At 73.9% G+C, this 175,104-nt stretch carries 153 protein-coding genes, 1 tRNA gene, 3 pseudogenes and 1 riboswitch (1 of these 158 only partly in view); of the genes and pseudogenes, 90 read left to right on the forward strand and 67 right to left on the reverse strand.

From position 1 onward, the window contains the following. Together ACI2LW_RS09850 and ACI2LW_RS09855 are read left to right on the forward strand one after the other, a co-directional pair. On the forward strand, nucleotides 1-1,467 hold the 3' portion of the coding sequence (locus ACI2LW_RS09850) for a phosphotransferase (protein WP_404730667.1). 726 nt of this gene lie to the left of the window's left edge; 1,467 of the gene's 2,193 nt are visible here — the last part of the coding sequence; the start codon falls outside the window, past its left edge; it ends in the stop codon at nucleotides 1,465-1,467. An 86-nt stretch (nucleotides 1,468-1,553) separates the two neighbouring features. Further along, nucleotides 1,554-2,438: a hypothetical protein gene (locus ACI2LW_RS09855; RefSeq protein ID WP_404730668.1), complete on the forward strand. Its 885-nt coding sequence runs from the start codon at nucleotides 1,554-1,556 to the stop codon at nucleotides 2,436-2,438. 54 nt (nucleotides 2,439-2,492) lie between these two features. Here ACI2LW_RS09855 and ACI2LW_RS09860 read toward each other — a convergent pair whose 3' ends face one another. Then, nucleotides 2,493-3,482 carry a helix-turn-helix transcriptional regulator gene (locus ACI2LW_RS09860; protein ID WP_404730669.1) on the reverse strand — a complete coding sequence of 330 codons (990 nt, stop codon included), beginning with the start codon at nucleotides 3,480-3,482 and terminating at the stop codon, nucleotides 2,493-2,495. Between the two features lie 93 nt (nucleotides 3,483-3,575). Between ACI2LW_RS09860 and ACI2LW_RS09865 the strand changes: the two genes are divergently transcribed. The 4 genes from ACI2LW_RS09865 (at nucleotide 3,576) to ACI2LW_RS09880 (ending at nucleotide 6,109) form a co-directional block, all read left to right on the forward strand. Beyond that, on the forward strand, nucleotides 3,576-3,974 hold the full coding sequence (locus ACI2LW_RS09865; protein WP_404730670.1) for a VOC family protein: 399 nt from the start codon (nucleotides 3,576-3,578) through the stop codon (nucleotides 3,972-3,974). Nucleotides 3,975-4,267: 293 nt separating this feature from the next. After that, complete coding sequence (locus ACI2LW_RS09870; protein WP_404730671.1) at nucleotides 4,268-4,849, forward strand: helix-turn-helix domain-containing protein; 582 nt, start codon at nucleotides 4,268-4,270, stop codon at nucleotides 4,847-4,849. 102 nt (nucleotides 4,850-4,951) lie between these two features. Beyond that, entirely contained in the window at nucleotides 4,952-5,665 is a 714-nt protein-coding gene (locus ACI2LW_RS09875; protein ID WP_404730672.1) for a hypothetical protein, read from the forward strand. 102 nt (nucleotides 5,666-5,767) lie between these two features. After that, nucleotides 5,768-6,109 (forward strand): DUF2516 family protein, encoded by a 342-nt coding sequence (locus ACI2LW_RS09880; protein ID WP_404730673.1) that lies wholly within the window; start codon nucleotides 5,768-5,770, stop codon nucleotides 6,107-6,109. Between the two features lie 201 nt (nucleotides 6,110-6,310). Here the strand turns inward: ACI2LW_RS09880 and ACI2LW_RS09885 are convergent, their stop codons facing one another. From ACI2LW_RS09885 to ACI2LW_RS09895, 3 genes are all read right to left on the reverse strand, one after another. Beyond that, the gene (locus ACI2LW_RS09885; protein ID WP_404730674.1) at nucleotides 6,311-7,645 is read right to left on the reverse strand and encodes a PP2C family protein-serine/threonine phosphatase; all 1,335 of its coding nucleotides are present in this window, start codon (nucleotides 7,643-7,645) and stop codon (nucleotides 6,311-6,313) included. A 355-nt stretch (nucleotides 7,646-8,000) separates the two neighbouring features. Beyond that, on the reverse strand, nucleotides 8,001-9,125 hold the full coding sequence (locus tag ACI2LW_RS09890; protein ID WP_404730675.1) for an NlpC/P60 family protein: 1,125 nt from the start codon (nucleotides 9,123-9,125) through the stop codon (nucleotides 8,001-8,003). Nucleotides 9,126-9,438: 313 nt separating this feature from the next. Then, complete coding sequence (locus ACI2LW_RS09895; RefSeq protein ID WP_404730805.1) at nucleotides 9,439-10,224, reverse strand: class I SAM-dependent methyltransferase; 786 nt, start codon at nucleotides 10,222-10,224, stop codon at nucleotides 9,439-9,441. 383 nt (nucleotides 10,225-10,607) lie between these two features. On the opposite strand from ACI2LW_RS09895, the gene ACI2LW_RS09900 reads away from it, so the two are divergent. Together ACI2LW_RS09900 and ACI2LW_RS09905 are read left to right on the forward strand one after the other, a co-directional pair. Then, complete coding sequence (locus tag ACI2LW_RS09900; protein WP_404730676.1) at nucleotides 10,608-12,089, forward strand: glycosyltransferase; 1,482 nt, start codon at nucleotides 10,608-10,610, stop codon at nucleotides 12,087-12,089. Between the two features lie 4 nt (nucleotides 12,090-12,093). Then, nucleotides 12,094-12,600 (forward strand): YbjN domain-containing protein, encoded by a 507-nt coding sequence (locus ACI2LW_RS09905; protein WP_404730677.1) that lies wholly within the window; start codon nucleotides 12,094-12,096, stop codon nucleotides 12,598-12,600. Between the two features lie 160 nt (nucleotides 12,601-12,760). Here the strand turns inward: ACI2LW_RS09905 and ACI2LW_RS09910 are convergent, their stop codons facing one another. Beyond that, on the reverse strand, nucleotides 12,761-13,633 hold the full coding sequence (locus ACI2LW_RS09910; RefSeq protein ID WP_404730678.1) for an AraC family transcriptional regulator: 873 nt from the start codon (nucleotides 13,631-13,633) through the stop codon (nucleotides 12,761-12,763). Between ACI2LW_RS09910 and ACI2LW_RS09915 the strand changes: the two genes are divergently transcribed. Then, the gene (locus ACI2LW_RS09915) at nucleotides 13,632-14,066 is read left to right on the forward strand and encodes a DUF2000 family protein (protein WP_404730679.1); all 435 of its coding nucleotides are present in this window, start codon (nucleotides 13,632-13,634) and stop codon (nucleotides 14,064-14,066) included. The two genes, ACI2LW_RS09910 and ACI2LW_RS09915, sit on opposite strands and share 2 nt — an antisense overlap. A gap of 208 nt (nucleotides 14,067-14,274) precedes the next feature. On the opposite strand, the gene ACI2LW_RS09920 is transcribed toward ACI2LW_RS09915, so the two are convergent. Further along, the gene (locus tag ACI2LW_RS09920; protein WP_404730680.1) at nucleotides 14,275-15,642 is read right to left on the reverse strand and encodes an MDR family MFS transporter; all 1,368 of its coding nucleotides are present in this window, start codon (nucleotides 15,640-15,642) and stop codon (nucleotides 14,275-14,277) included. Nucleotides 15,643-15,871: 229 nt separating this feature from the next. Here ACI2LW_RS09920 and ACI2LW_RS09925 point away from each other — a divergent pair, with 229 nt between their 5' ends. After that, the gene (locus ACI2LW_RS09925; protein WP_404730681.1) at nucleotides 15,872-16,633 is read left to right on the forward strand and encodes a phosphoglyceromutase; all 762 of its coding nucleotides are present in this window, start codon (nucleotides 15,872-15,874) and stop codon (nucleotides 16,631-16,633) included. Between the two features lie 86 nt (nucleotides 16,634-16,719). Here ACI2LW_RS09925 and ACI2LW_RS09930 read toward each other — a convergent pair whose 3' ends face one another. Then, a complete protein-coding gene (locus ACI2LW_RS09930; protein WP_404730682.1) occupies nucleotides 16,720-16,908 on the reverse strand; it encodes a hypothetical protein in 189 nt (62 codons plus the stop codon). A gap of 541 nt (nucleotides 16,909-17,449) precedes the next feature. Next, nucleotides 17,450-17,929 (reverse strand): annotated as a pseudogene (locus ACI2LW_RS09935) (tyrosine-type recombinase/integrase); the annotation flags it as partial. A gap of 448 nt (nucleotides 17,930-18,377) precedes the next feature. On the opposite strand from ACI2LW_RS09935, the gene ACI2LW_RS09940 reads away from it, so the two are divergent. Continuing rightward, on the forward strand, nucleotides 18,378-18,917 hold the full coding sequence (locus ACI2LW_RS09940; RefSeq protein WP_404730683.1) for a YrhB domain-containing protein: 540 nt from the start codon (nucleotides 18,378-18,380) through the stop codon (nucleotides 18,915-18,917). A 528-nt stretch (nucleotides 18,918-19,445) separates the two neighbouring features. Here ACI2LW_RS09940 and ACI2LW_RS09945 read toward each other — a convergent pair. Both ACI2LW_RS09945 and ACI2LW_RS09950 read right to left on the reverse strand, forming a co-directional pair. Continuing rightward, nucleotides 19,446-19,751: a polysaccharide biosynthesis protein gene (locus ACI2LW_RS09945; RefSeq protein WP_404730684.1), complete on the reverse strand. Its 306-nt coding sequence runs from the start codon at nucleotides 19,749-19,751 to the stop codon at nucleotides 19,446-19,448. 49 nt (nucleotides 19,752-19,800) lie between these two features. Further along, nucleotides 19,801-20,133 carry a hypothetical protein gene (locus tag ACI2LW_RS09950; RefSeq protein WP_404730685.1) on the reverse strand — a complete coding sequence of 111 codons (333 nt, stop codon included), beginning with the start codon at nucleotides 20,131-20,133 and terminating at the stop codon, nucleotides 19,801-19,803. Nucleotides 20,134-20,177: 44 nt separating this feature from the next. On the opposite strand from ACI2LW_RS09950, the gene ACI2LW_RS09955 reads away from it, so the two are divergent. Continuing rightward, complete coding sequence (locus ACI2LW_RS09955) at nucleotides 20,178-20,663, forward strand: DUF4265 domain-containing protein (RefSeq protein ID WP_404730686.1); 486 nt, start codon at nucleotides 20,178-20,180, stop codon at nucleotides 20,661-20,663. Between the two features lie 184 nt (nucleotides 20,664-20,847). Here ACI2LW_RS09955 and ACI2LW_RS09960 read toward each other — a convergent pair whose 3' ends face one another. From ACI2LW_RS09960 to phoU, 4 genes are all read right to left on the reverse strand, one after another. Then, nucleotides 20,848-22,764 carry a trypsin-like serine peptidase gene (locus ACI2LW_RS09960; RefSeq protein ID WP_404730687.1) on the reverse strand — a complete coding sequence of 639 codons (1,917 nt, stop codon included), beginning with the start codon at nucleotides 22,762-22,764 and terminating at the stop codon, nucleotides 20,848-20,850. 465 nt (nucleotides 22,765-23,229) lie between these two features. Next, nucleotides 23,230-23,754, reverse strand: a complete 525-nt coding sequence (locus ACI2LW_RS09965; protein WP_404730688.1) for a lamin tail domain-containing protein — start codon at nucleotides 23,752-23,754, stop codon at nucleotides 23,230-23,232. Nucleotides 23,755-24,114: 360 nt separating this feature from the next. Then, nucleotides 24,115-24,270 (reverse strand): hypothetical protein, encoded by a 156-nt coding sequence (locus tag ACI2LW_RS09970; protein WP_404730689.1) that lies wholly within the window; start codon nucleotides 24,268-24,270, stop codon nucleotides 24,115-24,117. A gap of 159 nt (nucleotides 24,271-24,429) precedes the next feature. Continuing rightward, nucleotides 24,430-25,119 (reverse strand): phosphate signaling complex protein PhoU, encoded by a 690-nt coding sequence (gene phoU, locus ACI2LW_RS09975; RefSeq protein ID WP_404730806.1) that lies wholly within the window; start codon nucleotides 25,117-25,119, stop codon nucleotides 24,430-24,432. Nucleotides 25,120-25,307: 188 nt separating this feature from the next. Here phoU and ACI2LW_RS09980 point away from each other — a divergent pair, with 188 nt between their 5' ends. Next, on the forward strand, nucleotides 25,308-26,624 hold the full coding sequence (locus tag ACI2LW_RS09980) for a sensor histidine kinase (RefSeq protein ID WP_404730690.1): 1,317 nt from the start codon (nucleotides 25,308-25,310) through the stop codon (nucleotides 26,622-26,624). Continuing rightward, entirely contained in the window at nucleotides 26,621-27,301 is a 681-nt protein-coding gene (locus ACI2LW_RS09985) for a response regulator (RefSeq protein WP_404730691.1), read from the forward strand. The genes ACI2LW_RS09980 and ACI2LW_RS09985 overlap by 4 nt, the downstream gene beginning before the upstream one ends. A 600-nt stretch (nucleotides 27,302-27,901) precedes the next feature. Here the strand turns inward: ACI2LW_RS09985 and ACI2LW_RS09990 are convergent. Continuing rightward, a complete protein-coding gene (locus tag ACI2LW_RS09990; RefSeq protein WP_404730692.1) occupies nucleotides 27,902-28,576 on the reverse strand; it encodes a DUF461 domain-containing protein in 675 nt (224 codons plus the stop codon). A gap of 690 nt (nucleotides 28,577-29,266) precedes the next feature. On the opposite strand from ACI2LW_RS09990, the gene ACI2LW_RS09995 reads away from it, so the two are divergent. The 7 genes from ACI2LW_RS09995 (at nucleotide 29,267) to ACI2LW_RS10025 (ending at nucleotide 36,686) form a co-directional block, all read left to right on the forward strand. Beyond that, nucleotides 29,267-29,749 (forward strand): CarD family transcriptional regulator, encoded by a 483-nt coding sequence (locus tag ACI2LW_RS09995; RefSeq protein ID WP_003953493.1) that lies wholly within the window; start codon nucleotides 29,267-29,269, stop codon nucleotides 29,747-29,749. 415 nt (nucleotides 29,750-30,164) lie between these two features. Beyond that, entirely contained in the window at nucleotides 30,165-30,953 is a 789-nt protein-coding gene (ispD, locus tag ACI2LW_RS10000; protein WP_404730693.1) for a 2-C-methyl-D-erythritol 4-phosphate cytidylyltransferase, read from the forward strand. A gap of 169 nt (nucleotides 30,954-31,122) precedes the next feature. Continuing rightward, a complete protein-coding gene (gene ispF, locus ACI2LW_RS10005) occupies nucleotides 31,123-31,602 on the forward strand; it encodes a 2-C-methyl-D-erythritol 2,4-cyclodiphosphate synthase (protein ID WP_404730807.1) in 480 nt (159 codons plus the stop codon). Nucleotides 31,603-31,660: 58 nt separating this feature from the next. Continuing rightward, the gene (locus ACI2LW_RS10010) at nucleotides 31,661-32,065 is read left to right on the forward strand and encodes a PPOX class F420-dependent oxidoreductase (RefSeq protein ID WP_404730694.1); all 405 of its coding nucleotides are present in this window, start codon (nucleotides 31,661-31,663) and stop codon (nucleotides 32,063-32,065) included. Nucleotides 32,066-32,185: 120 nt separating this feature from the next. Beyond that, entirely contained in the window at nucleotides 32,186-33,586 is a 1,401-nt protein-coding gene (cysS, locus tag ACI2LW_RS10015) for a cysteine--tRNA ligase (protein ID WP_404730695.1), read from the forward strand. Between the two features lie 120 nt (nucleotides 33,587-33,706). Beyond that, a complete protein-coding gene (gene rlmB / locus ACI2LW_RS10020) occupies nucleotides 33,707-34,651 on the forward strand; it encodes a 23S rRNA (guanosine(2251)-2'-O)-methyltransferase RlmB (RefSeq protein ID WP_404730696.1) in 945 nt (314 codons plus the stop codon). Between the two features lie 226 nt (nucleotides 34,652-34,877). Next, the gene (locus tag ACI2LW_RS10025; RefSeq protein WP_404730697.1) at nucleotides 34,878-36,686 is read left to right on the forward strand and encodes a DoxX family membrane protein; all 1,809 of its coding nucleotides are present in this window, start codon (nucleotides 34,878-34,880) and stop codon (nucleotides 36,684-36,686) included. A gap of 220 nt (nucleotides 36,687-36,906) precedes the next feature. Here ACI2LW_RS10025 and ACI2LW_RS10030 read toward each other — a convergent pair whose 3' ends face one another. From ACI2LW_RS10030 to ACI2LW_RS10040, 3 genes are all read right to left on the reverse strand, one after another. Beyond that, nucleotides 36,907-37,641, reverse strand: a complete 735-nt coding sequence (locus ACI2LW_RS10030) for an NDP-sugar synthase (RefSeq protein WP_404730698.1) — start codon at nucleotides 37,639-37,641, stop codon at nucleotides 36,907-36,909. Nucleotides 37,642-37,955: 314 nt separating this feature from the next. Continuing rightward, nucleotides 37,956-38,411 (reverse strand): hypothetical protein, encoded by a 456-nt coding sequence (locus ACI2LW_RS10035; protein WP_404730699.1) that lies wholly within the window; start codon nucleotides 38,409-38,411, stop codon nucleotides 37,956-37,958. A gap of 259 nt (nucleotides 38,412-38,670) precedes the next feature. Beyond that, nucleotides 38,671-39,810: an ABC transporter ATP-binding protein gene (locus tag ACI2LW_RS10040; protein WP_404730700.1), complete on the reverse strand. Its 1,140-nt coding sequence runs from the start codon at nucleotides 39,808-39,810 to the stop codon at nucleotides 38,671-38,673. A 242-nt stretch (nucleotides 39,811-40,052) separates the two neighbouring features. Here ACI2LW_RS10040 and ACI2LW_RS10045 point away from each other — a divergent pair. Further along, a tRNA-Thr gene (locus ACI2LW_RS10045) sits at nucleotides 40,053-40,126 on the forward strand. 479 nt (nucleotides 40,127-40,605) lie between these two features. Continuing rightward, nucleotides 40,606-41,913 carry a hypothetical protein gene (locus ACI2LW_RS10050; protein WP_404730701.1) on the forward strand — a complete coding sequence of 436 codons (1,308 nt, stop codon included), beginning with the start codon at nucleotides 40,606-40,608 and terminating at the stop codon, nucleotides 41,911-41,913. 191 nt (nucleotides 41,914-42,104) lie between these two features. Here ACI2LW_RS10050 and ACI2LW_RS10055 read toward each other — a convergent pair whose 3' ends face one another. Next, on the reverse strand, nucleotides 42,105-43,760 hold the full coding sequence (locus ACI2LW_RS10055) for an FAD-dependent oxidoreductase (protein WP_404730702.1): 1,656 nt from the start codon (nucleotides 43,758-43,760) through the stop codon (nucleotides 42,105-42,107). Between the two features lie 352 nt (nucleotides 43,761-44,112). Between ACI2LW_RS10055 and ACI2LW_RS10060 the strand changes: the two genes are divergently transcribed. The 7 genes from ACI2LW_RS10060 (at nucleotide 44,113) to ACI2LW_RS10090 (ending at nucleotide 49,507) form a co-directional block, all read left to right on the forward strand. Continuing rightward, nucleotides 44,113-45,255, forward strand: coding sequence for a SchA/CurD-like domain-containing protein (locus ACI2LW_RS10060; RefSeq protein WP_404730703.1), 1,143 nt, complete (start codon nucleotides 44,113-44,115; stop codon nucleotides 45,253-45,255). Nucleotides 45,256-45,359: 104 nt separating this feature from the next. Continuing rightward, entirely contained in the window at nucleotides 45,360-45,806 is a 447-nt protein-coding gene (locus ACI2LW_RS10065; RefSeq protein WP_404730704.1) for a cupin domain-containing protein, read from the forward strand. After that, nucleotides 45,803-47,056: a beta-ketoacyl-[acyl-carrier-protein] synthase family protein gene (locus ACI2LW_RS10070; RefSeq protein WP_404730705.1), complete on the forward strand. Its 1,254-nt coding sequence runs from the start codon at nucleotides 45,803-45,805 to the stop codon at nucleotides 47,054-47,056. Before ACI2LW_RS10065 ends, ACI2LW_RS10070 begins: the two co-directional genes overlap by 4 nt. A 12-nt stretch (nucleotides 47,057-47,068) precedes the next feature. Continuing rightward, the gene (locus ACI2LW_RS10075; protein ID WP_404730706.1) at nucleotides 47,069-48,319 is read left to right on the forward strand and encodes a beta-ketoacyl synthase N-terminal-like domain-containing protein; all 1,251 of its coding nucleotides are present in this window, start codon (nucleotides 47,069-47,071) and stop codon (nucleotides 48,317-48,319) included. Nucleotides 48,320-48,390: 71 nt separating this feature from the next. Further along, complete coding sequence (locus ACI2LW_RS10080) at nucleotides 48,391-48,648, forward strand: acyl carrier protein (RefSeq protein ID WP_404730707.1); 258 nt, start codon at nucleotides 48,391-48,393, stop codon at nucleotides 48,646-48,648. A gap of 2 nt (nucleotides 48,649-48,650) precedes the next feature. Then, the gene (locus ACI2LW_RS10085; RefSeq protein ID WP_404730708.1) at nucleotides 48,651-49,136 is read left to right on the forward strand and encodes an SRPBCC family protein; all 486 of its coding nucleotides are present in this window, start codon (nucleotides 48,651-48,653) and stop codon (nucleotides 49,134-49,136) included. A gap of 38 nt (nucleotides 49,137-49,174) precedes the next feature. Next, a complete protein-coding gene (locus tag ACI2LW_RS10090; RefSeq protein ID WP_404730709.1) occupies nucleotides 49,175-49,507 on the forward strand; it encodes a TcmI family type II polyketide cyclase in 333 nt (110 codons plus the stop codon). 219 nt (nucleotides 49,508-49,726) lie between these two features. Here ACI2LW_RS10090 and ACI2LW_RS10095 read toward each other — a convergent pair whose 3' ends face one another. Continuing rightward, complete coding sequence (locus tag ACI2LW_RS10095) at nucleotides 49,727-50,755, reverse strand: methyltransferase (protein WP_404730710.1); 1,029 nt, start codon at nucleotides 50,753-50,755, stop codon at nucleotides 49,727-49,729. A 67-nt stretch (nucleotides 50,756-50,822) separates the two neighbouring features. Then, complete coding sequence (locus ACI2LW_RS10100) at nucleotides 50,823-51,881, reverse strand: nitrous oxide reductase family maturation protein NosD (protein WP_404730711.1); 1,059 nt, start codon at nucleotides 51,879-51,881, stop codon at nucleotides 50,823-50,825. Between the two features lie 144 nt (nucleotides 51,882-52,025). Between ACI2LW_RS10100 and ACI2LW_RS10105 the strand changes: the two genes are divergently transcribed. Both ACI2LW_RS10105 and ACI2LW_RS10110 read left to right on the forward strand, forming a co-directional pair. After that, nucleotides 52,026-52,706 (forward strand): rhomboid-like protein, encoded by a 681-nt coding sequence (locus ACI2LW_RS10105; RefSeq protein ID WP_404730712.1) that lies wholly within the window; start codon nucleotides 52,026-52,028, stop codon nucleotides 52,704-52,706. Between the two features lie 86 nt (nucleotides 52,707-52,792). After that, a complete protein-coding gene (locus ACI2LW_RS10110) occupies nucleotides 52,793-54,175 on the forward strand; it encodes an NAD(P)/FAD-dependent oxidoreductase (RefSeq protein ID WP_404730808.1) in 1,383 nt (460 codons plus the stop codon). A gap of 146 nt (nucleotides 54,176-54,321) precedes the next feature. Here ACI2LW_RS10110 and ACI2LW_RS10115 read toward each other — a convergent pair whose 3' ends face one another. Further along, nucleotides 54,322-55,734, reverse strand: a complete 1,413-nt coding sequence (locus ACI2LW_RS10115; RefSeq protein WP_404730809.1) for a DHA2 family efflux MFS transporter permease subunit — start codon at nucleotides 55,732-55,734, stop codon at nucleotides 54,322-54,324. Nucleotides 55,735-56,132: 398 nt separating this feature from the next. Here ACI2LW_RS10115 and ACI2LW_RS10120 point away from each other — a divergent pair, with 398 nt between their 5' ends. After that, complete coding sequence (locus ACI2LW_RS10120) at nucleotides 56,133-56,819, forward strand: pentapeptide repeat-containing protein (RefSeq protein ID WP_404730713.1); 687 nt, start codon at nucleotides 56,133-56,135, stop codon at nucleotides 56,817-56,819. A gap of 24 nt (nucleotides 56,820-56,843) precedes the next feature. Here ACI2LW_RS10120 and ACI2LW_RS10125 read toward each other — a convergent pair whose 3' ends face one another. Further along, on the reverse strand, nucleotides 56,844-57,344 hold the full coding sequence (locus ACI2LW_RS10125; protein WP_404730714.1) for a hypothetical protein: 501 nt from the start codon (nucleotides 57,342-57,344) through the stop codon (nucleotides 56,844-56,846). 116 nt (nucleotides 57,345-57,460) lie between these two features. Between ACI2LW_RS10125 and ACI2LW_RS10130 the strand changes: the two genes are divergently transcribed. Continuing rightward, the gene (locus ACI2LW_RS10130) at nucleotides 57,461-58,876 is read left to right on the forward strand and encodes a M1 family metallopeptidase (RefSeq protein ID WP_404730715.1); all 1,416 of its coding nucleotides are present in this window, start codon (nucleotides 57,461-57,463) and stop codon (nucleotides 58,874-58,876) included. 73 nt (nucleotides 58,877-58,949) lie between these two features. Here ACI2LW_RS10130 and ACI2LW_RS10135 read toward each other — a convergent pair whose 3' ends face one another. Both ACI2LW_RS10135 and ACI2LW_RS10140 read right to left on the reverse strand, forming a co-directional pair. Next, nucleotides 58,950-59,477: a GNAT family N-acetyltransferase gene (locus tag ACI2LW_RS10135; RefSeq protein WP_404730810.1), complete on the reverse strand. Its 528-nt coding sequence runs from the start codon at nucleotides 59,475-59,477 to the stop codon at nucleotides 58,950-58,952. A gap of 184 nt (nucleotides 59,478-59,661) precedes the next feature. After that, nucleotides 59,662-60,237: a TerD family protein gene (locus tag ACI2LW_RS10140; RefSeq protein ID WP_404730716.1), complete on the reverse strand. Its 576-nt coding sequence runs from the start codon at nucleotides 60,235-60,237 to the stop codon at nucleotides 59,662-59,664. A 210-nt stretch (nucleotides 60,238-60,447) separates the two neighbouring features. Between ACI2LW_RS10140 and arfB the strand changes: the two genes are divergently transcribed. Next, the gene (gene arfB / locus ACI2LW_RS10145) at nucleotides 60,448-60,885 is read left to right on the forward strand and encodes an alternative ribosome rescue aminoacyl-tRNA hydrolase ArfB (RefSeq protein ID WP_404730717.1); all 438 of its coding nucleotides are present in this window, start codon (nucleotides 60,448-60,450) and stop codon (nucleotides 60,883-60,885) included. Nucleotides 60,886-60,947: 62 nt separating this feature from the next. Here the strand turns inward: arfB and ACI2LW_RS10150 are convergent, their stop codons facing one another. Continuing rightward, nucleotides 60,948-61,577: a flavin reductase family protein gene (locus ACI2LW_RS10150; RefSeq protein WP_404730718.1), complete on the reverse strand. Its 630-nt coding sequence runs from the start codon at nucleotides 61,575-61,577 to the stop codon at nucleotides 60,948-60,950. Nucleotides 61,578-61,938: 361 nt separating this feature from the next. On the opposite strand from ACI2LW_RS10150, the gene cdgB reads away from it, so the two are divergent. Both cdgB and ACI2LW_RS10160 read left to right on the forward strand, forming a co-directional pair. Next, complete coding sequence (gene cdgB / locus ACI2LW_RS10155) at nucleotides 61,939-63,588, forward strand: diguanylate cyclase CdgB (RefSeq protein ID WP_404730719.1); 1,650 nt, start codon at nucleotides 61,939-61,941, stop codon at nucleotides 63,586-63,588. A 108-nt stretch (nucleotides 63,589-63,696) separates the two neighbouring features. Next, nucleotides 63,697-64,638 (forward strand): CBM35 domain-containing protein, encoded by a 942-nt coding sequence (locus ACI2LW_RS10160; RefSeq protein WP_404730720.1) that lies wholly within the window; start codon nucleotides 63,697-63,699, stop codon nucleotides 64,636-64,638. 21 nt (nucleotides 64,639-64,659) lie between these two features. Here ACI2LW_RS10160 and ACI2LW_RS10165 read toward each other — a convergent pair whose 3' ends face one another. From ACI2LW_RS10165 to ACI2LW_RS10175, 3 genes are all read right to left on the reverse strand, one after another. Beyond that, a complete protein-coding gene (locus ACI2LW_RS10165; RefSeq protein WP_404730721.1) occupies nucleotides 64,660-65,589 on the reverse strand; it encodes a 1-phosphofructokinase family hexose kinase in 930 nt (309 codons plus the stop codon). 126 nt (nucleotides 65,590-65,715) lie between these two features. Then, nucleotides 65,716-66,858: an N-acetylglucosamine-6-phosphate deacetylase gene (nagA, locus tag ACI2LW_RS10170; RefSeq protein ID WP_404730722.1), complete on the reverse strand. Its 1,143-nt coding sequence runs from the start codon at nucleotides 66,856-66,858 to the stop codon at nucleotides 65,716-65,718. Next, nucleotides 66,858-67,805 (reverse strand): ROK family protein, encoded by a 948-nt coding sequence (locus ACI2LW_RS10175; protein WP_404730723.1) that lies wholly within the window; start codon nucleotides 67,803-67,805, stop codon nucleotides 66,858-66,860. Before ACI2LW_RS10175 ends, nagA begins: the two co-directional genes overlap by 1 nt. Nucleotides 67,806-67,930: 125 nt before the next feature. On the opposite strand from ACI2LW_RS10175, the gene ACI2LW_RS10180 reads away from it, so the two are divergent. The 3 genes from ACI2LW_RS10180 to otsB all read left to right on the forward strand — a co-directional run bounded on the left by ACI2LW_RS10180 (nucleotide 67,931) and on the right by otsB (nucleotide 70,710). Further along, nucleotides 67,931-69,190, forward strand: a complete 1,260-nt coding sequence (locus tag ACI2LW_RS10180) for an extracellular solute-binding protein (RefSeq protein WP_404730724.1) — start codon at nucleotides 67,931-67,933, stop codon at nucleotides 69,188-69,190. Nucleotides 69,191-69,242: 52 nt separating this feature from the next. After that, the gene (locus ACI2LW_RS10185) at nucleotides 69,243-69,533 is read left to right on the forward strand and encodes a DUF3263 domain-containing protein (RefSeq protein WP_404730725.1); all 291 of its coding nucleotides are present in this window, start codon (nucleotides 69,243-69,245) and stop codon (nucleotides 69,531-69,533) included. Between the two features lie 295 nt (nucleotides 69,534-69,828). After that, entirely contained in the window at nucleotides 69,829-70,710 is an 882-nt protein-coding gene (gene otsB, locus ACI2LW_RS10190; protein ID WP_404730726.1) for a trehalose-phosphatase, read from the forward strand. 817 nt (nucleotides 70,711-71,527) lie between these two features. Here the strand turns inward: otsB and ACI2LW_RS10195 are convergent. Continuing rightward, on the reverse strand, nucleotides 71,528-72,967 hold the full coding sequence (locus tag ACI2LW_RS10195; protein WP_404730727.1) for a trehalose-6-phosphate synthase: 1,440 nt from the start codon (nucleotides 72,965-72,967) through the stop codon (nucleotides 71,528-71,530). Between the two features lie 230 nt (nucleotides 72,968-73,197). Beyond that, entirely contained in the window at nucleotides 73,198-74,142 is a 945-nt protein-coding gene (locus ACI2LW_RS10200) for a glucosyl-3-phosphoglycerate synthase (RefSeq protein ID WP_404730728.1), read from the reverse strand. Between the two features lie 133 nt (nucleotides 74,143-74,275). Further along, a riboswitch (SAM riboswitch) is annotated at nucleotides 74,276-74,450 on the forward strand. Nucleotides 74,451-74,467: 17 nt separating this feature from the next. Between ACI2LW_RS10200 and thrC the strand changes: the two genes are divergently transcribed. The 5 genes from thrC (at nucleotide 74,468) to ACI2LW_RS10225 (ending at nucleotide 80,011) form a co-directional block, all read left to right on the forward strand. After that, a complete protein-coding gene (thrC, locus tag ACI2LW_RS10205; RefSeq protein ID WP_404730729.1) occupies nucleotides 74,468-75,754 on the forward strand; it encodes a threonine synthase in 1,287 nt (428 codons plus the stop codon). After that, a complete protein-coding gene (locus tag ACI2LW_RS10210; protein WP_404730730.1) occupies nucleotides 75,751-76,026 on the forward strand; it encodes a MoaD/ThiS family protein in 276 nt (91 codons plus the stop codon). The genes thrC and ACI2LW_RS10210 overlap by 4 nt, the downstream gene beginning before the upstream one ends. A gap of 431 nt (nucleotides 76,027-76,457) precedes the next feature. Continuing rightward, the gene (locus tag ACI2LW_RS10215) at nucleotides 76,458-76,661 is read left to right on the forward strand and encodes a cold-shock protein (RefSeq protein WP_004986573.1); all 204 of its coding nucleotides are present in this window, start codon (nucleotides 76,458-76,460) and stop codon (nucleotides 76,659-76,661) included. 322 nt (nucleotides 76,662-76,983) lie between these two features. Further along, nucleotides 76,984-78,606, forward strand: coding sequence for a chaperonin GroEL (gene groL / locus ACI2LW_RS10220; RefSeq protein ID WP_404730731.1), 1,623 nt, complete (start codon nucleotides 76,984-76,986; stop codon nucleotides 78,604-78,606). Nucleotides 78,607-78,877: 271 nt separating this feature from the next. Beyond that, on the forward strand, nucleotides 78,878-80,011 hold the full coding sequence (locus ACI2LW_RS10225) for an NADH:flavin oxidoreductase (RefSeq protein ID WP_404730732.1): 1,134 nt from the start codon (nucleotides 78,878-78,880) through the stop codon (nucleotides 80,009-80,011). A gap of 43 nt (nucleotides 80,012-80,054) precedes the next feature. On the opposite strand, the gene ACI2LW_RS10230 is transcribed toward ACI2LW_RS10225, so the two are convergent. The 4 genes from ACI2LW_RS10230 to ACI2LW_RS10245 form a co-directional block, all read right to left on the reverse strand. Further along, nucleotides 80,055-80,633 carry a hypothetical protein gene (locus tag ACI2LW_RS10230; RefSeq protein WP_404730733.1) on the reverse strand — a complete coding sequence of 193 codons (579 nt, stop codon included), beginning with the start codon at nucleotides 80,631-80,633 and terminating at the stop codon, nucleotides 80,055-80,057. Nucleotides 80,634-80,724: 91 nt separating this feature from the next. Beyond that, nucleotides 80,725-81,282, reverse strand: a complete 558-nt coding sequence (locus ACI2LW_RS10235) for a DinB family protein (RefSeq protein WP_404730734.1) — start codon at nucleotides 81,280-81,282, stop codon at nucleotides 80,725-80,727. A 69-nt stretch (nucleotides 81,283-81,351) separates the two neighbouring features. Further along, nucleotides 81,352-82,350, reverse strand: a complete 999-nt coding sequence (murQ, locus tag ACI2LW_RS10240; RefSeq protein WP_404730735.1) for an N-acetylmuramic acid 6-phosphate etherase — start codon at nucleotides 82,348-82,350, stop codon at nucleotides 81,352-81,354. A gap of 113 nt (nucleotides 82,351-82,463) precedes the next feature. Continuing rightward, nucleotides 82,464-83,414 (reverse strand): MurR/RpiR family transcriptional regulator, encoded by a 951-nt coding sequence (locus tag ACI2LW_RS10245; protein WP_404730736.1) that lies wholly within the window; start codon nucleotides 83,412-83,414, stop codon nucleotides 82,464-82,466. A 56-nt stretch (nucleotides 83,415-83,470) separates the two neighbouring features. Here ACI2LW_RS10245 and ACI2LW_RS10250 point away from each other — a divergent pair, with 56 nt between their 5' ends. Continuing rightward, on the forward strand, nucleotides 83,471-83,863 hold the full coding sequence (locus ACI2LW_RS10250; RefSeq protein ID WP_404730737.1) for a hypothetical protein: 393 nt from the start codon (nucleotides 83,471-83,473) through the stop codon (nucleotides 83,861-83,863). Continuing rightward, a pseudogene (locus ACI2LW_RS10255) lies at nucleotides 83,860-84,117 on the forward strand (DUF4031 domain-containing protein); the annotation flags it as partial. The gene ACI2LW_RS10250 and the pseudogene ACI2LW_RS10255, both read left to right, overlap by 4 nt. Nucleotides 84,118-84,245: 128 nt before the next feature. Here the strand turns inward: ACI2LW_RS10255 and ACI2LW_RS10260 are convergent. The 3 genes from ACI2LW_RS10260 to ACI2LW_RS10270 form a co-directional block, all read right to left on the reverse strand. Then, on the reverse strand, nucleotides 84,246-85,412 hold the full coding sequence (locus ACI2LW_RS10260; RefSeq protein WP_404730738.1) for a GNAT family N-acetyltransferase: 1,167 nt from the start codon (nucleotides 85,410-85,412) through the stop codon (nucleotides 84,246-84,248). A gap of 28 nt (nucleotides 85,413-85,440) precedes the next feature. Beyond that, nucleotides 85,441-86,094 (reverse strand): hypothetical protein, encoded by a 654-nt coding sequence (locus ACI2LW_RS10265; RefSeq protein ID WP_404730739.1) that lies wholly within the window; start codon nucleotides 86,092-86,094, stop codon nucleotides 85,441-85,443. Nucleotides 86,095-86,232: 138 nt separating this feature from the next. After that, on the reverse strand, nucleotides 86,233-86,976 hold the full coding sequence (locus tag ACI2LW_RS10270) for a TetR/AcrR family transcriptional regulator C-terminal domain-containing protein (protein ID WP_404730740.1): 744 nt from the start codon (nucleotides 86,974-86,976) through the stop codon (nucleotides 86,233-86,235). Between the two features lie 116 nt (nucleotides 86,977-87,092). On the opposite strand from ACI2LW_RS10270, the gene ACI2LW_RS10275 reads away from it, so the two are divergent. From ACI2LW_RS10275 to ACI2LW_RS10285, 3 genes are all read left to right on the forward strand, one after another. Beyond that, nucleotides 87,093-88,832: a CocE/NonD family hydrolase gene (locus ACI2LW_RS10275; protein WP_404730741.1), complete on the forward strand. Its 1,740-nt coding sequence runs from the start codon at nucleotides 87,093-87,095 to the stop codon at nucleotides 88,830-88,832. A gap of 9 nt (nucleotides 88,833-88,841) precedes the next feature. Beyond that, complete coding sequence (locus tag ACI2LW_RS10280; RefSeq protein ID WP_404730742.1) at nucleotides 88,842-89,528, forward strand: maleylpyruvate isomerase family mycothiol-dependent enzyme; 687 nt, start codon at nucleotides 88,842-88,844, stop codon at nucleotides 89,526-89,528. A gap of 117 nt (nucleotides 89,529-89,645) precedes the next feature. Further along, complete coding sequence (locus ACI2LW_RS10285; protein WP_404730743.1) at nucleotides 89,646-90,359, forward strand: copper homeostasis protein CutC; 714 nt, start codon at nucleotides 89,646-89,648, stop codon at nucleotides 90,357-90,359. Between the two features lie 454 nt (nucleotides 90,360-90,813). On the opposite strand, the gene ACI2LW_RS10290 is transcribed toward ACI2LW_RS10285, so the two are convergent. Continuing rightward, complete coding sequence (locus ACI2LW_RS10290; RefSeq protein WP_404730811.1) at nucleotides 90,814-92,778, reverse strand: HelD family protein; 1,965 nt, start codon at nucleotides 92,776-92,778, stop codon at nucleotides 90,814-90,816. 579 nt (nucleotides 92,779-93,357) lie between these two features. On the opposite strand from ACI2LW_RS10290, the gene ACI2LW_RS10295 reads away from it, so the two are divergent. Further along, a complete protein-coding gene (locus ACI2LW_RS10295; RefSeq protein WP_404730744.1) occupies nucleotides 93,358-93,540 on the forward strand; it encodes a hypothetical protein in 183 nt (60 codons plus the stop codon). Between the two features lie 125 nt (nucleotides 93,541-93,665). Next, complete coding sequence (locus ACI2LW_RS10300) at nucleotides 93,666-94,739, forward strand: glycosyltransferase 87 family protein (protein WP_404730812.1); 1,074 nt, start codon at nucleotides 93,666-93,668, stop codon at nucleotides 94,737-94,739. On the opposite strand, the gene ACI2LW_RS10305 is transcribed toward ACI2LW_RS10300, so the two are convergent. Then, complete coding sequence (locus tag ACI2LW_RS10305; protein ID WP_404730813.1) at nucleotides 94,694-96,340, reverse strand: DNA repair helicase XPB; 1,647 nt, start codon at nucleotides 96,338-96,340, stop codon at nucleotides 94,694-94,696. The genes ACI2LW_RS10300 and ACI2LW_RS10305 overlap by 46 nt on opposite strands. Before the next feature lie 54 nt (nucleotides 96,341-96,394). Continuing rightward, nucleotides 96,395-99,145 carry a helicase-associated domain-containing protein gene (locus ACI2LW_RS10310; protein ID WP_404730745.1) on the reverse strand — a complete coding sequence of 917 codons (2,751 nt, stop codon included), beginning with the start codon at nucleotides 99,143-99,145 and terminating at the stop codon, nucleotides 96,395-96,397. Nucleotides 99,146-99,257: 112 nt separating this feature from the next. Between ACI2LW_RS10310 and ACI2LW_RS10315 the strand changes: the two genes are divergently transcribed. Then, on the forward strand, nucleotides 99,258-100,271 hold the full coding sequence (locus tag ACI2LW_RS10315) for a hypothetical protein (protein ID WP_404730746.1): 1,014 nt from the start codon (nucleotides 99,258-99,260) through the stop codon (nucleotides 100,269-100,271). Nucleotides 100,272-100,491: 220 nt separating this feature from the next. Next, the gene (locus tag ACI2LW_RS10320; protein ID WP_404730747.1) at nucleotides 100,492-101,130 is read left to right on the forward strand and encodes an HAD family hydrolase; all 639 of its coding nucleotides are present in this window, start codon (nucleotides 100,492-100,494) and stop codon (nucleotides 101,128-101,130) included. Here ACI2LW_RS10320 and ACI2LW_RS10325 read toward each other — a convergent pair. Next, entirely contained in the window at nucleotides 101,094-101,357 is a 264-nt protein-coding gene (locus ACI2LW_RS10325) for a hypothetical protein (RefSeq protein WP_404730748.1), read from the reverse strand. The genes ACI2LW_RS10320 and ACI2LW_RS10325 overlap by 37 nt on opposite strands. A gap of 164 nt (nucleotides 101,358-101,521) precedes the next feature. On the opposite strand from ACI2LW_RS10325, the gene ACI2LW_RS10330 reads away from it, so the two are divergent. Continuing rightward, complete coding sequence (locus ACI2LW_RS10330) at nucleotides 101,522-101,905, forward strand: cold-shock protein (protein WP_404730749.1); 384 nt, start codon at nucleotides 101,522-101,524, stop codon at nucleotides 101,903-101,905. Between the two features lie 213 nt (nucleotides 101,906-102,118). Here ACI2LW_RS10330 and ACI2LW_RS10335 read toward each other — a convergent pair whose 3' ends face one another. From ACI2LW_RS10335 to ACI2LW_RS10350, 4 genes are all read right to left on the reverse strand, one after another. Beyond that, nucleotides 102,119-102,976 carry a 1,4-dihydroxy-6-naphthoate synthase gene (locus ACI2LW_RS10335; protein WP_404730750.1) on the reverse strand — a complete coding sequence of 286 codons (858 nt, stop codon included), beginning with the start codon at nucleotides 102,974-102,976 and terminating at the stop codon, nucleotides 102,119-102,121. Further along, nucleotides 102,966-103,724, reverse strand: coding sequence for a futalosine hydrolase (locus ACI2LW_RS10340; protein WP_404730751.1), 759 nt, complete (start codon nucleotides 103,722-103,724; stop codon nucleotides 102,966-102,968). The genes ACI2LW_RS10335 and ACI2LW_RS10340 overlap by 11 nt, the downstream gene beginning before the upstream one ends. Then, nucleotides 103,694-104,152 (reverse strand): DUF2771 domain-containing protein, encoded by a 459-nt coding sequence (locus tag ACI2LW_RS10345; protein ID WP_404730814.1) that lies wholly within the window; start codon nucleotides 104,150-104,152, stop codon nucleotides 103,694-103,696. The genes ACI2LW_RS10340 and ACI2LW_RS10345 overlap by 31 nt, the downstream gene beginning before the upstream one ends. A 286-nt stretch (nucleotides 104,153-104,438) precedes the next feature. Beyond that, nucleotides 104,439-105,872 (reverse strand): MFS transporter, encoded by a 1,434-nt coding sequence (locus ACI2LW_RS10350; protein WP_404730752.1) that lies wholly within the window; start codon nucleotides 105,870-105,872, stop codon nucleotides 104,439-104,441. An 814-nt stretch (nucleotides 105,873-106,686) separates the two neighbouring features. On the opposite strand from ACI2LW_RS10350, the gene ACI2LW_RS10355 reads away from it, so the two are divergent. After that, entirely contained in the window at nucleotides 106,687-107,610 is a 924-nt protein-coding gene (locus ACI2LW_RS10355) for a DUF3027 domain-containing protein (RefSeq protein ID WP_404730753.1), read from the forward strand. Nucleotides 107,611-108,177: 567 nt separating this feature from the next. Beyond that, entirely contained in the window at nucleotides 108,178-111,393 is a 3,216-nt protein-coding gene (locus ACI2LW_RS10360) for a molecular chaperone Hsp90 (protein WP_404730754.1), read from the forward strand. A 342-nt stretch (nucleotides 111,394-111,735) separates the two neighbouring features. Here ACI2LW_RS10360 and ACI2LW_RS10365 read toward each other — a convergent pair whose 3' ends face one another. Together ACI2LW_RS10365 and ACI2LW_RS10370 are read right to left on the reverse strand one after the other, a co-directional pair. Beyond that, nucleotides 111,736-114,150 (reverse strand): HAD-IC family P-type ATPase, encoded by a 2,415-nt coding sequence (locus ACI2LW_RS10365; protein ID WP_404730755.1) that lies wholly within the window; start codon nucleotides 114,148-114,150, stop codon nucleotides 111,736-111,738. Between the two features lie 348 nt (nucleotides 114,151-114,498). Next, complete coding sequence (locus tag ACI2LW_RS10370) at nucleotides 114,499-114,786, reverse strand: DUF2530 domain-containing protein (protein WP_404730756.1); 288 nt, start codon at nucleotides 114,784-114,786, stop codon at nucleotides 114,499-114,501. 253 nt (nucleotides 114,787-115,039) lie between these two features. On the opposite strand from ACI2LW_RS10370, the gene ACI2LW_RS10375 reads away from it, so the two are divergent. Then, nucleotides 115,040-116,491 (forward strand): NCS2 family permease, encoded by a 1,452-nt coding sequence (locus ACI2LW_RS10375; protein WP_404730757.1) that lies wholly within the window; start codon nucleotides 115,040-115,042, stop codon nucleotides 116,489-116,491. Between the two features lie 64 nt (nucleotides 116,492-116,555). Here ACI2LW_RS10375 and ACI2LW_RS10380 read toward each other — a convergent pair whose 3' ends face one another. Next, on the reverse strand, nucleotides 116,556-116,738 hold the full coding sequence (locus ACI2LW_RS10380) for a ribbon-helix-helix protein, CopG family (RefSeq protein ID WP_404730758.1): 183 nt from the start codon (nucleotides 116,736-116,738) through the stop codon (nucleotides 116,556-116,558). A gap of 166 nt (nucleotides 116,739-116,904) precedes the next feature. On the opposite strand from ACI2LW_RS10380, the gene ACI2LW_RS10385 reads away from it, so the two are divergent. From ACI2LW_RS10385 to thpR, 3 genes are all read left to right on the forward strand, one after another. Next, nucleotides 116,905-117,342: a MarR family winged helix-turn-helix transcriptional regulator gene (locus ACI2LW_RS10385; RefSeq protein WP_404730759.1), complete on the forward strand. Its 438-nt coding sequence runs from the start codon at nucleotides 116,905-116,907 to the stop codon at nucleotides 117,340-117,342. Nucleotides 117,343-117,375: 33 nt separating this feature from the next. Further along, a complete protein-coding gene (locus ACI2LW_RS10390) occupies nucleotides 117,376-118,779 on the forward strand; it encodes an MFS transporter (RefSeq protein ID WP_404730760.1) in 1,404 nt (467 codons plus the stop codon). Nucleotides 118,780-119,069: 290 nt separating this feature from the next. Continuing rightward, complete coding sequence (gene thpR / locus ACI2LW_RS10395; protein WP_404730761.1) at nucleotides 119,070-119,642, forward strand: RNA 2',3'-cyclic phosphodiesterase; 573 nt, start codon at nucleotides 119,070-119,072, stop codon at nucleotides 119,640-119,642. 183 nt (nucleotides 119,643-119,825) lie between these two features. Here thpR and ACI2LW_RS10400 read toward each other — a convergent pair whose 3' ends face one another. The 3 genes from ACI2LW_RS10400 to ACI2LW_RS10410 form a co-directional block, all read right to left on the reverse strand. Next, nucleotides 119,826-120,821, reverse strand: coding sequence for an aldo/keto reductase (locus ACI2LW_RS10400; RefSeq protein ID WP_404730762.1), 996 nt, complete (start codon nucleotides 120,819-120,821; stop codon nucleotides 119,826-119,828). Nucleotides 120,822-120,885: 64 nt separating this feature from the next. Continuing rightward, on the reverse strand, nucleotides 120,886-121,470 hold the full coding sequence (locus ACI2LW_RS10405; protein WP_404730763.1) for a Uma2 family endonuclease: 585 nt from the start codon (nucleotides 121,468-121,470) through the stop codon (nucleotides 120,886-120,888). A 135-nt stretch (nucleotides 121,471-121,605) separates the two neighbouring features. Continuing rightward, nucleotides 121,606-122,280, reverse strand: a complete 675-nt coding sequence (locus ACI2LW_RS10410) for a GDSL-type esterase/lipase family protein (RefSeq protein WP_404730764.1) — start codon at nucleotides 122,278-122,280, stop codon at nucleotides 121,606-121,608. Between the two features lie 88 nt (nucleotides 122,281-122,368). Here ACI2LW_RS10410 and ACI2LW_RS10415 point away from each other — a divergent pair, with 88 nt between their 5' ends. Continuing rightward, nucleotides 122,369-123,373 carry a WD40 repeat domain-containing protein gene (locus ACI2LW_RS10415; protein WP_404730765.1) on the forward strand — a complete coding sequence of 335 codons (1,005 nt, stop codon included), beginning with the start codon at nucleotides 122,369-122,371 and terminating at the stop codon, nucleotides 123,371-123,373. Nucleotides 123,374-123,584: 211 nt separating this feature from the next. Here ACI2LW_RS10415 and serC read toward each other — a convergent pair whose 3' ends face one another. Then, nucleotides 123,585-124,703, reverse strand: a complete 1,119-nt coding sequence (gene serC, locus ACI2LW_RS10420) for a phosphoserine transaminase (protein WP_404730766.1) — start codon at nucleotides 124,701-124,703, stop codon at nucleotides 123,585-123,587. A 159-nt stretch (nucleotides 124,704-124,862) separates the two neighbouring features. On the opposite strand from serC, the gene ACI2LW_RS10425 reads away from it, so the two are divergent. The 11 genes from ACI2LW_RS10425 to ACI2LW_RS10475 all read left to right on the forward strand — a co-directional run bounded on the left by ACI2LW_RS10425 (nucleotide 124,863) and on the right by ACI2LW_RS10475 (nucleotide 141,049). Beyond that, entirely contained in the window at nucleotides 124,863-127,880 is a 3,018-nt protein-coding gene (locus ACI2LW_RS10425) for an FAD-binding and (Fe-S)-binding domain-containing protein (protein ID WP_404730815.1), read from the forward strand. A 142-nt stretch (nucleotides 127,881-128,022) separates the two neighbouring features. Further along, nucleotides 128,023-128,991 (forward strand): EamA family transporter, encoded by a 969-nt coding sequence (locus tag ACI2LW_RS10430; RefSeq protein ID WP_404730767.1) that lies wholly within the window; start codon nucleotides 128,023-128,025, stop codon nucleotides 128,989-128,991. Nucleotides 128,992-129,454: 463 nt separating this feature from the next. Beyond that, the gene (locus ACI2LW_RS10435; protein WP_404730768.1) at nucleotides 129,455-130,249 is read left to right on the forward strand and encodes a TIGR03084 family metal-binding protein; all 795 of its coding nucleotides are present in this window, start codon (nucleotides 129,455-129,457) and stop codon (nucleotides 130,247-130,249) included. Further along, nucleotides 130,246-132,045, forward strand: coding sequence for an acyclic terpene utilization AtuA family protein (locus ACI2LW_RS10440; RefSeq protein WP_404730769.1), 1,800 nt, complete (start codon nucleotides 130,246-130,248; stop codon nucleotides 132,043-132,045). Before ACI2LW_RS10435 ends, ACI2LW_RS10440 begins: the two co-directional genes overlap by 4 nt. Then, a complete protein-coding gene (locus ACI2LW_RS10445) occupies nucleotides 132,042-133,640 on the forward strand; it encodes an acyl-CoA carboxylase subunit beta (protein WP_404730770.1) in 1,599 nt (532 codons plus the stop codon). The genes ACI2LW_RS10440 and ACI2LW_RS10445 overlap by 4 nt, the downstream gene beginning before the upstream one ends. A gap of 8 nt (nucleotides 133,641-133,648) precedes the next feature. Further along, nucleotides 133,649-135,523: an acetyl/propionyl/methylcrotonyl-CoA carboxylase subunit alpha gene (locus ACI2LW_RS10450; protein WP_404730771.1), complete on the forward strand. Its 1,875-nt coding sequence runs from the start codon at nucleotides 133,649-133,651 to the stop codon at nucleotides 135,521-135,523. Next, complete coding sequence (locus ACI2LW_RS10455) at nucleotides 135,520-136,680, forward strand: acyl-CoA dehydrogenase family protein (RefSeq protein WP_404730772.1); 1,161 nt, start codon at nucleotides 135,520-135,522, stop codon at nucleotides 136,678-136,680. Before ACI2LW_RS10450 ends, ACI2LW_RS10455 begins: the two co-directional genes overlap by 4 nt. A gap of 43 nt (nucleotides 136,681-136,723) precedes the next feature. Beyond that, the gene (locus ACI2LW_RS10460) at nucleotides 136,724-138,325 is read left to right on the forward strand and encodes a 4-coumarate--CoA ligase family protein (protein WP_404730773.1); all 1,602 of its coding nucleotides are present in this window, start codon (nucleotides 136,724-136,726) and stop codon (nucleotides 138,323-138,325) included. Beyond that, the gene (locus ACI2LW_RS10465) at nucleotides 138,322-139,056 is read left to right on the forward strand and encodes an enoyl-CoA hydratase family protein (RefSeq protein WP_404730774.1); all 735 of its coding nucleotides are present in this window, start codon (nucleotides 138,322-138,324) and stop codon (nucleotides 139,054-139,056) included. The genes ACI2LW_RS10460 and ACI2LW_RS10465 overlap by 4 nt, the downstream gene beginning before the upstream one ends. Next, nucleotides 139,044-139,709 (forward strand): TetR/AcrR family transcriptional regulator, encoded by a 666-nt coding sequence (locus ACI2LW_RS10470; RefSeq protein ID WP_404730775.1) that lies wholly within the window; start codon nucleotides 139,044-139,046, stop codon nucleotides 139,707-139,709. Before ACI2LW_RS10465 ends, ACI2LW_RS10470 begins: the two co-directional genes overlap by 13 nt. Nucleotides 139,710-140,020: 311 nt before the next feature. Then, complete coding sequence (locus tag ACI2LW_RS10475; RefSeq protein WP_404730776.1) at nucleotides 140,021-141,049, forward strand: isopenicillin N synthase family dioxygenase; 1,029 nt, start codon at nucleotides 140,021-140,023, stop codon at nucleotides 141,047-141,049. Nucleotides 141,050-141,652: 603 nt separating this feature from the next. Here the strand turns inward: ACI2LW_RS10475 and ACI2LW_RS10480 are convergent. Both ACI2LW_RS10480 and ACI2LW_RS10485 read right to left on the reverse strand, forming a co-directional pair. Then, a pseudogene (locus ACI2LW_RS10480) lies at nucleotides 141,653-141,762 on the reverse strand (RpiR family transcriptional regulator); the annotation flags it as partial. Nucleotides 141,763-142,039: 277 nt separating this feature from the next. Further along, on the reverse strand, nucleotides 142,040-143,140 hold the full coding sequence (locus ACI2LW_RS10485; RefSeq protein ID WP_404730777.1) for a citrate synthase 2: 1,101 nt from the start codon (nucleotides 143,138-143,140) through the stop codon (nucleotides 142,040-142,042). A 387-nt stretch (nucleotides 143,141-143,527) separates the two neighbouring features. On the opposite strand from ACI2LW_RS10485, the gene pdxH reads away from it, so the two are divergent. The 6 genes from pdxH to ACI2LW_RS10515 all read left to right on the forward strand — a co-directional run bounded on the left by pdxH (nucleotide 143,528) and on the right by ACI2LW_RS10515 (nucleotide 149,998). Further along, nucleotides 143,528-144,205 carry a pyridoxamine 5'-phosphate oxidase gene (gene pdxH / locus ACI2LW_RS10490; RefSeq protein ID WP_404730778.1) on the forward strand — a complete coding sequence of 226 codons (678 nt, stop codon included), beginning with the start codon at nucleotides 143,528-143,530 and terminating at the stop codon, nucleotides 144,203-144,205. A 101-nt stretch (nucleotides 144,206-144,306) separates the two neighbouring features. Further along, nucleotides 144,307-145,062, forward strand: a complete 756-nt coding sequence (locus tag ACI2LW_RS10495) for an SIS domain-containing protein (RefSeq protein WP_404730779.1) — start codon at nucleotides 144,307-144,309, stop codon at nucleotides 145,060-145,062. A gap of 281 nt (nucleotides 145,063-145,343) precedes the next feature. Then, nucleotides 145,344-146,774 (forward strand): PAS domain-containing protein, encoded by a 1,431-nt coding sequence (locus ACI2LW_RS10500; RefSeq protein WP_404730780.1) that lies wholly within the window; start codon nucleotides 145,344-145,346, stop codon nucleotides 146,772-146,774. A 139-nt stretch (nucleotides 146,775-146,913) separates the two neighbouring features. Beyond that, on the forward strand, nucleotides 146,914-147,345 hold the full coding sequence (locus ACI2LW_RS10505) for a hypothetical protein (RefSeq protein WP_404730781.1): 432 nt from the start codon (nucleotides 146,914-146,916) through the stop codon (nucleotides 147,343-147,345). Between the two features lie 361 nt (nucleotides 147,346-147,706). Then, entirely contained in the window at nucleotides 147,707-148,399 is a 693-nt protein-coding gene (locus tag ACI2LW_RS10510; protein ID WP_404730782.1) for a metal-dependent transcriptional regulator, read from the forward strand. Between the two features lie 636 nt (nucleotides 148,400-149,035). Continuing rightward, nucleotides 149,036-149,998, forward strand: coding sequence for an alpha/beta fold hydrolase (locus ACI2LW_RS10515; RefSeq protein WP_404730816.1), 963 nt, complete (start codon nucleotides 149,036-149,038; stop codon nucleotides 149,996-149,998). Nucleotides 149,999-150,144: 146 nt separating this feature from the next. Here the strand turns inward: ACI2LW_RS10515 and ACI2LW_RS10520 are convergent, their stop codons facing one another. The 3 genes from ACI2LW_RS10520 to ACI2LW_RS10530 form a co-directional block, all read right to left on the reverse strand. Continuing rightward, on the reverse strand, nucleotides 150,145-151,794 hold the full coding sequence (locus ACI2LW_RS10520) for a transporter (protein WP_404730783.1): 1,650 nt from the start codon (nucleotides 151,792-151,794) through the stop codon (nucleotides 150,145-150,147). After that, a complete protein-coding gene (locus tag ACI2LW_RS10525; RefSeq protein WP_404730784.1) occupies nucleotides 151,791-152,567 on the reverse strand; it encodes an ABC transporter ATP-binding protein in 777 nt (258 codons plus the stop codon). The genes ACI2LW_RS10520 and ACI2LW_RS10525 overlap by 4 nt, the downstream gene beginning before the upstream one ends. Nucleotides 152,568-152,656: 89 nt before the next feature. Next, a complete protein-coding gene (locus tag ACI2LW_RS10530) occupies nucleotides 152,657-153,322 on the reverse strand; it encodes a bifunctional DNA primase/polymerase (protein WP_404730785.1) in 666 nt (221 codons plus the stop codon). A 334-nt stretch (nucleotides 153,323-153,656) separates the two neighbouring features. Here ACI2LW_RS10530 and ACI2LW_RS10535 point away from each other — a divergent pair, with 334 nt between their 5' ends. Continuing rightward, nucleotides 153,657-155,042, forward strand: a complete 1,386-nt coding sequence (locus ACI2LW_RS10535) for a transcriptional regulator (RefSeq protein WP_404730786.1) — start codon at nucleotides 153,657-153,659, stop codon at nucleotides 155,040-155,042. Nucleotides 155,043-155,332: 290 nt separating this feature from the next. Beyond that, nucleotides 155,333-156,961, forward strand: a complete 1,629-nt coding sequence (locus ACI2LW_RS10540) for a hypothetical protein (RefSeq protein WP_404730787.1) — start codon at nucleotides 155,333-155,335, stop codon at nucleotides 156,959-156,961. A gap of 168 nt (nucleotides 156,962-157,129) precedes the next feature. Here the strand turns inward: ACI2LW_RS10540 and ACI2LW_RS10545 are convergent, their stop codons facing one another. Beyond that, nucleotides 157,130-158,446, reverse strand: a complete 1,317-nt coding sequence (locus tag ACI2LW_RS10545) for an ABC transporter substrate-binding protein (protein WP_404730788.1) — start codon at nucleotides 158,444-158,446, stop codon at nucleotides 157,130-157,132. Between the two features lie 117 nt (nucleotides 158,447-158,563). Between ACI2LW_RS10545 and ACI2LW_RS10550 the strand changes: the two genes are divergently transcribed. Together ACI2LW_RS10550 and purU are read left to right on the forward strand one after the other, a co-directional pair. Further along, complete coding sequence (locus ACI2LW_RS10550; RefSeq protein WP_404730789.1) at nucleotides 158,564-159,064, forward strand: hypothetical protein; 501 nt, start codon at nucleotides 158,564-158,566, stop codon at nucleotides 159,062-159,064. Between the two features lie 168 nt (nucleotides 159,065-159,232). Further along, the gene (gene purU, locus ACI2LW_RS10555) at nucleotides 159,233-160,114 is read left to right on the forward strand and encodes a formyltetrahydrofolate deformylase (RefSeq protein WP_404730790.1); all 882 of its coding nucleotides are present in this window, start codon (nucleotides 159,233-159,235) and stop codon (nucleotides 160,112-160,114) included. Between the two features lie 245 nt (nucleotides 160,115-160,359). On the opposite strand, the gene ACI2LW_RS10560 is transcribed toward purU, so the two are convergent. Next, a complete protein-coding gene (locus ACI2LW_RS10560; RefSeq protein WP_404730791.1) occupies nucleotides 160,360-161,859 on the reverse strand; it encodes a zf-HC2 domain-containing protein in 1,500 nt (499 codons plus the stop codon). Beyond that, on the reverse strand, nucleotides 161,856-162,437 hold the full coding sequence (locus ACI2LW_RS10565) for a sigma-70 family RNA polymerase sigma factor (RefSeq protein WP_404730792.1): 582 nt from the start codon (nucleotides 162,435-162,437) through the stop codon (nucleotides 161,856-161,858). The genes ACI2LW_RS10560 and ACI2LW_RS10565 overlap by 4 nt, the downstream gene beginning before the upstream one ends. 402 nt (nucleotides 162,438-162,839) lie before the next feature. Here ACI2LW_RS10565 and ACI2LW_RS10570 point away from each other — a divergent pair, with 402 nt between their 5' ends. The 3 genes from ACI2LW_RS10570 to ACI2LW_RS10580 all read left to right on the forward strand — a co-directional run bounded on the left by ACI2LW_RS10570 (nucleotide 162,840) and on the right by ACI2LW_RS10580 (nucleotide 165,423). Next, nucleotides 162,840-163,208, forward strand: a complete 369-nt coding sequence (locus tag ACI2LW_RS10570) for an STAS domain-containing protein (protein ID WP_404730793.1) — start codon at nucleotides 162,840-162,842, stop codon at nucleotides 163,206-163,208. Between the two features lie 168 nt (nucleotides 163,209-163,376). Then, the gene (locus ACI2LW_RS10575) at nucleotides 163,377-163,889 is read left to right on the forward strand and encodes an EF-hand domain-containing protein (RefSeq protein WP_404730794.1); all 513 of its coding nucleotides are present in this window, start codon (nucleotides 163,377-163,379) and stop codon (nucleotides 163,887-163,889) included. 1,066 nt (nucleotides 163,890-164,955) lie between these two features. Then, nucleotides 164,956-165,423: an ATP-binding protein gene (locus tag ACI2LW_RS10580; RefSeq protein WP_404730817.1), complete on the forward strand. Its 468-nt coding sequence runs from the start codon at nucleotides 164,956-164,958 to the stop codon at nucleotides 165,421-165,423. Between the two features lie 489 nt (nucleotides 165,424-165,912). Here ACI2LW_RS10580 and ACI2LW_RS10585 read toward each other — a convergent pair whose 3' ends face one another. Continuing rightward, nucleotides 165,913-166,803, reverse strand: coding sequence for a serine hydrolase (locus ACI2LW_RS10585; protein WP_404730795.1), 891 nt, complete (start codon nucleotides 166,801-166,803; stop codon nucleotides 165,913-165,915). A 214-nt stretch (nucleotides 166,804-167,017) separates the two neighbouring features. Further along, a complete protein-coding gene (locus ACI2LW_RS10590; RefSeq protein ID WP_404730796.1) occupies nucleotides 167,018-168,019 on the reverse strand; it encodes a GlxA family transcriptional regulator in 1,002 nt (333 codons plus the stop codon). A 99-nt stretch (nucleotides 168,020-168,118) separates the two neighbouring features. On the opposite strand from ACI2LW_RS10590, the gene ACI2LW_RS10595 reads away from it, so the two are divergent. Then, entirely contained in the window at nucleotides 168,119-168,748 is a 630-nt protein-coding gene (locus ACI2LW_RS10595; RefSeq protein WP_404730797.1) for a class I SAM-dependent methyltransferase, read from the forward strand. A 197-nt stretch (nucleotides 168,749-168,945) separates the two neighbouring features. Continuing rightward, on the forward strand, nucleotides 168,946-170,298 hold the full coding sequence (locus ACI2LW_RS10600; RefSeq protein ID WP_404730818.1) for an MFS transporter: 1,353 nt from the start codon (nucleotides 168,946-168,948) through the stop codon (nucleotides 170,296-170,298). Nucleotides 170,299-170,469: 171 nt separating this feature from the next. Here ACI2LW_RS10600 and ACI2LW_RS10605 read toward each other — a convergent pair whose 3' ends face one another. Continuing rightward, a complete protein-coding gene (locus tag ACI2LW_RS10605) occupies nucleotides 170,470-171,681 on the reverse strand; it encodes a flavin-containing monooxygenase (protein ID WP_404730798.1) in 1,212 nt (403 codons plus the stop codon). A gap of 126 nt (nucleotides 171,682-171,807) precedes the next feature. Between ACI2LW_RS10605 and ACI2LW_RS10610 the strand changes: the two genes are divergently transcribed. Next, entirely contained in the window at nucleotides 171,808-172,611 is an 804-nt protein-coding gene (locus ACI2LW_RS10610; protein WP_404730799.1) for a GNAT family N-acetyltransferase, read from the forward strand. A gap of 107 nt (nucleotides 172,612-172,718) precedes the next feature. Here the strand turns inward: ACI2LW_RS10610 and ACI2LW_RS10615 are convergent, their stop codons facing one another. Both ACI2LW_RS10615 and ACI2LW_RS10620 read right to left on the reverse strand, forming a co-directional pair. Then, entirely contained in the window at nucleotides 172,719-173,384 is a 666-nt protein-coding gene (locus ACI2LW_RS10615; protein ID WP_404730800.1) for a pyridoxal 5'-phosphate synthase, read from the reverse strand. A 277-nt stretch (nucleotides 173,385-173,661) separates the two neighbouring features. Next, complete coding sequence (locus ACI2LW_RS10620) at nucleotides 173,662-174,285, reverse strand: LysE family translocator (protein WP_404730801.1); 624 nt, start codon at nucleotides 174,283-174,285, stop codon at nucleotides 173,662-173,664. Nucleotides 174,286-174,367: 82 nt separating this feature from the next. Between ACI2LW_RS10620 and ACI2LW_RS10625 the strand changes: the two genes are divergently transcribed. Continuing rightward, nucleotides 174,368-174,820, forward strand: a complete 453-nt coding sequence (locus tag ACI2LW_RS10625) for an Lrp/AsnC family transcriptional regulator (protein ID WP_404730802.1) — start codon at nucleotides 174,368-174,370, stop codon at nucleotides 174,818-174,820. A gap of 62 nt (nucleotides 174,821-174,882) precedes the next feature. On the opposite strand, the gene ACI2LW_RS10630 is transcribed toward ACI2LW_RS10625, so the two are convergent. After that, nucleotides 174,883-175,104, reverse strand: a 222-nt coding sequence (locus ACI2LW_RS10630; RefSeq protein ID WP_404730803.1) for an IS30 family transposase, incomplete at its 5' end; no start/stop codon positions are given.

A 175,104-nucleotide genomic window follows, 5' to 3' on the forward strand; every position in this document is an offset into this window, starting at 1 on the left:
TGCGTCGACTGGGAACTCGCCAGCTACGGCGACCCGCTGCACGACCTCGCCACGCACCTGGTGCGGATGCGGTACCCGTCCTACCAGCGGCCCGAGGTGGTCGAGGCCTGGGCGGAGGCGATGCACCGGGTCCGGCCGGCCGCCGTGAACGGCCTGGCGGGCGACCTGCGCCACTACATCGCCTTCGAGCGCGCCCAGTCCCTGTTCCCGGACGTGATGCGGGCCGCGAAGACGCTGGAGGGCGCCTCGGACCAGAAGAGCCTGGACGAGGCGACGGCCTCGGTGCGCGCCGCGCTGGACGCGGCCGCCGAACCGCTCGGACTCAGGAATGTTCCGGACGACCGGGAGGTCGAGCGGGTGCTCTTCCGCTGGCGGGCCGCCCGGACGGCACTGCGGAACGGTCCCGGCCGGGCCGGCAGATCGATCGCCTGGTCGTGGGACCCGCGCCTTCCCAGGCCGCACGACTTCCCCGGTTCCGCTGTCGTGCACGCCCTGGTCGCCGAGGGAATGGCACCGGCCAGCCGCGTCTTCAAGGGCACCGCCCACCTCAACTCGGTGGTGCGCGTGCCCGAGGTCGACTTCCCGGTGGTGGTGCGAAGACGCGTGGCCAACGTCTGCCGGCGCGAGCCCAGCTTCCTGAGCGAGCACGCCGTGCTCGGGGCCATCGAGCAGTCGGGCGTCCCGGTGGCGGCGCCCAGGGTTCTCGCCCTGGGCCGCAGCCACCGCGGGCAGCCCTACGCCATTCACACGTACGTCGGGCCGGAGGCCATGGACCGGCCGCCCAACCACCCCGTGCACGGCCTCCTGCCGCACGAGGCGGACGGGCTCGTCGACCAGTTGTGCGCGCTGACGCAGGTGGACTACGGCGCGCTCGACCCCGTCGCCGGCGAGGAATCCTTCTTCACCTGGCTGTGCGACCAGCTGGTGTTCCTGGTCGGCCAGCTCCCCAAGGAGTCCCTGCAACTGGCCCGGCTGCTCGGTCTGCCGGACGCGCGGCGCCTCGGCCAGATCCTGTCCCGCCACCGGGTGAGCCCGCGCAGGGCGTCCCTGCTCCACGGCGACCTCAACCCGTGGAACCTCGTACGCCGCGACGACCCGCCGGCGCTCACCATCATCGACTGGGAGATGGCCCTGGTCGGCGACCCGCTGTACGACCTGGTCCGGCACATGCACCTGACCCCGACCCGTCCGGAGATCCGGGAGCGCATGTTCCGGCGCTGGGAGCGGCTCCTGCCGCCCGACTGCACGGCGAACTGGGAGCAGGACTGGCGCGTGTACCGCTGGGTCGAGACCGTGCGGTCCGCCTACGTGGACCTGGACCGCCTGGTCACGGGCGCGAGCCTGGACGCCCCCAACGTCCGCCGGGCCGTCGACTCCTACGCGATGACACTCGCCGCGGCCACCGGCTCCCTCGGACTGAGCGTCCGCTCGACGGCGAACCCCTATCTTGCCCGCGCCCTGGTGTAGGGAGACCATGGCGGGACCGAAGTGCCGCAGCGGCAGGGGAACTTGCGGTCGGCCGGGTGATCCGGCGCGGGGCGGGGGAGGGCGGCATGGCGGCGGGGACCAGGACGTCGGGCGAGTCGGGCATGGGACGGCTGCGGCGCGTCCAGGAGCGCTATGAACCCGTGGTGACCCGGGCCCTGCTCCTGGCCATCTTCGCCACCGGTCTGGTCGCCCAGTTCGTCAAGCCCGTCGGTGACGCCCTGGAGGGCAAGGCCTACCTCGGCGGCGCGCTGCTCAGCCTCGTCGGCTATGTGCTCTACGACCAGGTCAAGGAGCTGAGTTCGTCGGTCAGGGTGCCCACCCGTGTGCTCGTGAGCTCCAGTGAGCTGGGAACCTTCGTCCGTGAGGCGTTCCAGGCCCGGAAGGTGGAGATCAGCTTCCTCGGCTACACGGGCGAGACGCTCTACAACGCGCTGTACCACCGTCTGGAGGACCTCTTCGACAGCCCCGGCCCGACCCGGCGGGTCACCATCCGGATGCTGGTGCCGGACTTCGGGCTGCCGATGAGCGTGCCGTCCCGGGTCGGCCCGGACGACTCCCCGCAGGACGACCCCGACTTCCGCAAGCGCATGGAGGGCCGCTGCCGCGAGTACGACAGCATCCTCCTCGAACTGGCCGAACGCCTGACCGCGGCCGGCCGGGTCGTCGTGGAGTGCGAGTACCGCCTCTACCCCGGCATCCCGCGCGACAAGATCTGCATCTTCAACCGGCAACGGGTGCTGCACGGCCTGTACGACCTGTCGGCCCGGATGCGACTGGAGCACATGGGCCCGGAGTTCTACGACCCCAAGGGCTTCAAGACCGATCTCAACGTCTGGTCCCGCGAGGGCACCGCTGCCGCGGAGGCGGCCGTCGCCACCTGGAACAAGCACTTCGACGACCTGTGGACCCTGGCCGCAACCCCACCCTGGCGCCACCGCCCGACGCCCTGACGGCCACCCCTCGCGGTCTCGTACCGCACAACGACGGTGATCTCGTGACCGCTGTCAGGCTCGGTGGGCGCTCGACGTGAGGCGGTCGGCGAGTGCGATGACCAGGTCGCGGAGTTCCTCGGGGCGCTCGATGACGAACGGCCGGTCCAGTGCCGCGAGGAGCGGAGGCAGCCAGTCGAGCCGCTCCACCCGCAGCTCGACGCGCAGCCAGCGCCCGTCCGCCCGGTCCTCGCCGGCTGGGGGCTCGTGCTCCTGAAGGCTCGCGACGCCGGCGGGAAGGCGGGCGCGGATCTGCTCGGGTGTCCCCTGGATCCGCAAGGTCACCTCGTGCCGGTACCCGGCCGTGGCGAATCCCGACAGCACGCGCTGAGCGGGAGCGGGACCCGCGGGCGCTTCGAATGAGCCGGGCAGGGCCCGCGCGTCCGCGATGCGGTCGAGCCGGAAGGTCCGGTCCTCGCCGATCCCGGCGTCCTCGCCCGTGACGTACCACCGGCCCGCATGGGCGACGATCCCGTACGCGTGCAGTGTGCGTTCGCTGCGCCGTCCGTCACGGTCGGTGTAGCGGATCGAGACCGGCCGGCGGTGGCGCACCGCATCGGCGACGGTGAGCAGGACCCCGGCGTCCGGGGTGTCGAACTCGCCGGGCTGATCCGTGAAGGCGAGAGCTTCCAGCAGTGTGTCGAGCCGACGGGCGATGTGCCGGGGCAGCACCCGACGGATCTTCGCCGACGCCGTCTCGTTCGCCGTGCGCTCCGCCGTCGTCAGGCCCGCCCGGCGGCCGGCGACCAGGCCGAGCAGCACGGCCAGCGCCTCGTCGTCGTTGAGCATGAGCGGGGGCAAGCGGTACCCGGGGGCGAGCCGGTACCCGCCGTAGCGGCCGCGCACCGATTCCACGGGCACGCCGAGGTCGATCAGCTGGTCCACGTACCGGCGCACGGTACGTCCTTCGACGCCGAGCCGGCCGGCGAGTTCGGCCACCGTCCGGGTGCCGCCCGACTGCAGCAGCTCCAGGAGGGTCAGCACGCGGCCGGTGGGACGAGGCATTTTCGCAGCCTAACCCGCATACAGGACCGATTCTGTCCCCTATTTCTCCTAACGTGCGACGCGTACCCCTCCATGACGGTCAAGGAGATTCCCATGAACTTCGTCTCGGTCCGCATCATCACCGGCGACGTGGCGCGCCTGGTCGAGTTCTACGAGCGCGCCACGGGGGCGCGGGCGACGTGGGCCACCGAGGACTTCGCCGAACTCAGGACCGCCGGCGCCACCCTCGCGATCGGCAGCACCCGCACCGTCCCGCTGTTCGCCCCGGGCTCCGCCCGCCCGGCGGACAACCACAGCGTGATCATCGAGTTCCTCGTCGACGACGTGGACAGCGTCTACGACAACCTGACCGGCTTCGTCACCGACTTCGTGACCAAACCGACCACGATGCCCTGGGGCAACCGGTCACTGCTGTTCCGCGACCCCGACGGCACCCTCGTCAACTTCTTCACCCCCGTCGCCCGGGAGGCCGTCGGAAAGTTCGCCCGCTGACGCCACGCACAGCCACTCAGACGTAAGCCTCGCGCTGTCCCGTCTCAGCGAAGGCGAACCACGTCGAGGCCGTGACCAGCGACGGGTCCTCTTGAGTGAGAGGCGGCGCGGCCTGGCGTCCCGCTCAGTCCGAGGATCGCGCGCCCTGCGCTGCTTCGCCCTCGGCAGCGAACTCGTCGAGGAGCTCGAACAGGACCTTGATCGCGTGCTGTTCGTCGTGGGCCGGCGCGTATTCGACACTCTTGCAAGCGGGGTGCTTGCAATTGTTAGCGATGGTGGTGCATGGTGGAGGCATGGCATCGCTCAACGTCGGCAATCTCGGTGAGTACCTGCGCGAGCAGCGGCGCAACGCGCAGCTGTCGCTGCGGCAGCTCGCCGATGCCGCCGGGGTGTCCAACCCGTATCTGAGCCAGATCGAGCGCGGGCTGCGCAAGCCGAGCGCGGAGGTGCTGCAGCAGGTCGCCAAGGCGCTGCGGATCTCCGCCGAGACGCTGTACGTGCGGGCCGGCATCCTCGACGCCGAGCGGGACCGGGACGAGGTGGAGACCCGCGCGGTCATCCTCGCCGATCCCTCGCTCAACGAGCGGCAGAAGCAGGTGCTGCTCCAGATCTACGAGTCCTTCCGCAAGGAGAACGGCTTCGGGATCACCAAGACGGACGACGAGGCCCGCGCGGCGGGGCCGGACGAGGCCGGGGAACGCGCCCAGGACGCGCCCGGCGCCGCTCCCGCCGAGGACGGCGGCACCGGCGGTACCACAGACACCGGCGGTACGGGCGACGGCGACGGGGACATACCTCCCGCCGCCCCCGCCCGGCGACGCCGTACCCGCACGTCCGGCGGCAGTGACGCCGATCCGCGGCGGACGGCCGGCTGAACCGGCCCGCGGCCCGCACATCCGGCACCGGCCGGGCGGCGGCCCGTCCACCGCGGCACACCAAAACCCTCACAGCGAAAGCGATCCGGGAGGACCGTCACCATGGCCATCACCGATGACCTGCGCAAGACCTTCAGCGACCCGACCCCCCTCTATTTCGCCGCCGGCACCGCGGACCTCGCCCTGCAGCAGGCCAAGAAGGTGCCCGCCCTCGTGGAGCAGCTGCGCGCCGAGGCGCCGGCCCGCATCGACGCGGTGCGCAACACCGACCCGAAGGCCGTCCAGGAGCGGGCCGCCGCCCGCGCCAAGGAGGCCGGCGCCCGCGTCAAGGAGACGCAGGCCACCTTCCAGGCGAAGGTCACGGAGTTCTTCAACTCCATCGACTCGGACCTGAAGAAGTTCGGCACCAACATCGACGCCGACCTCAAGAAGCTCGGCGAGTCCGCCCAGGACCTCGCCCTGCGCGGTGTCGGCGTCGCCGCCGAGTACGCCGTCAAGGCCCGCGAGACCTACGAGAAGGTCGCCGAGCACGGCGAGCAGGCCGTGCGCACCTGGCGCGGCCAGGCCGCCGACGGCATCGAGGAGATCGCCGAGGAGGTCGAGGAGCTCGCCGTCGCCGTCGAGCCCAAGGCCGAGCCCAAGACCGAGCCGGTCGAGGTCAAGGAGGACAGGCCCGCCGCGGTCACCCCCGTGGGGGTCGAGCCGGTCGAGGCCAAGCCGGAGCCTGTCGGGACGAAGAAGCCCGTGGCGAAGAAGACCCCGGCCGCGCGCAAGGCCACGCCCGCGGCGAAGAAGCCCACCCCGCCCGCCAAGTAAGCGGGGCGGCAGGAGCGGCGGACCGGGCACCCCTGGGGTGCCCGGTCCGTTCTCCGGGTACGGTGACCGCACAGGAGTCGGAGAGAACGGGCGGTGGACAGCATGCTGATGTTGGGCTTCGCGGGGTTCCTGGGGATCTTGAAGATCCTGCTCATGGCCCTCGCCGCGTTCGGGCTGTGCGACGCCGCCTTCCGGCGCGAGGACGCCTTCCGCGCGGCCGACAAGCAGAACAAGGTGTTCTGGATCGTCATCCTCGCCCTGGCGCTGGTGGTGAGCTACTTCTTCTCGATCCTGTCGTTCCTGCCGGTCATCGGCGTGATCGCGAGCATCGTGTACATCGTGGACGTACGCCCCGCGCTGAAGCAGGTCTCGGGCGGCAGCGGCTGGGGCCGCCGCGGCAGCAGCAGCGACGGCCCGTACGGGCCCTACAACGGCGGGCGGTGAACCGGCGGAGGCGCCCCAGGCACCTTTCCGCCGGGGCCGGCGACGACCCGGCCACGTCCGCCACGTCCGCGCGCTGGAGCCACGCCGGCGGTCCTGTGCCAACGGGTGCCGGCCCCGCGCGAACGGGAGCCGGTCCTGTGCGAACGGGAGCCGGTCCTGCGCGCCCGGGCGCCGGTCCTGCGCGAACGGCCGCCGGGCGTGCTACGCCCGGCGGTCCAGCAGGACCACCGCCACGTCGTCCGTGAGCTCGCCGCCGTTGAGCTCCCGGACCTCGTTCACCGCCGCCCGCAGCAGATCCTCGCCGCGCAGGCCCTCGGCGAGCTGGCGGCGGACCATCTCGACCATGCCGTCCTGGCCCAGCCGCTCGCCCTCCTGGCCGATCCGGCCCTCGATCAGGCCGTCGGTGTAGAGCATCAGGCTCCACTCGGCGCCCAGCTCCACCTGCATCCGCGGCCAGCGGGCGCCGGGCAGCAGACCGAGCGCGGGCCCGTTGTTCTCGTACGGCAGCAGCCGGGCGGGCCGGCCGGGGGTGATGACCAGCGGTGACGGGTGGCCCGCCAGGCACAGGCCGGCACGGCGCCCGTCGGGCGCTATGTCCACCGTGCACAGCGTCGCGAAGATCTCGTCGTCGGCGCGCTCGTGCTCCAGCACCTGCTGGAGCGTGTCCAGCAGCTCGTCCCCGCACAGGCCCGCGAGCGTCAGCGCCCGCCAGGCGATGCGCAGCTCCACGCCGAGCGCCGCCTCGTCGGGGCCGTGCCCGCAGACGTCGCCGATCATGGCGTGCACGGTGCCGTCGGGCGTGCGGACGGCGTCGTAGAAGTCGCCGCCCAGCAGGGCGCGCGAACGGCCGGGACGGTAGCGGGCGGCGAAGCGCAGCGCGGAGCCGTCCAGCAGCGGGGTCGGCAGCAGACCGCGCTCCAGACGGCGGTTCTCCTGCGCGCGCAGCCTGCCCTCGGCGAGCCTGCGCTCGGCCGTCTCGGACCGCTTGCGCTCCACCGCGTACCGGATGGCGCGGCTCAGCAGCCGTCCGTCCAGCTCGTCGCGGAACAGGTAGTCCTGGGCGCCGACGCGCACCGCCTCCGCGCCGCGCTCGGCGTCACCGGACGCGGTCAGCGCGAGCACGGCGTGCCGGGGCGCGAGCTCCAGCACGTGCTTGAGCACGGCCAGCTCGTCGTCGCTGCCGGAACCGGCCCGGCCGGGGGCGGGCAGCGCGAGGTCCAGCAGGATGCAGTGGACGTCGTCGGTGAGCAGCCGCTCGGCCTCGGTGAGGTTACGGGCCGTGCGCACCCGGATCGGCTTGCCGGACGCGTCCAGCAGTTCGGGCACGATCGGCGAGCCGCCGGGATCGTCCTCGATCAGCAGCAGCGTGAGCTGCGTACCGGCGGTGTGGCCTGGGGTGCGGTTGTCGGTCTCGACCGTGACTTCCTTCTGCGGGGCCTGTGCTGTGGAGGGGCCGCCGCCGTGGGAGACGGTCTGCGCCTGCTGACCGCTCTCCGCGGCCGGGATCGCTCTCTGCCGCGGTACGGGCACGGGCATGGTCCTGGATTCCTTCCCTCCCCCCGAGGGCATGGCGGGCACGAGGGACCTCGCCCCACCGACGGGGACCATAGCGGTAGTCGGCGGGGCAGTGGAATGGTCCGGGGCCGTCCACGCTGTCTTCGGCCACTGTCATATGCCGCGATCCCTACCGGAGTTGGACAGGCCGCCCCCGGGGCCGGGATGACGAAGCTCACGCGCGCCGGCGGCCGGCGGCCGGATCCGGTGCGATGGGTCACATGGCCCAGGTCACGGCCGCCCACGCCGGGCGGAAGCCGGGTGTCCCTCTCATGCCGTGCCCGGTGGGAGCCGGGTGTCCCCCTCGTCCCGCGCCCGGTGGAAACCGGGCGCCCCGTCACTCCGCGTCCGGCCGGACGACGCCCAGGATCGGCATGGTGCCCGCCCCGGCGAGCGTGACCGTGCGGCCCGGCCGCGGGGCGTGGACGATCGTGCCGTCGCCGACGTACAGGGCGACGTGACTGGCGTCGTCGAAGTAGATGATCAGGTCGCCCGGCCGCATGTCCTTGACGTCCACGTGCCTGAGCCGCTTCCACTGCTCCTGCGAGGTGCGGGGGATGGGCCGGCCGGCGGCGGCCCAGGACTGCGAGGTCAGCCCCGAGCAGTCGTACGACTTCGGGCCCTCGGCGCCCCACACATAGGGCTTGCCGATCTGGGCGGTGGCGAACTCCACCGCCTTCCGGCCCGCCTCGGAGGCCTTGCCGCGCAGGTCCTTGAGGATGCCGGTGTCCAGCCAGGCCGTCTGGGCCCGCTCGGCCGCCTCCCGCTCGAGCCGGGCCAGCCGCTCCCGCTGCCGCTTCTCCAGCCTGGCCTCGAGCTTCTCGGCCTCCTCGACCCGCCGCTCGACCTCCTTCTTGGCGGCCTCCTTGGTCTTGCGGTTGGCCTCCAGCCGCTCCCAGCGGTCGGCGGCGTCGTCCGCGAGCCGCTTAAGGTCCTGCTCGGCGCGGGCGGTCTGCGCCATCAGTCCCTCGGCCGCCCGCTCGCCCTCCAGCACCCGGCCCGCCCCGTCGAGGAACGTCTGCGGGCTGTCGCTCAGCATCAGCCGGGCCGCGGGCGGCAGGCCGCCGGTGCGGTACTGGGCGCGGGCCGCGGCGCCGGCGAGGTCGCGCAGCCTGTCGAGCTCCTGCTGCTCCTCGGCGATCCGCCGGTTCAGCCCGGCCAGCTCGGCGGACTGCTTCTTCGCCTTCTCCTCGGCGGCGTTGTACGCGTCCGTGGCGACGGCGGCGTCGTGGTACAGCTTGTCCAGCCTGGTGCGTACGGCCTGGAGGTCCTTGTCCGGCACGACGGTCACCGAGGCGGACGCGGGCGGCGAGGCGGAGGCCGAGGGCGAGCCGGACGCGGACGGCGCGGGCGCCGGATCGGGCCGCGCGCTCGCGAACGCCGTACCGGGTGCCGCCAGCACGGTGACCGCGCAGACCACGGTCACGGCCACCGAGAGCAGACCGCTCCTGCCCCGTTCCATACCCAGCCCCCACATCCGTCACAGCGTCATAGCTGATTTACCGTCAGTAACTTACGGTCGCCTGGGGGATCGTGCCACGTCGCGCGCCGAAACGACAGGGGACGCAACCACCGAAACCGCCGCCGAAACGACTCTCCCCGCCCCCGCCTTCCGCCATGACGATCTCCCGGCCTGTGTGACGAACGGCTCACACCATTCGTTCCCCGCAGGTCGGACGGGGTGCGCCGGTCGGCGCCGCGGCGCCGACGGGGCAGGGCGGCGGCGCCAACGGTCGGGGCAGCAGTGCCAACGGCCAGGGCGGCGACGCCAACGGTCAGAGCAGCGGCGCCAACGCCTGCCAGGTCACCGTCACTTCGCCCTGCCGCCAGCGCGCGGGCCCGTCCGTCACCGGCCAGTCCGCGGCGAGGTCGCGCACCGCGCGGATCCAGCGCTGCCGGGCACCGTAGGAGGCGTAGGGCGCGGCGGCGGCCCAGGCGCGGTCGAAGTCGCGCAGGAAGGCGTGCACCGGCTCGCCCGGCACGTTGCGGTGGATGAGCGCCTTGGGCAGCCGCTCGGCGAGGTCGGACGGACGCTCCAGCGAACCGAGCCGGGTGGCGAAGGTGACCGTGCGGGGGCCCTCCGGGCCGAGCGCCACCCACACGTGCCGCCGGCCGATCTCGTCGCAGGTGCCCTCCACGAGCAGTCCCCCGCGCGTGTGCGCGCCGGCCGGCGCGAGCCGGGCGCACAGCCGCTCCCAGACCGCGGCGACCTCGCCCTCGTCGTACTGGCGCAGCACGTTCGCCGCCCGGATCAGGTGCGGGCGGTGCGGGACGGGGACCTCGAAGCCGCCGTGCCGGAAGGCGAGCCCGTCGCGCTCGTAGGGCCTGGCCGCCGCCACCCGGGCCGGTTCTATCTCCACCCCGACCATCCGCGTGCGCGGCGCGACGGTGCGCAGACGGTGCAGCAGCTCGACGGCCGTCCAGGGCGCGGCGCCGTAGCCGAGGTCGACGGCGAGCGGATCGGCGGCGCGGCGCAGCTCGGCGCCGTGCGTCGCCGCGATCCAGCGGTCCATGCGGCGCAGCCGGTTGGGGTTGGTCGTCCCGCGCGTCACCGTGCCCACCACCTGGCCGCCCCCGCTCGGACGGGGCCGGGAGCGGTGCGGGGGCGCCGGGCGGGATGTCATGGATACGAGGGTATGGGGCGGGCACCCGGTGCCGTACGCAGTCGTGCACCGGCACGCGCCCGGGCGCCGCCCGCACCCCGTACGCAGTCGTGTGCGGCACCGTCCGGACGCCCTGCGCCCTGCGCCCTGCGCCCTGCGCCGGACGCCGCGCAGGTCGCACCCGGCCGCACACCCCCCAGACGTCGAACGGTTGAGCGAGGATGGGCAATGATTGGGCAAAGGAACCGCCGACGGGAAGGGGTCCGCCCCGCCGGGCGTTGCTCCTTCAGGGGCACTCAGTGCCCTGCGTCCGGCATGCCCGCAGCGAGGAGGAACGCCACGTGAGCCATTACGTCAGCAGGCTCGGGCGGCGCTCCCCGGCGGTACCGCCGCGGCTGCGGCTGCACCGGCGGCCCCGGCGCGTGGCCATGCTCTCCGTGCACACCTCCCCCCTCCACCAGCCCGGCACCGGTGACGCCGGCGGCATGAACGTCTACATCGTGGAGCTCGCCCAGCGCCTGGCCGCCCAGGGCGTGGAGGTGGAGATATTCACCCGGGCCACCTCCGGCGGCCTCCCGCCCGCCGTCCAGCTGGCACCCGGTGTCCTGGTCCGGCACGTCGACGCGGGCCCCTACGAGGGCCTGGCCAAGGAGGACCTCCCGGCCCAGCTGTGCGCGTTCACCCACGGCGTGATGCAGGTATGGGCGGGCCACCGCCCCGGGTACTACGACCTCGTGCACTCGCACTACTGGCTCTCCGGCCACGTGGGCTGGCTCGCGGCCCAGCGCTGGGGGGTGCCCCTGGTGCACGCCATGCACACCATGGCCAAGGTGAAGAACGCCAGCCTCGCCGACGGCGACACCCCCGAGCCCGCCGCCCGCGTCATCGGCGAGACCCAGATCGTCTCGGCCGCGGACCGGCTGATAGCCAACACCGAGGAGGAGGCGGCCGAGCTCGTACGGCACTACCGCGCCGACCCGGCCAAGGTCGCCGTCGTCCACCCCGGCGTCAACCTCGCCCGCTTCCGTCCCTTCCCGGCGGCGGCGCCCCCGCTCCACGCGGGTTCCGCCGGCCCGCTCGCCCTGCCCGGGCCGGCCGCCCCCGCGGGCCGCGCCGGCCTCGTGGGCCGCGCCGCCCCGGGCGACGACCCCGGCGGGCACCGTCCGGAGGACGCCCGTGCCGCCCGCGCGGCCGCCCGCGCCCGCCTCGGCCTGCCCCGGGACGCCCTCGTCCCGCTCTTCGCCGGCCGCATCCAGCCGCTGAAGGCGCCCGACGTGCTGCTCAGGGCCGTCGGCGTGCTCCTGGACGAGCGGCCCGAGCTGCGCTCCCGCATCGTCGTGCCCGTCGTCGGCGGCCCCAGCGGCAGCGGCCTCGCCAAGCCCGAGGGCCTGCAGAAGCTGGCCGCCCGGCTGGGCATCGCCGACGTCGTACGGTTCCGCCCGCCGGTCGGGCAGGACCAGCTCGCCGACTGGTTCCGCGCCGCCTCCGTGCTGGTCATGCCCTCCTACAGCGAGTCGTTCGGCCTGGTCGCCATAGAGGCGCAGGCGGCCGGGACGCCCGTGCTGGCCGCCGCGGTGGGCGGTCTGCCGGTGGCCGTGCGCGACGGCGAGACCGGCTTCCTGGTCCAGGGCCACGACCCGGCCGACTACGCGCGCGTACTGCGCTCCTTCGCCGACGACCCCGGCCTGTCCGACCGGATGGGCGCCGCCGCGGCCCGGCACGCGCAGTGCTTCGGCTGGGACGCCTCGGCCGCGGCCACCGTCGACGTCTACACGGCGGCCCTGCAGTCCCACCGGCGTCGCGTACGCTCCCACCATGGGTGAGGCCATGGCAGACGAAGAGCAGCGGCGCGCGGCGGAGGTCATCGAGGGCGTCCTGAAGGACGCGGAACTGGAGTGGGAGAGCCCCGAGTCCGGCACCTACGTCGTCAAGCTCCCCGGCACCCGCAAGCTGTCGACCACGCTGTCGATGATCGTCGGCCGCCACTCGCTGTCCCTCAACGCCTTCGTCATCCGCCACCCCGACGAGAACGAGTCCGGCGTCCACCGCTGGCTGCTGGAGCGCAACCTCAAGCTGTACGGCGTGAGTTACGCCGTGGACCGGCTCGGCGACGTCTACGTCACCGGGCGGCTGCCGCTGGCCGCCGTGACCGCGGACGAGGTGGACCGGCTGCTCGGGCAGGTCCTCGAGGCCGCCGACGGCAGCTTCAACACCCTGCTGGAGCTCGGTTTCGCCGAGGCGATCCGCCGCGAGTACGCCTGGCGCGTGTCGCGCGGCGAGCCGACGCGCAACCTGGAGGCGTTCACCCATCTCACCCAGCGCCCGGCGGACTGAGCGTCGGCGCGCTGAGCGGCCGGTGGTTGGGGCGCCCGGCGCCCGGGGGCCGAGCGCACGATGAGCCCGCGCACGCCCCACCCGCCCGTCCGCCCGTCCGGCCGTCTGCCCGTCTGCCCGTCTGCCCGTCTGCCCGTCCGCCCGTCCGGCCGTACGGCGTTCAGCGCGCGCTGAGCCGGTAGCGCCCCGGCGTCACACCGACCAGCCGCTTGAAGTGCCGGGTCAGATGCGCCTGGTCGTAGAACCCGGTCAGCGGCGCCACCTCACCGGGAGAGCGGCCCGCCAGCAGCAGCCGGCGGGCCCGCTCCACCCGGCGGGACATCAGGTACTGGTGCGGGGCGATGCCGTACGCGGTGCTGAACGCCCGTACCAGGTGGGCGGGGTGGGCGTACAGCAGCCGTGCCGCCTCCTCCAGCGCCAGCCCCTGCCCGACCCGCTCGTCGAGGAGCTCGCGCAGCTCGCGGGCCAGGCCGGGATCACGGCGCGGTCCCGCGTCCCCGGCTCCGGTGCGCTGCCGCAGATGGGCGTGCAGCCGTTCGCCGATCAGGGCCAGCCGGCTGGCGGCCTCCAGTTCGTCGCCGGGGCACGTGAGCGCGGTGTGCAGCTGTCCCACCCGGTGCCGCAGCACGGGATCGCGCAGGTCGGGACGGTCCACGGCCGGTCCGATGAGGTCCTCGCCGAGGTGCCCGGCGTCGAGGTAGAGGACCCGCTTGCGGAAGCCGTGCGGGGTGGCGGGGGAGCCGTTGTGCGGCACGTGCGGCGGCAGCAGGGTCACCGTGTCGTGCGGAGTGCCGTGCTCGTGCCGGTCCAGGTCGTACCGTACGGCGCCGTCGTCCACGATCAGCAGCGTCCAGGCCTCGTGGACGTGCATGGGGTAGGCGTACTCCGTGAAACGGGCGTGGAACACCTCCACCACGCCCGCGACGCGCGGGCGCCAGGCGGAGACGTCGTCGCCCCGGGGGGCCTGGTGCTGTCCGGCCACGCAAAAAACGTACAAGACCGGGCCGCGGGGCGTCGGGGAGTCTCGACCCATGAACGAGCAGCCGACCCCGCCCCAGCGCTTCGACACCAAGATCGCCGTACTGCTGCGTGAGGACCTGGAGTCCTGGCAGCGCCTGAACGTCACCGCCTTCCTGGTCAGCGGCCTCGGCCCGACGGTCCCCGAGGTGATCGGCGAACCGTACGAGGACGCCGACGGGGTGTCGTACCTGCCCATGTTCCGCCAGCCGGTGCTGGTCTTCGAGGGCACCAAGGAGACACTGACGGCCGCGCACGCCCGCGCCCTCAGCCGCGCCCTGCCGCGCGCCGTGTTCACCTCCGACCTGTTCGCCACGGGCAACGACCACGACAACCGCGCGGCGGTCAGGGCCGTGGCCACGGCCGCGCTGGACCTGGTCGGCCTCGCGGTATACGGCCCGCGCAACGCGGTCGACAAGGTGCTGAAGGGTGCGCGGATGCACCCGTGAGGGCCGCCCCGCCGGACGGCGGTCGGCTGCCGTCCGGCGGGGGGTGTCCGGCGGGGCGGCGTCCCGGTACGGGACCGCGCCGACCGTGCTCGCCGCCCCGGTACCGGACCGTGCCGACGTTCTCGTCGCCACCCCGGCGCCGGGGCCGCGCCGACCATGCGCGCTGCCCCGGCGCCGGACCGTGCCGACGGTGCTCGTCGCCCCGGCGTCAGACCGCGCCGACCTCGCTCGCCGCCCCGGCGACCCGACCACCCTTGGTGGCGCCGTCGGCCCCGCCGGCCCCGCTGACTCCCTGGGCTCCCTGGGTCCCCTGAGTCCCCTCGGCCCCCGCGGCCCCCTGGACCCCCTGGGCCCCGTCGGCCGGCGCCTCCTTCGGCAGGCGCCGCATCAGCACGCCGTAGCCCACACCGGCCGCCGTGCCGACCACCGCGCACGACGCCCACAGCCACGCGGCGCCGAGTCGGTCGATGACGGCGCCGGACATCAGGGGCGCGATCAGCGCGGCCACCGACCACGAGAGGGTGTAGACGCCCTGGTAACGGCCGCGCCCGTGCACCGGGGAGAGCCGGACGACGAGCCCGGTCTGGGTCGGCGCGTTGACCATCTCGCCGAGGGTCCAGACGATCACCGTCAGCGCGAAGACCCCGACCGAGCCGGCGAAGGCGGTGAGCCCGAACCCGTACCCGGCCAGCAGGGACGACACCACCAGCAGCCGTCCCGGGTCGCGGCGCTCGATGAGACGGGTGACCGGGATCTGCAGGGCCACGATCAGGACCCCGTTGACGCCGATGGCCAGGCCGTAGTCGGCGGGGGTGAAGCCGGCCCGGCCCATGGCGACCGGCAGGCCCACCGATCCCTGCTGGAAGACCACGGCGACGAGGAAGGACAGCCCGACCACGGCCATGAACCGCCGGTCGCGCAGCACGGTCCCGAGCCCCACGGAGTCCCCGCCGTCCTCCCGGCCGTCGTCGGACTCGCTCACCGGCCGGGACTCCGGAAGCTTGGCGAAGATCACGACCGCGCAGATCAGGGTCATGCCGGCCTCGATCAGGAAGCCGGCCAGGTAGCTGACCTCGGCGATGAAGCCGGCCGCCATGGAGGAGACGGCGAAACCCAGGTTGATCGCCCAGTAGTTGAGCGAGAAGGCGCGCACCCGGTCCTCGGGCCGCACGATGTCCGCCATCATCGCCTGCACGGCGGGCCGGGAGGCGTTGGAGGCCATGCCCACGAGGAAGGCGACGGCGGCGATCGCCGCGGGATCGCGGACGAATCCGAGCAGCGCGACGGACACCGCGGTGGAGGTCTGGGCCAGCAGCAGGGTGGGCCGCCGCCCGAGCCGGTCGGCCATCACACCCCCGGCGACGGACGACACCACCCCGCCGAGCCCGTGCAACGAGGCGACGAGACCGGCGTAGGAGGCGGAGTAGCCGCGGTCGAGGGTCAGGTACAGCGCCATGAAGGTGGCGACGAAGGCGCCCAGCCGGTTGACGAGGGTGCTGGTCCACAGCCACCAGAACTCGCGGGGGAGTCCGGAGACGGTCTCCCGCGCGGCACGTCTGAGACTGGCGACGGACATGGGTGACCCCCGGGATGTAAGGGCTGAAGCGGTGAACACAACTTACGAGCCCCGGTCGCGGGACGGCCACTCATTTAACAGAAGCCGTCAACCGTCGACGGGCCGTACGAGGCGCGCGTACGGGACACCGCGGGCCGCTCCCGAGGCCGCCCCCGAGGCCGGCCCGCCCGGTGTCCGCCTGCCGGGCGCCCGGGGCGGCACCACGAACGCTTGGATTAGGCTCAGAGGCATGGCCGACGCACCGTACAAGCTGATCCTGCTCCGCCACGGCGAGAGCGAGTGGAACGCGAAGAACCTGTTCACCGGCTGGGTGGACGTCAACCTCAACGACAAGGGCGAGAAGGAGGCGGTCCGCGGCGGTGAGCTGCTGAAGGAGGCCGGCCTGCTGCCCGACGTGGTCCACACCTCGGTCCAGAAGCGCGCGATCCGCACGGCCCAGCTCGCGCTGGAGGCCGCCGACCGCCACTGGATCCCGGTCCACCGCTCGTGGCGCCTCAACGAGCGCCACTACGGCGCGCTCCAGGGCAAGAACAAGGCGCAGACCCTGGAGGAGTTCGGCGAGGAGCAGTTCATGCTGTGGCGCCGCTCCTACGACACCCCGCCGCCGCCGCTGGACCGCGACGCGGAGTACTCCCAGTTCTCCGACCCGCGCTACGCGATGCTCCCGCCGGAGCTGCGCCCGCAGACGGAGTGCCTGAAGGACGTCGTCGCCCGCATGCTCCCGTACTGGTTCGACGCCATCGTCCCGGACCTCCTGACCGGCCGCACGGTCCTGGTCGCCGCCCACGGCAACAGCCTGCGCGCCCTGGTCAAGCACCTCGACCAGATCTCGGACGCCGACATCGCGGGCCTGAACATCCCCACCGGCATCCCGCTCTCCTACGAACTGGACGCCGACTTCCGCCCCCTCACCCCCCACGGCACCTACCTCGACCCCGATGCCGCGGCAGCAGCCATCGAAGCGGTGAAGAACCAGGGCAAGAAGAAGTAAGCCCGCACGATCAAGCCCCCTACCTGCGGTTTCTCCGCGAGTAGGGGGCTTGTTGTTGCGCCGGGGCCGTCGCTGGGCCGTGGCGCTTAGATACGGGTGATCGTCATGCGAACCGAAACGACGAGCGCCACCAGGGCGGCGACTGCTACGTCAGTATCGGCCCGGACGGCCAGCCAAGCGCCGCCGAGACCGATGAGCGGGAACGGCAGAGGTCGAAGGGTGAGGTCGATGCGGAGGCCTCGGCGTGGCACCATGGCCTTCTCCATGTGGGTCATGTGTTGTCCGTTCTGTAGGCGATAACCGATCCCATGGAAAGGAGAGGCCGCCCCCGTACGGGCGGCCTCTCCGGTATATCGGTGGCAGGACCTTACTTGCCGTGCGGGTGTAATAACAAACCCGCAGCTAAAGCGGTTGCTCTCCGCCCCTAACTCGCATGTTGGCTTCTCTGGGTGTCTTCACTGACGGTGGACGACCCCGGTAGGCCTTGTCTTACTTTGCCTGCAAGGAGCCGTTGGGTCATCGAACCAGAAATCCATTATTCCATTATTTCGTTGTTCCGTTGTTCCGTTGTTCCATTGAACCCGGTCCTCGGCCGGGCGGGCGGGCGAGCGGCCGGGCGGGCGAGTCGGGCAGGCAGGCAGGCAGCGTGGTCTTGTTGGAGATTCTGGATCCGAGGGAGTCTTCACGGATGACATTTACACTTTGAGTCGTCCGTGGTCTTGTTGGAGATTCTGGATCCGAGGGAGCTTTCACGGATGACATTTACACTTTGAGTCGTCCGTGGTCTTGTTGGAGATTCTGGATCCGAGGGAGTCTTCACGGATGACATTTACACTTTGAGTCGTCCGTGGTTTCAACGGGTGAGCGGCTCGCAGCGTGGGAGAAGGCAGAGGCCACAGCGTTACGGGTACGCTCCCGGCTTGACGGCATGAGGTGCGCGTACACACGGAGCGTCAGGCCAGGGTCCGAGTGGCCGAGGTACTCAGCCAGGGCCTTGATGTTCTCACCGGCGTCCAGGAGCACCGAGGCGTAGAAGTGGCGCAGCGCGTGCATGCCGTTCTCGCGCGACTCGGCGTACGGCCGACCAGGCTTCCGCTCGGGGATCACACCGGCCGAGGCGAGGGCCCGCTTCCACACCTCCTCGTTGAGCAACGTACGCCAGACGTGCCCGCCACGCGGTCCGGTGAAGATCAGCCGCTTGGTCACCGGAGGCCCGTCCGACACCTTCCATGGCAAGGTGATCTCGACCGGTGGGAATCCCTTCATGTGGGCGCGGAGAGCGTCAGCGACTGGGCCGGTCGAGTCTCTGACGTTGGACCACTGGCGCAATGCCGAGCTTCCTGACCTGGCCGATGGGCAGTTGCTCGTCCGGATCAACTGGTCGGGCCCGCGGTTGGTCGGATGGAGCTTCACCCTCCCCGAGGTGATCAATCGCCTTACCCACGCGCTCGGCGAATTTTCTCCCGGGCCAGCACCGGCCTCCGGTTAGGCGAGCGACCCGTGCGTGCCCCCATCCGTGCCCGATCGGTTGGAGATGAGCGGGAAACAACGGGGAACCACGGCGGCGTAGCCGCTACCCACCAGGTCAGCGCGCTCACAGCCTCAACGGGCGTCCGCCTACGTGGTCTTCCACATACGTGCTCCAAGCCCCAGGCAGCGGTGTGAGACCGCGTTTGAGATCTCGGTTCAGGCATGTCCGGCCGGGGACCGAAAACCGGTTGCGCCGTGGTGAAAGATGAAGGGCGTGGTCACCAAAGAACGCGCCGTGGAGCTGGTCGAGGCCCTGCTGTCGAGAAAGCGGCAGGAGTCGCCATGGATGGCAGGGCTGCCCGAGCTCGCTGTCCTCGACGTGAAGGAGCACGCGCTCGGGTGGCTGGTCACCTGGCAGTCAGTTGAGTACATCCGCAACCGTGATATCAAGAAGATGTTGGTGGGCGGCGGGCCCTACCTGGTGGACCGCCAGGATGGGAGCATCCACCACATCCCTGTCACCACATACGTCCGCGAGGGCTGGGAGAAGCTGTATCTCCAGCAGGCCAGGGGGGTCCAACCGCCCGATCCGCTGATCACGGCTGTCCAGGCACTCGTGCACTCCGACGGGATGATGGCCGCGATACGCCACCTACGGAAGCAGGCCCCCCTGCTGGGACCACAGCAGGCGAAGGCCTATGTGATGGCCCTCCTGGACGGAAACGAACCTCCCGAGGAACTGGTCAGCCTCACCCGGAGGCCGGAGGAATGTCCCCCATTGCCCATCACGATGCTGGCGGGCCCGGCTTGGTAGCGGTCAGGCAAAGACGGGGCAGCGTTGTTGAGACCACGTGCAGCGGTTGACACCAACAAGCACGAACGGCAGCGGTCCGCGCCGGACCTCAGTGGATGATCGACCCAGGCGCAAGGCCCTGTGAGAAACGTGGGAGCCGGGATCTGCGGACAGGTCAAGACGGAAGGGGGATCCTGGAGCCGTCGGGTCCCAGCCCTCGCGCAGGGCGCGTTCGATGGCTCGGGCTACGTCGGAGGGCAGTACCGGTTTCGCTTCGCGCCCGATCCAGTTGCTCGAATGGGGCTGGTTGGTGGTGACCAGGAGCGTTCTCCGCGGGGTGTCCGCATGCTCGACCGCGAACGTGCACGGCGCCCAGGCCAGACCCTGCAAGTAGGTCGGCCTGCGTCGCAGCCGCCAACGGTAGGCCGTGCCGCCCACAACGATGCGCCGTGCGCCCTTACGTCCCAGCGCCATGACTCCCCCTCGATACGGGGGATGCTAGCGACTCAGGCTTTGCCGTCCGCAGGGCATGGTCGTGCCGGACTTGTGTCAGATCACGGGGGAACCACGGGGAACTCCAGGTATCAATCTGTCCTGGTCAGAGGCTGTCGGGCTCGCTGAGTGGGCCGTCAGGGCCGAGAGAGACCGAGCGCGGACGTTGACCGTGCCCAGGACGTTGGTCCTCAGTCCCTCGACCGGATAGCGCTCCAGCAGGGGGAGGTGCTTGTGGGCGGCGGCGTGGAAGACGACGTGCGGGCGGACCCGGGCCATGAGGGCGTCCATGGCGCGGCGGTCCCTGAGGTCGCCGAGCACGATGCGCTCGTCGTCCAGGAGGCCGTGTCCGTGCAGCTCCAACTGGACGGCGTGCGGGGCGGACTCCCCGCCGGGCCGACAAGGGCCCAGCTCACCTGCCTCCCCGGCAAGGTCCAGGGGCGCGGGCCGAGCGCGCCGGCGGGGGCGGTGCCCACACCTTGAAGACGACGGTCTTCTTGTCGCTCTCCTTCCTGGTGCCGGCCTTGTTGTCGCTCTTGTCGCTGTCCTTGTCCGCGGCCGGCTTCTCCTTCTTGGCGGCGGTGGTGTCCGGCTTCGAGTCGTCCGTCTTGTCGGAGCCGCCACCGCAGACGCCGGCGATGATGCCGATCAGGACGACGAAGCCAGCCCAGGCCCGCGATCTTGCCCTTGCCCTTCTTCTTCGCCGGCTGGGGAGGCTGGGCGCCCCTGCCGACCGGGGCGGCACGGGGACTTGGGGGAGCGTGTGGACGTGCTGTGCATCCTGGGGGCATGACCAATCCCGAAGGCCCGTATGTCAAAGTGCACTTCCGGCTGGAACTCAAGGACGACTGGCCCCCGGCGGGCGTCGAGAGTCTCTGGGCCGTGGACCAGGGCGACGGCACCGTGCGGCTCGACAACATCCCCTGGTTCGTCCGGGGCATCGCCTGCGGGGACGTCGTGACCACCGAGCCCGACGAGGAAGGCGTGCTATGGGCCGGAGAGGTGGTGCGGCGTTCGGAGAACTGCACCATCCGCCTCATCGTGTTCCGTGACGGCCGCTCGGGTCCGGCGCGGCAGAGGTTCCTCAACGCCTTCGGGAAGCTGGGCGTCGACGGGGAGGGCATCGAGCGGTTCGGCATGGTCGCTCTCGACGTACCCCCCACTGCCGATCTGCCCAGGGTGCGGCGGCTGCTCGAGCACGGTGTCGCCGAGAAGTGGTGGGACATGGAGGAGGGGTGCCTCACCGCGTGGTGGCGGGCTGTTTCCGTCAGCTGACACCGTTCGTGCGGTTCGTGCGGTTCGTGCGGTTCATGCCGTTCATGACGTTCGTGTGCAAGGGGAAGCAAGTCGTACGGCCGAGCCCCCTGCTCACGGGTTGTCCGTGAGCAGGGGGCTTGTTGGTGCCGGTCCCGGCGGCCCAGGGGGAGGCCGTGCGGCACAGCGGGGTGTCGGCGGTGGGTCAGGTGCCCGCGTACACCAGTGTGTGCTCCTGGCCCAGGGACTTGGGGGTCGTGTCGGTGTACAGGGTGGTCTCGCCGTCGGACCAGCGGGTGATGAGGTCGTTGGCGGGGGCGTCGGGGGTGTAGTTGCCGGCGGCCAGGGCCGCCGCGTGCTGCCACAGGGGGCCGGGGGCGTGCAGGCGGGTCTTCGCGCCCAGGCCGGACGCCGAGGTGGCGGTGTAGGAGTCGAGCGCGCCGTCGGGGCGGCGGACCAGGAGGTCCCAGGTGGAGCGGCCGCTGAAGCTGCCGGCCGTCACCAGGGTGGCGTTCTTCCAGGCGGCGCCGGGGGCGGCCAGGCGGGTCCTGGTGCCCAGGGTGCGGGCGCCCACGTTGGTGTGGAGGGTGACCTCGCCGTTGGTCCAGCGGACCAGCAGGTCGGTGACGTACGTGCCCTTGTGGAAACGGCCGGCCGAGATCTGGGCGGCGTTCTTCCAGGCGGAGCCGGCCGGTGCCAGCTGGATCTCCTTGCCCATGCCGGACGGGCTCACGTCCTGGAAGAGGCTGACCTTGCCGCTGGGCCAGCGCACCACCAGGTCGAACAGGTCGCGGCCGGCGAAGTCCCCGCCCGTGACGGTCACCGCCCGGGCCCACGCGGAGCTGGGGGCATGGAGCCGGGTCTCGGCGCGGAAGCCGCCCTTGCCGTCCCCGGGGTACAGGGTGATCTCGCCGTCGGACCAGAGCACGACCAGGTCGCCGCGGCGGTCGCCGGTGTAGTCGCCGGAGGCCAGGAGCCTGGCGTGGCGCCAGATGGCCGCGCCGCCGGGCAGCTTGGCCTCGATCCCCCGGTACGGCGGCAGGTTGGACGGCGGCTCCCGGTCGGCGACGGCGTCGGCGAGCAGCGCGGCGGCGTCGGCGCCGAACGCCGGGGCGTAGCTGATGTAGTCGACGTTGGCGTCGTTGCCGCCGCCGTTGTAGCCGCCGAGGTTGCCGATGACATGGCCGGTGCGCGCGTCGTCGCGGTAGTCGGTGATCCACGGGCTGCCGGACGTGCCGCCGTAGTAGCCGCCGCAGGTCATGGACATCTGGCGGTAGCCGGGGAGTTGGGTCGTCGGCACGGTGCACTTGATCGCCCGGCCGGCCTCGTTGCCGTACTTGCGGGCGGGGTAGCCGACGACGGTGACGTTCTTGTTGGCGTAGCCGGCCGGCCTGGTGAAGGTCAGCCCGCCGCCCACGGCGTCCTGGAGCTGCTGCCCGCGCTGGTTCGCCGACACCCGGGCGAAGGCCGTGTCCAGGTCGGACCACGGCTTCCTGGTCGTGGAGGATCCCTTGTCGGGCACGTAGCGGGGGTCGACGAAGACGCGCTGGACGTGGAAGATGCCGTACGGCTGCTGGTCGGCGGCCGCGCCCTTGACGAACTTCGGTACGAAGACGTAGTCGCCGCGGATGCCGAGGGCGCAGTGGGCGGCGGTGAGGATCACGTTCCTGGCCGGGGTGTCGATGACGCTGCCGGTGCACCGCCAGTCGCCGCCGTTCGGGCCGCCGGAGCCGAAGAAGGTTCCCACGAGCGGCGTGCCCGCGAACAGCGTCCCCTTGGGCCTGGCCGGTCCGCCCTTCCCCGCCCGCACGCCCGGACCGGAGCCGGTGGCCGGTGCGGCCCGGCGGTCGTCGAGCGGCTGGGCCTCCGCCATGCGCCGGGCGGTCCACTTGTCGGCGGCGGCCCGGGCCTCCCGCCCCGCGGCGGGGTCGGCGGGGGACGGAGAGACGACGGGGGAGGAAGAGGCGGAAGGCGTGGGCGGGTTGGGCGGGGAGGAGTGCGAGGGCGACGGCGGGGGAGCCGGGGGGCCGGCCCACGCGGCCGGCGCCGTGGTGCCGAACGCCGCCGCCGCGCACAGGGCGAGGGCGGCGATCGTCGTCGGACGTCCGCGGAACGAGAACACATCCACTCCAGTCGGGGCGTCAGGCCCACGACAAGACGACGGACGGTTCGGCATCGGCCGGTACCGCGACATCCCGCGAGCGCCCGGCCTGGTCAGGACCGGAACGTTCCCGCGGATCCCCCGTGGATCCCTTGACTCACGAATCGCATGCGCCACCGGTCGGTGGCAGCACGGATGATCTTCGCACGAACGTCTGAACGAAATCCAGTGGATCGCCGGGCGGCACGCCGTGCCCCGAGCCGCCCGCCGGCTGCCGCGCACGGGGAAGGCCCCCTCCCCGCGTCACCCGCGGGAAAGGGGCCTTCTTCTGGCGTGCTGAGTGTCTGATGTGCTGAGCGTCTGACGTGCTGAGTGTCCGACTGTCCGACGGTGTGACTGTGCGGCTGCGGTCGCGACCAGGATCAGTCGCCGCGGGGGTCAGTCGCCGCCGGGGTCAGTCGCGGCCGGGGTCAGTCGCGGCCGGCATCAGTGACGGCGGTGGTCGTTGTTGTGGTGGTCCGCGTGGCGGCGGTGGTCGCGGTCGCCGCGGCGCTCGCTGCCCCACGAGACGCTGTCGATGACGCGGCCGTGGTCGTTGCGCAGGGTGGCGGTGTCACGCCGGTCCCAGACGACGTGGCGGCGGTCCTGGAACAGGTCGCGGTGGCTGTCGCGGCCGATGCCGGTGTGGACCCGGACGGTGGCCCGGCCGTTCAGCCGGTAGTGGTGGAAGGTGTAGGTGCGGCCCTCGCGGTCGGACAGCGTCCAGCCGTTCAGGTTCACGGAGCGGCGGGTGGTGTTGGTGAGCTCCACCCACTGCTGGTTGAGGGAACGATTCGAGCGGTCGTTCCGGCCCGGGGTGTCGTACTGCACGTGGGTGATCTCCACCTGCGGGCGGTACGGACGCGCGTGGTCGGCCGCGGACGCCGGCAGCGTCACCGAGCCCACCAGAGCGCCGGCGGTGAGCGCGGCGGCGGCCAGACGGCGGGCGGTGACGGAAGCGGAAACGGACACAGTGCCCCCTGCGAAAGTGCGAGTGCGAGTGCGGCCGGTCGGCCGCGCAGACACACCTTGGTCCCGGTGCGCGCCGCCCGTCGCCGCAATCCGTGCGGTGTTACAAGTCATCCATATATCCGTGACTCTTGAGTGCAATGTCCATTAATCAGGCGAACGTGCGGGGTTGACAGCTCGTAAGCAGGCACAGCCCTTTATTGACGGGCATGTGGTGTTTTATCGCCAGGGCGCGCCACCCCACGGCCGCCGTCTTCGTCACCCGAAAGTGGGTAACGCCCGGAACCTGCCGGAGCCGGCCGTACACAGGGCGAAGGGCCCCGGCCGAGGCCGGGGCCCTTCGTGGTGAAGAAGTGACGGGAGTCAGCCGCACTGGCAGGGGGCGCCCGACTGGCACCCGCAGCCGCAGCCCGAACCGCAGCCGCAGGCGGCGGCCAGCGGCAGGCTCCTGATCCCGGCGGGCTGTTCGGTCTCGCGCTCCTGCGTGGGGTCGGACGTGGTGCTGGGTGAATCGGACATGGGCCCTCCTCGAGGCTGGTGCCTTTGCCCATTCCATGCCCGCGCCACTGGGCGCATCAACGGCGCACAGTGGCTCGCGCGAGCCCCGGCGCCCCGGCCCCACGCCGGCCGGGGCGCCGCGAGGCGCTGCCGGGCGCCCCGAGGCGCCGTCGGGCGCCGTCAGGCACCCTCCACGCCCGTCACCGGCTGGATGTCCTGCTGGATCTCGTCCGCGTGCTCACCCGTCACCAGGTACACCACGCGCTTGGCGACGGCGACCGCGTGGTCCGCGTAGCGCTCGTAGTAGCGGCCGAGCAGGGTGACGTCGACGGCGGTCTCGATGCCGTGCTTCCAGCGGTCGTCGATGAGGTGCTGGAAGAGGGTGCGGTGCAGCAGGTCCATCTCGTCGTCGTCCTGCTCCAGCTGGAGGGCCAGGTCGACGTCCTTGGTCACGATCACCTCGGCCGCCTTCGCCATCAGACGCTGGGCGAGCTGGCCCATCTCCAGGATGGTGGCGTGCAGGTCCTGCGGGACCGCCCGCTCGGGGAAGCGCAGCCGGGCCAGCTTGGCGACGTGCTGGGCGAGGTCGCCGGAGCGCTCCAGGTCGGCGGACATGCGCAGCGAGGTGACGACGATGCGCAGGTCCGTCGCCACCGGCTGCTGCCTGGCCAGCAGGGCGATCGCCCGCGCCTCCAGGTCGTGCTGGAGCTCGTCGACCTTCTGGTCGGCCTCGATCACGCTCTCGGCCAGTTTCAGGTCGGAGTCGAGGATGGCCGTCGTGGCGCGCCCGATGGCCGACCCGACCAGCCGGGTCATCTCCACCAGACCGTCGCCGATCGAGTCCAGTTCCTCGTGGTACGCGTCCCGCATCAGGTTCCCTCTCGTGCGCATCCGGTAGGGCTGTGCACCCCACGCTCCCACGTTCGGGGCCCCGGGCGTCCGTTTCGGCCACCCCGTATGAACCGTCGCCGGCGCCGAGGTGAACTCTGGGCGACGAGTGTCCGAGCTCGCACTCCGACGGCTGTGGGCACCTTCGGCGCCATGCCTAACCTGGACGCATGGACGTGAACGCGGCGGTCGCCGCAGCGGCGGCGATCGCCGGGGTGCTCACCGGTGTGATCGCCATGCTGGCGTTCCGCTTCAGCGAGCGGGAGCAGAAGCGCCCGACCCGTACGTCCCTGCACACCGACCCGGTGCTTCCGCCGGGTGTGGACACCGTCCTGTCGGTGCTCCGCTCCTCCGCCGTGGTCCTCGACGAGGCCGACGGCGTCGTCAAGGCGAGTTCGGCGGCGTACGCCCTCGGGCTGGTCCGCGGGGGCAAGCTGGCCGTGGAGCCGATGCTCCAGATGGCCCGGGACACCCGCAGGGACGGGGAGATACGGCAGGTCGAGCTGGACCTGCCGCGGCGCGGCACCGGACGCGGCGAGGCCCTGGCCGTCTCCGCACGGGTCGCCCCGCTCGGGTCCCGGCTGGTGCTGCTGCTCGTGGAGGACCTCACCGAGGCCCGCCGGATCGAGGCCGTACGGCGCGACTTCGTCGCCAATGTGAGCCACGAGCTGAAGACCCCGGTGGGCGCGCTGTCCCTGCTGTCCGAGGCCGTCATGGACGCCTCCGACGACCCCGAGGCCGTGCAGCGCTTCGCCGGGCGGATGCAGATCGAGGCGACCCGGCTGACCAACCTGGTGCAGGAGCTCATCGACCTGTCCCGGGTGCAGAACGACGATCCGCTCGAGGACGCCGAGCCCGTGCGCGTGGACGAACTGGTCGCCGAGGCCGTCGACCGCTGCCGCCACCAGGCGGGCACCAAGCAGATCACCATGGCGGCGGCGACGAAGGGGCCCGAGGGGCCCGGTGCCGAGGGCGACGGGACAAGCCGGCCGGGCGCCGCGGACCTGCGCGTGTGGGGCAACCGCGGGCAGCTCGCCGCGGCCCTCGGCAACCTGGTCGAGAACGCCGTCAACTACTCCCCGGCCCGCACCCGCGTCGGCATCTCCGCGCGCCGGGTGAGCGCGCCCGGCGGGGACCTGATCGAGATCGCCGTCACCGACCAGGGCATCGGCATCTCCGAGAAGGACAAGGAGCGCATCTTCGAGCGCTTCTACCGCGTCGACCCGGCCCGCTCCCGTGCCACCGGCGGCACCGGCCTGGGCCTGGCGATCGTGAAGCACGTGGTCGCCTCGCACGGCGGGGAGGTCACGGTGTGGAGCGCAGAGGGACAGGGCTCCACGTTCACCCTGCGGCTGCCGGAGGCGGCCGCCGCCCGCGAGGCCCGCGACCGGGCCCGCCGGCATCCCGTCCTCGACGACGAGGACGGGCAGCCCCCCACCGACCCATCACCGTACGCACCGCTTCCCGCCCCGGAGGTCCTTCCGTGACCCGAGTGCTCGTCGTCGAGGACGAGGAGTCCTTCTCCGACGCCCTGTCGTACATGCTCCGCAAGGAGGGCTTCGAGGTCGCCATCGCGGCCACGGGGCCCGAGGGCCTCGACGAGTTCGAGCGCAACGGCGCCGACCTCGTCCTCCTCGACCTGATGCTGCCGGGGCTGCCCGGCACGGAGGTGTGCCGGCAGCTGCGCGGCCGCTCCAACGTCCCCGTGATCATGGTGACGGCCAAGGACAGCGAGATCGACAAGGTCGTCGGCCTGGAGATAGGCGCCGACGACTACGTCACCAAGCCCTTCTCCTCCCGCGAGCTGGTCGCCCGGATCCGCGCGGTGCTGCGCCGGCGCGGCGAGCCCGAGGAGGTCGCCCCGGCCGCCCTGGAGGCCGGGCCGGTCCGCATGGACGTCGACCGGCACGTCGTCACGGTCTCCGGGTCGAAGGTGGACCTGCCGCTGAAGGAGTTCGACCTGCTCGAGATGCTGCTGCGCAACGCCGGCCGGGTGCTCACCCGCATGCAGCTCATCGACCGCGTCTGGGGTGCGGACTACGTGGGCGACACCAAGACGCTCGACGTCCACGTCAAGCGGCTGCGCGCCAAGATCGAGCCGGACCCGGGCGCGCCGCGCTACCTGGTGACGGTGCGGGGCCTGGGCTACAAGTTCGAGCCGTAGGCCGACCGGGCGGATCCGGCCGAGCCGAGCGGACTCTGACCGGGCCGGCCGGGGCGAGCGAGCTCTGACCGGGCCCCGACCCGCCGAGCGGGCGACCGGGCCGAGGCGACCGGGCCGGCCGGGGCGAGGCGGCACAGCCGGCCCACGGCGGCGGACCCGGCCGATCCGGCCCACGGCAACCGGGCCGAGCGGGCTCTGACCGGGCCCCGCCCCGCCGAGCGGGCGACCGGGCCGAGGCGACCGGGCCGGCCGGGGCGAGGCGGCACAGCCGGCCCACGGCGGCGGACCCGGCCGATCCGGCCCACGGCAACCGGGCCGAGCGGGCTCTGACCGGGCCCCGCCCCGCCGAGCGGGCGACCGGGCCGAGGCGACCGGGCTGACCGGGCCGAGGCGGCACAGCCGGCCCACGGCGGCGGACCCGGCCGATCCGGCCCACGGCGACCGGGGCGGATCATCCGGACGAACGGCCGGTCCGGCCCACGGCGGCCGTCCGCCCGGCGGGACGGGCAGCCGGGCGGACGGCGAAGGGCGGCACCCTCATCGAGAGGGTGCCGCCCTTCATCCGTGTACGGCGGCGGGGTGCGCGGGTGCGCGGCGTCCTCAGTGACCGGCCGCCGACTGCGACGCGGAGTCGCTCGGGGTGGCGCCGGCCGGCTCGGAGGAGCCGTCGGACGGCTTGCCGGACGGGGACCCCGGCTTCGCCGGCTTGCCCGATGCGGAGCCGGAGGGGTGCGGCGTCGCCTCGCCGCCCGGCCGGGCCGGGACGTTGCTCGGGCCCCACTTGTCGAAGTAGTTCCTGGCCGGGACGACAAAGGCGACCAGGCTCACGTCACCGGTCTTGCTCAGGGTGAAGGTGACCTTCTGCGCGTTGCCGTCCTGCAGGTTCGCACCGGGGCTGGGCAGCGCGGCGGAGGCGTTGCCCTTGCCGCCGATGACCACCGAGCCGCCGGCCGGGACGGTCACCTTGCCCGTGCCCTTGGCGGGCGTGATCTGGGCGGTTCCGTCACCGGCGACACGGATCGCGTCCAGCGTCTGGTCGGTGTCGCCGCCGTTGAAGACGGTCGCGGAGACGACGGCCGGGCCCTTGGACTGCGGGTCGGGCTGGGTGATGATCGTGACGTTCTGGATCTTGATGTCGCCCGAGGTGACGGCCGCGTTGTCCGGCTTGACCTGGAGCGTCTGGGCGTTGTTGCCGGCGCCGCACGCGGCGAGCGAGGCGATCGAGAACGCGATGGCGGCGGCGGCGAGGGCGCCGCGTCGAAGGCTGCTGCTCACGGCGGCGGCAACTCCTTGAACGTGGGCGGAGCAGGACGGCCTCGTCATAAAGCCGCCCTAAGTGTCTGTCAGCGGCCTTAGGTTACCGAGCCGTTCCCGGGGCTTTGCACCCGACCCGCCCCCGCGTCCCGCGCGGCACCCGGACACCGCGTGCGCCACGGGCCTCGCGCGGTCCGCAATGCGCCCCTCCACCGGCCCCGTCACGCGCATTGGCCGGACCGTCGTCCGCCATTCACATAAGGCTCCCGGGACATACCCCGGCGGCGGATCTCGGCGCATCTCGCGGATTTCGCCGCGGAATGCGCGGCCGCCGCGGGAATTGATCACCCGCGGCCCGCCCGGCGCGTTGTGCCGGGGCCGTGATCAATTCCGGAATCGGCGGGGATCCGGCCGAAGCTCGCCGGTGCGCACCGAACGGAGTAGCGGAAGTCGCACGCCTGGAACCGGACAAATCGGGATGTTCAGCCGCTTGGACGGTCCGCCGGATGTGTGTAACGTACGGGTTTCACCCCGTGCGGACAGCCCCTCCGACCTGCGAATACCCGGTTCCTCTTGGCCCCCGCGCCCCTCCCGAAGCACGTTCCGGTTGCTGTTGTCAAGCCCCGAGATATGCCCTGACCTGCGAAAACGCCATTCAGAAGACGCCGTATCCGTGTTACCCTGGATAGCCACGGAAGGGGTACCTGTCACATGACGTTCAAGGTTGGCGACACCGTGGTCTATCCCCATCACGGGGCCGCGCTGATCGAGGCCATCGAAACTCGTCAGATCAAAGGCGTGGACAAGACCTACTTGGTGCTGAAGGTCGCCCAGGGTGACCTGACGGTGCGTGTGCCAGCGGACAATGCGGAGTTCGTCGGCGTGCGTGATGTGGTCGGTCAGGACGGGCTGGACCGGGTCTTCGAGGTGCTGCGCGCTCCATACGCCGAGGAGCCCACGAACTGGTCGCGTCGCTACAAGGCAAACCTGGAGAAGCTCGCCTCCGGCGATGTCATCAAGGTCGCGGAAGTCGTGCGTGACCTGTGGCGTCGTGAGCGCGAGCGCGGACTCTCCGCCGGTGAGAAGCGCATGCTCGCCAAGGCCCGCCAGATCCTGGTGAGCGAGCTCGCCCTCGCGGAGAACACGAACGAGGACAAGGCCGAGGCGCTGCTCGACGAGGTGCTCGCGTCCTGACGACGCGACGACTCCCCGCGAGTACAGGCACGTCCTGACCGGGGCGACGACACCAGCCCGCCCCAGTTCAGCACACCGATCATGCCGCGGTGCCCGATGACGCCACGCAGTCGCCGGGCGCTGCGGCATGTCCGTACGCCCGTACTCGTACTCTCTCGTACCCCAACACCCGGTTACCCGGTACCCGCCTGCCGCCTGCCGTACCTGCCTGCCGGTGGCCGTCCGGGAGCGGTACCGCCCGAGCAGGCCGGTACCCGGCGGCCGTGCCGTACGACGGGGGAGTCCCCCCGATACTGTGTGCCGAGTTCGGGCAGTCCGCCCGGCCGGGGTCACGGAAGGGTCCGGTCGAGGCGTCGCGCCCGGCACGGTGTGGCCATACCCAGACAAGGCCAGCACACAAACCTGACAGGAACCGATGTCTGACGAATCGCGCCCTTCGCCCACAGGTGCCCGCCCGGGGACAGCCGTCGCCGCCGTGATTCCGGCCGCCGGACGGGGTGTACGCCTCGGTCCGGGCGCCCCCAAAGCGCTGCGCACGCTGAACGGCACGCCGATGCTCATCCACGCCGTGCGCGCCATGGCCGCCTCCCGCCACGTGTCCCTGGTGGTGGTGGTCGCCCCGCCCGACGGCGCCGCCGAGGTGAAGTCGCTGCTCGACGCGCACGCGCTGCCCGGGGGCACCCCCAGCGGCAGCTGGGGCAGCACCGACTTCCTGGTGGTGCCCGGCGGCGAGAGCCGCCAGGAGTCGGTGCGGCTGGGCCTGGACGCGCTGCCGCCCGGCCACGACATCGTCCTGGTGCACGACGCGGCCCGCCCGCTGGTGCCGGTGGACACCGTCGACGCGGTCATCGAGGCCGTACGGGACGGGGCGGTCGCCGTCGTGCCCGCGCTGCCGCTGGCGGACACCGTCAAGCAGGTGGAGCCGGCCGCCGCGTCCGGCGAGCCCGAGCGGGTCGTCGCCACACCGGACCGCTCCCGGCTGCGGGCCGTGCAGACCCCGCAGGGCTTCGACCGGGCCACACTGGTCCGCGCCCACGAGACGGTCACCGACAACGTCACCGACGACGCGAGCATGGTCGAGCAGCTCGGCGAGCCGGTCGTGGCCGTGCCCGGCCACGAGGAGGCCTTCAAGGTCACCCGCCCGCTGGACCTGGTGCTCGCCGAGGCGGTGCTGGCCCGCCGGAGGCTCAACGATGGCTTCTGAGACGGCACCCGCGCCCCCCGGCGCCCCCGGGTCGACCGGCAGCGGGTCCGCCTCCGCGCCCCCCGGCGCCCCCGGTTCGGCCGGCAGCGGGTCCGCCTCCGCGCCCCCCGGCGCCCCCGGGCCCGCCGGCACCGCCCCCGCCTCCGGGACGCCCGGCGGCCCGTCCCCCGTGCCGCTGCCCCAGGTCGGTGTCGGCACCGACATCCACGCCTTCGAGGAGGGCCGCGAGCTGTGGTGCGCGGGCCTGAAGTGGGAGGGCGAGGGCTCCGGGCTGGCCGGCCACTCCGACGCCGACGTCGTCGCGCACGCCGCGTGCAACGCGCTGTTCTCCGCCGCCGGCCTCGGCGACCTCGGACAGCACTTCGGCACCGGGCGCCCCGAGTGGTCGGGCGCGTCCGGGGTCACGCTGCTCACCGAGGCCGCGCGGATCGTCCGGGCGGCGGGCTTCCGGATCGGGAACGTGGCGGTGCAGGTCGTCGGCCCCCGGCCGAAGATCGGCAAGCGGCGCGAGGAGGCGCAGCGGATCCTCTCCGAGGCGGCCGGCGCACCCGTGTCCGTCTCCGGGGCGACAACCGACGGGCTCGGTTTCCCCGGCCGCGGCGAGGGCCTGATGGCCGTGGCCACGGCGCTCGTCGTGCGCGTGGACTGAGAGCGTGCGAAGGTACCCACCAAGCCACCGATGAGCCGATGGACCGGAGGGTGCCCCCATGTCCGCCGTACTGTCCGACCGCCTCAAGAGCCTGCTGGACGGCCCCGTCTTCGTCGTCCTCGGCACGATCCAGCCCGACGGCAGCCCCCAGATGTCGCCCGTGTGGGTGAAGCGGGACGGTGACGACCTCCTCGTCTCCACCACAGTGGACCGCCGCAAGAAGAAGAACCTCGACCGGGACCCGCGGGTGGGCGTCGTCGTCCAGGACCCCGAGTCGCCGTACGAGTACGCCGAGATCCGCGGCACCGCGGAGATGACCACCGAGGGCGGTCAGGAACTCATCGACGAGCTGAGCCTGAAGTACACCGGCAGGAAGTACGCCGAGTTCAACCCGGCCTCCGCCCAGGACGCGCAGCGGGTGGTCGTGCGGATCAGGGCCCGCAAGGTCGTCGGGAACCTGTGAGGCCGCGCCCCCGTCGGCGCCCGCGCGCGGTCCGCGCGGCGGCACCCTCCCGGCCACGAAAGCGCGCCCGGTGCGGCCGAGGGGCGCGAGGCACTGTCCCGCGCCCACTACCCTGGAGTGGTGACCATTCGCCTGTACGACACCAGCGCCCGGCAGATCCGTGACTTCACCCCGCTCAAGCCGGGTTGTGTCTCGATCTACCTCTGCGGTGCCACCGTGCAGGCGGCCCCGCACATCGGGCACATCCGGTCGGGACTGAACTTCGACATCATGCGCCGCTGGTTCGCCCACCGCGGCTACGAGGTGACGTTCATCCGCAACGTCACCGACATCGACGACAAGATCATCGCCAAGGCGCACGAGCAGAACCGCCCCTGGTGGGCGATCGGCTACGCCAACGAGCGCGCCTTCGACGACGGCTACACCGCGCTCGGCTGCCTGCCGCCCACCTACGAGCCCCGCGCCACCGGCCATGTGCCGGAGATGATCGAGATGATGCGCGCGCTCATCGAGCGCGGGCACGCCTACGCCGCCGACGGCAACGTCTACTTCGACGTGCGCTCCTTCCCCGGCTACCTCCAGCTGTCCCGCCAGGAGCTGGACAACCTCCAGCAGCCCTCGGGCGCGGGCGAGACCGGCAAGCGCGACCCCCGCGACTTCGCCATGTGGAAGGCGGCCAAGCCGGGCGAGCCGACCTGGCCCACCCCGTGGGGCGAGGGCCGGCCGGGCTGGCACCTGGAGTGCTCGGCCATGGCGCACAAGTACCTCGGCAGCGCCTTCGACATCCACGGCGGCGGCCTGGACCTGATCTTCCCGCACCACGAGAACGAGATCGCCCAGGCCAAGGCCTACGGCGACGAGTTCGCCCGCTACTGGGTGCACAACGCCTGGGTGACCATGGCCGGCGACAAGATGTCCAAGTCGCTCGGCAACTCGGTGCTGGTCTCCGAGATGGTCAAGCAGTGGCGGCCCATCGTGCTGCGCTACTACCTGGGCACGCCGCACTACCGCTCGATGATCGAGTACAGCGAGGAGTCGCTGCGCGAGGCCGAGTCGGCGTTCGCGCGGATCGAGGGCTTCATCCAGCGCGTGGTGGAGAAGGCCGGCCCGGTGGAGCCGGCCGAGCAGGTGCCGCCCGCCTTCGCCGAGGCGATGGACGACGACCTCGGCGTCCCGCAGGCGCTCGCGGTCGTCCACACCACCGTCCGGCAGGGCAACAGCGCGCTGGCCGCCGACGACAAGGAGGCCGCCGTGGCCCGGCTCGCCGAGGTGCGGGCCATGCTCGGCGTCCTCGGCCTGGACCCGCTCGACGAGCACTGGGCCGGCGAGCGCGGCGACCGCGGCGAGGACCTGCACGGCGTGGTCGACAGCCTGGTCCGCATGGTGCTCGACCAGCGCGAGGCCGCCCGGGCCCGCAAGGACTGGACCACCGCGGACGCCATCCGCGACCAGCTCGGCCAGTCCGGCCTGGTCATCGAGGACAGCCCGCAGGGCCCCCGCTGGAGCCTCGGCCCCCGCTGAGCCCGCCCGCGGGCACCACGGACCGACTGTGCCGCCCGGCCCTCCGGGCGGCACACTTCATAGACGTGACAGACGTACGCGCACGGCGTACGTACGGCTTTTTCGACAGACAGGTAGGTCATGGCCGCGAACAACCGCCGCATGTCCGGCAAGAAGGGCGCGCAGGTCGGCAGCGGCGGCAAGCGGCGCCGCGGCCTGGAGGGCAAGGGCCCCACGCCCCCCGCCGAGATGCGCAAGGGACACGCCAAGCAGCGCGCCGCCCAGGCCAAGGCCCGGCGCTCGCAGGGCGGCCGTCCGCAGCAGCGCCGCGGATCGGGACGGTCCGCCGCCGAGCTGGTCGTCGGCCGCAACCCGGTCGTCGAGGCGCTGCGCGGGGGCGTGCCCGCCTCCACGCTCTACGTCCAGCAGTTCATCGACAACGACGAGCGCGTCCGCGAGGCCCTCCAGCTCGCCTCCGAGCGCGGCGGCATCAACCTCATGGAGGCGCCGCGCCCCGAGCTCGACCGGATGACGAACGGCCTCAACCACCAGGGCCTGGTCCTCCAGGTCCCGCCGTACGAGTACGCCCATCCCGAGGATCTCGCCGACGCCGCGTACGACGCCGGCGAGGACCCGCTGATCGTCGCCCTCGACGGGGTGACCGACCCGCGCAACCTCGGTGCGGTCGTCCGCTCGGTCTCCGCCTTCGGCGGCCACGGCGTGGTCGTGCCCGAGCGGCGCGCGGCCGGCATGACCGCGGGCGCCTGGAAGACGTCCGCCGGCACGGCGGCCCGCACGCCGGTGGCGCGCGCCACCAATCTGACACGGGCGCTGGAGTCGTACCAGAAGGCGGGCATGACGGTCGTGGGCCTGGCCGCGGACGGCGAGGTCGAACTCGGCGACCTGGACGCCCTCGAGGGCCCGGTCGTGGTCGTCGTCGGCAGCGAGGGCAAGGGCCTGTCCCGGCTGGTCGGCGAGACCTGCGACCTGCGGGTGCGGATCCCCATGCCCGGCGGCGCCGAGTCGCTGAACGCGGGCGTCGCGGCGGGCATCGTGCTGTACGAGGCGGCACGCCGGCGCGGCTGAGGCGCCCGGGGCCTGCGGCCTGGGGCGACCGGGGCGACCGGGGCGACCGGGGTGCACAAGGCGGCCGCCTCGCGCCGTACGGAGGCGAGGCGCGGGTGGCCGGACGGGCATCCGTACGGTCACCCGACCGGGTGTTTCCGGGCGTTCCGTGCAACCTTGACGGGGTCCGGACAGTTCCGGCGCGCCGAGACAGTGTCCTAACTCCCCGTCACTCGGTTAGTGGAGTGTGGACACCAGAACACCCCGCACACCCACGGGGGACCGCTCGTCGGGCATCGACGACGCTCCCGCGCTGAGCATGGTGAAGGTGCCGAGCGATCCGGCGCAGGTCATCGTCAATCACGCGAGCTTCCGCGTGCAGTTGGGCGCCGCCTCGTGGCGTGCCCAGTCCCCGCGGATCGCGCGGCACCCGAGCGCCACCGACCACACCGCCCGCGGCCCCCTCGCCGGCACCGCGGCGCGGGCCGGGGTGGCGTCCCAGCGCCGTCCGGTCGTCTGGAGCGGCCGGTCCGCACCCGACGACACCGGCGCCCACCGGCTGCTCCAGGCCGTGCGCAGCGGCAGCGTGCGGCACGTCGAGGAGGCCACCGCCGACGCGGGGGCCACGCAGGTGATCCCGCGCATCGTCCCGCCCCCGGGCCACCGCGGCGGGGCCCGTGCCCACGACGGCCTCGACGAGACGGTCGAGACCCCGGTGGTCGGCGCCCCGCGGACCGCCGAGCCGGGCCGGACCCGGCTGCTGCCGCACATGCGGACCGTGGGCAGCGCGTACGAGGAGTCGGGGCCGGGCGTACCCGGGCCCGACGGCGTCCCGTACGGCGGCCCCGGGTACGCCGAGCCCCCGTACGGCGCCCCCGGCCACGGCCCCGCGGACCCCGGCCAGGACGCCTACGGCGACGACGACGTGTACGGCCCCGACGGCGACGACGGGTACGGCCACGATGGCTACTACGGCGACGCCGAGTTCGCGGACGACGCGGACCGGGCGCCGCGGGAAGGCGGCCGTGCGGCCCGGCGGCACGCCGACGACCAGGTCCGGCAGGCGTACTTCCCCGGCCGCCGGATGAACCTGGGCGTCGTCCTGCTCCCGCTGCGCGTCTTCCTCGGCTGCGTCTCGGCCTACGCCGGCATGGGCAAGCTGTGCGATCCGCTCTACTTCGACGGCGGCAAGCGCGGCTCCATGGTCAAGTGGCTGAACACGCTGCACCCGTGGGACGTGGCCGAGCCGCTGCGCCAGTTCGCGCTGCAGCACCCCGTGGGCTCCGGCCTCGTGATCGCCTTCCTCCAGGTCGTCGTCGGTGTCCTGACGGTGCTGGGCTGCTGGCAGCGGGTCGCCGCGGGGATCGGCGCGCTGCTGTCGGCCGCGCTCATCGTGACGGTCAGCTGGAAGACGGTGCCCGTCTACGACGCCCCGGACATCATCTACCTCGCCGCCTGGTCCCCGCTGATCATCGCCGGGGCGCCCGTCTACTCCGTCGACGGCCGTCTCGCCGCCTCGGCGTGGCGGCGGCTCGGACCGCGCTCGGACATCTGGGAGTTGCGGCAGTTCGTGCTGCGGCGGGGCGCCCTGATCACGGCGCTGGTCGCCGGTCTCACCCTGCTGGTCGGCTCGCTGCTCGGCGGCGCGGTCCGCGACGCCGACCGTGTGGTCGTCCCCGGTCCGGGTGAGGCCCCGCGCAACGAGCGGCCGGGTTCGCCGCTGCCGAAGAAGCCGGCCGAGCGCCGGCAGCAGCTGCCGTCGGCGTCCACGTCGCCGAGCCACCGCGGCTCGTCGGCCGGCCCCTCCGGCGACCCCGCGAACACCCCGGGCGCGACCCGCGGGAGCGGCACCGCCACCGGCGGCTCGCCCAGCCAGACCCAGGGCACCGGACAGGTCCCGCCCCGCCGCTCCTCCCCGGCGCGGCAGGCCCCCAGCACCAGCTCGGGCCCCACCTCGGGCGGCACGGCGACCAGCAGCGGCGGGGCGTCGACGGGCACGGGCGGCGGCAGCTCGTCCTCGGGGCAGCCGGGACTGGTGGGCGGCCTGCTGGGCTAGGAGGACACCGACCGGTCACATCGCGACCGACCGGTCACATCGCGACCGACCGGTCACATCGCGACCGACCGGTCGCGTGGCGACCGACCGGTCGCATGGGAGGGGCCCCGCACCTTCGAGGTACGGGCCCCTCCCACGCATTCCGCTCTCGGACGGTCCGGCCTTCACGGGGTCCGGATCCTGGGCGGTCCGGCTCCCGGGCGGCCCGGTCCAGCCGTCCTCAGGCGCGGCCCAGGGCCGCCAGCTCCTTGGCGGCCTCCGTGAGGTCCTTCGCCGTGTCGATGGCGCGCCAGTACGCGCCCTGCGGGATCGGGAAGCCGGCCAGCCGGAGTTCACGGGCCAGGCGCGGGAACGTGGTGCGCTCGTGGTCGCCGCGGTCGGGAAGCAGGTCGGCGAACCCGGCGGAGAAGACGTAGACGCCCGCGTTGATCTCGAAGGTCGACGGCGGGGCCTCGATGAAGTCGGTGATGTGGCCGAAGCCGTCCGTCTGCACGGCGCCCCACGGGATGCGGGGGCGGGCCAGCGCGAGGGTGGCGAGCGCGTCGCGCTCGGTGTGGAAGTCCGCCATGTCGCGCAGCGAGAAGCGGGTCCAGATGTCGCCGTTGGTGGCGTACCAGGGCTGGTCCGGCCGGGGGAGGTGGGCGGCGGCGAACTTCAGTCCGCCACCGCGGCCGAGAGGCTCCGTCTCCACGGCGGTGGTGACGTTCACGGGCAGGTCCGCCGACTTCAGCCAGGTCTGCAGGACCTCGGCGAGGTGGCCGCAGGAGACCACCACGTCCGTCACGCCCTCCTCGGCGAGCCAGGCGAGCTGGTGCCCGATGATCGGGGTGCCCGTGCCGGGGATCTCGACCATCGGCTTGGGCCGGTCGTCGGTGTAGGGACGCAGCCGGGACCCCTGGCCACCGGCCAGGATCACGGCTTGGGTGGGGCGGGACGCCGCATTCGGATGGGTCATGACGAAACTGTACGTCCCGCCCCCTCACCGGCTCGCGCCCGCGTCCGCGCCGGCGCTGTGCGGCCGGCCCCGTACGGCGCCGTGCTGTGCCGTCCCGCCGGGCGCGGCCGCGCGTGCGCGTGGCCGCCGGGCGCCGACCTCGGGCGTCCGGCGGGGCGTGCGCCCGGCGCGCAATTCCCCCGGCGTCCGGGGCCGCGCCGGACACAGGGCACAGGACGACGGGCGGCGAACGACGGACGACGGACGACAGGCGTGACGGACGACAGGCGTGACGGGTGACGGGGGTGACGGGCAACGGGCAACGGTGGACGGCGTCACCCGCGCGCCGCGAGGACCCCCGAGGCGAAGGAGGTGTCGCAGACCGGACGGGCGTAGGACTGGGCGCGGGTGGGGCCGTAGATGCGGACGGCGGCGCGGCCCAGGGTGCGGGCGATGGAGGCGCAGTGCCTGGCCATGGACGGCCGGCCGTTGACCGCCTCCTGGAGGTGGGTCAGCGCGACGCCCGGGTCCTTCTCCTGCAGCTCCGTCAGCAGCCGGTCGCGCAACACGTCCTGCGGGGCGCGGGCGCGGTCGCGGGCCGTGACCCCGGACACCGAGGTGTCGGACGCGGTGAGCACCGAGTCCGAGGGTGTCCCCGACCAGTTGACCCGGGTGACCGCGAGGGTTCCGGAGAGCACCAGGACGACGGGCAGGACGAGGGCGAGGGAGCGGCCGATCCGGCGGGCGGGGCCACGGCCGTGCCGCGTGGGGTGGGTGGTGGAGTGCTTCACGCGAGTGAGGGTAGCGCCCGGTAATGATTTGGCGACATTTGGTCACCTCTTCGAGGGATGGCCGAGCGCTCTTTCCGGTGGGGTGGGTTGACGCACACTGGTCGAAACGTCCGGAGTGTCAGGGTGTCCGGGGTGTGCGCGGGGGCGCGGAAAAGGGCCCCGCGGCAGTTCGCGGGGCCCTTCTCGCCGATACGGGTGAATCACCCGGGGGTGTGCGCGGGTTTCAGCCGAAAGGCGTCATCCGCGTCCTCGCGCGGGGTCAGTCCGTGAGGCGCTCGCCGGTCGAGGTCGAGAAGACGTGGGTCTCGCCCGGACGCGGCACGACGTGCACGGTGGCGCCCTTCTCCGGCACCTGGCGGCCGCCCACGCGGACCACCAGGTCCTTGGCCTCGCCGCCGACCTCGGCGGTGCCGTAGACGTAGCCGTCGGCGCCGAGCTCCTCGACGACGTTCACCGAGACGGCAAGGCCGGCCGGGGCGTCCGCGGAGTCCTTGGACAGCGAGGAGGCCGAGGGGCCGCCGCCCAGCTCCACCACGTCGAAGTGCTCGGGGCGGACGCCGACCGTCACGGTGCGGTCGCCCCGGTCGGAGGCGGCCTTGAGGGCGTCCCGGCTGACCGGGACGACGCTGTTGCCGAACTTCACGCCGCCGTCGGTGATCGGCACCTCGACGAGGTTCATCGCGGGGGAGCCGATGAAGCCGGCCACGAACAGGTTCGCGGGCCGGTCGTACATGTTCCGCGGCGAGTCGACCTGCTGGAGGATGCCGTCCTTGAGCACGGCCACCCGGTCGCCCATGGTCATGGCCTCGACCTGGTCGTGGGTGACGTACACGGTGGTGATGCCGAGGCGGCGCTGCAGCGAGGCGATCTGCGTACGGGTGGAGACGCGGAGCTTGGCGTCCAGGTTGGACAGCGGCTCGTCCATGAGGAACACCTGCGGCTCGCGCACGATGGCGCGGCCCATGGCGACACGCTGGCGCTGGCCGCCGGAGAGCGCCTTCGGCTTGCGGTCCAGGTACTCGGTCAGGTCGAGGATCTTCGCGGCCTCCTCGACCTTCTGCCGGATCTCCGCCTTGTTGACGCCGGCGATCTTGAGCGCGAAGCCCATGTTGTCGGCGACGGTCATGTGCGGGTACAGCGCGTAGTTCTGGAACACCATGGCGATGTCCCGGTCCTTCGGCGGCAGGTGGGTGACGTCGCGGTCACCGATGCGGATGGCGCCGGAGTTGACGTCCTCGAGCCCCGCGAGCATCCGCAGCGAGGTGGACTTGCCGCAACCGGACGGGCCGACGAGGACGAGGAACTCGCCGTCCTCGATGTCGATGTCGAGCGCGTCGACGGCGGGCTTCTCGGAACCCGGGTAGATCCGGGTCGCCTTGTCGAACTGGACAGTGGCCATGGTGAATGGGCCCCCTTCTACCGGCAGGAACGTGCCGGACGATCCGTTGTGGAAGGTGGTTGCCACTACGGGTGATTCCGTTGTGGTTGTGGTGTAGTCCACAAGGGTGAACTGGCACAGGACGGTACCTGGCGCTCACCTCGTCTGTCAGCATCCGGAGCCCTGTGAACTTCGCCGAAATTTTCGAGGGGCGCGGCGGTGACCCGGGTACACTGCACGGGCACGCGCGCACAGCCGCGCACGCCTCCTTAGCTCAGCTGGTCAGAGCGCCGCTCTTGTAAAGCGAAGGTCGTCGGTTCGAATCCGACAGGGGGCTCCGAGGCTCAACAGCACGAACGCCCCGGACGGTGATCCGTCCGGGGCGTTCGGCATCCCACGGGTGACATCGACGAGGGCGGTCACTCACGGTCGACACGACGCCTGAGCAGGCGGTCCATGTGGCTGAGGGCCTCGCGGTGCGTGTCGGACGCCTTCGTCGTGGACGCCAATGGGCGCCCGCCGGTCAAGATCGTAAAAATCACAATATATAGCCCTTATAGGTGACAAACGGGCGAGGTTAGGCCATTGGCGGCAGGAGAGCGTGATCGCCTGATTTCCGGCATCCCACGTTGACGACCTGTGCCAGGACGGAACCGGGCAGCTGGTCGAAGCGCACTCCGGGGGTGCCTCCCGGTGCAGAAGGAGGAACCCCCTATGTCCTGGCAGAGCTTCCGAGCGCAGAAGCCGGTACGCGGTATCCGACGATCGCGTCCGGGCCGGCTCCTGGCCGCGACCGGCCTGGCAGCCTGCGCCGTGATGGCACTTCCGGCCCCGTTCGCCCATGCCGCCACCGTGAACGTGCCGTGCTCGGTCCGAAAGCTGGTCAAGGCGATCAATACGGCCAACAGCTCACCTGGCGCCGACACCCTCCGGCTGGCCCGCAAGTGCACCTACAAGCTGACGTCCGCGGACACAGCCAATCCCGGCAACGGCCTGCCGGCCATCAGCAGCGAGATCACCATCGACGGCAACGGTGCGACGATCACACGCGCCAAGTCCGCCCCGGACTTCCGCATCCTCCTCGTGGCCGGCACGGGCACCCTGACGCTCAACAAGGCCACCATCAGCGGCGGCAGGGCGACGACGACGGACTGCCCCCTCTTCCCTGGGCAAGGCACCTGCGGTGGGGGCATCCTCAACCTCGGCACGCTGACGGTGAACCACAGCCGGGTGATCAACAACATCGCCACCTCCGATCTCTTCGCGGAGGGCGGCGGCATCGACAACGATGGCACGGCCACCTTGAACGACACCGACGTCAGCGGCAACACTGCCGAGTACACCGGCACCGATCTGAGCGGTGCCGCAGGAGGCGCGATCGCCAACGACGGCCCGCTGGCGGTCAACTGCAGCCACGTACACCACAACACCGTCACCGTCACACCGGACACCGGCAGCACCGCGACCGGCTCCGGTATCGCGACCTTCGCCCAGACCACGATCAAGGGCAGCCTCATCAGTCACAACCACGCCGACGCCCCGGGCGGCGCCACACTCGCTGCTCTGAGCAACGGCGCCCCGGGGACCGTGACGGACACCGTCATCCGTGACAACACCTCCAGCGCCCGGGGCGGCGACGCCCTGGGTGGCGGAGTCGCGACCAGCGCCCTCCTGACCTTGACCCGCACCGCCGTCATCGGCAACCTCGCCACTGCTCCCGGCGGCACTGCGCGCGCGGGTGGGATCCAGGTCGGCCGCCTCGCGGATCTCAGGCTGAACAACAGCACGGTTCGAGGCAACTCCGCCGGCGCTCCGGACGGCGGCACCGCTCAGGGCGGGGGCCTCGCCAACGCCACCGGCGGCACCATCACGAGCGATCGGTCGGAGATCCGCGGGAACACGGCCAAGGCTCCGGACGGCGGCACCGCCCAGGGCGGGGGCATCTTCACCGACGTCGGAGCGACGACCCTGAACCGGAGCGCAGTCACCGACAACCGGGCCGGCGACGGGGGCGGCATCTTCGAGGGCCCGAACGGCACGGTCACGCTGAACAACACCGCGGTCAAGCGCAACAAGCCGAACAACTGCGCACCGCCGAACAGTGTTCCCGGCTGCATCGGCTGAGCCCGTCGGCGAGGCCCGGACCCCGCACGGTACGGGCCTCGCCCGCACGCCGATGCCGAGGTGAGGTCGCCTCGCCCCCACGACAGTGGGCTCTCCCGCGGAACAGCGCGAACGCCCCGGACGGTGATCCGTCCGGGGCGTTCGCGTGCGTACCGGGCTTCCGGCGCGGATCCGTGTCCGCGGGCGGTGGGTCAGGTGGTGCGCAGGAGGGTGGTCAGGACGTCGCGCAGGGCGCCCTCCGGGTCCGGTGCGGCGCCGGTGGACCGCCAGGCCACGAAGCCGTCGGGGCGGACCAGCACCGCGCCGTCGGCCGTGGTGCCGTGCAGCCGCGCCCAGTCGGCGGCCGTGTCCTCGGCGCCGCCGGCCGGGGCCGCCGGGTCGGGCACCAGGTCGGCGCCGATGCGGTACGACTCCAGGGGCAGGCCGTCGCTCTCGGCGATCCGGCGGGCCGCGGCGTGCCAGCCTGCCGCCGACCCGGCGTCGCTGAGCAGCACCAGGGAGCGCTCGTACAGGTCCAGGGACGACAGGCGCTCGCCGTCGCGGCGCAGCCACAGGTGCGGCGCGCGGCTGCCCGGCTCCCCGGTCAGGCGCAGGCCCTCGGGCACGACCTCCTGGTCCGGTGCGGCGCCGACGACGGCGCCCCGCGGGTAGCGGTAGCCGAGGACGACGTTGAGGATGCCGCCCCGCTTGCCGCCGCCGACGCCGGGCGCGGGCGCGAAGCCGGGGTGGCTGTGCTCGACCGAGCGGGCGGAGGCGCGGGCGCTGGTCGCCGCGGCCACCGGGCGGCGCTCGGCGCCGTAGGTCTCCAGCAGGCCGGGGCCGGCCCAGCCGCCGAGCACGGCGGCGAGCTTCCAGGCCAGGTTGTGGGCGTCCTGGATGCCGGTGTTGGAGCCGAAGGCGCCGGTGGGGGACATCTCGTGCGCGGAGTCCCCGGCGAGGAAGACCCGGCCGGAGGAGTAGCGGTCGGCGACGCGTTCGGCGGCCCGCCAGGACGCCCTGCCGGTGATCTCCACGTCGAGGTCGGGGGCGCCGACGGCGCGGCGGATGTGCCGCTGGAGGCGGTCCTCGGTGAACTCCTCCAGGCTCTCGCCGCGCTCGGGGTGCCAGGGGGCGTGGAAGACCCAGTGCTCCTTGTTGTCGACGGGCAGCAGGGCGCCGTCGGCGTCCGGGTGGGTGAGGTAGCAGCAGATGAACCGGCGGTCGCCGACCACGTCGGCGAGCAGCTTGGAGCGGAAGGTGACGCTGACGTTGGCGAACAGGTCGCCGGGGCCGCTCCGGCCGATGCCGAGGCGCTCGCGGACCGGGCTGCGCGGGCCGTCGGCGGCGACCAGGTAGTCGGCGCGGACGGTGTACCGCTCGTCGGTGGCGCGGTCGCGCACCACCGCGGTGACCGCCTCGCCGTCCTGCTCGAAGGACTCCATCTCGTGGGAGTAGCGCAGGTCGCCGCCGAGCCGGCGGGCGGCCTGGAGGAGCACCGGCTCCAGGTCGTTCTGGCTGCACAGGCACCAGCCGGTGGGGCTGAACCGCGCCAGGCCGCCGCCCGGGTCGATCTCCTTGAACAGCCATTCGCCGGCGTCGCCGACGAGGGCCGGGGTCTGCAGGATGCCGTGGTTGTCCGCGAGCAGCGCTGCCGCCGTCTTGATGTCCGGCTCCACGCCGGCCGCCCGGAACAGCTCCATCGTGCGCACGTTGTTGCCGCGGCCGCGGGGGTGGATGGAGGTTCCGGCGTGCCGTTCGACCAGCAGGTGCGGCACGCCGAGGCGGCCCAGGAACAGCGAGGTGGACAGGCCCACCAGGGAGCCGCCGACGATGAGGACGGGTACCCGGTGGTCGGCTTCTTGGCGCATCGATGCCTCCAGGGGCGGGGGTACGGAGTGGGGGGGCGTCGGAGTTTCCATGCCCGGCGCGCGGGGGGTCCGCGTGCGTTCGCGGGGCCAATCACCCGTGTGATCACCCACGTGGTGCACACGAGTCGCGCACCGCTGGGGAGCGGCACAGGATCGAGATCACGCTGACGTCGCGTCACCCGCGGCGCGGCGTTCCCTCCCCGCTGTCCCCGCCCGCCCGTCCGACCCCGTTCCCCTCTCCGGTCTTCTCTCCGTTCCGCCCCCTGCTCCACCCTCTGCCCGCTTTCCCGTCTGTCCCCCTTCCGTCCGTTCCGCGCGGACCGCCGAACCACCGTCAAGGAGACGTACGCAGATGACCGCCATCTCTGAGCGTGTTTCAGATCCGACCAGGCAGCAGGCCTCGAAACGTGTCTCGCAGTCCGTCTTCGACGGCTCGCGGCTGCGCGTGGTGCTGCTGGTGGACGTCTACGACGGCGCCCAGCAGCAGTTCCTGGAGGCCTACGAGAAGATGAGCGAGCAGGTCGCCTCGGTGCCCGGGCACGTCAGCGACCAGCTGTGCCAGTCGATCGAGAACCCCTCCCAGTGGCTCATCACGAGCGAGTGGGAGAGCGCCCCGCCGTTCCTCGCCTGGGTGAACAGCGAGGAGCACGTGCGGATGGTGGAGCCGATGCACAGCTGCATCCGCGACACCCGCTCGCTGCGCTTCCACATCGTCCGCGAGACCGGGAACGCCGCGGCCCAGGCGGACGCCGCGCGGCGCCGGCTGCAGACCTCGCCGCGGATCGGCGACGGCGTGATCCGCCACGCGCTCACCTTCACGGTGAAGCCGGGCAGCGAGCGCAAGGTCGCCGAGCTGCTGGCGAACTACAAGTCCCCCGAGGCGCGGGTGGACGACACCACCCGGCTGTGCCGGACCTCGCTGTTCATGCACGGCAACCGGGTCGTGCGGGCCATCGAGGTGCGCGGCGACCTGCTGGCGGCGCTGCGGCACGTGGCCCGGCAGCCGGAGATCCGGGCGGTGGAGGAGGCCATCAACCCCTACCTGGAGCAGGAGCGCGACTTCGCGGACCAGGAGTCGGTGCGGGTGTTCTTCACCCGGGCGGCGCTGCCCGCCGTGCACCACGTGACGAGCGGTCAGGACGCCGAGGGAGCCGAGCGGCACGCGCTGTACTACCCGGCCCGCCCCGGCATGGGCATGAAGCTGGCGGAGCTGCTGTCCCAGCACGACGAGCGCGCCGCGGACGACCCGGACAGCCCGGTGCTGCGCAGCACGGTCTTCGAGCGGGACGACGTCGTCGTACGGCTGATCGACGTCCGGGGCCGGCTGGACGCGGACCCCGCCGCGGCCCTGGGCGTCGCGGACCCCGCGCGGGTGTCGGAGCTGACCACGCTGCTGGACGAGGACGCCGCGAAGAAGGACGGCGACCTGGGACGGCTGCTCCAGCTGGCCCGGATGCAGCTCGTCACCGACCGCCGGTCCGCGCCGGACGCCTGAGGCCCTTCCCGGCCTCCCCGGCCGGTCCCCGGCCCGCCCCGGCCCGCCCCGGCCTTCTCCGCGCGACAGCCGACAGCCGACGTACACACCACCGGAGGAACGACGTGATCAAACCCAGGCCCAGGATCGTGGATCTGAGCGACACCGAGCCCAACACCAAGCGCGGAGGCGATCTGCGCGCCATGCTGACGCCGGCCACGGTCGGCTCCACCAGCGGCTTCATGGGCGTGGCCATCGTGCAGCCCGGCGACCGCATCGGCGAGCACTACCACCCGTACTCCGAGGAGTTCGTGTACGTCGTCTGCGGCGAGCTGGAGGTCGACCTGGACGGCGACCCGCACCCGCTCCGGCCGGAGCAGGGGCTGATGATCCCCGCCTACATGCGCCACCGCTTCCGCAACGTGGGCAAGGTGGAGGCCCGGATCGTCTTCCACCTCGGCCCGCTGGCCCCGCGCCCGCAGCTCGGCCACGTCGACACCGAGGGCACCGAGACGGTGCCGGTCGCGGCCGGCGCGGTGGAGGAGCCCGGCACCGCGGAGGTGCGGTCATGAACAGGCGGGTCGCGGTCACCGGCATAGGCGTGGTGGCGCCGGGCGGCATCGGCGCCCCGGCGTTCTGGGACCTGCTGGCGAACGGGCGCACCGCCACGCGGGGCATCACCTTCTTCGACCCGTCCGGCCTGCGGTCCCGGATCGCGGCGGAGTGCGACTTCGACCCGGCGGCCGCGGGGCTGGACGAGGAGCAGATCGCGCGCTGCGACCGCTACATCCAGTTCGCCCTGGTGGCGGGCGAGGAGGCGGTACGGGACTCGGGGCTCGACCTCGCCGGGGAGAACCCCTGGCGGGTCGGGGTATCGCTGGGCACCGCGGTCGGCGGGACCACCCGGCTGGAGAACGACTACGTGCTGGTCAGCCATGGCGGCGAGCGCTGGGACGTGGACCACGAGCGGTCCCGGCCGCACCTGGAGCGGGCGTTCACGCCGAGCACGCTGGCCTCGACGGTGGCGGAGCGGTTCGGGGCGCGCGGGCCGGTGCAGACCGTCTCCACGGGCTGCACCTCCGGGCTCGACGCGGTCGGGTACGCCCTGCACACCGTGGAGGAGGGCCGGGCCGACGTCTGCATAGCCGGGGCCTCGGACTCACCGATATCCCCGATCACGATGGCCTGCTTCGACGCGATCAAGGCCACGTCGCCCAACAACGACGACCCCGCCCACGCCTCCCGTCCCTTCGACAACAACCGCGACGGGTTCGTGATGGGCGAGGGCGGCGCGGTGCTCGTCCTGGAGGAGCTGGAGCACGCCAGGGCCCGCGGCGCGCACGTGTACTGCGAGCTCAGCGGCTACGCCACCTTCGGCAACGCCTACCACATGACCGGTCTGACCAGTGAGGGCCTGGAGATGGCGCGGGCGATAGAGACCGCGCTGGACCACGCCCGGCTGGACGGCTCCGCGATCGACTACGTCAACGCGCACGGCTCCGGCACCCGCCAGAACGACCGGCACGAGACGGCCGCCGTGAAGCGGGCCCTCGGCCACCACGCCTACGACACGCCCATGAGCTCCATCAAGTCCATGGTGGGGCACTCCCTCGGGGCGATCGGGGCGATCGAGGTGGTCGCCTGCGTGCTGGCCCTGGCCCACCAGGCGGTCCCGCCCACCGCGAACTACGAGACCCCCGACCCGGAGTGCGACCTGGACTACGTCCCGCGCACCGCCCGGGAGCGGAAGCTGGACAGCGTGCTCTCCGTGGGCAGCGGGTTCGGCGGTTTCCAGTCCGCGGTGATCCTGACCCGGCCGTAGGGAGAGGACACGATGAGTGCACCCCAGGAACGGCGCGCGGCCGTCACCGGCATCGGTGTGGTGGCGCCCAACGGAACGAGCACCGAGACCTTCTGGAAGGCCACCCAGGAGGGGCTGAGCGTCCTGGACCGGGTGACCCGCGAGGGCTGCGGGCACCTGCCGCTGAAGGTGGCCGGCGAGGTCCGCGCCTTCGACGCCGCCGCGGCGATCGAGGAGCGCTACCTGGTCCAGACGGACCGGTTCACGCACTTCGCGATGGCGGCGGCCGACATGGCGCTGGAGGACGCCCGGCTCGGGCAGGCCGACACCGGCGGCGCCCCGTTCTCCGCGGGCGTGGTCACCGCGGCCGGGTCCGGCGGCGGCGAGTTCGGCCAGCGGGAGCTGCAGAAGCTGTGGGGCAAGGGCAGCCGCTACGTCGGCCCCTGGCAGTCCATCGCCTGGTTCTACGCGGCCAGCACCGGCCAGATCTCCATCCGGCGCGGCTTCAAGGGCCCGTGCTCGGTGGTCGCCGCCGACGAGGCCGGCGGCCTGGACGCCCTCGCGCACGCGGCGCGGGCGGTCCGGCGCGGCACGGACGTGATCGTGGCCGGTTCGACCGAGGCGCCGCTCGCCCCGTACTCGATGGTGTGCCAGCTCGGTTACCCGGAGCTGAGCCCCGTCGACGACCCCGGCCGCGCCTACCGCCCGTTCACCGACTCGGCCTGCGGGTTCGTGCCGGCCGAGGGCGGGGCGATGCTCGTGGTGGAGGACGCGGGCGCGGCCCGCAGGCGGGGCGCCCCGGTACGGGCCACCGTCGCCGGGCACGCGGCCACCTTCACCGGGGCCTCCCGCTGGGAGCAGTCCCGGGAGGGGCTGGCGCAGGCGATCCGCGGCGCGCTGGCGGACGCCGGCTGCGCCCCGGAGGAGGTCGACGTCGTCTTCGCCGACGCGCTCGGCGTCCCCGAGGCGGACCGGGCCGAGGCGGCGGCCATCGCCGACGCGCTCGGCGCGCACGGGCGGCGGGTGCCGGTGACGGCGCCCAAGACCGGCATCGGACGCGGCTACTGCGCGGCGCCGGTGCTGGACGCGGCGGCGGCGGTCCTCGCGATGGAGCACGGACTGATCCCGCCCACCCCGAACGTCTTCGACATCTGCCATGACCTCGATCTGGTGACCGTTCGCGCCCGTGCCGCCGAGGTGCGCACGGCGCTGGTCCTCAGCCGGGGGCTCATGGGTTCGAACTCGGCGCTGGTGCTGCGGCACGGCGCCGTCGAGGCCTCCTAACGAGGTCGCCGGGGAAGACCGGGAGCCGCCGAGGCGACCGGGAGCAACCGGGAGCGAAAGGAGAAATCCGCATGAGTGTCCGAATCACCGTGGAAGAACTGTCCGAACTCATGAAGAAGGCCGCCGGTATCACCGTCAGCCCCAAGGAGCTGGCGGACCGGCCCGACCGGGGCTTCGACGAGCTCGGCATCGACTCGCTGGGCCTGCTCGGCATCGTCGGCGAGCTGGAGAACCGGCACGGTACGCCGATGCCGCCCGACGCGGAGCGCTGCAAGACGCCCCGGAAGTTCCTCGACCTCGTCAACAGCACCCTTCTGGCAGGAGCCTAGAGATGGCCGGACACACCGAGAACGAGATCACCATCGCCGCGCCGGTGGACCTGGTCTGGGACATGACCAACGACGTGGAGAACTGGCCGCAGCTGTTCAGCGAGTACGCCTCCGCGGAGATCCTGTCCCGGGAGGGGAACAAGTGCACCTTCCGGCTGACCATGCACCCGGACGAGAACGGCACCGTCTGGAGCTGGGTCTCCGAGCGCGAGCCCGACCGCGCCACGCTCACCGTCAAGGCGCGCCGGGTGGAGACGGGTCCCTTCGAGCACATGGACATCCGCTGGCGCTACGAGGAGGTTCCCGGCGGCACCCGGATGATCTGGACCCAGGACTTCGCGATGAAGCCGGACGCGCCGGTCGACGACGACTGGATGACCGACAACATCAACAAGAACTCCAAGGTCCAGATGGCCCTGATCCGCGACCGGATCGAGCAGGCGGCCCGCTCCGGCCGGCGCCCCGAGCCCGCCCTGACCACCGACTGAGCCGGACACCGGCGAACGAGCAAGACAGGAGAGGGCTCATGCACCAGGCCCTGATCGTCGCCCGGATGGCCCCGGGCTCGGCCCCCGACATCGCCAAGATCTTCGAGGAGTCCGACCGGGGTGAGCTGCCGCACCTCGTCGGCGTCACCCGGCGCAGCCTCTTCCAGTTCGGCGATGTGTACATGCACCTCGTCGAGGCCGACCGGGACCCGGGCCCGGCCATCGCCAAGGTGGCGGACCACCCCGAGTTCCGGGGGATCAGCGAGCGGCTGTCGGCGTACGTCAGCGCCTACGACCCCGAGACGTGGCGCTCCCCGAAGGACGCGATGGCCCACCGCTTCTACTACTGGGAGCGCGACGGCCGGGGCTGACACCGGCGTACGGCCGTCGCCGGCGCCGTCGCACGGCCGGCGGAAGACCGTCGTACGGCCGGCGGAAGACCGTCGTACGGCCGGCGGAAGACCGGCGACGGCCGGCGGAAGGACACCGTCCGCCGGAACGGGACGACGGCCGCCGGGCCCGCGTGCTGCGCGGGCCCGGCGGCCGTCGTGGGGTGTGGTCCGCCCGGCCGGACGGACCGCTCCCGCCGGTCAGGCGGGGACGGTGCAGTCGAAGGCGTGCAGGTACGGGTTGACCGGGCTGATGTCGTCGATGAACAGCCCCGCCGCCTCCAGCCGGCTCACCATGGACTCGGTGGTGTGCTTCGCCCCGCCGACGTTCATCAGCAGCAGCAGGTCCATGGCGGTGCTGAACCGCATCGACGGGGTGTCGTCGACCAGGTTCTCGATGACCACGACCCGCGCCTTGGCGCCGCCCGCCCGCATCACGTTGCGCAGGCAGCGGGCGGTGGAGTCGTCGTCCCACTCCAGGATGTTCTTGATGATGTAGACGTCGGCCCGGACCGGGACGTCCTCGCGGCAGTCGCCGGCCACGACGTCCACCCGGTCGGCGAGCGCCCCGCCCGGGCGCAGCCGGGGGTCGGCGTTCTCCACCACGCGCGGCAGGTCCATCAGGGTGCCCCGCATGCCCGGGTACTTCTCCAGCAGGCAGGCCACGACGTGGCCCTGGCCGCCGCCGATGTCGGCGACCGACGAGGCCCCGGACAGGTCCAGCAGTTCCGCGACGTCCCGGGCGGACTGCTTGCTGGAGGTGGTCATGGCCCGGTTGAAGACGTCCGCCGACTCCGGGGCGTCCTCGTTGAGGTAGACGAAGAACTCCTTGCCGTACAGGTCCTGTACGACGTTGCGCCCGGTGCGCACCGCCTCGTCCAGCTTCGGCCAGGCGTCCCAGGTCCACGGCTCGGTGCACCACAGGGTGATGTAGCGCAGGCTGTTGGGGTCGTCCTCGCGCAGCAGCCGGGACATCCCGGTGTGCGCGAAGGTGCCGTCCGGCTGCTCGGCGAAGACGTCGTAGCAGGCCAGGGCGCGCAGCAGGCGGCGCAGCGGCTTGGGTTCGGTCTTCACGGCGGCCGCGAGGTCCTCCACGGCCATGGGTGTGTCCCCGAGCGCGTCGGCCACGCCCAGCCGGGCGGCGGCGCGCAGGGCGGCGGCGCAGGCCGCCCCGAACGCGAGCTCGCGCATCCGCATGGACGGCGGTGGGGCGGTTGGTGCGGTCGTCATGTGCCGCACTTCCTTCCTTGTGGGTTCCTTGCGGGTTCGACGGGCACGGCTGTTCGCGGTCGTGGTCTCAGCACAGTCCCGCGGGCTTGGAGGCCCGGCACGAGTTGTTCGCGAAGGTGTTGGCGCGGCCGGCGCTCTCCTGGTCGACCAGGTCCGCGGGCGCGTTGTCCTGAAGGGTGTTGTCGTGGACGCGGTTGCGGTCGCTGGTGACCCCGACGAAGCTCTTGAACAGCACGACGCCGCCCGACAGCGGGGACTTGCCCACGTTGCCGGTGACCGTGTTGTCGGCCACCTCGGTGTCCTCGGCGCCGGTCAGGACGATCCCCGAACCCTGGAGGTAGGGCAGCCGGGCGGTCTTCGCGCAGTACTTGTTGTTCTCCGCGACCCAGTTGTCGCGCACGGTCAGCGCGCCGGTCTTCGGCTTGTTCTCGTCGCCGACGACGAAGACGCCCGCGCAGTTGCCGGACACCTCGTTGGCCGCGACGGTCAGGTTGCGCAGGCGGCGGACGGTGACGCCGATGCGGTTGCCCTCCAGCCGGTTGTGCGAGACCAGCGTGCCGCGGGTGTCGACGGCGCCCTGCTCGGCGGTGATGGTGTTGGCGAGGAACAGGCCCGCGTCGCCGTTGTCCCGGGCGGTGTTGTGCCGGTAGACGCTGCCCACGGAGCGCTCCTCGGCGATGCCCCACAGCCCGTTCTTCTCGGCGGTCACCCGCCGCACGGTCAGCCCCTCGGTGCCCACGGCCATCAGGCCGGCCCGGGAGAAGCCGGTCAGCTTCAGGTGGGAGACGGTGACTCCCTCCAGGCGGTGGCTCTTGGTGCCCGCGACGCAGATGCCGTTGCCGCGCTCGCCGCAGTCGTTGCCGGGATGGGCGGACGGTTTCAGGACGGTGGACGAGCCGGTGCCGCGCAGGGTGAGGTCCGGAGTCGTCACCTTGACGCTCTCGTGGTACACGCCGGGCATCAGCAGCACGGTGTCACCCGGCTTGGCCGAGTCCACCGTCTTCTGGATGGAGTCCCCCGGATGCACCAGGTAGGTCCGCGGAAAGGAGACCGGCGGCGCGGCGGCCACGCCCGAGCCGGCGAGCGCGGCGGCACTGAGCAGCAGAGCGATATGGCGTTTCGTCATATTCTGCAACCTATGACCTGATGACCCGTCGGATGGTCGGATGGGCCGTCCGGCGGCGTGTCACCGGCGTCCGGCCCGGGCGGCGCGGCCCCGCGCCACGGCCGTTCGGGGGCGGACGGCGGCCCGCCGTCCATACTTGCGGGTGTGAACGTGGTCATCCGGATCCGGCGCGGGCTGCGGGCGGCGGCGGGCTACGTCCGCGGCGCCCCGGGCACCTACGGCTGGCTGCTGATCCTGTTCGTGACCGCCGTCGCCCTGCACCGGATGTCGCCGGCGCTCGAGGCGGAGTTCCTGCGCCGGCGCTCGACCAACATCCACGAACTGTCCGGCAACCCGGTGCGGGCACTGTTCGCGAGCGCGATGTGGATCGAAGGCGGCCGCTGGCTGCCGTACGCGGCGCTCTACACCGTGGTGCACGCGCAGGCAGAGCGCTGGCTGGGCACGCTGCGCTGGCTGGCGGTGTGCGTGGCCGCGCACGTGCTGGCCACGCTGATCAGCGAGGGCGCGCTGCTGTGGGCGATCCGGCACGGCGTGGCGCCCCGGTCGGCGGCCGACACCCTCGACGTGGGCGTCAGTTACGCGCTGGCCGGGGTGGCCGGGGTGCTGGCGTACCGGATCGCCCGGCCCTGGCGGTACGGGTACGCCCTGGCCGTGCTCGCCCTCTTCGCCCTGCCGCTGGCGGCCGCGCGCACCTTCACCGACCTCGGCCACTTCACCGCCGTACTGATCGGCCTGGGCTGCCGTCCGCTGGCCGCGGACCGCGCGAAAGCCACGGAATCCGAAGGAGACAGTGGCGGTCCGCAGGGGTTAACGTCCCGGCCATGAGCAGCTCGGCAAGCAGCGCCGCGGGCGGCGGCACCGTGGGCGGCGGTTACCCGACCGGCGGTTACCCGGCCGGCGTGGACGGCGTGGTGAACGGCGGCATCTCCTTCTGGCTGGCGCAGGACGGCCTGCCCCCGGTGCGCGAGCCGCTCGCCGGGGACGCGAGCGCCGACGTGGTGATCGTCGGCGGCGGGTACACCGGGCTGTGGACCGCCTACTACCTGAAGAAGGCCGCGCCCGCCCTGCGGATCACCCTGCTGGAGCAGAAGTTCTGCGGCTACGGGGCCTCCGGCCGCAACGGCGGCTGGCTCTACAACGGCGTCGCCGGCCGCGACCGGTACGCCCGGCTGCACGGCCGCGAGGCCGCCGTACGGCTCCAGCGCGCGATGAACGACACCGTGGACGAGGTGATCCGCGTCGCCGCCGAGGAGGGCATCGAGGCGGACGTGCACAAGGGCGGCGTGCTGGAGGTGGCGCGCACGCCCGCCCAGCTGGCCCGGCTGCGCGCCTTCCACGAGCACGAGCTGTCCTACGGCGAGAAGGACCGCGAACTGTACGGCGCCCGCGAGACCGCCGAGCGCGTCCGGGTCGCGGACGCCGTCGGGTCCGCCTGGACCCCGCACGGCGCCCGGCTGAACCCGGCGAAGCTCGTCAAGGGCCTCGCGGCGGCCGTCGAGGCGCTCGGGGTGACGATCCACGAGTCGACGCCGGTCACGGAGATCGGCCCCCAGCGGGCGGTCACGCCCTACGGCACGGTCCGCGCCCCGTACGTGCTGCGCTGCACCGAGGGCTTCACCGCCTCCCTCAAGGGACAGCGGCGCACCTGGCTGCCCATGAACTCGTCGATGATCGTGACCGAGCCGCTCACCGACGGACAGTGGGCGGCGGTCGGCTGGGCGGGCCGGGAGACCCTGGGCGACATGGCGCACGCCTACATGTACGCCCAGCGCACCGCCGACGGCCGGATCGCGCTCGGCGGCCGCGGGGTGCCCTACCGCTTCGGCTCGCGCACCGACAACGACGGCCGCACCCGGCCGGAGACCGTGGCGGCCCTGCGGGACGTCCTGGTCGCGTTCTTCCCCGCCCTGGCCGGGGTGCGGATCGCGCACGCCTGGTCCGGGGTGCTCGGCGTCCCCCGCGACTGGTGCGCGAGCGTCACCCTGGACCGCGCCACGGGCCTGGGCTGGGCGGGCGGCTACGTCGGCTCGGGCGTCGCCACCGCCAACCTCGCCGCCCGCACCCTGACCGACCTGGTGCGGTTCGACTCCGGGCAGGCCGGTCCGACCGGACTGACCGCGCTGCCCTGGGTGGACCACAAGGTGCGCAAGTGGGAGCCGGAGCCGCTGCGCTGGCTGGGCGTGCGGGCCATGTACGCCACCTACCGCACCGCCGACCAGCGGGAAACGCTCACCCACCGCACCGCCTCCTCCCGGCTCGCCCGGGCCGCCGACCGGGTGGCGGGGCGCCACTGAGGGCGTGGCCCTCGGCGAGCTCGGGGAAGGGGCGGCCCTTCACGCGGGGTGGCGGCGGGTCGCGTGCCGCGCGGACGGCCCGGGGCGCGGGGCGGGTGACGGTGGCCGGGCGGCCCGGTGCGCGGGGCGCGGGGCGCGCGGGGCGCTCAGGGGACCGGCTCCGGCAGGGCCTGCTCGCGGGCCGGGGTGCTGCGGGCGGGCGCGCGGGCGGTGACCATCAGACCGGCCACCACGGCGGCCAGGAGCATCACCGCCGCGGCCCACCAGATGGCCACCGTGTAGCCGTGCACGACCCCCTCCGGCACCACCCGCGCCCGGTCCGCCGGGTTGCGCACATGCGCGGCGATGTACGCCGTGCCGCTGGTCGTGGCGATCGTGTTGAGCAGCGCGGTGCCGATCGAACCGCCCACCTGCTGCGAGGTGTTCACGGTCGCCGAGGTCACCCCCGCGTCGCGCGGGGCGACACCCGCGGTGGCCGTGGCGAACACCGGCATGAAGGTCAGGCCCATGCCCAGACCCATCAGCAGCAGCGCGGGCAGCACCTCGCCGGTGTAGCTCGACCGGACGGTCAGCCGGGTGAGCAGCAGCAGCCCGCCCGCGGCCAGCAGCATGCCGGGCACCATCAGCGCGCGCGGCTGCACGCGTTGCAGCAGCCGGGCCGAGATCTGCGTGGCGCCGACCACGATCGCCACGGTCAGCGGCAGGAACGCCAGACCCGTCCGCAGCGGCGAATAGCCGAGGATGTCCTGGAGGTAGTAGGTCATGAACAGGAACAGCCCGAACATCCCGATGACGGCCAGCAGCATGGTCAGGAAGCAGCCCGCCCGGTTGCGTTCGCGCACGATGTGCAGCGGCAGCAGCGGCATCGGCGCCCGCGCCTGCCACCACACGAAGGCGGCGAGCAGCGCCACGCCCGCCGCGAACAGGGCCAGTACCAGCGGGTCGGTCCAGCCGCGCGGCTCCGCCTCGCTGAAGCCGTAGACGACGGCCACCAGCCCGCCGCAGCCCAGGACCGCGCCGGGGACGTCCAGCCGGGCGCCCGCGCGGCCGGGCCGGTCGTGCAGCAGTGCGAAGGCGCCGAGGACCGCGACCACGGCGATGGGCACGTTGACGTACAGGCACCAGCGCCAGTCCAGGTACTCGGTGAGCAGGCCGCCGACGAGGAAGCCGATCGCCGAGCCGCTGCCCGCGAGGGCGCCGTAGATGCCGAACGCCTTCCCCCGCTCCTTCGGGTCGGTGAACGTCGTGGTCAGCAGGCTGAGCGCGGACGGGGCGAGCAGGGCGGCGAAGGCGCCCTGCAGCGCGCGGGCGCCGAAGAGCATGCCGGAGGACGCGGCCGCGCCGCCGAGCGCGGAGGCGACGGCGAAGCCGGCGAGCCCGATGACGAAGGTCCGCTTGCGGCCCGCCAGGTCGGCGATCCGGCCGCCCAGCAGGAGCAGCCCGCCGAAGGCGAGGGTGTAGGCGGTGATGACCCACTGGCGGTTGCCGTCGGACATGCCCAGGGCGCGCTGCGCGGAGGGGAGCGCGATGTTCACGATGGTCGCGTCCAGCACGACCATCAGCTGCGCGAGCGCGATCACCACCAGGGCCCACCAGCGGTGGGCGTCGGCCCCGGCGCGGCGGGCGTGGCGTCCGTGCGCGTGGCCGTGCGTGTGGCCGTGCGGCACGGGGCCGGGGCCCGCCCCGGCGCGCCGTGCGAGGGGGCGCGGGGCGAGGGAGCGCAGTGCGGTCCCCTGCCGTGCGTGACGCGGGTGTACGGACGAGATCTCACCTTTTCGGGTGACACTCATTGGGACAGAACACCATGAATCGGTGCGTACTGCATCCGCGCATCCGGTCCGTACCGCATCGGCGCGTCCTGCGTTCGCGCATCCCCCGTACCCCTCGTACCGCCGGTAGCTCGTACCGCCCGTAGCGCGCCGCGGGCGTTGTCAGTGGGGTGGGGCAGCATGGGGCCATGGCGAGGAGAGCGGCGGGGAGCCAAGCGGCGGGCGGGGTGAAGGCGGCGCGGCGGCCCCAGGTGCGGCTGCCGCCGCTGGAGGCCCGCGGCGGGGGCGGCCTGCGGCCGGACGGCGACTACGACGGGGTGGAGTTCCGCGAGGAGGACCTCACCGGGCAGGACGGCGCGGGCGCCCGGTTCATGGACTGCGCGCTGCGGGGCTGCGCGCTGGACGGCGCCTCGCTGCAGCACGCGCGCCTGCTGGACTCGGTCCTGGACGGCGTACGGGGCGTCGGTACGGACCTGGCGGAGTCCACCCTGCGGGACGTGGAGGTGACCGGCGCCCGCCTGGGCGGGACGCGGCTGCACGGCGCGGTCCTGGAGCGGGTGTGGATCAGGGGCGGCAAGATCGACTTTCCGAACCTGCGCCGGGCGAGGCTGCGGGACGTCGTCTTCGAGGGGTGCGTGCTCGTCGAGCCGGACTTCGGGGGTGCCAGGCTGGAGCGGGTGGAGTTCGTGGACTGCGCGCTGAAGGGCGCGGACCTCACCGCGGCGACGCTCACGGACGTCGACCTGCGCGGCGCCGCCTCGCTGGAGATCGCCCGCGGGGCGGACCGGCTGGCGGGCGCGGTGATCAGCACCGCCCAGCTGCTGGACCTCGCCCCGGTGCTGGCGGGGGCGCTGGGCGTGCGCGTGGAGGGCTGAGGGCGCCGGCGGGGCGCCCGGGGCTCACGGGAGCCGGGGGAAGCGGGCCTGGAGGGTCCAGACGGCCGGGTTCTCGGCGAGGTCCTCGTGCAGGTCGGCGAGGTCGGCGATCAGGTCGTGCAGGAAGTCCCGTGCCTCCCGGCGCAGGTCGGCGTGGGAGAAGGTCAGCGGCGGCTCCTCGGCCGGCATCCAGTCGGCCTCGATGTCCACCCAGCCGAAGCGGCGCTCGAAGAGCATGCGGTCGGTGGACTCGGTGAAGTCCAGCTCCGCGCGCTGGGGCCGCGCCGCCCGCGAGCCGGCCGGGTCCCGGTCCAGCCGCTCGACGATGTCGCACAGCGCCCAGGCGAAGTCGAGCACCGGCACCCACCCCCAGGCCGTGGCCAGCTCCCGGTCCGTCTCGGTGTCGGCGAGATACACGTCCCCGCAGAACAGATCGTGCCGCAGCGCACGCACGTCCGCGCGCCGGTAGTCCGTCTGCGGCGGGTCGGGAAAGCGGTTGGAGAGGGCATAGCCGATGTCGAGCACGTAGGTGATGGTCCCACGCCCCCCACGAAACCCTCCGGGCCCCCGGGGCCCGCCGATCTCCGGGGGCATCGCGGGACACGGGCCCGCATACGATCACACCGCATAGGATCGCACTCGTGTACCGATCCGTACCGGTTGTCCGGACCGCCGTCGCCGCCTCGGCGGTGCTCGCCCTCACGCTGACCGCGTGCGACAGCGGGGTGCGGGGCAGTCCGGGCGGCTCCGGCCTGCGCGACCCCTACTTCCCCAAGGCGGGCAACGGCGGTTACGACGTCACCCACTACGGCCTGACGCTCGACTACGACCCGTCCCACCGGCACCTCACCGGCACCGCGGAGATCACCGCCCGTGCCACGCAGGACCTGTCCGCCTTCAACCTGGACCTCAAGGGGCTCACCGTCGAGAGCGTCACGGTCGAGGGGCGCTCCGCCCGTTTCAGCCAGGCCGGCCAGGAGCTCACGATCCGCCCGCACGACGAGCTGGCGAAGGGGGAGACGTTCGGCGCGACGGTCCGCTACTCCGGCACCCCGCCGACCGTCACCGACCCCGACGGTTCCGAGGAGGGCTGGCTGCGCACCGCCGACGGCGCACTGGCCCTCGGCGAGCCGACGGGATCGATGGCGTGGTTCCCCGGCAACGACCACCCCTCGGACAAGGCCGCCTACGACATCGCCGTCACCGTGCCGAAGGGCCTGCAGGCGGTCTCCAACGGCGAGTTGAAGAGCGAGACCACCACCGGCGGCCGCACCACGTTCCGCTGGCACACGGCCGAGCCGGTGGCGAGCTATGTCGCCACCGTGGCGATCGGCCACTACGACATCACCCGGAGCACCCTGAAGAACGGCCTGCCGGTGTACGTCGCCGTCGACCCCACCCAGTCCGCGGCCTCCCGCGCGGTCCTCGCGAAGCTCCCCGAGATCATGGAGTGGGAGGAGACCAACTTCGGCCCGTACCCCTTCTCCTCCACCGGCGCGATCGTGGACCGGCCCGGCGACGCCGGCTACGCGCTGGAGACCCAGAACCGCCCCGTCTTCGCCGGCGCCCCCGGCGAGGAGATCCTGGTCCACGAACTCGCCCACCAGTGGTACGGCGACTCCGTCACCCCCAGGAGCTGGCGGGACATGTGGCTCAACGAGGGCTTCGCGACGTACGCGCAATGGCTGTACGAGGAGGACCACGGCGGCTGGACCGCCCAGCAGACCTTCGACGCCCTCTACCGCGGCGGTTACCACGACGACAAGGAGGAGGACGAGGCCGTCTGGTCCTTCCCGCCGGCCCGCCCCGACGACGCCGCCCACATCTCCGACGAACCCGTCTACGAGCGCGGCGCCATGGTCCTGCACAAGATCCGTCAACTCGCCGGTGACGACGCCTTCTACGACATCATCCAGGGCTGGGCCGCCGCCCACCGCCACGGCAACGCCGACACCGCCGACTTCACGGCCTTCGTGGAGAAGAAGGTCCCCGGCAAGGACTTCAGCGGGATCTGGAAGGACTGGCTGTACGGCGACGGGAAGCCGAAGCACCCCTGAGCGGCCCCCGCGCCGCCGCCCCGCACGAGGTCACGTGTGCGGTCCCGCCGCATGGGGGCGGGGCCCCGTGCCGTCACCGGGAGCCGGGCCGGTCCAGCTCCTTGCGCAGCACCGCGCAGGGGCGGCCGAGCTGCAGGTCCGCGCGGTGGCCGATCACCTCGTAGCCGAGGGCGGTCCAGAAGGCGAGGGCCCGGGGGTTGTTCTCCAGTACGGCCAGACGTACGGCGGTGCGGCCCTGCGCCCGGAAGCGGTCCTCGACGGCGGCGGCCAGCCGGCGGCCGTGACCCTGCCGCTGGGTACCCGCGTCGATCATCAGCAGTCCGATCCACGGGTCCGGGTCGGCGGGATCGGGGTGCCGCCCGAGCGTGATCGCGACTCCGACGAGCCGGCCCTCGCTGCGCGCGAGCAGCACCTCGGCGCTCGGGTCGGCCGAGTCGTCGGCGAGGGCGGCGGCCACCTGCTCCGGGCGGATGTCGTCCGGGTCCGGGAAGTCGCCGCTGAGCGCGTGGAAGTCGCGGTGGGAGGCGTAGAGCGCGGTGAGTTCGGTCAGCAGCTCGCCGGGGAGGGCGCGGTCGGGGCCGAAGGACAGGGGTTCGAGCATCACCCGGGCAACGTATCGCGGGACCCCGGGCGGACGGCCGGAGCCCCGGCCCCTCGGTGAGGGGCCGGGGCTCCGCCGGCACGTCGCCCGGTCCGCGGCCGGTCCGCGCTCGGTCCGCGTCCGGCCGGTCCGCGTCTGGCCGGTCCGCGGCGGGGCGGTGCGCCGGCCGGGCGGTGCGGCGTCGTCAGACGTTGACGCCGAAGTCCTGGGCGATGCCGACCAGACCGGAGGCGTAGCCCTGGCCGACCGCGCGGAACTTCCACTCCGCGCCGTTGCGGTACAGCTCGCCGAAGACCATGGCGGTCTCGGTGGCCGCGTCCTCCGACAGGTCGTAGCGGGCGATCTCGGCGCCGCCGGCCTGGTTGACGATGCGGATGTAGGCGTTGCGGACCTGGCCGAAGTTCTGGCCGCGGTTCTCGGCGTCGTAGATGGAGACCGGGAAGACGACCTTGTCGACGTCGGCCGGGAGCGCGGCGAGGTTGACGTTGATCGCCTCGTCGTCGCCGGCGCCCTCGCCCGTGCGGTTGTCACCGGTGTGGACGATGGTGTTGTCCGGGGTCTGCTTGTTGTTGAAGAAGACGAAGTGGGCGTCGGAGTACACCTTGCCCTGGGGGTTGACCGCGATCGCGGAGGCGTCCAGGTCGAAGTCCGTGCCGGTGGTGGTGCGGACGTCCCAGCCGAGGCCCACGGTGACGGCGGTCAGGCCCGGAGCTTCCTTGGTGAGCGAGACGTTGCCGCCCTTGGAGAGGCTTACAGCCATGGTTTGGGAGTCCCTTCCCTCGTTGCGTGTGCGGACGAAGCTACCGCCACCTACGGGAACGCCAAGGGGGGTCCCCTTGGTTCCGGATCTCTTTACCTTTTTTACCAAGGCGGGATCGAACACCCCGGCCCGGGCGCCCCGCGCCGCGCGGGGCGCCCGGGCCGCGGCGCGGCGAAAACAGGGTGACGTGGCCCGGACGGGAACGGGAACATGGACGGCATGTCCGGTCCCTATCCCATCCGCGGCTCCGTCGCGCTCCCCGAGGCCGAGCTGGCCTGGCGCTTCTCGCGGTCCTCGGGGCCCGGCGGGCAGCATGTGAACACCAGCGACACCCAGGTCGAACTGCGCTTCGACCTGGCGAACACCGAGGCGCTGCCCGAGGTGTGGAAGCAGCGCGCCCTGGAGCGGCTGGCGTCCCGCCTCGTCGACGGCGTCCTCACGGTACGGGCCTCCGAGCACCGCTCCCAGTGGCGCAACCGCGAGGCCGCCGCCGTCCGCCTCGCCGCCCTCCTCGCCGAGGCGACCGCACCCCCGCCCCGGCCGCGCAGGCCGACCCGGGTTCCCCGGGGCATCAGCGAACGCCGCCTGCGGCAGAAGAAGCAGCGCTCGGAGACCAAGCGCGGCCGCTCCGGCCGCGACTGGCACTGACGGCCGCCGCGGCCAGGACCTGAACCGGCGGCCGCAAAAGGCCGGGACCGGAACCGGCCGCCTCAGCCCAGCTGCCGGTAGCGCCCCTTGAAGTACACCAGCGGGCCGCCCTCCGCGCTGGGGACGCGTGCCGTCAGGACCCGGCCGACGACCAGGGTGTGGTCACCCGCCGGCACGCGCTGCTCGGTGCGCAGTTCCAGGGCGGCGAGCGCGCCGCCCACCAGCGGGGCGCCGGAGACCTCACCGCGGACGTAGGGGATGTCCTCGAAGAGCAGGCGGTCGCTGATGCGGCCCTTCATGGCGAACCGGCCGGCGATGTGGCGCTGGCTCCCGGAGAGCACCGAGACCGCCCACAGGGGCTGCTCGGCGAGCAGGTCGTCCATGCGGGAACCGGCGCGCAGGCTGACCAGGGCCAGCGGCGGGTCCAGGGAGACCGAGACGAACGACGTGGCGGTCATGCCCACGTCCTCGCCGCCCGGCGCCATGGGGTCGTCCGGGTCCAGCGGTGGCTCCTGCGCGGTCACCAGGACGACGCCCGCGGCGAGCCGGGACATGGCGGCGCGGAACTCGTCGTCGGTCACGCCCTCAGCATGCCCGGAGGGTGCTCCCCGCCGCCCGCGCGGGGCCGGTGGCCCGGCCGGGGGCGGGGTGGTGCGGGAGGGGCGGGACGGCACGGCGGATGTGTTCAGCACACATCAACGCTAGCCACCGGTCCGCGGCGCCCGCATGGGGCCTCCGCCCGAACCGCGGCCCAGGGCGGACCTAGGACCACCGGCGGAGCGCTCCGCGGGCGATCGGGCCCCACGGGCCGGACCACTCGTGCATCATGTCCACACACTTACAAACTTTGCGTTCGGTAAACGCACAGGGAAAACGCAGAAACTCCACCCAATTGTTCACGTTCGGCTGTGACTTGAGTCACAAGGGGCACTAATTGTTGACCCTGTGTACCGAGTGGGCTTCGCGCTGTGATTCAGTGGCGGAGACCGCACCAGACGATGCGCCGAAGAGCACCCTTTGATTCGCTGCGAGGTCTCGGGGGGGAGGGCGAGCATGGAGACCGAGTCGGAGCCGTACGTCCGCCTTGCGACACTGCGGCAACTGCACCAGGTCATGGCGGACATGAACACCGCGCGCAGCCTGGCCGACACGCTGCAGACCGTGGCCGACGGCGTCGTGAACGGCCTCGGCTACGAGCTGGCCTGCGTCAACCTCGTACGCCCCGACGGCGATCTCGTGGTCGCCGCCTTCGCGGGCAACCCCGCCGCCGAGGCCCTGATCACCGGCCGGGTCGGCTCGCGCGAGTCGTGGGACCGCCGGCTGAACATGGGCGAGCACTGGGGCGACCTGGTCTTCATCCCGCACACCGAGGGCTGGGTCCTCGACGACGACGACGTCCCCCAGTGGTACACCGACGGGCCCGCGCCCCGCTTCGAGGACGAGTGGCACCCCTCCGACCGCCTCTTCGCGCCCATGTACACCCCGGGGGGCCCGGGCGGCGGCTGCGGCGAACTGCTCGGCGTGCTCTCCGTGGACCGCCCGCGCAACGGCCGCAGGCCCGGCGCCTGGGGCCGCGAGGCGCTGCAGATGTACGCCTTCCAGGCCGCCATAGCGATCAGCAACGCCCGGCTGCGCGCCAACATGCAGCGCGCCCTGGTCCGCCTGGAGCGCGAGCAGCAGGCCCTGCGCGCCAGCGAGGAGAGCTTCCGGCAGGCCTTCGAGTACGCCCCCTCCGGCATGGCCATCGCCGAGATGGGCGGCGACCAGCACGGCCGCATCCTGCGCACCAACGACGCCCTGTGCCGCCTGCTGGGCCGCCCGGCCTCGGCGATGCGCCGCTACTCCTTCTCGGACCTCGTGCACCCCGAGGACATAGGCACCCTGCTGCGCACCTCGGCCGAGGGCGGCCGGGCCGAGCTCAGGCTGGGCCGCCGGGACGGCAGCTACGTCTGGGTCTCCCTGCGCAACTCCGTCGTCGCGGACGCCGCCGACGGCCCCCGATTCCTGCTCACCCACGTCGAGGACATCGAGGACCGCAAGCGCCGCGAGCTGCACCTCGCCCACCGCGCCTCGCACGACTCCCTCACCGGCCTGCCCAACTCCGCCGAGCTGCGCGCCCGGCTCTCGGCCCGCCTGTGCCGGCGCCCGCCGCACGCGGAGGAGCTGGAGACCCTGGACGCCGCGTACGGCCATCCGGGCTACGACGTCGGCCACGACTTCGACTTCCGGCCCGGCGCCGAGGCGTACGACGCCTACGACCACCATGTGCACACCGTGGCGCCCGAGGGCGACCTCGACGACGGCACCAAGGGGCTCGCGGTCCTCTTCTGCGACCTCGACGGCTTCAAGTCGATCAACGACCGGTTCGGGCACAACGCGGGCGACGCGGTGCTCATCGAGGTCGCCCGGCGGCTGAGCAACGGCGTGCGCGACGGGGACACCGTGGCCCGGCTCGGCGGCGACGAGTTCGTGATCCTCGCCGACGGCCTCGGCCGCGCCGACGCCGCCGACCTCGCGGTCCGGCTGCGCAACGAGATCATCCAGCCGATCCGCGCCGAGGGGCGGGCCGTCCGGGTCGGCGCGAGCTTCGGCATCGGCTGGGCGCACTGCGGCATGACGGCGGACGAAGTGCTGAAGTCCGCCGACGAGCGGATGTACGTCGAGAAACGATCTCGTCCCAAACAGCACCGACGTGCCGGATGACGTCCAGGTCAGCGCGGTGATGCGGCGGGAGTCACCCGTTTGGGCCACGCGAAGCGGGTAGGCTCGCGGTTCACAGCCCGTACGCACCATGCCAGAGGAGACCTAGGGATGACGCCCGGCACCAACGGCGCGAGCACGCCCGAGGACGACGACCCGTTCGGCTACCTGTACGCCGACGGTCAGGCCAACGGAGCCCAGCCGCCCTCCGGCGGCTACGGCTACCCGAACTCGGTCAGCCGGGTCCGCGCGGTCGGTCAGCGGCAGTACGGCCAGCAGGCCGGTCAGCAGGCTCCCACGACGGCGGTCCCGCAGCAGCAGGGCGCCTACGGCCAGCCCAGCGCCCACTACGCGGCCCCCGAGACGCTTCCCGGAGGGCAGGCCCCCACCGGCCGGCGGGCGGCCCCGTCCGCGGGCGGCGGCCGTGGCCGCGGCCCCAACACCAAGGGCCTGCTGATCGGCGCGATAGCGGTGGTCGCCGCGGTCGTCATCGGCATCGGTGTGGCCATGATCGGCGACAAGGGCGACGGCGGCGGCGACAAGGCCGGCGGCACCACCCCCACCGCCACCCAGAGCTCCCGGCCCAGCCCGTCCACGACCGACAGCGCGGCACCCGCCGGCGAACTCCCGAAGATCGACGCGAAGGCCCTCCAGCTCGGCGGCACCGCGAGCACCGCCTCGGACGTCAAGGGCGCCAAGGCCGACGGCGGGGTCTACGTGACCAACTTCAACAGCGTCGGCGCCTCGGTCACCTGGAACGTCAACGGCATCCCGGCCGACGGCAAGTACAGCGTCTACGTGGGCTACAGCGTTCCCGGCAAGGACGCCACCGCCACCCTCACGGTCAACGGCACGCCGTCCGAACGACCCATCGATCTCAAGAACTGGACGCACGCCCCCGAGGGCGACTACGAGAAGGGCTGGACGAAGACCTACAACTACGTCCAGCTCAACAAGGGCACCAACACGATCAAGATCTCCTGCGAGCAGGGCAACCAGTGCGACGCCTACCTCGACCAGGTCTGGCTGGTCAAGGGCTGGGTCGGTCAGTGACCGGCGCGCACGCCGGGCGGCTCACGCCGCGGTGACCTCCCCGGTCACCGTCACCCGGCTCACGAGGTCCTCGTAGGCGCTCCGGTCGAACTCGCCGGCCGTGGGGGACAGCACCGTCGCCGTGGCCAGGGCGACCGCGCGGGCCAGGCGGTCCGGCCAGGGCAGGCGTTCGACCAGGCCCGAGAGCAGGCCCGCCACCGCCGAGTCGCCGGCGCCGGTCGGATTGCCCCGCACGCGGGCCGGCGGAGTGGCCCGCCACACGCCCTCCGGGGTGTGGGCGAACAGGCCGTCCGGGCCGAGGGAGGCGACCACCGCGCGGGCGCCGCGGCGACGGGCGTCCTGGGCGGCGCGGCCCGGCTCGTGCGATCCGGTCAGCTCGGCCAGCTCGTCGGCGTTCGGCTTCACCAGGTCCGGGCGGGCCGCCACCGCGCGCCGCAGCGCCTCGCCGCTGGTGTCCAGCAGGACGGGGACGCCGGCCGCCCGCGCCGTGCGCACCAGACCGGCGTACGCGCCCACCGGCAGGCCGGGCGGCAGGCTGCCGCACAGGGCCACCGCCGACACCGAGCCGAGCAGGTCCTCGTAGACGTCCTGGAAGGCGGACCACTCGGCGGGGGAGACGACCGGGCCCGGCTCGTTGAGCTGGGTGGTGTCGCCGGTGCGCTCGTCGACCACGGCTATGGTGCGCCGGGTCGGCCCGGCCACCGGCACCAGCGCGTCCGTCACCCCCGGCACCCGGGCGAGCAGGCCGCGCAGCTCCCCTCCCGTGGTCCCGCCCGCGAAGCCCGTGACGGTCACCTCGTGGCCGAGGGCCGCCAGCACCCGGGCGGCGTTGACGCCCTTGCCGCCGGGCCGCTCGGTGACCTCCGACACCCGGTGCGAGGAGTGGGGCCGCAGGGACGGCACCCGGTAGGTGATGTCGACGGCGGTGTTCAGCGTGACCGTGAGGATCACGTGGGCCGACCTCCCCCGAGTTCAAGCGCGTCTGCCGCGGTGGCTTTCCGAGGGTTCGATCATGCCAAAGACACGGCGGGCCGCCCACCCCCCGGGAGGCCCGCCGCGTCCGTACGGCCGGACGGATCAGCCCAGTTGGGGCTCAACCACCCATTCGCCCCGCCGCATCACGCCCTTGAGGACGAAGTCCTCGTCCAGCAGCACCAGGTCGGCGTCCTTGCCCGGCTCCAGCGAGCCGATCCGGTCGTCCAGGCCGAGCAGCCGGGCCGGGGTGGCGGACAGCGCGGCCACCACGTCCGTGACCGGCAGCCGGTCGACCGTCACCGCCCGCCGGAAGGCCCGGTCCAGGGTGAGCGTGGAACCCGCGATCGAGCCGCCCTCCACCAGCCGCGCCACCCCGTCGGCGACCTCGACCTCCAGCGGGCCGAGCAGATAGCGGCCGTCGCCGCTGCCGGCCGCGTCCATCGCGTCGGTGATGAACGCCACCCGCCGCGCGCCCGCGTGATGGAACGCCAGCTCCAGGGCGGCCGGGTGCAGGTGCACGCCGTCGTTGATCAGCTCGACGGTGACCCGTTCGTCCTCCATGAGCGCCGCGATCGGGCCGGGGGCGCGGTGACCGAGGGCGGGCATCGCGTTGAACAGGTGGGTGGCGACGGTGGCGCCCGCGTCGATCGCCGCCACGGTCTGCTCGTAGGTGGCGTCCGTGTGCCCGATCGCCGCGATCACGCCGTGCTCGGCGAGCAGCCGTACGGAGTCGATGCCGCCGGGCAGCTCGGCGGCCAGGGTCATCATCGTCGCCCGGCCGCGCGCCGCCTCCACCAGCTTGCGCACCTCCGCCGGGTCCGGGTCCCGCAGCAGCGCCTCGGAGTGCGCGCCCTTGCGGCACGGCGAGATGAACGGCCCCTCGAAGTGGATGCCGGCGATGTCGCCCTGCTCGGCCAGCTCCGACAGCAGCCCCGCCTGCTGGGCGAGGACGCCCATGTCCTCCGTGACGGTCGAGGCGACGAGGGTGGTGGTGCCGTGCGCCCGGTGGGCGCGGACCGCGGTCAGCACGTCGTCGGCCGAACCGGAGAAGGAGGCCCCGCCGCCGCCGTGGTTGTGCAGGTCGACGAAGCCGGGGACCAGCCAGTGGCCGGTGACGTCCAGGACCTCGCTGTCCGCGGGCGCGGCGCCGGCGATCCGCGCGCCCTCGACGATCACGCGGCCGTCGTCCACGATCCCGGAGGGCAGCACCACCCGGGCACCGGCGAGAACCTTGCTAGCGGCCATCAGGTGGTTACCTCCGGGGGAGTCGTAGAAGTGTCGAGCAGATCCCGGGCGAGCAGGGCCGCGCCCAGGCATCCGGCGCTGTCCCCCAGGGCCGCGGGGACGATCGTGGGGAGCTTCTGGAAGGTGACGCGCCGCCGGACGGCCTCCCGCAGCGGTGCGAACAGCGTGTCCCCCGCCCCGGCGAGTCCGCCACCGATGATCAGGGTGCGCGGGTCCAGCAGGGTGAGCGCGGTGACCAGGCCGTCGGCGAGCGCGTCCACCGCGTCCTGCCACACCGCCCGCGCCCGCGGGTCGCCCGCCTCCACGGCCTTGGCGCAGTCCGCCGCGTCCGCGTCCGGGTCCCCGCACGCCCCGGCCCACGCCTGGCTCACCGCCGCGGCGGACGCGAACCGCTCCAGGCAGCCGCGCTGCCCGCACGGACAGGGCGTGCCGCCTGGGCGTACGACGATGTGGCCGATCTCGCCGGCGAAGCCGTGCGCGCCCGCCTCCACCCGCCCGTCGATGCCGATGGCGCCCGCGATCCCGGTGCCCAGCGGCACGAAGAGGAACCGGTCGGCGCCCCGGCCCGCCCCGAGGCGGCCCTCGGCCAGTCCGCCGGTGCGCACGTCGTGGCCGAGCGCCACGGGGACGCCCCCGAGCCGCTCGGCCAGCAGGTCGCGCAGCGGTACGTCCCGCCAGCCGAGGTTGGCGGCGTAGGCGGCGACGCCGCGCCGCTCGTCGACGATTCCGGGCACGGCGACGCCGGCGGCGGCCGCGGGCGCGCCGAAGTGCTCCGCGCCGTGGGCGCGCAGTTCGGCGGCGAAGCCGAGGATGGACTCGACCACGGCGTCGGGCCCGCGGTCGCGGCCGGTCGCCCGGCGGGCCCGGTGCAGCAGCTCGCCGTCGGCCGCGACCAGCGCGGCCTTCATCCCGGTGCCGCCCACATCCAGGGCGATGACGTGTCTCACGGAAACAGTGTGGCCCGCTGACCCGCAAGAGGTCTAGTCCACTCACGTGGTGTAGACCTATCGTGTCCGCATGGTGAACAACGAGACGTTTGGGGCGACCAGCAGTGCAGCGGCGTAGGACAGCAATGATCGCGACGGTGTCCGTACTGGGCATGACGGCGGTCCTCGGCGGCTGCGGGAGCACCGGCTCCTCCGACGTCACCCTCAGACTGGTCGCCGCCGACTACGGCGACTCCTCGGCCAACAGCTCGCAGAAGTACTGGGACGAGCTGGTCAAGGACTACGAGGGCCGGCACCCCGGCGTGAAGGTCGAGGTCAGCGTCTACTCCTGGAACGACGTGGACCGCAAGGTCAAGGAGATGGTCGACGCGGGCGACCCGCCGGACATCGCGCAGATCGGCGCGTACGCCGACTACGCGGCCAAGGACCTGCTCTACAAGGCCGACGACGTGCTCTCCATACCCGTGCAGGCCGACTTCCTCGGCCGGCTCTCCGACGCGGGACAGCTGCGGCACGTGCAGTACGGCATCCCGTTCGCCGCGTCCACCAGGGTGCTCTTCTACAACAGGACCCTCTTCGACCGGGCGCACCTGACCCCGCCGGCGACCTGGTCCGAGCTGGCCGCCGACGCCCAGGCGCTGAAGGCCCGGGGCGTGAAGTACCCCTACGCGCTGCCGCTCGGTCCGGAGGAGGCGCAGGCCGAGACCATGCAGTGGCTGCTCAGCGGCGGCAACGGCTACACCGACGACATCGGCACCTACACCATCGACTCCCCGCAGAACGTGGAGACGTTCACCTGGCTGCGCGACAAGCTGGTCGGCAAGGGCCTGACCGGCCCGGTCGCCCCCGGCAGGCTCAACCGCGCCGACGCCTTCGACGCCTTCGCGGCCGGCGACGTGGGCATGCTCAACGGCCACCCCACGCTGATGCAGCAGGCCGCCAGGAAGGGCGTGAAGTTCGGCATGGTGCCGATGCCGGGCAAGAACGGCCGGGCCAAGGCGACCATGGGCGTCGCCGACTGGATGACGGCCTTCAAGAAGAACGGCCACCGCGACCAGATCGGCGACTTCCTCGACTTCGTCTACAGCGAGAAGAACGTCGTCCGCTTCTCCCGCGAGTACGACCTGCTGCCCGTCACCGGTTCCGCGTCCGAGACGATGGCCGCGGCGGACGAGGACAAGGCGCTGCGGCCGTTCCTCGAGGAGCTGCCGCTCGCCCGGCTCTACCCGGTCGGCAAGACGTCCTGGGCCCAGGTCAGCGCGGACGTGAAGAAGCGGATCGGCCAGGCGGTCGCCCCCGGCGGCAGCCCCGCCGCGGTCCTCGGCCGGCTCCAGACCACGGCCGCCGAGGCGGAGAGCGCGCGGAGCGCGCGGAGCGCGGAGTAGCCACCACACCGTGGCCCCTGCCGTTGTCGGTGGCGGGGGCTACGGTGCGGGTATGGAAGCGGACGACGGCAGGACCGGCGAGGACGCGGGCGCCGGGCGCCCGGGCGGCGAGGGGCAGCGGGGCCTCGGCCGCCGGGAGCGGGACATCCTCGCCCTGGAGCGCCGCGGCTTCACCGGCCCCGGCGCCAAGGAGCGCGCGATACGCGAGGAGCTCGGCCTGTCCCCGGTCCGCTACTACCAGCTGCTCAACGCCCTCCTCGACGACACCCGAGCCCTGGCCCACGACCCGGTGACGGTCAACCGCCTCCGCCGCATACGGGACTCCCGCCGCGCCGAACGCTGAGCGCGGCCGTCCCGGCGGGGCCGTTCCGGTGAGGGCCGTTCCGGCGGGGGCTGTTGTGGCGGGGGTTGGCCGTTCCGCCGGGTTGGCCGTCGCGGAGGGGGCCGGCCGTTCCGGCCGGGGCAGGCCCTTCCAGCCGGGGGCCGGTGTGGCGGGCGGCGGCGGGTGGTGCTGTCCGTGGCGGGCGGGCGTCCGCTGGGGCCGGTGGGGCCGGTGGGGGCCGCCGGAGGGTGGAACGGGGTGCGGGAAGGGCGCGGGTGCAGGAGTGCGGAGGTCCCGGCGTGGATAGGTTCGCCGTATGGGCAGCCACCACACGGACACGACCGATCCCGGCGACTCCCTGCCGGTCCCCGTCACCCAGGCCGGACGGGACGGGCTCGCCGCGATCCTCGCGCGGCCGGAGCGGGCGGTGATCGCACTCGACTTCGACGGGACCCTCGCGCCGATCGTCCCCGACCCGGACCAGGCCCGGGCGCACCCCGGGGCGGTGCCCGTGCTCTCCGAGCTCGCGCCCAAGGTGGCGTCCGTGGCCGTGGTCACCGGGCGACCGGCCGGGGTGGCCGTACGGTACGGCGGCTTCGCGGGCGTACCCGGTCTGGAACACCTCGTCGTCCTCGGCCACTACGGCGCCGAGCGCTGGGACGCGGCCACCGGAACCGTCACCGCCCCGGCCCCGCACCCGGGCGTGGCCGCCGCCCGCGCCGAACTGCCGGGCCTCCTGGACCGGGTCGGCGCCTGGCAGGGCACCTGGATCGAGGAGAAGGGCCGTTCCGTCGCCGTCCACACCCGGCGCGCGGAGGACCCCCAGGCCGCCTTCGAGCTGCTGCGCGAGCCCCTGTCCGACCTGGCCGCCCGCCACGGGCTGATCGTGGAGCCGGGCCGCATGGTCCTGGAGCTGCGCCCGCCGGGCATGGACAAGGGCGTGGCCCTCTCGGAGTACGTCCGCGACGTGGGCGCCACCTCCGTGCTCTACGCCGGTGACGACCTGGGCGACCTCCCCGCCTTCACCGCGGTCGACAAACTCCGCTCGGACGGCGTACCGGGCGTACTGGTCTGCAGCGGCAGCGCGGAGGTGACGGAGCTCTCCGAGCGGGCGGACCTGGTGGTGGACGGCCCGGCGGGAGTGGTGGACCTGCTGCGCACCCTGGCCCGGCACATCCGGACGGACGCCGCGCCGTAACCCGGCCCCGGCCGCCGCCCGGCAAGCATGGGCTGCCGGTCACCCGGTCACCCGGCCGCCTGGCCTGCCGGCCGCCCGGCTGCGTCGACTGGTCGGCCCGGCCCGGTCTGTCGCCCCGCCGCGTGCGCTGTCCGGCCCGGTCGGTGTCCCGGCCCGCCGGCCGACCTGCACCCGCCGATCGCCCGTCCCGGCCCCGTGAGCCCCCGGTCCCGCGAGCGCCCCCGGTCACCGGGGCCGCGTCGGTCGCACGTCGGTCGGCCGGCGGCGTCGGCCGCCTGGCCCCGTCCGTTCCCCGCCCCGCCGGTCGCCCCGGTAGCCCGGCCCGTCGGCCGCCGGGCTGGGGCGACGGGTCGGCCGGGTCTGTTGCCTGGCCGCGTGCGCTGTCCGGCCCGGTCGGTGTCCCGGCCCGCCGGCCGACCTGCACCCGCCGATCGCCCGTCCCGGCCCCGTGAGCCCCCGGTCCCGCGAGCGCCCCCGGTCACCGGGGCCGCGTCGGTCGCACGTCGGTCGGCCGGCGGCGTCGGCCGCCTGGCCCCGTCCGTTCCCCGCTCCGCCGATCGCTCGGCGGCGTCGTTGGCCTGGCGCGTCGGCCGCCGGGCTGGGGCGGTGGGTCGGCCGGGTCTGTCGCCCCGCCGCGTGCGGTGCCCGGCCCGGTCGGGCGCTGCGGTGGCTGGGCCTCGTCGGCCGTGTCGGCTCGCCCGGCCCGGTCGGTGTCCCGGCCCGGCGGTCGACCTGCCCCGCCGATCGCCCGGTCCGGTGGTCGGCAGGTGGCGCCGGGCGGGGCGGCCCGTTGACGCGGCCGGGCGGCCGAAGGGCGTCAGTGCTCCGGTTTGCCCAGTTCCTCCAGCTGGTCGAGGAACCATCGGGCGGGCGGCAGTGCGGTGGCCGCGTCGGCCAGGCGTTTGGAGCGTTCCGCCCGTTCGGGTCCCGGCATGCTCAGGGCCTCGTGCAGCGCGGCCGCCGTCGCCACCACGTCGTACGGGTTCACCACCACCGCGTCGTCGCCCAGCTCCGCGTACGCGCCCGCCTCCCGGGACAGCACCAGCGCGCACCCCGAGTCGGAGACGACCGGCACCTCCTTGGCGACGAGGTTCATCCCGTCCCGCACCGGATTGACCAGCGCCACGTCCGCGATCCGGTACGCCGCCAGCGACCGCGCGAAGTCGTCCTTGACGTGCAGCACGACCGGCGTCCACCCGGGCGTCCCGTACCGCTCGTTGATCTCCTCCGCCAGCCGCCGCACCTCGGCCGTGTACTCCCGGTACACCGCGAGGTCCTGCCGCGAGGGGTAGGCGAAGGCCACGTGCACCACCCGTTCGCGCCACTGCGGCCACTCCTCGAGCAGATGCCGGTAGGCGAGCAGCCCGCGCACGATGTTCTTGGACAGCTCCGTCCGGTCCACCCGCACGATCGTCCTGCGCGGCCCGCCCTCCGGCCCGGCGCCGATCTCCTCGCGCAGCGCCGCCATCCGCTCGAACACGTCGGCGCGGTGCGAGCGCTCCCGCAGGAATTCGGCGTCCGCGCCGAGCCCGTGCACCCCGATCCGGGTGCCCCCGAGCCCGCCCACGAGCGCCTCGCAGCACCCGGCGAAGGCGTCCGCCCACCGCTGGGTGAGGAAGCCGAGCCGGTCGGCGCCCAGCATGCCGCGCAGCACCTGCTCGGCGACGTCGTCCGGCAGCAGCCGGAAGTAGTCCGCCGGCGCCCACGGCGTGTGCGAGAAGTGCCCGATGCGCACATCCGGCCGGAAGTCGCGCAGCATCCCCGGCACCAGCGTCAGGTGGTAGTCCTGGACCAGTACCGCCGCGCCCTCGGCGGCCTCCTCCGCCAGCGCCTCGGCGAAGGCCCGGTTGTAGGCCTCGTACGAGGCCCACTGGCGGCGGAACTCCGCGTCGAAGACGGGCTCCAGCGGGGTCTGGTACAGCATGTGGTGGACGAACCACAGCACCGAGTTGGCGATGCCGTTGTAGGCGTCGGAGAAGACGCCCGCGTCGATGTCCAGCATCCGTACCTGCTGTCCGCCGGTCGCCTCGGCGGGCAGCCGCCGTCCGCCCTCGAAGCGGCGCGCCGCCTCGCGGTCGGCGTCGCTCAGCGCGGCGCACACCCACACCGCGCCCGCGTCCGGACCGATCGCGGACAGCCCGGAGACCAGCCCTCCGCCTCCGCGCCTGGAGTGGAGCGAGCCGTCCTCGCCCAGCTCGTACGAAACCGGGCCGCGATTGGACGCGACCAGCACCTCGGCACCGTGCGTTGAAGCCATGGTCCTCAACCTAGCCCGGCCCGTAAACGCTCAAACGTACGGTTCCGCTTCGTAGTGGGCCGTATACGACCAGGCCGGTCCTTCTGGCCATCGGGCAGGCCGTCGCGCAGGCCGTCGCGCGGCCCGGCCCGACGCCCGGGACCGGCTCCCGTGCACGGGGGCCCGACCCGGGCGTACGGGGCCGGGCCGCGCGGCGGCCGCACGGTGCGGCGCGCGCCCGCGGCAGTCCGTCACGCCACCTTCCGGGCGGCGTACTCGGCGATCTCCGCCATCGGCGGGCGCTCCTCGGTGTCCACCGAGTAGGTGCGCGGCTCGAAGCCGTCCTCGCCGCGCTCGAACTGGGTGAGGGAGGGCCGGACCAGATGGCCCCGGGCCAGCCGCAGCTGGGCGGTGCGGTAGATCGCGGCGGCCATCCGGCCCAGCGCCTGCCCGTCCTGGTGCCGGTGCCTGCGCACGCCCACGTCGACCTGCGCGAGGGCGTCCAGGCCGACCAGGTGCAGGGCGTCCACCAGCATGCCCAGCTCCACGCCGTAGCCGACCGGGAACGGCAGCTGTTCCAGCAGCGAGCGGCGGGCCGCGTACTCGCCGCCGAGCGGCTGCACGAAGCCGGCCAGCTGCGGCCAGTGCATGTTCAGCAGCGGGCGCGCCATCAGCTCGGTGACCCGGCCGCCCTGCCCGGCGGCGCCGCCCAGCGGCCGGTCGTACATGGCCTTGACCAGATGCACGTCCGGCTCGGTGAGCAGCGGGCCGACGATGCCGGTGACGAAGTCGGAGGAGAACTCCCGCAGGTCGGCGTCGACGAAGCAGACGACGTCCCCGCGGGTCACCAGCAGGGAGCGCCACAGCACCTCGCCCTTGCCGCGCACCGTGGGGATGCGCGGGAGGATCGCGTCGCGGTGCACGACCCGGGCGCCCGCGGCGGCGGCCACCTGGGAGGTGCGGTCGGTGGAGCCGGAGTCGACCACGACGATCTCGTCGACCAGCGGCACCTGCTCCACCAGGTCGCGGCGGATCACGGCGACGATGTCGCCGACCGTGTCCTGCTCGTTGAGGGCGGGCAGCACCACGGAGACCGACTGACCGGTGCGCTGCTTTGCGGCCAGGACGCGGTGCAGCGGACGATCGGTCACGGACCAGGAGCGGGTGGCCAGCCAGCGCTCGACTTCTTCCAGCACGGTCAGCGGCTCCTCACTGTTGTCTCGCGGTTCGGACGACTATCTCAACTGTCCTGGCCTTCGGTTACAGTCTTGAACAACGCGGATGACCATCGCATGTCGGGGGTCGTCCCCGCGTCACACAACCGCATACAGCTCATCCAGAGGGGCAGAGGGACACGGCCCGATGAAGCCCCGGCAACCCTCCAGCCGGTTCTCGTGGACCGCCGTCGGCCGTCAGGCCGGTGCCGGCCCTCACCGCGGGGCTCCCGGCTAGGGAAGGTGCCAAATCCGTCTCACGGCGAAGCGCGCCGTGAGGAAGATGAGGAGAAAGGGCCTCGCCTCCATGGCTGTGCAGACCGTTGCAAGCAGCACCGACTCCACCGTAGACCTCGGCCCCGCCGCCGCGCTCAGCTGTCGCGAGTGCGGCCACCGGGTGCCCCTCGGGCCGGTCTTCGCGTGCGAGGAGTGTTTCGGCCCGCTGGAGATCGCCTACGACTTCTCCGGCTACGACGCCGAGGAGCTGCGCAAGCGCATCGAGGCGGGCCCCGCGAACATCTGGCGCTACGCGCCGCTGCTGCCCGTCCCCGCCGACGTGGCCGGCAAGCCCAACCTCAACCCCGGCTGGACCGCGCTCGTCCGGGCCGACAACCTCGCCCGCGAACTCGGCGTCGGCGCGGGCAAGCTGTTCGTCAAGGACGACTCCGGCAACCCGACGCACTCCTTCAAGGACCGTGTGGTCGCCCAGGCGCTGGAGGCGGCGCGCGCGTTCGGCTTCACCACCCTGTCCTGCTCCTCCACCGGCAACCTGGCCGGCGCCGTGGGCGCCGCCGCCGCCCGCGCCGGCTTCCGCTCCTGTGTGTTCATCCCGCACGACCTGGAGCAGGGCAAGGTCGTCATGGCCGCGATCTATGGTGGCGAGCTCGTCGGCATCGAGGGCAACTACGACGACGTGAACCGTTTCTGCTCCGAGCTGATCGGCGACCCGGCCGGCGAGGGCTGGGGTTTCGTCAACGTCAACCTGCGGCCGTACTACGCCGAGGGCTCCAAGACGCTGGCGTACGAGGTCTGCGAGCAGCTCGGCTGGCGGCTGCCGGACCAGATCGTCGTCCCGATCGCCTCCGGCTCGCAGCTGACCAAGGTCGACAAGGGCCTGCAGGAGCTGATCCGGCTGGGACTGGTCGAGGACCGGCCGTACAAGATCTTCGGCGCCCAGGCCAAGGGCTGCTCGCCGGTGTCCACCGCCTTCAAGGCCGGGCACGACGTGGTCCGCCCGCAGAAGCCCGACACCATCGCCAAGTCCCTCGCCATCGGCAACCCGGCCGACGGCCCCTACGTCCTGGACATCGCCCGCCGCACCGGCGGGGCGGTGGAGGACGTGACGGACGAGCAGGTCGTCGACGCGATCAAGCTGCTGGCGCGCACCGAGGGCATCTTCGCGGAGACGGCGGGCGGTGTGACGGTCGGCGTGACCAAGAAGCTGATCGAGGACGGGCTGCTCGACCCGGAGAAGACCACCGTCGTCCTGAACACCGGCGACGGCCTGAAGACGCTGGACGCGGTGGCCGGCACCGGCCTGACCGCCACGATCCGCCCCACCCTGGACTCCTTCCGAGAGGCTGGCCTCGCATGAGCGTGACCGTTCGCATCCCGACCATCCTGCGCACCTACACGGGCGGCCTGGCCGAGGTGAGCGCCGAGGGCGCGACCCTCGCCGAGGTGATCTCCGACCTGGAGAAGAACCACACCGGCATCGCCGCGCGCGTCCTGGACGACCAGGGCCGGCTGCGCCGCTTCGTCAACGTCTACGTCAACGACGACGACGTGCGCTTCGAGCAGGGACTGGAGACGGCCACCCCGGACGGCGCGGGCGTGTCCATCATTCCGGCGGTCGCCGGCGGCTGATCATTACCGACGGTAATGCCCGTCACCCGGAGTTCACACGCATGGCCCCCTCCGTGAGAGAAGCGGAGGGGGCCATTCTGTGTGATTGAGCGCGGTAGAGTTGGGGAACACGCTCGCGATCTCCGGATCGTGGGCCATGAATTCCTGCCGCGGGCCCGATGAGAAGTAGCCAAAGTGCGTGGCCTTTCCGCGGCATTTATCTGGTTTTGTGGGGCCCGACTTGCCCCGAATTCGGGTGAATTATCGCCATATTCCGGACCGGCGTCGTCCAGATTTCTCGTCCGATTGACCTGTTGCAGACGGCAGTTGGACAGATACATTCAGCCGCGGTCGACGCGTTCCGGCGCACGCCCCCGTCCACGGGGGGTGAGGTCTGACCCGGGTCCGCGAAGTGTGGATCTGTGCAAGGGCCAGTAATAGGGGAGTTAGGCATGGCTCAGGGCACCGTCAAGTGGTTCAACGCGGAGAAGGGGTACGGCTTCATCGCGGTCGACGGTGGTGCGGACGTCTTCGTCCACTACAGCGCGATCCAGATGGACGGCTACCGCACGCTGGAAGAGGGCCAGCGGGTCGAGTTCGAGATCTCGCAGGGCCAGAAGGGCCCGCAGGCCGACATGGTCCGCGTCACGGCCTGAACCGCGCGACCACCGCAAGCGATCTTCTTCGTCCGAGGGGCCCGCACTCCGGCAGGGGTGCGGGCCCCTCGGCGTGCGCGGGCGTGCGCGTGTTCGCGGGCGGCTGAGCATCGCGGCGTACCCCTGGGGGCGCTTGCACTCTCAGGGGTCGAGTGCTAATCATTGGCGTTAGCACTCTGAAGGTGAGAGTGACAGCGAAGGACCGGGTCGGTGAGGCCCGCTGGCCGGGTGGGGCAAGGAACCACGAGGCCGGCGAGCCGTCCGTCGCGGGCGCGGGCGCGGTCCGAAGGAATCACCCCCAGTCCTGGAGGGACCACTTCACATGGCCAAGATCATCGCGTTCGACGAGGAGGCGCGGCGCGGCCTCGAGCGCGGCATGAACCAGCTCGCGGACGCCGTCAAGGTGACCCTCGGCCCCAAGGGCCGCAACGTCGTCCTCGAGAAGAAGTGGGGCGCCCCCACGATCACCAACGACGGTGTCTCCATCGCCAAGGAGATCGAGCTCGAGGACCCGTACGAGAAGATCGGCGCCGAGCTGGTCAAGGAAGTCGCCAAGAAGACGGACGACGTCGCCGGTGACGGTACGACCACCGCGACCGTCCTCGCCCAGGCGCTGGTCCGCGAGGGCCTGCGCAACGTGGCCGCCGGTGCCAACCCGATGGCTCTGAAGCGCGGTATCGAGAAGGCCGTCGAGGCCGTCTCCGCCGCCCTGCTCGACCAGGCCAAGGAGGTCGAGACCAAGGAGCAGATCGCCTCCACCGCCTCCATCTCCGCCGCCGACACCCAGATCGGCGAGCTCATCGCCGAGGCGATGGACAAGGTCGGCAAGGAAGGCGTCATCACCGTCGAGGAGTCGCAGACCTTCGGCCTGGAGCTCGAGCTCACCGAGGGCATGCGCTTCGACAAGGGCTACATCTCCGCCTACTTCGCGACCGACATGGAGCGCATGGAGGCGGTGCTCGAGGACCCGTACATCCTCATCGCCAACTCCAAGATCTCCTCGGTCAAGGACCTGCTCCCGCTGCTGGAGAAGGTCATGCAGTCGGGCAAGCCGCTGCTGATCATCGCCGAGGACGTCGAGGGCGAGGCCCTGTCGACCCTGGTCGTCAACAAGATCCGCGGCACCTTCAAGTCCGTCGCGGTCAAGGCCCCCGGCTTCGGCGACCGCCGCAAGGCGATGCTGAACGACATCGCCATCCTCACGGGCGGCGAGGTCATCTCCGAGGAGGTCGGCCTCAAGCTGGAGAACACGACCCTGGACCTCCTGGGCCGTGCCCGCAAGGTCGTCATCACCAAGGACGAGACCACCATCGTCGACGGCGCCGGCTCCACCGAGCAGGTGCAGGGCCGCGTGAACCAGATCCGCGCCGAGATCGAGAACAGCGACTCCGACTACGACCGCGAGAAGCTGCAGGAGCGCCTGGCGAAGCTCGCCGGCGGTGTCGCGGTCATCAAGGCCGGCGCCGCCACCGAGGTGGAGCTCAAGGAGCGCAAGCACCGCATCGAGGACGCCGTGCGCAACGCCAAGGCGGCCGTCGAGGAGGGCATCGTCGCCGGTGGTGGCGTGGCCCTGCTCCAGGCCTCCCAGGTGTTCGAGAAGCTGGAGCTCGAGGGTGACGAGGCGACCGGCGCCCAGGCCGTGAAGCTCGCGCTCGAGGCCCCGCTGAAGCAGATCGCCGTCAACGCCGGCCTCGAGGGCGGCGTCGTGGTGGAGAAGGTCCGCAACCTCACCCCGGGCCACGGTCTGAACGCCGCGACCGGCGAGTACGTCGACCTGGTCGCCGAGGGCATCATCGACCCGGCGAAGGTGACCCGTTCCGCGCTGCAGAACGCCGCCTCCATCGCCGCGCTGTTCCTCACCACCGAGGCCGTCATCGCCGACAAGCCGGAGAAGGCCGCGGCCCCGGCCGGCGGCGGCATGCCGGGCGGTGACATGGACTTCTGATCCTCCGGGGGGGCTTCCCCCTCAGGATCGGACCCGTCCGTCGCACACCGAGGGCGGCACTCCCTGTTCACACAGGGGGTGCCGCCCTCGGCCGTTCCGGGGCGCCCGCGACCGGCGTGTGCCGGGACCCGTGTGCTGCGACCGGCGTGTTGGGACCGGTGTGCGGGGACCGGCGTGGCGCACCGCACAGCCGGGGGCTGTGGGCAGTTCATGCGCGTGCACATACCATGTGGTATCCCACCGTCCCGTGTCCGCGAGGAGACCCCCCACCGTGACCGTCACCGCCTCCGCGTCCGCCTCCCGTGCGGCGCGCGTCCTGTCCCGCCCCGTCACGCTGAACGGCCTGACCGTGCCCAACCGGATCGTGATGGCGCCGATGACGCGCATGTTCTCGCCGGGCGGCGTCCCGGGCGAGGACGTGCTGTCGTACTACGCCCGCCGGGCCGCCGCCGGCGTCGGGCTGATCGTCACCGAGGGCACCTACGTGGGGCACGACTCGGCCGGTGAGAGCAGCCGGGTGCCGCGGTTCCACGGCGAGGAGCAGCTCGCCGGCTGGGCACGGGTGGCCGCGGCCGTGCACGCGGCGGGCGGCACGATCGTGCCCCAGCTCTGGCACATCGGGATGGTCCGCAGGCCGGGCCGGCCGCCGTTCGCGGACGCGGAACCGGTCGGCCCCTCCGGGCTGCGCATCGGCGAGAGCGAGCCGACCGGCAGGGCGATGACGCGGCGGGACGTGGACGACGTCGTCGCCGCCTTCGCCGAGGCGGCCGCGGCGGCCGAGCGCATCGGCTTCGACGGTGTCGAACTGCACGGCGCCCACGGCTACTTGATCGACCAGTTCCTGTGGGCGGGCACCAACCGCCGTACCGACGCCTACGGCGGCGACCCGGTGGCCCGTACGAGGTTCGCGGCGGAGATCGTGGCCGCGGTACGGGAGGCCGTGTCGCCGGAGTTCCCCGTCATCTTCCGCTACTCGCAGTGGAAGCAGGAGGCCTACGACGCCCGGCTCGCCGAGAGCCCGCAGGAACTGGAGGCGATCCTCACCCCGCTCGCGGCGGCCGGTGTCGACGTCTTCCACGCCTCCACCCGCCGTTACTGGCTCCCCGAGTTCGACGGCTCGGACCTCAACCTCGCGGGCTGGACGAAGAAACTGACGGGCAAGCAGGTCATCACCGTCGGCTCGGTGGGCCTGGACGGGGGCGACTTCATCAAGGCGTTCCAGGGGGAGGGCGCCGCGCTCGGCAGCCTGGACAACCTGCTGGACCGCATGGAGCGCGACGAGTTCGACATGGTGGCCGTCGGCCGCGCGCTGCTCCAGGACCCCGAGTGGGCGGCGAAGGTGCTCGGCGACCGCTTCGACGAGCTGAAGCCGTACGACGCCGCGTCGCTGGGGTCGCTGAGCTGACCGCCGCCCGCGGGCAGGCCCGGCGAGGCGGCGGCGGGCCGCCCTACGGCTGCCCCATCGGCTCGATGTCCACCCGCACGGGCGTGCCCCACAGCCGTACGACCTCGTAGTCGGTGAACTCGTGCACGAGCCGGTAGGCCATCGCCGCGCGGGGCGCACGCCGCTGCGCGTTGATGAACAGCTCGGCCTCGCGCCGGTCCCGGCGCGGGGTCCCGCACAGCTGCCACTCGCGGCCGTTCCACAGCTCCGGCAGCCAGCGCTGCTGGGGCTGCGGACGGTCCTCGCGGACGCCGTAGCGGGAGGGCGCGCCCTCGCCGGACGCGGGCGTAGGGGAGGGGCGGGGGCCGCCGTCGTACCGCGCGCGGCGGGCGGCGCGGCGCCGGGTCTCGCACAGCAGGCACAGATCGGGCGCGTCCTCGTCGACCGGCCCGCCCGGATGCTCGGCGCACCGGGTGGCGGGCCGCTCCTGGGAGACGCTGTCCTCCAGCAGGTCCAGGGCCCGCTTCAGATCCGCCTTGACCTCGTGCAGCCGGGCGTCCGGGGTGTCGGTGGTCAGCTCCTCGCCGTGCTCCCCGATCACCCGCAGGGCCCGCCCGAGAGCGGTGAGCTGTGCGTGGTTCATACCGCCCAGCCTCGCACACCCCACCGACACCACCACGGCGCCCGCGGCCCCGGCCGGGACCGGCCTGCGGCCGGGGCGGGGCCCGGGCCGGTCAGCCCATGCTCTTCGCGCCGTCCAGGGACTCGCGGATGATGTCGGCGTGGCCGGCGTGCTGGGCGGTCTCGGCGACGATGTGCAGCAGCACCCGGCGGGCCGACCAGCGTGCCCCGGGCTCGAACCACGGTGCCTTGGGCAGCGGGTGGTCGGCGTCCAGGTCGGGCAGCGACACGACCAGTTCGTCGGTGCGGCGGGCCACCTCGGCGTAGGCGTCCAGCACCCCCGCCAGGGTGTCGCCCGGCAGCATCCGGAACTCGTCGGCCCGCCGGGCGAAGTCCTCCTCGGTCATGGCGTCGAAGTCGCCCATCGCCGAAGGGCCCTCCACGATGAAGCGCGCCCAGTTCCGCTCGACCGAGGTGACGTGCTTGATCAGGCCGCCCAGACACAGCTCGCTCGCGGTCGTGCGCAGCCCGGCCTGTTCGTCGGTCAGGTCGCGGGTGGTGAAGGTGAGGAAGTGGCGCTGCTTGGCCAGCGCCTGCAGCAGGTCCGCGCGCTCGCCGGTGACGGCCTGCTGCCCGGCGCCGGCGGTGGTCTCGTGCACGGTCTCGTTCATGGTCTGGCCCTTCGCCGTCCGTTCCATCGGTCGGGACCACGCTAGGAGCCAATGAGGTCGGATCCTGTCCTATTCGCCGCCGTCGCGCGGGAATTCCTCCGCCCGGGATCCACCGCGGGGGACCCCGCCCCGCCGGGAGCGGTCCGTCTCCAGCGCACCGCGCAGATGGCCCTTCGACTCCTCCAGGAGCCGGGCCGCCGTCGGGGCGTCGACGTCCGCGAGGAGGGTGAGGATCGCGTTCTTGACCTCGCCGTCCGTGGCGGCCAGGGCCTTCTCGATCTCCGCGTCCGGCGCGCCGGTGGCGAGGGCGACGATCCGCCGGGAGCGGGCGCGCAGCTTGTCGTTGGAGGCGCGCACGTCGACCATCAGGTTCCCGTAGGTCTTGCCCAGGCGGATCATCGTGATCGTCGAGATCATGTTCAGCACCAGTTTCTGCGCGGTGCCGGCCTTCAGCCGGGTGGAGCCGGTCAGCAGCTCCGGGCCGACGACGACCTCGATGCCGTGCTCGGCGGCCGCCGCCAGCGGACTGCCCGTGTTGCAGGCGAGGCCGACGGTGAGCGCACCGAGCCGGCGGGCGTGCTCGACGGCGCCGATGGCGTAGGGGGTGCGGCCGGAGGCCGAGATGCCGACCACCGTGTCGTCCGGCGTCAGCCGCAGCGCGTCCAGCGCCTCGACGGCCAGCTCGCGCGAGTCCTCCGCGCCCTCGACCGAGGTCACCATGGCCTCGGGGCCGCCCGCGATCAGTCCGACGACCTGCTGCGGCTCGGTGTTGAAGGTGGGCGGGCACTCGGAGGCGTCCAGGACACCGAGCCGCCCCGCCGTGCCCGCGCCGGCGTACAGCAGCCGGCCGCCGCGCGCCATCCGCTCGGCCGTCGCGTCGATCGCGGCGGCGATCTGCGGCAGCCGCTCGGCCACGGCGGCGGGCACGGTGGTGTCCTCGGCGTTCATCAGCCGCGCGATCTCGACCGTGGGCAGCCGGTCGATCTCGGACAGCTCGGGCCGGAACGCCTCGGTCGTCAGGGACTCCAGCTCGGCGCGCAGCTCACGGTAGGGGGAGGTGGAGGTCATCAGGGGGCGGCTCTCTTCGTGCGGTGCGGTACGGCGATGCGTGTACGGCGGTGCGGTACGGCGGATCGGTGGCCGGGCCGCGGCGGCCGGGCCGGTGGTGAGGACGGGGGCGCCTAGTGCCGCGTTCCCCCGCCGCCGCGCGGGCTGTGCCGGTGGGCCAGCGCCTCGTACGACGCCGCGAGCGCCGGTGCCGCCGTCTCGTAGGTCCGCTGGGCCACCCCGACGAACAGGCAGTCCACCACCAGCAGTTGACTGGTGCGCGAGGACATCGCCGCCGGGCGCAGCTCGCTCTCGCGGGCCGTGGAGGTGGTCAGGACGTGGTCGGCGTACTGCGTGACGGGCGCGTCGGGACGGCCGGTGATCGCGACGGTGGTGGCGCCGCGCTCGAAGGCCACCCGCAGCGGCTCGATCACGTCCCCGGTGGAACCGGAATGGGTGATGGCGATCGCCACGTCGCCCGGGCGCAGCTGCACCGCGTTGGTGACGGCGAGATGCGGGTCGCTGTGCCCGTGGGCTATCAGCCCTATGCGCAGCAGCTTCTGGGTGAGGTCCTGGGCGACCAGGCCCGAGGCCCCGATGCCGTAGACGTCCGTGCGGCGGGCGGCGGCCAGCGCGGAGACGGCCGCGCCGAGCTGCACGGTGTCGAGGCCGGCGGCGGTGTCGGCGAGGGTCTGCTGCTCGTCGTAGGCGAGTTTGGCGACGACGTCGGCGATGGGGTCGTCCACCGCGATGTCGGTCGTGATGGCGGGCGCCCGGCCCGACTGCTGCTGGGCGGCCAGGCCCGCCAGGGCGAGGCGCAGGTCGCGGTAGCCGGGGTAGCCGAGCAGGCGCGCGGTGCGCACCACGGTCGCCTCGCTGGTGCCGGTGAGTTCGGCGAGGCCGGTGACCGTGAGGGCCGCGCAGCCGGCCGGGTCGCCCGCCACCGCCTCCGCGACGCGTTGCATGGAGCGGGTCATCGAGGGCGCGAGCGTGCGAACCTTGGCGGCGAGGGCGGCGGGCGCGGGGGGCGCGAGGCCCGCGGGGGTGGACGAGCCTGCGAAAATTTCCTTCACGTCCTGGGTCACATTCTGAAAGATATTTTCCGTGCGGGTGTGCGGTCAAGACTGCGCACAATGGAGGCATGGATCCCATCAGCCCCCTGGAGCAGGCGCTGCACGCCGCGCGCGCCCTGGTGCTCGCCGATCTGATGGCGGGCGAGGTCGCCGACGCCGACGTGGTCTCGCTCGTGGAGGAGTCCGTCGCCCAGCGCCGCTGGTGGGTGGAGCAGTGGCCGGACGGCGCCCTGTTCGTGGCCGGACTGGTCGCGCAGGACGTCCAGGACGCGCTCCTGGAGCGGTACGGCCGCTGGCCGCTGTGCCCGGTCTGCGGCTACGGGGACCCGCACGCCCTGGACGTCGAGCCCGAACTCGGGCCCGATCCGCACTGGGTCTGCGCCAAGGCGGGCGTGAAGGTGGCCCCGGTGGGCGGGCTGGCCCGGGCGACGGGCGGGACGCCGGGGCAGCCGCCCTCGTGACGATCTACATCGACCCGCCGGACTGGCCCGGGCACGGCCGTATGTGGTCCCACCTCGTCAGCGACGTGTCCTACGACGAACTGCACCTGTTCGCCGCCTCCCTCGGCGTGCCCCCGCGCGCCTTCGAACGCGACCACTACGACCTGCCCTCCCACCGCTACGCCGACGCCGTGGCCGCCGGCGCGGTCGAGGTGGCCAGCCGCGAGGTGGTGCGCCTGCTGCACGCGGCCGGGCTGCGCGTGCGCAAGCACCGGGTGCGGGAAGCCCGGGAGGCCCCGGCGCCCCGGGAGGCCCGGGAGGGCAGGGAGGGCAGGGACGCCCGGGCGTCGCGGAAGGCCCGGGAGGCCGGGGAAGCCCGGGAGGCCCGGGCGGCCGAGGGCGGTCAGGAGGCCCGGGGCGGCAGCTCGTAGACGATCAGCCCCGCGGCGTGCCCCTCGCCGGCCTCCCGCTCGCCGCCGCCGTCCGGCTCCGTGCTGTTCCGCTCCCCGGCGTTCGGCTCCCCGCCGTTCGGCCCCCCGGCGTCACCCGACTGGACGAAGCCGGCGCGGGTGAGCACCCGGCGGGAGGGGCCGTTGTCCGGTTCGACCGTGGCGAACAGCCGTACGTCCTCGCGGGTCGCGGCCCACGCCGACAGGGCGCGCACCGCCTCGGTGGCGTAGCCGTGGCCGCGGGCCGGCTCGGTGAGGTCGTAGCCGATCTCGGCGCGGCCGTCCGCGCCGGGCGGGCCGTGGAAGCCGATGCCGCCGACCGCGCGCCCGTCCTCCCGCCGTACGAGCACGAACATGCCCCACTCGGGCCGGTGCGTCCCGTCCTGGTACGTCTTCACCACCATCCCCGCGGCCGCCCGCGTGCCCTCGTAGGGGCCGCCCTCGACCCACCGGAACCCGCCGTCGCCGCCCTGGGCGAGGTCGAGCGCCGAGGCGGGGGAGACGCCTTCCAGGACGAGGCGTTCGGCGGGGACCGCGGCAGGGTTGCTCCACCGCCACGAGGTGACCGGCTCACGCCCGGGCAGTTCGCCGCGGCCGGTGGCCCACAGCAGGGTGGGCCAGGCGGCGTCACCCGGCCGGACGTGCGGGAAGAGCCGGGTCAGCACGTCCTCGCACAGCCGCGCGGGCGGCTCGTACGCCAGCCCCAGGCCGGTCGCGATGTCGTGGGTGTGCAGCAGGACCTCGGCGACGCCCATCGCGGCGAAACCCTCGCGGTTCGCGCTGCGGAAGGGGTAGGGGTGGAAGGCGCGGACCTGTCGCGGGGTGGTGCGGACGGCCGCGGCGAGCAGGGCGCCGGTCGTCGTGATCACGTCGAGGGCGCCCGCGTTGTCGGTGCCGTCGTCCAGGGTGATCTCGAAGGGGACGTAGCCGTCCTGTGCGCGTCCGGTCAACTGCCCGGCGTAGGCGATGAGATCACCCGCGATGTGCTCCGCCGTCCGCCGGCAGCTCCACTCCAGCCGCCCGGCCCGCACCTGCTCCCAGTCGCGGTCCGTCGCCGTCCGCAGCAGCGCCACGGCGCCCGCGACGGCCTCCTCCACCTCTGCCCCGCCCCATGTGTCCATAGGGCGCAGGGTAGGCACGGCGGGCGGCTCACTGCGACAGCATTTCCAGTTCCCCGCCGATGTTGTACCGGGCCGTCGCCTCCCAGTGCTCCCGGCCGTAGGGGGTGCTGAAGAGGTGGGGCAGTGCGAGGAGTTGACGCAGTACCGCCGAGCGGCCCGTGCGGAAGGCGTCGCCGGGGACGAAGTGGTACTCCTCGCGGACGGCGGCCGTGTAGGCGGCGTACGCCGACGGCGGCGCGGCCAGGATCGCGAGGTCGGCGTCGCAGAGCACCTGGCCGTCGCGGTCGTCGCCGGCCGGGTCGTGGCCGGCGGTCAGACGCACCAGCCGGGCCACCTCGGCGGTCTTCTCGGGCGGCACCCCGGCCTCCGGCAGCGCGCGTTCGGCGAGCCGGGCGGAGCGTTCCTCGTTCTCGGACCGCTCGGGCCGGTACACCGCGTCGTGGAACCACGCGGCCAGCCGCACCACGTCCGGGTCGGCGGCGTATCCCTCCAGCAGATCGACCCGGTCGAGCACCGCGGTCAGGTGCGTGAGGGTGTGGTAGTGCCGCTGCGGCTCCCGCCAGCGCGCGAGGAGGTCGTCCGCGTAGGGCACCGGGTCGGGACCGCCCGCCGCTCCCCGGGCGGCCTCCAGGGCCCGGGTCCAGCGGGAGCGCAGCGCGTCGGAATCGACGTGATCGGCCATGCCGCCATTGTCCCCCTGGCCGGTGGCCGGTGGCCGGTGGCCGGTGGCCGTTGACCGGTGGCCGTTGACCGGTGGTCGTCGGCCGTCGGTGGCCGGGCGGCGCCGAGGCCCTCGGTCAGCCGGTGCCGAGGCCGTCGGTCAGCCGGAGCCGGTGTCGAGGCCGTCGATCAGCCGGTTGAGGAACCGGGTGAAGGTGGCCTCGGGGGTGACCGGCCGCCGGGGTGCCGCGAGCGCCTCGGCCAGTTCGGGGTGGCGGCCGTCGGCCGCGACGGCGGCCAGGTAGCGGGCCTCGGCCGCGCTCCGTTCGGGGGAGCGGGCGGCCGCGGCCTGGGCGATCTCGTGGCCCACGTGCCCGGCCACGAAGGCGGTGATCTGGGCGAACACCTCCAGCCGCGCCGCGCCGTCCAGCCCGCTGGGCCGCAGCGCGGCGAGGGCGCGCTCCAGGAAGGCCAGGGTGCGCGGACCGGGGGTGCGGTGGGTGGACAGGGCCGCGGGCAGCCACGGGTGGCGCAGCATGTGCGCGCGCTGGAGGTGGGCGATGGCCTTCAGGTCGGCCCGCCAGTCGCCGGTGGTCTCGCCGGTGGCCGGGAGTTCGCCGCTGACGTGGTCGACCATCAGCTCCAGCAGGGTCTCCTTGTCGGGGGCGTAGCTGTAGAGCGACATGACGCCGGCCCCGACCTCGGCGGCGACCCGCCGCATGGTGACCGCGTCGAGCCCCTCCGCGTCCGCCACGGCGACGGCCGCGGCCGTGATCGCCTCCCGGCTGAAGGAGGGCCGGCGGCCCCTGCGGGGCTCGGGGGGACGCAGCCAGAGCCGTTCCGGGTCGACGCCCGCGGCGCCGGCCCGTGCGTCACCGGGCACGGTCTCGCCCTCCCGTCCCACGGTCCGCCCTCCCTCCCTGGTTTCTCCCGGGTTTCCCCTCGTTGCCGTGGTGGCCCTTGCCGAGGACATCCAAGCACCCTCTATTCTCGTACAGCGTACGAAAAAGGAGGGGAACGATGCCATCACCCATGCCCCGCGCCGGAACCGGCACGGCCTGGACACCACCCGCCGGGAGACGGCCCGCCGGGGAACGGCCCGCCGGGAAACCGCCCCTGTCCGCACGCCTGATCAGGGCGACCTGGCGGGGCCTGCCGGCCAAGCGGCACGAGGCCGGCTGGACGCCCGGCCTGACGGTGCCCGCCGCCGACGGCAGCCCGCTGGTCACCGACCACTACTTCCCCCGCGCGGAGGGCGACTTCCCCACCCTCCTGGTCCGCTCGCCCTACGGCCGGGGACTGCCCTGGTCCGCCATGTACGGGCTGCTCTTCGCCGAGCAGGGCTTCCACGTGGTGCTGCAGAGCTGCCGCGGCACCGGCGGTTCGGGCGGCACGTTCGACCTGTGGCGCAACGAGGCCGCCGACGGCCTGGCCACGGTGTCCTGGCTGCGCGGCCGGCCCTGGTTCAACGGCGCGCTCGGCACCGTCGGCCCCAGCTACCTGGGCTACGTCCAGTGGGCCCTCGCCTGCGAACCGCCGCCCGAACTGCGGGCCATGGCCGTGCAGGTGGGCCTGCACGACCCCTGGGCCCTGTTCCACGCCGACGGCGTGCCGCGGCTGGAGAACCTCCTCGCCGTCGGTGCGGGCATGACCTACCAGCACCGGGGCGCGGCCCCCTTCCTGCGGGCGGCCCTGCGCCTGCGGCGCCGCCTGCGCGAGGTCACCATGGCGCGGCCGCTGCGCGGGGCGTACGCCCGCGCCCTCGGCGGTGAAGTGCCCTGGCTGGACGGTGTGATGGACCACCCGGACCCCGAAGACCCCTACTGGAGCGGCGCGGCGCTCGCGGCCCCGGAGCCGTCCGCGGCGCGGCCCGCCGTGCCCACGAGCCTGGTGACGGGATGGCACGACGTACTGGTGGACCAGGCCCTGGAACAGTACGACCGGCTGCACCGGGCCGGGTGCCGGGCCGCCCTGCTCGCCGGCCCCTGGACGCACACCTCGGCGCTGCGCCAGGGATGGCCCGAGGTGTTCGCCGAGAGCCTCGCATGGCTGCGCGCCCATCTGTGCGACGACGCCTCCGGCCTGCGCCCCACCGCGGTGCGCGTGCACATCGGCGGCGAGGGCGGCGGTCCGCGGGACCTCGCCCACTGGCCGCCGCCCACCGCCCCCGTCTCCTGGCACCCCACCCCGGGCGGACACCTCACCCGGCAGGCCGCCACCGACTCCGCACCCGTGGCGGCGTTCCGCTACGACCCCGCCGACCCCACCCCGTCCCTCGGCGGCCCGCTGCTCTCCCGCACCGCGGGCCCCCGGGACAACGCCGCCCTGGAGGCCCGGGACGACGTGCTGACCTTCACCGGGCCCCCGCTCACCGGGCCGATGGAGGTCCTGGGCCCCGTCTCCGCACGGCTGAGCGTGTCCACGGACACCGGACACGCCGACGTCTTCACCCGGCTGTGCGACGTGGACCCGCGGGGCCGGTCGGTGAACGTCTGCGACGGGCTGGGCGTGGTGCGGACGGCCGGGCAGGCGCCCGCGACGGTCACGGTGGCCATGAGCTCCGCCGCCCACCGCTTCGCCGCCGGCCACCGCGTGCGCTGGCAGATCAGTGGCGGCGCCCATCCGCGCTACGCCCGCAGCCCCGGGACCGGCCGGCCGCGCCTGGACGCCACCGACCATGTACCGGTGCGCATCACGCTCCACGCGGACTCGGAGCTGACCCTGCCGCACGCGGCGGACACCGAGCGCGGAACGCCCTAGCGTGGGGTCATGACTTCTGCTGAGGTGCACGAGGTACGGGACCCCGGGCTGCCCGGGCGGCTGCTCGTGACGGAGCGGGACGCGCTGATCCCGCTGCTGCGGTCACGGCCGGAGGCGGACTTCGCGCTGCCGACCGCCGCGTGTCCGGGGTGGACGGTGCGGGACGTGCTCGCGCACTGCTCCGCCGCGCTGACAAGGGTGGTGGAGAACCGTTTCGAGGCGGGTGTGTTCTCGCCCGAGTCCAACGAGCGGGACATCGCCGAGCGGGCCGGGTGGTCGCACGCCCGGGTGCTGGACGAGCTGGAACGCGGGATGACCGAGGCGGGACCGGTGATCGCCGAGTCCGGCGGGGCGCTCGACGCGATCGCCTTCGGCGAGTGGGTGCACGCCGGTGACGTGCGCGAGAGCCTCGGCGCGCCGGGCGCGTACGCCGGCGCCGGGCTGCCGTACGCGCTCATCCTGCTGGCGCGGGTGACCCGGGAGCGTGGGCGCCTGCCACTGCACGCCGACCTCGACGACGCGGACGAGCCGCTCAGGCTCGGCGACGTCAGCGGGGAGCGGACCCCGGCCCGCTACATCGGCGACGCGCCCACGCTCGTCCGGCTCTGCGCCGGCCGGCCGGTCCCGGCGGACGGAGCGGGCCCCGGCTACGAACTCGCGGGCGCGGACGCGGGGGAGCTGAACATCTTCGGCTGACACCGCGGTGATCCCCTGGGTGCTCTCGGCTCCGGGGTCCGTCCGGCGTACCCTGAGATTGGACTAGACCTGTCTAGACCTGTGTCCGCTCCAGGGGAAACCGAGGAAAGGGGTCCTATGAGCATGCGTGCAGTCCTGGAGGTGATCGCCCTCGACGTCGAGGACGCGGTCGCCGCCCAGGCCGGAGGCGCGGACCGCCTCGAGCTGGTCACCGACATGGCGGCCGACGGGCTCACCCCGCCGGCCCCGGCCGTCGTCGCGATCCGCGCCGCCGTCGACATCTCGCTGCGCGTGATGCTGCGCCTGGCGGACGGGTTCGCGGCGGGGGACGTCGACCGGCTGGTCCGGGTGGCGCGGGACCTGCGGGCCGCGGGCGCCGACGAGTTCGTGCTCGGGTTCCTGGACGCGGACGGGCGGGCCGACCTCGCGGCCGTGCGGCGGGTGGTGGACGCACTGGACGGCGCCCGGTGGACCTTCCACCGGGCCATCGACCGCGCCGCCGACCGGGACGCCCTGCGCAGGCAGCTGGACGGACTGCCCGGGCTGGACACCTACCTGACGGCGGGCGCGCCGGGCGGCGTGGACGACGGACTGCCCACGCTGCTGGAGGAGGCGGCGCGGGCCGGGCGGCCCGGCTACGCACAGCGGATCATGGTGGGCGGCGGCCTGCGCCTGGACCACGTCCCGCGGCTGCGGGACGCCGGCATCGACGCCTTCCACATCGGCGGCGCGGCCCGCCCCGGCGGCTGGGACGGCCCGGTCTCGGCGGAGGCGGTCGCCCAGTGGCGCACGGTCCTGGACAGCGAGCTACTGCCGGCGCCGGCGGTGTAGCCGACGGGGGAGGCCGGTGGGCTGAACCGGGGGTCCTGAGCCGGTGGGGCGGGCCGGTGGGCTGAGCCGGGGCCCGGGCCGGTGGTCCCGGCCGGCGGTGCTGAGCCTCGTGGTACGGCCGGTGGGCTGGGCCGGGGGTCCTGGGCCGGTGGGGCGGGCCGGTGGGCTGAGCCGGGGGTCTGAGCCCGTGGTGCGGGCCGGGGGGCTCGGCCGGCGGTCCCGGGCCCGTGGTACGGGCCGGTGGTGCGAGCCGGGGGGCCGGGACGGGGCCGGGCTCGGAGGGCGCCTGGCGGGCGCCTCCGCGCGGCGGGTTGCCCCACGCAGCGGTTCGCCCCGTGCGGCGCTGACGCCGCGCGAGCGGGTGCCGGGTGCCCGGTCCGCCGGACCCGGCGCCCCGGCAGCCCCGTCTCGCGGGCGCCGGCCCCCCGTCGCGAGTGCTGGCCCTGGCCCGCCGTCAGGACAGCTGCGGCGGCAGCGGGGCCGTGTGGGTGACGATCAGGCCCGACACGGCCCTGGTCAGGCAGACGTACAGGCGGCGCAGGCCGGTGCGTTCGTCGGGCTCCCCGTCGACCACGGCCCGCGGCTCGTCCAGCACCACGTAGTCGTACTCCAGGCCCTTGGCCAGCGAGGCCGGGACCAGGGTGAGGCGGGTTCGCGCGGTGGTCTCCTCACCGGGTGAGAGGTACGCCAGCCCGGCCGCCGTGAGCGCCTCGGCGAGGGCCGGTACGCGGGCGTCGGCCGCGATCAGGCCGGCCGAGCCCTCGTTCTCCAGCAACTCGCGGCACGCGGCGACCACTTCGGCGTCCCCGGCACAGCCGCGGATCTCGAAGAAACCGGGGTTCTCCCGGACCGAGGCGACCGGGGTGAGGCCCGGCGCGATGTGCGGGAGCAGACGGGAGGCGTAGGCGATGACGTCCGTCGGCACGCGGAAGCCCGCCGTCAACTCCTCGACCACGCCCTCCGGCTTGCCGAGGTGGGCCAGCGACTCCTCCCAGCCGCGGGTCGCCCAGGGCGTGGTGCCCTGGGCGAGGTCGCCGAGGACGGTCGCGGAGCCGGTGGTGCAGCGGCGGCCGACCGCCCGGTACTGCATGGGCGAGAGGTCCTGCGCCTCGTCGAGGACCACATGGCCGAGGGAGTGGGTGCGCTCGACGAGATCGGCGGCCTCGTCGATCAGCACGGCGTCGGCGGCGGACCACTTCGCCGACCGCACCGACCGCACGGGCTTCGCCCACAGGATCGTCTTCTGCTCCTGTCCGGTGAGGACGCCCTCCGCGTGCTCGGCGAGGAAGTCCGCGTCGGTGAGCAGCCGCAGCACGAGTTTCGCCGGGTCCACCGGCGGCCAGATCGCCTTGACGGCCGCCTTCACCGCCGCGTTGCGGGCGACGGCGTCCTGCACCCGGTCGTCGGGAGCCTCCCCGGCCCGCTCCATCTGCACCAGCACCGCGTGCGCGATCCGCTGCGGCAGGGCCTCCCGCGCGGCGCCGTAGCGGATGCCGCGCTCCAGCAACTCCCGCACGATCTCCTCGAGTTCGTACGCCGGTACGCGCCAGCGGCGGGAGCCGCGCACCACCACGACCGGCTCGGTGGGCAGGGTCACATGGGACCGCACCGCCCGCCTGAGCACCTCGGCCATCCGCGCGTCGCCCTTGACGAGGGCCGCGCCGGCGTCGTCGGTGCCGCGCACCTCCACGTGCGCCACCAGGTCGTCCACGGTGGCCTGTCGCACCGTGAGCTCGCCCAGGGCGGGCAGCACCTGCTCGATGTACCGCAGGAAGGAGCGGTTCGGGCCGATCACCAGGGTGCCGGTGCGGGCCAGGCGCTCGCGGTGGGCGTAGAGGAGATAGGCGACGCGGTGCAGGCCCACGGCGGTCTTCCCGGTGCCCGGGCCGCCCTGCACGCAGACCGTGCCGCCGAGGCCGGAGCGCACGATCTCGTCCTGCTCCGGCTGGATGGTCGCCACGATGTCGCGCATCGGGCCCACACGCGGACGCTCGATCTCCTGCTGCAGCAACCGGCTCGTGGTGGCCGCCTCCGCCGGGTCGGACAGGTGCTCGTCCTCGTACGCCGTGAGGTCGCCGCCGGTGTAGCCGAAGCGGCGGCGCAGCGCGACGTCCATCGGGTCCTTGCGGGACGCCCGGTAGAACGGCTGCGAGACCGGGGCGCGCCAGTCGATGACCATGGGGTCGCCGTCGGCGTCGTGCACGTGCCGCCGGCCGATGTAGAACTGCTCGCCCGCGGCCCCCTCCGCCCGGTCGGCGCCCGGCGCGTGCAGATAGTCCAGGCGGCCGAAGAACAACGGGGTACCGCTGAGGTCGGCCAGCGCCTTGACGCGCTCGTCGATCTGCCGGGCCAGGACCGCGGCGTTGACCCAGTTCGCGGTGACGTCCCTGATGTCGAGCGACTCCACGTCCTCGCGCATGGCCCGCAGGGCGGCGCGGGAGGCGGCCAGGTGGGCGCGCTCGCGGGCGAGGGGGCCGTCGGCGGGTCCGGGGCCGCCCGGGGGCGTGCCCGTGGGTCCGGTGGGTGCGGGACCGGCCGCGGAGGGGGCGGCGGGGTCCGCCGGCGCGGGTGCGGGTGCGGATGCGGCGGCGGGCGCGGGCGCGGGTTCGGTGGGCGTGGGTTCGGTGGGCGTGGGCGTGGGCGAGGACGACAAGGGAGTGCCTCCGGGGGCCTACGGGTCAGGCGGGGTCTGCCGAGGGGCCGCGCCAGGTGGCCGTGCCGTGCGACTGCGGGGCCGGCGGCTGTGCCAGGTGGCTGCGGGATCGTGCCGGCCGGTTTCCGTCCGGACGGCGGCACTCCGCGGGGGAGGCGGGCAAGAGCGGACATCCTAGGACGGCGGGCCGGGCGGAGGCCAACCGGTTTTCCCCTAGGGGACGCCGTCGGCACGGTGTAGGTCCGGTGTAGGGGAGAGGGTCCCTCCACAGGGGTACGCGGAGGGCAGGGAAGTTGGCTCCCAGGGCCGATGCCCGTCCCGTCCCCCCGGATCCACCATTGAGTCATGAGCGCAGCAACCATCCATCCGGCCCACACCCCGCGCCCGGCCGGCGCCACGGCCGTGCGGGGCACCCATCACCACCGTCTCGGCGACGCCCTGCGCGCCGTCAAGGTGTTCGTGAGCGCCGCGTTCGACGTGGTCATCCTCGGCGAGTACGGCGAGGAAGTGCACATACGCCGCAAGTGACCCACTAGGGTCGGCCCGTGACAGAACGGACGGTGGCCGGACGGTCACACCCAGCGGTTCCCCCGGCCCTCCTCGCCGTCTCCCTCGTCGCCCTCGCGGTCCTCCTCGCCCTGCTGCGCGTGACGATGCCCGACGCGCTGGTCTACCGGGCCGAGGGCGCGGCCGTCCTGCATGGCCGCGACCTGTACGGGTTCACGATCACGGAAGGACGGCTCCCGGCCACCTACCCGCCGTTCGCCGCCCTGCTGTTCGTGCCGGCGGCGTGGCTGCCCGTCCCCGTGCTCAAGGCCGTGTTCCTCGCGGGCAACGCGCTCCTGCTCGCCTGGCTCGTCCAGCTCTCCGCCCGGCTCGCGGGCCGCCGGCCGGCCGGACTGCCCCTGCTGTGCACGGGCACCGCGCTCGCGGTGTGGCTCGAACCCGTCTTCCAGACCTTCGTCTTCGGCCAGATCAACCTCACCATGGCCTGCCTGGTCCTGTGGGACCTCACCCGGCCGCCGGGCGCGCCCGGCAAGGGGGCCGCGATCGGTGTGGCGGCCGGCATCAAGCTCACGCCCGCGCTGTTCGCCGTGTACCTGCTGCTGCGCGGGCGCCGCGGCGAGGCGGCCACGGCGGCGGCCGCCTTCGCCGCGACCGTGGTGACCGGCGCGCTGGCCCTGCCCGCGGCCAGCGTCGCGTACTGGACCCGTCTCGTCTTCGAGACCGACCGAGTGGGGAAGCCGTGGATCGTCGCCAACCAGTCCCTGCGGGGCCTTCTCGCCCGGATGCTGGGCGACCCGGAGCCCGGCCCCGCCTGGATCGTCCCCGCTCTGGCGGTGGCCGTCGCCGGTCTGTGGCTGGCGCGCCGGGCCCCGCGGGAGCGGTGGGGCGTCCTGCTGACCGGGCTGACCGCCCTGCTGGTCTCGCCGATCAGCTGGTCCCACCACTGGGTGTGGTGCGTACCGCTGATCGCCGTCCTGCTCGCCGAGGGACACCGCGTCTGGGCGGCGGCCACGGCCCTCGTCTTCACCGCCCGCACCCTGTGGCTGGTGCCGCGCGAGGGCGAGACGGAGCTGCACCTGCCGTGGTGGCAGCAGCCGCTGGTGTCACCGTACGCACTGCTGGGGCTGGTCCTGCTGGCCGCGGCCGCGCTGGGCGGCATCGGGGGCCCAGGGCCTCAGACGTCCTCCGTCAGAAGCTCGTCGGCGTCCATGATCCGGTAGGCATAGCCCTGTTCGGCCAGGAAGCGCTGGCGGTGGGCGGCGAAGTCCTGGTCGATCGTGTCCCGGGCGACCACCGAGTAGAAGTGCGCCTGGTGGCCGTCCGCCTTCGGGCGCAGCACCCGGCCAAGACGCTGGGCCTCCTCCTGGCGGGAGCCGAAGGTGCCCGAGACCTGCACCGCCACGGTGGCCTCCGGCAGGTCGATGGAGAAGTTGGCGACCTTCGACACCACCAGCACGTTGATCTCCCCCTCGCGGAAGGCGTCGAAGAGCTTCTCGCGCTGGGCGTTGGACGTCTCGCCCTTGATCACGGGGGCGTTCAGATGCTCGCCCAGCTCGTCGAGCTGGTCGATGTACTGGCCGATGACGAGGATCTGCTGCCCGGCGAACCGGCGGACGATCGCCTCGGTGACCTTCCGCTTGGTCTCCGTGGTCGAGCAGAAGCGGTACTTCTCCTCCGTCTCGGCGGTGGCGTACGCCAGCCGCTCGGCGTCCGTCAGGTTCACCCGCACCTCGACGCAGTCGGCCGGCGCGATGTAGCCCTGGGCCTCGATCTCCTTCCAGGGCGCGTCGAACCGCTTGGGCCCGATGAGGGAGAACACGTCGGACTCCCGGCCGTCCTCCCGCACCAGGGTCGCGGTCAGCCCGAGCCGCCGCCGCGCCTGCAGGTCCGCGGTGAACTTGAAGACGGGCGCGGGCAGCAGGTGCACCTCGTCGTAGACGATCAGCCCCCAGTCCCGGGAGTCGAACAGCTCCAGGTGCGGGTAGACGCCCTTCCGCTTGGTCGTGAGCACCTGGTAGGTGGCGATGGTGACGGGCCGGATCTCCTTGCGGGTCCCGCTGTACTCGCCGATCTCGTCCTCGGTGAGCGAGGTGCGCCGCACCAGCTCGTGCTTCCACTGCCGGGCGGAGACGGTGTTGGTGACGAGGATCAGCGTCGTGGACTTCGCCTGCGCCATCGAACCGGCGCCGACCAGCGTCTTGCCCGCCCCGCAGGGCAGTACGACCACGCCGCTGCCGCCGTGCCAGAAGTTCTCCACGGCCTGCTTCTGGTAGGGCCGCAGCGCCCAGCCGTCCTCGTGCAGCTCGATCGGGTGGGCCTCGCCGTCGACGTAGCCGGCGAGGTCCTCGGCCGGCCAGCCCAGCTTCAGCAGCACCTGCTTGATCTGCCCCCGCTCGGAGGGGTGCACGGCGACGGTGTCCGGGTCGATGCGGGCGCCGACCAGCGGGGCGATCCGCTTGGACTTGAGCACCTCCTCCAGCACCGGCCGGTCGGTGGTGGTCAGCACCAGTCCGTGCGCGGGGTGCTTGCTCAGGGTGAGCCGGCCGTAGCGGTCCATGGTCTCGGCGATGTCGACGAGCAGCGCGTGCGGCACGGGATAGCGGCTGTACTGCACGAGCGCGTCCACGACCTGTTCGGCGTCGTGCCCGGCGGCCCGCGCGTTCCACAGGCCGAGCGGGGTGACCCGGTAGGTGTGGATGTGCTCGGGCGCCCGCTCCAGTTCGGCGAACGGCGCGATGACGCGACGGCAGGCGTCGGCCTGCTCGTGGTCGACCTCGAGCAGCAGGGTCTTGTCCGACTGGACGATCAGGGGACCATTCACGCGCAGCGCCCTTTCCATGCGGTCAAACGTCCAGTGTGCCTCACCGGCGGAGGGTCACGGCTGGTCGTCCGCGAGTTCGGCCACGCCCGTGATCCGGTGCAGCGGGTAGGTGCGGACCTCGTCGGCGGTGTGGTCGTAGGCCGTCACGAAGCCGCCCTCGACCCGGATCGGCGCGATGACGCGCTGGCTGGCGGCGCCCTCGGCGTTGACGTAGCCGATCCACAGGGCCTCTCCGGTGAGCACGGCGGCCTGCATGGTCGCGAGGGTCTCGGCGGAGCTGGTGCGGGGCAGCTCACCGCCCGCGGCGGGGGTGCTGACCGGCTTGCGCGGCGCGGTGGAGGCCAGGTCGCCCGCCCGGATCGCGCGGATCGCGGCGGCCAGCAGCGTCGCGTCGGGCGGCGGCGGCCCCTCCGGGACCGGCTCCGGGGGTGTGCGGGGCGGGGTGCGGTGCGAGTCGGCGCGGGCGACGAGCACGTCGCCCTCGGCCGACTCGGCGGCCGGGGCGTAGCCCATGGCGCGCAGGCCCTCCAGCAGGGTGCCCGGATCGGCCTGGGCGGCCAGCACGGTCGGCGCGAGGCGGCGCAGACGCAGGGCGGCGGACCGCTTGTCCGCGAGGATCTCGTTGAGCACGGCGTCGTCGTCGCAGCGCACGTACGCCGAGGCCGCGCCGACCCGCAGATGCCCGTGCCGCCGCGCCACGTCGTCGATCAGGTACGCCAGCGGCTGCGGCACCGGGGTCCGGGAGTGCGCGGCGAGGAAGGCGTGCAGATCGGCGGCGCTGCGCCCGGCGTCCAGGGCGCGCCGCACGGAGGCCGGGGTGAACCGGTAGACGGTCGCCCCGCCCTTGGACTCCACGTCCGCCAGGACGCTCAGGGTGTCCGCGAGCGGCCGTTGCAGCGGGCCGGGCGCCACCGCCGTCAGGTCTGCCTGGAGCAGCACGTGGTCCAGCGGTTCGGGCAGCAGCGGGGCGAGGAGCCGGGCCGCGGTGGCGCCCGCGGCGGCGCGTTCCGCCGGCGAGAGGGGCTCCCGGGGGACGGCCCAGGCCGGTGCGGGGGCGGATGCCGCGCCGGAGGAGAGAGCGGCGGTGGCGGACGCGGCGGTGGCGCCGGTCGTGCCCTCCGCGGCGCGGTGGTGCCGGTGGACGGGCAGCTTGTCGCCCGCGCCCGCGGGACCGGGACCGGACCCGTCCGCCCCGGCGGCCTCCTGCCCGGTGTCCCACCCGGCGGCCCCGGTGCCGGCCGCCCGCCCGGCCGCTTCCCCCGAGCCGGTCCTTGCGCCCGTCCCGCCGGGCGCGTCACCGCCCGCCCCGGGGGCCGGCGCCCCCAGCAGGGCCCGCCCGTGCGCGGACAGCGCGCCCCGGCCCGTGACGCCGAGCAGCTCCGCCTCCGACAGCGTCCAGCCGGCCAGCCGGACGCGCAGGTCGTCCTCCTCCGGGGTGCGCTGGGGCCCGCGCAGCGGCCGTTCCCAGCGCAGCCGGGCGAGCAGCGAGTCGGCCGACGGCGCGCCGCCCCGCGGCAGTCCGGCCAGCAGGGTGAGCACCCGGTGCCGCACCTCCGGCGCCGCCGAGCGGTCCAGGCCCGGACCGAGCGCGGACAGCGCGCGGTCCTTGGCGTCCCGCCCGCCGACCAGCCCCGGTGTCCGGGTCGCCGCCAGCCACGCCTGCGCGAGCGTGACCCAGCGCTCGGCGGCGGGCCGCTCGAGCCACTCGTCGTAGGCCGGGGTGGCCGCGTACCGCTCGTCGGCCTCACCGTCCGAGGCCAGCAGCCCGGCGGCGTAGGCCAGTTCCACCCAGAAGGCGGCCACCGGCTCGGGCACGTCCAGGGCGACAGCGGTGCGCTTGAGGTCGCGCACGCTCAGCCCGCCCGCGCGCAGCACGTTCGGCCCGCCCTCGTCCCAGTCCTTCAGCAGTTCCTCGACGGTGGCCAGCGCGGTGTACGCCTGCGCGGCGGCCGTCGCGTCCACCACCTGGGGGGCGTGCGTGGCCGCCGTGGAGACCGCGGGCGGCGCCGGCTCGGGCGTCCGGTGGGCGCGCCCCTGCCGCAGGTGCAGGGCCACCTCGCGGGGCAGGACGACCGTGCCGGGCGCCGTGGGCAGCAGCAGACCCCGGTCGAGCAGCCAGCGCAGCCGGGGCGCCGGGTCGGGCGTGACCTGGCCGTAGGGCGGCCCCCACACCAGGCGGCCGAGCACCTCGAGGGACTCGGCCGGGGCGCCGGCCAGCAGCGCCGCCATCCGCTCCCGGTCGGTGAACAGCCCGGTCAGCGAGGCCACGGCGGAGACGGAGTCGTGCGTCGAGGGCAGCCCGGCCGTGGTCACGATCTCCTGGATGCGCCCCGGAGACATGCCCGAGGTCGCCTCCCGGACGGTCGGGCCGAGCCCCGTCGGGGACGGGTGCTGCGGCGACGGGGCGAGCAGCTCGCGGGCGGTGCGCACCAGCCGCAGCCGGTCGTCGCCGCCCCACACCAGGGCCTGTTCGCGCAGGGTGCCCAGGGCGCGGGGCAGCGCCGCGGCGACCTCCGGGTCCCCGGCGTCCCCGGCCATCAGCCCGAGCAGCTCGCCGTACGAGGCCGGATCGTCCGCCACCGCGAGGGCCTCCGCCGTCTGCAGGGCGAACCGGTCCAGCCGCTCCAGGGCGCGCACCACCGACGCACGGGTCCCGGCCCGGGTGGCGAGCTGGGTGAGGTCGGTCGGCACCGGGGTGATGAGATCGGGACGGCTGCGCAGCAGCGCGGCCAGGCAGGCGTCGTCGCGCGCGCGAAGGTCCTCCGCGAGCGAGCGGGGGGCTGCCGCCGGTTTCTCATCGCTCATCGCAACCACGGTAGCGGGTGGGTACGACGCCGGGGCGCTGCTGCGACGGCCGTGATCCACGCGGTACCTTCGTCCCCACGGGGTTTCCGGCCAGCCGCCCCGGAGGGGTTCCGTGGGGATCGAGAGCGACCAGGTCGTCTACGAGTACTTGAGCCGCGTCGGGGACGTCGCCCAGCAGCGGCAGCTGTCCTCGGCCACCCGGATGCGCCTGGTCTCGGAGCTGCGCAACGAGATCGACCGGCGCCGCGCCAAGGCCGCCGTCGACAGCCCCGCCGCCGTCCGCCGCATCCTGGACCGGCTCGGCAGCCCGGACGACATCGTCGCCGCCGCCGGCCACGGCGGCACCCCGCAGGCGCCGCGGACACCGGTCTCCGCCGTGCCCGAGCAGCGCGATCCGGGCGAGCGGCAGGAGCCGGCGGACGGCCCGCGCCGCCGGATCCTGCCCCGGCCGCGCCCCGCCCGGGCCGAGGCACAGCCCCCGCCGGGCGGCGCGCTCCCCCCGCACCTGGCCACCTCCGACGAGCTCGGCGGCGCGACGACCCGCCCCGACTGGTGGCGCACGGACGGCAGCCCCTTCGGCATCGGCGACGACGTGCCCGGCTTCGTCGGCGGCGTGGAGATCCCCGAACTGCTCAAGCCGCCGCCCGGGGAACCCGCCGCGAAAGCCGGCCCGCGGCCGGCGGCCTCCGGGGCCGCCCAGGGCACCGAGGCGGCCCCGGAGGCCGCCGAGGCCGTCCCCGAGGAGACGGCCGCCCCGCGCCGGCGCCTCGGCCTGCCCCTGCGCCGCGGCCGCTGGAGCAACCCGCTGCTGCTCCTGGCGGCCGCACTGCTCGTCGCGGGCGCGGTGCTCGGCAACTGGTTCGCCCTGCTGCTCGGCTGGCTGATCGCCTACGCCTCCCGCCGGCTGACGCCCACCGAGTCCAAGTGGGCGGTCGCGGGCATGCCGGGCCTGGCGCTCGCGGCCGGGGCCGTCTGGCTGTGGGGCCGCACCGAGCACCGCTGGGGCACCCCCGTCGCCGAGGGCCATATGAACGACGCGATCGCCCAGACCTGGCCCTGGGTGGTGCGCGCCGCGGCCGTGCTGTCGGCGCTGTTCCTCGTCTGGCGCTCCCAGCGGCAGCGCTGACTTCCGGCCGAGCCGCCGGCCGTGGCCCGAGCCGTGGGCCGCGTGACGGGCCGCTCGCGGCCGGGACAGCGGCCGCGGGCCAGGACAGCGCCGCGAGCCGGGACAGCGCCGCGAGCCGGGACAGCGCCGCGAGCCGGGACAGCGGCCGTCGGCCGGAAGCAGGTGTACGTCACACGGGCCGGCCGTCCCCGCGCCATGGCGCCTGGGCACAATGGCCCATATGACCCCGCGCCCGCTGACCGTCGGCTTCGACCTCGACATGACCCTCATCGACTCCCGCCCCGGCATCCGCGCCTGCTACCTGGCGCTGTCCGAGCGGACGGGGACGTACATCGACGCCGACCTCGCGGTCACCCGGCTCGGTCCGCCGCTCGTCGAGGAGCTGGTCAACTGGTTCCCGGCCGAGCGGGTCGAGGCGGTGGCGCGGCTGTACCGGCGGATGTACCCGGAGTACGCCGTCGCCGCCACGCCCGCGCTGGCCGGCGCACGCGAGGCGGTCGCGGCCGTGCGCGAGTCCGGCGGGCGGGCGGTGGTGGTGACCGCCAAGTACGAGCCGAACGCCCGGCTGCACCTGGACCACCTGGGCATACGCCCCGACGCGCTGATCGGCGACCTGTGGGCCGAGCAGAAGGCCGAGGCGCTGCGCGAGCACGGCGCGAGCGCCTACGTCGGCGACCATGTGGGTGATGTGCGCGGCGCGCGGACGGCTGGCGCGCTGTCGGTGGCGGTGGCCACCGGGCCGTGCGGTGCGGAGGAACTCAGGGCGGCGGGCGCGGATGTCGTCCTCACCGATCTGAGTGAGTTCCCGAATTGGTTTTCGGCCTATCGCGCCGGCTGCCGGGAGTCCTCGCGCGCCTGACGCCGGCCGGCCGCGATCGACCGGAGCACGCCCGCGCCGGCGATCAGGAAGCCGACGCCCATCAGCATGCTCAGACCGAACATGAACGTGGGAAAAGGCTTCGTCCCGAGGAACAGCGGGGCCACCGTGACGGCAGTGGCCACCACCCCGATGAAGAAGACGATGGCGCCGGCACGGATCAGCCGGTCACCGGCCGCGGCGGAATTCGCTTGGGTTTTGTCACGCACCGGACCAGGGTAGTTCCCAGCGCGAGGGAACAATCGGGCGACGCCTTGTCACCCGCCCCAAGACCATTAGCCTGGGTACCGGCGGGTCCGGCGCGACCCGCCCCAGTGCTATCAAGAGCCGTTTCCGAAGCAGTTTTCCGACGAGTACGAGGACGAGGACAGACGTGCCCACCGGCAAGGTCAAGTGGTTCAACAGTGAGAAGGGCTTCGGCTTTCTCTCCCGTGACGACGGCGGTGACGTCTTCGTCCATTCCTCGGTCCTGCCCGCCGGAGTGGACACGCTCAAGCCGGGACAGCGGGTGGAGTTCGGTGTGGTCGCCGGGCAGCGCGGCGACCAGGCCCTTTCCGTGACGCTCCTGGAACCGACCCCCTCCGTCGCGGCCGCGCAGCGCAAGAAGCCGGACGAGCTGGCCGGCATCGTGCAGGACCTGACGACCCTGCTGGAGAACACCCTGCCGACCCTGGAGAAGGGCCGCTACCCCGACAAGGCCGTCGGCAAGAAGATCGCCGGCCTGCTGCGCGCGGTCGCCGACCAGCTGGACGTCTGACCGGCCGCGCCCCCGCCCCCACGCCGGAGCCAGCCCCGGCCACCGGACGTACGCGCCGGTCGTCCGCGACCGGTCACCCGCGACCGTCACTCGCCGCGGCCGCCCACCCGCGGACCGGTCACCGGCAACCGGTCACTCGCCGGAGCCGCCCGCCGGCCGGGTGACCAGCCGGCGGGTGACCGGATCGCGGGGTGACCAGGGCGTCCCCACCGGCTACGGGAAGTCGAGCGCGTCCGGGCCGAGGGCCGGGACCAGTCCCTCGGCCGCCGCCCGGGTGAGCAGCCCGCGCACCGCCGCGTAGCCCTCCTCGCCGAGGCCGGCGGTGAACTCGTTGACGTACAGCCCGATGTGCTGGTCGGCGACGGCCGGGTCCATCTCCTGGGCGTGCTCCATGACGTAGGGGCGGGAGGCCTCGGGGTCGTCCCAGGCCATGCGCACGGACGCGCGGACCGACTCGGCGAGCCGGGTCAGCGCGTCCTCGCCCAGGGAGCGCCGGGCGATGATCGCGCCGAGCGGGATGGGCAGCCCGGTGGTGCGTTCCCAGTGCTCGCCCATGTCGGCGAGCTTGTGCAGCCCGTAGTTCTGATACGTGAAGCGCGCTTCGTGGATGACGAGTCCGGCGTCGACCTTCCCGTCCCGCACGGCCGGCATGATCTCGTGGAACGGCATGACCACGATCTCGCCCACCCCGCCGGGCACGGTGTCCGCCGCCCACAGCCGGAACAGCAGGTAGGCGGTCGACTTCTCGCTCGGCACCGCGACCGTACGGCCCGTCAGGTCGACGTCCGCGTCCCGGGTGAGCACGAGCGGTCCGCAGCCCCGCCCCAGCGCGCCGCCGCACGGCAGCAGCGCGTACTCGCCGAGGACGTACGGCAGCACCGCGTACGACACCTTCAGCACGTCGAACTCGCCGCGCTCGGCCATGCCGTTGGTGATGTCGATGTCCGCGAAGGTGACGTCGAACGCGGGCGCGCCCGGGACCCGGCCGTGGGCCAGGGCCTCGAAGACGAAGGTGTCGTTGGGGCAGGGGGAGTAGGCGATCCGCAGCCGCCTGCTGCTGTCAGGGCTCATGTGGGTTCCAACTCGAAAGGACGGGGGCGAGCTTCCCGAAACCGTCGGTCAGGGCCGCGAGGGCGTCGCCGACGCGCCAGGCGGCGCGGTCGCGCGGGCCCACGGCGTTGGAGACCGCGCGGATCTCCAGCACGGGCACGCCGTGCGCGGCGGCGGCCTCGGCGACCGCGAAGCCCTCCATGGCCTCGGCGAGGGCGCGCGGGTGACGGGCGCGCAGCGCGTCGGCCCGGGCGGCGGTGCCGGTCACGGTGGAGCCGGTGAGCACCGCGCCGGTGAGGGCGCCGGTGGCGGACGCGATCGCCCGTACGAGTGGTCCGGGCGGACGGTGGGTGACGGTGCCGAAGCCGAGTCCGGTCACCGGGACGAAGCCCTCGGCGGTCTCGGCGCCCAGGTCGGCCGCGGTGATCTCGTCCGCGACGACCAGCGAGCCGACGGGCGCGGCGGGCGCGAAGCCCCCGGCGATACCGGCGGAGACGACGAGGTCGTAGGGGGCGCCGGCGAGCGCGGCGGCGGTCAGCGCGGTGGCGGTGGACGCGGCGGCCAGGGCGGGGCCGACGCCGGCGGCGACCAGGTCGCAGCGGGGCGCCGTCCCGGCCGTGCGGCGCACGGTCAGCCCGGGCAGCGGCACCTCGGTGAACGGCTCCGGAAGCGCCCGCGCCACCGCGTCCCGTTCGGCGGGAACCGCGGTGGCGACGAGCACCCGTACGGAAGACGTGGTCAGGAGTCCTTCTTCAGCGTGAAGGACCACACACCCTTGGTCTCCTTCTCGCCCTCCTTGATGGCGACCTGCGTGGAGTTGCCGCTGGCGCCGTACTGGGCGTTGAAGAAGACGCTGCCGGGGATGGTGCGGTAGGTCTTGTTGCTGGAGTCCGTGAGCGGCTGACCGTTCATCAGGATGGTCCAGCCGGAGTCCGCGATCTCCGGGTCCACCCCGAAGCGGACGGTCTCGTCGGGGTCGACCTTGATGGACTTGCCGCCCTTGACGCACTTGATCAGGTCGGAGGTCTTCAGCGGCTCGCCGTCGTTGTAGCAGCTGGCCTCCGAGCTCACCGAGTCCTGGCCGACGGTGATCGTGGAGAGCGGGGTCGGCTTGTCGCAGGCCGACAGGACGAGCAGTCCGGCGGAAACGGCGCCGGCGGCGGCGACGGCGCGGCGGCGTCGCACAGCGGATCGCATCGAGGTCATGGCCGAAGGCTATCTGGCGGTCCCAGCCCTCCGCCCACGCGGGGTACGGCGTGCCGCCGGGGCACGGGGCACGGGGCACGGGGCCGCCCGGGCCGGGGCGGGGGAAGCCCGGGGAAGCCGGAGAGCCCAAGGCGCCGGGGGAGCCGGGGAGCCCAAGGCGCCGGGGGAGCCGAGGCCGGGGGAGCCGGGGCCGGGGGAGCCGGGGCCGGGGGAGCCGGGGCCGGGGGAGCGCGGAGGAGCCTGGCGAGCCCGGAGGAGCTTGGGGAGCCCGTGGGAGTCAGGCCACCCGGGGATGGGCCGTGGCGGTGCGGCGGGCGGAGGCGAGCAGGCCGCGCACCGTGGGCAGCCAGCCGGCCGCGACGATGGCGGCGCCCACCGACAGGCCCAGCACACCGTTGAGCGGCAGTACGATGCCGATCGCGCCGCCCAGCACCCAGGCCATCTGCAGCAGCGTCTCCGAGCGCGCGAACGCCGAGGTGCGCACCAGTTCCGGCACGTCCCGCTGGATCAGCGCGTCCAGCGACAGCTTGGCCAGCGCCTGCCCGAACCCCGCCACCGCGGCCAGACACGCCACCAGGAACGCGCCGAAGAAGACCGCGGCCGTGATCGCCGCGCCCAGCACGATCGCCACCACCGTGACGATGATGATCTCCGGCGCCCGGGACCTGAGCCACGCCCCGACCGCCGTGCCGAGCGCGTTGCCCGCGCCCGCCGCGACCCCCACGATGCCCAGCGACACCGCCGCGCTGGACCCGGTCAGCGGGTGCTCCCGCAGCAGGAAGGCGAGGAAGAAGATCAGGAAGCCGGACAGGCAGCGCAGGGAGGCGTTGGCGGCCAGGGCGTGCGTGACCGCCGTGCCCACCGTGCGCAGTCCGGGCCGCCTGGGCGGCTTGATGCGCGGCCCGTGCAGATGCTGCTCGTCGGCCGCCAGCAGCGCCCGGTCCTCACCCTTGGCCGAGTCGACCTTGGGCGGCAGGGAGAACGACAGGAACGTCCCCGCCGCGAAGATCACGAAGGCGCCGTACAGCGGCCAGCGCGCCCCGACGGCCTGCAGCCCCGCCCCGACAGGGGCCGCGATCCCGGTGGCCAGCAGCCCGCCGAGCGTCACCCGCGAGTTCGCCTTGACGAGTGAGAAGCGCGGTGGCAGCAGCCGGGGCACCACGGCGCTTCTGACCACCCCGTACGCCTTGGAGGCGACCAGCACGCCGAGCGCCGCCGGATACAGCTCCAGGCTGCCGCTGGCCACGGCCCCGGAGATGACCAGGGCGAGCAGCGCGCGGGCGAGCATGGCCCCGGCCATCGCCGCGCGCCGGCCGTGCGGCAGGCGGTCGAGGAGCGGGCCGATCACGGGCGCGAGCAGGGTGAAGGGCGCCATGGTGATGGCGAGGTAGAGCGCCACCCGGCCGCGGGCCTCGTCGGTGGGGACGGAGAAGAAGACGGTGGAGGCGAGCGCGACGGTGACCATCACGTCCCCGGCGCCGTTCACCGCGTGCAGCTCGATCAGCTTGCCGAGCCCCGACTCGCCGGCGCCGTGGGCGTGGGTGGCCCGGCGGATGCCCCGGGCGGTTCCCGTCACGGGGAGGCGCAGGGCACGGCCGACCGCACGGACGGACCCGCCGAACCGGCCCGAACCGCTGCTCCGGCTCCTCCCCTTCACCCCCTCGGACCCACCGAGCCCGGCGGTGCCCTGGGGCGTCCTCGCGGCTGCCACTCCGTCATAGTGCCCCGGATGAGCCCCAGGTAGCGCCATTACGGCACGGATGGGACCAAGGGAACATCCGGAGGCACCCTTTCAACCCACGCGCGCGGGGTGCGGGGGCGGAGCCCCGCGTGGGGTCCGGGGCGGAGCCCCGTGGCGGTGCGGTCTTGGCCCAGCGAGTCGGGCGGGCTGGATGGGGCAATGGGGGGTGCGGGGGGGCGCGGCCCCCGCCGGGGGTGCGGGGGCGGAGCCCCGCGTGGGGTCCGGGGCGGAGCCCCGTGGCGGTGCGGTCTTGGCCCAGCGAGCCGGGCGGGCTGGATGGGGCAATGGGGGGTGCGGGGGGCGCAGCCCCCGCCGGGGTGCGGGGCGGAGCCCCGTGGCGGTGCGGTCTTGGCCCACCGCGTCGGGCGGGCTGGATGGGGCAATGGGGGGTGCGGGGGCGCAGCCCCCCCGCCCGGGGTGCAGGGGCGGAGCCCCGGGGGACGGTGCCGCCTCACCCCACCGAGTCGGGCGGGCGGGTGGGCAAAGAGGCGGGAGGGGGGCACCCCCCTGCCGGGGACGGCGACCGCACCCGAAAACCCGCCGCGGAGCGGCGAAGCCCACCGCCGGTGTAGGCCGAGCGCCGGCGAGAAGGTAGCGTGCGTAGCGCGCCGTGGCGACCGCTCTCGGCCGCGCGCCTCACGTGCATACCGCAGAATGGATGACGTAGGTGCGCCCGAGCGCGATCGGGCGCGAACGTCGACGCGGTCCACAGGTCCGCTCCGTCCGCCCCGCCGCCTTCAGGCCGGCGCACCCGTACAGACGGCGTAGGAGAGAAGCGATACCTGTGAGCGCAGCGAGCACGCGAAGCCGCACCCCCGACCGCCTGTGCGCCGAGGCCGTCGACCTCGCCCGCGCCGCAGCCGAGGAGGCCGCCGCGCCGGGCGTCGTCGGTGAGCACACCGGCCTGGTGTCCGAGGGCGACCGCGTCGTCACCCACTTCTTCGAGTGCAAGGAGCTCGGGTACCGCGGCTGGCGCTGGGCCGTGACCGTGGCCCGCGCCTCCCGCGCCAAGATCGTCACCCTGGACGAGGCCGTCCTGCTGCCCGGCCCCGACGCGATCCTCGCGCCCGAGTGGGTGCCCTGGAGCGAGCGGCTGCGCCCGGGCGACATGGGCCCCGGCGACCTGCTGCCCACCGACGCCGAGGACCTCCGCCTCGAGCCGGGCTTCTCGGGCGAGGACGAGCCCCCGCCGAACTCCGCGGTCTCCGCGGACATGTCCGAGCTGGTGGAGGCCGAGGACGCCGAGGTGACGGCCGGCCCGCCGAAGAACCTCCCCACGGCGCCCTCGCGCGGCTCGATCGCGGCGGTCGCCGAGGAGCTCGGCATGCGCCGTGCCCGGGTGCTGTCCCGCTACGGCCTTCGTGCGGCCGCCGACCGCTGGGAGGAGGCGTTCGGCCCCAAGACGCCGATGGCCCAGGCCGCCCCGGCGCCCTGCGTGAGCTGCGGCTTCCTGGTGCCGATCGGCGGCTCGCTCGGGCAGGCGTTCGGGATCTGCGCCAACGAGTTCTCCCCGGCCGACGGTCACGTGGTCTCCCTGGCGTACGGCTGCGGCGGGCATTCCGAGGCCGCCGTCATGCCGAAGCCGCCGCAGCCGGCGGCGCCGGTGATCGACGAGACCCGGGTGGATCCCTTCCCGCTCCGTCCGGCGCGGGATTCGGGGTCGGTTCCCGTGTCCGACGACGGGACCGACGAGCTGGGGCACTCGTAGCCTCCCCGGAGCTCCGCCCCGGGACCCCGCCAGGGGGCTGCGCCCCCTGGCGCCCCCTGCACCCCCCTTTTTTGCCCACCCGCCCGACTCGGTGGGGTGAGGGGTCAACCGTCCCTGGGGCTCCGCCCCAGACCCCGGGTGGGGGCTGTGCCCCCCGCACCCCCCTCTGCCCCATCCGGCCCGCCCGGCTCGCTGGGCCAAGACCGCACCGCCACGGGGCTCCGCCCCGGACCCCGCGCGGGGCTCCGCCCCCGCACCCCCGGCGGGGGCTGCGCCCCCCGCACCCCTCTCTGTCCCATCCGACCCGCCCGACTCGGTGGGGCGAGGAGTTGCCGTCACGGGGCTCCGCCCCGGACCCCACGCGGGGCTGCGCCCCTGCACCCGAGTGGGGCTCGGCTCCAGAACCCGGCGGGGCTCCGCCCCTGCACCCCCCGCGGGGGCGCAGCCCCGCACCCCCGCAGGGCTGCGCCCCGGGCCCCCGGCGCCGGGGCGCAACGCACCCGCCGTGCCCGCCCGCCCGGCCCGCTCCCGCCCTCGCGGTACCTTCGACCTTCGGGGCACACGCCCATGAGGAGAGTGAACGTGAGCATGATCGTGCCGTCGCCGGCCGAGGGCGTCGACCCCTTCGGGACGGCGCGCCTGCGCCGGGGCGTGCTCAACGCCTGGGCGACCAGTCCCGCCCGGTTCCGTGAGGACGCCAACGCCGAGGAGGACCTGGTCCTCGGCGGTTACCGGGACCGGCTCGTGGTGGAGCTGGCGCAGAACGCCGCCGACGCCGCCGCCCGCGCGGGCGTGCCCGGCCGGCTGCGCCTGACCCTGCGCGACGGCGTCCTCGTCGCCGCCAACACCGGCGCCCCGCTGGACGCGGCCGGCGTGGAGTCCCTGTCCACGCTCCGCGCCTCCGCCAAACGCGAGACCACCGCCCCCGGCGTCGGCCCGGCCCCCGCCACCAGCAGCACCCACCCCCACCCCCACACCGCCCCGGCCCCCGCCCCGCACCCCGGCTCCGTCGGCCGGTTCGGGGTCGGATTCGCCGCCGTCCTCGCCGTCACCGACGAGCCGGCCGTCGTCGGCCGGCACGGAGGCGTGCGCTGGTCCCTGGCCGAGGCCCGCGGCCTCGCCGAGGAGACCGCCCGGCACAGCCCCGGACTCGGCGACGAGATCCGCCGCCGCGACGGGCACGTTCCGCTGCTGCGGCTGCCGTTCGCCGCCGAGGGCACCGCCCCCGACCCGTACGACACGGTCGTCATCCTGCCGTTGCGCGACGCGGCCGCCGCCGACCTCGCCGAACGGCTGCTGGACGCCGTCGACGACGCGCTGCTCCTCGCCCTGCCCGGCCTGGAGGAGGTCGTGATCGAGGCCGGCGACGCCGCCCCGCGCACCCTGCGCCGGCGCACCGAGGGCACGCTCACGGTGGTCGAGGACACCCGCGAGGGCACGACCCGCTGGCGTACCGCCTCCGCGCACGGACCGCTCACGCCCGACCTGCTCGCCGACCGGCCGGTGGAGGAGCGACTGCGCCCCCACTGGTCCGTCACCTGGGCGGTTCCCGTGGACGCCGACGGCGGCCCGGCCCGGCCGCGCACCAGCCCGGTGCTGCACGCGCCCACCCCGAGCGACGAGCCGCTGGGCGTCCCCGCCCTGCTCATCGCGTCGTTCCCGCTGGACACCACGCGCCGCCACACCGCCCCCGGCCCGCTCACCGACTTCCTGGTGCGGCGCGCGGCCGACGCCTACGCCGAACTCCTCGGCGACTGGCGGCCGGTGACCGAGGGGATCATCGACCTGGTGCCCGGACCGCTGGGCAAGGGCGAACTGGACGGCGCGCTGCGGCAGGAGATCCTCCAGCGGCTGCCGCGGACCTCCTTCCTGCCGCCCGCCGTCCGCCCGGGCGAGCACGACACCGACCTGCCCGAGTCGCTGCGGCCGCGCGACGCCGAGGTGGTGGAGGGCGCGGGCGCGGACACGGTGCGCGTCCTGGCCGAGGTGCTGCCCACCCTGCTGCCCGCCGGGCTGGAACGGCGGGCGGAACTGCGCACGCTGGGCGTGGCCCGTCTTCCGCTGACCGACGCCGTCGACCGGCTCGCCGGGCTGGAGAAGGAGCCGGAGTGGTGGCGGCGGCTGTACGACAGCCTCGCCGGCGTCGACCCGGACCGGCTCTCCGGGCTGCCGGTGCCGCTGGCCGACGGCCGTACGACCATCGGGCCCCGGCAGGTCCTGCTGCCCTCCCCGGGCGCCACCCCCGCCGATCCCGAGGTGCTGGCCCGGCTCGGTCTCAAGGTCGCCCACCCGGACGCCGCCCACCCGGTCCTGGAGAAGCTCGGCGCCCTGCCCGCCACCGCGCGCGCGGTGCTCACCACGCCGCAGGTGCGGGCCGCGGTCGCCGCCTCCCTCGACGAGGACGCCGGGGCGTGGGACCAGGACACCCCGGACGCCGAGGAGCTGGCCGACACCGTGCTCGCCCTGGTCCGGGACGCCGGCCTGGAGCCCGGCGACGAGCCGTGGCTCGGCGCGCTCGCCCTGCCCGACGAGGACGGCGAACTCGCCCCGGCCGCCGAACTGGTCTTCCCCGACGGCCCGTTCGCGAGCGTCATGCGCGAGGGCGAACTGCCCGCCGTCGACCGGGAACTGGCCGGCCGGTGGGGCGCGCAGCCGCTCGCCGCCTGCGGTGTGCTGGTGGACTTCGCCCTCGTACGGGCCACGGACGTCGTCCTGGACCCCGACGAACTCGAGCCGCGCGAGGGGGACTTCCCCGAGCCCGACGACCCCGGGCTGCTCGACGCGGTCGACGTGTGGTGCGAGGACGTCCTCGACCGCTTCCCGGACACCCCCGTGCCGCCGGTCGCCACCGAGATCGTCGCGGTGCGCGACCTCGACCTCGTCGACGACGACCAGTGGCCCCGCGCGCTCGCCCTGCTGGCCCGGCCGCCGCTGCGGGACGCGCTCACCCAGCCCGTGCGCGTCCTGCTGCCGGACGGCACCCACGAGGTCGTACGGCCGTACACCGCCTGGTGGCTGCGCGGGCACCCGGTGCTGGGCGGACGCCGCCCGGCCGGTCTGCGGGCCGCGGGCTCCGACCCGCTGCTGCGCGGCCTGTACGACGAGGCCGACGCCGGCGGTCTCGACGACGACCAGGTGCTGTGGGCGCTCGGCGTGCGCACGTCGGTGGCCGCCCTGCTGGACGAGCCGGGCGGCGCCGCCGAGCTGCTGGACCGCCTCGCCGACCCCGAGCGCCCGGTGACGGCCGCCCAACTGCACGCCCTGTACGGGGCGCTGGCCGAACTGGACCCGGAGCGGGTGACGCTGCCGGAGGAGCTGCGGGCCGTGGTCGACGGGCGGGTGGAGGTCGTGGACGCGGCCGACGCGGTGGTGTGCGACTCCCCGGACCTGCTGCCGTTCACCGCCGGTGTCCCGCTGCTGCCGGTGCGGCCGTCCCTGGCGGCGGAACTGGCCGAGCTGTTCCAGGTGCGGCGGCTGAGCGAGTCCGTCACCGGCTCGGTGGACTCCGAGGGCACCGAGCACGACGTACCCGAGCCGGTACGGCTGCTGCTGGGCCCGCGCACGCCCGCCACCTACGTCGAGCACGACGAGCTCGTCGTGGACGGCACCGCACTGGACTGGCGCCTGACCTCGGACGGCGTCCTGCACGCCGCGACGCTGGAGGGGGTGGCCGCCGGGCTGGCCTGGGCCGCCGGCCAGTGGCCGCGCCGCTTCGAGGTGGCCGCCCTGCTGGAGGACCCCTCCCGCACGGAGGAACTGGCCCGCGACCGCTGGTTCGACTGACCGGGCCCGCGTGCCGGGCGCACGCCGGTCAGTCCGCGCGCCGGTCAGTCCGCGCGCCGGGCAGCCAGCACGTCGCGCAGCCCACGTGCCGGTCAGTCCGCGCGCCGGGCAGCCAGCACGTCGGGCAGCCAGCACGTCGGGCAGCCCACGTGCCGGTCAGTCCGCGCGCCGGTCCAGGAGCCGGCGGAGACGGCGCGCGGTCCGGCGCGCGGACATCACGGTCCGCCTGGTCCACCCGTCCACCCGGTCCACGCGGTCCACCCGGTCCCTGCCGCCCGGTACGCGGCCCGGCGGTGGACCGGGCGGCAGGAACCGGGCGGCAGGGACCGGGCGGCGGCGGGCTCAGGCCGGGAAGCGGCGGCCGACCCACTTCCACAGGAACTCCAGGCAGACCGCCGCCACGACGGCCACGCCCACCGCCAGCCAGGGCATCGTCGTGCCGACCAGCTCGAGCGCGAAGAAGTCCTGCAGCGCGGGCACCATCAGCACGAGCAGGAACGCCCCGCCCATCGCGGCCACCAGCCCGATCCGCCACCAGGTGTAGGGGCGGGCGATGATCGCCAGGACCCATAGGGAGATCAGGAAGAGCGTCAGCGTGGCCGCGCTGGTCTCCGCGCCGAGCGCGCCGGGTCCGGTGTAGTGCGCGCGGGCCACCAGGTACGTCCCGAACGTGGCCGCGCCGGCCACCACCCCGCCGGGCACCGCGTAGCGCATGACCCGGCGCACGAAGTGCGGCCGGGCCCGTTCGGTGTTCGGGGCGAGGGCGAGGAAGAAGGCCGGCACGCCGATGGTGAGCGTGGACAGCAGGGTCAGATGCCTCGGCAGGAACGGGTAGTCCACCTGCGAGCACACCACCAGCACGGCCAGCAGCACCGAGTAGACCGTCTTCACGAGGAACAGGGTCGCGACCCGGGTGATGTTGCCGATCACCCGCCGCCCCTCCGCGACCACCGACGGCAGCGTGGCGAAGCTGTTGTTCAGCAGCACGATCTGCGCCACCGCCCGGGTGGCCTCCGAGCCCGATCCCATCGACACGCCGATGTCGGCGTCCTTCAGCGCCAGCACGTCGTTCACTCCGTCGCCGGTCATCGCGACCGTGTGCCCGCGCGACTGCAGCGCGCCCACCATGTCCCGCTTCTGCCGCGGCGTGACCCGCCCGAACACCGTGCCGTCCTCGAGCGCCTCGGCCATCCCGTCCCGGTCGGCGGGCAGCCTGCGGGCGTCGACGGCGGTCCCGTCGAGCCCGACCTTGGCGGCCACCGCCCCCACCGACACCGCGTTGTCGCCGGAGATCACCTTGGCGCGGACGTTCTGCCGGGCGAAGTAGCCGAGGGTGTCGGCCGCGTCGGGCCGCAGCCGCTGCTCCAGTACGACGAGGGCGGCGGGCCGGACGGTCCGCGCGACGTCCGGGGCGTCCAGGTCCCCCTCCGCGCGGGCCAGCAGCAGCACGCGCAGGCCCTGCTCGTTCAGCCGGGCGGTCTCGGCGAGGGCGGGGGCGCCCTCGGGGAGCAGCACGTCCGGGGCGCCCAGCAGCCAGGTGCTCGACTCCCCGTTGCCCTCGGTGAAGCTGGCGCCGCTGTACTTGCGGGCGGAGGAGAAGGGCAGCGACTCCACGCAGCGCCACTCGTCGCTGTCCGGGTAGGCGTCGATGATCGCCTGCAGGGAGGGGTTCGGGTGCGGGTCCGACTCGCCGAGCGCGCCGAGCGCCTTGCGCAGGTACGACTCGTCGTAACCGTCCAGGACGCGCAGCTCGGTGACGTTCATGCCGCCCTCGGTGAGGGTGCCGGTCTTGTCCAGGCAGACGGTGTCGACGCGGGCGAGGCCCTCGATCGCGGGCAGCTCCTGGACCAGGCACTGCTTGCGGCCGAGCCGGATCACACCGATGGCGAAGGCGACGGAGGTGAGCAGGACCAGGCCCTCGGGGACCATGGGCACGATGCCGCCGACCGTGCGGGCGATGGAGCCCTTGAGGTCGTCGTGCTTCACCACGAGCTGGCTGACGATCAGGCCGATCGCGGTCGGGACCATCATCCAGGTCACGTACTTGAGGATGGTGGAGATGCCCGTGCGCAGTTCGGAGTGGACGAGGGTGAAGCGGGAGGCCTCCTCGGCGAGCTGGGCGGCGTAGGCCTCGCGGCCCACCTTGGTGGCCTGGAAGGCGCCGCTGCCGGCGACGACGAAGCTGCCGGACATCACGGGGTCGCCGGGGTGCTTGACGACGGGGTCGGCCTCGCCGGTGAGCAGGGACTCGTCGATCTCCAGGCCGTCGGCCTCGACGCAGGTGCCGTCGACGACGACCTTGTCGCCGGGGCCGATCTCGATGAGGTCGTCCAGGACGATCTGCGAGGTGGCGATCTCGGCGGCGATGCCGTCGCGGCGGACGGTGGGGCGGGCCTCGCCGATCACGGCGAGGGAGTCGAGGGTCTTCTTCGCCCGCCACTCCTGGACGATGCCGATGCCGGTGTTGGCGAGGATCACGAAGCCGAAGAGGCTGTCCTGGATGGGCGCGACGACGAGCATGATCAGCCAGAGGACGCCGATGATCGCGTTGAAGCGGGTGAAGACGTTCGCGCGGACGATCTCGGTGAGGGAGCGGCTGCTGCGGACCGGTACGTCGTTGACCTCGCCGCGGGCGACGCGGTCGGCGACCTCGGCGTGGGTCAGGCCGCCTGCCCGGGTGGACGGCCTGGCCTGCCCGGCCGGGGCGGGGACCGGGTGGACGGGGTCCAGTTCGGCGCCGGCGTCGGTGTGGGTCATGCAATCGACGGTACGTGGAGGGTGGGGGGTTCGCCTGTGGCGTTCGGGCCCCGTTTGCTTTGCCCACCCGCCCGCCCGTCTCGGTGGGGTGAGGGGTCCCGTCCCCGGGGCTCCGCCCCGGGACCCCGGCGGGGGACTGCGCCCCCCGCACCCCCCTTTGCCCCATCCGGCCCGCCCGACGCGGTGGGGTGAGGAGTGGCCGCCACGGGGCTTCGCCCCGGACCCCATGCGGGGCTGCGCCCCCGCACCCCGGGCGGGGGGCTGCGCCCCCGCACCCCCCCTTGCCCCATCCGGCCCGCCCGACGCGGTGGGCCAAGACGGCACCGCCGCAGGGCTGCGCCCCGCGCTCTACTCCGCCGAAGTCGGCTCGCCCGTGCGCGGCGTTTCCTTCTCCTGCGCCGAGCGCTTGATCGCCGCGTCGCGTCTGCGGACGTACCAGATGCCGATGAGGCCGAGGCCCGCGCCTGCCAGGCAGGTCCACAGCCACCAGGTGTGGCCGTGGTCGGCGTACCAGGAGTAGAAGGGGAGCTGGGCCAGGAAGAGGACGAACCAGACGATCGTGCCGCCGGTGATGGTGGCGACCACGGGGCCCTCCAGGGGCTCCGGCGCCTCGTGCTTGGGGGTCCACTTCGCCATGGAGCTCAGCTTACGGCCCCGGGATCGGGAGGTTCGGGCCGCCGTCCCTCCGGTGCCCGCCCGGGGACCCACCCGAGGTGGACGCGAAATCTACGCGCGGAGATGGCCTTTTCCGCTTTATATGTTCATACTGAAACGGTCTGCGCCTGGCTGCTTCTGTTCGTAGGAAACTCCAAAGGAGACCTGAGGGCAGGAGGAACAGGGCCGGCGCTCGACCCCTCACCCCCGCATCCGCACCCTTGAAGGTCCCCGTATGTCCACCTCGGCCACCGCCAAGGCCCCCGCCCCCGAGCAGCCGGGTACGCCGCCCGCGTACGGCGCCCTCGACCGCTACTTCCGGATCTCCGAGCGCGGCAGCACCCTGCCTCGCGAGATCCGCGGCGGTTTCGCCACCTTCTTCGCGATGGCCTACATCATCGTGCTGAACCCGATCATCCTCGGCAGCGCGAAGGACATGTACGGTCACCAGCTCGACAACGGCCAGCTCGTCACCGCCACCGCCGTGACCGCCGCCTTCACCACGCTGCTCATGGGTGTCGTGGGCAACGTGCCGATCGCGCTCGCCGCGGGACTCGGGGTCAACACCGTCGTCGCCCTGCAGCTCGCGCCCCGCATGTCCTGGCCGGACGCGATGGGCATGGTCGTGCTCGCCGGGTTCGTCGTGATGCTGCTGGTCGCCACCGGACTGCGCGAGCGGGTCATGAACGCCGTGCCGCTCGGCCTGCGCAAGGGCATCGCCATCGGCATCGGCCTGTTCATCATGCTGATCGGCCTGGTGGACTCCGGCTTCGTCTCGCGCATCCCGGACGCCGCCCACACCACCGTCCCGCTCCAGCTGGGCGCGGACGGCCACCTCAACGGCTGGCCCGTCCTGGTCTTCGTGCTGGGCACGCTGCTCACCCTCGCCCTGATCGTCCGCAAGGTGCCCGGGGCGATCCTGATCTCGATCGTGGCGATGACCGTGCTGGCCGTCGTGATCAACGCCGTCGCGCACGTGCCCTCCTGGGGCCTGACCACCCCGAAGTGGCCGGGCAACCCCGTCTCCACGCCGGACTTCGGGCTCATCGGGCAGGTCAGCCTGTTCGGCGGATTCTCCAAGGTCGGTGTGCTGACCGGGATCCTGTTCGTCTTCACCGTCCTGCTGTCCTGCTTCTTCGACGCCATGGGCACGATCATGGGCATCAGCGACGAGGCCAAGCTGACCGACGCCCAGGGGCAGATGCCCGGCATCAACAAGGTCCTGTTCGTCGACGGCATCGCCGTCGCCGCCGGCGGCGCCAGCTCCTCCTCGGCCACCACCTGCTTCGTGGAGTCCACGGCGGGCGTCGGCGAGGGCGCCAGGACCGGCTTCGCCAACGTGATCACCGGCGCGCTGTTCGCCGTGGCCCTCTTCCTCACGCCCGTCGCCACCATGGTCCCCTCGCAGGCGGCCACCCCGGCCCTGATCGCGGTGGGCTTCCTGATCCTGGCCGGCCAGGTCAAGGAGATCGACTGGGCGGACTACACGATCGCCGTACCGGCCTTCGTGACGATGGTGATGATGCCGTTCACCTACTCGATCACCAACGGCATCGGCATGGGCTTCATCACCTTCGCGGTGCTGCGACTGGCGGCCGGGCGCGGCCGTGAGGTCCCCGCGGCGATGTACGTGGTGGCCGCCGTCTTCGCCTTCTACTACCTGATGCCGGCCCTCGGTCTGACCTGAGCCGGAACTGAGCCCCGCCGTACGCGCCGCGCGCACCGCGCACGGGCGGCGCACGCGGCGGGGCTCACGTGACCCCGTAGAACCTCTCCGTCTCCTCGACGGCGGCCTGGAACCGCTCGTCGAAGTCATCGCGAATGAGCGTCCGGACGACATAGTCCTGGACGCTCATTCCTCTTTTGGCGGCGCGGTGCCTGAGCCGTTCGAGCAGCTCGTGGTCCACACGCAGGCTGAGCACGCTGGTCCCCATGGAGTCGAGGGTCGCGGCATGCCCGCTCGGGACACGTCACGTTCCGCGTCGACATCACTCGAACGAGTGACGTCTGGCATGAAGGGTGCCGCAGTGGCCAGGGTCACGGGCATCCGGGCGTGTCTCCGGTAGTCCTTAGCTAGAGTAATGAGTTACGCTAAAGAACATGCCGGACCTCACCCATGGCGACGACGCGGCCGCCGTGAACTCGCTGCGCTCCGCACTGATGCGGCTGTCCCGTCGGCTCAAGCACCAGCGGGTCGACGAGTCGCTCAGCCCGACTGAGATGTCGGTACTGGGCACCCTGTCCCGCTGCGGCAGTGCCACGCCGGGCGAGCTCGCCCGCAAGGAGCACGTCCAGCCGCCCTCGATGACCCGCATCGTCGCGCTGCTCGAGGCCAAGGGGCTGGTCCGCCTGGAACCCCACCCCGAGGACCGGCGCCAGAAGGTCGTCACCAGGACCGAGCTGGCCGAGTCCATGCTCGAGGAGAGCCGCCGCAAGCGGAACGCCTTCCTGGCCCATCTGATCGAGGGTCTCGACGAGGACGAGTGGGCGAAACTGCGCGCCGCGGCCCCCGTGCTGGAGAAGCTCGCGCACCTGTAAGCACGTACCGCATTCGCTAGGAGGCGAACACTTTTGAGTTCGGGACCCGGAGCAGCTTCCGCCCCCGCACCGACCACCCACGACTCTCCTGCCACTCACGACTCCGCTACCACCCACGACTCGCCGACCACCCCCGACACCCCCCGCAAGACCAGGACCTCGATGTTCAGCTCGCTGAGGATCCGCAACTACCGCCTGTTCTTCCTCGGCCAGGTCGTCTCCAACACCGGCACCTGGATGCAGCGCATCGCCCAGGACTGGCTGGTGCTCAGCCTCACCGGCTCCTCCGCCGCGGTCGGCATCACCACCGCCCTGCAGTTCCTGCCGATGCTGCTGTTCGGCCTGTACGGCGGCGTCCTCGTCGACCGTCTGCCCAAGCGCCCCGCCCTGCTGGTCACCCAGTCGGCGATGGCCCTCACCGGTCTGGCGCTGGCCGCGCTCACCCTGACCGGACACGTCCAGGTCTGGCACGTCTACGTCGCCGCCTTCGCCGTCGGTCTCGCCACGGTCGTCGACAACCCGGCCCGCCAGTCCTTCGTCTCGGAGATGGTCGGCCCCCGGCAGCTGCAGAACGCGGTCAGCCTGAACTCCGCCAACTTCCAGTCCGCCCGGCTGATCGGCCCCGCCGTCGCCGGCGTCATGATCACCGGAGTCGGCACCGGCTGGGCCTTCCTCGCCAACGGCCTGTCCTTCGTCGCGCCCATCACCGGCCTGCTGCTGATGCGCGCCCGCGAGCTGCACACCGTCGAGCGCGCCCCGCGCGGCAAGGGACAGCTGCGCGAGGGCCTGCGCTACGTCGCCGGCCGGCCCGACCTGATCTGGCCGATCGTCCTGGTCGGCTTCATCGGCACCTTCGGATTCAACTTCCCGGTGTGGCTGTCGGCCTACGCCGACGACGTCTTCCACTCCGGCGCCGGCGCGTACAGCCTGTTCAACACCATGATGGCGGTCGGCTCCCTGATCGGGGCGCTGCTCGCGGCCCGCCGCGGCACCGCCCGGCTGCGCGTGCTGATCGCGGCGGCGGTCGCCTTCGGCACGCTGGAGCTCGTCTCCTCGCTGGCCCCGTCGTACTGGGTGTTCGCGCTGCTGATGACGCCGATCGGCATCTTCGGCATGACGGTCAACGTGACCGCGAACACCGCGGTGCAGATGTCCACCGACCCCGCCATGCGCGGACGGGTGATGGCCCTGTTCATGATGGTCTTCATGGGCGGTACGCCGCTGGGCGCGCCGCTGGTCGGCTGGGTGACCGACGCCTACGGCGCCCGCGCCGGCTTCGCGCTCGGCGGCGCCGTCTCGGTCGCCGCGGCCGCCGCCGTCGGCCTGGTCCTGACCCGGGTGGGCGGGCTGCGCGTCTCGGTGGTCTGGCACCGGGGGCACCCGCAGGTCCGCTTCGTCCCGCGCGAGCACCGTGAGCGGCTCGCCGCGGCGGCCTGACACCGGGCCGGAGCCGGATACCGGGACCGGAGCCGGATACCGGGACCGGAGCCGGATACCGGGACCGGAGCCGGATACCGGGACCGGAACCGGACACCGGGACCGAGCCGGATACCGGGGCCGGGGCCTGCCACGGGAGCCGGACACCGGGCGGCCTGACACCGGGCGGCCTGACGTCGTCGCCGTACACCTGGGCCGGACACTGCCCGCCCCGCGCCGGGCCCGACGCACGCCGGGGCCGACGCACGCCGGGCCCGTGCGCGCCCGGCCGGGACGGGGACACTGACCCCATGAGACTCTTCGCCGCCGTGCTGCCCCCCGAGGACGCCGTCCGTGAGCTCGACCGCGAGGTCGGGGAGCTGAGGAGGCTGCCGGGCGCGGACGGGCTGCGCTGGACCGGGCGGCCCGGCTGGCACTTCACGCTCGCCTTCTACGGCGAGGTGGACGAGGAACTGCTGCCGGAGCTGCGCACCCGGCTGGAGCGGGCGGCGGCCCGCACCCCGAGTTTCCCGCTCGCCCTGCGCGGCGGCGGGCAGTTCGGGCGCGGCAGAGCGCTGTGGACCGGCGCGGAGGGGGACCTGCGGACGCTGCGGCTGCTGGCCGAGCGCGCGGAGGCGGCGGCGCGGAAGGCCGGCGTGGAGATGGGGGAGCACCGCCGCTACAAGGCCCACCTGACGGTCGCCCGCAGCCGCGAGGCGGTGGACGTACGGCCGCACGTCCAGGCGCTCGCCGCCTTCACCGGCCGTCCCTGGACGGTGGAGGAGCTGGTCCTCGTCCGCAGCCGGCTGCCGAGGTCCGGGGTGCCCGGCGAGCAGCCCCGCTACGACCCGGTCGCCCGCTGGGCACTGGGCGGCGCCGGTTAGTCTCGGACACGTGGACCCGAAGACCCGGAACCGGATCATGGCCGGTGCGCTTGTGCTGATGTTCGTCGTCGTCGCCCTGGCGGCCGTGCTCGGCCGGTGACGCCGCGCCCGGCGCCGCGCGCCGTCCGGCACCGGCGCCGGGACGGTGACCGGCACCCGGCGCCGGGGCGGTGAGCGGCGGACTCACCAGGCGAAGGCCTCCGGGGACGGTCCGGGACCCGGGAAGATCTCGTCGAGCCCGGCCAGCAGTTCCCCGCTCAGCTCCAGCTCCACCGCCCGCAGCGCGGACGCCAGCTGCCCGGCGGTGCGCGGGCCGACGATCGGTCCGGTCACCCCGGGCCGGGTGAGCAGCCAGGCCAGCGCCGTCTCACCGGGCTCCAGCCCGTGCTTGTCGAGCAGGTCCTCGTACGCCTGGATCCGGCCGCGCAGGGCGGGGTCCTGGAGGGCGTCGGCGGCCCGGCCGCTCGCCCGCCGACCGCCCTCGGCCTGCTTCCTGATGACACCGCCGAGCAGCCCGCCGTGCAGCGGCGACCAGGGGATCACGCCGAGCCCGTACTCCCGCGCGGCCGGGACGACCTCCATCTCGGCGCGGCGCTCGACGAGGTTGTAGAGGCACTGCTCGCTGACCAGGCCCATCGTGCCGCAACGCCGGGCGGCGGCCTCATTGGCCTGGGCGATCTTGTAGCCGGGGAAGTTGGAGGAGCCGACGTAGAGGATCTTGCCCTGCTGGACCAGGACGTCGATGGCCTGCCAGATCTCCTCGAAGGGGGTGCTGCGGTCGACGTGGTGGAACTGGTAGACGTCGATGTGGTCCGTCCGCAGCCGCTTGAGGCTGGCGTCGACGGCGCGCCGGATGTTCAGCGCGGACAGCTTGTCGTGGTTGGGCCAGACGGCGGAGTTGTCCGGGGCCATGTTCCCGTACACCTTGGTGGCGAGGACGACCTTGTCGCGCCGGTCGCCGCCCTTGGCGAACCAGTTGCCGATGATGCTCTCGGTGCGGCCCTTGTTCTCGCCCCAGCCGTACACATTGGCCGTGTCGAAGAAGTTGATGCCCGCGTCCAGCGCCGCGTCCATGATCGCGTGGCTGTCCGGCTCGTCGGTCTGCGGCCCGAAGTTCATCGTGCCGAGGACCAGCCTGCTGACCTTGAGACCTGTGCGTCCGAGCTGCGTGTACTCCATGGAGTCCAAGCCAACGTGCTGGAGTGCGCTCGAGGCAAGGGGGACCGGCGGCTCCCGGGCGGGGTCAGTCGCGGGGGAACTCGTCCGTACGGAGCACGAGGCCGAGGGGGGTGGTGGTCGTATCGACGTCCGCTCCGAAGGAGATCAGCAGTTCGCTGATGTAGTCGCCGTCCTTCGGCTGCGTGTAGAGGTGGCACTTGCCCTGGTAGGGGTCGGCGACGAGATAGACGGGGACCTCGGCGGTCGCGTAGGCGGTCTTCTTGGGGCCGTAGTCGTTCAGCGCGGTGCCCTTGGAGATCACCTCGGCGACGAACTCGACGTCGACGCAACGCCAAAGGCCCCTGTCGTCCTTTTCGGCTCCTTCGGCCACCAGCGTCAAGTCGGAGGCGAAGCCGTTCAGGTGCCCCGGGTAGTCGACGCGGACGTCGGATTTCAGTCGCTTGCGCGGGTATTTCGCGCGCAGCTGCTCGTAGATGTCCGCGATGATCTCCCAGTGGGTGTCCCGCTGTGGCGACATGAAGACGTCCCCCTCGACGATCTCGACCTTGTATCCCTCGGGGGTGCTTCGCTCAAGCGACTCGAACAGCTCGTCCAGGGTCAGCTCGTCGCTCTCCTCGGCCATGTTGATCCTGTCGTCAAGGACGGTCATCGTGGCGCTCCTCCCCGGCCGTCCCGCGTAGGGGTGCGACCGTGCGGTACAACGATACGCACGGTGACCGGGTCACGGGGCGGAACGCACGGGCCGCGTCCGGCGGCTGCGCAGGCCGCGTACGGGCGCACGGGCTCAGCCCGCGTACTCCGCGCCCCACCCCCACGCCTGGTGCATGGCGTCCGCGAAGGCCGCCGCGATGCGGTGCTCGCCGCTCGCGTTCGGGTGGGTGCCGTCGTAGGTGTCCGTGTCGATGTCGTAGCCGCGCGGCGGCGAGGCGAGCAGCAGCGGGGAGCGGGGCTCGTCCAGGTCGGCCACCGCCTTGGCGAGCAGTTCGTTGAAGCGGGTGACCTGGGCGGCGAACGGCGGGTCGGACCGGGCCCGTATGTTGGGGATCACCGGGAGCAGGACCGCGCGCACGCGCGGCCGGGCCGCACGGGCCGCCGCGACGAAGGCGTGCACGTTCCGCGCCGTCTGCTCGGCGTTGGTGTAGAAGCCCAGGTCGATCAGGCCCAGGGAGACCAGCAGCACGTCCGCCCGGTGCTCCCGGACCGCGTCGCCGATCAGCGGGGCCATGTGCAGCCAGCCCTCGCCCCAGCCGGCCAGGTGGGCGCGCGGGAAGCCCGGATCGGCGTACTCGTACGAGGTGGGCGCGTCCGTCGCCTTGTCGTACAGCGTCTCGCGCGGGCCCACCAGGGCGAACGGGCCGCCATAGGTGTCGCGCAGGTGCTGCCACAGCCGGTACCGCCAGGTGTGTTCCCCCGCGCTGCCGATCGTCATGGAGTCACCGACGGGCATGAACCTGAGCATCCGCTCATGATGGACGATCGGCGCGCCGGGTGCGATGTGAGGCCCGCCACCCCGGGTGGACTGCCGCGCGGGATGGCAGGCTTGAGGGATGCGCCGACCCTTCGCCGTACTCGCGGGTGCCCTGCTCGTGGCCGCCCTCGCCGTGCCCGCCGCCGCCGACGACGGTGACGGCGGGTTCACCGTCAAGGACCCGAGGATCAAGGAGTCGAGCGGACTGGCCGCCTCCCGCCTGCACCCGGGGATCTACTGGACCCACAACGACAGCGACGACGGCCCGTACATCTACGCCGTGGACGGCCGGACCGGCGAGACCGTCGCCACCGTCACGCTCAGCGGCGTGGGCAGGCCGCGCGACGTCGAGGCCATCTCCATCGGCCCCGGCAACCGGATCTACGTCGGCGACATCGGCGACAACCTCGGCGGCTCCTGGCCCTACGTCTGGATCTACGAGCTGCCCGAGCCGAAGGTGCTGAAGGACCAGACGGTCCGGGCCACGCAGTACGTCGTGAAGTACGAGGGCGGTGGCCGGGACGCGGAGTCGCTGGCCGTGCACCCGAAGACGGGGCGCGTGTACATCATCGACAAGAAGGAGGACGGCGGTCACCTCTTCGAGGGCCCGGCCCGGCTGTCACCCAAGGGGACCAACGTCTTCCGGCCGATCGCCCCCGTCGACCTGTGGGCCACGGACGCCGCGTTCTCGCCCGACGGCCGGCGGCTCGCCGTGCGCGGCTACTTCGGCGGGATCTCCTACGACTGGAACGGCGGCGACATCGAACGCCTCGGCCGGCTGAACGTCCCCCTCCAGGGCCAGGGCGAGTCGGTCACCTACAGCGCCGACGGAAGCAAGCTGCTCTTCGGCAGCGAGGGCACGCGCAGCCCGGTGCAGGCGGTGCCCGCGCCCGGCGGCTCCGGCGGCGGCTCGGGCACCTCGCCGTCGGGCGGCGGTGGCTCCCGGGCCTCGGGCGAGACGGGGAGCGGGGGCGGTGGCCTGCCCGGCGGGCTGACGACGGGCGCGGGCGCGGTCGGCGTCGTGGTGGCGGCGGTCGCGCTGTTCGGGCTGGGGCGGGTGCTGCGCCGCGGCCGCAGGTCCTGACCGCGGCGCGGGCGGGCCGGCCGGGTGGCCGTCGGGCAGGCAGGCCGGGCGGGCGGTCGTGGGTATGAGGACGGGGTGGCGGGGAGCCGTGCGAGGGCTCCCCGCCACCCCGTCGTTCACCGGTCCGGCGTCCCGGGCCGGAGCGGGTCCGGGGGCGCCGTGCGGTCCGGGGCGTGCCGGGTCGTGCCGGGCCGTGCCGGGACGCGTCGGGTTACAGCTTGTCGATGACGTAGTCGACGCACTTCGTCAGCGCCTCGACGTCCGCCGGGTCGATGGCCGGGAACATCGCGATCCGCAGCTGGTTGCGGCCGAGCTTGCGGTAGGGCTCGGTGTCGACGATGCCGTTGGCGCGCAGCACCTTGGCGACGGCGGCGGCGTCCACCTCGTCGGAGAAGTCGATCGTGCCGATCACCTGGGAGCGCTTGGCCGGGTCGGTGACGAACGGGGTCGCGAACTTCACGTCCTCGGCCCAGCCGTACAGCGTGCGCGCGGAGGCGGCGGTGCGGCGGACCGCCCAGTCCAGGCCGCCCTGGCCGTTGATCCACTCCAGCTGCTCGTTGAGCAGGAACAGCGTCGCGAGGGCCGGGGTGTTGTACGTCTGGTTCTTGCGGGAGTTGTCGATCGCGGTGGGCAGCGAGAAGAACTCCGGGACGTGCCGGCCGCTCGCGTGGATCCGCTCGGCGCGCTCGATCGCGGCCGGCGAGAAGACGCCGATCCACAGGCCGCCGTCGGAGGCGAAGGACTTCTGCGGGGCGAAGTAGTACACGTCGGTCTCGGCGACGTCGACCGGCAGGCCGCCGGCGCCGGAGGTGGCGTCGACCAGGACCAGGGCGCCCTCGTCGGCGCCGGCCACGCGCCGGATGGGCATGGCGACACCGGTGGAGGTCTCGTTGTGGGTGAAGGCGTAGACGTCGACGCCTTCCCGGGCGGCCGGCTCCGGATGCGTCCCGGGGTCGGCGGAGATGACGTCGGGCTCGGCCAGCCACGGGGCGAGCTTGGCGGCCTTGGCGAACTTCGAGCTGAACTCGCCGAAGGTGAGGTGCTGCGACCTGTTCTCGATCAGGCCGTGCGTCGCGATGTCCCAGAAGGCGGTGGAGCCGCCGTTGCCGAGGACGACCTCGTAGCCGTCGGGCAGCTGGAACAGCTCGCGGATGCCCTCGCGCACCCTGCCGACCAGGTTCTTGACCGGGGCCTGGCGGTGGGACGTGCCGAGCAGGGACGTGCCCGTGGCGGCGAGGGCGTCCAGCGCCTCCGTCCGCACCTTGGAGGGACCCGCGCCGAAACGGCCGTCCGCGGGCTTGATGTCGTCGGGAATCTGGATCTCAGCCACGAGCCGGAGGGTATCTCTTCGGTGAAACCGGACGGAAACGTGTCCCGTCCGATGAGACGAGTTCCGCCGGCCGGCGCACCTGTGCGGAGCTACGAGGCCCCCGTCACTGTCAGTGGCCGGATGCATCCTGGACCCATGACCGATCTCTCGGAGCACGCGATGGGGCGGGCGGACGGCCTGGAGGCGGAGCTGCGCCGCGCCGTCCCCGGCGGCGACGTGGCCTTCGACGCCGCCTCCCGGGCGTTGGTCACCATGGACGCCTCAAACTACCGGCGGGTCCCGCTGGGCGTGGTCGCCCCGCGGGACGCCGACGACGTGGCGGCCGTACTTCAGGTGTGCCGGGCGCGCGGGGTGCCGGTGGTGGCGCGCGGCGGCGGCACCTCGATCGCCGGGCAGGCGACCGGCACGGGAGTGGTGCTGGACTTCACCCGGCACATGAACCGGGTCCTCTCCCTCGACCCGGACGGCCGCACGGCCGTGGTCCAGCCCGGTGTCGTCCTGGACCGGCTGCAGCGGGCCGCCGCGCCGCACGGCCTGCGGTTCGGGCCCGACCCGTCCACGCACAGCCGGTGCACGCTCGGCGGGATGATCGGCAACAACTCCTGCGGCGCGCACTCGGTGGCCTGGGGGACCACCGCGGACGGTGTGCGGGAGCTGTCGGTGGTGACCGCGCGCGGCGAGCGGCTGCGGCTCGGCGCCGGATGGGCCGGGGCGCCCCGGGGGCTGCGGGAGCTGGCCGAGGGGGAGCTCGCGCTGCTGCGCACGGGCTTTCCCGAGCTGCCCCGCCGTATCTCCGGGTACGCGCTGGACGCCCTGCTGCCCGAGAAGGGCGCCGACGTGGCGCGGTCCTTCTGCGGCTCGGAGGGCACCCTGGGCGTGCTCACCGAGGCGGTGCTGCGGCTGGTGGAGGCGCCACCCGCGCGGGCCCTGGCGGTGCTGGGGTACGCCGAGGAGGGCGCCGCCGCCGAGGCCGCGGCGGGCCTGCTGCCCCTCGGGCCGCTGACGGTGGAGGGGATGGCCCGGGACCTGGTGCCGTCCGCGGCCGGGCTGCCGCGCGGGGACGCCTGGCTGTTCGTGGAGACCGGCGGGGAGTCCGCGGCCGAGGCACGCGCGCGTGCGGAGGCGGTGGTGCGCGCGGCGGACGTGGTGGACGCGCTGGTCGTCACCGACCCGGCGGCGCAGCGCGCGCTGTGGCGGGTCCGGGAGGACGCCAGCGGTACGGCGACGCGGATGCCGGACGGCACCGAGGCCTGGCCCGGCTGGGAGGACTGCGCGGTGCCGCCGGCCCGGCTGGGCGCGTATCTGCGGGAGTTCCGGGCGCTGCTGGCCGGCCACGGGCTGCGCGGCACGCCCTACGGGCACTTCGGGGACGGCTGCATCCACGTGCGGATCGACTTCGACCTGCTGACGGACGCGGGCATCGGGCGCTTCCGGCGGTTCTCGCGGGATCTCGCCGACCTGGTGGTGGCGCACGGCGGTTCGCTGTCCGGGGAGCACGGGGACGGGCAGGCCCGCGCGGAGCTGCTGCCGAGGATGTACGGCGCGCCGATGGTGGGCCTGTTCGAGCGGGTCAAGGCCGTCTGGGACCCGGATGACCTGCTGAACCCGGGGATGCTGGTCCGTCCGGCCCCGCTCGACGCCAACCTGCGCTTTTCCGTGCTGCCGCGCGAGCCGGTGGACGTGGCCTTCGGCTACCCGGCCGACGGCGGGGACTTCGCGGCGGCGGTGCGCCGGTGCGTGGGGGTGGCCAAGTGCCGTACGGCCCACGCCCCGGGGGCGTCCGTGATGTGCCCGTCCTTCCGTGTGACGGGCGAGGAGAGGCACTCCACGCGCGGGCGGGCCCGGCTGCTGCACGAGATGCTCGCGGGCGAGGTGGTGACGGACGGCTGGCGGTCGGCGGAGGTGCGCGACGCGCTCGATCTGTGCCTGTCGTGCAAGGGCTGCCGGTCGGACTGCCCGGTCGGGGTCGACATGGCCACGTACAAGGCGGAGTTCCTGCACCACCACTACGCCGGGCGGCGCCGCCCCGTGGCCCACTACACGCTGGGCCGGCTGCCGCTGTGGCTGCGGTGGGTGGCCCGGACCCGCACGGCGCGCCCGCTGAACGCGCTCGCCGCCGTCGGCCCCCTGGCCGCGGTGGCGAAACGGCTGGCCGGGATCACACCCGAACGGGGGATCCCGCGACTGGCGGCCGAGCCGTTCACCCGGTGGTGGCGCGGGCGGCGGCCACCGGCTTCCGGCGGGACGGGCGAGCCGGCTGAGGGCGGAACGGGTGAGCGGCCCGGCGGGGCGGGTGAGCAGCCCGGCGGGACGGGCGCGCTGGTCGTGCTGTGGCCCGACACCTTCACCGAGCACCTCTCGCCCGCCGTGGGGCGGGCCGCCGTACGCGTGCTGGAGGCGGCCGGGCTGCGCGTGGCCCTGCCCCCCACCCTGCGGCTGCGCCGGCCCCCGGTGGGCGACGGCCGCACCCGGCTGGTGAACCCCGTGTCCGTGCTGCGCGGCCGCGGCCAGGTGTGCTGCGGCCTGACGTACGTCTCCACCGGCCAGCTCGACCGCGCCCGCGCGGTGCTGCGGCGCACCCTGGCCCTGATGGAACCGGTCCTCGCGACCTCCGCCCCGGTCGTCGTCCTGGAGCCGAGCTGCGCCGCCGCCCTGCGCGCCGACCTGCCGGAGCTGCTGCCCGACGACCCGCGCGCCCGGCGGCTGGCCGGCCGGGTGCTCACCTTCGCCGAGACCCTGCGCCGCCACGCCCCCGGCTGGGCGCCGCCCCGCCTGGACCGCCCCGTCACCGGGCAGACCCACTGCCACCAGCACGCCGTCCTCGGGGACACGGACGACCGCGGGCTGCGCGCGGCGGCCGGGCTGACCGGTGAACTGGCCGGCGGCTGCTGCGGCCTGGCCGGCGACTTCGGGTTCGCGAAGGGCCACTGGGAGGTGTCCACGGCCTGCGCCGGGGAGCAGCTGCTGCCCGCCGTGCGCGCGGCGCCGCGGGACGCGGTGATCCTGGCGGACGGCTACTCCTGCCGCACCCAGCTGGAGCAGCTGGCCGGGGTGCGGGGACGCCACCTGGCCGAGGCGCTGGCCGAGGCGCTGGAGGGGACGCCGGGGCAGACGCGGGGGGAGACGCCGGGGGAGACGCCGGGGGAGACGCCGGGGCGGAGAGGCACGGGCGGCTGAGGTACCGGTCCACCGGGCCGGGGACAGTTGCTTAAGGGGTTCACGCGCCTGACATGGGTCCACTACCCTGGACGCAGCAGTGCATCGCGATGAACGATCGTGGGGGCCGGCCCCGGCCCCTCGCCAGCCCTTGGACCGCCCTGTGAGCATCCCCAGCACCTCCGGTACCTCCCGTACCGCCGCCGCCTCCTCCCCGCCGGCCGGGGCCGCCCCCGCCGGTACGTCCGCGCCGGGTCGTCTCGGCTCGCTCGGGCCCGTCGGGCTGGTGCTGGCCGGCGGCATCTCGGTCCAGTTCGGCGGGGCGCTGGCCGTGACGCTGATGCCGCGGGCGGGTGCGCTCGGCGTGGTCAGCCTGCGGCTGCTGGTGGCCGCGATCGTGCTGCTGCTGGTCTGCCGGCCCCGGCTGCGCGGCCACTCGCGCACCGACTGGGGCACCGTCGTCGCCTTCGGCGTCGCCATGGCCGCGATGAACGGCACCTTCTACCAGGCCGTCGCCCGTATCCCGCTGGGTCCGGCGGTCACCCTGGAGGTCCTCGGCCCGCTCGCCCTGTCGGTGCTCGCCTCGCGCCGCGCGATCAACGTCGTCTGGGCCGCGCTGGCCCTGGCCGGTGTCTTCCTGCTGGGCGGCGGGGGATTCAGCGGCCTGGATCCGGCCGGTGTCGCCTTCGCCCTGGGCGCGGGTGCGATGTGGGCGGCGTACATCGTCTTCAGCGCGCGCACCGGCCGGCGCTTCCCGCAGGCCGACGGGCTGGCCCTGGCGATGGCGGTCGGAGCGGTGCTGTTCCTGCCGCTGGGGGTCGCGGAGTCGGGGACCCGGCTGGCCGACCCCGTGACCTTCGGGCTGGGCGCGGCGGTGGCGATGCTGTCCTCCGTGCTGCCGTACACCCTGGAACTGCTCGCCCTGCGCAAGCTGCCCGCCTCGACCTTCGCCGTCCTCATGAGCCTGGAGCCGGCCCTGGCCGCCACGGCCGGTTTCCTCGTCCTCGGCCAGTCCCTCACCGCCTTCCAGGCCCTCGCGATCGCCCTGGTCATCGCGGCCAGCATGGGCGCGGTCCGCACCCAGGTGGGCCGGGGCGGAACACCGGCGCCGGTGCCGGCGGACGCTCCCTGACGGTCCTGGGGGCGTCGGCCGGACACCAAGGACCGGAGCCGGCCCCGTGTACTCCTGGGCCATCACCCGGCCGCCACCCGGCCGCCACCCGGCCGCCACCCGGCCGCCACCCGGCCGCCACCCGGCCGTCACCCGGGCCGTCACCCGGGCCGTCACCAGGCCGCCACCCGGCCGTCACCCGGGCCATCACCCGGGCCGTCACCCGGGCCGTCACCCGGGCCATCACCCGGCCGCCACCCGGCCGCCCCCCGGGCCGTCACCCGGGCCGCCCCCCGGGCCATCACCCGGCCGCCACCCGGCCGCCCCCCGGGCCATCACCCGGCCGTCACCCGGGCCGTCACCCGGCCGCCACCCGGGCCATCACCCGGCCGTCACCCACCGCAGCGTCCCCCGCACGGTCGGTCGGCGAAAAAATCATGCAAGCGCGCTTGATTGTTTCTTTCCCCGCTGCCATGCTCCCCCCATGGCTGACCCGACGCCCGTGATCGACGACCTCTGTGCGGAGACGGAGGAACTCGACCTCCTCGTGGCCGAGTTGAGTGCGGACCAGTGGGCACTCGCCACACCCGCCCCCGGCTGGACCGTCGCCCACCAGATCGCCCACCTGGCCTGGACCGACCACCATTCCGTGCTGGCCGTGACGGACCGGGACGCCTTCTCCCGCGAGGTCGAGAAGGCGCTCGCCCAGCCCGGCGACTTCGTGGACAACGGCGCGGAGGAGGGCGCCAGGAAGCCGCCCGCGCGGCTGCTCGCGGACTGGCGGGCCGGACGCGAGGCCCTGGCCCGCGCGCTGCGGGCCGCCCCCGACGGCGCCCGTTTCCCCTGGTACGGCCCGCCGATGTCCACCGCCTCCATGGCCACCGCCCGCCTCATGGAGACCTGGGCCCACGGTCTGGACGTGGCGCAGGCCCTCGGCGTGCGGCGCGCCCCCACCGACCGGCTCCGGCACATCGTCCGCCTCGGCGTCCGCACCCGTGACTTCGCCTTCGGCGTGCACGGGCTCGCGGCGCCGTTCGAGGAGTTCCGGGTGGAACTGACCGCTCCGTCCGGCGCGTCATGGGCGTACGGCCCCGAGGACGCGCCCCAGCGGGTCACCGGGCCCGCCCTCGACTTCTGCCTCCTGGTCACCCAGCGCGCCCACCGCGCCGACCTCGCCCTACATGCCGAGGGCCCCGACGCCGACCGCTGGCTGGACGTCGCGCAGGCCTTCGCCGGGCCGCCCGGCGCCGGCCGCGCGCCGAAGGGGACGGCCCGGTGACCGCGGACCCCTTGCGGATCGGCAACGCCTCCGGCTTCTACGGCGACCGCTTCGACGCCCTGCGCGAGATGCTCACCGGCGGCGCACTGGACGTCCTCACCGGCGACTACCTCGCCGAGCTGACCATGCTGATCCTGGGGCGGGACCGCCTCAAGGACCCGGCCGCCGGATACGCCCGCACCTTCCTGCGGCAGCTGGAGGAGTGCCTGGGCCTGGCCCGGGAGCGGGGCGTGCGGATCGTGACGAACGCCGGCGGCCTCAACCCGGCGGGGCTGGCCGAACGGGTCCGGGAGCTGGCCGGCAGGCTGGGCCTGCCGGTGCGGGTGGCGCACGTCGAGGGCGACGACCTCACCGCCGGCCTGCCCGGCATCCTCGGAGCGGACCGGGCCCCGGCCGGGGTGCTCGCCGCCCACGCCTACCTCGGCGGCTTCGGGATCGCCGAGTGCCTGCGCGCCGGCGCCGACGTCGTGATCACCGGACGGGTCACCGACGCGGCCCTGGTCACCGGGCCCGCCGCCGCCCACTTCGGCTGGTGGCCCGGGGAGAGCCGGCCCCCCGGCGGACCGGGGACCCACGGCACGGACCCGGCGCCCGGCCAGGACGGCGGCCCGGCCTGGTACGACCGGCTCGCGGGCGCCGTCGTCGCCGGGCATCTGCTGGAGTGCGGGGCGCAGGTCACCGGCGGCAACTACGCCTTCTTCACCGACCACCCCCTCGACCGGCTGCGCCACCCCGGCTTCCCGGTCGCCGAGATCCACGCCGACGGCAGCTGCGTCATCACCAAGCACCCCGGCACCGGCGGTGTGGTGGACGTGGGCACGGTCACCGCCCAGCTGCTGTACGAGACGGCCGGCGCCCGCTACGCCGGCCCCGACGTCACGGCCCGGCTGGACACCGTACGGCTGAGGCAGGACGGGCCCGACCGGGTACGGGTCGAGGGGGTGCGCGGAGAGGCCCCGCCGCCCACCCTCAAGGTCGGCCTCAACCGGCTCGGCGGCTTCCGCAACGAGGTCACCTTCGTGCTCACCGGGCTCGACATCGAACGCAAGGCCGAACTGGTGCGGCAGCAGATGGAGGACGCGCTGAAGTCCGCCGGGCGGATTCCGCGCGAGGTGCGCTGGGACCTGGTGCGCACCGACCGGCCCGACGCCGGCACCGAGGAGACGGCGAGCGCGCTGCTCCGGCTCGTCGTCCGCGACGCCGACCCGCAGGTCGTGGGGCGGGCGTTCAGCGGGGCCGCCGTGGAGCTGGCGCTGGCCGGGTATCCCGGCTTCCATGTGCTCGCGCCTCCCGGCAAGGGCGCGCCCTACGGCGTCTTCGAGGCCGCGTACGTCCCCCGGACGGCGGTGGAGCATGTGGCCGTCCTCCACGACGGCCGGCGCGTCCCCGTGCCCGGCCCCCAGGACACGCGTGACCTCGAGGACGTACCCGAGCCGCCCCTGCCGCCGCCGCTGCCCCCGGGCCCGGTGCGGCGCGCGCCCCTCGGGCTGGTGGCCGGCGCCCGCAGCGGCGACAAGGGCGGCGACGCCAACGTCGGCGTGTGGGCGCGGACCGACGACGCCTGGCGGTGGCTGGCCCGTGAACTGACCGCCGACCGGTTCCGCGAGCTGATCCCGGAGAGCCGGACGCTGCCCGTCACCCGGCACGTCCTGCCCCACCTGCGCGCCCTCAACTTCGTCGTCGGCTCGATCCTCGGCGAGGGCGTCGCCGCCCAGCACCGGTTCGACCCGCAGGCCAAGGCCCTCGGCGAATGGCTGCGCTCCCGCCACCTGGACATCCCGGAGGCCCTGCTGTGACGGTCCTGCCCTCCGCCCTGGACACGAACGCGCCCGAGTACCGGGCCCACCGCGAGGCCATGCTGGCCAAGGTCGCCGACCTGGAGGCCGAGCACGCCAGGGCGCTCGCGGGCGGCGGCCCGAAGTATGTGGAACGGCACCGCGAGCGGGGCAAGCTGCTCGCCCGCGAGCGCGTCGAACTGCTGCTGGACCCCGACACGCCGTTCCTGGAGCTGTCCCCGCTGGCCGCCTGGGGCAGCGACTACACCGTGGGCGCCTCGCTGGTCACCGGCATCGGGGTGGTCGAGGGCGTGGAGTGCCTGATCACGGCGAACGACCCGACCGTGCGCGGCGGCGCGAGCAACCCGTGGACCCTGCGCAAGGCCCTGCGAGCCAACGACATCGCGCTCGCCAACCGGCTGCCCTGCATCAGCCTGGTGGAGTCCGGCGGCGCCGACCTGCCCTCCCAGAAGGAGATCTTCATCCCCGGCGGTGCCCTCTTCCGGGACCTGACCAGGCTGTCGGCGGCCGGTATCCCCACCGTGGCCGTGGTGTTCGGCAACTCCACCGCGGGCGGCGCCTACGTCCCCGGCATGTCCGACCACGCGATCATGGTCAAGGAGCGGGCCAAGGTGTTCCTCGGCGGGCCGCCGCTGGTGAAGATGGCGACCGGTGAGGAGAGCGACGACGAGTCCCTGGGCGGCGCCGAGATGCACGCGCGCGTGTCGGGCCTGGCCGACCACTTCGCCGTCGACGAGCGGGACGCGCTGCGGCAGGCGCGCCGGGTCGTCGCCCGCCTCAACCACCGCAAGGCGTACCCCGATCCGCCGCTCGCCGAGCCCCCCAAGTACGACGCGGAGGAGCTGCTGGGCATCGTGCCCGGCGACCTCAAGATCCCCTTCGACCCGCGCGAGGTCATCGCCCGGATCGTCGACGCCTCCGACTTCGACGAGTTCAAGCCGCTGTACGGGACCAGCCTCGCCACCGGCTGGGCGACCCTGCACGGCTACCCGGTCGGCATCCTCGCCAACGCCCAGGGCGTCCTGTTCAGCGAGGAGTCGCAGAAGGCCGCCCAGTTCATCCAGCTCGCCAACCAGCGCGACATCCCGCTGCTGTTCCTGCACAACACCACCGGCTACATGGTCGGCCGGGAGTACGAGCAGGGCGGCATCATCAAGCACGGCGCCATGATGATCAACGCGGTGTCCAACTCCCGCGTCCCGCACCTGTCCGTCCTGATGGGCGCCTCCTACGGCGCCGGGCACTACGGCATGTGCGGCCGGGCCTACGACCCGCGCTTCCTGTTCGCCTGGCCCAGCGCCAAGTCCGCCGTCATGGGGCCGCAGCAGCTCGCGGGCGTGCTGTCGATCGTGGCCCGCCAGTCGGCCGCGGCCAAGGGACAGCCCTACGACGAGGAGGCGGACGCGGCGCTGCGGGCGATGGTGGAGCAGCAGATCGAGTCCGAGTCGCTGCCGATGTTCCTGTCCGGGCGGCTGTACGACGACGGCGTCATCGACCCGCGCGACACCCGCACCGTCCTCGGCCTGTGCCTGTCGGCCGTCCACAACGCGCCCTACCAGGGCGCGCGGGGCGGCTTCGGCGTCTTCCGGATGTGAGGGACCACGTGATTTCGACCGTACTCGTCGCCAACCGGGGCGAGATCGCCTGCCGTGTCTTCCGCACCTGCCGCCAGCTGGGCATCCGCACGGTCGCCGTGCACTCGGACGCCGACGCGGACGCCCTGCACACGCGGCTGGCCGACGCCGCCGTACGGCTGCCGGGCGCGGCGCCCGCCGAGACGTATCTGCGCGGCGACCTGATCGTGAAGGCCGCGGTGGCGGCCGGCGCGGACGCCGTGCACCCGGGCTACGGCTTCCTGTCGGAGAACGCCGAGTTCGCGCGCGCCGTCCAGGACGCCGGCCTGGTCTGGATCGGGCCGCCGCCCGCGGCCATCGAGGCCATGGCGTCCAAGACCCGCGCCAAGGAACTGATGGGCCTGCCCCCGCTCGGCGAGGTCACCGAGGCCGACCTGCCCGTCCTGGTGAAGGCGGCGGCCGGCGGCGGCGGGCGCGGCATGCGGGTCGTACGCCGCCTGAAGGACCTCGATGGCGAACTGGCCGCCGCCCGCGCCGAGGCGGCGAACGCCTTCGGCGACGGCGAGGTGTTCCTCGAGCCGTACCTGGAGGGCGGCCGCCACGTCGAGGTGCAGGTCCTCGCCGACGCGCACGGCGCCGTGTGGGCGCTGGGCACCCGCGACTGCTCGCTGCAGCGCCGCCACCAGAAGGTGATCGAGGAGGCCCCCGCCCCCGGGCTGCCCGGGGACCTGGAGGACGAACTGCGCGGGCTGGCCGTGCGCGCCGCCCGCGCCGTCGACTACGTGGGTGCCGGCACCGTGGAGTTCCTCGTCGCCGGCGGACGGGCCCACTTCCTGGAGATGAACACCCGCCTCCAGGTCGAACACCCCGTCACCGAGGCCGTGTTCGGCATCGACCTGGTCGCCTGGCAGATCCGTCTCGCCGAGGGCCGCCCGCTGGACGCCGAGCCGCCGCGCGCGCACGGGCACGCGGTCGAGGCCCGCCTGTACGCCGAGGACCCCGCCCGGGACTGGGCCCCGCAGACCGGCACCCTGTACCGCCTCGCCGTCCCCGGCGACGTCCGCCTGGACACCGGCTACGCCGACGGCGACACCGTCGGCGTCCACTACGACCCGATGCTCGCCAAGGTCGTCGCCCACGCCCCCACCCGCGCGGAGGCCGTCCGCAGGCTCGCCGGCGCCCTGGAACGGGCCGCCGTGCACGGCCCGGTCACCAACCGGGACCTGCTCGTCCGCTCGCTGCGGCACGAGGAGTTCACCGGCGCCCGCATGGACACCGGCTTCTACGACCGCCACCTCGCCCACCTCACCGCACCCGCCCCCGACCCGTACGCGCCGCTGGCCGCCGCCCTCGCCGACGCCCACGGCCGCTCCCGCTTCGGCGGCTGGCGCAACGTGCCGTCCCAGCCGCAGACCAAGCGCTACCTGATGGCGGGCGAGGAGCACGAGGCCCGCTACCGGCACACCCGCGCCGGACTCGCCGCCGAGGACGACGGGGTGCGCGTGGTGCACGCGGACGCCCGCACCGTCGTACTGGAGGTGGACGGCGTGACCCGCAGGTGGGAGGTCGCCCGGTACGGCGACACGGTGTACGCGGGCGCGACCGCCCTCACCGTCCTGCCCCGCTTCCCCGACCCGGCCGCCCAGCGCGCCCCCGGGTCCCTGCTCGCCCCCATGCCCGGCACCGTCGTGCGGATCGCCGCCGGACTCGCCCCGGGGGCCGCCGTACGCGCCGGACAGCCGCTGCTGTGGCTGGAGGCGATGAAGATGGAACACAAGATCTCCGCGCCCGTCACCGGGACGCTCAGCGCCCTGCACGCCGCCCCCGGACAGCAGGTCGAGGTCGGAGCGCTGCTGGCCGTCGTGACCGAAACCCCCGTAGAGGCACCCCAGGAGGATCAGTGAGCGCCGTACTGGAAACCGACGAGCACAAGGCCCTGCGCGCCGCCGTCGCCGCCCTCGGCCGGCGCTACGGACGGGAGTACGTCACCCGGAACGTCGCCGAGGGCCGCCACCCCACCGAACTGTGGGCCGAGGCCGCCAAGCTCGGCTACCTCGGGGTCAACCTGCCCGAGGAGTACGGCGGCGGAGGCGGCGGCGTCAGCGAACTGGCCATCGTGCTGGAGGAACTGGGCGCGGCCGGCTGCCCGCTGCTGATGCTGGTGGTCTCGCCCGCCATCTGCGGCACCGTCATCGCCCGCTTCGGCACCGAGGAGCAGAAACGCGCCTGGCTGCCCGGCCTGGCCGACGGCAGCCGCGCCATGGCCTTCGGCATCACCGAGCCCGACGCCGGCTCCAACTCCCACCGCATCACCACCACCGCCCGCCGCGACGGCGCCGACTGGCTGCTCACCGGCCGCAAGGTGTTCATCTCCGGCGTCGACATCGCCGACGCGGTGCTCATCGTCGGCCGCACCGAGGACGCCCGCACCGGACGCCTCAAGCCGTGCCTGTTCATCGTCCCGCCGGACGCCGAGGGCTTCCAGCGGCGCCCCATCGACATGGAACTCAGCGCCGTGGAGAGGCAGTTCGAGCTGGTCCTGGACGATGTGCGGCTGCCCGCCGACGCACTCGTCGGCGACGAGGACGCCGGGCTGCTGCAGCTGTTCGCCGGGCTCAACCCCGAGCGGATCATGACCGCCGCGTTCGCCGTCGGCATGGGCCGCTTCGCCCTGGCCCGGGCGGTCGCCTACGCCCGCGAACGCACCGTCTGGAACGCCCCCATCGGCGCCCACCAGGCCATCGCGCACCCCCTCGCGCAGTCCCACATCGAACTTGAGCTGGCCCGCCTGATGATGCAGAAGGCGGCCCATCTCTACGACACCGGCGACGACATCGGCGCCGGCGAGGCCGCCAACATGGCCAAGTACGCCGCCGCCGAGGCCTGCGTGAAGGCCGTCGACCAGGCCGTCCACACCCTCGGCGGCAACGGCCTCACCCGCGAGTTCGGCCTCGCCTCGTTGATAACGGCCGCACGCGTGGCTCGTATTGCCCCGGTGAGCAGGGAGATGATTCTCAACTACGTCTCCCACCAGAGCCTGGGCCTGCCCAAGTCGTACTGAGCCGAGCCGCAGCCACCCGACTGCCGGCGTGCGAGGAGGAACCGTGTTCCGCAGCGCGTACGAAGACGTTCCGCCCATCGAACTGCCCATCCACGACGCCGTCCTCGGGCACGCCGCCGCCTTCGGCGACGCGCCCGCCCTGATCGACGGCACCGACGGCACCACCCTCACCTACGCACAGGTCGACCGCTTCCACCGCCGGGTCGCCGCCGCCCTCGCCGAGACCGGCGTCCGCAAGGGCGACGTGCTCGCCCTGCACAGCCCGAACACCGTCGCCTTCCCCATCGCCTTCTACGCCGCCACCCGCGCGGGCGCCTCGGTCACCACCGTGCACCCGCTCGCCACGCCCGAGGAGTTCGCCAAGCAGCTCAAGGACTCCGGGGCCCGCTGGATCGTCACCGTCTCACCCCTGCTCGACGCCGCCCGCCGGGCCGCCGAACTCGCCGGCGGCGTGAAGGAGATCCTCGTCTGCGACAGCGCGCCCGGCCACCGCTCCCTGGCCGACATGCTCGCCTGCACCGCGCCCGAACCCGACGTCGCCATCGACCCGGCCGAGGACGTCGCGGCCCTGCCCTACTCCTCGGGCACCACCGGCGTCCCCAAGGGCGTCATGCTCACCCACCGGCAGATCGCCACCAACCTCGCCCAGCTGGACTCCGCGATCAGCTCGGGCCCCGGCGAACGCGTTCTCGCCGTCCTGCCCTTCTTCCACATCTACGGGCTGACCGCCCTGATGAACGCGCCCCTGCGCAAGGGCGCCACCGTCGTGGTGCTGCCCCGCTTCGAACTGGACACCTTCCTCGCGGCCGTCCAGAACCACCGCATCACCAGCCTGTACGTGGCCCCGCCGATCGTCCTCGCCCTCGCCAAGCACCCCGCGGTCGCCCAGTACGACCTCAGCTCGCTCAAATACGTCATCAGCGCGGCGGCGCCCCTGGACGCCGCGCTGGCCGCGGCCTGCTCCCGGCGCCTGGGCCTGCCGCCCGTCGGCCAGGCCTACGGCATGACCGAACTGTCGCCGGGCACGCACGTCGTACCCCCCGACGCCCTGCACGAGGCCCCTCCCGGCACCGTCGGCAGGCTGATCGCCGGCACCGAGATGCGCATCGCCTCCCTCACCGACCCCGGCAAGGACCTCGGCCCCGGCGAGGCCGGCGAGATCCTCATCCGCGGACCCCAGGTCATGAAGGGCTACCTGGGCCGGCCCGAGGCCACCTCCGCCCTGATCGACGAGGACGGCTGGCTGCACACCGGCGACGTCGGGCACGTCGACGCCGACGGCTGGCTGTTCGTCGTCGACCGGGTCAAGGAACTCATCAAGTACAAGGGCTTCCAGGTCGCGCCCGCCGAGCTGGAGGCCCTCCTGCTCACCCACCCCGGCATCGCCGACGCCGCCGTCATCGGCGTCTACGACGACTCCGGCAACGAGGTCCCGCACGCCCACGTGGTGCGCCAGCCGTCCGCCGCCGGCCTGTCCGAGAGCGAGGTCATGATGTACGTCGCCGAGCGCGTCGCCCCCTACAAACGCGTCCGCCGGGTCACCTTCCTCGACGCGGTGCCCCGCGCCGCCTCCGGGAAGATCCTCCGGCGCGAACTGCGCGACCTCAGGGAGCGCCGGCAGCGGGAAGCCGAGGAGCAGCGGTGACCCTGATCGCCCGAAGCCGCACCCGCGCCGTCGAGACGCTCGCCCTCGACTCGCCGGGCAACCGCAACGCCCTGTCGGCCGCGCTCGTCGCCGAGCTGTCCGGGGCGCTCGCCGACTGCGCCAAGGACCCCGGCGTCCGCGCCGTCGTCCTCACCCACACCGGCACCACCTTCAGCGCCGGCGCCGACCTGCGCGACCCGCCCCGCCCGGACGCGCTGGTCGCCCTGCTCCGGCAGATCGCCGAACTGCCCCGGCCGGTCGTCGCCCGGGTCACCGGGCACGTCCGCGCCGGCGGCCTCGGACTGCTCGCCGCCTGCGACATCGCCGCCGCCGCCCACACGGCCACGTTCGCCTTCACCGAGGTGCGCATCGGGGTCGCCCCCGCCGTCATCTCCCTCACCCTGCTGCCCCGCGCCGACCCGCGCGCACTGGCCCGCCACTACCTCACCGGAGAGCGCTTCGACGCCGCCGAGGCCGTACGGACCGGCCTGCTCACCGCGGCCGGGGACGACGTGGACGCCGTACTCGAACCCGTCCTGGAGGGCCTGCGGCGTTCCGCCCCCCAGGCCCTCGCCGAGACGAAACGGCTGCTCACGGCTAGGGTGCTGGAAGCCTTCGACCGGGACGCGGCCGAGCTGACCGCGCTCTCGGCCCGGCTGTTCGCCTCGCCCCAGGCCCGCGAGGGGATGACGGCCTTCCTAGAACGACGGGATCCGGAATGGGTGGTGTGACCACACAGGACCGAGCGGACCACGCCGGCCGCGGCGACCGCGCCGATCGCGGCGATCGCCCCGACCGCGCCGACCGCGTTCCCAAGCAGGACCGCAGCCGGGCCACCCGGCGCCGGCTCCTGGAGGCCGCGGTGGCCTGCCTGGCCGAGCACGGCTGGGCGGGCTCCACCGTCTCCGTCGTCGCCGAGCGCGCCGGGGTCTCCCGGGGCGCCGCCCAGCACCACTTCCCCACCCGCGAGGACCTGTTCACGGCCGCCGTCGAGTTCGTCGCCGAGGAACGCTCCACCGCCCTGCGCGAGCTGTTCCCCGACGGCGCGGCCGGCGACCGCCGGGCCGTCCTTGCCGCCCTCGTCGACCTGTTCACCGGCCCCCTCTTCCGCGCCGCCCTGCACCTGTGGGTCGCCGCCTCCAACGAGGACCAGCTGCGCGCCCGCGTCACCGAGCTGGAGGCCCGCGTGGGCCGCGAGACCCACCGCATAGCCGTCGACCTGCTGGGCGCGGACGAGTCCCGCCCCGGCGTCCGCGAGAGCGTCCAGGGCTTCCTCGACATGGCCCGCGGCCTGGGCCTGGCCAACCTCCTCACCGACGACACCGCCCGCCGCGACCGCGTGGTGTCCCAGTGGGCGACCCTGCTCCAGGAGGCCCTCGGCTGAGGGGCGTTCGCGGGGCGTTCAAGGGGCGTTCAAGGGGCGTTCGAAGGAGGCTTGAGGGACGCCCGAGGGGCGTTACCCTTGCCCCATGCCTCTGCTGCTCGTACGACGCCGCCACGTGGACTACGCGCGCGTCACGAGCATGGGCTGTCGGCGCTCTGCCTGACCAGGCCCCTCCCCGGCGGCCGAGCCCGCCCGGCGCCGCACCGCCCCCGGCGGCCGCGAGCGCCCCCTCTCCCTTCACCCAGGCCACCCGTGCCGCGCGCCCACCCACAGCCGCCGCACGGGTCCCGTACACCCCGCGGACGCGACTCATGACGAACACGGCGACCGACCGGTCGTACCACCAGCTCCCGATCATCGACCTCGCCGCGGCCGACCGCGGCCCCCAGGCCCGGGCACTGCTGCACGCCCAGCTGCACAGCGCCGCCCACGACGTGGGCTTCTTCCAGCTCGTCGGCCACGGCGTCACCCGGGCCGAGACCGACGCGCTGCTCGGCGCCACGCACGCCTTCTTCCGGCTGCCCGAGGCCGACCGCCTCGCCCTGGACAACGTCAACTCGCCCCACTTCCGCGGCTACACCCGCACCGGCGACGAGCGCACCGGCGGCGCCCGCGACTGGCGGGACCAGCTCGACATAGGCGCCGAGCGGCCCGCCCGCGTCCCCGGCCCCGACGAGCCCCCCTACTGGTGGCTCCAGGGCCCCAACCAGTGGCCCGCCGCCCTGCCCGGGCTGCGCACCGCGGCCCTGCACTGGATCGACCGGCTCGGCGCGGTCGCCCACAAGCTGCTGCACGAGCTGCTCACGGCGATCGGCGCGCCCGCCGGCTTCTACGACCCCGTCTTCGGCGCGCACGCCCACCCGCACCTCAAGCTGGTCCGCTACCCGGGCAGCGCCGGCGACGGCACGGGCCAGGGCGTCGGCGCCCACAAGGACTACGGCTTCCTGACCCTGCTGCTGCAGGACGGGATCGGCGGCCTCCAGGTGCAGCGCGAGGACGGGCTGTTCCACGACGTGCCGCCGATCCCGGGCGCGTTCGTGGTCAACCTGGGCGAGCTGCTGGAGGTCGCCACCAACGGCTACCTGGTGGCCACCAACCACCGGGTGGTCTCGCCGCCCGGCGCCACCGAGCGGTTCTCCGTGCCGTTCTTCTACAACCCGCGCCTGGACGCCCGCATCGCCCCGCTGCCCTTCCCGCACGCCGACGCCGCCCCCGGCGTCACCGACGACCCGGACAACCCGCTGTTCGCCGACTACGGCTACAACGAGCTCAAGGGCAAACTGCGCGCCCACCCCCTGGTAGCGGAACGCCACCACGCGGACCTGCTGACCCGCGCCTGAGCCCCGGGCCACCCGCACCCGACGCGCCCCGCATGTGGCGGACGGGCAGGCGCGGGGGCGGATCCTCGCCCCGGCCGGGGTGCGGGGCCCGCGCGGTGGGCGCGGGGCAAGGCCCCGGGGGCCCACACGGTGGGCGGGCGCGGTGCGGGGTCCCGCACCCGGTCGCGGACTGCCGGGACACGGACCTGCCGGCCCGGGCGCGGGGCGGAGCCCCCTGCGCGGGGCGCGGGGCGGCCACCAAGGGGCGGCTGCGGTGCCGGGGCGCGGGTCCGGGCCCTCGCCCCGGCCGTGGTGCGGGGATCCGCTCGGTTGGAGTGGGACCAGCCGCGCGGGCCGCGCTACACCACCACGCCGCCCTGCTGACCTGCGCCCGAGGCATGGTGCGGCGCGGGGCGCGGGCGGTTGTCGGCCGGCGCGCCCCGGCTGCGGTGCGGGGACGCCGAATGCGGCGGGCGCGGGGGCGGGTCCCCGCAGCGGTCGCGATGGCGGCCCACGCGGTGGCGTGGGACGGGGCGCGGTGCCTCATGCGCGAGGGCGGCATCAGGCGGCGCAGGGCCGTGCGGGCAGCGCGGAGAGGCGTAGGGCCGGGATCGCGGGCACGGGCAGCGCCGAGACGGCCGCGCCGAGCTGCGCGGTGTCGAGGCCGGCAGCGGTGTCGGCGAGGGTCTGCTGCTCGTCGTGGGCGAGTTCGCGACGACGTCGGCGACGGGGTCGGGGCGCCGAGCCGCCCCGCCGTGCCCGCGTCGGCGTACTGGCCGCCCGCGATCAGCCCGGCGACCCGCTGCGGCTCGGGCGCGGTGCGTGCGGCCGCGGCCGGCCATGACCAGTCGCGGCCGGTCATGGCCGGCCCGCGGCCTCCCCCGCGTCCTCGCCGTCTCCGGCGTCCTCGCCGTCTCCGGCGTTCCCGCCGTCCCCGGCGCCCTCGCTGTCCCCCGCCTTCCCGTCGTCCCGGCGCCCTCGCCGTCCGTCCCAGGCGTCCTCGCGGGGCGCTCAGTGGGCGATGTCGGCGTAGCCCTCGACCTCCTGGGGACTGCGCGGGCCCGGGCCGACGTAGCGGGCCGACGGCCGCACCAGGCGGCCCGTCCGCTTCTGCTCCAGGATGTGCGCCGACCAGCCCGCGGTCCGGGCACAGGTGAACATCGACGTGAACATGTGCGCCGGCACCTCGGCGAAGTCCAGCATGATCGCCGCCCAGAACTCCACGTTCGTGGCCAGCACCCGGTCCGGCCGCCGGTTGTGCAGCTCCTCCAGGGCCGCCTTCTCCAGCGCCTCGGCCACCTCGTACCGCGGCGCGCCCAGCTCCCTGGCGGTCCGCCGCAGCACTCGCGCGCGCGGGTCCTCGGCCCGGTACACCCGGTGGCCGAAGCCCATCAGCCGCTCACCGCGGTCCAGCGCCCGCTTGACGTACCCCACGGCGTCCCCGGTCCGCTCGATCTCCTCGATCATGCCGAGCACCCGGGACGGCGCCCCGCCGTGCAGCGGGCCGGACATCGCGCCGACCGCGCCCGACAGGGCGGCGGCCACGTCCGCGCCGGTGGAGGCGATGACCCGGGCGGTGAAGGTGGAGGCGTTCATGCCGTGCTCGGCGGCGGACGACCAGTACGCGTCCACCGCCGCCACGTGCTTGGGGTCCGGCTCGCCCCGCCAGCGGATCATGAACCGCTCGGTGATGGTGCTCGCCTTGTCGATCTCCCGCTGCGGCACCATCGGCAGGCCCTGCCCGCGCGCCGACTGGGCGACGTACGACAGCGCCATCACCGCCGCCCGCGCCAGGTCCTCGCGGGCCTGACCGGCGTCGATGTCCAGCAGCGGTTTCAGGCCCCAGACCGGGGCCAGCATCGCCAGCGCCGACTGCACGTCCACCCGGATGTCACCGGAGTGGACCGGGATCGGGAACGGCTCGGCGGGCGGCAGACCGGGATTGAAGGCGCCGTCCACCAGCAGCCCCCAGACGTTGCCGAACGAGACATGGCCGACCAGGTCCTCGATGTCGACGCCCCGGTACCGCAGGGCGCCGCCCTCCTTGTCCGGTTCGGCGATCTCCGTCTCGAACGCGACGACTCCCTCGAGCCCGGGTACGAAGTCGGACATCAGGCGGCTCCTCGTGGTCGGTGCGACAGATGGTGCGAGGGGGACGACGACCATGTGTCGGATGGCGGAAGCGGGTGTGCGCCCGGCCGCCGTCGCGGCAGGCCCGCGGTCGTCGCCGACGGCTCGCGGTCGTCCCTGACGGCTCGCGGTCGCCCGCGACGGCTCATGGTCGTCCACGACGGCTCAGGGTCCGGCTCCCCGGTCCGGCCCGCGGTCCGGGGCCGTCGTCCCACTAGTGCCCCGTGCGGCCGGCGGTCACCCAACCCGGACGGCAGCAGCACGATATCCCCGGGTGCCCCGGTTGGGGAGGGCACCCGGCACCCGGTGCCGGGCAGTGACCAAGGACACCCTCCCGCCCGGCGGGGGGCCGTACGGCAAGATGACCGCGTGACCGACCGAGAAGCCGGAGAAAACGCACCCCTCGAGCTGGCCTCCATGCGCAAGCACTACCGCGAGGAGGGCCTGGCCGAATCCGACCTCGCCGACACCCCCGTGGCCCAGTTCGCCCGCTGGTTCCAGCAGGCCGCGACCGAGGGCCGGCTGTACGAGCCCAACGCGATGATCGTCTCCACGGCGGACGCCGAGGGCCGGCCCAGCTCCCGCACGGTCCTGCTCAAGGGATTCGACGAACAGGGCTTCGTCTTCTACACCAACTACGAGTCCCGCAAGGCCCGCGACCTGGCGTGCAACCCCTACGTCTCGCTGCTCTTCCCCTGGCACCCCATGGAACGCCAGGTCATCGTCCAGGGCGTCGCCCGCCGCACCGGACGCGACGAGACCGCCGCCTACTTCCGCACCCGCCCGCACGGCTCCCAGCTCGGCGCCTGGGCCAGCACCCAGTCCTCCGTGATCGCCTCGCGCGCGGTGGTCGACGGGGCGTACGCCGAACTCGCCGCCCGCTACCCCGAGGGCACGCAGGTGCCCGTACCGCCGCACTGGGGCGGCTTCCGCGTCGCCCCCCTGTCCGTGGAGTTCTGGCAGGGCCGCGAGAACCGCCTGCACGACCGGCTGCGGTACGTCGCCGCCCCCGACGGCGGCTGGCACGTGGAGCGGCTCAGCCCCTGAACCGCCCGCCGGCACCCCCGGGCGGGCCGTATTGACACGGCACTGGTCCAGACCTCACCGTGATCCGCGACACACAGCCACCACGAGAGAACGGACCGCGCATGAGCGACCGCCCGCCGGCGAGCCGGTTCTTCGACGCCGCCATCGGCCTGCTCCAGCGGGTCCGCGACGAGGAGGCCGAAGCGATCGCCGAGGCCGGCACACTGCTCGCCGACACCGTGGCCGCCGGCGGCCGGCTCTTCGCCTTCGGCGCCGGCCACTCCTCCCTCGCCGCCCAGGACCTCGTCTACCGGGCCGGCGGACTGGCCCTGATGAACCTGCTCGCCGTCCCCGGCGCCGTCGGCGTCGACGTGGTGCCGGCCACCCTCGGCTCCGCCCTCGAACGCGTCGACGGCCTCGCCACCGCCGTCCTGGACACCTCGCCCCTCCGCTCCGGCGACGTCCTCGTCATCATCTCCCTGTCCGGCCGCAACGCCCTCCCGGTCGAGATGGCCATGACCGCCCGCGCCCGCGGAGTCAAGGTCGTCGGCGTCACCTCGGTCGCCTACGCCACCGGGACCACCTCACGCCACGCCTCGGGGACCCACCTCAAGGACCACTGCGACCTGGTCCTCGACTCCAAGATCGTCATCGGCGACGCCGAACTCGCCCTCGACACCGTCCCCGCCCCCTTCGCCCCCGCCTCCACCGTCGTCACCACCGCCCTGCTCCAGGCGGTCATGGCCACCGCCGCCGCCGCACTCGCCGACCGCGGCATCGAACCCCCGCTGCTGCGCTCCGGCAACGTCGACGGCGGCCACGCGTGGAACGCCCGGGTCTTCGACCAGTACGCCGACCGCATCTTCTACCGCCACTGACACGGCGCGAGCGCTCCCACCGCCACTGACACGGCGAGAGCTCCCACCGCCACCGCCACCCGCCACCCGTCACCAGCACACGCGACCTGCGACCGCCACCGGCCCCGCGAGCGCCCCGCCCACGCACCCCGCCGCCCCGCCGCCCCCCCGCGATGCCTCGCGCGCAATGATTTTCCCAATCTTGGGGAACCCCGTGTGCGCTGAGTCACGTTCGAGTTGAATGATTGCAAGTGAGCGAACCAACGCGCCGTACGTGCGGACGCAGCCTGCAGGGGGTTCAGGTGAGTGCTTCCCGGCGTAGTGGGGCCACCGACGAGCTGGGCCCGGACGAACCCGAGCCGGAGCGCGACGGCCCCGCCGACGACCACGGCCCCGACGGCTCCGACCTGCTCGCCGCCCTCCTGGACGGCATGGACGCCGCCCTGTGCGCCTTCGACGCGCACGGCGTCGTCACCCACTGGAACCGCGAGGCCGAGCGCATCCTCGGCTGGACCGCCGCCGAGGCCGTCGGCCGGCAGGGCTTCGCCGGCTGGGCCGTACGCAGCGCCGACGCCGAGGAGGTCGAGAACCGGCTGCTGTCCGCCATGCACGCCCCCGGACGGCAGGTGCACGAGTTCGCCCTGCTCACCAAGGACGGCGGCCGCGTCCTCGTCCGCACCCAGTCCGCGGCCGTACGCGGCCCCGACGGCAAACCCGCCGGCCTCTACTGCGCCTTCAGCGAGGTCCACGCGCAGATCGACCTGGAACGGTCCATCGCTCTGAGCGAGGCCCTCCTCCAGGACGCCTCCTGGGGCGTCGTCCTGGTCGACGCCGACCTGCGCCCCGCCGTCGTCAACGCCCACGCCGCCCGCGCCCTCAACACCGGACGCACCGCCGCCCTCGGACGCCCCCTGGGCGAACTGCTCGCCCAGGGCGTCGAGGAACTCGAGAGCGCCCTCACCCACGTCCTCGCCGAAGGCGCGCCCCCCGCCCCCGCCGAGATCTGGGTCGGCGTGCGCACCCCCGAGGGCGAGCGGCGCCGCTGCTGGCGCAGCGGCTTCGTCCGCCTCGCCTCGCCCCTCGCCGAGGAACCCGTCCCGCTCGGCGTCGCCTGGCTCTTCGCCGACGTCACCGAGGCCAAGCAGACCGAGCAGGAAGCCTCCCTGCTGCGCTTCCGCACCAACCAGCTGCACCGCGCCGCCCGCGCCGCCGCCGAGTGCGAGGACCCCGCCGAGGCCGCCACCGTCCACCTCGACTTCGCCCTCGCCGGCTTCGCCGACCACGCCCTGATCGACCGGCTGGCCGGCGCCACCACCGAGCCCGGCACCGAGCCCACCGCACCGGTACGCCTGGTCCGCGTCGCCGCCACCCCCTCCGGCGGCCCCGGCCCCAGCCTCCTCACCGGCCGGGCCGGCCTGCCCGTCCGCTACCCGGAGGGCCACCCCGCCCTCCAGTGCGTGGAACGCACCGGCTCGGTCCGCGCCACCGCCGGCACCGCCTCCCCCGAGCAGGCACGCGCCTGGGCGCAGGCCCGCCAGTGGCCGCCGGACACCGTGCACGCCCTGTGCGCGGTCCTGCGCAGCCGCGGCCGCACCCTGGGCGTCGTCACCTTCCTCCGCGGCCCCGCCCGCACCCCCTTCGAACGCCCCGACACCACCTACGCCGAACACATCGCCACCCGCATCGCCATCTGCCTGGACCTGGCGGGTCTGCTCAAGCACGACCACGACTGAGAGCGGGCGACGTCCGTCGCGCCGTACCAGCGAATGCGCTACGGCGCTCGAGGAAAGCGCAGGATGCGCACGAAGGGGCGACCCGTCCCCCGACCGCGCCCGAGCGTGGGCCCAGGCGGTCAGCGTCGGCCCCGTACACATGAACACGACGCGATGGCGGCTCATGGAGGTGCTGCACGCGCCCGGCAGACCCGTGCACGCCTGGCCCGGCACGCTCACGAGACGGCAGGTGCTCGTGGTGACGGCCACGGGGCGTGACTCCTGCGCCCGCACGACTCCGGACCGGTCCGGGTTCCCGCGCCTCGTGCGCCCCCGCGCGAAACAGCACTTCGGGTTCGTGACGGGAGATCTCGTCCGGGCCGTCGTCCCCGCAGGGCCCCGCGCCGGGACGTGGACCGGCAGGGTCTCCGTGCGGGCCAGGGGACAGCACAGCGTGATGACACCGAAGGGGCGCCTCGACGTCTCCCACCGGAATCTGCGCCTCGTCCAGCGGGGCGACGGCTACGGCTACGGCCTGCGGACCGAGCGAGCCGTGAAAAAAGGTGTTGATCCCGGGGCGGACGCTTCCTAGGGTTTGTGTCACCGAAGAAGGGAGGTGGTTCGGAGCATGTACACACACCGGACGTCGGAGGTGGCTGCGGGCTAGCGGCCCGTCACCACACCCAGTGCGGTGCCGGACCAGTGCGCGACAGATGCGTGCAGCCGGCCCAATCCCAAGCAGTCACCCGACCCGCGAGCTGCCGGTACGTCCGGCCGGCTTCTCCGCCGTGAGGCGGAGGGACCCAGCTCGCGGGTCGTCTGCGTGTACGGGGGCGGCCGGCGTTTTCCCGGAGCGCCTCGGTTGTCGGTGGTATGCGTCAGAATTGGGAACAGGGCCAGCGCACGCACCGAGGAGCCGCCGGGCTTCCGGCAAAGTAAATCGAGGGGCACGTATGTCCGGACTGATCGACACCACGGAGATGTATCTCCGCACCATCCTCGAGCTGGAGGAGGAAGGCGTCGTCCCCATGCGCGCCCGGATCGCGGAGCGGCTGGACCAGAGCGGGCCGACGGTGAGCCAGACGGTGGCGCGGATGGAGCGGGACGGGCTCGTGGGGGTCGCGCCGGACCGGCATCTGGAGCTCACGGACGAGGGCCGCAGGCTGGCGACGCGGGTGATGCGCAAGCACCGGCTCGCGGAGTGTCTGCTGGTCGACGTGATCGGCCTGGAGTGGGAGCAGGTGCACGCCGAGGCGTGCCGCTGGGAGCACGTGATGAGCGAGGCGGTGGAGCGCCGGGTGCTGGAGCTGCTGCGGCACCCGACCGAGTCGCCGTACGGCAATCCGATCCCGGGGCTGGAGGAGCTGGGGGAGAAGGACGGCGCGGACCCGTTCCTGGACGAGGGGATGGTGTCGCTGGCGGATCTGGACCCCGGGGCCGACGGCAAGACGGTCGTGGTCCGGCGGATCGGCGAGCCGATCCAGACGGACGCGCAGCTGATGTACACGCTGCGCCGGGCCGGCGTGCAGCCGGGCTCGGTGGTGAGCGTGACGGAGTCGGCGGGCGGTGTGCTGGTCGGCAGCGGCGGTGAGGCCGCGGAGCTGGCGGCGGACGTGGCGTCGCACGTGTTCGTGGCCAAGCGCTGAGCGCACGGGCATGGCTCCCTGCCGTGCCCGGGGGTCACAGCGGTCGTGCGGGGTGAGGTGGCCCGGCTGCGGGACGGTCCGCGGCTGGCTCACTCTTTCGAGTGAGATTTCTGAGCGCCAGTCAACTGTTGTGGGGGCCGGGACAGTTGTGGTGTCCGAAACGATCTCGTCGAATCCAAATTTCCGTGCGTCGAATCGCAGCGCTCGGCCGCTTCGCGTGCGAGGCTGTCGCGTGAGGCATATGACCTGGAGGGGCGGGAGTATGTGCCGCAGACGTGTGGAGGGCCCCGGCGCCGTGCGGCGCCGGGGCCTGTCCTCCCCTGTGCTGACCCGGAGCCCCGAGCTCTCAGGGTCATCCCCCTCGGACCCCTTTTCCCCGAGCGGTCCGCCTCCTGTTGAAGATCTCCCCGCCTCGGCGGCGATCATTCCTCGCGGGGGGTCACTCGAACGAGGGGTGTTCGCGGCGGAAGCGGCGTTTTCGAATACGCATTCGATAACCTGGGGGTGACGGGCCGTACGGGGCCCGCGCCGCAGCAACGTGCACGACGGCATACACAACGCGGAACGTGGACCACAGGACCGGCCGGCCCGACCCGAACGGGCGGTCCCAGCGGAGGCAGGGGGGTGCCAGGACCAATGGTGCGGCGCATCGACGTGACCGGAGCGGGCGGTGTACGGCTGGCCGCCTGGGAATTCGGTGACCCCCCGAAGGACGGCGCGGAGCGGTTCGCGGACGGCCTCCCGCGGGGGAAGGGCCCCGGCGGCCGCCCCCTCCTCCCGGCCCAGCAGGGCGCGAACGGTCCGGCCCCCGGCGCCGGTGAGCCCACCCGGACCAGCGGCGTGCTCTTACTGCACGGGCTGATGGGCCGCGCCTCCCACTGGGCCTCCACCGCGCGCTGGCTGTCCGGCCGGCACCGCGCCGTGGCCCTCGACCAGCGCGGCCACGGGCAGAGCGAGAAGCCCCCGCAGGCCGCCTACACCCGTGAGGCCTACGTCGAGGACGCCGAGGCCGCCCTGGAGCAGCTCGGCCTCGCCCCGGCCGTCGTCATCGGCCACGCCATGGGCGCCCTGACCGCCTGGCAGCTCGCCGCCAAACGCTCCGACCTGGTGCGCGGTGTGATCATCTGCGATATGCGGGCCTCCGCGCTCGGCGCGGCCTCCCAGCGGGAGTGGGAGGACTGGTTCCGGGCCTGGCCCGTTCCCTTCGCCACGCTCGCCGACGTCCGCAAGTGGTTCGGCGAGGACGACCCGTGGGTGGAGCGTCCCAACCCGGCGCGCGGCGCGTTCTACGCCGAGGTGATGCACGAGGGACCGGACGGCTGGCGTCCCGTCTTCGACCCGGAGCAGATGCTCGCCTCCCGCGAGACCTGGGTGTACGACGCGCACTGGGAGGAGCTGGCCCAGGTGCGCTGCCCCGCCCTCGTGGTACGCGGTCTCGACGGCGAACTCGGCCGGGCGGAGGCGCAGGAGATGGTGCGGGTGCTGCCCCGCGGCCAGTACGCCGAGGTGGCCGACGCCGGGCACCTGGTCCACTACGACCAGCCCGAGGCCTGGCGGGCGGTCATCGAGCCGTTCCTCGACGCGGTCCTCACGGGCTGACGGCACGGCACGCGCACCGGCCCGGGTCCGCCGGCCGACCGCCCCGGTGCGCGTCAGCCCCTGCCGACCGCCCCCGGCGCACGTCAGCCCTTGCCGACCGCCCCGGCGCACGTCAGCCCTTGCCCGGCCGCCCCCGCCGGTGGACGTCAGCCCTTGCTGACCGCCGTGAGGATCTCCGGCAGCCGGGCCGCGGTCCGGGGAGCGGCCAGGCGCAGGCCGAGCAGGGTGAGCGCGGCGCCGTAGAGGGCGCCCAGCGGCAGCAGCAGCAGGCTCCACGCGTGGCCGCCGGCGCTGACGTTCGCCCAGATGGTGAGGGCGATGACGGGGGAGCACAGCAGGGCCGCCGCGACCATGCCGCCGAAGATGGAGATCCAGGCGAGGCCGACCTGCCCGGGGGCGACGTTCTTGTAGCCCTCCTGCGGGATGGAGTACGGGAAGCGGGCCGAGGTCCAGGCGCCGGTGGCGAGCATGGCGCCGAGCAGGGCGAAGGACAGGCCGAGGACCTCGGGCAGCCGTTCCCAGTCGCCGAGCAGCGCCGTGGTGACCACGGTGACGACGGTGGCGTACGGCAGGGTGACCACCAGCAGGGCCAGTGCGCGCCCGCGCAGCTCGACGTAGGCGTCGCGCGGGGTGGAGACGGTGAGGGCGACCATCCAGAACGCGGAGGTGTCCTGGCCGAACTGGTTGTACATCTGGATGCCGAGCATTCCGGCGGCGAAGCAGGCGAAGTAGAGGGAGCCGGTGCCCTGGAGGGCGTTGAACACCGGCACGATCAGGCCGATGGCGAGCGAGGTCACCCAGGCCGCCTTGGTCTTCGGGTCGCGCCAGACGTAGCGCAGACTGCGCTCCATGACGGTTCCGGTGCGGCCGGCCGGCAGCAGCCGTGCGAGGCCGGCGGTGCGGCCGCGTGCGCGGGCGCCGGTGCCGTCGGGCTGGAGCGTGGAGGCGTCCGGGGAGGTCATCAGCCGGGTGAGGCTGCGCCGCCACACCGTGAGCAGGGCGGCCAGGGCCAGGACGGTGAGCGCGAGCTGGGCCGCCGCGACGCCGTACGACCCCCTGCTCGCGGAGTCGACGGCGCCGACGGCGGACGCGGGCGGCACCCAGCGCAGGACGCCGGCCGCCGGGTCGAGCGGTGCGAGTCCCGCCGAGCCCAGGCGCTGCATGCCGAAGTTGACCAGCTGTGCGCCGATCGCGACGACCAGTCCGCTGAGCACGGCGAGGTCCCGGCCCTTGCGGCTGGTCAGCAGCCGGATGTTGGCGGCGGCCACGGCCCGGGCGAGTGCCACGCACACCAGCAGGGCCGGCGGGAGGGCGAGGACCGCGACGACGCCGGCGGCCGGTCCGTGCGCCACCGAGATCACGCAGCCCACGAGCAGCAGCAGGGTGAACAGCGGGCCGACGCCGACCAGGGAGGCCGCGAGCAGCGCCCGGACCAGCGGCCTGGGGCGCAGGGGCAGCATGACCAGGCGGGTGGGGTCGAGGGTCTCGTCGCCGCTGGGGAAGAACAGCGGCATCACGGCCCAGCCCAGTGCCAGGACGGCCGTGCCGAGAACGGCCACGGAGGCGATGTGCGCGTGGCCGCGCAGGGCGACGAGCCCGATCAGCTGGGAGGCGGCGAACAGCAGCGCGACGACGGCGGAGGCGATGTAGGCGGCGCGCCGTCCGCCGGACTGCCGCAGCCCGTTGCGCAGCAGCGACAGTTTCAGGCGCACGACGACGGGGGTGACCGGGGCGGTCACCGAGGCGGTCACCGGGGCGGGCGTGGCGGCGGGCGTGGCGGGCGTCCCGTCGCTCATCGCGCACCGCCGCCCAGCCAGTCGAGGTCGGAGCCGGTGTCCCGGTCGCGTGCGCCGACGAGTTCGAGGAACGCCTGCTGGAGGGTGGGCGCCTCGCCCCGCACCTCGGCGAGGGGGCCGTGGGCGCGGATGCGGCCGGCGGCCATGACGGCGACCCAGTCGCACAGCGACTCGACCAGTTCCATGACGTGCGAGGAGAACACGACGGTGGCGCCGGAGGCGGTGTACCGCTCGAGGACGCCCCGGATGGTCTGCGCGGAGACGGGGTCGACGCCCTCGAACGGCTCGTCGAGGAAGAGGACGTCGGGGTTGTGCAGCAGGGCGCAGGCCAGGCCGGTCTTCTTGCGCATGCCGGTCGAGTAGTCGACGACCAGCTTGTGCTGGGCGCCGGCCAGGTCGAGCACGTCGAGCAGCTGTGTCGCCCGCCGCTCCACCTCGGGTCCGGGCAGTCCGCGCAGCCGCCCGTTGTACACGAGCAGTTCGCGGCCGGTGAGCCGCTCGAAGAGCCGCAGTCCCTCCGGCAGCACGCCGATCCGCGCCTTGACGGCGACCGGGTCGTGCCACACGTCGTGCCCGACGACCTCCACCGTGCCCTGGTCGGGCCGCAGCAGGCCGGTGACCATGGACAGGGTGGTCGTCTTGCCCGCCCCGTTGGGCCCGACCAGCCCGATGAACTTCCCTGCGGGCAGGTCCAGATCGATCCCGGCGACGGCGATCTGCTGCCCGAACCGCTTCCACAGCCCCCGTACCCGTACGGCGTCGGCTCCCACCACTCCGGCTCCCTCCGTCGGGGATCACCCTACGGGGGAACAGCCGGCCCGGAAGAAGCGGAGGCGGCGGCGCCCCTTCCGGCGCGGTGGTGCTACCGGTCCCTGCCGCACGCGTAGGCCAGGGGCGAGATGAGTTCCTCCGCGTCGGGCAGCCACCGGTTGGCGGGGGTCGGCCGGCAGGCCCACTGCACGGCGCCCCGCGAGCCGTAGCGGGTGGGCGGGGCGGCGACGTAGGCGCCCTCGCCGAGGGCGACCAGGTCGAGGGAGGCCGGCGACCAGCCGAGCTTGCGGACCAGCTCGGGCACCTTCGTGGACGCGCCCGGCAGCACGAAGAAGTGCATGCGCCGCTCCGGTGTGAGGGTCACCGGCCCGAGGGCGAGCTCCATGCGCTGCATCCGGGCCAGGGCGAGGAACCCGGCGGTCTCCGGCACGCAGATCGCGTCGAAGGTGCGGCCGGTGGGCAGCAGGATGGACGCCCTGGGATGCTTCTGCCACATCCGGCGGGCGACCGTCGCGCTGCCGGTGGCCTGGGCCGCCCAGTCCGTCCGGGCCGGGTGCGCGCCGGGCGCGGCGCACACGGGGTCGCCGCAGGAGCAGCGCTGCACCCCGTCGACGGCTTCCAGCCAGGTGCCGGGGAACACGTCCCAGTGGCGCTCCTCGGCGTAGCGAACGGCTGTCTCCAGCAGCGAGTCCCCGCGCTGCTTGGGGATCTGACCGGCCATCTGTGCGGCTTCCGTGCCCGCGATCGTCTCTTCCACGTTCCACTCAACTCCCGCGTCCACCTGGAGTTACGCGGACACCGCGCGCGGGGGAGGAGCATCGGGTCCGCGCCCGGGGCGCATGGGTGCACGGGTGGGGGCGCGCGGGAGGATCGCGGCCGGGCGCGGGGTAGTGCTGAGTGGGGGGATCCTTTCTTCGCCCCGGCAATCCTCATATGCCTGGCATTTTCGGTATGTCCGCTGGGCATCGATCTTCACGGCCGGGTTCCCTCGCCGGGACGCGACGGGGCCGGCCGTGGAAGAGACGTCGACTGAGGTGCGCGGGCAGGCACCGCAGCCACACGGAACGGCCAGGAAGCAGGGGGTTCACGCCATGGCCGCAAGGCCTCTCGTAGCGCGGCAGCCGAACGAACGGCTGCAGGCGCTCATCCAGGAAGCGGGCTGCTCCAACGCAGGGCTGGCCCGCCGGGTCAACATGTGCGGCGCCGAGCACGGCCTCGACCTGCGGTACGACAAGACGTCCGTGGCGCGCTGGCTGCGCGGGCAGCAGCCGCGCGGACGGGCACCGGCGGTCATCGCCGAGGCGCTGGGCCGCAAGCTCGGCCGTACGGTCACGATCGACGAGATCGGCATGGCCAACGGCAAGAACCTCGCCTCGGGCGTGGGCCTGCAGTTCTCGCCGACGGTGCTGGGGGCCATCGAGCAGGTCTGCGAGCTGTGGCGCAGCGACGTGGGCCGGCGGGACTTCCTGTCCGGCTCCTCGGTCGCCGCGTCCGCGCTGGTCGAGCCGAGCCGGGACTGGCTCATCTCCGCGCCGGACGGGCAGGTCGCGCGTTCGGCCGGGCCGCGGGTGGGCCAGTCCGACGTGGCGGCGGTGCGGGCCATGACGCAGGCGCTGGTCGACCTCGACCACACCTACGGCAGCGGGCATGTGCGTCCGGTGGTCGTGCACTACCTCAACAGCGTCGTCTCGGGCCTGCTGGCCGGGTCGTACCGGGAGGCGGTGGGCCGCGACCTGTTCGCCGCGGTCGCGCGACTGACCGAGCTGGCCGGTTACATGGCCGTGGACACCGGCCAACCGGGCCTGGCGCAGCGCTACTACATCCAGGCGCTGCGGCTGGCCCAGGCGGCCGGGGACCGCGGGTACGGCGGGTACGTGCTGGCCGCGTCCATGAGCCATCTCGCCGCGCAGCTCGGGAACCCGCGGGAGATCGCGCAGTTGGCCCGGGCGGCGCAGGAGGGGGCGCGCGGTCGCGTGACCCCGCGCGCGCAGGCGATGTTCCTCGCCGCCGAGGCGCGCGGGCACGCCCTGATGGGCGATGCGCGGGCGGCCGAGCTGGCGGCCGGGCGGGCGGTGAGCGCGCTGGGGGCCGCGGAGCCGGACACCGGGGACGACCCGGCGTGGATCGCGCACTTCGACGAGGCTTATCTCGCCGACGAGTTGGCGCACTGCCACCGGGACCTGGGGCAGGCGGAGGCGGCGGCGCGGCGGGCCGAGGAGGCGCTGGCCGGGCATCCCGTCTCGCGGGCGCGGCGGCGGGCGATCGGCTATGTGCTGCTCGCCACCGCGCAGGTGCAGCAGCGGGAGGTCGAACAGGCCTGCCACACCGGGCTGAAGGCGGTGGAGCTGCTCGAGACGCTGCGGTCCAACCGGGGCGCGGAGTACCTGGAGGACTTCCAGCAGCGTCTGGAGCCGTACCGGGACGAGCCGGTGGTGCGGGAGTTCGGGGCGCGGCTGGACATGCAGATCGCGGCCTGAGCGTGCCGCGGCGCGCCGCCGGGCGGAGGCCGGAGGGAGGCCGGGCGGGTGCCGGGCGGAGGCCGGAGGGAGGCAGGGCACGGCCCGGACACGGCCCGGAGATGGCCCGGGCGCCGGCCTGCCGGGGCGCCCCGGTGAAGCGCGTGGGGCTTATACAGCGCATGGCGGGCGGGTTTTGTTACTGCGGTCACAGGGAGGGAGGTCCGGTCCTGTGCTGCGTGGCAGCGGGCTCCGGGGACCCGGTAGCGTGAGCCGACGATTCGGAAGGTCCCCCAGTCGTAGGAGTCCCGGTGACGCAGAGTGGACAGGGCGAGGAGCCCTCGGCGCGGCCCGCGCGCGAAGGCATCGTGCTGCCCTCCGACGGTGGTGAGCCCCTGCTGCCGGGCACGACGGGCGGCCCGTCCGGCGGCCCGTCCGCACAGTCGGCCGGCCAGGTCCCGGCCGGCGGTCAGGCCTGGGGCCGGCCGTGGGGCCCGGGGCAGGAGGGCCCGGGACAGCAGGGACCGGACCCCTCGGCCGGCCAGGGCTGGCAGGCGGCGGGGCAGTCCTGGGGCTCCCCGGAGCAGTACCCGCGGACACCGCAGGCGGGCTGGGACGAGCAGGGCGGCGCCGCCCGCGCGGGCGCGGGCCCGCTGCCTCCCGAGGGCGCCCCGGCGCCGTCCTACGGCGCGCAGCAGTCCTACGGCGGCCACACTCCGCAGACCCCGCCGGGCGGCCACGCCTACGGTGTCCAGGGCGGGCAGCCGCAGCCGTCCCCCTACGGCGCCCCCGGTCACGGCGGCGCGCCCGGCGCCGGTCACCCGGCGGCCGGGGCGGACGAGGGAGCGACGCAGTTCCTGCCGCCGGTCACCGGCGCGGCGGTGGACGAGGGGGCCACCCAGTTCCTGCCGCCGGTGACGGGCTCCCCGGTGAACGAGGGCGCCACGCAGTACCTGCCGCCGGTGGCGCCCGGGGCGCTCCCCGCGGAGGGGGCGGGCGACCCCGCGACCCACTACCTGGGCCGCATACCCCAGGGCGGCCCCGGACCGGTGCCGCCCGCAGCGGCCGGCGGCCGTCCCGATGCCGAGCCCACCCAGTACATCCCGCCCGTGGACGCGGGCGGCGGGCGGCAGACGCCCGCCGAGTTCGACAACCTCTTCCGCGGCGGCCCCGGCGGGGAGCCCGCCGGCGCCACCCAGCAGCTGCCCCGCTTCCAGCAGCAGCCCGCCGCCCGGCCCGCCCACGACCCGGCCGGCGCCGGTTTCGGCGACGTCGACGGTGACGGAGGCGGCCGGGGAGGCCGCGGGACGCGTTCGCGAGTGCCGCTGATCGCGACGGTCGGCGTGGCCATCGTCGTCCTCGGCGTCGGCGCCGGGGCGCTGCTCGCGGGCGGCGAGGACGACGGCTCCGGCGGCAAGGGCAACACCACCGTCTCCGCCACCGCCCCGGCCACCGAGGGCAGCTCCCCCTCGGCGTCCGCCGACCCGGCACGGCAGCAGGCGGTCGCCCTGGACAAGCTGCTCAACGACAGCGGCAGCAGCCGTGCCGCGGTGATCAAGGCCGTGGCCGACGTCAAGAACTGCGACAACCTCGACCAGGCGGCCTCCGGCCTGCGCGACGCCGCCGAGCAGCGCAAGGGGCTGGTGACCCGGCTGGGGCAGCTGTCCGTCGACAAGCTGCCCCGCAACGCCGAGCTGACCGCGGCGCTCACCAGCGCGTGGCGGGCCTCGGAGTCGGCCGACCGGCACTACGCGGCGTGGGCCGACCAGGCACACGGCAAGAAGGTGTGCAAGAAGGGCCACGCCCGCTCCACGGCCGAGACCCAGGCCGGCAACCGGCAGAGCGGTGTCGCCAGCGCCCAGAAGGTCAAGGCCGCCCAGTTGTGGAACGCGATCGCCAAGACGTACGGCCTCACCCAGCGCCAGCCGACCCAGCTCTGAACGGCCCGCCGGGGCCCCGGGGTCCCGGGGTCGTGGGCTGAGTGAGCCGCAGTCCGTACGGCGGCCCCCTTGCGGACCCCTGCGGGCCACTGCGGACCTCCGCGGCCCCCTGCGGACCTCCGCGGACCCCCGCGGCCCCCGTCCCGCCGGGCGCCGGAGCGCGCGGCCTCAGCCGATGTCCGCGTTCTCCAGCGCGCCGCTGACGTCGACGAAGCCCTTGGCGGCCGGCTTCAGCCGGCCCCCCTCCACCACCTGGGGCGTCACGTGGGCGTTGACCAGGCGGGCGAAGCCGGCCGAGTCCAGCAGGTCCGACAGCCGCCAGCGCAGCGGCGGGGTGAGGCCGCCCGTGCCGACCGTCAGCCCGTCGTCCAGGGTGTGCCGTACGGCCGTGGCGCTCACCTCGCCGGAGCCGATCCTCCGCAGCACGGCCCGGAGCACCGTGTAGGCGATCCACGTGGTCTGCACCCCGGCGTCCGCGGGGTCGACGCGGTTGTCGCCGAAGGCCTCCTCGTTGATCACCTTCTTCATGGTGTCCCAGCGCGGATCGTCCGCGACCGGGTACCAGCCGGTGAGGCGGGCGCCCTCGTACGGCCCCGAGGCGCCGCCGGCGGCGTCGATCACCGGCTGGTCCACGCTGCCGACCAGGGCGGCGGTGCGCACGGCGGGGTGGTTCCCGCGCTCGCGGCGGAAGGAGTCCATGAAGGTGTCGGTGCGCTCGCCGAGGGCGGGTACCACGCACCCCGTCCTCCCCGGCTCGGCGGTGGCCTGCCGCAGCGCCCGGTCCGCCTGGCGGGAGTACTCGGTGGCGTCCTCGGCGGCCCGCTGGTCGTGGGCGCCCGCGTGGCGGCCCGCCCGCAGGCCGGCGTCGAGCAGGGTGGGCACTTCGTCGCCCGCGATGGTGTCCGGCCGGACCAGGGCGACGGGGCCGCAGCCGGCGGCGAGTTCCCGGCCGAGGCCGGCCAGCAGGGAGGGCTGGCCGCCGTTGACCGGGTAGGACAGCGCCCGGGTGAACTCGGTGGTGGTCACGCCGTAGCCGCCGATGTACGGGATGCCCGCGCTCTCCAGCGGCGGGAAGAAGGAGTCGCTGTACTGGCTGTAGGAGCCGACGACGGCGACGGCGTTCTCCTTGACCGCGCGCCGGGCGCACTTCGCCGCCCCCACGGGATCGTTGCCCTCGTTGCAGGTCAGAACGGTGAGCTTGTGGCCCGCGATGCCGCCGTGGCCGTTGACCCAGCGGGCGTAGGCCCGCGCCATGGCGGGCATGCCGGGCTCGTTGGTCGCCCTGGTGTTCTCCGGCGCCCAGGTCATCACGGTGACGGTGCCGCCCCCGGAGCCCGTGGCACCGGGCACGACGCCGCAGCCCGCGGTCAGCGAGGCGCAGGCGGCCAGGGCGCCCGCCAGCAGCAGCCGCCTCCGCCCGGCGGGCCCGGTGGGCCCGGTGGAGGTGCGGGGAAACGTGCTGCGCGTGGGTCGCCTGCCGGTCATGCGTCAGCACGATTCCGTCACACCCCCAACCGGAGAGTGACCCTTGGTCAACGAATGGTGACAGCGCGGTGAACAACGGGGGCCGGTGGGACTCCTGAGGCGGGGAACGTACGATCGATGACCGTGCAAGCTGTGGAGAACCCTTCCCGTCGCGGCCGTCGCTCCTCCACCATGGGCGGCATGCCACTCAACGACATGCCGTGGTGGCGCTGGCGCAGCAATGTGCGCTCCGCGCTGCACATGCTCTCCGACCCGGTGTTCCAGCGGGACGTCTGGCTGGCCGGCGTGGAGGGGTACGGCGACGTCACCGACGCGGTCTACCGCCTGGTCGAGGACACCTGGCTGGACAACTGGTCCGCCGAGAAGTACGTCGGCACGATCTTCCGCGACTCCCAGGAGGCGGCCCTGGTGGACACCGCCGTGCTGCGGGTGCTGCGCATCATGCACCAGGTGGGGCCGGACGCGCCGGTGGCCGCGTACCTCGAGCACCACGCCTGGCCGGAGGCGGTCCGCGCGGCACGCGACGCGCATGTGCGGCTCGCGGCGAGCGACGGCGACGACCCCGACACGCCGCCGCGCAGCCTGGAGGTGCTGCGCATCATGACGCGCTCGGCCTGAGCCGCGGGGACGGGCCGGCCCGGCGTCGAGCCGCCCCGTCCGGCCTGTCCCGTCGAGCCGCCCCGTCCGGCCCGCGTCGGGCCGTACCGTCTTGTAGCTGCCGTCCGGCCTGTCCCGCCCTGCGGGACGACTGCCCACGGCAGCGGGCCTTGTGGGACCCTGTGCTGCATGAACGAGCAGTCCACCGGAGCCGCGGCCAAGGCCGACCAGTACCTCCTGACCCTGTCCTGCCCGGACCGGCAGGGCATCGTGCACGCCGTGTCGAGCTACCTGTTCATGACCGGGTGCAACATCGAGGACAGCCAGCAGTTCGGCGACCACGACACGGGTCTGTTCTTCATGCGCGTCCACTTCTCGGCCGAGGCGCCGGTGACCGTGGAGAAGCTGCGGGCCAGCTTCGCGGCGGTCGGTGACTCCTTCGCCATGGACTGGCAGATCCACCGCGCCGAGGAGAAGATGCGCGTGGTGCTGATGGTCAGCAGGTTCGGGCACTGCCTGAACGACCTGCTGTTCCGCGCCCGGACCGGCGCACTGCCGGTGGAAATCGCGGCGGTGGTGTCCAACCACACCGACTTCGCCGAGCTGGTGGCTTCGTACGACATTCCCTTCCACCACATCCCAGTGACCCGGGACACCAAGGCGGAGGCCGAGGCGCGGCTGCTGGAGATCGTGCGCGGGGAGAACGTCGAACTGGTCGTGCTCGCCCGCTACATGCAGGTCCTCTCGGACGACCTGTGCAAACAGCTCAGCGGCCGCATCATCAACATCCACCACTCCTTCCTGCCGAGCTTCAAGGGCGCCAAGCCGTACCACCAGGCGCACGCCCGGGGCGTCAAGCTGATCGGCGCGACGGCCCACTACGTGACCGCGGACCTCGACGAGGGCCCGATCATCGAGCAGGAGGTCGAGCGGGTCGGCCACGACGCGACCCCGGACCAGCTGGTCGCGGTCGGCCGTGACGTGGAGTGCCAGGCGCTGGCCCGCGCGGTCAAGTGGCACGCCGAGCGCCGCATCCTCCTCAACGGCCGCAGGACGGTCGTCTTCGCCTAGTGCTGCGACCGGAAAGGTTCACCGGCTCACGACGTCCGGCACGGCACCTCGCCGCGTTGTCGCATCACCCGAGTACGTCCAGTACGCGGGTGATGCTCCGCCTTGCGATGCACCGCACCGGACGCCGCGAGCTTTCCGGCAAACCTTTCCGGCCACAGCACTAGCTGTGCTGTCCGGCCCGTGCACCGGCCGTGGACGGGCCGTGGACGGCCCGGTCCGTGCACCGGCCGCGGACGGCACCGTTGTCACATACGGCTCAGCGAGGCCGCCGCGTACAGGACGTCCCTGATCGCCTCGCGGTCGCCCACCTGGCCCGCGGCCGCGTCCCGGGGAGCGACGTGGCCCGCCGCGAGACGGCAGAACTCCACGCCGTCCAGCGCCACATGGGCCACCTCGTGCTCCGCGGACCCCACCGCGCCGGGCGCGTCCAGCGGGATCAGCCACTCGCCCCCGCCCAGCCCCTCGATCTCCAGCCGCAGACTGCGCCCCGGCTCGCCCGCCGCCACCAGGCGCCGGGTCCGGGCGGGCGAGGCGAGCCCGGCCAGCCGCCGCGCGGCCAGCACACCCGGCAGCGTCCGCGCCGCGAGGTCGATCATCCGGTGCAGATGGCGCGGGGCGGGCGGCGCGTAGGGGTAGTCCACCGCCTCCGCGATGTCCTCGGCGTGCACCCAGCACTCGAAGGCGCGGTCCAGCATCGCGTCAGGCAGCGGCAGTTCGCAGCCGCCGTACGGCACCACCGGACCGCCGGCGCCCGGACCTCCGCCGGCGGACACCGGGCCCCGGGACGCGGACACCGGGCCTCCGGGGGCGGACACCGGACCTGCGCCGCCGTCCGAGGCGCCCCCGTCCGAGGTTGTGCCGTCCGAGGTCGTGCCGTCCGGGGCGCCGGACGTGAGGGACGCCGCGCGTACCAGGGCGTGCGTCTGCGCCCGCCACGGCGCCCGCACGTCCCGGGACGGCGGGAAGTGCGCCGCCTTCCAGTACGCCTCCGTGCGCCCCGCGGGCGTGGGGTCCGCCACCGCGGCCCCGCCCAGCGGGTCGTCCAGGCCGAGCGCGACCGCGACCAGCCCGTCCACGCTCATCAGGTGCGCGATGACCCCGGCGACCGTCGTACGGCGGCTGACCGTGTCCTCGTCCTCGAACCACCGCAGCCGCACCGGCGTGTGCCACTCGGCGTCGGCGATGTCCTGCAGCAGGGCGTCGAGGCGGGCGGCCTCCGCGTCGTACGGCGCCGCCCACTCGGGCACCGGGACGCGTGGCGGCCGCCGTTCCAGGCAGCTCTCCAGGACGCGGGTGCGCAGCCCCGGGTCGAGGTCGAGGCTCTCCGGCGGGTGCAGCAGGCCGACGGCCTCGCGCAGTCGCAGCGCCTCCTCCGCGCAGCCGCCGCACGCGCCGAGGTGCTCCTCGACCGCCGCCGACTCCCGCGGGGAGCAGGCGGCCAGCGCCCACGCTCCGAGGAGCGACTTCAGGACGTCGTGTGCCGGCACGAGCGCGGGCTGCTCCTTCGGCTGCTCCATGTCCTTCGGCTGTTCCGTGTCCTCGGGCGGCGCTGTGTCCTGTGGGTGTTCCGTGTCCCCGGGCGGTGTGGCGTCCTGTGGGGGTTCCGGCTCGGGTGGCGGCGGTGGCGGGGGCGGCGGCAGCGGCCGGTCGCCGTCCTCCACGGAGGCGCGGGGCGTGGGGATGCGGGGCGGCCCGCCGTGCCCGCCCCGCGCGCCGTCCTCCCCGGACGGTCCGCGCGGGCTCATGCCGCACCCCCGAATCCGGGCGGCGCCCCCGGCGTCCCGCTGTCGTGGGCCGTGGACAGCAGCTGCAGGCCGAGGCGGAGCCGCCGGCGCGCCTCGTCCTCGGTGACGCCGAGGTCGGCGGCGGTCTGCCGGTAGTCGCGGCGCTGGAAATAGGCCAGTTCCAGGGCGGCGCGCAGCGGGGCGGGCATGGAGTGGAGGATGTAGTCGGCGCGGGCGGCGACCGAGGCGCGGCGCACCCGGCGCTCCAGCTCGCCCCGGGTGCCCCCGCCGGTGCGGGCCAGGGCGGCGGCCTCGGTGGCGCGCAGCCGCTGGACGGCGAGCCGGTGGGTCAGCGCGGCCACCCACGAGCGCAGCGGCTCCCGCCCGGGGTCGTAGGCGTCGGGGTGCTCCCAGACGTGGCTGAAGACCTCGCGGGTGACGCGGTCGGCGGCCTGTTCGTCGCCGAGGACGCGGTGGGCCAGGCCGTGCACGAGGGAGGCGAACCGGTCGTAGAGCTCGCCCAGGGCGGCGGCCTCCCCGCGTGCGAGCCGCTGCTGCATCCTGCGGTCCCAGCGGGGCGGTGCGTCCTTCTTCGCCATACGGCCCCCTCCGCGCCGGTCGCGTCCGCGTCCGGTCCTGCGGGCCGGGCTCGTGTCCCGGCCTCCGTCTTCCGTCGAATGTAGTCGGCACGCCCGAGCGCGCACGCCCCTTTGTGGCAATGTGCGCCCCCTGAAGCGCCGCAGGTGGTAAGGGTGCGGGCGGCCGGTCTGCCCCCTTTGTGGGCGACTTGTCCGCGCCGCCTGCTTCACGCCTTCCCCGTCGTATCACGTTCGATCGAACACGATCGAAGATGACCGAAACAAGCCCCTTGGTGAACAGTATCGGTTTGGCATACGGCGTTTGGGGGAACGGCCGCTGGGCAGCCGCGCGGAAAGAAGCGTAGGAACTGCTTCCGTTTCCGGGCGGTTCCGGGGAAGTTCCGGCGAGCGGAGGGCGGGCCCGTGGCGTTCAAGGTGACCGGCGGTGAAGAAGGCGAGTGGAGCGTGCTCCAGGTCGCGGGCGAACTCGACCTGGTGTCCTCGCCGGTGCTGCGCCAGCGGGTGCACGACGCGGTGGCCCAGGGCCGCCACCACCTCGTCCTGGACCTCTCGGAGGTCTTCTTCTGCGACTCCAGCGGCGTCGGCGTGCTCGTCGCCGCCCGCCGGCTGATCCGCTCCTGCCGCGGCCGGCTGCGCCTGATACTGCCGGCCCGCGGCGCCGTCGACGGCTCGCACGTCAACCGTGTGCTCGGCGCCCTCGGCGTGCGCCGGCTGTTCGACGTCTACCCGGACCTCGCCGCGGCGGTGGACCGCGAGCCGCTGTCCGCCTGAACGCCGGACGGAGCGCGCGCCGCGCTACCCGGGGCCCCGTCGTGCCACGCGGTTGTCCCGGAATTCCCCCGGTCTTGGCACAACCGTCGTTTTCCCGTCCCCGCGAGGTGCCGCTCGTCGTACGCTCCCTCGCAGACCGACCCCTCACCTAAGGCGGCCAGAGAAGACATGGTCAGCAGCGAGTACGAGCGCAGGATCGCGACCCGGTTCGCCACCTTCGACCAGGACGGCAACGGCTGGATCGACCGGGAGGACTTCAGCGTGGCGGCCAAGGCGCTGCTCGCGGAGTTCGGCGTGACCGCCCGGTCCGACAAGGGCCAGGCCCTGTACGGCGGCGCGGAGGCGTTCTGGCAGGGCATGGCCGGGATCGCGGACCGCGACGGCGACCAGCGCATCACCCGCGAGGAGTTCGTGACCGGCGCGGTCAAGCGCCTGCGCGACAACCCGGAGCGGTTCGCCGAGATCGCCCGCCCCTTCCTGCACGCCGCCCTGGCCGTCGCGGACACCGACGGCGACGGCGCCGCCGGCGTCGAGGACGCCGGGCGCGTGCTCCGGGTGCTGGGCGTGCCCCGGGAGACGGCCGGGGCGATCGCCGCCGGACTGGACGCCGACGGCGACGGCAGGATCCGCGAGGAGGACGTCGTACCCGCCTTCGCCCGCTACTTCACCGTCCGGGAGTAGGCAGGAGGAGCCGAGGGGCCCCGAGCGGCCCGAACCCCGGGCGGCCCCGCCCCGCGAGGGGTCTCTCGAGGCGCTTGCCCCCGGCGCGGCGCTCGCCCGCACGGTCGTGCGCCGGGCACCGCGCCGGGGGCCGTGCGCGCCGGAGCCGTGCACCGGAGGCCGTGCGCCCGCGCGGGGCGGCGGGGTGTCCGTGCGCCCGGTGGCGCAACACGCCCGGGCACGCGAGCAGTTCGGGACCGTCCTGGGAGCGCGATCAGGGCGGCCGCCCGAACACCCGCGCCCCCTCTCGTGGACCGGGACGGACCGGACCACGGCGCCCGCCGCTGACCCGTCGGCCCCCCGCGCGCACCCCGCGGCGGTGCGGCCGCCCGCCGTGCCGTCGACGACGCGCGCGACGGCCGCCGCGTGCCCGCCCGCGTCCGGCTTCACGGCCCTCACCTGGGAGTCCCATGACGCGTCCGGCGCCGGGAACGCACAGGGGTACGAGCCCGGCGTGGCCGCGAAGTGACGCAGTGTGAGGCATCGCCCGCCGTGGATCCGGTGTCCGGACCGGGGGAGGGCGCCGTGCGCTGGAGCGGGGCGGCGGGCCCGGTCGGGGATGTCGCGGATCGTGGCAATCCATAGTCACGGAACGTCACCGTCCGCCCGGACGCGGTGCGTCACCCGTCACGTCCTGGAGTCGCCGCGCCACTCGGGTACCTTGTGTCCAATGCGAGTGGTTCCGAGCACGAGCCGTACCGGCACCGCCCCTGGGGCGGCCCCGGAAAGGACGGTGCGCGCCCCTGCTCGCAGGGCCGGACGGCCTTCGCCGCCGTCCCGTTCGACTCCCCGCGAGGGGCGTCGCACAGTATGCCGCACGAGTACTCCTTCGCGCGGGAATATGCCCGAAGCGCTTGTTGCGGTGACCGTACGTCAACCATGCTGTCTGGCAAGGGAGTCACGTTCCGTGACCCTTGCTCTGGCCGTTGTTCTGGCCATGCAGAAAATGGCTACGATCGTGGCCCTCGTGTGGCGCGAGGCTATGTGTCCGCCGGTTCGGATGGTGTGAGCGGTGCAGGTGCTTCAAGTGCAGCTGGAGATCCGGCCCGACCCCGCGGAGGTGGGGCGGGCCCGGAGGTGGGCCCGCTCGCGGCTCGCCGGGTCGGGGATAGGGGGCGACGAACCGCTGGCCGAGACACTGGTCCTCCTCGTCTCCGAACTGGTCACCAACGCCGTGGTGCACACCGGCTGTCCGGCCGTCCTGCGGCTGTCGCTGCCCGGGGCGCCGGCCGAGCCGGCCACGGTGCGCCTCGAGGTGGCCGACGCCAGCACCAGGGCCCCCGTGCCGCGCTGCGTCGGGGACGACGCCACCGGCGGGCGCGGCCTCGCCCTCGTCGACGGCCTCGCCGACCGCTGGGGCTGGAGCCCGGAGGGCGCGGGCAAGCGCATCTGGTGCGAACTGGACCGCTGTTCGCCGTCCGCACAGGCGACGACCCCCGCCGCCTGCGGCAGTCAGGCGCCGGTCTACGACGGCCTCGCCTACGAGGCGGTGTAGCGGCACCGCCTGCCGTGCTCCGTGCGCCGCGTGTGCTTCCGTGCGCGCCCACTGCGATCCGGTCATAACGGGTATATCGCCAAGCGGCTGTTGACGTTCCCTGTCCGTTTGATCACGCTTGTGGGCAGCGATTCGCCGCGAGGGGACGGCGAGGGTCCGGCTGCCCGGCCCTCGGCGAGTGTGAGTCGTGAGCCGGCGTCGGCCGGTCCCGTCAGGACCGAGGGGGGTGGGGCCACCGCGCCGGAGCCGGATGGCGGTGCGCGGTGCCGCGCTCGGGGCGGACGACAGCGCGCCGCCACCCGGACTCATCCCGCCGCGTCGGCGCGACCGCGCCGGCAAGCGGCGGCGTCCTCACATCCACAGGCTGTGGACGACTTCCCGGAGACCTGGAGACCTGGAGACCTGGAGACCAGGAGACCAGGAGACCTGGAGACCCGGAAGCCGAATGCCGGCCGGGAGTGCCGCCGCCGCGGGACCGGTGTCCGGCGGTCAGTGTCCGGAGCCGGTTGCCGACGACACGGCCGCGCGTGCCGCGCCCTGCACGAGCCGGATCCCGTCGTTCATCGACGCGTTGCCGTCCGACAGCACCGCCACCAGACAGGGGTGACCGTCCACGGAGATCCGTCCGACGCTGTTGACGTCCCACAGCCCGGAGGTGTTGCGCTGCAACCAGCCGTTCTTCAGCGCCCATTGCGTACCGGCCGACGAGACGCCCCACGCCTGGTCGGGGGCGACGTTCGTCATCAGCGCGCGGATGTAGGCCCGGGACTGCGCGGTCAGCGCGGCGGAGCCGCCCCGCGCGGTGCCGCCGATGTCGAACACCGCGCGCAGCAGCCGTATCTGGTCGCTCGCCGTCGTCCGGGTCAGCCCCCACTTGGCGCCGGGACCACCCTTGGTCGAGGTCAGCCCGAGGCGCTTGTTGGCCGCCTCCAGCCCGGGGGCCCGGCCGATCTGCCGCCACAGCGTGTTCGCGGCCGCGTTGTCGCTGTGCCGGATCATCGGATCCGCCAGGGCGCGTTCCCGCGCGGTCAGGGGCCGGTGCGCGTCCTGCGCCTGGAGCAGCGCGGTGGCGAGGATGTCCACCTTGACGATGCTCGCGGTGTCGTAGGGGACGTCGGCGCCGCGCAGCGTGGGCGTGCGCCCGGTGCCGTCCAACGGCAGCACCGCCGCCGTCACCCGGCTCTTGCCCGCGGTCTTCTCCGTCGCCGCGGCCTTCTCCCCGGCGCTGCCCTGGACCTGGGAAGGCCCGGGTGCCTGGGGTGCGGTCGCCGCACCGGCCGGGGCGGCTGCGCCCAGGACGCCGGCCGACAGCAGGGCGGCGGTGGCGGTCAGGAGGGCGCCGGTCCTCGGACGCGGCAGGGAGCGCGGACGTTTCAGCATGGACGAGCGGACCTCGGCAGGGGATCGGGGACGTTTGTCGGGAAACCGAGGACCGAACGTAGACGAAACGACCGGCCCCTTCGGTGACCCCCGTCACCTATACGCCCGTTTCCGCCCGGATTGTGAGAAGTGCCATAGGTCGCCGAGGGCTTCGCCGCACACGCGGCGACGCGAAGGCCCGCAAGGTCCGCGAGGCTCGCGAGGTCCGCAAGGCCTAGACGCGAGCCGCGCCGCCCACCCGGAAGGTCCGCCGGTAGGCCGTCGGCGTCACGCCGAGGGCCGCCTGGAGGTGCTGCCGCATCGACTGCGCCGTGCCGAACCCCGACTCCCGGGCCACCCGGTCGACGGACAGGTCCGTGGACTCCAGCAGCCGGCGGGCGCGTTCCACGCGCTGCTGGGTCAGCCACTGCCCCGGGCTGATCCCGACCTCCTCGCGGAAGCGGCGGGTGAAGGTCCGTACCGACATGGCCTCCTGCTCGGCCATGTCCCGCAACTGGATGGGCTCGTGCAGCCGCTCCAGCGCCCATGCGCGCGCGGTGGTCGTGGTGGCCAGTTGCGGGTCCGGCACCGGCCGGTCGATGTACTGGGCCTGCCCGCCGTCGCGGTGCGGGGGCACCACGGTGCGGCGGGCCACGTCGTTGGCGACGGCCGCGCCGTGGTCGCGGCGCACCATGTGCAGGCACAGGTCGATCCCGGCCGCGACGCCCGCGGAGGTCAGCACGTCGCCGTCGTCGACGAACAGCACGTCGGCGTCCACCTTGACCTGCGGGAACATCCGCTGGAAGCGGCCGGCGTCGGCCCAGTGCGTGGTGGCCGGACGGCCGTCCAGCAGACCCGCGGCGGCCAGCACGTACACGCCGGTGCAGATCGAGGCGAGCCGGGTGCCGGGCCGCAGGCGGGCGAACGCGTCGGCGAGCTCCCCGGTGAGCACCCCCTGCTCGTACACCGGGCCGAGCTCGTAGGACGCCGGGACGATGACGGTGTCGGCGGCCGCCAGGGACTCCGGCCCGTGCGCGACGTCGATGGTGAAGTCCGCGTCGGTCTGCACCGGGCCCGGCGGCCGCGCCGAGCAGGTCACCACCTCATACAGCGGCCGCCCCGCGGCGTCCCGGGGACGGCCGAAGATCCGGTGGGGAATGCCCAGCTCGAACGGGATCACCCCGTCGAGAGCGAGGACGGCGACGCGGTGCACCCGGTGTTCCCTGGCCGACTCCATGGCCCGATCCTAACGAACACCGCTTTCCGGGCCACTCGCCCCTGTCATACCCCGTGCCGGAAGCCGGTGTTGGCCCCTCATGCCGGGAAGGATCACCGCATGTCGTTGGCCGAGTCATGGGACAGGTACGCGGTCGGGAGCAAGCCGCGCAGGAGCGTGAACGCCAAGGGGGATGCGACCTGGCTGAACTGGACCCAGTACGCCGATCACGGGCCGGACGAGAGCATTCTGGGCCCCGTGGCCGGACGCCGGGTGCTGGAACTCGGCTCGGGGAGCGGTAGTAACCTCGCCCATCTCGTGACGCTTGGTGCGACAGGTCTGGGGGTGGACATCGCCCCCGCCCGTGAGGCGGTCGCACGGGAGCGCTGGGGGCATCTGCCGGGCCTTGAGTTCCGTACGGCGGAGGCGACTGCGTTCCTGAACGAGATGGACGAGACATTCGATGTCGTGCTCTCGATCTTTGGTGCCGTGTGGTTCGTCGATCCGAACACCCTGCTCCCGCTGATCCGCTCGCGCATGACGCCGGGCGGCATCCTGGCCTTCTCGCATTTGCCTCCAGGTAGTCAGGGGCCCAAGCCTGTCAAAGCCGGACTGCGGCACGACCGCACCCCGGATGGGTGGGGGCGCGTCCTGACGGGACACGGCTTCTCTGACGTGCGGGTGTCGCTGATCGACCCGCCAAAGGGTAGGGCTGTGGGCACGATGCTTGTCCGGGCCCTGGCCGCCTGACCGTGCGGACGTGCGCCTTTCTCATGCGCTCCCACCGAGGTGGCGATGCGGGGTGACGGTCGTGGCCCGATCCTAACGAACGCTGTCCTTCGGGCCACTCGCCGTGGTCGTGACCGTGCCGGAGGCTCTATGGCGTGACCCAGACGACCCGGACCACTCCGACCACGAAAGCCACGGAAGCAGCGGACGCCACGGCCATGGACGCCGCGGAACTCCCGGAAGGCACAGAGCCCACGGATTCCACGGACCCCGCCCGCACCGGCCTCGCGGCCGGTCCCGGGAAGGGGGCGCGGCGCTCCGTCCGTGTGCACCGTGCGTGGTTCGTCGCCGCCGTCGCCTTCGTCACGATCATCGGCGCGGCGGCCTTCCGTTCCCTGCCCGGCCTGCTCATCGACCCGCTGCACCAGGAGTTCGACTGGTCCCGCGGCACGATCGGCGCGGCCGTCTCGATCAACCTCGCGCTGTACGGCCTGACCGCGCCGTTCGCCGCCGCGCTCATGGACCGTTTCGGCATCCGGCGGGTGGTGGCCGTCGCGCTGACCGTGATCGCCGTCGGCTCGGGCCTGACCGTCTGGATGACGGCGGCCTGGCAGCTGTGGCTGTGCTGGGGCCTGCTGGTCGGCCTCGGCTCCGGCTCCATGGCGCTGGCCTTCGCGGCCACGGTCACCAACCGCTGGTTCACCGAGCGGCGCGGGCTGGTCACCGGCATCCTCACCGCGGCCTCCGCCTCCGGCCAGCTGATCTTCCTGCCGATCCTGTCCTGGACGGTCGAGTCGCACGGCTGGCGTCCGGCCGCGGTCACGGTCGCGCTGGCCGCCCTCGCCGTCGTCCCCTTCGTCTGGCTGCTGCTGCGCGACCACCCGGCGGACGTGGGCCTCGAGCCGTACGGGGCACGGGAGTTCGTGCCCAAGCCGGAACCGGTGCCGGGGGCCGCGCGCCGGACGGTGACCGTGCTGTTCTCGGCGGCGCGCACCGGACCGTTCTGGCTGCTGGCCGGCACCTTCGCGATCTGCGGCGCCTCCACCAACGGTCTGATCCAGACCCACTTCGTGCCCGCCGCCCACGACCACGGCATGCCCATCACGGCGGCGGCCTCGCTGCTCGCGGTGATCGGCGTGTTCGACGTGGCCGGCACGGTCGCCTCGGGCTGGTTCACCGACCGCTTCGAAGCGCGCCGCCTGCTGGCCGTGTACTACGCGCTGCGCGGTGTCTCGCTGCTCTTCCTGCCGATGCTGCTGGCGCCGAGCGTGCACCCGCCGATGATCTTCTTCATCGTCTTCTACGGCCTCGACTGGGTCGCCACCGTGCCGCCCACCCTCGCCCTGTGCCGGGAGCACTACGGCGACGACAGCGCGATCGTCTTCGGCTGGGTGCTCGCCTCGCACCAGGTGGGCGCGGCGCTCGTCGCCTACCTCGGCGGCCTGGCCCGGGACGTCTTCGGCTCGTACGACATGGTCTGGTACGCCTCGGGCGCGCTGTGCGCGGCGGCGGCCCTGATGGCGCTGGTGATCCGGCGCCGACCGCGGGTGCCCGCTCCCGCGGCCGCCTGAGGGGCGTCCTCGGGACGCGGGACAGAGGCGTCTGCAAGACGCGGGGCAGAGGCGTCTGCGGGGCGTGGGACCGGGGCGTCTGCGGGGCCCGGGGCAGGGGCGTCTGCGGGACGCGGGACCGGACCGGGCGGGTCCCGGTCGTCCGGGTGCGCGGCCGGGCCCGGTCCCGGTTCAGGCGGGCAGGCGGGAGACCTGGACGGTGTCGTCGCGGCGGGCGCCGTCCTTCGCGACGGCCCTGGCGATCCGTACGGCGTCGATGGCCAGTTCGCGGAACATGCCGCTGATGGGGTTGGTGAACCCGGTGAAATACAGACCGGGGGCGCCGTCCGGGGTGCGGGGGCCGTGCACCACGGGTCTGCCGCGGGAGTCCAGTACGCCGAGGTGGCCGACCAGGGGCTCCAGGCCGCGTACGTAACCGGTGGCGGCGACGACGGCGTCGGGCTCGACGCGGCTGCCGTCGGCGAGGACGACCTTGCCGCCCTCGAAGCCCTCCACGGCGGCCACCACCTCGACCCGCCCGTCGCGCACGGCGTCCACGAGACCGACGTCCTGCACCGGGATCGCGCCCTCCTTGACCCGGGAGTACAGGCCGGTCGAGGGACGCGGCAGACCGTGCGCCGACAGGTCCGGCACGCTCAGCCGCGCCATCGGCCTGGCGAGCCGGTCGACGAGCCCGACCGGCAGCCGCCGGCACAGCACGCCCGTGTACTGGGCGGCCCACCCGGCCGTCGACCGGCGCACGATGTGCGGGGCGGTGCGCACCGACAGCCGTACCCGCGCGGCGCCGCCCTCCACCAGGTCGACGGCGATCTCGGCGCCCGTGTTGCCTACGCCGACGACGAGGACGTCCCGTCCGGCGAAGCCCTCGGCGTTGCGGTAGGCCGAGGCGTGCAGGAACTCGCCGGTGTACGTCTCGCGGCCCGGCCAGTCGGGCACCCGCGGCGTGTGGTTGAACCCGGTGGCGACCACCACCGCGCCTCCGGTCAGCTCCCGGCCCCCGGTGGCGTGCAGCAGCCACCCGGTGCCGTCCGGCGTGCGCTCGACGCGGGAGACCTCGACACCGGTCACGATCTCCAGCTCGTGGCGCTCGGCGTACTTCTCCAGGTAGCGCACCACGTCGTCGCGCGCCACCCACCGGCCGAACCGGCGCGGCATCGGCAGCCCGGGCAGCGCGGACAGCCGGCGGGTGGTGTGCAGCCGGAGCCGGTCGTAGTGGCCCCGCCAGGACGCGCCGACCCGGTCGGACTTCTCCAGGACGACGGCGCGTATCCCCTGCGCGCGCAGCGCGTACGCGGCGGCCAGCCCGCCCGGGCCGCCCCCGATGACGTAGACGGGGCGGTCGGCGCGCGGTGCCGCGGGGACGGGTCGGGTGGAGTCGGCCATGACCGCGAGCGTAATCACGCACCAGGTTGATGGGTATCGGTCAAGACCGGAATTGGTTGCGGAATGATCACGGCTGTGCAGAAGGCGTGCGCGGCGCGCGGTCGCGGCGCGTTGTTGAATGAACCGGTGACCACCAACCTCCCTGATCTCAGGATTCTTTCGACGGCGCGCATACGCGGGCACGGTCTGCTGCTGCGCCCGTGGGACCCGGACTCCGAGGCCGATGCCGGAGCCTGGCTGCGCGGCAACACGGACCCGGAGTTCCGGCGCTGGAACACCCCCATCACTCCGGTCACGGACCGGGCCGGTGCCCGGGAGTCGCTGCGGACGCGCGCCGAGCGTGCGCGGGAGGGCGCGGCGGCCACGTTCGCGATCACCGACGAGGACAGCGGTACGGTGCTGGGTCACATCGGCATGAACGACGTCCGCCGCTTCCTGGCCAGCGCCGCGGTGGGCTACTGGGTGCTGCCCGAGGCGCGCGGCCGCGGGGTGGCCACCCGGGCCCTGGGGCTGATCGCGGACTGGGGCTTCACCGAACTCGGCCTGCACCGCATGGAACTGGACCACGTCGTCGGCCACGAGGTCTCCTGCCGGGTCGCCGAGCGCTGCGGGTTCCGGTACGAGGGCACGATGCGCGGGGCGCTGTTCGAGGAGGGCCGCCGGGACGCGTTCCGCGACGCCCACCTCCACGCCCGCCTCAGCACGGACCCGCCCCCGGACATCGCCTCCGGGCCGGCCTCCGGCTCGGGCGCGGCCTCCGGCTCGGGGGCGGCCTTGCAGCACCCGGGGTCGGTCTCCGGCTCGGGGGCGCGCTCCGGCTCGGGCGCGGCCTCCGGCTCGGGGGCGGCCTTGCAGCACCCGGGGTCGGTCTCCGGTTCGGGGTCGGCCTCGCGCCCGGCGTCCGCCTCGCACCCCGAGCCCGCCCAGTAGCGCCCGGATCCCGGCCAGCGCCCGCCGGGCGCCCCGGGCCCGTACCCCTGGCGCCCGGCGCCCGCCGCGGGCCCGGATCCGCGCACCGGACGCTTACCGGGCGACCGTCACGGCCAGAGCAGTTCGCGGGACCAGCCGTCCGGCGTGCGGCGGTACCGCAGGCGTACGTGGCGGCGGCGGGCCTCGCCCTGGAAGAACTCCACCTCCGCCGGGAGCAGGTGGTAGAGCGTCCAGGAGGACACGTCGGACTCCGGCTCCCGCCGGGCGCGCGACCAGGCGGCCTCGGAGGCCTGCGCCAACTCCTCCAGCGAGCCGAGGACTTCGCTCTGCCGGCCGGTGAGCGCGGCGGCCAGCGCGCCGGTCGACCGGGCGTGCAGATCCGCCCGGGCCCGCTCGGGCGGGGCCACGGAGACCCGGCCGCGCACCCGGACCTGCCGGCCCCTGAGCGGCCAGTAGAAGGCCAGGGCAGCGTAGGGGCGTCCGGCCAGCTGGCGGCCCTTGCGGCTGCCGGAGTGGGTGGCGAAGGCCCAGCCCTCGTCGTCGGCGCCGTGCAGCATCACGATCCGCACGTCCGGCCGGCCCTCCGCGTCCGCGGTGGCGAGGGACATGGTGTGCGGCTCCCGCTCCCCGGCCGCCACCGCCTCCGCGAACCACCGCGTGAACAGGGGCAGCGGGGCGTCCGGCGTGCTGTCCGGGTCGAACGGCGGCAGCTCGGTGACCTCCGGGTCCCACACCCGCAACGACCGCAGCAGCTCCTGCAGATCCGTCTCCATGCCCCGAGTATCGCCCGCCCTGCCGCCCTGCCGCCCTGCCGCCCTGCCGCCCTGCCCTGCTGCCCCGATGCCCCGCCGCTCCGCCGCCGGGCCGCCCTTGCCCTGCCGCCGGGCCGCCCGTCGCACCCGTCGCCCACCCGCCCCTCTTCCCGCGGCCCGCAGCAGCCCTGCTTCCCGCGGCCCGCGGCCCGCGGCAGCCCTGCTTCCCGCGGCCCGCCGCCACCCGCCACTGGCCACCCGCAGTGCGCCGCCCGCCGCCCGCCCGAGCGGTGCGCCGTCACAGCGTCGCCAGGCGCTCCACCAGCAGCAGCGCCCCGATGCCCAGCATCGCCGCGCCCGAGGTGCGGGTGACCGCGCGGGCCGCGGACGGGCGGGTGCCGAGCACCGCCCGGGCCAGGACGCCGACCGTCAGGTAGACGGCCGCGCAGCACGCCATGTGCAGCAGGCCCAGCACGGCCGTCTGCACGGGTACGGGCAGGTGCGCGTCGCGGGTGGACAGGAACTGCGGGAGCACCGAGAGGTAGAGCAGCAGGCCCTTGGGGTTCAGGCCGCTGATGGTGGCGCCGCGCAGCAGGACGCGGAACGCCGGGGCGGCGAGCGGCTCCTCGGCCGCGGTCACCGCGGCCGGTGCGCGCAGCACCGACCAGCCGAGCCGCACCAGGTAGCCGGCGCCCGCCACGGTCAGGGCGGTCAGCAGCCCGGGCGAGCCCGCCACCAGGACCGCGAGCCCCGCCACCGCGAGCACCGTGTGCAGCGCGTAGCCGGCCACCAGGCCGCCGACCGCCGCCGCGACCGAGCGGTCCTTCAGGCCCGCCGCGATCGCGTAGGCCCAGTCGGCGCCCGGTACGCAGACCAGCAGCAGGTCGACGGCGAGGAAGGACAGGAGCGTTCCGGAGTGCATACCGGGCAGATTAGGCGTGAAGAGGCCGAAAGTGTTCCCGAAGTTTGCTCAGATGGGGGCATCTGGGGAGAGAATCTTCTCCATGGACGACGTGGACAGGAAGATTCTTGCCGAGCTTCAGCAGGACGGGCGGCTGACGGTGACCGAGCTGGCCGCCCGGGTGCGGCTGAGCGTCTCCCCGTGCCACCGGAGGCTGCGGGAGCTGGAGCGGTCCGGGGCGGTGCGCGGGTACCGGGCGGTGGTGGATCCGGCCGCGGTCGGGCTGACCTTCGAGGCGCTGGTCTTCGTCTCGATGCGGCAGGAGGACCGGGACACGGTGGCCGAGTTCGAGCGGGCGGTCGGCGAGGTGGAGCACGTGCTGGAGGCGCAGCGCCTCTTCGGCGACCCGGACTACCTGCTGCGCGTGGCCACCGCGGACCTGGCCGCCTTCCAGCGCCTGTACGACGAGCGCCTCGCCACCCTGCCGGGCGTCCAGCGGCTGACCTCCACGCTGGTGATGAAGCACGTGGTCACGGACCGCCCGCTGCCGGCGTAGCGCAGGAGCGGGCCCCCGCACGGCCCCTTGGGTTCAAGGGGTCGTCGCAACACCACTTGGTTTCAGGTGGTGAGTAGATCACGTAGACGCTCGGCTGGGGTATCCCAGCCGAGCGTCTTGCGTGGGCGGCCGTTGAGTTCCTGTGCGACGTGTTCGAGGTCCTCGGGACTGTGGACGCTCAGGTCGGTTCCCTTGGGGAAGTACTGCCGCAGCAGCCCGTTCGTGTTCTCGTTCGAGCCGCGTTGCCAGGGCGAGGCCGGGTCGCAGAAGTAGACGGGCATGCC

The organism is Streptomyces sp. NPDC004065, assembly GCF_044903565.1.
GTDB lineage: Bacteria > Actinomycetota > Actinomycetes > Streptomycetales > Streptomycetaceae > Streptomyces.

Excerpts from the sequence above, each read along its gene's own strand:
- ACI2LW_RS09865 (WP_404730670.1), top strand. The coding sequence starts at position 3,576 with ATGAACTTCGTCTCGGTCCGCATCATCACCGGCGACGTGGCGCGCCTG.
- rlmB (WP_404730696.1), top strand. The coding sequence starts at position 33,707 with ATGGCCGCGAACAACCGCCGCATGTCCGGCAAGAAGGGCGCGCAGGTC.
- ACI2LW_RS10565 (WP_404730792.1), bottom strand. The coding sequence starts at position 162,437 with ATGGCGAAGAAGGACGCACCGCCCCGCTGGGACCGCAGGATGCAGCAG.
- ACI2LW_RS10230 (WP_404730733.1), bottom strand. The coding sequence starts at position 80,633 with ATGAACCACGCACAGCTCACCGCTCTCGGGCGGGCCCTGCGGGTGATC.
- ACI2LW_RS10160 (WP_404730720.1), top strand. The coding sequence starts at position 63,697 with ATGACGCCCGGCACCAACGGCGCGAGCACGCCCGAGGACGACGACCCG.
- ACI2LW_RS10250 (WP_404730737.1), top strand. The coding sequence starts at position 83,471 with ATGGATCCCATCAGCCCCCTGGAGCAGGCGCTGCACGCCGCGCGCGCC.
- ACI2LW_RS10475 (WP_404730776.1), top strand. The coding sequence starts at position 140,021 with ATGACGAACACGGCGACCGACCGGTCGTACCACCAGCTCCCGATCATC.
- ACI2LW_RS10365 (WP_404730755.1), bottom strand. The coding sequence starts at position 114,150 with ATGACCCACACCGACGCCGGCGCCGAACTGGACCCCGTCCACCCGGTC.
- ACI2LW_RS10295 (WP_404730744.1), top strand. The coding sequence starts at position 93,358 with ATGAGCGCAGCAACCATCCATCCGGCCCACACCCCGCGCCCGGCCGGC.
- ACI2LW_RS10010 (WP_404730694.1), top strand. The coding sequence starts at position 31,661 with ATGTCCGCCGTACTGTCCGACCGCCTCAAGAGCCTGCTGGACGGCCCC.
- ACI2LW_RS10600 (WP_404730818.1), top strand. The coding sequence starts at position 168,946 with ATGGACGCCGCGGAACTCCCGGAAGGCACAGAGCCCACGGATTCCACG.
- ACI2LW_RS10040 (WP_404730700.1), bottom strand. The coding sequence starts at position 39,810 with ATGGCCACTGTCCAGTTCGACAAGGCGACCCGGATCTACCCGGGTTCC.
- ACI2LW_RS09860 (WP_404730669.1), bottom strand. The coding sequence starts at position 3,482 with ATGCCTCGTCCCACCGGCCGCGTGCTGACCCTCCTGGAGCTGCTGCAG.
- ACI2LW_RS10320 (WP_404730747.1), top strand. The coding sequence starts at position 100,492 with ATGACCCCGCGCCCGCTGACCGTCGGCTTCGACCTCGACATGACCCTC.
- ACI2LW_RS10210 (WP_404730730.1), top strand. The coding sequence starts at position 75,751 with ATGAGCGTGACCGTTCGCATCCCGACCATCCTGCGCACCTACACGGGC.
- ACI2LW_RS10235 (WP_404730734.1), bottom strand. The coding sequence starts at position 81,282 with ATGAACGAGACCGTGCACGAGACCACCGCCGGCGCCGGGCAGCAGGCC.
- ACI2LW_RS10290 (WP_404730811.1), bottom strand. The coding sequence starts at position 92,778 with ATGCGCGAGGACGTGGAGTCGCTCGACATCAGGGACGTCACCGCGAAC.
- ACI2LW_RS09995 (WP_003953493.1), top strand. The coding sequence starts at position 29,267 with ATGACGTTCAAGGTTGGCGACACCGTGGTCTATCCCCATCACGGGGCC.
- ACI2LW_RS10620 (WP_404730801.1), bottom strand. The coding sequence starts at position 174,285 with ATGCACTCCGGAACGCTCCTGTCCTTCCTCGCCGTCGACCTGCTGCTG.
- ACI2LW_RS10095 (WP_404730710.1), bottom strand. The coding sequence starts at position 50,755 with ATGACGACCGCACCAACCGCCCCACCGCCGTCCATGCGGATGCGCGAG.
- ACI2LW_RS10310 (WP_404730745.1), bottom strand. The coding sequence starts at position 99,145 with ATGAGCGATGAGAAACCGGCGGCAGCCCCCCGCTCGCTCGCGGAGGAC.
- purU (WP_404730790.1), top strand. The coding sequence starts at position 159,233 with ATGAACGAGCAGTCCACCGGAGCCGCGGCCAAGGCCGACCAGTACCTC.
- ACI2LW_RS10285 (WP_404730743.1), top strand. The coding sequence starts at position 89,646 with ATGAGCATGCGTGCAGTCCTGGAGGTGATCGCCCTCGACGTCGAGGAC.
- ACI2LW_RS09955 (WP_404730686.1), top strand. The coding sequence starts at position 20,178 with ATGACCAATCCCGAAGGCCCGTATGTCAAAGTGCACTTCCGGCTGGAA.
- ACI2LW_RS10185 (WP_404730725.1), top strand. The coding sequence starts at position 69,243 with ATGGAAGCGGACGACGGCAGGACCGGCGAGGACGCGGGCGCCGGGCGC.
- ACI2LW_RS10435 (WP_404730768.1), top strand. The coding sequence starts at position 129,455 with ATGGCTGACCCGACGCCCGTGATCGACGACCTCTGTGCGGAGACGGAG.
- ACI2LW_RS10055 (WP_404730702.1), bottom strand. The coding sequence starts at position 43,760 with ATGCGCCAAGAAGCCGACCACCGGGTACCCGTCCTCATCGTCGGCGGC.
- nagA (WP_404730722.1), bottom strand. The coding sequence starts at position 66,858 with ATGGCCGCTAGCAAGGTTCTCGCCGGTGCCCGGGTGGTGCTGCCCTCC.
- thrC (WP_404730729.1), top strand. The coding sequence starts at position 74,468 with ATGGCTGTGCAGACCGTTGCAAGCAGCACCGACTCCACCGTAGACCTC.
- ACI2LW_RS10195 (WP_404730727.1), bottom strand. The coding sequence starts at position 72,967 with ATGGCTTCAACGCACGGTGCCGAGGTGCTGGTCGCGTCCAATCGCGGC.
- ACI2LW_RS10180 (WP_404730724.1), top strand. The coding sequence starts at position 67,931 with ATGATCGCGACGGTGTCCGTACTGGGCATGACGGCGGTCCTCGGCGGC.
- ACI2LW_RS10515 (WP_404730816.1), top strand. The coding sequence starts at position 149,036 with ATGGTGCGGCGCATCGACGTGACCGGAGCGGGCGGTGTACGGCTGGCC.
- ACI2LW_RS10405 (WP_404730763.1), bottom strand. The coding sequence starts at position 121,470 with ATGACCGTCCTTGACGACAGGATCAACATGGCCGAGGAGAGCGACGAG.
- ACI2LW_RS10520 (WP_404730783.1), bottom strand. The coding sequence starts at position 151,794 with ATGAGCGACGGGACGCCCGCCACGCCCGCCGCCACGCCCGCCCCGGTG.
- ACI2LW_RS10585 (WP_404730795.1), bottom strand. The coding sequence starts at position 166,803 with ATGCTGAAACGTCCGCGCTCCCTGCCGCGTCCGAGGACCGGCGCCCTC.
- ACI2LW_RS10335 (WP_404730750.1), bottom strand. The coding sequence starts at position 102,976 with ATGAGCCCTGACAGCAGCAGGCGGCTGCGGATCGCCTACTCCCCCTGC.
- ACI2LW_RS09890 (WP_404730675.1), bottom strand. The coding sequence starts at position 9,125 with ATGGAACGGGGCAGGAGCGGTCTGCTCTCGGTGGCCGTGACCGTGGTC.
- ACI2LW_RS10510 (WP_404730782.1), top strand. The coding sequence starts at position 147,707 with ATGTCCGGACTGATCGACACCACGGAGATGTATCTCCGCACCATCCTC.
- ACI2LW_RS10625 (WP_404730802.1), top strand. The coding sequence starts at position 174,368 with ATGGACGACGTGGACAGGAAGATTCTTGCCGAGCTTCAGCAGGACGGG.
- ACI2LW_RS10140 (WP_404730716.1), bottom strand. The coding sequence starts at position 60,237 with ATGGCTGTAAGCCTCTCCAAGGGCGGCAACGTCTCGCTCACCAAGGAA.
- ACI2LW_RS10075 (WP_404730706.1), top strand. The coding sequence starts at position 47,069 with ATGAGTGCACCCCAGGAACGGCGCGCGGCCGTCACCGGCATCGGTGTG.
- murQ (WP_404730735.1), bottom strand. The coding sequence starts at position 82,350 with ATGACCTCCACCTCCCCCTACCGTGAGCTGCGCGCCGAGCTGGAGTCC.
- ACI2LW_RS10375 (WP_404730757.1), top strand. The coding sequence starts at position 115,040 with ATGTCCACCTCGGCCACCGCCAAGGCCCCCGCCCCCGAGCAGCCGGGT.
- ACI2LW_RS10050 (WP_404730701.1), top strand. The coding sequence starts at position 40,606 with ATGGCACTTCCGGCCCCGTTCGCCCATGCCGCCACCGTGAACGTGCCG.
- ACI2LW_RS09915 (WP_404730679.1), top strand. The coding sequence starts at position 13,632 with ATGAACGAGCAGCCGACCCCGCCCCAGCGCTTCGACACCAAGATCGCC.
- ACI2LW_RS09875 (WP_404730672.1), top strand. The coding sequence starts at position 4,952 with ATGGCCATCACCGATGACCTGCGCAAGACCTTCAGCGACCCGACCCCC.
- ACI2LW_RS10060 (WP_404730703.1), top strand. The coding sequence starts at position 44,113 with ATGACCGCCATCTCTGAGCGTGTTTCAGATCCGACCAGGCAGCAGGCC.
- ACI2LW_RS10380 (WP_404730758.1), bottom strand. The coding sequence starts at position 116,738 with ATGGGGACCAGCGTGCTCAGCCTGCGTGTGGACCACGAGCTGCTCGAA.
- ACI2LW_RS10545 (WP_404730788.1), bottom strand. The coding sequence starts at position 158,446 with ATGACCGGCAGGCGACCCACGCGCAGCACGTTTCCCCGCACCTCCACC.
- ACI2LW_RS10085 (WP_404730708.1), top strand. The coding sequence starts at position 48,651 with ATGGCCGGACACACCGAGAACGAGATCACCATCGCCGCGCCGGTGGAC.
- ACI2LW_RS10090 (WP_404730709.1), top strand. The coding sequence starts at position 49,175 with ATGCACCAGGCCCTGATCGTCGCCCGGATGGCCCCGGGCTCGGCCCCC.
- phoU (WP_404730806.1), bottom strand. The coding sequence starts at position 25,119 with ATGCGGGACGCGTACCACGAGGAACTGGACTCGATCGGCGACGGTCTG.
- ACI2LW_RS10605 (WP_404730798.1), bottom strand. The coding sequence starts at position 171,681 with ATGGCCGACTCCACCCGACCCGTCCCCGCGGCACCGCGCGCCGACCGC.
- ACI2LW_RS10120 (WP_404730713.1), top strand. The coding sequence starts at position 56,133 with ATGGCGAGGAGAGCGGCGGGGAGCCAAGCGGCGGGCGGGGTGAAGGCG.
- ACI2LW_RS10425 (WP_404730815.1), top strand. The coding sequence starts at position 124,863 with ATGGGGCGGGCGGACGGCCTGGAGGCGGAGCTGCGCCGCGCCGTCCCC.
- ACI2LW_RS10505 (WP_404730781.1), top strand. The coding sequence starts at position 146,914 with ATGAACACGACGCGATGGCGGCTCATGGAGGTGCTGCACGCGCCCGGC.
- ACI2LW_RS10360 (WP_404730754.1), top strand. The coding sequence starts at position 108,178 with ATGAGGAGAGTGAACGTGAGCATGATCGTGCCGTCGCCGGCCGAGGGC.
- ACI2LW_RS10595 (WP_404730797.1), top strand. The coding sequence starts at position 168,119 with ATGTCGTTGGCCGAGTCATGGGACAGGTACGCGGTCGGGAGCAAGCCG.
- ACI2LW_RS10370 (WP_404730756.1), bottom strand. The coding sequence starts at position 114,786 with ATGGCGAAGTGGACCCCCAAGCACGAGGCGCCGGAGCCCCTGGAGGGC.
- ACI2LW_RS09870 (WP_404730671.1), top strand. The coding sequence starts at position 4,268 with ATGGCATCGCTCAACGTCGGCAATCTCGGTGAGTACCTGCGCGAGCAG.
- ACI2LW_RS10070 (WP_404730705.1), top strand. The coding sequence starts at position 45,803 with ATGAACAGGCGGGTCGCGGTCACCGGCATAGGCGTGGTGGCGCCGGGC.
- groL (WP_404730731.1), top strand. The coding sequence starts at position 76,984 with ATGGCCAAGATCATCGCGTTCGACGAGGAGGCGCGGCGCGGCCTCGAG.
- ACI2LW_RS10080 (WP_404730707.1), top strand. The coding sequence starts at position 48,391 with ATGAGTGTCCGAATCACCGTGGAAGAACTGTCCGAACTCATGAAGAAG.
- ACI2LW_RS10485 (WP_404730777.1), bottom strand. The coding sequence starts at position 143,140 with ATGTCCGACTTCGTACCCGGGCTCGAGGGAGTCGTCGCGTTCGAGACG.
- ACI2LW_RS10135 (WP_404730810.1), bottom strand. The coding sequence starts at position 59,477 with ATGCTCGAACCCCTGTCCTTCGGCCCCGACCGCGCCCTCCCCGGCGAG.
- ACI2LW_RS10385 (WP_404730759.1), top strand. The coding sequence starts at position 116,905 with ATGCCGGACCTCACCCATGGCGACGACGCGGCCGCCGTGAACTCGCTG.
- ACI2LW_RS09930 (WP_404730682.1), bottom strand. The coding sequence starts at position 16,908 with ATGACCCACATGGAGAAGGCCATGGTGCCACGCCGAGGCCTCCGCATC.
- ACI2LW_RS10560 (WP_404730791.1), bottom strand. The coding sequence starts at position 161,859 with ATGAGCCCGCGCGGACCGTCCGGGGAGGACGGCGCGCGGGGCGGGCAC.
- ACI2LW_RS10100 (WP_404730711.1), bottom strand. The coding sequence starts at position 51,881 with ATGACGAAACGCCATATCGCTCTGCTGCTCAGTGCCGCCGCGCTCGCC.
- ACI2LW_RS10575 (WP_404730794.1), top strand. The coding sequence starts at position 163,377 with ATGGTCAGCAGCGAGTACGAGCGCAGGATCGCGACCCGGTTCGCCACC.
- ACI2LW_RS09905 (WP_404730677.1), top strand. The coding sequence starts at position 12,094 with ATGGCAGACGAAGAGCAGCGGCGCGCGGCGGAGGTCATCGAGGGCGTC.
- ACI2LW_RS10535 (WP_404730786.1), top strand. The coding sequence starts at position 153,657 with ATGGCCGCAAGGCCTCTCGTAGCGCGGCAGCCGAACGAACGGCTGCAG.
- ACI2LW_RS10280 (WP_404730742.1), top strand. The coding sequence starts at position 88,842 with ATGACTTCTGCTGAGGTGCACGAGGTACGGGACCCCGGGCTGCCCGGG.
- ACI2LW_RS10590 (WP_404730796.1), bottom strand. The coding sequence starts at position 168,019 with ATGGAGTCGGCCAGGGAACACCGGGTGCACCGCGTCGCCGTCCTCGCT.
- otsB (WP_404730726.1), top strand. The coding sequence starts at position 69,829 with ATGGGCAGCCACCACACGGACACGACCGATCCCGGCGACTCCCTGCCG.
- ACI2LW_RS09910 (WP_404730678.1), bottom strand. The coding sequence starts at position 13,633 with ATGGGTCGAGACTCCCCGACGCCCCGCGGCCCGGTCTTGTACGTTTTT.
- ACI2LW_RS10345 (WP_404730814.1), bottom strand. The coding sequence starts at position 104,152 with ATGCGATCCGCTGTGCGACGCCGCCGCGCCGTCGCCGCCGCCGGCGCC.
- ACI2LW_RS09855 (WP_404730668.1), top strand. The coding sequence starts at position 1,554 with ATGGCGGCGGGGACCAGGACGTCGGGCGAGTCGGGCATGGGACGGCTG.
- ACI2LW_RS10260 (WP_404730738.1), bottom strand. The coding sequence starts at position 85,412 with ATGGACACATGGGGCGGGGCAGAGGTGGAGGAGGCCGTCGCGGGCGCC.
- ACI2LW_RS09980 (WP_404730690.1), top strand. The coding sequence starts at position 25,308 with ATGGACGTGAACGCGGCGGTCGCCGCAGCGGCGGCGATCGCCGGGGTG.
- ACI2LW_RS10410 (WP_404730764.1), bottom strand. The coding sequence starts at position 122,280 with ATGCTCAGGTTCATGCCCGTCGGTGACTCCATGACGATCGGCAGCGCG.
- ACI2LW_RS09970 (WP_404730689.1), bottom strand. The coding sequence starts at position 24,270 with ATGTCCGATTCACCCAGCACCACGTCCGACCCCACGCAGGAGCGCGAG.
- ispD (WP_404730693.1), top strand. The coding sequence starts at position 30,165 with ATGTCTGACGAATCGCGCCCTTCGCCCACAGGTGCCCGCCCGGGGACA.
- ACI2LW_RS09920 (WP_404730680.1), bottom strand. The coding sequence starts at position 15,642 with ATGTCCGTCGCCAGTCTCAGACGTGCCGCGCGGGAGACCGTCTCCGGA.
- cdgB (WP_404730719.1), top strand. The coding sequence starts at position 61,939 with ATGGAGACCGAGTCGGAGCCGTACGTCCGCCTTGCGACACTGCGGCAA.
- arfB (WP_404730717.1), top strand. The coding sequence starts at position 60,448 with ATGGACGGCATGTCCGGTCCCTATCCCATCCGCGGCTCCGTCGCGCTC.
- ACI2LW_RS10265 (WP_404730739.1), bottom strand. The coding sequence starts at position 86,094 with ATGGCCGATCACGTCGATTCCGACGCGCTGCGCTCCCGCTGGACCCGG.
- ACI2LW_RS10030 (WP_404730698.1), bottom strand. The coding sequence starts at position 37,641 with ATGACCCATCCGAATGCGGCGTCCCGCCCCACCCAAGCCGTGATCCTG.
- ACI2LW_RS10615 (WP_404730800.1), bottom strand. The coding sequence starts at position 173,384 with ATGGAGACGGATCTGCAGGAGCTGCTGCGGTCGTTGCGGGTGTGGGAC.
- ACI2LW_RS10215 (WP_004986573.1), top strand. The coding sequence starts at position 76,458 with ATGGCTCAGGGCACCGTCAAGTGGTTCAACGCGGAGAAGGGGTACGGC.
- ACI2LW_RS10300 (WP_404730812.1), top strand. The coding sequence starts at position 93,666 with ATGCCCGACGCGCTGGTCTACCGGGCCGAGGGCGCGGCCGTCCTGCAT.
- ACI2LW_RS09885 (WP_404730674.1), bottom strand. The coding sequence starts at position 7,645 with ATGCCCGTGCCCGTACCGCGGCAGAGAGCGATCCCGGCCGCGGAGAGC.
- ACI2LW_RS10495 (WP_404730779.1), top strand. The coding sequence starts at position 144,307 with ATGAGCGACCGCCCGCCGGCGAGCCGGTTCTTCGACGCCGCCATCGGC.
- ACI2LW_RS10275 (WP_404730741.1), top strand. The coding sequence starts at position 87,093 with ATGCCATCACCCATGCCCCGCGCCGGAACCGGCACGGCCTGGACACCA.
- ACI2LW_RS10470 (WP_404730775.1), top strand. The coding sequence starts at position 139,044 with ATGGGTGGTGTGACCACACAGGACCGAGCGGACCACGCCGGCCGCGGC.
- ACI2LW_RS10400 (WP_404730762.1), bottom strand. The coding sequence starts at position 120,821 with ATGGAGTACACGCAGCTCGGACGCACAGGTCTCAAGGTCAGCAGGCTG.
- ACI2LW_RS10415 (WP_404730765.1), top strand. The coding sequence starts at position 122,369 with ATGCGCCGACCCTTCGCCGTACTCGCGGGTGCCCTGCTCGTGGCCGCC.
- ACI2LW_RS10550 (WP_404730789.1), top strand. The coding sequence starts at position 158,564 with ATGACCGTGCAAGCTGTGGAGAACCCTTCCCGTCGCGGCCGTCGCTCC.
- ACI2LW_RS09880 (WP_404730673.1), top strand. The coding sequence starts at position 5,768 with ATGCTGATGTTGGGCTTCGCGGGGTTCCTGGGGATCTTGAAGATCCTG.
- ACI2LW_RS09925 (WP_404730681.1), top strand. The coding sequence starts at position 15,872 with ATGGCCGACGCACCGTACAAGCTGATCCTGCTCCGCCACGGCGAGAGC.
- ACI2LW_RS10115 (WP_404730809.1), bottom strand. The coding sequence starts at position 55,734 with ATGGTCGTGCTGGACGCGACCATCGTGAACATCGCGCTCCCCTCCGCG.
- thpR (WP_404730761.1), top strand. The coding sequence starts at position 119,070 with ATGAGACTCTTCGCCGCCGTGCTGCCCCCCGAGGACGCCGTCCGTGAG.